This is a genomic window from Spiroplasma endosymbiont of Dactylopius coccus (genome assembly GCF_977110965.1).
The window spans coordinates 749731-980416 of record NZ_OZ373019.1; the positions used below are offsets into that span (position 1 = coordinate 749731).

Annotated in this window: 255 protein-coding genes, 1 tRNA gene, 3 rRNA genes, 33 pseudogenes and 1 riboswitch (2 of these 293 running past the window's edge); of the genes and pseudogenes, 127 read left to right on the plus strand and 165 right to left on the minus strand. The window is 24.1% G+C overall.

The window, feature by feature from the left end; all coding sequences use genetic code 4:
- From ACXUB0_RS04700 to ACXUB0_RS04710, 3 genes and pseudogenes are all read right to left on the minus strand, one after another.
- Positions 1–328 (minus strand): annotated as a pseudogene (locus ACXUB0_RS04700) (transposase) (its annotated part extends 170 nt beyond the left edge of the window); the annotation flags it as partial.
- Positions 329–437: 109 nt separating this feature from the next.
- On the minus strand, positions 438–575 hold the full coding sequence (locus ACXUB0_RS04705; protein ID WP_458257766.1) for a hypothetical protein: 138 nt from the start codon (positions 573–575) through the stop codon (positions 438–440).
- 113 nt (positions 576–688) lie between these two features.
- Positions 689–844, minus strand: coding sequence for a hypothetical protein (locus ACXUB0_RS04710; protein WP_338987049.1), 156 nt, complete (start codon positions 842–844; stop codon positions 689–691).
- Positions 845–1672: 828 nt separating this feature from the next.
- On the opposite strand from ACXUB0_RS04710, the gene rpsB reads away from it, so the two are divergent.
- The 8 genes from rpsB to ACXUB0_RS04750 all read left to right on the plus strand — a co-directional run bounded on the left by rpsB (position 1673) and on the right by ACXUB0_RS04750 (position 9003).
- On the plus strand, positions 1673–2449 hold the full coding sequence (gene rpsB / locus ACXUB0_RS04715) for a 30S ribosomal protein S2 (RefSeq protein WP_338987051.1): 777 nt from the start codon (positions 1673–1675) through the stop codon (positions 2447–2449).
- Between the two features lie 15 nt (positions 2450–2464).
- On the plus strand, positions 2465–3343 hold the full coding sequence (tsf, locus tag ACXUB0_RS04720) for a translation elongation factor Ts (protein WP_252319749.1): 879 nt from the start codon (positions 2465–2467) through the stop codon (positions 3341–3343).
- 20 nt (positions 3344–3363) lie between these two features.
- On the plus strand, positions 3364–3945 hold the full coding sequence (locus ACXUB0_RS04725; RefSeq protein WP_458257923.1) for a hypothetical protein: 582 nt from the start codon (positions 3364–3366) through the stop codon (positions 3943–3945).
- A 63-nt stretch (positions 3946–4008) separates the two neighbouring features.
- Positions 4009–4737 (plus strand): UMP kinase, encoded by a 729-nt coding sequence (pyrH, locus tag ACXUB0_RS04730; RefSeq protein ID WP_458257924.1) that lies wholly within the window; start codon positions 4009–4011, stop codon positions 4735–4737.
- Positions 4738–4760: 23 nt separating this feature from the next.
- Positions 4761–5753, plus strand: coding sequence for a phosphate acetyltransferase (gene pta / locus ACXUB0_RS04735; RefSeq protein WP_458257925.1), 993 nt, complete (start codon positions 4761–4763; stop codon positions 5751–5753).
- Between the two features lie 18 nt (positions 5754–5771).
- Complete coding sequence (locus ACXUB0_RS04740; protein ID WP_458257926.1) at positions 5772–7025, plus strand: acetate kinase; 1254 nt, start codon at positions 5772–5774, stop codon at positions 7023–7025.
- A gap of 201 nt (positions 7026–7226) precedes the next feature.
- Positions 7227–7364 (plus strand): hypothetical protein, encoded by a 138-nt coding sequence (locus ACXUB0_RS04745; RefSeq protein ID WP_458257927.1) that lies wholly within the window; start codon positions 7227–7229, stop codon positions 7362–7364.
- 136 nt (positions 7365–7500) lie between these two features.
- Positions 7501–9003 carry an FAD-dependent oxidoreductase gene (locus ACXUB0_RS04750; protein WP_338987060.1) on the plus strand — a complete coding sequence of 501 codons (1503 nt, stop codon included), beginning with the start codon at positions 7501–7503 and terminating at the stop codon, positions 9001–9003.
- A gap of 344 nt (positions 9004–9347) precedes the next feature.
- Here ACXUB0_RS04750 and ACXUB0_RS04755 read toward each other — a convergent pair whose 3' ends face one another.
- The 3 genes and pseudogenes from ACXUB0_RS04755 to ACXUB0_RS04765 all read right to left on the minus strand — a co-directional run bounded on the left by ACXUB0_RS04755 (position 9348) and on the right by ACXUB0_RS04765 (position 11050).
- Positions 9348–9569: a hypothetical protein gene (locus ACXUB0_RS04755; protein WP_458257928.1), complete on the minus strand. Its 222-nt coding sequence runs from the start codon at positions 9567–9569 to the stop codon at positions 9348–9350.
- Positions 9570–9677: 108 nt separating this feature from the next.
- Positions 9678–10013, minus strand: coding sequence for a UPF0236 family transposase-like protein (locus ACXUB0_RS04760; RefSeq protein ID WP_458257929.1), 336 nt, complete (start codon positions 10011–10013; stop codon positions 9678–9680).
- Positions 9929–11050 (minus strand): annotated as a pseudogene (locus ACXUB0_RS04765) (IS3 family transposase). The gene ACXUB0_RS04760 and the pseudogene ACXUB0_RS04765 overlap by 85 nt, the downstream one beginning before the upstream one ends.
- Positions 11051–11872: 822 nt before the next feature.
- Here ACXUB0_RS04765 and ACXUB0_RS04770 point away from each other — a divergent pair.
- The 3 genes from ACXUB0_RS04770 (at position 11873) to ACXUB0_RS04780 (ending at position 13573) form a co-directional block, all read left to right on the plus strand.
- The gene (locus ACXUB0_RS04770; RefSeq protein ID WP_458257930.1) at positions 11873–12202 is read left to right on the plus strand and encodes an anthrax toxin-like adenylyl cyclase domain-containing protein; all 330 of its coding nucleotides are present in this window, start codon (positions 11873–11875) and stop codon (positions 12200–12202) included.
- Between the two features lie 328 nt (positions 12203–12530).
- On the plus strand, positions 12531–12812 hold the full coding sequence (locus ACXUB0_RS04775; RefSeq protein ID WP_458257931.1) for a hypothetical protein: 282 nt from the start codon (positions 12531–12533) through the stop codon (positions 12810–12812).
- Between the two features lie 215 nt (positions 12813–13027).
- Entirely contained in the window at positions 13028–13573 is a 546-nt protein-coding gene (locus ACXUB0_RS04780; RefSeq protein ID WP_458257932.1) for a hypothetical protein, read from the plus strand.
- Here ACXUB0_RS04780 and ACXUB0_RS04785 read toward each other — a convergent pair.
- Positions 13548–15614, minus strand: coding sequence for a hypothetical protein (locus ACXUB0_RS04785; RefSeq protein ID WP_458257933.1), 2067 nt, complete (start codon positions 15612–15614; stop codon positions 13548–13550). The genes ACXUB0_RS04780 and ACXUB0_RS04785 overlap by 26 nt on opposite strands.
- Before the next feature lie 126 nt (positions 15615–15740).
- Between ACXUB0_RS04785 and ACXUB0_RS04790 the strand changes: the two genes are divergently transcribed.
- From ACXUB0_RS04790 to ACXUB0_RS04815, 6 genes are all read left to right on the plus strand, one after another.
- On the plus strand, positions 15741–16634 hold the full coding sequence (locus ACXUB0_RS04790) for a hypothetical protein (RefSeq protein ID WP_458257934.1): 894 nt from the start codon (positions 15741–15743) through the stop codon (positions 16632–16634).
- Positions 16635–16647: 13 nt separating this feature from the next.
- Complete coding sequence (locus tag ACXUB0_RS04795; protein ID WP_458257935.1) at positions 16648–17802, plus strand: YitT family protein; 1155 nt, start codon at positions 16648–16650, stop codon at positions 17800–17802.
- Positions 17803–17953: 151 nt separating this feature from the next.
- Positions 17954–18991: a DUF3137 domain-containing protein gene (locus ACXUB0_RS04800; protein ID WP_458257936.1), complete on the plus strand. Its 1038-nt coding sequence runs from the start codon at positions 17954–17956 to the stop codon at positions 18989–18991.
- A gap of 54 nt (positions 18992–19045) precedes the next feature.
- Positions 19046–20122, plus strand: coding sequence for a hypothetical protein (locus ACXUB0_RS04805; RefSeq protein ID WP_458257937.1), 1077 nt, complete (start codon positions 19046–19048; stop codon positions 20120–20122).
- Positions 20123–20144: 22 nt separating this feature from the next.
- Entirely contained in the window at positions 20145–21023 is an 879-nt protein-coding gene (locus ACXUB0_RS04810) for a hypothetical protein (RefSeq protein ID WP_458257938.1), read from the plus strand.
- Between the two features lie 267 nt (positions 21024–21290).
- Positions 21291–22727: a hypothetical protein gene (locus ACXUB0_RS04815; RefSeq protein ID WP_458257939.1), complete on the plus strand. Its 1437-nt coding sequence runs from the start codon at positions 21291–21293 to the stop codon at positions 22725–22727.
- A 198-nt stretch (positions 22728–22925) separates the two neighbouring features.
- On the opposite strand, the gene ACXUB0_RS04820 is transcribed toward ACXUB0_RS04815, so the two are convergent.
- The 4 genes from ACXUB0_RS04820 to ACXUB0_RS04835 all read right to left on the minus strand — a co-directional run bounded on the left by ACXUB0_RS04820 (position 22926) and on the right by ACXUB0_RS04835 (position 25797).
- Positions 22926–23210 (minus strand): hypothetical protein, encoded by a 285-nt coding sequence (locus ACXUB0_RS04820; protein ID WP_458257940.1) that lies wholly within the window; start codon positions 23208–23210, stop codon positions 22926–22928.
- A gap of 260 nt (positions 23211–23470) precedes the next feature.
- Positions 23471–24346 (minus strand): hypothetical protein, encoded by an 876-nt coding sequence (locus ACXUB0_RS04825; protein ID WP_458257941.1) that lies wholly within the window; start codon positions 24344–24346, stop codon positions 23471–23473.
- Between the two features lie 674 nt (positions 24347–25020).
- Positions 25021–25248 (minus strand): hypothetical protein, encoded by a 228-nt coding sequence (locus ACXUB0_RS04830; RefSeq protein WP_458257942.1) that lies wholly within the window; start codon positions 25246–25248, stop codon positions 25021–25023.
- Between the two features lie 300 nt (positions 25249–25548).
- On the minus strand, positions 25549–25797 hold the full coding sequence (locus ACXUB0_RS04835; RefSeq protein WP_458257943.1) for a TIR domain-containing protein: 249 nt from the start codon (positions 25795–25797) through the stop codon (positions 25549–25551).
- A gap of 247 nt (positions 25798–26044) precedes the next feature.
- Here ACXUB0_RS04835 and ileS point away from each other — a divergent pair, with 247 nt between their 5' ends.
- Genes ileS through ACXUB0_RS04855 form a run of 4 tightly spaced genes read left to right on the plus strand, consistent with a single transcriptional unit; the run spans position 26045 to position 31715 of the window.
- A complete protein-coding gene (gene ileS, locus ACXUB0_RS04840; protein WP_458257944.1) occupies positions 26045–28807 on the plus strand; it encodes an isoleucine--tRNA ligase in 2763 nt (920 codons plus the stop codon).
- A gap of 31 nt (positions 28808–28838) precedes the next feature.
- Positions 28839–29546, plus strand: a complete 708-nt coding sequence (lspA, locus tag ACXUB0_RS04845) for a signal peptidase II (protein WP_458257945.1) — start codon at positions 28839–28841, stop codon at positions 29544–29546.
- Entirely contained in the window at positions 29491–30357 is an 867-nt protein-coding gene (locus tag ACXUB0_RS04850) for an RluA family pseudouridine synthase (RefSeq protein ID WP_256468411.1), read from the plus strand. The genes lspA and ACXUB0_RS04850 overlap by 56 nt, the downstream gene beginning before the upstream one ends.
- Positions 30357–31715, plus strand: coding sequence for a hypothetical protein (locus ACXUB0_RS04855; RefSeq protein ID WP_458257946.1), 1359 nt, complete (start codon positions 30357–30359; stop codon positions 31713–31715). The genes ACXUB0_RS04850 and ACXUB0_RS04855 overlap by 1 nt, the downstream gene beginning before the upstream one ends.
- A gap of 8 nt (positions 31716–31723) precedes the next feature.
- Here the strand turns inward: ACXUB0_RS04855 and tsaE are convergent, their stop codons facing one another.
- The 3 genes from tsaE to ACXUB0_RS04870 all read right to left on the minus strand — a co-directional run bounded on the left by tsaE (position 31724) and on the right by ACXUB0_RS04870 (position 33741).
- Positions 31724–32215: a tRNA (adenosine(37)-N6)-threonylcarbamoyltransferase complex ATPase subunit type 1 TsaE gene (gene tsaE, locus ACXUB0_RS04860; RefSeq protein WP_458258794.1), complete on the minus strand. Its 492-nt coding sequence runs from the start codon at positions 32213–32215 to the stop codon at positions 31724–31726.
- A gap of 73 nt (positions 32216–32288) precedes the next feature.
- The gene (gene pnuC / locus ACXUB0_RS04865; protein WP_458257947.1) at positions 32289–33182 is read right to left on the minus strand and encodes a nicotinamide riboside transporter PnuC; all 894 of its coding nucleotides are present in this window, start codon (positions 33180–33182) and stop codon (positions 32289–32291) included.
- Between the two features lie 22 nt (positions 33183–33204).
- Complete coding sequence (locus ACXUB0_RS04870) at positions 33205–33741, minus strand: hypothetical protein (RefSeq protein ID WP_458257948.1); 537 nt, start codon at positions 33739–33741, stop codon at positions 33205–33207.
- Positions 33742–33922: 181 nt separating this feature from the next.
- Here ACXUB0_RS04870 and asnS point away from each other — a divergent pair, with 181 nt between their 5' ends.
- From asnS to ACXUB0_RS04885, 3 genes and pseudogenes are all read left to right on the plus strand, one after another.
- On the plus strand, positions 33923–35341 hold the full coding sequence (gene asnS / locus ACXUB0_RS04875) for an asparagine--tRNA ligase (RefSeq protein ID WP_458258795.1): 1419 nt from the start codon (positions 33923–33925) through the stop codon (positions 35339–35341).
- A gap of 520 nt (positions 35342–35861) precedes the next feature.
- A complete protein-coding gene (locus ACXUB0_RS04880) occupies positions 35862–36281 on the plus strand; it encodes a hypothetical protein (RefSeq protein WP_458257688.1) in 420 nt (139 codons plus the stop codon).
- A gap of 108 nt (positions 36282–36389) precedes the next feature.
- Positions 36390–37384, plus strand: a pseudogene (locus ACXUB0_RS04885) (IS256 family transposase); the annotation flags it as partial.
- 10 nt (positions 37385–37394) lie between these two features.
- Here ACXUB0_RS04885 and ACXUB0_RS04890 read toward each other — a convergent pair.
- The 9 genes and pseudogenes from ACXUB0_RS04890 to ACXUB0_RS04930 all read right to left on the minus strand — a co-directional run bounded on the left by ACXUB0_RS04890 (position 37395) and on the right by ACXUB0_RS04930 (position 43009).
- Positions 37395–38632 (minus strand): annotated as a pseudogene (locus tag ACXUB0_RS04890) (IS256 family transposase).
- Positions 38633–38732: 100 nt separating this feature from the next.
- Positions 38733–39855, minus strand: a pseudogene (locus ACXUB0_RS04895) (IS3 family transposase).
- 22 nt (positions 39856–39877) lie between these two features.
- Positions 39878–40720 carry an IS3 family transposase gene (locus ACXUB0_RS04900; RefSeq protein WP_458258796.1) on the minus strand — a complete coding sequence of 281 codons (843 nt, stop codon included), beginning with the start codon at positions 40718–40720 and terminating at the stop codon, positions 39878–39880.
- Entirely contained in the window at positions 40642–40920 is a 279-nt protein-coding gene (locus ACXUB0_RS04905) for a transposase (protein ID WP_353306568.1), read from the minus strand. The genes ACXUB0_RS04900 and ACXUB0_RS04905 overlap by 79 nt, the downstream gene beginning before the upstream one ends.
- A gap of 100 nt (positions 40921–41020) precedes the next feature.
- Complete coding sequence (locus ACXUB0_RS04910) at positions 41021–41266, minus strand: hypothetical protein (RefSeq protein ID WP_286640816.1); 246 nt, start codon at positions 41264–41266, stop codon at positions 41021–41023.
- 3 nt (positions 41267–41269) lie between these two features.
- On the minus strand, positions 41270–41428 hold the full coding sequence (locus ACXUB0_RS04915; RefSeq protein ID WP_174480107.1) for a hypothetical protein: 159 nt from the start codon (positions 41426–41428) through the stop codon (positions 41270–41272).
- A 359-nt stretch (positions 41429–41787) separates the two neighbouring features.
- Entirely contained in the window at positions 41788–42192 is a 405-nt protein-coding gene (locus ACXUB0_RS04920) for a hypothetical protein (RefSeq protein WP_458257949.1), read from the minus strand.
- 2 nt (positions 42193–42194) lie between these two features.
- The gene (locus ACXUB0_RS04925) at positions 42195–42356 is read right to left on the minus strand and encodes a hypothetical protein (protein ID WP_338960339.1); all 162 of its coding nucleotides are present in this window, start codon (positions 42354–42356) and stop codon (positions 42195–42197) included.
- A gap of 134 nt (positions 42357–42490) precedes the next feature.
- Entirely contained in the window at positions 42491–43009 is a 519-nt protein-coding gene (locus ACXUB0_RS04930; RefSeq protein ID WP_458257873.1) for a hypothetical protein, read from the minus strand.
- An 825-nt stretch (positions 43010–43834) separates the two neighbouring features.
- On the opposite strand from ACXUB0_RS04930, the gene ACXUB0_RS04935 reads away from it, so the two are divergent.
- Entirely contained in the window at positions 43835–44527 is a 693-nt protein-coding gene (locus ACXUB0_RS04935; RefSeq protein WP_458258797.1) for a potassium transporter TrkG, read from the plus strand.
- Positions 44528–44548: 21 nt separating this feature from the next.
- Positions 44549–45403 (plus strand): bifunctional 5,10-methylenetetrahydrofolate dehydrogenase/5,10-methenyltetrahydrofolate cyclohydrolase, encoded by an 855-nt coding sequence (locus ACXUB0_RS04940; RefSeq protein WP_458257950.1) that lies wholly within the window; start codon positions 44549–44551, stop codon positions 45401–45403.
- A 146-nt stretch (positions 45404–45549) separates the two neighbouring features.
- Here ACXUB0_RS04940 and ACXUB0_RS04945 read toward each other — a convergent pair whose 3' ends face one another.
- The gene (locus ACXUB0_RS04945; RefSeq protein WP_458257951.1) at positions 45550–46788 is read right to left on the minus strand and encodes an IS256 family transposase; all 1239 of its coding nucleotides are present in this window, start codon (positions 46786–46788) and stop codon (positions 45550–45552) included.
- 972 nt (positions 46789–47760) lie between these two features.
- Between ACXUB0_RS04945 and ACXUB0_RS04950 the strand changes: the two genes are divergently transcribed.
- The 5 genes from ACXUB0_RS04950 (at position 47761) to ACXUB0_RS04970 (ending at position 49757) form a co-directional block, all read left to right on the plus strand.
- On the plus strand, positions 47761–48564 hold the full coding sequence (locus ACXUB0_RS04950; protein WP_458257952.1) for a hypothetical protein: 804 nt from the start codon (positions 47761–47763) through the stop codon (positions 48562–48564).
- A gap of 47 nt (positions 48565–48611) precedes the next feature.
- Positions 48612–48890 (plus strand): transposase, encoded by a 279-nt coding sequence (locus tag ACXUB0_RS04955; protein WP_353306568.1) that lies wholly within the window; start codon positions 48612–48614, stop codon positions 48888–48890.
- 41 nt (positions 48891–48931) lie between these two features.
- Entirely contained in the window at positions 48932–49384 is a 453-nt protein-coding gene (locus tag ACXUB0_RS04960) for an IS3 family transposase (RefSeq protein WP_458257953.1), read from the plus strand.
- A 14-nt stretch (positions 49385–49398) separates the two neighbouring features.
- The gene (locus ACXUB0_RS04965) at positions 49399–49536 is read left to right on the plus strand and encodes a hypothetical protein (RefSeq protein ID WP_458257954.1); all 138 of its coding nucleotides are present in this window, start codon (positions 49399–49401) and stop codon (positions 49534–49536) included.
- A gap of 83 nt (positions 49537–49619) precedes the next feature.
- Positions 49620–49757: a hypothetical protein gene (locus ACXUB0_RS04970; protein ID WP_458257766.1), complete on the plus strand. Its 138-nt coding sequence runs from the start codon at positions 49620–49622 to the stop codon at positions 49755–49757.
- Positions 49758–49898: 141 nt separating this feature from the next.
- Here the strand turns inward: ACXUB0_RS04970 and ACXUB0_RS04975 are convergent.
- The 19 genes and pseudogenes from ACXUB0_RS04975 to ACXUB0_RS05065 form a co-directional block, all read right to left on the minus strand.
- Positions 49899–50084, minus strand: a pseudogene (locus ACXUB0_RS04975) (IS256 family transposase); the annotation flags it as partial.
- A gap of 416 nt (positions 50085–50500) precedes the next feature.
- Positions 50501–51133 (minus strand): hypothetical protein, encoded by a 633-nt coding sequence (locus ACXUB0_RS04980; protein WP_458257955.1) that lies wholly within the window; start codon positions 51131–51133, stop codon positions 50501–50503.
- A 15-nt stretch (positions 51134–51148) separates the two neighbouring features.
- Positions 51149–51670 (minus strand): hypothetical protein, encoded by a 522-nt coding sequence (locus tag ACXUB0_RS04985; protein ID WP_458257956.1) that lies wholly within the window; start codon positions 51668–51670, stop codon positions 51149–51151.
- A 110-nt stretch (positions 51671–51780) separates the two neighbouring features.
- Positions 51781–52332, minus strand: coding sequence for a hypothetical protein (locus tag ACXUB0_RS04990; protein ID WP_458257957.1), 552 nt, complete (start codon positions 52330–52332; stop codon positions 51781–51783).
- A 636-nt stretch (positions 52333–52968) separates the two neighbouring features.
- Positions 52969–53154 (minus strand): hypothetical protein, encoded by a 186-nt coding sequence (locus ACXUB0_RS04995; protein WP_458257958.1) that lies wholly within the window; start codon positions 53152–53154, stop codon positions 52969–52971.
- 1 nt (position 53155) lies between these two features.
- Positions 53156–53344, minus strand: a complete 189-nt coding sequence (locus tag ACXUB0_RS05000) for a hypothetical protein (RefSeq protein ID WP_174481134.1) — start codon at positions 53342–53344, stop codon at positions 53156–53158.
- Positions 53345–53378: 34 nt separating this feature from the next.
- Positions 53379–53537, minus strand: a complete 159-nt coding sequence (locus ACXUB0_RS05005) for a hypothetical protein (protein ID WP_281747961.1) — start codon at positions 53535–53537, stop codon at positions 53379–53381.
- Between the two features lie 16 nt (positions 53538–53553).
- Complete coding sequence (locus tag ACXUB0_RS05010; RefSeq protein WP_458257959.1) at positions 53554–53874, minus strand: hypothetical protein; 321 nt, start codon at positions 53872–53874, stop codon at positions 53554–53556.
- A 1-nt stretch (position 53875) separates the two neighbouring features.
- Complete coding sequence (locus ACXUB0_RS05015) at positions 53876–54379, minus strand: hypothetical protein (RefSeq protein WP_458257960.1); 504 nt, start codon at positions 54377–54379, stop codon at positions 53876–53878.
- Complete coding sequence (locus ACXUB0_RS05020) at positions 54379–54564, minus strand: hypothetical protein (RefSeq protein ID WP_458257529.1); 186 nt, start codon at positions 54562–54564, stop codon at positions 54379–54381. The genes ACXUB0_RS05015 and ACXUB0_RS05020 overlap by 1 nt, the downstream gene beginning before the upstream one ends.
- A gap of 131 nt (positions 54565–54695) precedes the next feature.
- On the minus strand, positions 54696–54932 hold the full coding sequence (locus tag ACXUB0_RS05025; RefSeq protein WP_174480108.1) for a hypothetical protein: 237 nt from the start codon (positions 54930–54932) through the stop codon (positions 54696–54698).
- Entirely contained in the window at positions 54932–55069 is a 138-nt protein-coding gene (locus ACXUB0_RS05030; RefSeq protein ID WP_281747958.1) for a hypothetical protein, read from the minus strand. Before ACXUB0_RS05030 ends, ACXUB0_RS05025 begins: the two co-directional genes overlap by 1 nt.
- Before the next feature lie 293 nt (positions 55070–55362).
- Positions 55363–55647: a hypothetical protein gene (locus ACXUB0_RS05035; RefSeq protein ID WP_458257490.1), complete on the minus strand. Its 285-nt coding sequence runs from the start codon at positions 55645–55647 to the stop codon at positions 55363–55365.
- Positions 55647–55808, minus strand: a complete 162-nt coding sequence (locus ACXUB0_RS05040; RefSeq protein ID WP_342266587.1) for a hypothetical protein — start codon at positions 55806–55808, stop codon at positions 55647–55649. Before ACXUB0_RS05040 ends, ACXUB0_RS05035 begins: the two co-directional genes overlap by 1 nt.
- A 3-nt stretch (positions 55809–55811) precedes the next feature.
- A complete protein-coding gene (locus tag ACXUB0_RS05045) occupies positions 55812–56105 on the minus strand; it encodes a hypothetical protein (protein WP_458257489.1) in 294 nt (97 codons plus the stop codon).
- Positions 56106–56107: 2 nt separating this feature from the next.
- Complete coding sequence (locus ACXUB0_RS05050) at positions 56108–56572, minus strand: hypothetical protein (protein WP_458257961.1); 465 nt, start codon at positions 56570–56572, stop codon at positions 56108–56110.
- A 2-nt stretch (positions 56573–56574) separates the two neighbouring features.
- Positions 56575–56697 carry a hypothetical protein gene (locus ACXUB0_RS05055; protein ID WP_458257962.1) on the minus strand — a complete coding sequence of 41 codons (123 nt, stop codon included), beginning with the start codon at positions 56695–56697 and terminating at the stop codon, positions 56575–56577.
- Positions 56698–56831: 134 nt separating this feature from the next.
- Positions 56832–57254 carry a hypothetical protein gene (locus tag ACXUB0_RS05060; RefSeq protein ID WP_458257963.1) on the minus strand — a complete coding sequence of 141 codons (423 nt, stop codon included), beginning with the start codon at positions 57252–57254 and terminating at the stop codon, positions 56832–56834.
- 320 nt (positions 57255–57574) lie between these two features.
- Entirely contained in the window at positions 57575–57823 is a 249-nt protein-coding gene (locus ACXUB0_RS05065; RefSeq protein ID WP_458257964.1) for a hypothetical protein, read from the minus strand.
- Between the two features lie 952 nt (positions 57824–58775).
- On the opposite strand from ACXUB0_RS05065, the gene holA reads away from it, so the two are divergent.
- Both holA and ACXUB0_RS05075 read left to right on the plus strand, forming a co-directional pair.
- Positions 58776–59687 carry a DNA polymerase III subunit delta gene (gene holA, locus ACXUB0_RS05070; protein ID WP_458257965.1) on the plus strand — a complete coding sequence of 304 codons (912 nt, stop codon included), beginning with the start codon at positions 58776–58778 and terminating at the stop codon, positions 59685–59687.
- A gap of 43 nt (positions 59688–59730) precedes the next feature.
- Positions 59731–61179: a hypothetical protein gene (locus ACXUB0_RS05075; protein ID WP_458257966.1), complete on the plus strand. Its 1449-nt coding sequence runs from the start codon at positions 59731–59733 to the stop codon at positions 61177–61179.
- A gap of 612 nt (positions 61180–61791) precedes the next feature.
- Here the strand turns inward: ACXUB0_RS05075 and ACXUB0_RS05080 are convergent.
- The gene (locus ACXUB0_RS05080; RefSeq protein ID WP_458257568.1) at positions 61792–62196 is read right to left on the minus strand and encodes a hypothetical protein; all 405 of its coding nucleotides are present in this window, start codon (positions 62194–62196) and stop codon (positions 61792–61794) included.
- Between the two features lie 265 nt (positions 62197–62461).
- On the opposite strand from ACXUB0_RS05080, the gene ACXUB0_RS05085 reads away from it, so the two are divergent.
- Positions 62462–62818, plus strand: coding sequence for a hypothetical protein (locus ACXUB0_RS05085; RefSeq protein WP_458257967.1), 357 nt, complete (start codon positions 62462–62464; stop codon positions 62816–62818).
- Positions 62819–62847: 29 nt separating this feature from the next.
- On the opposite strand, the gene ACXUB0_RS05090 is transcribed toward ACXUB0_RS05085, so the two are convergent.
- From ACXUB0_RS05090 to ACXUB0_RS05100, 3 genes are all read right to left on the minus strand, one after another.
- A complete protein-coding gene (locus tag ACXUB0_RS05090) occupies positions 62848–63015 on the minus strand; it encodes a hypothetical protein (RefSeq protein WP_338959267.1) in 168 nt (55 codons plus the stop codon).
- 129 nt (positions 63016–63144) lie between these two features.
- Positions 63145–64053 (minus strand): ATP-binding cassette domain-containing protein, encoded by a 909-nt coding sequence (locus ACXUB0_RS05095; RefSeq protein ID WP_458257968.1) that lies wholly within the window; start codon positions 64051–64053, stop codon positions 63145–63147.
- 13 nt (positions 64054–64066) lie between these two features.
- Positions 64067–65164, minus strand: a complete 1098-nt coding sequence (locus tag ACXUB0_RS05100; RefSeq protein WP_458257969.1) for a hypothetical protein — start codon at positions 65162–65164, stop codon at positions 64067–64069.
- 837 nt (positions 65165–66001) lie between these two features.
- Here ACXUB0_RS05100 and ACXUB0_RS05105 point away from each other — a divergent pair.
- The 3 genes from ACXUB0_RS05105 (at position 66002) to ACXUB0_RS05115 (ending at position 71059) form a co-directional block, all read left to right on the plus strand.
- A complete protein-coding gene (locus ACXUB0_RS05105; protein WP_458257970.1) occupies positions 66002–66307 on the plus strand; it encodes a hypothetical protein in 306 nt (101 codons plus the stop codon).
- A 1445-nt stretch (positions 66308–67752) separates the two neighbouring features.
- A complete protein-coding gene (locus ACXUB0_RS05110) occupies positions 67753–69360 on the plus strand; it encodes a hypothetical protein (RefSeq protein WP_458257971.1) in 1608 nt (535 codons plus the stop codon).
- A gap of 457 nt (positions 69361–69817) precedes the next feature.
- Positions 69818–71059, plus strand: coding sequence for a DEAD/DEAH box helicase (locus tag ACXUB0_RS05115; RefSeq protein ID WP_458257972.1), 1242 nt, complete (start codon positions 69818–69820; stop codon positions 71057–71059).
- A gap of 106 nt (positions 71060–71165) precedes the next feature.
- Here ACXUB0_RS05115 and ACXUB0_RS05120 read toward each other — a convergent pair.
- From ACXUB0_RS05120 to ACXUB0_RS05150, 7 genes and pseudogenes are all read right to left on the minus strand, one after another.
- A pseudogene (locus ACXUB0_RS05120) lies at positions 71166–71507 on the minus strand (transposase); the annotation flags it as partial.
- A gap of 31 nt (positions 71508–71538) precedes the next feature.
- A pseudogene (locus ACXUB0_RS05125) lies at positions 71539–72585 on the minus strand (IS3 family transposase).
- Between the two features lie 76 nt (positions 72586–72661).
- Positions 72662–73369 (minus strand): annotated as a pseudogene (locus ACXUB0_RS05130) (IS256 family transposase); the annotation flags it as partial.
- 79 nt (positions 73370–73448) lie between these two features.
- Positions 73449–73613: a hypothetical protein gene (locus ACXUB0_RS05135; RefSeq protein WP_458257973.1), complete on the minus strand. Its 165-nt coding sequence runs from the start codon at positions 73611–73613 to the stop codon at positions 73449–73451.
- Positions 73614–73774: 161 nt separating this feature from the next.
- Positions 73775–74677 carry a hypothetical protein gene (locus ACXUB0_RS05140; protein WP_458257974.1) on the minus strand — a complete coding sequence of 301 codons (903 nt, stop codon included), beginning with the start codon at positions 74675–74677 and terminating at the stop codon, positions 73775–73777.
- Positions 74678–74968: 291 nt separating this feature from the next.
- Positions 74969–75586 carry a hypothetical protein gene (locus ACXUB0_RS05145; protein ID WP_458257975.1) on the minus strand — a complete coding sequence of 206 codons (618 nt, stop codon included), beginning with the start codon at positions 75584–75586 and terminating at the stop codon, positions 74969–74971.
- A 523-nt stretch (positions 75587–76109) separates the two neighbouring features.
- Entirely contained in the window at positions 76110–76970 is an 861-nt protein-coding gene (locus tag ACXUB0_RS05150) for a ribonuclease HIII (protein ID WP_252319664.1), read from the minus strand.
- A gap of 131 nt (positions 76971–77101) precedes the next feature.
- On the opposite strand from ACXUB0_RS05150, the gene acpS reads away from it, so the two are divergent.
- The 6 genes from acpS to ACXUB0_RS05180 all read left to right on the plus strand — a co-directional run bounded on the left by acpS (position 77102) and on the right by ACXUB0_RS05180 (position 82372).
- Entirely contained in the window at positions 77102–77422 is a 321-nt protein-coding gene (gene acpS, locus ACXUB0_RS05155) for a holo-ACP synthase (RefSeq protein ID WP_174479919.1), read from the plus strand.
- 28 nt (positions 77423–77450) lie between these two features.
- Positions 77451–78758: a thymidine phosphorylase gene (locus ACXUB0_RS05160; RefSeq protein ID WP_458257976.1), complete on the plus strand. Its 1308-nt coding sequence runs from the start codon at positions 77451–77453 to the stop codon at positions 78756–78758.
- 74 nt (positions 78759–78832) lie between these two features.
- Positions 78833–80161, plus strand: coding sequence for a hypothetical protein (locus tag ACXUB0_RS05165; RefSeq protein ID WP_458257977.1), 1329 nt, complete (start codon positions 78833–78835; stop codon positions 80159–80161).
- A 154-nt stretch (positions 80162–80315) separates the two neighbouring features.
- Positions 80316–81068, plus strand: a complete 753-nt coding sequence (locus ACXUB0_RS05170) for a segregation/condensation protein A (RefSeq protein ID WP_252319677.1) — start codon at positions 80316–80318, stop codon at positions 81066–81068.
- Positions 81061–81642, plus strand: coding sequence for an SMC-Scp complex subunit ScpB (gene scpB / locus ACXUB0_RS05175; RefSeq protein WP_458257978.1), 582 nt, complete (start codon positions 81061–81063; stop codon positions 81640–81642). Before ACXUB0_RS05170 ends, scpB begins: the two co-directional genes overlap by 8 nt.
- Positions 81635–82372 (plus strand): pseudouridine synthase, encoded by a 738-nt coding sequence (locus tag ACXUB0_RS05180; protein ID WP_458258798.1) that lies wholly within the window; start codon positions 81635–81637, stop codon positions 82370–82372. The genes scpB and ACXUB0_RS05180 overlap by 8 nt, the downstream gene beginning before the upstream one ends.
- A 21-nt stretch (positions 82373–82393) precedes the next feature.
- On the opposite strand, the gene ACXUB0_RS05185 is transcribed toward ACXUB0_RS05180, so the two are convergent.
- Entirely contained in the window at positions 82394–82738 is a 345-nt protein-coding gene (locus ACXUB0_RS05185; RefSeq protein WP_458257979.1) for a hypothetical protein, read from the minus strand.
- A 711-nt stretch (positions 82739–83449) separates the two neighbouring features.
- A protein-coding gene (locus ACXUB0_RS05190) for an IS3 family transposase (RefSeq protein WP_458257980.1) occupies positions 83450–84570 on the minus strand; the annotation gives its coding sequence in 2 pieces (ribosomal slippage) (positions 83450–84327 and positions 84327–84570; 1122 coding nt in all).
- Positions 84571–85069: 499 nt separating this feature from the next.
- Here ACXUB0_RS05190 and ACXUB0_RS05195 point away from each other — a divergent pair.
- Positions 85070–86089: an Mbov_0401 family ICE element transposase-like protein gene (locus tag ACXUB0_RS05195; RefSeq protein ID WP_458258799.1), complete on the plus strand. Its 1020-nt coding sequence runs from the start codon at positions 85070–85072 to the stop codon at positions 86087–86089.
- 1 nt (position 86090) lies between these two features.
- Here the strand turns inward: ACXUB0_RS05195 and ACXUB0_RS05200 are convergent, their stop codons facing one another.
- The 5 genes from ACXUB0_RS05200 to ACXUB0_RS05220 all read right to left on the minus strand — a co-directional run bounded on the left by ACXUB0_RS05200 (position 86091) and on the right by ACXUB0_RS05220 (position 89284).
- Positions 86091–86552: a hypothetical protein gene (locus ACXUB0_RS05200; RefSeq protein WP_458257981.1), complete on the minus strand. Its 462-nt coding sequence runs from the start codon at positions 86550–86552 to the stop codon at positions 86091–86093.
- A 553-nt stretch (positions 86553–87105) separates the two neighbouring features.
- Positions 87106–87399: a hypothetical protein gene (locus tag ACXUB0_RS05205; RefSeq protein ID WP_458257982.1), complete on the minus strand. Its 294-nt coding sequence runs from the start codon at positions 87397–87399 to the stop codon at positions 87106–87108.
- Positions 87400–87594: 195 nt separating this feature from the next.
- A complete protein-coding gene (locus ACXUB0_RS05210; protein WP_458257983.1) occupies positions 87595–88284 on the minus strand; it encodes a rolling circle replication-associated protein in 690 nt (229 codons plus the stop codon).
- Positions 88285–88293: 9 nt separating this feature from the next.
- Positions 88294–88542 (minus strand): hypothetical protein, encoded by a 249-nt coding sequence (locus ACXUB0_RS05215; protein WP_458257984.1) that lies wholly within the window; start codon positions 88540–88542, stop codon positions 88294–88296.
- Positions 88543–89011: 469 nt separating this feature from the next.
- Complete coding sequence (locus ACXUB0_RS05220; RefSeq protein ID WP_458257985.1) at positions 89012–89284, minus strand: hypothetical protein; 273 nt, start codon at positions 89282–89284, stop codon at positions 89012–89014.
- 206 nt (positions 89285–89490) lie between these two features.
- On the opposite strand from ACXUB0_RS05220, the gene ACXUB0_RS05225 reads away from it, so the two are divergent.
- A complete protein-coding gene (locus ACXUB0_RS05225) occupies positions 89491–89769 on the plus strand; it encodes a transposase (RefSeq protein ID WP_353306568.1) in 279 nt (92 codons plus the stop codon).
- A gap of 169 nt (positions 89770–89938) precedes the next feature.
- On the opposite strand, the gene ACXUB0_RS05230 is transcribed toward ACXUB0_RS05225, so the two are convergent.
- The 13 genes from ACXUB0_RS05230 to ACXUB0_RS05290 form a co-directional block, all read right to left on the minus strand.
- Positions 89939–90787, minus strand: a complete 849-nt coding sequence (locus ACXUB0_RS05230) for a hypothetical protein (protein ID WP_458257986.1) — start codon at positions 90785–90787, stop codon at positions 89939–89941.
- Between the two features lie 11 nt (positions 90788–90798).
- Entirely contained in the window at positions 90799–91857 is a 1059-nt protein-coding gene (locus ACXUB0_RS05235) for a hypothetical protein (protein ID WP_458257987.1), read from the minus strand.
- Positions 91858–91859: 2 nt separating this feature from the next.
- Positions 91860–92051: a hypothetical protein gene (locus ACXUB0_RS05240; RefSeq protein ID WP_458257988.1), complete on the minus strand. Its 192-nt coding sequence runs from the start codon at positions 92049–92051 to the stop codon at positions 91860–91862.
- A 209-nt stretch (positions 92052–92260) separates the two neighbouring features.
- Positions 92261–92584: a hypothetical protein gene (locus ACXUB0_RS05245; RefSeq protein ID WP_458257989.1), complete on the minus strand. Its 324-nt coding sequence runs from the start codon at positions 92582–92584 to the stop codon at positions 92261–92263.
- A 12-nt stretch (positions 92585–92596) separates the two neighbouring features.
- Positions 92597–92857, minus strand: a complete 261-nt coding sequence (locus ACXUB0_RS05250) for a hypothetical protein (RefSeq protein WP_458257990.1) — start codon at positions 92855–92857, stop codon at positions 92597–92599.
- Positions 92858–92892: 35 nt separating this feature from the next.
- Complete coding sequence (locus ACXUB0_RS05255) at positions 92893–93093, minus strand: hypothetical protein (RefSeq protein ID WP_458257623.1); 201 nt, start codon at positions 93091–93093, stop codon at positions 92893–92895.
- A gap of 1 nt (position 93094) precedes the next feature.
- Positions 93095–93283, minus strand: coding sequence for a hypothetical protein (locus ACXUB0_RS05260; protein ID WP_458257624.1), 189 nt, complete (start codon positions 93281–93283; stop codon positions 93095–93097).
- 1 nt (position 93284) lies between these two features.
- Positions 93285–94142, minus strand: a complete 858-nt coding sequence (locus ACXUB0_RS05265; RefSeq protein WP_458257991.1) for a hypothetical protein — start codon at positions 94140–94142, stop codon at positions 93285–93287.
- A 113-nt stretch (positions 94143–94255) separates the two neighbouring features.
- Entirely contained in the window at positions 94256–94399 is a 144-nt protein-coding gene (locus ACXUB0_RS05270; RefSeq protein ID WP_458257992.1) for a hypothetical protein, read from the minus strand.
- A 2-nt stretch (positions 94400–94401) separates the two neighbouring features.
- On the minus strand, positions 94402–94524 hold the full coding sequence (locus ACXUB0_RS05275; protein ID WP_458257993.1) for a hypothetical protein: 123 nt from the start codon (positions 94522–94524) through the stop codon (positions 94402–94404).
- The gene (locus ACXUB0_RS05280) at positions 94514–94717 is read right to left on the minus strand and encodes a hypothetical protein (RefSeq protein WP_458257994.1); all 204 of its coding nucleotides are present in this window, start codon (positions 94715–94717) and stop codon (positions 94514–94516) included. The genes ACXUB0_RS05275 and ACXUB0_RS05280 overlap by 11 nt, the downstream gene beginning before the upstream one ends.
- Before the next feature lie 60 nt (positions 94718–94777).
- Entirely contained in the window at positions 94778–95053 is a 276-nt protein-coding gene (locus ACXUB0_RS05285) for a hypothetical protein (protein WP_281748222.1), read from the minus strand.
- 229 nt (positions 95054–95282) lie between these two features.
- A complete protein-coding gene (locus ACXUB0_RS05290) occupies positions 95283–96242 on the minus strand; it encodes a rolling circle replication-associated protein (protein WP_458257995.1) in 960 nt (319 codons plus the stop codon).
- A 170-nt stretch (positions 96243–96412) separates the two neighbouring features.
- On the opposite strand from ACXUB0_RS05290, the gene ACXUB0_RS05295 reads away from it, so the two are divergent.
- A complete protein-coding gene (locus tag ACXUB0_RS05295) occupies positions 96413–97132 on the plus strand; it encodes an IS3 family transposase (RefSeq protein ID WP_458257996.1) in 720 nt (239 codons plus the stop codon).
- On the opposite strand, the gene ACXUB0_RS05300 is transcribed toward ACXUB0_RS05295, so the two are convergent.
- The 20 genes from ACXUB0_RS05300 to ACXUB0_RS05395 all read right to left on the minus strand — a co-directional run bounded on the left by ACXUB0_RS05300 (position 97088) and on the right by ACXUB0_RS05395 (position 105644).
- Positions 97088–97387 carry a hypothetical protein gene (locus ACXUB0_RS05300; RefSeq protein WP_458257997.1) on the minus strand — a complete coding sequence of 100 codons (300 nt, stop codon included), beginning with the start codon at positions 97385–97387 and terminating at the stop codon, positions 97088–97090. The two genes, ACXUB0_RS05295 and ACXUB0_RS05300, sit on opposite strands and share 45 nt — an antisense overlap.
- Complete coding sequence (locus ACXUB0_RS05305; protein WP_174481476.1) at positions 97387–97638, minus strand: hypothetical protein; 252 nt, start codon at positions 97636–97638, stop codon at positions 97387–97389. The genes ACXUB0_RS05300 and ACXUB0_RS05305 overlap by 1 nt, the downstream gene beginning before the upstream one ends.
- 9 nt (positions 97639–97647) lie before the next feature.
- Complete coding sequence (locus tag ACXUB0_RS05310; RefSeq protein ID WP_458257998.1) at positions 97648–98709, minus strand: hypothetical protein; 1062 nt, start codon at positions 98707–98709, stop codon at positions 97648–97650.
- Between the two features lie 2 nt (positions 98710–98711).
- On the minus strand, positions 98712–98903 hold the full coding sequence (locus ACXUB0_RS05315; RefSeq protein WP_458257999.1) for a hypothetical protein: 192 nt from the start codon (positions 98901–98903) through the stop codon (positions 98712–98714).
- A 208-nt stretch (positions 98904–99111) separates the two neighbouring features.
- On the minus strand, positions 99112–99450 hold the full coding sequence (locus ACXUB0_RS05320; RefSeq protein WP_458258000.1) for a hypothetical protein: 339 nt from the start codon (positions 99448–99450) through the stop codon (positions 99112–99114).
- 70 nt (positions 99451–99520) lie between these two features.
- Positions 99521–99715, minus strand: a complete 195-nt coding sequence (locus ACXUB0_RS05325) for a hypothetical protein (RefSeq protein WP_458258001.1) — start codon at positions 99713–99715, stop codon at positions 99521–99523.
- A 22-nt stretch (positions 99716–99737) separates the two neighbouring features.
- Positions 99738–99944, minus strand: coding sequence for a hypothetical protein (locus tag ACXUB0_RS05330; protein WP_174480363.1), 207 nt, complete (start codon positions 99942–99944; stop codon positions 99738–99740).
- A gap of 1 nt (position 99945) precedes the next feature.
- Positions 99946–100179: a hypothetical protein gene (locus ACXUB0_RS05335; RefSeq protein ID WP_458258002.1), complete on the minus strand. Its 234-nt coding sequence runs from the start codon at positions 100177–100179 to the stop codon at positions 99946–99948.
- Positions 100179–100304, minus strand: coding sequence for a hypothetical protein (locus tag ACXUB0_RS05340; protein ID WP_458257636.1), 126 nt, complete (start codon positions 100302–100304; stop codon positions 100179–100181). Before ACXUB0_RS05340 ends, ACXUB0_RS05335 begins: the two co-directional genes overlap by 1 nt.
- 15 nt (positions 100305–100319) lie before the next feature.
- Positions 100320–100517: a hypothetical protein gene (locus ACXUB0_RS05345; RefSeq protein ID WP_458258003.1), complete on the minus strand. Its 198-nt coding sequence runs from the start codon at positions 100515–100517 to the stop codon at positions 100320–100322.
- A gap of 446 nt (positions 100518–100963) precedes the next feature.
- Positions 100964–101821 carry a hypothetical protein gene (locus ACXUB0_RS05350; protein ID WP_458258004.1) on the minus strand — a complete coding sequence of 286 codons (858 nt, stop codon included), beginning with the start codon at positions 101819–101821 and terminating at the stop codon, positions 100964–100966.
- A 257-nt stretch (positions 101822–102078) separates the two neighbouring features.
- On the minus strand, positions 102079–102222 hold the full coding sequence (locus tag ACXUB0_RS05355; RefSeq protein WP_458258005.1) for a hypothetical protein: 144 nt from the start codon (positions 102220–102222) through the stop codon (positions 102079–102081).
- A gap of 2 nt (positions 102223–102224) precedes the next feature.
- Positions 102225–102347, minus strand: a complete 123-nt coding sequence (locus ACXUB0_RS05360; RefSeq protein WP_458257573.1) for a hypothetical protein — start codon at positions 102345–102347, stop codon at positions 102225–102227.
- Positions 102337–102540, minus strand: a complete 204-nt coding sequence (locus ACXUB0_RS05365; RefSeq protein WP_458258006.1) for a hypothetical protein — start codon at positions 102538–102540, stop codon at positions 102337–102339. Before ACXUB0_RS05365 ends, ACXUB0_RS05360 begins: the two co-directional genes overlap by 11 nt.
- Positions 102541–102598: 58 nt before the next feature.
- Positions 102599–102874, minus strand: coding sequence for a hypothetical protein (locus ACXUB0_RS05370; protein ID WP_281748222.1), 276 nt, complete (start codon positions 102872–102874; stop codon positions 102599–102601).
- A 222-nt stretch (positions 102875–103096) separates the two neighbouring features.
- On the minus strand, positions 103097–103411 hold the full coding sequence (locus ACXUB0_RS05375) for a hypothetical protein (RefSeq protein WP_458258007.1): 315 nt from the start codon (positions 103409–103411) through the stop codon (positions 103097–103099).
- A gap of 4 nt (positions 103412–103415) precedes the next feature.
- Positions 103416–103664, minus strand: coding sequence for a hypothetical protein (locus ACXUB0_RS05380; RefSeq protein ID WP_458258008.1), 249 nt, complete (start codon positions 103662–103664; stop codon positions 103416–103418).
- Between the two features lie 193 nt (positions 103665–103857).
- Positions 103858–104280 (minus strand): rolling circle replication-associated protein, encoded by a 423-nt coding sequence (locus ACXUB0_RS05385; RefSeq protein WP_458258009.1) that lies wholly within the window; start codon positions 104278–104280, stop codon positions 103858–103860.
- Positions 104281–104605: 325 nt separating this feature from the next.
- Positions 104606–105010 carry a hypothetical protein gene (locus ACXUB0_RS05390; RefSeq protein WP_458257568.1) on the minus strand — a complete coding sequence of 135 codons (405 nt, stop codon included), beginning with the start codon at positions 105008–105010 and terminating at the stop codon, positions 104606–104608.
- A 325-nt stretch (positions 105011–105335) separates the two neighbouring features.
- On the minus strand, positions 105336–105644 hold the full coding sequence (locus tag ACXUB0_RS05395) for a hypothetical protein (protein WP_458258010.1): 309 nt from the start codon (positions 105642–105644) through the stop codon (positions 105336–105338).
- Positions 105645–105866: 222 nt separating this feature from the next.
- Here ACXUB0_RS05395 and ACXUB0_RS05400 point away from each other — a divergent pair, with 222 nt between their 5' ends.
- The 3 genes from ACXUB0_RS05400 (at position 105867) to ACXUB0_RS05410 (ending at position 107694) form a co-directional block, all read left to right on the plus strand.
- Positions 105867–106673, plus strand: a complete 807-nt coding sequence (locus ACXUB0_RS05400; RefSeq protein ID WP_458258011.1) for an ABC transporter ATP-binding protein — start codon at positions 105867–105869, stop codon at positions 106671–106673.
- Between the two features lie 166 nt (positions 106674–106839).
- The gene (locus tag ACXUB0_RS05405; protein ID WP_458258012.1) at positions 106840–107400 is read left to right on the plus strand and encodes a hypothetical protein; all 561 of its coding nucleotides are present in this window, start codon (positions 106840–106842) and stop codon (positions 107398–107400) included.
- A 54-nt stretch (positions 107401–107454) separates the two neighbouring features.
- Positions 107455–107694 carry a hypothetical protein gene (locus ACXUB0_RS05410; protein ID WP_338957050.1) on the plus strand — a complete coding sequence of 80 codons (240 nt, stop codon included), beginning with the start codon at positions 107455–107457 and terminating at the stop codon, positions 107692–107694.
- Between the two features lie 984 nt (positions 107695–108678).
- Here ACXUB0_RS05410 and ACXUB0_RS05415 read toward each other — a convergent pair.
- Positions 108679–109533, minus strand: a pseudogene (locus ACXUB0_RS05415) (IS3 family transposase); the annotation flags it as partial.
- Positions 109455–109733: a transposase gene (locus tag ACXUB0_RS05420; RefSeq protein WP_353306568.1), complete on the minus strand. Its 279-nt coding sequence runs from the start codon at positions 109731–109733 to the stop codon at positions 109455–109457. The gene ACXUB0_RS05420 and the pseudogene ACXUB0_RS05415, both read right to left, overlap by 79 nt.
- A 268-nt stretch (positions 109734–110001) precedes the next feature.
- Positions 110002–110089: riboswitch (TPP riboswitch) on the plus strand.
- Between the two features lie 127 nt (positions 110090–110216).
- Between ACXUB0_RS05420 and ACXUB0_RS05425 the strand changes: the two genes are divergently transcribed.
- Both ACXUB0_RS05425 and ACXUB0_RS05430 read left to right on the plus strand, forming a co-directional pair.
- Positions 110217–111197 (plus strand): energy-coupled thiamine transporter ThiT, encoded by a 981-nt coding sequence (locus ACXUB0_RS05425; protein WP_458258013.1) that lies wholly within the window; start codon positions 110217–110219, stop codon positions 111195–111197.
- 72 nt (positions 111198–111269) lie between these two features.
- Positions 111270–111518 carry a hypothetical protein gene (locus tag ACXUB0_RS05430; RefSeq protein WP_338957041.1) on the plus strand — a complete coding sequence of 83 codons (249 nt, stop codon included), beginning with the start codon at positions 111270–111272 and terminating at the stop codon, positions 111516–111518.
- A gap of 25 nt (positions 111519–111543) precedes the next feature.
- On the opposite strand, the gene ACXUB0_RS05435 is transcribed toward ACXUB0_RS05430, so the two are convergent.
- From ACXUB0_RS05435 to ACXUB0_RS05445, 3 genes are read right to left on the minus strand one after another with little or no spacing between them, the layout of a single operon-like run.
- Positions 111544–112092: a hypothetical protein gene (locus ACXUB0_RS05435; RefSeq protein ID WP_458258014.1), complete on the minus strand. Its 549-nt coding sequence runs from the start codon at positions 112090–112092 to the stop codon at positions 111544–111546.
- On the minus strand, positions 112058–112771 hold the full coding sequence (locus tag ACXUB0_RS05440) for an amino acid permease (RefSeq protein ID WP_458258015.1): 714 nt from the start codon (positions 112769–112771) through the stop codon (positions 112058–112060). The genes ACXUB0_RS05435 and ACXUB0_RS05440 overlap by 35 nt, the downstream gene beginning before the upstream one ends.
- A gap of 40 nt (positions 112772–112811) precedes the next feature.
- Positions 112812–112976, minus strand: coding sequence for a hypothetical protein (locus ACXUB0_RS05445; RefSeq protein WP_458258016.1), 165 nt, complete (start codon positions 112974–112976; stop codon positions 112812–112814).
- A 364-nt stretch (positions 112977–113340) separates the two neighbouring features.
- On the opposite strand from ACXUB0_RS05445, the gene leuS reads away from it, so the two are divergent.
- Both leuS and ACXUB0_RS05455 read left to right on the plus strand, forming a co-directional pair.
- Complete coding sequence (gene leuS, locus ACXUB0_RS05450) at positions 113341–115779, plus strand: leucine--tRNA ligase (RefSeq protein ID WP_458258017.1); 2439 nt, start codon at positions 113341–113343, stop codon at positions 115777–115779.
- A gap of 10 nt (positions 115780–115789) precedes the next feature.
- Positions 115790–116503: a sugar phosphate nucleotidyltransferase gene (locus ACXUB0_RS05455; RefSeq protein ID WP_458258018.1), complete on the plus strand. Its 714-nt coding sequence runs from the start codon at positions 115790–115792 to the stop codon at positions 116501–116503.
- Between the two features lies 1 nt (position 116504).
- Here the strand turns inward: ACXUB0_RS05455 and ACXUB0_RS05460 are convergent, their stop codons facing one another.
- From ACXUB0_RS05460 to ACXUB0_RS05470, 3 genes are all read right to left on the minus strand, one after another.
- Entirely contained in the window at positions 116505–116981 is a 477-nt protein-coding gene (locus tag ACXUB0_RS05460) for a hypothetical protein (protein ID WP_458258019.1), read from the minus strand.
- 597 nt (positions 116982–117578) lie between these two features.
- Entirely contained in the window at positions 117579–117899 is a 321-nt protein-coding gene (locus ACXUB0_RS05465; protein WP_458258020.1) for a hypothetical protein, read from the minus strand.
- Positions 117900–118149: 250 nt separating this feature from the next.
- Complete coding sequence (locus tag ACXUB0_RS05470; protein WP_458258021.1) at positions 118150–118932, minus strand: Mbov_0401 family ICE element transposase-like protein; 783 nt, start codon at positions 118930–118932, stop codon at positions 118150–118152.
- A gap of 433 nt (positions 118933–119365) precedes the next feature.
- On the opposite strand from ACXUB0_RS05470, the gene ACXUB0_RS05475 reads away from it, so the two are divergent.
- Together ACXUB0_RS05475 and ACXUB0_RS05480 are read left to right on the plus strand one after the other, a co-directional pair.
- A complete protein-coding gene (locus ACXUB0_RS05475; RefSeq protein WP_458258022.1) occupies positions 119366–120058 on the plus strand; it encodes a lipoprotein in 693 nt (230 codons plus the stop codon).
- A gap of 302 nt (positions 120059–120360) precedes the next feature.
- Complete coding sequence (locus ACXUB0_RS05480) at positions 120361–120591, plus strand: hypothetical protein (protein ID WP_458258023.1); 231 nt, start codon at positions 120361–120363, stop codon at positions 120589–120591.
- Positions 120592–120902: 311 nt separating this feature from the next.
- On the opposite strand, the pseudogene ACXUB0_RS05485 reads toward ACXUB0_RS05480, so the two are convergent.
- Together ACXUB0_RS05485 and ACXUB0_RS05490 are read right to left on the minus strand one after the other, a co-directional pair.
- Positions 120903–122140, minus strand: a pseudogene (locus tag ACXUB0_RS05485) (IS256 family transposase).
- A 47-nt stretch (positions 122141–122187) separates the two neighbouring features.
- A complete protein-coding gene (locus tag ACXUB0_RS05490; protein WP_458258024.1) occupies positions 122188–124050 on the minus strand; it encodes a hypothetical protein in 1863 nt (620 codons plus the stop codon).
- Positions 124051–124838: 788 nt separating this feature from the next.
- Between ACXUB0_RS05490 and ACXUB0_RS05495 the strand changes: the two genes are divergently transcribed.
- From ACXUB0_RS05495 to ACXUB0_RS05515, 5 genes are all read left to right on the plus strand, one after another.
- Positions 124839–125628 (plus strand): IS5 family transposase gene (locus ACXUB0_RS05495; protein ID WP_458258025.1). Its coding sequence is split into 2 segments (ribosomal slippage): positions 124839–125099 and positions 125101–125628, totalling 789 coding nucleotides; the frame shifts between segments, so codons are not numbered across the junction.
- 32 nt (positions 125629–125660) lie between these two features.
- The gene (locus ACXUB0_RS05500) at positions 125661–125825 is read left to right on the plus strand and encodes a hypothetical protein (RefSeq protein WP_458258026.1); all 165 of its coding nucleotides are present in this window, start codon (positions 125661–125663) and stop codon (positions 125823–125825) included.
- Positions 125826–126042: 217 nt separating this feature from the next.
- Positions 126043–126990, plus strand: coding sequence for a hypothetical protein (locus ACXUB0_RS05505; protein WP_458258027.1), 948 nt, complete (start codon positions 126043–126045; stop codon positions 126988–126990).
- 3 nt (positions 126991–126993) lie between these two features.
- The gene (locus ACXUB0_RS05510) at positions 126994–128091 is read left to right on the plus strand and encodes a hypothetical protein (protein ID WP_458258028.1); all 1098 of its coding nucleotides are present in this window, start codon (positions 126994–126996) and stop codon (positions 128089–128091) included.
- A gap of 1061 nt (positions 128092–129152) precedes the next feature.
- On the plus strand, positions 129153–129278 hold the full coding sequence (locus ACXUB0_RS05515; protein ID WP_458258029.1) for a hypothetical protein: 126 nt from the start codon (positions 129153–129155) through the stop codon (positions 129276–129278).
- Positions 129279–129569: 291 nt separating this feature from the next.
- Here the strand turns inward: ACXUB0_RS05515 and ACXUB0_RS05520 are convergent, their stop codons facing one another.
- From ACXUB0_RS05520 to ACXUB0_RS05535, 4 genes are all read right to left on the minus strand, one after another.
- Positions 129570–129749, minus strand: a complete 180-nt coding sequence (locus ACXUB0_RS05520) for a hypothetical protein (RefSeq protein WP_458258030.1) — start codon at positions 129747–129749, stop codon at positions 129570–129572.
- 3 nt (positions 129750–129752) lie between these two features.
- Positions 129753–130046 carry a hypothetical protein gene (locus ACXUB0_RS05525; RefSeq protein WP_458258031.1) on the minus strand — a complete coding sequence of 98 codons (294 nt, stop codon included), beginning with the start codon at positions 130044–130046 and terminating at the stop codon, positions 129753–129755.
- A 2-nt stretch (positions 130047–130048) separates the two neighbouring features.
- Positions 130049–130513: a hypothetical protein gene (locus ACXUB0_RS05530; protein WP_458258032.1), complete on the minus strand. Its 465-nt coding sequence runs from the start codon at positions 130511–130513 to the stop codon at positions 130049–130051.
- Between the two features lie 378 nt (positions 130514–130891).
- Entirely contained in the window at positions 130892–131086 is a 195-nt protein-coding gene (locus ACXUB0_RS05535; RefSeq protein ID WP_458258033.1) for a hypothetical protein, read from the minus strand.
- Between the two features lie 844 nt (positions 131087–131930).
- Between ACXUB0_RS05535 and ACXUB0_RS05540 the strand changes: the two genes are divergently transcribed.
- The 3 genes from ACXUB0_RS05540 (at position 131931) to ACXUB0_RS05550 (ending at position 134068) form a co-directional block, all read left to right on the plus strand.
- The gene (locus ACXUB0_RS05540) at positions 131931–132116 is read left to right on the plus strand and encodes a hypothetical protein (protein WP_458258034.1); all 186 of its coding nucleotides are present in this window, start codon (positions 131931–131933) and stop codon (positions 132114–132116) included.
- Between the two features lie 990 nt (positions 132117–133106).
- Positions 133107–133298 (plus strand): hypothetical protein, encoded by a 192-nt coding sequence (locus ACXUB0_RS05545; RefSeq protein ID WP_458258035.1) that lies wholly within the window; start codon positions 133107–133109, stop codon positions 133296–133298.
- A 2-nt stretch (positions 133299–133300) separates the two neighbouring features.
- Positions 133301–134068 carry a hypothetical protein gene (locus ACXUB0_RS05550; RefSeq protein ID WP_458258036.1) on the plus strand — a complete coding sequence of 256 codons (768 nt, stop codon included), beginning with the start codon at positions 133301–133303 and terminating at the stop codon, positions 134066–134068.
- A gap of 154 nt (positions 134069–134222) precedes the next feature.
- Here the strand turns inward: ACXUB0_RS05550 and ACXUB0_RS05555 are convergent, their stop codons facing one another.
- Entirely contained in the window at positions 134223–134357 is a 135-nt protein-coding gene (locus ACXUB0_RS05555) for a hypothetical protein (protein WP_458258037.1), read from the minus strand.
- Positions 134358–134632: 275 nt separating this feature from the next.
- Between ACXUB0_RS05555 and ACXUB0_RS05560 the strand changes: the two genes are divergently transcribed.
- The 3 genes from ACXUB0_RS05560 (at position 134633) to ilvA (ending at position 137343) form a co-directional block, all read left to right on the plus strand.
- Complete coding sequence (locus ACXUB0_RS05560) at positions 134633–134947, plus strand: hypothetical protein (protein ID WP_458258038.1); 315 nt, start codon at positions 134633–134635, stop codon at positions 134945–134947.
- An 11-nt stretch (positions 134948–134958) separates the two neighbouring features.
- On the plus strand, positions 134959–135819 hold the full coding sequence (locus ACXUB0_RS05565; protein WP_458258039.1) for a hypothetical protein: 861 nt from the start codon (positions 134959–134961) through the stop codon (positions 135817–135819).
- Positions 135820–136092: 273 nt separating this feature from the next.
- A complete protein-coding gene (gene ilvA / locus ACXUB0_RS05570) occupies positions 136093–137343 on the plus strand; it encodes a threonine ammonia-lyase (RefSeq protein ID WP_458258040.1) in 1251 nt (416 codons plus the stop codon).
- Positions 137344–137449: 106 nt separating this feature from the next.
- On the opposite strand, the gene rpsT is transcribed toward ilvA, so the two are convergent.
- Positions 137450–137710 (minus strand): 30S ribosomal protein S20, encoded by a 261-nt coding sequence (gene rpsT / locus ACXUB0_RS05575; RefSeq protein ID WP_458258041.1) that lies wholly within the window; start codon positions 137708–137710, stop codon positions 137450–137452.
- Between the two features lie 516 nt (positions 137711–138226).
- Between rpsT and ACXUB0_RS05580 the strand changes: the two genes are divergently transcribed.
- The 5 genes from ACXUB0_RS05580 to ACXUB0_RS05600 all read left to right on the plus strand — a co-directional run bounded on the left by ACXUB0_RS05580 (position 138227) and on the right by ACXUB0_RS05600 (position 142630).
- Positions 138227–138835 (plus strand): hypothetical protein, encoded by a 609-nt coding sequence (locus ACXUB0_RS05580; protein WP_458258042.1) that lies wholly within the window; start codon positions 138227–138229, stop codon positions 138833–138835.
- Between the two features lie 36 nt (positions 138836–138871).
- Positions 138872–140626 (plus strand): DUF2779 domain-containing protein, encoded by a 1755-nt coding sequence (locus ACXUB0_RS05585; RefSeq protein ID WP_458258043.1) that lies wholly within the window; start codon positions 138872–138874, stop codon positions 140624–140626.
- The gene (fmt, locus tag ACXUB0_RS05590; protein WP_458258044.1) at positions 140613–141560 is read left to right on the plus strand and encodes a methionyl-tRNA formyltransferase; all 948 of its coding nucleotides are present in this window, start codon (positions 140613–140615) and stop codon (positions 141558–141560) included. Before ACXUB0_RS05585 ends, fmt begins: the two co-directional genes overlap by 14 nt.
- A gap of 42 nt (positions 141561–141602) precedes the next feature.
- Complete coding sequence (locus ACXUB0_RS05595) at positions 141603–142184, plus strand: hypothetical protein (protein ID WP_458258045.1); 582 nt, start codon at positions 141603–141605, stop codon at positions 142182–142184.
- A 134-nt stretch (positions 142185–142318) separates the two neighbouring features.
- Positions 142319–142630, plus strand: coding sequence for a hypothetical protein (locus tag ACXUB0_RS05600; protein WP_458258046.1), 312 nt, complete (start codon positions 142319–142321; stop codon positions 142628–142630).
- 26 nt (positions 142631–142656) lie between these two features.
- On the opposite strand, the gene ACXUB0_RS05605 is transcribed toward ACXUB0_RS05600, so the two are convergent.
- Both ACXUB0_RS05605 and ACXUB0_RS05610 read right to left on the minus strand, forming a co-directional pair.
- Positions 142657–143508, minus strand: coding sequence for a hypothetical protein (locus ACXUB0_RS05605; protein WP_458258047.1), 852 nt, complete (start codon positions 143506–143508; stop codon positions 142657–142659).
- Between the two features lie 459 nt (positions 143509–143967).
- A pseudogene (locus tag ACXUB0_RS05610) lies at positions 143968–144375 on the minus strand (ETX/MTX2 family pore-forming toxin); the annotation flags it as partial.
- Between the two features lie 24 nt (positions 144376–144399).
- Here ACXUB0_RS05610 and ACXUB0_RS05615 point away from each other — a divergent pair.
- The 7 genes and pseudogenes from ACXUB0_RS05615 to ACXUB0_RS05645 form a co-directional block, all read left to right on the plus strand.
- Positions 144400–144687: pseudogene (locus ACXUB0_RS05615) on the plus strand (transposase); the annotation flags it as partial.
- A 321-nt stretch (positions 144688–145008) separates the two neighbouring features.
- The gene (locus tag ACXUB0_RS05620) at positions 145009–145356 is read left to right on the plus strand and encodes a hypothetical protein (RefSeq protein ID WP_458257718.1); all 348 of its coding nucleotides are present in this window, start codon (positions 145009–145011) and stop codon (positions 145354–145356) included.
- A gap of 206 nt (positions 145357–145562) precedes the next feature.
- Positions 145563–145766, plus strand: a complete 204-nt coding sequence (locus ACXUB0_RS05625; RefSeq protein WP_458258048.1) for a hypothetical protein — start codon at positions 145563–145565, stop codon at positions 145764–145766.
- Between the two features lie 113 nt (positions 145767–145879).
- Entirely contained in the window at positions 145880–146023 is a 144-nt protein-coding gene (locus tag ACXUB0_RS05630; RefSeq protein ID WP_458258049.1) for a hypothetical protein, read from the plus strand.
- A gap of 246 nt (positions 146024–146269) precedes the next feature.
- Positions 146270–147124 carry a hypothetical protein gene (locus ACXUB0_RS05635; RefSeq protein ID WP_458258050.1) on the plus strand — a complete coding sequence of 285 codons (855 nt, stop codon included), beginning with the start codon at positions 146270–146272 and terminating at the stop codon, positions 147122–147124.
- Between the two features lies 1 nt (position 147125).
- Positions 147126–147251 (plus strand): hypothetical protein, encoded by a 126-nt coding sequence (locus ACXUB0_RS05640; RefSeq protein WP_458258051.1) that lies wholly within the window; start codon positions 147126–147128, stop codon positions 147249–147251.
- Complete coding sequence (locus tag ACXUB0_RS05645; RefSeq protein ID WP_458258052.1) at positions 147251–147484, plus strand: hypothetical protein; 234 nt, start codon at positions 147251–147253, stop codon at positions 147482–147484. Before ACXUB0_RS05640 ends, ACXUB0_RS05645 begins: the two co-directional genes overlap by 1 nt.
- 74 nt (positions 147485–147558) lie before the next feature.
- Here ACXUB0_RS05645 and ACXUB0_RS05650 read toward each other — a convergent pair.
- Together ACXUB0_RS05650 and ACXUB0_RS05655 are read right to left on the minus strand one after the other, a co-directional pair.
- Positions 147559–148798, minus strand: a pseudogene (locus ACXUB0_RS05650) (IS256 family transposase).
- Positions 148799–148895: 97 nt separating this feature from the next.
- On the minus strand, positions 148896–149129 hold the full coding sequence (locus ACXUB0_RS05655) for a hypothetical protein (protein ID WP_458258053.1): 234 nt from the start codon (positions 149127–149129) through the stop codon (positions 148896–148898).
- 218 nt (positions 149130–149347) lie between these two features.
- On the opposite strand from ACXUB0_RS05655, the gene ACXUB0_RS05660 reads away from it, so the two are divergent.
- From ACXUB0_RS05660 to ACXUB0_RS05690, 7 genes are all read left to right on the plus strand, one after another.
- Positions 149348–149620, plus strand: coding sequence for a hypothetical protein (locus ACXUB0_RS05660; protein WP_458258054.1), 273 nt, complete (start codon positions 149348–149350; stop codon positions 149618–149620).
- A gap of 402 nt (positions 149621–150022) precedes the next feature.
- The gene (locus ACXUB0_RS05665; RefSeq protein ID WP_458258055.1) at positions 150023–150250 is read left to right on the plus strand and encodes a hypothetical protein; all 228 of its coding nucleotides are present in this window, start codon (positions 150023–150025) and stop codon (positions 150248–150250) included.
- Between the two features lie 6 nt (positions 150251–150256).
- Positions 150257–151081 (plus strand): hypothetical protein, encoded by an 825-nt coding sequence (locus tag ACXUB0_RS05670; protein WP_458258056.1) that lies wholly within the window; start codon positions 150257–150259, stop codon positions 151079–151081.
- 11 nt (positions 151082–151092) lie between these two features.
- Positions 151093–151650 (plus strand): hypothetical protein, encoded by a 558-nt coding sequence (locus ACXUB0_RS05675; RefSeq protein WP_458258057.1) that lies wholly within the window; start codon positions 151093–151095, stop codon positions 151648–151650.
- A gap of 26 nt (positions 151651–151676) precedes the next feature.
- Complete coding sequence (locus ACXUB0_RS05680) at positions 151677–151871, plus strand: hypothetical protein (protein ID WP_458258058.1); 195 nt, start codon at positions 151677–151679, stop codon at positions 151869–151871.
- A 142-nt stretch (positions 151872–152013) separates the two neighbouring features.
- The gene (locus ACXUB0_RS05685) at positions 152014–152163 is read left to right on the plus strand and encodes a hypothetical protein (RefSeq protein WP_458258059.1); all 150 of its coding nucleotides are present in this window, start codon (positions 152014–152016) and stop codon (positions 152161–152163) included.
- Between the two features lie 156 nt (positions 152164–152319).
- On the plus strand, positions 152320–152487 hold the full coding sequence (locus tag ACXUB0_RS05690; protein ID WP_458258060.1) for a hypothetical protein: 168 nt from the start codon (positions 152320–152322) through the stop codon (positions 152485–152487).
- 406 nt (positions 152488–152893) lie between these two features.
- On the opposite strand, the gene lon is transcribed toward ACXUB0_RS05690, so the two are convergent.
- The 4 genes from lon to ACXUB0_RS05710 all read right to left on the minus strand — a co-directional run bounded on the left by lon (position 152894) and on the right by ACXUB0_RS05710 (position 157738).
- Positions 152894–155278: an endopeptidase La gene (lon, locus tag ACXUB0_RS05695; RefSeq protein ID WP_458258061.1), complete on the minus strand. Its 2385-nt coding sequence runs from the start codon at positions 155276–155278 to the stop codon at positions 152894–152896.
- A gap of 260 nt (positions 155279–155538) precedes the next feature.
- On the minus strand, positions 155539–156849 hold the full coding sequence (gene tig, locus ACXUB0_RS05700) for a trigger factor (protein WP_458258062.1): 1311 nt from the start codon (positions 156847–156849) through the stop codon (positions 155539–155541).
- A gap of 15 nt (positions 156850–156864) precedes the next feature.
- On the minus strand, positions 156865–157626 hold the full coding sequence (locus ACXUB0_RS05705) for a DUF3196 family protein (protein ID WP_458258063.1): 762 nt from the start codon (positions 157624–157626) through the stop codon (positions 156865–156867).
- 36 nt (positions 157627–157662) lie between these two features.
- A tRNA-Arg gene (locus tag ACXUB0_RS05710) sits at positions 157663–157738 on the minus strand.
- Positions 157739–158073: 335 nt separating this feature from the next.
- Between ACXUB0_RS05710 and ACXUB0_RS05715 the strand changes: the two genes are divergently transcribed.
- Complete coding sequence (locus ACXUB0_RS05715; protein WP_458258064.1) at positions 158074–158253, plus strand: hypothetical protein; 180 nt, start codon at positions 158074–158076, stop codon at positions 158251–158253.
- Between the two features lie 2 nt (positions 158254–158255).
- Here ACXUB0_RS05715 and ACXUB0_RS05720 read toward each other — a convergent pair.
- The 4 genes and pseudogenes from ACXUB0_RS05720 to ACXUB0_RS05735 form a co-directional block, all read right to left on the minus strand.
- Positions 158256–159375, minus strand: a pseudogene (locus tag ACXUB0_RS05720) (IS3 family transposase).
- 22 nt (positions 159376–159397) lie between these two features.
- A complete protein-coding gene (locus ACXUB0_RS05725; RefSeq protein ID WP_458258065.1) occupies positions 159398–159742 on the minus strand; it encodes a hypothetical protein in 345 nt (114 codons plus the stop codon).
- Positions 159743–159817: 75 nt separating this feature from the next.
- Positions 159818–160420: pseudogene (locus ACXUB0_RS05730) on the minus strand (ISNCY family transposase); the annotation flags it as partial.
- A gap of 217 nt (positions 160421–160637) precedes the next feature.
- Positions 160638–161243 (minus strand): annotated as a pseudogene (locus ACXUB0_RS05735) (ISNCY family transposase); the annotation flags it as partial.
- Positions 161244–161779: 536 nt separating this feature from the next.
- On the opposite strand from ACXUB0_RS05735, the gene ACXUB0_RS05740 reads away from it, so the two are divergent.
- Positions 161780–162577 (plus strand): Pr6Pr family membrane protein, encoded by a 798-nt coding sequence (locus ACXUB0_RS05740; protein ID WP_458258066.1) that lies wholly within the window; start codon positions 161780–161782, stop codon positions 162575–162577.
- Between the two features lie 63 nt (positions 162578–162640).
- Here the strand turns inward: ACXUB0_RS05740 and ACXUB0_RS05745 are convergent, their stop codons facing one another.
- The 7 genes from ACXUB0_RS05745 to ACXUB0_RS05775 all read right to left on the minus strand — a co-directional run bounded on the left by ACXUB0_RS05745 (position 162641) and on the right by ACXUB0_RS05775 (position 172026).
- Entirely contained in the window at positions 162641–163129 is a 489-nt protein-coding gene (locus ACXUB0_RS05745) for a hypothetical protein (RefSeq protein WP_458258067.1), read from the minus strand.
- A 101-nt stretch (positions 163130–163230) separates the two neighbouring features.
- A 5S ribosomal RNA gene (gene rrf / locus ACXUB0_RS05750) occupies positions 163231–163337 on the minus strand.
- Positions 163338–163419: 82 nt separating this feature from the next.
- Positions 163420–166360 (minus strand): 23S ribosomal RNA (locus tag ACXUB0_RS05755).
- A gap of 192 nt (positions 166361–166552) precedes the next feature.
- Positions 166553–168073, minus strand: a 16S ribosomal RNA gene (locus ACXUB0_RS05760).
- Together the 16S, 23S and 5S rRNA genes form the textbook arrangement of a ribosomal RNA operon.
- 246 nt (positions 168074–168319) lie before the next feature.
- Positions 168320–171340 (minus strand): DEAD/DEAH box helicase family protein, encoded by a 3021-nt coding sequence (locus tag ACXUB0_RS05765; RefSeq protein ID WP_252320813.1) that lies wholly within the window; start codon positions 171338–171340, stop codon positions 168320–168322.
- Between the two features lie 150 nt (positions 171341–171490).
- Positions 171491–171700 (minus strand): 50S ribosomal protein L32, encoded by a 210-nt coding sequence (gene rpmF / locus ACXUB0_RS05770; RefSeq protein ID WP_281747878.1) that lies wholly within the window; start codon positions 171698–171700, stop codon positions 171491–171493.
- Between the two features lie 179 nt (positions 171701–171879).
- Positions 171880–172026, minus strand: coding sequence for a hypothetical protein (locus ACXUB0_RS05775; protein ID WP_338959612.1), 147 nt, complete (start codon positions 172024–172026; stop codon positions 171880–171882).
- Positions 172027–172173: 147 nt separating this feature from the next.
- On the opposite strand from ACXUB0_RS05775, the gene ACXUB0_RS05780 reads away from it, so the two are divergent.
- Positions 172174–173294 (plus strand): IS3 family transposase gene (locus ACXUB0_RS05780; protein ID WP_458258068.1). Its coding sequence is split into 2 segments (ribosomal slippage): positions 172174–172417 and positions 172417–173294, totalling 1122 coding nucleotides; the frame shifts between segments, so codons are not numbered across the junction.
- 22 nt (positions 173295–173316) lie between these two features.
- Here the strand turns inward: ACXUB0_RS05780 and ACXUB0_RS05785 are convergent.
- The 5 genes and pseudogenes from ACXUB0_RS05785 to mgtA form a co-directional block, all read right to left on the minus strand.
- Positions 173317–173652: pseudogene (locus ACXUB0_RS05785) on the minus strand (transposase); the annotation flags it as partial.
- An 85-nt stretch (positions 173653–173737) separates the two neighbouring features.
- Positions 173738–174583, minus strand: a pseudogene (locus ACXUB0_RS05790) (IS256 family transposase); the annotation flags it as partial.
- A gap of 257 nt (positions 174584–174840) precedes the next feature.
- A complete protein-coding gene (locus ACXUB0_RS05795) occupies positions 174841–176070 on the minus strand; it encodes a hypothetical protein (RefSeq protein WP_458258069.1) in 1230 nt (409 codons plus the stop codon).
- Positions 176071–176097: 27 nt separating this feature from the next.
- Positions 176098–176427 carry a hypothetical protein gene (locus ACXUB0_RS05800; RefSeq protein WP_458258070.1) on the minus strand — a complete coding sequence of 110 codons (330 nt, stop codon included), beginning with the start codon at positions 176425–176427 and terminating at the stop codon, positions 176098–176100.
- A 145-nt stretch (positions 176428–176572) separates the two neighbouring features.
- On the minus strand, positions 176573–179296 hold the full coding sequence (mgtA, locus tag ACXUB0_RS05805) for a magnesium-translocating P-type ATPase (protein ID WP_458258071.1): 2724 nt from the start codon (positions 179294–179296) through the stop codon (positions 176573–176575).
- Between the two features lie 391 nt (positions 179297–179687).
- Here mgtA and ACXUB0_RS05810 point away from each other — a divergent pair, with 391 nt between their 5' ends.
- The 5 genes and pseudogenes from ACXUB0_RS05810 (at position 179688) to ACXUB0_RS05830 (ending at position 182840) form a co-directional block, all read left to right on the plus strand.
- Positions 179688–179996 carry a hypothetical protein gene (locus ACXUB0_RS05810; protein ID WP_458258072.1) on the plus strand — a complete coding sequence of 103 codons (309 nt, stop codon included), beginning with the start codon at positions 179688–179690 and terminating at the stop codon, positions 179994–179996.
- A 23-nt stretch (positions 179997–180019) separates the two neighbouring features.
- A complete protein-coding gene (locus tag ACXUB0_RS05815) occupies positions 180020–180196 on the plus strand; it encodes a hypothetical protein (protein WP_458258073.1) in 177 nt (58 codons plus the stop codon).
- Positions 180197–180243: 47 nt separating this feature from the next.
- A pseudogene (locus ACXUB0_RS05820) lies at positions 180244–181362 on the plus strand (IS3 family transposase).
- A gap of 155 nt (positions 181363–181517) precedes the next feature.
- Complete coding sequence (locus ACXUB0_RS05825; protein WP_252320342.1) at positions 181518–182180, plus strand: FMN-dependent NADH-azoreductase; 663 nt, start codon at positions 181518–181520, stop codon at positions 182178–182180.
- A gap of 111 nt (positions 182181–182291) precedes the next feature.
- A complete protein-coding gene (locus ACXUB0_RS05830) occupies positions 182292–182840 on the plus strand; it encodes a BspA family leucine-rich repeat surface protein (protein WP_458258074.1) in 549 nt (182 codons plus the stop codon).
- A 156-nt stretch (positions 182841–182996) separates the two neighbouring features.
- On the opposite strand, the gene ACXUB0_RS05835 is transcribed toward ACXUB0_RS05830, so the two are convergent.
- The 3 genes and pseudogenes from ACXUB0_RS05835 to ACXUB0_RS05845 form a co-directional block, all read right to left on the minus strand.
- On the minus strand, positions 182997–183164 hold the full coding sequence (locus tag ACXUB0_RS05835) for a hypothetical protein (RefSeq protein ID WP_458258075.1): 168 nt from the start codon (positions 183162–183164) through the stop codon (positions 182997–182999).
- A 170-nt stretch (positions 183165–183334) separates the two neighbouring features.
- Positions 183335–184114, minus strand: a pseudogene (locus tag ACXUB0_RS05840) (rod shape-determining protein); the annotation flags it as partial.
- A gap of 28 nt (positions 184115–184142) precedes the next feature.
- Positions 184143–184932 (minus strand): IS5 family transposase gene (locus tag ACXUB0_RS05845; RefSeq protein ID WP_458258076.1). Its coding sequence is split into 2 segments (ribosomal slippage): positions 184143–184670 and positions 184672–184932, totalling 789 coding nucleotides; the frame shifts between segments, so codons are not numbered across the junction.
- Between the two features lie 716 nt (positions 184933–185648).
- On the opposite strand from ACXUB0_RS05845, the gene ACXUB0_RS05850 reads away from it, so the two are divergent.
- Positions 185649–186023, plus strand: a complete 375-nt coding sequence (locus ACXUB0_RS05850; RefSeq protein WP_458258077.1) for a PTS sugar transporter subunit IIA — start codon at positions 185649–185651, stop codon at positions 186021–186023.
- A complete protein-coding gene (locus ACXUB0_RS05855) occupies positions 185911–186414 on the plus strand; it encodes a fructose PTS transporter subunit IIB (RefSeq protein ID WP_458258078.1) in 504 nt (167 codons plus the stop codon). The genes ACXUB0_RS05850 and ACXUB0_RS05855 overlap by 113 nt, the downstream gene beginning before the upstream one ends.
- Here the strand turns inward: ACXUB0_RS05855 and ACXUB0_RS05860 are convergent.
- Positions 186361–186750 (minus strand): hypothetical protein, encoded by a 390-nt coding sequence (locus ACXUB0_RS05860; protein WP_458258079.1) that lies wholly within the window; start codon positions 186748–186750, stop codon positions 186361–186363. The two genes, ACXUB0_RS05855 and ACXUB0_RS05860, sit on opposite strands and share 54 nt — an antisense overlap.
- Positions 186751–186758: 8 nt before the next feature.
- Between ACXUB0_RS05860 and ACXUB0_RS05865 the strand changes: the two genes are divergently transcribed.
- The 13 genes and pseudogenes from ACXUB0_RS05865 to ACXUB0_RS05925 all read left to right on the plus strand — a co-directional run bounded on the left by ACXUB0_RS05865 (position 186759) and on the right by ACXUB0_RS05925 (position 195188).
- Positions 186759–187193: a hypothetical protein gene (locus ACXUB0_RS05865; protein ID WP_458258080.1), complete on the plus strand. Its 435-nt coding sequence runs from the start codon at positions 186759–186761 to the stop codon at positions 187191–187193.
- 20 nt (positions 187194–187213) lie between these two features.
- Positions 187214–187780, plus strand: a complete 567-nt coding sequence (locus ACXUB0_RS05870; protein ID WP_458258081.1) for a hypothetical protein — start codon at positions 187214–187216, stop codon at positions 187778–187780.
- A 9-nt stretch (positions 187781–187789) separates the two neighbouring features.
- On the plus strand, positions 187790–188128 hold the full coding sequence (locus ACXUB0_RS05875) for a hypothetical protein (RefSeq protein ID WP_252320326.1): 339 nt from the start codon (positions 187790–187792) through the stop codon (positions 188126–188128).
- Between the two features lie 243 nt (positions 188129–188371).
- Positions 188372–188710, plus strand: a complete 339-nt coding sequence (locus ACXUB0_RS05880) for a hypothetical protein (RefSeq protein WP_458258082.1) — start codon at positions 188372–188374, stop codon at positions 188708–188710.
- 446 nt (positions 188711–189156) lie between these two features.
- Positions 189157–189498, plus strand: coding sequence for a hypothetical protein (locus ACXUB0_RS05885; protein ID WP_458258083.1), 342 nt, complete (start codon positions 189157–189159; stop codon positions 189496–189498).
- 375 nt (positions 189499–189873) lie between these two features.
- Positions 189874–190449: a hypothetical protein gene (locus ACXUB0_RS05890; protein ID WP_458258084.1), complete on the plus strand. Its 576-nt coding sequence runs from the start codon at positions 189874–189876 to the stop codon at positions 190447–190449.
- Positions 190385–190642 carry a hypothetical protein gene (locus ACXUB0_RS05895; protein ID WP_338956883.1) on the plus strand — a complete coding sequence of 86 codons (258 nt, stop codon included), beginning with the start codon at positions 190385–190387 and terminating at the stop codon, positions 190640–190642. Before ACXUB0_RS05890 ends, ACXUB0_RS05895 begins: the two co-directional genes overlap by 65 nt.
- A 60-nt stretch (positions 190643–190702) precedes the next feature.
- Entirely contained in the window at positions 190703–190981 is a 279-nt protein-coding gene (locus tag ACXUB0_RS05900) for a hypothetical protein (RefSeq protein ID WP_338987376.1), read from the plus strand.
- Between the two features lie 260 nt (positions 190982–191241).
- Positions 191242–191409 carry a hypothetical protein gene (locus tag ACXUB0_RS05905; RefSeq protein ID WP_458258085.1) on the plus strand — a complete coding sequence of 56 codons (168 nt, stop codon included), beginning with the start codon at positions 191242–191244 and terminating at the stop codon, positions 191407–191409.
- 113 nt (positions 191410–191522) lie between these two features.
- A pseudogene (locus tag ACXUB0_RS05910) lies at positions 191523–192293 on the plus strand (IS256 family transposase); the annotation flags it as partial.
- 223 nt (positions 192294–192516) lie between these two features.
- Positions 192517–192984, plus strand: a pseudogene (locus ACXUB0_RS05915) (transposase); the annotation flags it as partial.
- A gap of 172 nt (positions 192985–193156) precedes the next feature.
- Positions 193157–194656, plus strand: coding sequence for an AAA family ATPase (locus ACXUB0_RS05920; RefSeq protein ID WP_458258086.1), 1500 nt, complete (start codon positions 193157–193159; stop codon positions 194654–194656).
- A complete protein-coding gene (locus ACXUB0_RS05925) occupies positions 194628–195188 on the plus strand; it encodes a hypothetical protein (protein ID WP_458258087.1) in 561 nt (186 codons plus the stop codon). The genes ACXUB0_RS05920 and ACXUB0_RS05925 overlap by 29 nt, the downstream gene beginning before the upstream one ends.
- 87 nt (positions 195189–195275) lie before the next feature.
- Here ACXUB0_RS05925 and ACXUB0_RS05930 read toward each other — a convergent pair.
- The 13 genes and pseudogenes from ACXUB0_RS05930 to ACXUB0_RS05990 form a co-directional block, all read right to left on the minus strand.
- Positions 195276–195743, minus strand: a pseudogene (locus ACXUB0_RS05930) (transposase); the annotation flags it as partial.
- Positions 195744–195942: 199 nt separating this feature from the next.
- On the minus strand, positions 195943–196857 hold the full coding sequence (locus ACXUB0_RS05935; RefSeq protein ID WP_458258088.1) for a hypothetical protein: 915 nt from the start codon (positions 196855–196857) through the stop codon (positions 195943–195945).
- Positions 196858–196894: 37 nt separating this feature from the next.
- Complete coding sequence (locus tag ACXUB0_RS05940; RefSeq protein ID WP_458258089.1) at positions 196895–197926, minus strand: hypothetical protein; 1032 nt, start codon at positions 197924–197926, stop codon at positions 196895–196897.
- A 2-nt stretch (positions 197927–197928) separates the two neighbouring features.
- Positions 197929–198120: a hypothetical protein gene (locus tag ACXUB0_RS05945; RefSeq protein ID WP_458257599.1), complete on the minus strand. Its 192-nt coding sequence runs from the start codon at positions 198118–198120 to the stop codon at positions 197929–197931.
- A 215-nt stretch (positions 198121–198335) separates the two neighbouring features.
- Complete coding sequence (locus ACXUB0_RS05950) at positions 198336–198728, minus strand: hypothetical protein (protein WP_458257598.1); 393 nt, start codon at positions 198726–198728, stop codon at positions 198336–198338.
- A gap of 11 nt (positions 198729–198739) precedes the next feature.
- Positions 198740–198994 carry a hypothetical protein gene (locus ACXUB0_RS05955; protein WP_174480864.1) on the minus strand — a complete coding sequence of 85 codons (255 nt, stop codon included), beginning with the start codon at positions 198992–198994 and terminating at the stop codon, positions 198740–198742.
- 22 nt (positions 198995–199016) lie between these two features.
- The gene (locus ACXUB0_RS05960; protein ID WP_174480363.1) at positions 199017–199223 is read right to left on the minus strand and encodes a hypothetical protein; all 207 of its coding nucleotides are present in this window, start codon (positions 199221–199223) and stop codon (positions 199017–199019) included.
- Between the two features lies 1 nt (position 199224).
- Positions 199225–199458, minus strand: a complete 234-nt coding sequence (locus ACXUB0_RS05965) for a hypothetical protein (protein WP_458257597.1) — start codon at positions 199456–199458, stop codon at positions 199225–199227.
- Position 199459: 1 nt separating this feature from the next.
- Entirely contained in the window at positions 199460–200317 is an 858-nt protein-coding gene (locus tag ACXUB0_RS05970; RefSeq protein WP_458258090.1) for a hypothetical protein, read from the minus strand.
- A 328-nt stretch (positions 200318–200645) separates the two neighbouring features.
- Positions 200646–200849, minus strand: a complete 204-nt coding sequence (locus ACXUB0_RS05975) for a hypothetical protein (protein ID WP_458257735.1) — start codon at positions 200847–200849, stop codon at positions 200646–200648.
- A 60-nt stretch (positions 200850–200909) separates the two neighbouring features.
- A complete protein-coding gene (locus tag ACXUB0_RS05980) occupies positions 200910–201185 on the minus strand; it encodes a hypothetical protein (RefSeq protein WP_458257892.1) in 276 nt (91 codons plus the stop codon).
- Between the two features lie 215 nt (positions 201186–201400).
- Positions 201401–202342, minus strand: a complete 942-nt coding sequence (locus tag ACXUB0_RS05985) for a rolling circle replication-associated protein (protein WP_458258091.1) — start codon at positions 202340–202342, stop codon at positions 201401–201403.
- Between the two features lie 244 nt (positions 202343–202586).
- Positions 202587–203969 (minus strand): MFS transporter, encoded by a 1383-nt coding sequence (locus tag ACXUB0_RS05990; RefSeq protein WP_458258092.1) that lies wholly within the window; start codon positions 203967–203969, stop codon positions 202587–202589.
- Positions 203970–204738: 769 nt separating this feature from the next.
- Here ACXUB0_RS05990 and trxA point away from each other — a divergent pair.
- On the plus strand, positions 204739–205080 hold the full coding sequence (gene trxA / locus ACXUB0_RS05995; protein WP_199188855.1) for a thioredoxin: 342 nt from the start codon (positions 204739–204741) through the stop codon (positions 205078–205080).
- A 10-nt stretch (positions 205081–205090) separates the two neighbouring features.
- Positions 205091–205915, plus strand: coding sequence for an HAD family hydrolase (locus ACXUB0_RS06000; RefSeq protein ID WP_458258093.1), 825 nt, complete (start codon positions 205091–205093; stop codon positions 205913–205915).
- A gap of 84 nt (positions 205916–205999) precedes the next feature.
- On the opposite strand, the gene ACXUB0_RS06005 is transcribed toward ACXUB0_RS06000, so the two are convergent.
- Positions 206000–207238: an IS256 family transposase gene (locus ACXUB0_RS06005; protein ID WP_458257543.1), complete on the minus strand. Its 1239-nt coding sequence runs from the start codon at positions 207236–207238 to the stop codon at positions 206000–206002.
- Between the two features lie 184 nt (positions 207239–207422).
- Complete coding sequence (locus ACXUB0_RS06010) at positions 207423–208724, minus strand: hypothetical protein (protein WP_458258094.1); 1302 nt, start codon at positions 208722–208724, stop codon at positions 207423–207425.
- Between the two features lie 268 nt (positions 208725–208992).
- Between ACXUB0_RS06010 and ACXUB0_RS06015 the strand changes: the two genes are divergently transcribed.
- Positions 208993–209364 (plus strand): FAD-dependent oxidoreductase, encoded by a 372-nt coding sequence (locus ACXUB0_RS06015; protein ID WP_458258095.1) that lies wholly within the window; start codon positions 208993–208995, stop codon positions 209362–209364.
- Here the strand turns inward: ACXUB0_RS06015 and ACXUB0_RS06020 are convergent.
- On the minus strand, positions 209342–209485 hold the full coding sequence (locus ACXUB0_RS06020; protein WP_458258096.1) for a hypothetical protein: 144 nt from the start codon (positions 209483–209485) through the stop codon (positions 209342–209344). The genes ACXUB0_RS06015 and ACXUB0_RS06020 overlap by 23 nt on opposite strands.
- Positions 209486–209610: 125 nt before the next feature.
- On the opposite strand from ACXUB0_RS06020, the gene ACXUB0_RS06025 reads away from it, so the two are divergent.
- The 6 genes and pseudogenes from ACXUB0_RS06025 to ACXUB0_RS06050 all read left to right on the plus strand — a co-directional run.
- Positions 209611–210105, plus strand: coding sequence for an FAD-dependent oxidoreductase (locus ACXUB0_RS06025; RefSeq protein WP_458258800.1), 495 nt, complete (start codon positions 209611–209613; stop codon positions 210103–210105).
- A gap of 18 nt (positions 210106–210123) precedes the next feature.
- A pseudogene (locus ACXUB0_RS06030) lies at positions 210124–210896 on the plus strand (MIP/aquaporin family protein).
- Positions 210897–210921: 25 nt separating this feature from the next.
- Positions 210922–211649: pseudogene (locus ACXUB0_RS06035) on the plus strand (FGGY family carbohydrate kinase); the annotation flags it as partial.
- A gap of 178 nt (positions 211650–211827) precedes the next feature.
- A complete protein-coding gene (locus ACXUB0_RS06040) occupies positions 211828–212253 on the plus strand; it encodes an FGGY-family carbohydrate kinase (RefSeq protein ID WP_458258097.1) in 426 nt (141 codons plus the stop codon).
- Between the two features lie 197 nt (positions 212254–212450).
- The gene (locus ACXUB0_RS06045) at positions 212451–212741 is read left to right on the plus strand and encodes an FGGY-family carbohydrate kinase (RefSeq protein WP_458258801.1); all 291 of its coding nucleotides are present in this window, start codon (positions 212451–212453) and stop codon (positions 212739–212741) included.
- A gap of 47 nt (positions 212742–212788) precedes the next feature.
- Positions 212789–213373: pseudogene (locus tag ACXUB0_RS06050) on the plus strand (transposase); the annotation flags it as partial.
- 47 nt (positions 213374–213420) lie between these two features.
- On the opposite strand, the gene ACXUB0_RS06055 reads toward ACXUB0_RS06050, so the two are convergent.
- The gene (locus ACXUB0_RS06055; protein WP_458258098.1) at positions 213421–213864 is read right to left on the minus strand and encodes a hypothetical protein; all 444 of its coding nucleotides are present in this window, start codon (positions 213862–213864) and stop codon (positions 213421–213423) included.
- A 161-nt stretch (positions 213865–214025) separates the two neighbouring features.
- Between ACXUB0_RS06055 and ACXUB0_RS06060 the strand changes: the two genes are divergently transcribed.
- From ACXUB0_RS06060 to ACXUB0_RS06070, 3 genes and pseudogenes are all read left to right on the plus strand, one after another.
- A complete protein-coding gene (locus ACXUB0_RS06060) occupies positions 214026–214304 on the plus strand; it encodes a transposase (RefSeq protein ID WP_458258099.1) in 279 nt (92 codons plus the stop codon).
- A 41-nt stretch (positions 214305–214345) separates the two neighbouring features.
- On the plus strand, positions 214346–214696 hold the full coding sequence (locus ACXUB0_RS06065) for an IS3 family transposase (protein ID WP_458258100.1): 351 nt from the start codon (positions 214346–214348) through the stop codon (positions 214694–214696).
- A gap of 196 nt (positions 214697–214892) precedes the next feature.
- Positions 214893–215371 (plus strand): annotated as a pseudogene (locus ACXUB0_RS06070) (IS3 family transposase); the annotation flags it as partial.
- A gap of 421 nt (positions 215372–215792) precedes the next feature.
- Here the strand turns inward: ACXUB0_RS06070 and ACXUB0_RS06075 are convergent.
- Positions 215793–215885, minus strand: coding sequence for an IS3 family transposase (locus tag ACXUB0_RS06075; RefSeq protein WP_458258802.1), 93 nt, complete (start codon positions 215883–215885; stop codon positions 215793–215795).
- 71 nt (positions 215886–215956) lie between these two features.
- Between ACXUB0_RS06075 and ACXUB0_RS06080 the strand changes: the two genes are divergently transcribed.
- A protein-coding gene (locus ACXUB0_RS06080) for an IS3 family transposase (RefSeq protein ID WP_458258101.1) occupies positions 215957–217077 on the plus strand; the annotation gives its coding sequence in 2 pieces (ribosomal slippage) (positions 215957–216200 and positions 216200–217077; 1122 coding nt in all).
- A 2-nt stretch (positions 217078–217079) separates the two neighbouring features.
- On the opposite strand, the gene ACXUB0_RS06085 is transcribed toward ACXUB0_RS06080, so the two are convergent.
- On the minus strand, positions 217080–217400 hold the full coding sequence (locus tag ACXUB0_RS06085; protein ID WP_458258102.1) for a hypothetical protein: 321 nt from the start codon (positions 217398–217400) through the stop codon (positions 217080–217082).
- 199 nt (positions 217401–217599) lie between these two features.
- The gene (locus ACXUB0_RS06090) at positions 217600–218820 is read right to left on the minus strand and encodes a hypothetical protein (RefSeq protein WP_458258103.1); all 1221 of its coding nucleotides are present in this window, start codon (positions 218818–218820) and stop codon (positions 217600–217602) included.
- 459 nt (positions 218821–219279) lie between these two features.
- On the opposite strand from ACXUB0_RS06090, the gene ACXUB0_RS06095 reads away from it, so the two are divergent.
- Positions 219280–220069, plus strand: a protein-coding gene (locus ACXUB0_RS06095; protein ID WP_458258104.1) for an IS5 family transposase whose coding sequence is annotated in 2 segments (ribosomal slippage) — positions 219280–219540 and positions 219542–220069 — 789 coding nt in all. Because the reading frame shifts where the segments join, the coding sequence is not laid out codon by codon here.
- Positions 220070–220100: 31 nt separating this feature from the next.
- On the opposite strand, the gene ACXUB0_RS06100 is transcribed toward ACXUB0_RS06095, so the two are convergent.
- Genes ACXUB0_RS06100 through ACXUB0_RS06115 form a run of 4 tightly spaced genes read right to left on the minus strand, consistent with a single transcriptional unit; the run spans position 220101 to position 220972 of the window.
- Positions 220101–220286, minus strand: coding sequence for a hypothetical protein (locus ACXUB0_RS06100; protein WP_458258105.1), 186 nt, complete (start codon positions 220284–220286; stop codon positions 220101–220103).
- 1 nt (position 220287) lies between these two features.
- Complete coding sequence (locus tag ACXUB0_RS06105; RefSeq protein WP_174481134.1) at positions 220288–220476, minus strand: hypothetical protein; 189 nt, start codon at positions 220474–220476, stop codon at positions 220288–220290.
- Positions 220477–220517: 41 nt separating this feature from the next.
- A complete protein-coding gene (locus tag ACXUB0_RS06110) occupies positions 220518–220676 on the minus strand; it encodes a hypothetical protein (protein WP_458258106.1) in 159 nt (52 codons plus the stop codon).
- A 14-nt stretch (positions 220677–220690) separates the two neighbouring features.
- A complete protein-coding gene (locus ACXUB0_RS06115) occupies positions 220691–220972 on the minus strand; it encodes a hypothetical protein (RefSeq protein WP_458258107.1) in 282 nt (93 codons plus the stop codon).
- 114 nt (positions 220973–221086) lie between these two features.
- On the opposite strand from ACXUB0_RS06115, the pseudogene ACXUB0_RS06120 reads away from it, so the two are divergent.
- The 5 genes and pseudogenes from ACXUB0_RS06120 (at position 221087) to ACXUB0_RS06140 (ending at position 227838) form a co-directional block, all read left to right on the plus strand.
- Positions 221087–222324: pseudogene (locus ACXUB0_RS06120) on the plus strand (IS256 family transposase).
- 330 nt (positions 222325–222654) lie between these two features.
- Positions 222655–224049, plus strand: a complete 1395-nt coding sequence (locus tag ACXUB0_RS06125; RefSeq protein ID WP_458258108.1) for a hypothetical protein — start codon at positions 222655–222657, stop codon at positions 224047–224049.
- Positions 224050–224348: 299 nt separating this feature from the next.
- Positions 224349–225394 (plus strand): annotated as a pseudogene (locus ACXUB0_RS06130) (IS256 family transposase); the annotation flags it as partial.
- Between the two features lie 80 nt (positions 225395–225474).
- Positions 225475–226520 (plus strand): annotated as a pseudogene (locus tag ACXUB0_RS06135) (IS256 family transposase); the annotation flags it as partial.
- Between the two features lie 80 nt (positions 226521–226600).
- Positions 226601–227838 (plus strand): annotated as a pseudogene (locus ACXUB0_RS06140) (IS256 family transposase).
- Here ACXUB0_RS06140 and ACXUB0_RS06145 read toward each other — a convergent pair.
- From ACXUB0_RS06145 to ACXUB0_RS06155, 3 genes and pseudogenes are all read right to left on the minus strand, one after another.
- A complete protein-coding gene (locus ACXUB0_RS06145) occupies positions 227831–228184 on the minus strand; it encodes a hypothetical protein (protein ID WP_458258109.1) in 354 nt (117 codons plus the stop codon). The pseudogene ACXUB0_RS06140 and the gene ACXUB0_RS06145 sit on opposite strands and share 8 nt — an antisense overlap.
- A 121-nt stretch (positions 228185–228305) precedes the next feature.
- Positions 228306–229543, minus strand: a pseudogene (locus tag ACXUB0_RS06150) (IS256 family transposase).
- A gap of 191 nt (positions 229544–229734) precedes the next feature.
- Positions 229735–230686: the 3' portion of an ISNCY family transposase gene (locus ACXUB0_RS06155; RefSeq protein ID WP_252319521.1), read on the minus strand. It continues 293 nt past the right edge of the window; the window shows 952 of its 1245 coding nt (coding positions 294–1245); the start codon falls outside the window, past its right edge; its stop codon occupies positions 229735–229737.

Below are 230686 nucleotides of genomic sequence, written 5' to 3' on the forward strand. Positions count from 1 at the left end.
GAACTTGTTGATCAAAACCATCAAATCTTCTTTGTCTTTTTGCAATTATTACAGGATTAAAATTACTATTGCGATCTCGTGGTACATCAATCTCAATTTTACCTTGTTGAATTATTAATTTTTTTGAACTTATACCATTACGAGCATTGTCACTATTACTATGTTGATTCTTATCATATCCTAAATAATTTTGCATCTCAGAATTCAACATTTTTTCTACTAATCTTTTTGTTAATTCTTTATACAAACCTCCCTCTTTAAAAACTGTTGTTAAATCTTCAGTATTTTCTAAGAACCTGTTTAGGATCTTTTTTAACTTATTTTTGATTAAATTAATATCATAAATGTTATTTTATAGTTGAAAAATAAATTTTTAATCGATAAGTTGTCAAATGATAAAATCTTTTTAACAAAAAAATGACAAAGAAAATAAAATGTTAATTAACTGTCAGGTTAGAAATAATTATTCCCTTTTTTAGTTTAATTATGTTTAAAAGATTCCAAACAGGTTCTAATAATAAATCTACTGCTTTTGATATTGGATCATTATTATTAATATTTTGCTTTTTAGCCATCTGTAATTCACTCTTTCTAGGTTTATTATAGAATTAATTAAACATAGTTATTTTTGTAAGTTACACAGATTACTAAACATTACCAAATATTTTGATTACAACGATAATATTTTTTATTCATTAGTCATACTTCCTTTACTTATAAAATCATATAAATTTTGTAATTTATTATCTAAATCAATTCAATCTATTACTGGTTGTTTTAAATTATCTAAATAATTACTTCATTGTTCTAATTCTTTTCAAGAATAATTAGTTTTATTTAACATTTTTATATTCTCCTAATTTTACATAGTATGTTCCTTAGAAAAGTAGCACTATAATTATTTCTTTCACTCATCCGCCCCTTGTGAACCATTTTAATTAAGGAATTATAGTTTTTCGGACATCCCGACAGTTAAGAACCTGTTTGGAATCTTTTAAACATAATTAAACTAAAAAAGGGAATAATTATTTCTAACCTGACAGTTAATTAACATTTTATTTTCTTTGTCATTTTTTTGTTAAAAAGATTTTATCATTTGACAACTTATCCATTAAAAATTTATTTTTCAACTATAAAATAACATTTATGATATTAATTTAATCAAAAATAAGTTAAAAAAGATCCTAAACAGGTTCTAAGATATGATGCTTTGAAATTAATCTCACATATAATCATTTCCCGTTTGAACCAATCAGCGTAAATATTTAACTTGTTCAAGGTTAATATCTCTTTTATAGTGATATAGAAGTATTTACCTTTCGTACTCGCTATTTGACTTCTATGACACTTGTATTAAGTTTTATAAATATAGATTTTGATTTATTATTAACTCTCCTACTTGGTCACTGCGTGTAGTAGATATTTAAAGGGTGCTAATAATAAATAAGAACGATATTTCTATCGTTCTTATTATTTATAAATCTATCCATCAACTTTATGCGCCCATGTTTAAAAATAATTTGTTTAAAATATAAAAAATATGCTACAATATACAGGCTTAATTTAATGAAAATAAGCAACACATTTGTGAATTCATTGCCTAGTGCTTTTTAATTAAAAAGTGGCCAATGTTAGAAATAAATGGAAGAAAAACAAATTAGAAGGAGACAATATGTCAGTTGTAACACGTGAACAACTCCTTGAAGCAGGAGTTCAGTTTGGTCACCAAACTAAAAGATGAGATCCAAAGATGCGTAAATATATTTTTGGTCAAAGAAATGGTATTCATATTATTGATTTACAAAAATCAATGCGTAAATTAGATGAAGCTTGTCACTTTGTTAAAGAAACTAGTGAAAATGGTGGTAAAGTTTTATTTGTAGGTACAAAAAAACAAGCCAAAGAAGCTGTGCAAGAACTTGCAATTAGTTGTAATTCACCTTATGTAACAGAACGTTGATTAGGTGGTAATTTAACTAATTTTAAAACTATTAAATCAAGTATTAAAAAGTTAATTGATATTGAAAATAAAGAAAAAAGTGGAGAAATTAAACTTTTAACAAAAAAAGAGCAAATGTTAGTAATTAAAGAAAAAGCACGTTTAGAACGTAACCTTGGTGGTATTAGAAATATGTATAAATTACCAGAAGCTATTTTTGTTACTGATACTATTACTAATAAAATTGCTGTCGAAGAAGCAGTTAAACTTGGTATCAAAATTATTGCGATTTGTGATAGTAATTCAAATCCAGATAATATTGATTATATTATTCCTGGTAATGATGATGCTACAAAATCAATTACTTTAATTACAAAGAAAATTGCTGAAGCTATTAATGAAGGACAAAGTGTAAAACCAGTTATTGATAAAAAAGAAATAGTAGTAGAAGAAACTATTAGTCTTGATGAAAATAAAACTGAAAATGTAATTGAAAAAAATAAAGAATAAAGGAGAATAGTTTATATGTCAGAAGTTAAAGTAGATGTTAAATTATTGAAAAAATTAAGAGATACAACCGATTTACCAATTACTGATTGTAAAGAAGCTTTGATGGAAAAAAATAATATTTTTGAAGCAGCACTTTCCCTATTAAAAATTAAAGGTTTAGCAAAAGCAGAGAAAAAAAGTATTAATAAAGCTACTGAAGGGGTTACTAAAGTTGTTATTAGTGGTAATAATGCAATTATTGGTGAATTAAATTGTCAAACTGAACAAGTTGCTGATTTAGAAGATTTTAATGATTTATTTACTAAAATTTTAGAAACAATTTTAAAACATCAACCTAAAACTATTGAAGAAGCTTTAATGTTAAAAGCTGATGGAAGTAGTGAAAGTTTAAATGATGAGATAAGATTTGCTATCGCTAAATTAGGTGAAAATATTGTTTTAAATCGTTTTCAATATTTAAGTAAAAATAGTGATGAAGTTTTTGGTTCATATGTCCATGGTGGTGGTAAATATAGTGGTTTAGTTATTATCAAAGGTGTTGATAAGGAAAGTGATATTCCAAATAATGTTGCTATGCAATTAGTATCAGCAGATGCTAAATACATTGATATTGATCACATACCTGCAACAGTTCGTGATAAAGAATTATCAATTATTAGTGAAAAAACAAAAGAAGAAGAAAAATTGAAAGCAAAAAAACGTCCTGATAATATTCTTGAAAATATTATAAGAGGTCGTTTTGAAAAAGTATTATCTGAATTAACTATTGTTGATCAACTTTATATTAAAGATAATACAATTAAGGTTAAAGAGTATTTAACTAAAAATCATGCTACAATTATAGCTATGATACGTTATCAATTAGGTGAAAAAATTGATAGTTCTGCCAAATAAACATTTAGGAGGTAAATAAAGTGAATTTTCAAATTATATATTATATTGCATTAGTAATGTTTATATTATTATTAGTTATTCTTGGTTGAGGATGATATAGTTTTAATAAACCAAAAACAACTATTAAATTTTTGAATTTAAAATTATTAGTAGCAACATTAATAGTTGGTGTAATTGGTTTAGTTATCTCGATTGTTCCAATTGGAATGCAAGTTTGAACATTTGAACCAGAATATATTAAATCTGATCCTGCTTTTTTAACTTTATTAATAGTAGAATATATATTTTTAGTTATCATGTTAGGATTAGCATATATTTTTAGTTTTGATTTTGGTATCGCAGTTGATGAACATAATATTTATTTCTTTGGACAAAGCGTTAATACTAGTAAAATTGTTGCATTGGAACAAAAGAAAAATGTTTTAAAAATTGTTTATGAACAGGGTATTAAAAAAAATAAAAAACGTTTAACAATTATTACTCCACAAGCACAACTTTTTGTTAAAGATCATTTAGCACAAAAAGTTATTGCTAACGTTGAATTAGAAACTGTTGCTGAAAGCGCAAATAATGATTCATTATCTAGTGATAACAGTAAATAAATAAGAAGCCACAAAGCAATCTGTGGCTTTTTATAATATTAAATTTAAGGAGGATGATCAAAAATGGAACAATTTAAATATAAACGAATATTATTAAAAATTAGTGGTGAAGCTTTAGGTGATGGTAGTAATGAATTATATAATAATGAAAGTATTGATAATGTTTGTCAACAAATTCAAACCCTAGTTAAGGCAAAAGTAGAAGTTGGTTTAGTAATTGGCGGTGGTAATATTTGACGTAGTGCTAAACAAGGAGAAAAGATTGGTTTAAAAAGAATTAATGCTGATTATATGGGAATGTTAGCGACTATTATGAACGCTTTGGTAATTGAATCAAAGTTAAAAGCGCTTAACGTAAAAGTTATTGTGCAAACATCATTAGAGATTAATCAAGTTGCTGAACCTTTTTATTACAAAAAAGCTATTAGTAGTTTTGAAAAAGGCTATGTTTGTATTTTTGCTGGTGGTACTGGTTCACCATACTTTACAACGGATACTGCAGCAGCACTTCGTGCTACTGAAATTAATGCGGATATATTATTAATGGCAAAAAATGGTGTTGATGGTGTTTATGATAAAGATCCAAACATTAACAAAAATGCTATTCGTTATTCACATTTATCATATCAAGATATTACTAATAAACAATTAAAAGTAATGGATTTAACTGCTTCAACGATGTGCATGGAAGCTAACTTGAAAATTATGGTATTTGATATTAAGGTTGAAAACAATATCATTAAAGCAGTACAAAATAAAGCAATTGCAACTATTATTAGCAATCAAAATTAACAAATTAAAGGAGAGAAGATAATATGAAACTATTAGATTTTATTTTATCTATTTTACAAAAAAGCAAAACACCAATCAGAATTTTATTTCCAGAAGGAGATAATGAAAAAGTACAGGCAGTAGCTTTAAAAATTATTAATGATAATTCACCTGTTAAAAATTTTATTACACCAGTTTTATTATTTAATAATGATAAGGAAATTCCTAGTAATATTAAAAATTCTAATATTAAAACATTATCTATTGAAGAAAATCAAGTAACAAATTTTACTAATCAATTATATGAATTAAGAAAAGCAAAGGGTTTAACTTTAGCAGCAGCTAATAAATTGGTATTAAGTTGTAATTACTATGGAATGATGTTATTAAATAATAAAGAGGTTAATGGTTTTGTTGGTGGTATTACTTTTACTACTGCTGATATTTTACGTCCAGCTTTGCAAATTATTGGACCAAAAGCAGGTACTAAAACTGTTTCAAGTACATTTATTATGAATAAAAATGAAGAAATATTTTTATTTAGTGATGGTTCAATTAATTTAAATCCAACAGCTGAACAATTAGCAGATATTGCAAAATCTACAATTCACTTTGGTGAACTTTTAGAATTTAATCCAATTAAATTAGCAATGTTATCTTATTCTACTAATACTAGTGGTAGTGGTGAAAGTGTTGATAAAGTACGTAATGCTACTAACTTTGTTCAACAATTAAAATTAAAAAACGTGCAAGTAGCAGGACCAATTCAATTTGATGCTGCTTGAGATCAAGAAGTGCGAAATAAAAAATTCCCAGAATTAACAATTAAAAATCATTGTAATGCATTTATTTTCCCAACTTTAGATGCTGCTAATATTGGTTATAAAATTGCCCAAAGATTAGGTGATTATAAAGCTATTGGTCCTATTGTTTTGGGTTTAAATCAGCCAGTTAATGATCTTTCTCGTGGTGCTACTATTGATGACATTTATTACACAGCATTGATCACTGCTATTCAAACATTAATTAAAAATTAATAAGGAGATAAAACAAATATGTCAGAACAAAATAAAATTTTAGTTATTAATGCCGGAAGTAGTTCTATTAAATTTCAACTTTTTAATGCTATTAATAATGATAAACAACCTCATTTTACTATTCTTTGTAAAGGCTTAGTTGAAAGGATAACTATTAAAAATAGTAATTTTATTATTGAAATTGCTAATGGTGATAACTTTATTAAACATGAAGTAACAAAAGATATTGCTGATCATGTTATAGGAGCGCAAACAGTAATTGATGCATTAATTGAGTATAAGGTCATTAATAATTTTGATGATATTAAACGAATTGGTCATCGTATGGTTCACGGTGGTCAAAAATTTAATAACTCAATTGTTATTGATGAGAAAGTCATTGCTGGTATCAAAGCATGTATTCCTTTAGCACCATTACATAATCCACCAGCTTTAAAAGGATTATCATCTTTTCAAAAATTAGCTCCACATGCTAAACATGTGGCAGTATTTGATACTTCATTTCATAGTACTATTCCTGAAGAAAAATATCTTTACTCAGTTCCATATGATTGATATAAAACATATGAGGTAAGAAGATATGGATTTCATGGTACTAGTTATCGTTATATTTTAGATAAATTAACTAATATTTTAAATAAACCAAAAGATAAGATTAATGCTATTATTTGTCATTTAGGTAATGGTGCTAGTATTTGTGCTATTAAAAATGGTAAAAGTTTTAATACTAGCATGGGATTAACACCGTTAGATGGTTTAATTATGGGTTCTAGAAGTGGTATCATTGACCCTTCTATTCATGGTTATATGTGTAATGTTAAAGCAGAAGCAACTATTGAAACCGTTACTAATGATTTAAATAAAAGTTCGGGTTTATTAGGAATTAGTGGACATTCTTCTGATTTACGTGATGTTCTTGCAAGTAGTAATGATAAAAACCATAAGTATCATTTACAATCACAATTAGCAATAAAAATGTTTGTGCAAAGAATTGCTAATTATATTGTTCAATATGGTAATGATTTAGATAGTAATATTGATGCATTAGTATTTACTGCAGGTATTGGTGAAAATTCTGCAATTATTCGTCAATTAGTTATTGAGGAAATTAAAGTGTTTACTTTAAAATTAGTAACTAATAAAAATAATGATAAGTATAATGATTACTTAGAAATTAGTGATAAACAATCAGAAGTTCCTATTTTTAAAATTAGAACAAATGAAGAATTAATGATTTGTCAAGATACATATAATTTATTAAAAAATATTTAAAAAATAAAAAAATATATTAAGTTTTTTTATTTTGATATATAATGTTTAAATTAAGTGAAAATACTTAATAATTATCAAATTTTAATTAAAAATAAATACTTTAAAGATTCAAGGAGAAAAAAGTATGGAATTTAAATACATTAAAGAAAAAAATAATCATAAAATTAGTGAGGAAAATCAATATAAAAATTTTGATAAAATATGATAAATGAAATTAATAAATTAACTAAGAAGTCATCATCAAGTCGTAGTAGGGTTACTTGTCGTGATTGAAAAGAAGAAAGTAATAAAGATAATTATCATGATAGAAATTGACCAATTGCAATTTTAGGTTTTTAAAATGAATGGTATATTGTCTACCGAAAGAAAGAGTTGTAACTATTAAATAAAAAGTGATAAAATAATATATATTTGTATTTGTGATTACACAATAAAAGAAATTGAAAAAAAGTAATAAGTAAGAGAGGATTTTAGCATGGAAAGAAAACAAAAGATAGTTGTTATAGGTGTTAATCATGCCGGAACAACAGCACTAAAGGCAATTATGAGGTCTAATCCAAATAGTGAAGTAGTAGCATATGATCGTAATGATAATATTTCATTTTTAGGATGTGGAATTGCGCTTTGAGTTGGTAAAGAATTTACTGATCCAAAAGGATTATTTTATGCCACAATTGAAAAGTTAAGAGCATTAGGTGTTAAAATTAAAGAAAAACATGAAATGATTAAATATGATAGTAAAGCCAAAATTGTTACTATTAAAAATTTAGATACTAATGAAGTATTTACTGAAAGTTATGATAAGTTAGTATTAGGAATTGGTTCATGACCAATCTTAAATCCAGGTGGTAAAGAAATTCCTGGTTTAATTGCTCATAAAGATGGCGTAGTTGTTAAAGATACTTTAAATGGTGTTAAATTAACAAATGGCATTCATTTATCAAAACTATATCAACATGCTCAAGAAATTATTTCTGATTTGAGTAAACCAGAAGTAAAAAAAGTAGTAGTAATTGGTGCAGGTTATATTGGTATTGAATTAGTAGAAGCTTTTTATAAAGATAAAAAAGAAGTTACTTTAATTGATTTTGAAAATCGTATTATGCCTCGTTATTATGATGAAGAATTTACAAATGATGTTGAAGCAGATATGAAAAAAGTAGGAGTAAAATTACAATTAGGAGAAACTTTACAAGAATTTATTATTAAAGATGATAAAGTGAGTGAAGTAAAAACTAATAAAGGAACATATAAAGCTGATTTAGTAATTATGGCTGTTGGTTTCTTACCAAATACTGCTATCTTGAAAGATGAGAATGGTAAAGTTCAACTTAACTTAGATCCTCGTGGTGCAATTGAAGTTAATGAATATTTTCAAACTTCAGATCCTAATGTTTATGCAATTGGTGATTGTATTAATATTCGTTCAAATGCTTGAAATAAAAATGTTAATATTGCCTTAGCAACTAATGCTGTACGTAGTGGTTTAATTGCTGGATTAAATGTTGCAAAAACAGATCCTAAAACAAGAATCGCCTTTCCTGGTGTTCAAGGAACAAATGCAATTGCTGTTTTTGGTTGAAAACTGTGTGCTACTGGTTTATCAGAAGTTTCTGCAAAAGCAATTTTAGGATCTAATAATGTAGAAGCATATTTTTATCAAGATACAGTGTTTCCACCTTTTATGAGTGAAAATCATGAAGTAAAAATTAAAATTATATGAGAAAAGAGTTCTCGTCGTATTGTTGGAGCTGAAATTGGTTCAACTCATGATCATACAGAAACAATTGCAATGTTTTCATTAGCAATATTGAAAAAGGTTACTATTGATGAAATTTCATTAATTGATATGTATTTCTTACCACACTTTAATAAGCCTTATAACTTTGTTACTGCGGCAGCACTTTTAGCAACAGGAATTTTAACAAAAGAAGATGTTACATATCCAGATCCATATTTAAAAGGTAAGAAAAAATAGATTGCCTTATCAAATTAATTTTGAGAGGAATAAAATATAATGGTTAGTAATGAAAAATATTTAAAACTTAGAGCAAGAATGACTTTACCAGTTAAAGAAAGTAAGGGACGGTAACAAAAACGGAGGATATAATTACTTTTTAAACATTTCTTTCAAATTATAGACAAGAAATAATTGTAATTATATGCAATTGTAAATAAATCTTACTACTAAATTAAATTAATTTCAATTAAAATACAAATATTAAAAAAATGAAAAATAAAATTAATATTTATATACAACAAAAATTCTTATTAAATTTTAATTTAATAAGTTTTTAAAATTTTAATAAAAAATTAATTAAGTTATGTTTTTAAATTTATTTTATTACATTTAAAAATAACCATTTTAATATAAATTGAAATATTATAAGTTCTATTACCAAGCATTTCTTTTAAAATATGTCAAATATTACCTTCTGTAAAACAACCTATATTTCACTTTGCACCTTGATTTTCAATACCTTGTTTATTATTTTTAAAATATTGTTTTTTTAATTTTTTATGGTTTTTTAATATTTCATTCATATATTTTATTAACTCATCATATTGACCATTTTCAATAAAATTTCTACAAATCTTATATTCATCTCAATATTTTCCTTTATTTCCAGCGATTATTCCAACATATAATTTTTAAACTAAATGGAATTTATCTAAAACAAAATTTGCACCTAAATAATCAGCAACTTCTTTAATTCATCCTGCACTATCTCCACAAATAATAATTTTTGCTTGGTCAAAATTTTCAAAAAATCTATTTCCTTGTTCTTTGATAAATTCAGCAGTTTTTTTAACACCAATTGCTGTTTTTGTTGGTCTTATTATTACATCTACTCTTTTATTAACTAATTTATGATTAACTGGAATGGCAACACTTTTTAGGACTATTTTTTGGTAGACACTTGTTCTTGATATTTGATAGGAGTTAAGTAGTTTAAAGTGCTGTGGATTCTTATGTTGTTGTATCAATTGATATAATCAAATAATTCTAATTTTAATTGGATTAATGATGTAAAATTTTTATCATTAATAAATTCTGTTTTGAAAGTTTTAAAAGTTGCTTCAGCAACAGCATTATCATAAGGACAACCTTTTTTGCTTAAAGATCGAGTAATATTGAATGCTAATAAAAGATTATTAATAATTTTATTGTTAAATTCATTACCTCGATCACTATGAAATATTTGGATATCTTTTAAACAGCGATTTGATTGCATAAATGCTTGATATACTAGTAATGCATCTTTTTTAACTCCAACACTATGTCCAATAATTTCGCGGTTAAATAGGTCTATTAATAGGCAAATATAGTTTCATTTACCATTAACTTGAACGTAAGTTAAATCACTAACAATAACTTCATTTTTAACTCTATTATTAAAGTTTCTATTAACAAGATTGGTTATTTGACTATTATTGACTTTATTATGATGATTTTTGAATGATAATTTAGTGTATTTTGATATTAAATTATGCTTATTCATAATTTCTTTAATTTTTCTTCTTGATAAATAAATTTCTTGGTTTTCTAAAATTTTTTTTAATCTTCTAGTACCATAAACTTCTTTATTTTCTTTAAAAGCACTAATAACAGCTTCATCATACATATTATTTTTGATTTTATTTTCTTTTTTCTTTAAGTTAAAATAATATGTTGATTTAGATATTTTCAAAAAAACGACACATTGTGCGAATTTTATATTTAACTTTATTTTTAGCAATAATTTCTACTTTCTGCCTATTATTAGTGCTGCTTGCTTTAAAATATCATTTTCCATTCTTAATTGTTTTAATTCTTTTCTTAATTTAATTAATTAATTTTCTTCAACAGAACGATTATCTTTAGTTTTAAAACTACCTGAATTAATAAATTGCTTAATTCAATTATAAGTAGTTGCTCTTGTAACATTGTACTCTTTAGCAAGACAAGACACTGACTTACCGCTTTGATATAAAACTACTATTTGTTTTTTAAATTCATCTGAATATGAGTTAATATTGGCCATAATTATACTTCCTTTCTTTTCACTAATTTGTTCACTTGTCTACGTAATTAGTGTCCAATAAAGTGTAACCCATCCAACTGTTTTTATGTTTAGCATTTTTATTTTTTATTTTAACAATTTTTCCAAGAAAAAGAAGGAATTTTACAAAATAAAGAAAACTATTTATCAGAACAAATTCAAATTAATTCTATTATTGCTACTAAAAAGCATAAAATCCTAGTTTTAGGTATTTTATTTTTAATTTTATCAATATTTTCAATTATTATTTCTGTTTCACTTTATATATTTGTGACATAAAAAATAATTAAAGTATAAATTTTAATTTATATATAAAAATATTTACTGATATAAAAAAGAGTTTGATTGTTTAAAGTTTTAAGCACTCTTAATAGAGTGCTTTTTTATTTTAATAAGTATATTTAATTAATTATTAAAATGTGTACACTTATTTTGGATATTTTTTTATTTTTTTTAAAAAATATCTAAGAACCTGTTTAGGATCTTTTTTAACTTATTTTTGATTAAATTAATATCATAAATGTTATTTTATAGTTGAAAAATAAATTTTTAATCGATAAGTTGTCAAATGATAAAATCTTTTTAACAAAAAAATGACAAAGAAAATAAAATGTTAATTAACTGTCAGGTTAGAAATAATTATTCCCTTTTTTAGTTTAATTATGTTTAAAAGATTCCAAACAGGTTCTAAGAAGGAAAAATGTACTTGTATTTATTAAAATATGATAATCATATACAAAATGTGAAAAAATAGCATTAGAGTAAGTAAAAAATATATATAAGATAAAGAAGGGAAAATAAAATATGGAAATTTATATTAATAAAAATGTTGAAACATGTGAAAATAATGGAGTTTTAGAGAAACACTTTCAAGGTTTTGTTAAAACTGCTCAAGAAGAAAATGTAGTTATTATTCTAAGACCCGTTAATCCAATTACTAAATATTTGTTACCACAAAAATATCCAACAAAATCATCAAGTATTAAAAATAAAAGTTCTGATTGAGGTATACAATCTGGTTTTATAGTTGCTTTAGATGAGTTAGCATTTTTAAGCAAAATAGGATTAAAAGATAATGAAACACAAACTGAAAAAATAAATCTTCTTTGTAAGAACCTGTTTGGAATCTTTTAAACATAATTAAACTAAAAAAGGGAATAATTATTTCTAACCTGACAGTTAATTAACATTTTATTTTCTTTGTCATTTTTTTGTTAAAAAGATTTTATCATTTGACAACTTATCGATTAAAAATTTATTTTTCAACTATAAAATAACATTTATGATATTAATTTAATCAAAAATAAGTTAAAAAAGATCCTAAACAGGTTCTAAGAAATTTTCAATAAAATTAAATAAAAATAATAAAGATAATAAAATAAATCCTGTTTCTTTAAAATTAAAAAATAATGAAACTATTTTAAAAATTACTAGTGAACATTTTTTCTTTTTATTAGTTAATATGGAAAAGTTTGGAATTATTGATGCTGAATTTTTTTTGGATAAAATTTTTGTTAAATGTTGTCAACCAAAAAATAAAAAAAATGAGATAGTACTCTATTTAGAAAAAGAAAATAATAATATGTATAATGTTTATTATATTTTTGCGCTTGATGATGAAAATAATATTAAAAATTTAAATAATAGAGATTTAAAAGAAATAATAGAAATTGAAAAAAATAATTTAATTTATTTTCCAATTTCTATTTTTTGTCAAGAAATTTCTAAAGAAAAAAACCAATAATTCCTGATTATGATCTTTTTGCAGTTTGTTGAGAAATAGATGATGCAATAAAAAATCATCAACCACGAATACCTACAAATTCATTTGCAGCATTTAAACTAGATAGTTGATCAGTTGGTTATAAAGAAAGATATTTTAATAAAATTTTTAAAAAACCTAATAGTCGCGCAAAAGGCAAAGATTTTGAACAAGATGAAGAAGGCGGAGGAAATGTATTGGATAAAACTAAAGAATTTCTTGATAAATTAAATAAAAATTTAGGATATGAAAGAGGATTAAAGGATGAATTATGTCCGATTCATCATACCTTTGAACTTGTTAATCCTTATTCTAAAGGTTTTAATGAAAATTTTTATACATTTTTTTTACCTAATCAACAATTATTAATTGATTTTACATTTCCTAATGGAATAAAAGTAGATAAACAGACTATTTCTTATTTTGCTGTTTATGAACCTTTTAATGATGGAATTTTTTTATGAGAAAAATTTCTAGAACCTTTTTTGTTTTATATAAAAACAAAAGGATATTATGTTCCAAATAATTGTTTTGTAAAACAAACTGATTTTTTAGGTTTTGCTAATTCATTTAATCCTTGAGTTAGAAAAATAAGAAAAGAACAAAGTGAAAGACGGAAATCTAATGAACTAAGTTTATCAGTTAATGTTGAAGCAGTAAATAGTTTAGAAAATGATAAACCTAATTCCAAAAAAATAAAAGAGCAGTTATTTTGTATTAATTCACGTTTGTCTTTGTGTTAGATTCCTTTTTTTTAAATTGTTGTTTTAAGTATCAATCATAAATAATAGCAATAATAGTTAAAATGAAACCAATACTAAGAAAACCAGAAATAATATAACCTAAAGTATTACCACGGGCTTCATTAATTGTTCAATTAACTGATAAATTTCTTAGATTATTAATTTCTGTTGCATTCATATTTTCTAGCTCCTTAGAAGTATAATTAAGTTTTAAAGCAGCATTTCATAATTTTATACCAGTATCAGTAGTTCAAAATTCAACAATAGGTAAATTATTACCATGATAAAAAGTAAAATATTGTCAGTCGCTAATATTATTTCAATTAACAGTTTGTATTAAATATACATTATTATTGCTTTTGGCATTTAATTTAAAAGTAGTTTTTGGTTTTAATGTTCATAAATTCATTTTATTCATAGTAGTACTATCAATAGTAATAATATTTACAAATTGAATAGTATTATCATAGTTAAAATTAATTGTAAAACCGTCATTAGTATTAGTGCTATTAATATCATATAAATTATTATTTACTATTCCAACATATTTAATATTAGTATTAGTACTATTATCTAGTGTTGGCAAAATATTTTGATTATATATTAATACATGGTAAGTTATTATTTCATCTTTAAATTTAATATTAATTTCAGAATTACTATTAATAATAGTTGTAATACTATTATTAATATTTGGTAATAATGGTTGATTATCATTAATAGTAATATCTTTTAGTTCATCATTAGTTACATTTAAAATTATATTATTATTACTAATTCAATTATTAGTACGATTAACTGTAGTGAGTTTATCTTTATCAATATATGAATTAATAAAATTAGTCAATTGTTCATCTTTAGTTTTAGTAAATTTAATAGTATTAATTCGACTTCAATTGTTATTTTTACTATCACTTAGTAATAATTTACTTGTATTATTATTAATAAAACCAAGATTATCATTTATTCTTTGGAAATTGGCACAATAACCAATTTTAGTAAAAGTACCTAATTCATTTACAAAATAGCCAATTTCTTGTTCATCAATAAAAACACCTAAACCATCATGAAGTAAAATGAAATTATTCATATAATGTTCATTAATTTTTGTAAGTTTAATATCATTACTATCAGTAATGCTTAAATGATAAGGTTGTCCAAAAAATTTGGAGTTATTTTTGAGATTTACATTTAAAATTCCTTGATTGTTACCAGTCTTGCTAAAAAAAACAGTAGTAGTACTAAACAGTGGTTCCTTATTAATAATTAATGTTTTTGTTGTAGCATTACCATTATCATCTATTGTTAAATAAAATAATTGACCATTAACATCACGAATAATGCCACCATTATCATTAATGGCAACAAAAGAATTTAATAGTATTGGATTAGGAACATTAATATTAATTGGCTTGATATTACCATCAACTTTTAGAATATAAGAATTTTGATCACCACCAACAAAAACGCCAAAAGTAGAATTTATAGTAGTAAAACTAGTTTTACCTTTTCCATAATGATAGGGAGTAACTAAGTTAGTTACTTTTCCGTCTGTATTAATTAAGTAAGCACCAATATCGGTACTAACGATATTATTACCAAAGTTAGTAAAAGTATGATTTGGAGTTTCAATGGCAGTAGCATCATCACTAATACCATTTTTAGTCATTAAAAATGAATTATTAATAAAATTACTATCATCACTTTTATGAAAATTATTTAAAGTAGCAATTCCTAAGTTATCATCAAATCTAATAAAATTACTAATTTGTAAGTCTAAATTATTATATGTGCCATCCTTATTTAATAAATAAGATTGTGCTTGTGAATTTGTAAAAATACCAGCAATATAATTAGTTGAATCATTTTCATTTCAATTATAAAAATTTCCACTTTCAAAAGCTAAGGTTAAACTTTGTTCATTTAGGATAGTATTTTCTGATTTTATTTCTTTATGATGATAATTATTTATTTTCACTTGGCTTAAATTAGTAAAAGTGGCTAGTGAAATAGTAACTAGTGTATATAAAATTTTAAACATATTATCAATTCCTTTAATATAAACTAATATTAATTATAAAGATTTTGAAGATAGTGTATAGCAAAATAATAAAAATAAGTTACAATTTATATATGATATTTTATAAATTAAGGAATGATTATAATTATGAAAAAAATTTTAACATTAATGGGTACTATTGCTTTTGGTAGTGGAATAGTAACGCCAGTTTTAGCTTGTTCTGATCAACAACAAGATAGTATTTTAAAAGCAATTACTAATGGTAATGGTAATTATAATGGTTGAGAATCAACTTTATCAAAAGTTGGTATTAAAAAACCAGTGGGTGTTCCTATTGATGGTCAAAGACCTGAAAAAGAACAAGTTATTGAAAATAAACCATTAGAAAACAGTCTTGCACAATCACTTGCCAAATTAATTTTAGATAAAGCAAATATTAAAGAACCAACTTGATTTGATAGTCAATTAGAAGTAGGTACTAAATGTTATTATTTTACCATTGATAATGGTAAAATAGATGAATCAACAAAAGCAAGAACTTGAGATGTTGATGCTTCAACTGGTAGAATTAGTATTAATATTACTTATCAAGTTAGAGTAGTAAATAATGATAAAAGTTTTAAAGTTGAACAATACATAAAAAAAACTTTTAATATAAAATGTTCTTATACACAAAGCGATTACATAGTTTATAGTTGTGTTAGTGATGTTACTAAATTATCAGGACAAATAGTACCAATTAGTGTTGATGAAGAAACTAAACCTGATATTGATAAAACATATGCTGATTTTTCTCAAAAAACTAAAACTTTAGTTCAAGAAGGAATAAGTTTAGCATTAAATAATAATCCTCATGTTAATTCTGTTAATATTAATATCAAAGGAATTGATGGTCAAAAAGTTACAAGTTCTGGTCCTAATAAATTAGAACTTAAAGTTAATTTTGTGATTAGTTTTCAAGATTCATTAATTGACATGTCTTTACCTTCGCCTTATGATGATAGTAATTATGTTCCAACAATACTTCAATTTAATAGTTAAAAAGGAGTTTAATATGTCCAATAATTCAGAAGCAAAAAATAAAGATAAAGAGCCATCGTTAATTGTTGATGCCTTTACTTTTAAAAATATTGGTGTTAAGCAAGAGATCCATTCTTCATGAAAAAACTTTAATTGAAAAATAACTTCCAAAAATTTATTATTAATTTTTCTTGGTGCTTTTTTAACAACTGTTTCCTTTTTTTATTTTATTAATCGTGCTGGTTTATATACTAATGGTTTATCAGCTTTTGCACAATTAATAGCTAAATTTATTGCCTTATCTTATAATGGCAGTATTACTGAACAAGAAACAACCCAAGCATTTTGATTTTATCCAGTATATTTTCTTATTAATGGTCCTATCATTATTTGAGGACTATTCAAGGTTGGATTTCGTTTTACTCTTTATACTATTATTTATTTGTTATTTCAAAATGGAATTAACTTTTTGTTAACAGCAATTGATGCTCTTAAAAATTTTCAAGTTTTAGGTAATGAGCCATTAAAAGGTACTACAGATTATTGGCACTTAGTTTTACCACGTACTTTTATTTTTGCTGCTTTAGGTGGATTAATTTATGGTGCTGGTATTGGTATTTTATTTAAAACTGGTGGATCTAGTGGTGGTATGGATTTTATTAGTACTTATATTTCTATGAAACGTAAATATTCAATTGCTACTATTATTAGAAATACTAATATTATTATTGTTGTTATTGTTTTAATTCTTGATGGAACTTTTTTACAGAAAACTAGTCTTGTTGATAATTTTTTAGTTAGGCCTTATTTTATGTCAACGCTTGTTTATATTTATGTAGCAGCTTTTGTTATGAATAGAGTTTATCCAAAATATATGTTGATGAGTGTCTTTATTATTTCTAATGAATTAGAGCAAATCCGTAATGATATTTATCGAAATAATTATTTACGTGGTGGTAATGTTTGAAATGTGAAAGGTTTGTATTCAGGTAATGAATATAAAATGATGATGACAACAATGTCATTATTAGAATATAATTTTTTTAAAACAAAAATAGTTCGAATCGATCCTAAAGTTTTTATGGTAGCAGTTCCTGCAAAATATATGCATGGTGGTAATGCAGGTAAACCTCCACAAAATGCACCTGTTAATATTACTGAAATTAATGATTTTTTAGAAAAAAACTAATAATATATATGTTATAATGTAATTAGTTTTATAATAGTAGGTTTTTAGACTTCTAAATAGATTATTACATCTATAGTTAGTCTTTTTCTATTTTTTATAAAACAAAATTAGTTATAAATTATATTAAAAATTAAAAAAGAATGGAATAATTATGAAACATAATTTATCGCCAAAGGTTGTAAATGAGATTGTTAATAATATTTATACTGACTATAATAATAGTAGTAATCATTGATGAATTAAATTAATAAATAATCGTTTATGAATTAGTTTATGAATTATTATTATCATTGTTGCTCTAGTTGCTATTGGTGCTAGTATTGGCATTAACAAATCATCATTTATTAAAAAACCATTTATCATTATTAGTATTATTGGATTCATTGTTGGATGTTTTTTATTAGTACAGAGTTTTGTATTAAAAACTAAAATTCATGAAAAATTAATAGAAGAATTACCAATTATTAACTATTATCAATGAGTTATTAAAGATAATAATTCACAAATGAATTTAACAACTATTAGTGATTATTGAACAATTGAACCACAAGGTAATTTACCTTTAGATGAACAACCTAATTATTATAATTATTGCGAACAAGTAATGATAGGAAGTATTAATGGTCAAAATTTTAACTATGGAAGTATCATTAACCAAAAAGTTATGTATGAGACAAGTTCTGGATATAATAGTGCTGCTCAAGTTATTGAAACAGAAAAAATTACTTGTTATTATGCACGTTTTGTTTATTATACAACTATTATTAGGAATAATAATTTTACAATGACATTAACACCACGTAATATATTTTCAAAAAAATTTCGTAGTAAAAAGAAAGTTCAATTAGAATCACATTTATTTGAAGATTTATTTGAAGTAAAATGTGATAATCAAATTAAATTAAGATTAATTTTAGAACCAAAAGTAATGAATTTACTTAATGAATTTGCTTATAGTTTAGGAAATAAGGATTTACCAGTTATTCACATAGAAAATGAACAATTAACATTAAGTTGAAAATATGAATTAGGAAAAAATCCTTATAATGATGGAAAAGGAAAATTGATGGTTTTACCCACTACTACTAATCTTGAAAAGTTTATTAATAAATTATTAGCAATTATTACTAAAGATATTTTAAATTTAACGCAAGCACAAATGTGAGTTAATAACTTACAATTATTTTAATAATAATTTATATAAATTACTTTACAATAATTTAAAAATAAGGTAGATAAAATTATGAATAACTATCAATTATTAAAATCAAGTTGAAAATGATTTAACAATAAATATTTGATGCAGACGATCTTATGAATATTGTTAACAATTTGTTTGATTATTTGTGCAATTTTATGAGAAGTTAAAAGTAGTATTTTTAATAAAATTTTAACATTTGATTTTTTTAATAATGCTAGTATTACTGATGAAACTATTATTACTTTAAAAACTTATTTATATATTGCCATTTTTAGTAGTTGTATTGCAAGTAATACTTTAATATTTATTCAAATCAGATGTTGAATGAAAAAATATATTGAAAATAAATATAAGGTAATTTCAAATTTTGAAAATAATTTCTTTATTTTTAAAGCTTTATTAGTATTAAATGTTGCTAGAAACATTACTTATATTTTTTGTTTTACTAATGTTTTTACCACATTATTTGTTTTAACTTATTGATTTTATTATTTTATTATTTATATTATTTTAGAAAAAATATTAGAAGAAAAAAATCAGATTCTTGGTAATCCTTGATGAAAAGATATAGAAAAACGATCATTATTTATTATTTTAGGTTTTGAAGTTTTATATTTAATTGTAAAAAATTCAATTTTGAATTTTACTAAGGGTACTATTAACATTGATCAAGTTTTAAAGTACTTTATTCCCGCTAGTTCTTTAGCATTAATATTAGCAGTCTTCATTCAAAGTTTAGTTAAAAATGATGTTAAAACTATTTTAAATAATATTAAAAATGTTAAAACCAAAGTTGATGATTTTAAAATATTTTATAATTGAGATTATAAAAATATCATTAGTGATTTTCTATTTGTTAAAGAAGCACCATTAATTATTCGAAATGAATTAAAACAAAAAGTATTAACTAATGAAGAAAAAATTAAAATATTTGAACTTTTACATGAAATTTATCAATTTCTAATATTTGTTGAAAAACAAAATATTAAAGTTAGTGAGTTGAAATATATTTATTATCATTTATTTTATGAAATAACAAACCGCGATGAAATTTCACAAATTAAAAATAGAATTATTAATACAAAAAAGAAAAATTTGAAGATAATACTAAAAAAGTAGTGATTATCTAAGGAAGTTTATTATGAAAAAAATATTAAAAATTATAAGTGTTTTTGCATTTACTAGTATTAATATTAGTGCATGTGATGTTTTTCACAATTCATCAGTTGATTATCAGCAATTATTAGAAGATGCTGCAAATTTAATTGCTAATAATACTTATCCCAATTTTAATAATTTTTTAAAACCCGAAAATAAAACTCATGTTTTTGATTTTAAAAAATTAATTGAAGACAATATTAGTGACTTGTTTAATATTGCTCCAGAAGATTTTAGTAATATTACTTATGAAATTACTAATGGTCAAGATGAAATAAAAAAAATTAGTACTACTAATATTAAAATTCATTTAGCTGTTTATAATAATTCTACGGTAAAAGATTGTAGTTTTGATGCTAATTTTAGTCCATTACAAGATTATATAAATGAAAAATTAGAACCATTAGTTAATGGAACACAATATTTATCAATTAACAAAAAAGACAGTGGTGGATTTTATAATGATTTAGTTACTGCTGGTGCTACTTTTAAAAGGGAAGAAAAAAATCAAAAAGAACAATATTTAAGAAATAATTCAGATAAAGCTAAAAATTTTTGAAAATTATTTCAAGAGTGAATTCCTTCTGAAGAAGTGAAAAACCCTTTACTTGGTAATATTTTAGTTCCATTATTAAATTTTATTCCAAAAAAACCCTTTACTTGGTTAACTTTTGATAATTTTAAACCATATTTGTTAAATGCTGGCGGCTATAATAATGTTATTGCTATTACTGGCAATAAAAAATTTGGTGATAAATATTATGATTATATAAAAATTGGATTAGAGGGTAAAAATTCAAAGGATATTGCTTTTGGTAATAAATATGAAGGTTTAACTTTTATTTTTACTACTAATAGTTAATTAATAAATTTTTAGTTCCTTTTTGAAAAGATAAAAATTAATAATAAAAATTACTTTTATAACTAATTTTGTATTAAAAAAATTAAAAAAAATATAGACAAGTTATAAAACATATGCTATTATTTTTTCATACCTTTTTAGGTTAAATAATATATGCGACTAAAAGAAGTAGTTTCACGTAATAATTATATTACTGGATACTACTTTTTATTTTAAAAAAGTAGCAACTTAAGAAAATTATTATTATATATGAAAGAAGTGTTTAAAATGTCTCCTTTATTTACAGGTAATCAAAATCTTAATATTTGTAGAATGTCTGATGATAGTGCAATAAGTTTATTAGGTTCAAGTGGTGATTTTTCTAGCATATCTAATAGTAGTACAATATCTATTTTTGAAGAAACTGCTATTAGAAAAAACAAATATTTATCAAAAATAACTAAACTTTTAGGTAAAAATATTACTTTTATTGTTGCTCTTTCTGGTAATATCACTTCTCAAATGATAATTAGTACTACTGTTGCTAAAACACCATGAAATTGACAAACTATTAAGGATAGTTTGCTATTTAGTGGTATACTTATTGGTTTTGATACAGCTATTGAACCTTTTATTTTTGGTTCAATCGAAAATATTGAAAATTGAGTTATAGATAAATGAAAAAACAATGAAAATAATATTAATGTAGGAAAAGAAATAATAAAAGTTATTCCTTTCTTATTATTTTTAAGTTATTCTGGTGTAATTTTGGATAGAGCTTCTAATAATATTTTAGATAATTGAATTTCAATGGAAATTCTTGGACAGACAACTATTGAATTTACTAGTTATGTGTTAAATATGACTTTTCATGGTGCAATCATTTCTAGGATAGAAAAAGTAATAAAATTAGGTTGAGAAAAAGTTAAAAGATTATTTAATAACAATATTAATGATATAGAAAATCAACTTCTTAATAGTGAACAAAATATTGATGAAAATAGTAATTTTTTTTATAAAAATATTTTATCATTATTTTTTATAACACCAATATCAATGTCTATAACATGAGGTACTGAGAATTATATATCTAATCAAGAATTTACTTGAAAAAAACTGTCAACAGATGCTCCAAAAGTTATTGGTGGTATAACTCTTTCTCTAGTTTCATCTTTACTTAATTGTATGGTTAATAAAGAAGGAATACCATTTCTTCCAAAACTGAGTACTGTTATAGATACTATTAAAAGATGAACTGGTTATCAACAAAATAATGGTAATATTGAACAATCAGTAACATCATGTCAATCTTCTATTAATGATTCTTGTTTAGTAGATGTTTTTAGTGAATTAGAAAGTATTGAAGAATTTTCTAGTTTTATTGGACAATTATGTAATGAAGAAAAATGAAATTTTAAAAATGATGAAGAAAATGAAATCTTTTTTGATGCTGTTGAAGAGCAGAAAGTAAATAGTAATTTTGGATCTACTACTAAACCAAGAAATAACTATGGAACATTCAATAACTATTGTGGAGGTTTTTTAGAAATCAGAAAAAAGTATTTTAGTAAATTAAAGTACTTTTTTTATTGTATATTTATTTTTTCAATTATAAATTTAAATTGGGATTTAATCAAAATACCATATAATTCAATATTATTTTATACTTTTTTAAATTTACAATTGTTTGTAAGAATAATTAAACTAATTATCGTTATATTTTAAAATGAATAACGTCGTTGTCTTAGAACCTGTTTGGAATCTTTTAAACATAATTAAACTAAAAAAGGGAATAATTATTTCTAACCTGACAGTTAATTAACATTTTATTTTCTTTGTCATTTTTTTGTTAAAAAGATTTTATCATTTGACAACTTATCGATTAAAAATTTATTTTTCAACTATAAAATAACATTTATGATATTAATTTAATCAAAAATAAGTTAAAAAAGATCCTAAACAGGTTCTTACATTTGTAGGAGGTTGCATATTGTCCATAGAATTAGCTTTATCTACATCAAACTGATTTTCAACTGTAATTATATTATTTTCAACATTTATTATTGTTTTATCATTCATTAGTTCATTTATAGTTTTAAGTTTTCTACCATCCAGTTCTTGTTTTAATATATTAAATTGTGTTTCTAACTTAGTTTCTAATTTATCACTTGTTAAATCCTTAGAACCTGTTTGGAATCTTTTAAACATAATTAAACTAAAAAAGAGAATAATTATTTCTAACCTGACAGTTAATTAACATTTTATTTTCTTTGTCATTTTTTTGTTAAAAAGATTTTATCATTTGACAACTTATCGATTAAAAATTTATTTTTCAACTATAAAATAACATTTATGATATTAATTTAATCAAAAATAAGTTAAAAAAGATCCTAAACAGGTTCTTAGATACTGATTTAACTTCTTTTTTTTCTTTTTCTTTTTTATCTTTATTATTTTTAAATATTTTATTATAAATTCATGATTCAACTTTTTTTGATGCAGTTGAAAAAAACTGATGTAATTGCTTTAAAACCTCCACTAATAAAAACTGAAGCAATAGCAATATCAATCTTAATTGTTGCCACTACTACAGCAGCCAAATAAGGAGCTAAAATCACAGGAAGCAAATTTGGAAGAACAGCAATAACAATAGTAATGACTAAAATAATAACCCAAACTTTTCACTCCGTTTTAGATGGCTTTGATTTTAATTCCATTTTTTCTTTTAATAAATCTTTAACTGACATTGTACTAATATTATTTGCATTTTCTTTATCAATTAAACAAGTGCTTTTTTTATATTCTTCAATACTCTGGTACTTTTTAGTTTGTTTTCAAACTTCAACCTCAATTTTTTCATTATTATCAAAATATATTATTTCTTCAAAAATTGATTCATCATTATAAACTACAGTTGTTATATAAAATATCTTATCTTCAATTGGAAAAATTTCTTCATAAATTTTTTGAACATTTTGACTTTTAATATTTCATTCTTTTTTTATTTCTTTTTTTAACTTAGAAATATTAGAAAATATTTCTAGTTTTTGCTCTTCAGTTAAATTTTCTTCATCAATTTTTCTTTGTAGTTCTATTCTTCTATTAATATTTTCTTTTAATGATAACGGCATCCAATCATCACTATAACTATCTAGTTCATTATTTAAATTGCTTATAGTATTTTCTAATTCTTCAATTTTAGAATTATTTTTTTCTATTTTAAGAATATTATTTTTGATTTCTTCAATTTCTAATTCTTTATCTGATATTGTTTCTTTAAGCGCAAAATATTCTCTAAATTCACTATCGGTTGTATTTTGTTTCTTAGTTTTATTTATTTCCATTTTTCTTTCTTTACGTTTTAAATCATCAAGTAATGGATTAAGTTGAATAATTTCTAATTCAAAAAGATTTTCTCTAATAATAGTTAATTTTTTATTTAAATCATCATTTGTTCTTTTGACATCTTCTATAAATTATTTCGTAAATTTGACAACCGCCCTCACGCATTTTATACACCTTCTTAGTAAAATAAAACCCATTTACTTACAAACAAAGCAATGGGTTAAAAACTATATTTAGTTTTACACTTATCTTTTACCAAATTTTAGAAATTTTTACAATATTTTTTATTTTCATATTATATAAATAATTTAAATATTATTAAATTTTGAGGTATATAATAATTATTTAAAATAAAAGAGTTACCAATAATGGTAACTCCTATTCACTGTTAGGTGCCAACCGCAATGAATATTTACTTACCCTTAACTAAGTAAGTATTTTTATTATACTACTAAAATAAAGTTTTTTTAGTTTTATTTACTAAAAAAATTAAAACCTTTTTAATTTTATATATTTTTGATATTTATAATTAACTACTAATATACATCTGTATTCTTATTGGTATTCAATTATTTATTTTTTTCTAATTAAAAATATTATTTAAAACAACATTCTGATTACATAAAATTTTCTTAAATAATTGATAAAAAAGTATATTTTTTAATTTTTAACCTTAATAATAATATTGAAAATCTTTTAAAAGATTTTCACAACTAAAAAGTTTTTCAAAATAATGTTCGTTATTATTAACTTCAGTTTTAACTTTTTCAAAAAATCATCTTTTTGATTTATGTTTTTGTGAAAAATAACAATTTAGTTTATTTTTAGATTTTTTTGGACAATTTTCTACATTTTCTTCAAATAAATTTATTTCTTTGAAAAGTTCAACGTTTTCTTTCAATTTTTCAGTTTTAACTTTTTCAAAAAATAATTTTTTTGATTTATGTTTTTGTGAAAAATAACAATTTAGTTTATTTTTAGATTTTTTTTGGACAATCTTCTATATTTTCTTCAAATAAATTTATTTCTTTGAAAAGATCAAAGTTTTCTTTCAATTTTTCAGTTTTAACTTTATCTTGACATTTATCAAGTAATTTTTTTAACTTTAAAGGATTTGAAACTATATTTGAAAAAATTTCAACGATTGCATAGTTATTTATTACATTTTCATAAATTCTTGGAGTAGAATTTTGTTCATTAATTAAAGTTTTGTAATCATTATCATTAAAATCACAATTTTTTTTGCTTTCTTAATAAAATCATCAGTTAAAAGTATTAATAAACCATTTTTTCCCCTTCGATGGAGGCTACCATATATTGATAATGAAGATGCAATTTCTCAATCAATATGTTTTCTACATTTTGTATGTTTTCCTAAAATAACTACAGTAATATCTGAATCTTTTAAATACTCTTCTCTAATAGTTTTAAATATCTTTTTAGGAGGCAATATTATTCATTAACCTCTTTTTTAAAATTTTAAAAATATTTTTTATAAACTTTAATAAGTTTATACTTTATTATAAAATAATACTCACTAAAAGTAATATTTTTAACTTTTAAGTTTTATAAAATCTTATTATTAAAATAAAGTAAATATTATACAAATTTCAAGTAATTACTAGTATAATGATTTAAGAATAAAAAAGAATAATTAGTACAAATAAAACTTGTTATTTTAAAGGAGAATAATATACATGAATAAAAACTATAAAGATACATTATTAATGCCTCAAACTAACTTTGAAATGCGTGCTAATTTAACTATAAAAGAACCACAACTACAAAAATATTGACAAGACCAAAAAATATATCAACAACTAATTAACAAAAATAAAAAATCTACGAAAACTTTTATTCTTCATGATGGACCTCCATATGCTAATGGTGATCTACATTTAGGACATGCATTAAATAAAATTTTAAAAGATATTATTGTTCGCTATTATAATAGTAGCAATTATTATGCACCCTATATTGCAGGTTGAGATACGCATGGTTTACCTATTGAAACAGCAGTTACTAACTCGGGAATTAATCGTAAAACAATAGCAGTATCAGATTTTAGAAAACAATGTCAAAAATATGCAGAACTGCAAGTTGCTAATCAAATTAATCAATTTAAAACATTAGGATTATTAACAGATTTTGAAGATCATTATGTTACTTATGATAAAAAATATGAATCTGAACAAATTAAAGTTTTTGCTAAAATGGTAGAAAAAAAACTAGTATATCGTAATTTATATCCTGTATATTGATCACCATCAAGCGAAAGTGCCTTAGCTGAAGCTGAAGTTGAATATTTAACAAAAACTAGTGCTGCTATTTATGTTGCCTTTTTACTAAATGATGAAAAAAAAATATTTAACTTACCTACCTCACTAATAATTTGAACAACAACACCATGAACCATTCCTAGCAATCAAATGTTAGCAGTAAATGAAGAATTTACATATAGTATTATTAAAACTAATGAACAACAATATATTATTGCACAACCATTGATTGATTCTTTTACTAAAGCAAACAACATCACCGATTTTATAATTGTTAAAACAATTTCTGGTAAAGATTTAATTGGATTAACAGCATTACATCCATTATATCAAAGAAAAACTCCAATCGTTCATGGTTCTCATGTTACTATAAATGATGGAACTGGAATTGTTCATACTGCTCCAGCGTTTGGTGAAGAAGATTTTGATTTAGGATTAAAACATAATATCAAAATTCTTTGTCCAATTAATGATCAAGGTCAATTTACAGCAGAAATCAATGATGAACAATTAGTCAATAAATTTTATGATGATACTAATAAAATTATTGTTGAGCGCTTAAAAAATAATGGTACATTAATTGGTATGAAATGATTTAAACATCAATATCCACATGATTGACGAACTAAAAAACCCGTTATTTATCGTGCTACTTTACAATGATTTATCGCTATTGAAAAAATCAAACCATTACTTACTAAAAATATTAATAAAGTAAATTTTGTTCCTGAATGAGCAAAAAAAAGAATGTTATTAATGACAAATAATCGCTATGATTGATGCATTTCTCGTCAACGTGCTTGAGGATTACCAATTCCAATTTTTTACACCGAAAAAAAAGAACCAATCATGGATATAAACCTTATTAATCATGTTGCTGATTTATTTGCTAAACATGGTTCAAATATTTGATTCGAAAAAGAAGCAAAAGATTTATTACCACCTAAATATCAACATAAAGATAGTCCAAATGGTATTTTTTATAAAGAACAAGACATCATGGATGTTTGATATGATAGTGGCGTTTCCCACTTGGCAGTTATTAAAAATAATAATTTACCTTGACCAGCAGATTTATATTTGGAGGGTAATGATCAATTTCGTGGTTGATTTAATTCAAGTTTAACAACAGGAACTATTACTAATAATAGTAGTCCCTATAAAAACTTGCTGGCACATGGTTTTGTAACTGACGCTAAAGGCAATAAAATGTCAAAATCAATTGGTAATGTTATTAGTGTTAAATCAATTTGTGATACTAATGGTGCTGATATTTTACGATTATGAGTAGCCAGTGTTGATTTTACTGATGATACAAGAATTGGTACTGAAATTTTAAAACAAGTTAGTGAAAACTATCGTAAAATCAGAAATATTTTTCGTTTCTTACTAGGTAATTTATTTGATTTAGATATCAAAACTATTGAAAATAAAACAGAAGAAGAAATTATTAATAGTTTATCAGAAGTTGAACAATATATTTTAAATAAATTAAACGGATTAGTGACTAAAATTAATGAAAATTATCAAACTTACCAATTTAATACTATCTATCATTTAATTTTAAATTTTGTTACTAATGATTTGTCTGCTTTTTATTGTGATTTTACTAAAGATATTTTATATGTTAATAGCAAAAATGACATTAGAAGAAAACAAGTACAAATGACAATGTTTTTAATAGTAAAAACTTTAATTGGTTTATTAGCCCCTATTTTACCACACACTACTGAAGAAGCATTCCAAAGTTTAACTAAAAAAGATTTAAACACAAGCAGTGATTCTATTCATTTAAAAAAATTTCCACAACCATGAAATTTAAACAAACCAACAAAACTAATGGAAAAATGAGAATATTTTATTAACTTTAAAAATGAAGTTAATAAAGTTATTGAACAAGCTAAAAAAGACAAAATTGTTAAAACAGCCTTAGAAACAATAGTGACTATTATTTTTAAAGATAATCATAATATCTTATCAACAATTGATGAAAAAGAATTAGCACAATTATTAATTGTTAGTGAAGTTAATATTAATTATAATAATAGCAACGTTAATGACTGAACTATTAATCTTAAAACAAAAGAGGGTACTAAATGTCCTCGCTGTTGATTAATTGTTAATGAAACAAAAGAAGATGTTTGTAATCGTTGTTTTGAAGTGTTATCCTTAATAATGTAAATAACTAATATTAGTTTAGAAAGAAGTAATTATGGAATTTTCTTGATTAGCAATTAAAAATCATTTAAAAACACGTGATTGAAAATGATTAACTAAAATAATTTGTTTTTGTGCAATTATTATTCTAATTGTCACTGATCAAATGATAAAATTAGCAGTACAAAATGGAATAAAAGTTGGTGAAGAATATAAATTCATACCCGGATTTATTAATTTAAAATTTATTATTAATTATGGTTCTGCTTTTAGTTTTTTTCAAAATCAAAAAATCTTTCTAATAACTTTTGCTTTTCTAGTAGCAATTGCTAGTAGCACCTGACTATTATTTACTAAATCTATTAACAGAGCACTAGGTCTCAGTTTTGTTATTGCAGGAACAATCGGTAATTTAACCGATAGATTTTTACATAGTGGTGGTGTTATTGACTTTTTATTATGACAACTATTCCCACCATATACTATTTTTAATACTGCGGATATATTTATTACCATTGGTATCACAATTATTATTCTACAAATAATTATTGGAACCATAATTAATACCTATCAAGAAAAGTTTGGAGAACACAATAATGAAGTCAACAACGGAACATTCACAACAATCATCAATGATAGAAAATCAAAAGATGATAAAACTAACATATCATGAAAACAAAAATATCCGCATCGACAAATATTTAGCAATGATATTAACAGAACATCATTATTCACGAAATTTTATCCAAAATTTAATCACTAATGGGCAAGTAATAGTTAATAATAAAACTATTTCATCAGCTAACTTATTATTAAAAAATAATGATGAAATAAATATTATTATTAAAAATGAAAAAGAGAACACTTTAAAAGCAACTGCAATTGATTTTGAAATAATTTATGAGGATAATGAAATTCTTGTTATTAACAAACCTAATAATTTGGTTGTCCACCCAGGAGCAGGTAATTGAGATAATACTTTAGTTAATGGATTATTATTCCAATCTAAAATTGAAAATATTGATGAAAATAATTTACGTCCAGGCATTGTTCATCGTATTGACAAACAAACGACAGGGTTATTATTAGTAGCTAAAAATAAAATTAGTCATCATATTTTAGCAGAACAATTACAAAAACATGAAATTAAACGAATTTATATTGCATTAGTTCATGGTACAATTAAAGGTAGATCAGGAACCATTAAAGCGCCTATTGCTAGAAGCAATAATAATCGTCTAAAAATGATGGTCAATGAACAAAATAGTAAGAAAGCAACTACTCATTTTACAGTTATTGAGCGATTTAAAGACTATACTTTAGTTCAATGTCAATTAGAAACTGGTCGAACACACCAAATTCGTGTTCATTTTGAGTGAATTGAACATCCAATTGTAAATGACCCTTTATACAGCAAGTTTAAATTGGAAAATGCTAATATTGGACAATACTTACATGCTAAAGTCATTACTTTTACTCATCCCACAACTAAAAAAGTTATGACTTTTGAATGTAATTTACCTGATTTTTTTGAAAATAAATTACAATTATTACGAAAGGAAAGTGTTAAATAATGGATGATAATATTCTAGATATTTTAGGTTTACAATTAGTTGATTATTTTATTAGTCATCAAGATTATCGACCATTTAATGTTCCTAAAGAATTAAAGCTACATGTTAAAGGTGAAGTATATCTAACTAATAAAGATAGTAATACTTATCATATCATTAAAATTATTAAAGAAAATAATTTTAATCCTCACCATTTAAAAAATAAAGATGAAGTTTATGAAATTTTACATAAACAATTAGCAGATGAAGGTGTTAAAGATATTCGTTATTTAATGGTTATTTTAAATGATGATAACCAAAACGAAAATCGAATGTCACCAGCGGTTGATGTTATTATTGCTACTAGTGAAAAAATTGTTCAAGAATTATCTAAATTTTATCGTAGTATTACTAAATTTATTAAGGTAGACTTACCCCAACTTGAAACTGAAACCGAAAATAATGAAGAGACTAATGAAGATAATGGTACTGGAACTTTAAGTGATAATTGAAAAAAAGTTAATTTTCAAAACCGTCGTTACTTAAGCGAAACATTAAAAAAATGTACTAATGCTAATTTGGCAGTTACCTGATTTCTTTTTATAATTCCTATTATTACACTTGTTGTTTTTCTAGTAATTATAAATCTTAGTCAAGATGATTGATTAGCATTAGATTATAAACAACAACATTTGCTTTTTGGTGCCAATTATCATAACTTAATATTTGGTGCTTATCAATATTGAAGGTGATTAATTTATCCATTTGCTGGTAATGATATAAATCCTTCAGCTCCTATTAATTTAATATTTTCACTTTGAATGTTTTATCGTATTGGTAGATTTGTTGAAGGATTTTATGGATGATGAAAAGCAATTTTCATTTGAATTGGTGCAATGATTCTAACCGGTATTTTACAAAGTGTTGTTGATAATATTAATATCATGTCAGGATTTTGAGTTTTTCCTGTAATTTCATTAGGAGCAATGTTACCTTTCATTTGAAATTATAAATTATTTAAAACTCCAATTATGAGTCGTTTCTTTACAACTATTTTATTAATGTTAATATTTTGATTTATAACTGATCAACAAGTAGTGACATTATTATATTGAATGATTGCTTTTGTCACAGGATGATTATTTGCTTCTTTAATCGGATATCATAATCGTAAAATAACTGTGTATTATGCTTTTAGTCCAATTGCTATTGGTTCATTAGTATTATTTGTTGGTTTACTTTGGGGTTTAAATAATTATTATCCTGTTGATGATAATAATTATACTTTAGAAGTATTAAAACAATATCAAAAACTTGGTCTAATTAGTCAAAGTACTATTAATAGTATTATGCTTAATTACTTTCACATACAAGTATAAAAAAAATTCTATATTTTTTTTAATGCATCAAATAAATACTTTTCTTCCTCTTTTGTAAGAAGATTAGTATTAATAACTATCTGTCTACTATTAATATCAATAATTTTAAAATCTATAGCAATATATGAATAATTATTAAAATTAATTTTTAATCTTTCTGATCATTCAATTATCATAAAATTATTCATCATTATTTCATAATATTCTTCTAAATGAGGATTAATTAAACGATAAGCATCCATATGAATTAAATTTCATTCATATTTAGTTTGATACTTATTTCAAATAATAAAAGTTGGTGAATTAATAATATTTTTAACTCCAAGTAAATTACCAATTAATTTAGTAATTTGCGTTTTACCACTACCAAGCGGACCATTTAATAATAAAATTAAATTTGGTTTAGCAATTTTAGCAATTATTTTGGCAAGAGTATTAGTGTCATCTAAATTTTTTAATATATATACTTTTTTTTCATAATAACCTTCTTTGATAATTATTTTATACTTTACAAACTATTATACAAAATAATAACTTATTTTCTAAATTATTATTTTTCTTATTTAAAAGTTATTACTGCTCATATGTTTCTTTTTTAACTACTACTTTTTCTTTACTTCTTACAAAAAATCATTGATAAAAACCAAAACCAGAATTACCAAGAGCAACAATTCACATTAATAAAAGATTTACATCCAAACGATTATGAGCAACTCCCGAATACATAGCTATTTGAAAAATATTAACAATTATTCAAAAAATTCATTGTTCACGAAAACGTAATAACATTAGTATTTGCGCAACAATACTTAAAGAATTAGTTAATGAATCTAGAATATGTGGTAAAACTTGTTGAAAAGTATTACCATCAAAATCATATTTCCCTAAAATTACACGTGAAAATTCAGGAATTTCAAAATAAAAAAATACTGATAAAACAATTGCAAAGTAAATAGTAACAATACTTGTTTTTAAATTTAAACGTTTAGAAATTATTTCTTGTTGTGAATCTAAATGAAATTTCCATAAACTATAGCCAATAAATTGAAAAGGCAAAAAGAAAAATAAATTCAACTGCATATCACCAACATAATCTCAAACTAAAGCAATACAACCATAAATACTAACAGCAAAAAAGCGTCAAAAAAAATTAGAAATTTTACCAAATGAAATTAAAATTATACAAATAACATTAGTAAAAGCAGCAATACCATTTAAGAATAATAATACTTGCTGTCAAGGATGATAAGCTTGACGATTTACAATAGTTCAAACCGAAGGATATAAATTAGGATTAATAAAATGATTCAAATCAAAAAATGTATTTCATAACATAAAAATCCCTAAACAAATAATAGCTACTTTAGCAGAAAATGGAATTTTATTAAGATCTTTGGGTATTGATAATAAAAATTCTTTTATATTTTTCTTTCTTTTTATAAATCTAAATTTTATATCTTTAAACATATTTTCTTCCTTTTAAATTTATTTATTTATTTATGTTCACTAATGTATTATTCAATCGTAATTTTCCATAAATTGCCAATGTAAGTGCATCATTAACTTTATCTAGTTCACTCTCATTAATGAAAATATCATTAATACCATTTTCACCAATACTACCATCACCTTTACCAAAATAACTTAACTTTAAATCTAAATTCAAACTAGATAAATCAACAGCATAAAAATGTCATATTTTTATTGAAGTTTTATTAGCATAGTAACTACCAAGTCTATAAATACAATCAAGTTTTAAGCTTCTAATATTAATTCCTGTCTCTTCTAAAATTTCATTCTTAACAGTTTCTAGTGATGATTTACCTAATTTACAACCACCTGTTAGAGTACTAAAAAATGATATCTTTTTATTTTCAAATAAAGGATTCTTTTCTTTCATTAATAAAAATCAATATTGATTGTATTTATATACAAAAGGTAAAACTGCAACTCCTTCATTATTACATCATGGTTCACTAACACCTGTCATAAAGCCATTAGTAATTAACTTTAAAAATTTGCCCATAATAAACCCCCTTTACTATAAGTAATATTATAACATTAACTTAAAATTCAATTTTAAATTTTATACTAACTAAAAATAAAATTTATCCCAAATATTAATGAAAAAAATCATAAATAATTCCCTACTAAGATAATAGTTAATATATAATTTATTTATTATATAAAAATAAATAGGAGGAACAATAATGATTTACACAATTAATAATTTATTTATTAATAGTAACGATAAAACTAAAAAAATACCAACACAAGTAACTGTTAACGGTTGGGTTCGTTCTAATCGAAATAGTAAAAAAGTTGGGTTTTTAGATTTAAACGATGGTTCTTCAATTAATAACTTACAAGTAGTATATGATCCAAATTTAGAAAATACTAACAATTTAACTAATGTTACTACTGGTAGTGCTGTTACTATTACTGGTAATTTAATTTTAACACCAAATGCGAAACAACCATTTGAACTAAAAGTAATTACTGCTACTGTCTACAACATATGCGCTAATGATTATCCAATCCAAAAAAAAGAACATACAAATGAATTTCTTCGTGAACATGCACACTTACGTGTTCGTACTAATACTTTCTTGTCATTATTTAGAATTCGTGATCAAGTATCATGATCTATTCATAATTTTTTTCATAATAATCAATTTATTTACCTACATAGTCCTCTTATTACAGCTAATGATGCTGAAGGTGCTGGTGAAAATTTTATTGTTACTACTATAACTAATGATAAATATGAAAAGGATTTTTTTGGGAAAAAAGCCTCATTAACTGTTAGTGGTCAGTTAAATGCTGAAGCCTACGCTCAATCTTTACAAAAAGTTTATACATTTGGACCAACATTTCGTGCTGAAAAATCTAATACTACACGTCATGCAGCAGAATTTTGAATGGTAGAACCAGAATTTACCTTTAGTAATCTACAAGATAATATTATACTAGCCCAAAAACTAATAAAAACTGTTATTAGAGATGTTCTAAATAATTGTAATTCTGAATTAAAATTTTTAGAACAAAAACAAGAAACTAAAAATGAACAATCACTAATTGAAAAATTAGAAAAAATTGCCGATTTTAAATCTGATTTTAAAGTTATTACTTATACAGAAGTAATTGAATTACTTTTAAATGCACAAAAAAAAGGAAAAAAATTTGAATTTAATGAAATTAAATGAGGAATTGATTTACAATCAGAACATGAAAGATATTTATGTGAAGAAATAACTAAACAGCCAACTTTTGTTATTAACTATCCACAAACCATCAAAGCTTTTTACATGAAACTTAATCCAATTGATAGTAATTATCCACAACAAAAAACAGTGGCAGCTATGGATTTATTAGTGTCAGGGATTGGTGAATTAATTGGTGGTTCTGTTCGTGAAGATAATTATGAACAATTACTAAAAAATAAAACCCAATTCAAAATTGAGGGTAATGATCTACAATGATATTTTGATTTAAGAAAATATGGATATGCACCAAGTGCTGGTTTTGGTTTAGGTCTAGAAAGATTTTTAATGTTTATTACTGGTATTAATAATATTAGAGATGTTATTCCTTTTCCTCGTACACCAAATAACTTATTATTCTAAAATAATAATATTTTAATAATATCTTTTTAAATTAAACTTATAATGTTATTTAAAACTCCTATTACTACATTAAAATCCAACATAATATATAATTAATTTAGTATTAAATAATTATTAATAAGTTAAAAAAAGAAAGGATATTTATATGCCAAAGTCATATGAAATTATAAAAACAATGTAAAAAATAATTAATATAAGTAAAAATTGATTTATCAGCTTTTAAATTAAAAAGTAAACGTTTAAATTTAGAAATAATGATTGATTATAATCAAAAAGATCTAATTAATGTTCAACACTGTCAATATCGAATGAAAATTTCCTAAAAATATTTATCAAAAAATTAAATTATTTTGGAAAGTTACACTGTTAAATAAACACAAATTCCAAATAACCTTTAAAATTTTAATTCCTGTTTTTAATATAGGATTTTTTTGTATAATTTAATTAAACTTAATATAAGTTTTTAACTCATTGCTTTAATTTCAAAGTAAATGAGTTTTTATTTTGAAAGGATGAAAAAATGAATAAAAATTTACAAGAAGAATATGAATGAATTAATAAAGAATTGATAAAAATAATCATTGATAAAAATCAATTTACTCCAGAAATTATTAGTAATAGAGTTAATTTAGCTCAAACTACTATTGTTGATATTAATGAAAATTTAAAAAAACAAAAGATTAGCAAATTTAAAAAAATTAGTTATTTAATATTAAAAATATTTACTTTTGGAAAAATTGATAAAAATAAAATAATTAAAGAAAAAAATGATTTTTTTATAAAAATATCAAAAGAACTTTTTGGAAATATTAAAAAAGTAAAAGAATTATATATAAGAAAATCAAATAGTGAAATAAATATAGATGTTAATAAAATTAATAATGCAACTTTAAATAATTTATTAATAAATCCGAATAAATCAAACTTACCACAAATGTAAAAACGATAGATTGCAATTACAATTGGTAATGTTTAGTAATCTGTGTAACTTACAAAAATAACTATGTTTAATTAATTCTATAATAAACCTAGAAAGAGTGAATTACAGATGGCTAAAAAGCAAAATATTAATAATAATGATCCAATATCAAAAGCAGTAGATTTATTATTAGAAAATACTGAAGATTTAACAACAGTTTTTAAAGAGGGAGGTTTGTATAAAGAATTAACAAAAAGATTAGTAGAAAAAATGTTGAATTCTGAGATGCAAAATTATTTAGGATATGATAAGAATCAACATAGTAATAGTGACAATGCTCGTAATGGTATAAGTTCAAAAAAATTAATAACTCAACAAGGTAAAATTGAGATTGATGTACCACGAGATCGCAATAGTAATTTTAATCCTGTAATAATTGCAAAAAGACAAAGAAGATTTGATGGTTTTGATCAACAAGTTCTTTCTTTATATGCAAAAGGTATGACATTATCAGATATTAGAATGCAATTACAAGAGTTATATCATGGTGCTGATATTAGTGAAAGTGTTATTAGTCAAATTACTGATGATGTTATTGATGATGTAAAAGCATGGCAAAATCGACCATTAGATAGTATTTATCCGATTGTTTATTTTGATTGCATAGTAGTTAAAATACGACAAGATAAACGCATTATTAACAAATCTGTGTATATAGCTTTAGGAGTTGATTTAGAAGGAAAAAAGATGTTTTAGGCTTATGAATTAGTGAAAATGAAGGTTCTAAATTTTGATTAGCCAATTTCACAGAAATGAAAAATCGAGGCTTAAATGATATTCTTATTGCTTGTAGTGATAATTTAACAGGAATGTCAGAAGCAATACAATCAGTTTATCCTAAAACAGAACATCAATTATGCATCGTTCATCAAATTAGAAATAGTTTGAAATATGTCTCATATAAGCATAGAAAATCTCTAGTTGCAGATTTAAAACCAATTTATACTGCATGTAGTGAAGAACAAGCAATGCAGGCTTTAGAAACATTTGAAAATAAGTGAAATAAACAATATCCTCAAATTGCTAAATCTTGGAGGCTTTTTAGAAATCTGTGTATCTTTGTTTTACAAAGTACTAGTTAAGATTAATTCTATCTTCAAATTTTATCATAAAATGAGCAATTGCTGTATTTCAATTTTGAATGGGCATTGTTCATTTTTTTGTTATATTTTCAATTGCTAAATAAAATATTTTCAATTCTTCCATATCATTAGGAAAAACTTTTTTATTTCTGATAACTTTTCGTAATTGACTATTAACAGATTCAATAGCATTTGTGGTATAAATTACTCTTTTAATTTCTGTTGGATAACTAATAAAAACTATCAAATTTTCTCAATTTTTATATCAAGATTTAGCAATTTGAGGATATTGTTTATTTCACTTATTTTCAAATGTTTCTAAAGCCTGCATTGCTTGTTCTTCACTACATGCAGTATAAATTGGTTTTAAATCTGCAACTAGAGATTTTCTATGCTTATATGAGACATATTTCAAACTATTTCTAATTTGATGAACGATGCATAATTGATGTTCTGTTTTAGGATAAACTGATTGTATTGCTTCTGACATTCCTGTTAAATTATCACTACAAGCAATAAGAATATCATTTAAGCCTCGATTTTTCATTTCTGTGAAATTGGCTAATCAAAATTTAGAACCTTCATTTTCACTAATTCATAAGCCTAAAACATCTTTTTTCCTTCTAAATCAACTCCTAAAGCTATATACACAGATTTGTTAATAATGCGTTTATCTTGTCGTATTTTAACTACTATGCAATCAAAATAAACAATCGGATAAATACTATCTAATGGTCGATTTTGCCATGCTTTTACATCATCAATAACATCATCAGTAATTTGACTAATAACACTTTCACTAATATCAGCACCATGATATAACTCTTGTAATTGCAATCTAATATCTGATAATGTCATACCTTTTGCATATAAAGAAAGAACTTGTTGATCAAAACCATCAAATCTTCTTTGTCTTTTTGCAATTATTACAGGATTAAAATTACTATTGCGATCTCGTGGTACATCAATCTCAATTTTACCTTGTTGAGTTATTAATTTTTTTGAACTTATACCATTACGAGCATTGTCACTATTACTATGTTGATTCTTATCATATCCTAAATAATTTTGCATCTCAGAATTCAACATTTTTTCTACTAATCTTTTTGTTAATTCTTTATACAAACCTCCCTCTTTAAAAACTGTTGTTAAATCTTCAGTATTTTCTAATAATAAATCTACTGCTTTTGATATTGGATCATTATTATTAATATTTTGCTTTTTAGCCATCTGTAATTAACTCTTTCTAGGTTTATTATAGAATTAATTAAACATAGTTATTTTTGTAAGTTACACAGATTACTAAATGGAATGGCAACACTTTTTAGGACTATTTTTTGGTAGACACTTGTTCTTGATATTTGATAGGAGTTAAGTAGTTTAAAGTGCTGTGGATTCTTATGTTGTTGTATCAATTGATATAATCAAATAATTCTAATTTTAATTGGATTAATGATGTAAAATTTTTATCATTAATAAATTCAGTTTTGAAAGTTTTAAAAGTTGCTTCAGCAACAGCATTATCATAAGGACAACCTTTTTTGCTTAAAGATCGAGTAATATTGAATGCTAATAAAAGATTATTAATAATTTTATTGTTAAATTCATTACCTCGATCACTATGAAATATTTGGATATCTTTTAAACAGCGATTTGATTGCATAAATGCTTGATATACTAGTAATGCATCTTTTTTAACTCCAACACACTATGTCCAATAATTTCGCGGTTAAATAGGTCTATTAATAGGCAAATATAGTTTCATTTACCATTAACTTGAACGTAAGTTAAATCACTAACAATAACTTCATTTTTAACCCTATTATTAAAGTTTCTATTAACAAGATTGGTTATTTGACTATTATTGACTTTATTATGATGATTTTTGAATGATAATTTAGTGTATTTTGATATTAAATTATGCTTATTCATAATTTCTTTAATTTTTCTGCGTGATAAATAAATTTCTTGGTTTTCTAAAATTTTTTTTAATCTTCTAGTACCATAAACTTCTTTATTTTCTTTAAAAGCACTAATAACAGCTTCATCATACATATTATTTTTGATTTTATTTTCTTTTTTCTTTAAGTTAAAATAATATGTTGATTTAGATATTTTCAAAAAACGACACATTGTGCGAATTTTATATTTAACTTTATTTTTAGCAATAATTTCTACTTTCTGCCTATTATTAGTGCTGCTTGCTTTAAAATATCATTTTCCATTCTTAATTGTTTTAATTCTTTTCTTAATTTAATTAATTCATTTTCTTCAACAGAACGATTATCTTTAGTTTTAAAACTACCTGAATTAGTAAATTGCTTAATTCAATTATAAGTAGCTGCTCTTGTAACATTGTACTCTTTAGCAAGACAAGACACTGACTTACCGCTTTGATATAAAGCTACTATTTGTTTTTTAAATTCATCTGAATATGAGTTAATATTGGCCATAATTATACTTCCTTTCTTTTCACTAATTTGTTCACTTGTCTACGTAATTAGTGTCCAATAAAGTGTAACCCATCCAATTTTTATCATTAATAAATTCAGTTTTGAAAGTTTTAAAAGTTGCTTCAGCAACAGCATTATCATAAGGACAACCTTTTTTGCTTAAAGATCGAGTAATATTGAATGCTAATAAAAGATTATTAATAATTTTATTGTTAAATTCATTACATCGATCACTATGAAATATTTGGATATCTTTTAAACAGCGATTTGATTGCATAAATGCTTGATATACTAGTAATGCATCTTTTTTAACTCCAACACTATGTCCAATAATTTCGCGGTTAAATAGGTCTATTAATAGGCAAATATAGTTTCATTTACCATTAACTTGAACGTAAGTTAAATCACTAACAATAACTTCATTTTTAACCCTATTATTAAAGTTTCTATTAACAAGATTGGTTATTTGACTATTATTGACTTTATTATGATGATTTTTGAATGATAATTTAGTGTATTTTGATATTAAATTATGCTTATTCATAATTTCTTTAATTTTTCTGCGTGATAAATAAATTTCTTGGTTTTCTAAAATTTTTTTTAATCTTCTAGTACCATAAACTTCTTTATTTTCTTTAAAAGCACTAATAACAGCTTCATCATACATATTATTTTTGATTTTATTTTCTTTTTTCTTTAAGTTAAAATAATATGTTGATTTAGATATTTTCAAAAAACGACACATTGTGCGAATTTTATATTTAACTTTATTTTTAGCAATAATTTCTACTTTCTGCCTATTATTAGTGCTGCTTGCTTTAAAATATCATTTTCCATTCTTAATTGTTTTAATTCTTTTCTTAATTTAATTAATTCATTTTCTTCAACAGAACGATTATCTTTAGTTTTAAAACTACCTGAATTAGTAAATTGCTTAATTCAATTATAAGTAGCTGCTCTTGTAACATTGTACTCTTTAGCAAGACAAGACACTGACTTACCGCTTTGATATAAAGCTACTATTTGTTTTTTAAATTCATCTGAATATGAGTTAATATTGGCCATAATTATACTTCCTTTCTTTTCACTAATTTGTTCACTTGTCTACGTAATTAGTGTCCAATAAAGTGTAACCCATCCAGATTGTGTATTTTCGTTTGGCATTTTATTCTCCTTTAATTTCTAATTTTTTAACTGTTACTTTAATTCAACCTTGATAAACATCATTATCACCAACTATTAATGCAACATTACTTTCGGGGTCAGAAACAATTATGTGTTTTGATTTAACATTTGGATATTGTCTTAAAATAATTGCTCTAATATCATTACTTGTATGAATTGCTTTTGGAAATGGTGATAATATTTCAATTTCATCTTTATTTTCAAACAAAGTAGGTAATATTATCATTAATTATTTCTCCTTATTTTTAATTTGATTAGCAATTTCACTTAATATTTTTAATACTTTATATTCATTTTTTAATTCTTTAATAATAAATATTAAAAATATTATTAGTGTTATAGATGTTATTAATATTGGTACTATTAATAAAATTTTTCATAATATCATTTTTTACTCTTTTCATTTTTTAAATCATTTAACATTAATTGAACAAAATGCACGATTTTTAGGAATATTTAAAGTATTAAAGATTTCACCAGTTACTATAATTTCATCGTTTTTGTTTAATAAAATACAGCGTCTATAAAGTTTTGGTTTATTAAAAATTAAAGTAACATAGTTTAATCCATTTCATTGACTTCGAACACTATAATATAATTCTTTATTACCTTTTTCGTAATATTTTGCTTCAATAGTGTTACTCAGTTTTACTGTTAATTTGACATAATTTTCTTTATTTTTTATTTTTATAATTTCCTTAAATAATTGTCAAAAATTAATATTTTTTTATGATTTTTTAAATAATATTAAATATGCTTATATGCATCTTGTTCATGTTTTTTTAATTTTATATTTCCTTTATAATTTGTTATTTTATTTTTATTTTTTGGTTGGTTTTCTAGATAATCTCAATTCATAACATCTTGTACTAATACCATTAATGAACCAATAATTTTAGGAGTTGCTAATGGATTAGTTAATAATTGTTTTGAATTTAAAAAGAAATTTTCTACAATAACTAATATTTTTTTATCAATAAATTTTTCTTTAATTAATTGAAATTTTTCTTTATAAATATTTTTAGTTCATAAAACAGTTAATGTATTGAATGTTTCATTAAAAATAATATTATTAGTTTCATTTGAATATATAACAATTCCATTATTACCAATACCAGCAGGGTCAATTCCAATAATTAAGTCATATTTCATTATTAATCAAATTCTCTGCATTGTATTTTATTAATTAAAATTTTAATAATATCAATTGAACCTTTTAATTTATTTAAATAATATATGTCTTTTTCTTTATTATATTGTTCTATATCACTATCTAAAATTAAATTTAATCAACTAATTAATTTTTCTTTATCCATATTTATACCTCCTACTTAACCTAATATTTAAAATACAGTCATAACAAATTGCTTTACTATTTTTATCTCTTAAAAAATATTTTCTTGTTTTTATATCATTAGTATTAAAGAATAAATAATCAAATTTATGTTGTTTACATGTTCAACAAAAATACTTTTTCATTATGAGTTGAAAGTTCCTTATAAGAAGTAACTATATAATTAATTGGTAAATCATCATATTTATATGGATTATTTATTTTAAAACCTTTTCTGTTTTCTTCTCACGTAATGTTATATTTAAAACAAGGATTAGTAATTTTAGTTTTGTTATCAGTTATTTCACCCATAAATCAACTATTATGCTGTTCATAAAATGTTAATGGTTCAAGTTTTATATCATTAAGATAATATTCTTTTGGAGCAATTGGTTTATTAACAATTATTTTTTGGTCTTTAATATATGGTTCTAATAATTTTATTAATTCATTACCACTTAATTCTCTTTTAATATTTTCTAAATTAAAAACTCAATACGTGTAACTGTTGTCAACAATAAAAGAATTATTTTTAATCATTCATTTTGGCAGCGATAATCTATATTCAACATAATCAATAAGAATAGATTGTGGTTTATCTTTAACAATTTGTTCTTTTTTAAATTCTATTTGCATAATAATCCTTTCCTAAATATGTCCTGTTGCTTCCTAGCATAAAGGACATATAATTTGATTTTTAGATTATTAATAATACTACTATTCGTTTTATTCATTCCATCAATTCTGGGCTCAAAAATAAATTGTGAAATTTTAAAAAGAAATCGAGGCATTCGATTCAATATTTATTTAATTTGTGTTAAACAAATTAATATTTTAATTGAACCGGCACCGCTCAATTTTTTTTACAAGTTTGAAATTTATTTTCTCGCCCAAAAAATTTTTCAAAAAAAATAAAAAATAAAACCAACACTTGCTCACTGGGGAGTGGCAAGGTTGGTTAAATAAAGAATAGAATTAATACAGTAGGTCCCTACAACAGGTCTATATATACTAGTTTCCAATTCGCTCCCACCCCAAGAATTACCATTACTGGTTAGTATATTTTATTAGGCATCACTCCACTTTTTATTTATCCATGCAAGTCCACATGCTAGCTACTATTTTTAACAACTGTGTTGTAGTTCACTTTTTTAGTTCCCTAACACGTGTTGATAATAGTATTAAAGAAAGTTATTAAAAATTTTAAAATTTTACAATTACAAAAAAAGACAAGATTATTTCTTGTCTTTTTCCTTAATAATAACTTTGACAATAATTTTTATTTTTTTTAAATGTATATTTTTTAAAATACGTCGAATATAAATTTAAATTTAAGGTTTAAAGAGAGTAATTTTGTCTAATTTTCATTATTTTTCAAATAATTCATTTTTGGAAATAAGTTACTAATATGATAATAAATTATTTCGTAAATTTGACAACCGCCCAACTAAACTAACATTAATAACATATTTTTTAGTTGCGATATTGGGTGTTAGTAGTGTTATGTTTATTGAATATTTTTCACGTAATGTCATAACTCCATCAAGGCAAGAGCCTATTTTTAAAAATTTATCGACATCTGATGCAATTATGGCTGTTTTTTTTAATACAATGTCAACAAGAAATGCTGGATACTATACAGTTGACTTAAATAAATTTCACCTTGCCTCACAAATGATCCAATCATTAATGATGTGAATTGGTTCTTCACCAGCAAGTACTGCCGGAGGAATTAGAACGACAACTTTAGCAATCATTCTTTTAACAATTTTTAATATTGCCCGTGGCCGTAATGATGTTTTTGTATTCAAGCGTAAAATTCCTAATCAAACTGTTCGTATGTCATTTATAATCGGCACACTTGGTTTTATTTTAGTTTTTGTATCAGTAATGATTATCACAATTGAAAATTTTTTTATAACAGATAATTCTGACATGACCTTTGCACAAGTAATTTTTGATGTTTCAAGTGCTTTTGGAACAACAGGACTTTCATTATTTGATAATTCGAAATTAGGTATTTTTACTCAACTTAGTTTAATTTTTGTCATGTTTGTGGGACAATTAGGAGTATCAACTACTGTTCTTGCTTGAAGTGATCGTAAATCAAAACCAACGATAAGTAGAGTTGAAGAAAACGTATTAATTGGATAAATTAAGAAACGGTGAACACATATGATAAAAATTTTAGATGGTAAAATAATTGCCCAGCAAATTAAAGCAAAAATTAAAGCACAAGTAACAACTATTACTAATCGTAAACCTAAACTAGCAGTAATAATTATTGGTGAAGATTTAGCATCACAAATGTACGTACGAACTAAAATTAAAGCATGTCAAGAATGTGGTATTGATGGACAAGTATTTTCACTAACAACAGTAGTAACACAAAAAGAAATAATTAATAAAATTGAACAATTAAATAGTGATAATAATATTGATGGAATTTTAGTACAATTACCACTACCAAAACATTTAGATACATTAGCAATTATTAATAGCATTACTATTAATAAAGATGTTGATGGTTTAACAAATATTAATGCTGGAAGATTATTACAAGGTGATAAAAAAACAATGTTGCCTTGTACAGTAAAAGGTATTTTAAAATTACTAAATCACTATCAAATTCCCATTTCTAAACAAAATATTACTATCATTAACGATAGTAATATTGTTGGTAAACCATTGGCTTTATCATTAACTAATATGGGAGCAACTGTTAGCATTGTTCATAAATTAACTAAAGACTTAACTCTTTATACTAAAGAAGCTGATATCATTTGTAGTGCTACTGGTGTCTATAATATTATTAATAGTAGTCAAGTTAAACGTGATGTTGTTATTATTGATGTAGCAATTAATTATCAAGGTAAAGAAAAAAAAGTTGTTGGTGATATTAATTTTGAAACAATGAAAAATACCGCTTCAGCAATTACTCCTGTGCCTGGTGGTGTTGGACCAATGACTATTGCCATGTTATTAGAAAATTTAATGATTTGCTATCAATTAAATAATAAATATAATTAAATTGGAGAATCAATTGTTAAAGAAAAATTGGATTAAAAAAAGATTAAATAATATTAAAAAAAATAATTTAGAATTATTAAAATTTAAGTTTTTAAAAGAAACTATGAGGCTTTTTAGAAATCTGTGTATCTTTGTTTTACAAAGTACTAGTTAAGATTAATTCTATCTTCAAATTTTATCATAAAATGAGCAATTGCTGTATTTCAATTTTGAATGGGCATTGTTCATTTTTTTGTTATATTTTCAATTGCTAAATAAAATATTTTCAATTCTTCCATATCATTAGGAAAAACTTTTTTATTTCTGATAACTTTTCGTAATTGACTATTAACAGATTCAATAGCATTTGTGGTATAAATTACTCTTTTAATTTCTGTTGGATAACTAATAAAAACTATCAAATTTTCTCAATTTTTATATCAAGATTTAGCAATTTGAGGATATTGTTTATTTCACTTATTTTCAAATGTTTCTAAAGCCTGCATTGCTTGTTCTTCACTACATGCAGTATAAATTGGTTTTAAATCTGCAACTAGAGATTTTCTATGCTTATATGAGACATATTTCAAACTATTTCTAATTTGATGAACGATGCATATTTGATGTTCTGTTTTAGGATAAACTGATTGTATTGCTTCTGACATTCCTGTTAAATTATCACTACAAGCAATAAGAATATCATTTAAGCCTCGATTTTTCATTTCTGTGAAATTGGCTAATCAAAATTTAGAACTTTCATTTTCACTAATTCATAAGCCTAAAACATCTTTTTTACCTTCTAAATCAACTCCTAAAGCTATATACACAGATTTGTTAATAATGCGTTTATCTTGTCGTATTTTAACTACTATGCAATCAAAATAAACAATCGGATAAATACTATCTAATGGTCGATTTTGCCATGCTTTTACATCATCAATAACATCATCAGTAATTTGACTAATAACACTTTCACTAATATCAGCACCATGATATAACTCTTGTAATTGCATTCTAATATCTGATAATGTCATACCTTTTGCATATAAAGAAAGAACTTGTTGATCAAAACCATCAAATCTTCTTTGTCTTTTTGCAATTATTACAGGATTAAAATTACTATTGCGATCTCGTGGTACATCAATCTCAATTTTACCTTGTTGAGTTATTAATTTTTTTGAACTTATACCATTACGAGCATTGTCACTATTACTATGTTGATTCTTATCATATCCTAAATAATTTTGCATCTCAGAATTCAACATTTTTTCTACTAATCTTTTTGTTAATTCTTTATACAAACCTCCCTCTTTAAAAACTGTTGTTAAATCTTCAGTATTTTCTAATAATAAATCTACTGCTTTTGATATTGGATCATTATTATTAATATTTTGCTTTTTAGCCATCTGTAATTCACTCTTTCTAGGTTTATTATAGAATTAATTAAACATAGTTATTTTTGTAAGTTACACAGATTACTAAACATTACCGAAAATTCATTACTTTGTAGAGATTTATTAGAAAATAATGAATATAAATTATTAAAAACTCAAAATAAAAAATTATTACAAGCAATTAATGAAATATTAGAAAAACAATCACAACCAAGTCCAAGTGGTTCAAATTGAAAAGAAGTAGGAACTAAGCAAGATAAAAAAACTATTAATTATAATTTTGTTAAAAATAAAAGATATCGTATTTATTATAATTATTGTGAAACAGAAACAAATAAAACTTATGGTTGATTAATTAAAGAATTCTTAGAACCTGTTTAGGATCTTTTTTAACTTATTTTTGATTAAATTAATATCATAAATGTTATTTTATAGTTGAAAAATAAATTTTTAATCGATAAGTTGTCAAATGATAAAATCTTTTTAACAAAAAAATGACAAAGAAAATAAAATGTTAATTAACTGTCAGGTTAGAAATAATTATTCCCTTTTTTAGTTTAATTATGTTTAAGAACCTGTTTAGGATCTTTTTTAACTTATTTTTGATTAAATTAATATCATAAATGTTATTTTATAGTTGAAAAATAAATTTTTAATCGATAAGTTGTCAAATGATAAAATCTTTTTAACAAAAAAATGACAAAGAAAATAAAATGTTAATTAACTGTCAGGTTAGAAATAATTATTCCCTTTTTTAGTTTAATTATGTTTAAAAGATTCCAAACAGGTTCTAAAAGATTCCAAACAGGTTCTTATGTGATTGGATTCCAAGTAGAGATGATTTATATTTAGAGTATTTTAGAACTCGTGATGATAATAATACTTGATTATTAGCAAATTTCCAAAAAATATATATGGTTATGGCACCATACCCTTTTAGTTTTGGAAAACTTTTAAAATTAGAAGAATTGCAGGAATAATATTATGAATAAAGAATTTACTTATTTGTATGAAATTAGTTATTGATTATTAAATAAAAGTGATTTTACTCATAGTGAATATAATTTAAGTGGTAGTCGTTATTCAAGTAAAACATATAGTATTGCAGAAGAATTAGCAATATTAATTGCTATTTCAATTAAAGTTAATAAATCAATTGCTATTTATGGATTTAGAAAATTAAATAAAGATATTAATGAATTAACAAAAGAAATATATGAAGCATTTATTTCTTCTGGATTTAATGATTATGTAGACTTTAATTTAAAATATCCAAATAAACAAGCATATTTTAGATTTAAAGGTAATAAATCATTTATACGAGTGATGGGTGTATATAGTAATAGTAATGATAGAATACCTTTAAAAGGTCTTTCTCGTAGTGAAATAAAAGGTTTTGATTTAGCAATTGAATGATGTGAAGAAGCAAATGAATTTAGTCAAGCAGAATTTCAAGCAATTACATTTGCATTAGGTAATGCTAAAAAAACTATTAAAATTAGAAGTTGTAATCCAGATAATATATATCAATATCATATTAATTATATGAATGAACGTGTACCTTATAATTTAGAAATAATGAAAGTAAAAAATGAACAAATAAAATCAGTATTTGATAATAATAAATTTAAATTATTTCATTATTCAAATTGAAAATTAAATAAACATAACTTATCACAAGATATAATTAATAACTTAGAAGAATTAAAAGTATTAGACCCTATTAAAGCACAATCTTGATATTATGGTGTACCTAGTGTGGATGGGTTACACTTTATTGGACACTAATTACGTAGACAAGTGAACAAATTAGTGAAAAGAAAGGAAGTATAATTATGGCCAATATTAACTCATATTCAGATGAATTTAAAAAACAAATAGTAGCTTTATATCAAAGCGGTAAGTCAGTGTCTTGTCTTGCTAAAGAGTACAATGTTACAAGAGCAGCTACTTATAATTGAATTAAGCAATTTACTAATTCAGGTAGTTTTAAAACTAAAGATAATCGTTCTGTTGAAGAAAATGAATTAATTAAATTAAGAAAAGAATTAAAACAATTAAGAATGGAAAATGATATTTTAAAGCAAGCAGCACTAATAATAGGCAGAAAGTAGAAATTATTGCTAAAAATAAAGTTAAATATAAAATTCGCACAATGTGTCGTTTTTTGAAAATATCTAAATCAACATATTATTTTAACTTAAAGAAAAAAGAAAATAAAATCAAAAATAATATGTATGATGAAGCTGTTATTAGTGCTTTTAAAGAAAATAAAGAAGTTTATGGTACTAGAAGATTAAAAAAAATTTTAGAAAACCAAGAAATTTATTTATCACGCAGAAAAATTAAAGAAATTATGAATAAGCATAATTTAATATCAAAATACACTAAATTATCATTCAAAAATCATCATAATAAAGTCAATAATAGTCAAATAACCAATCTTGTTAATAGAAACTTTAATAATAGGGTTAAAAATGAAGTTATTGTTAGTGATTTAACTTACGTTCAAGTTAATGGTAAATGAAACTATATTTGCCTATTAATAGACCTATTTAACCGCGAAATTATTGGACATAGTGTTGGAGTTAAAAAAATGCATTACTAGTATATCAAGCATTTATGCAATCAAATCGCTGTTTAAAAGATATCCAAATATTTCATAGTGATCGAGGTAATGAATTTAACAATAAAATTATTAATAATCTTTTATTAGCATTCAATATTACTCGATCTTTAAGCAAAAAAGGTTGTCCTTAGGTAATGTTTAGTAATCTGTGTAACTTACAAAAATAACTATGTTTAATTAATTCTATAATAAACCTAGAAAGAGTGAATTACAGATGGCTAAAAAGCAAAATATTAATAATAATGATCCAATATCAAAAGCAGTAGATTTATTATTAGAACCTGTTTGGAATCTTTTAAACATAATTAAACTAAAAAAGGGAATAATTATTTCTAACCTGACAGTTAATTAACATTTTATTTTCTTTGTCATTTTTTTGTTAAAAAGATTTTATCATTTGACAACTTATCGATTAAAAATTTATTTTTCAACTATAAAATAACATTTATGATATTAATTTAATCAAAAATAAGTTAAAAAAGATCCTAAACAGGTTCTTATCATATCCTAAATAATTTTGCATCTCAGAATTCAACATTTTTTCTACTAATCTTTTTGTTAATTCTTTATATAAACCTCCCTCTTTAAAAACTGTTGTTAAATCTTCAGTATTTTCTAATAATAAATCTACTGCTTTTGATATTGGATCATTATTATTAATATTTTGCTTTTTAGCCATCTGTAATTCACTCTTTCTAGGTTTATTATTAATTAAACATAGTTATTTTTGTAAGTTACACAGATTACTAAACATTACCAAGTTAAAATTTTACTTTTTTTAAAAAATCAAAATAAAATAAAATAAAACTTATTAAATGTGTTTTAATAAGAATTTTTGTTGTGTATAAATATTAGATTTATTTTTTAATTTTTTAGTAATTTTTAAAAATAAGTATTTTAGTTGTATTATCTTTTAAAAAATAGTAAGAACCTGTTTGGAATCTTTTAAACATAATTAAACTAAAAAAGGGAATAATTATTTCTAACCTGACAGTTAATTAACATTTTATTTTCTTTGTCATTTTTTTGTTAAAAAGATTTTATCATTTGACAACTTATCGATTAAAAATTTATTTTTCAACTATAAAATAACATTTATGATATTAATTTAATCAAAAATAAGTTAAAAAAGATCCTAAACAGGTTCTTATATTGTCTTTCAGCAACATAACCTAAATCTCGTAATACTGTTTCACGATTAGGAGTAAAACTATAATTCATTAAATAACGTTTATTACCAATAATTTTATCTGTTAAAATTTCTTTTCCACTTACTTGACTTATAATTTCTTGTAAGTTTTTTGCTTCTTTAATTCCAACTTGTTCTAATGTTTTAGTTTTTTCTGCTAATTTAATAAATTTAGTAGTACGATAACCACGACTAATTTTATTAAGTCCAGCAAATGCAGGAAGTATATTAAAGAAAGTATTTAATTTTGTTACATTTCCTTTTAAATAATCATAAACTTGATTAATAGTAAAATCAGTTAAAAACTCTACACCAACAGCACTAATACTAGCAACTAAATCACTTGCACCTAATCCAAGGGCTACACTTTCACTTAATCCACCAGTAAAAGGGGCAAGCGCTACTGCTATGACCTGTACACCAATCATTTCTAAAATTTCTCATCAAAAACTTTTATTTTCTTGCTGTTTACTTATTCTAGTATGTTTGGGTTTATTTATGTTCAAAAGTATTGCTGTACTAGTTGTACCGATTGGCATGGCATTTATTTTCCTTTATTTAAGAGTTATTTTAATTGGATTTGTTGTTCCTTTATAATTTAAGTCGTTAACATTTGCAGTAATAGTTATATATAAGTCACCTGCTTTTTGTTTTTGATTACTTACATTAGTTTTGCCTTGTGCATCACTAAAATATTTAATAGTTGGATTTGTTAAATTAGGATTTAATGATTTAAGTTCATTAGTGCTTTTTATTTGTGTATTTAATTCACTATTATTGTTATTAACATTTGTAGTAATATCAGTTGTTAAAATTGTAATTTTAGTTTTTAAATCAGTTTTATCATTATTAATAATTGCACATAACATTCAGCGTGAAGTTGTTTCTTCATGTGTTATATATGGTATTGATTCACCAGTTACTTCTCCACCAACTAAATATCTTCTTCCAACTTTACCATCAGCAATATCTTGAACATATACAACTGTATTTTGCAACATATATCTTTTCATTGCTCTTGGTGTAGCTAAAACAAAAGACATAATTTTAGTTTCATTATTATCAGTAAAAGTCATATAATCATCCATTACAATTTGACATAGTACACCTTTAATATATAAGTCATTTCCATTTAATCTTAATTGTTGAGCAATCTGATTATCAGTAATTAAACCTTTATTATTAGCTAAATAAACAATACTATCATAAAGATTATTAGTAATAAAAAAACGACAATTATTACTATTTTTCTTAATTTAAATAAAGTATTTCAAGCATCTAACATTGATTTTAAATATCCTACTGATGATTTATCAGTAATATCTACTTTAGTTGCATATTTTGCAATTACATTTGTATCATTATTTGCTAAATAATCTGCTAAATCATTAGCAACTTCATATTGCATTGTATTTAATAAATTTTGTCCATTTTCAGCATTTAAATCAACATTAGCAATTATTTCACCTGCAACTGCTTCTTCTTTAATTTCTTTTAAAATTTTAATAGTTTCAGCATAACTAACATCTAATCCTTTGCTTTTATCATTTCATTTTAGTATTTTCATTTCTGGATTTTTTGGTTTTTTAACTATAAATTCAATTTTTGTAGAATTAACCATTTCAATGGGAAAAAAACTTGCTCATGGTGAATTTGATTGTTTATAAAATTCTATAAATTCTGGTGCTTCTACTAATTTTTCGGTATTATCTAAATTTTTATTGAATGGTACTGCCATTTTTTATTTTCCTTTCTGTTATAAATTATTTTTCTTTTTATAATCCAATAAAGTACTTTTTATTGAATTTGGTTGATTTGTTATTATTGTTTGTGGTTTGCCACCTGTATTAATTGTTTCTTTAAATACTGGTTGTTCTTTAATTATTTTTTTAATAGTTTCTTCAATTTTTGAATTTTCTAAATTATTAGTTTTAAATTTTAAATAATCATAAAATTCAGTTTTAACTTGATATTTTTTAAATATATTAATAATTTCTTTTTCTTTAATTTCTTGATTAAGTTTATTTAACTTATTTTCTGCTTCATTAACTTTATTTTCTATTTCTTGTGAAGAAGCATTGTTTTCAGTTAAAGGTTCAGTTGTTTGTTGAACATTATTTTCATTTTCTAAGAACCTGTTTAGGATCTTTTTTAACTTATTTTTGATTAAATTAATATCATAAATGTTATTTTATAGTTGAAAAATAAATTTTTAATCGATAAGTTGTCAAATGATAAAATCTTTTTAACAAAAAAATGACAAAGAAAATAAAATGTTAATTAACTGTCAGGTTAGAAATAATTATTCCCTTTTTTAGTTTAATTATGTTTAAAAGATTCCAAACAGGTTCTAACATTTAACATTCTCCTAATCTTATCCCCATAGTCAATCTTTAACTAATTGTGGCATTTCACTTATTAGTTTTTTATAATCATTAACAGCATTTTCTAATATATCAATATCAGAAAATTTAAAACAATTATCAATATGTAAATCAAAATCTCTATCAATACTAATATCTTGTTTTCTATATTTTTCATTAAATTCAATTTTTGTCATATTATTTTTCTCCTTTATTAATCTTTTCATTTAATTTTGCTAATTTTTTTTGATGTTTGATAATTTTGTTATTTGCTCTAACATGTTTTGGAGTTGTGATAAATCTTTTTAATAAAACAATAATTTCTCTGCAAATTAATGTTCCAACACTTGTTCCAATAATTATTAATTCATGTAAAAATTCTTTCATTCCAATATTTTCCTTTCAAGTATTTATTTTTTAATTATTCATCAAATTGACCACCATTAATTCTTTCAATCATCGATTTTGAATTACTTATAATGCTTACTAATAAGGCAATTTCTTTATTTAATTGTTCCATTCTCTCTTTATATGTCTGAATTTCATTATTATAATATTCAAGTAATTTTTCTTTATTCATAAATTATTCACCTCCTTTATAAACTCATGTGATTATAATCTCAATTTAGTGAAGCATTATCATGATTTAATGGTAATTCGCTCATATTATCACTACCATATTGACTAGTTGTTTCACTATTAATAGTAAATCTATTGTCATTAATTAATCTTGCAGTTTCATCATTAAATGATGTTTCTTGCATTTCTTCATTATGATGTGTAGTTTCCATAGGTAGTAAATTATGTATAATTTCACTTGCACCAGCAATTATGGTAGGTACTGCATAAGCATTACTAAAATCATTATTAATACCCATTGCTACACCACTTGATATTAAACATCCACCAGTAGCCATATTACAAATCTTTCTTATTGTTTCAAATCTTATTAGGTATTAACTCAGTTAATCCACTAATAAGATTTGAAATACCATAAGCATTTAAACTAATATATGTATCTCAATCCATTAATGACTGATGTTCTTGTTTATCTAATAATAATCATGGTGGACCCTCAGTTGTAGTTGTAGTAGTTATTGGAGTTGGTGTTGTGGGAATAATTGGAGTAATATTATTTTCTGTTCATTTACTATAATTTGCTAATCCAATTGTTCCTAAACCTAGTAATATTTTTTTAGAACTATTAATTAATTTAGTTTTAGTATTTGGTCTTTGATTTAAATTTCAAATATCTAAACCTAATTTTTTACCAAATAATAAACTATTAATACTACCTAATAGTGAACTGTTCATTACTTGACCATAATAAGCACTTGTACCAATCATTGCACAAATAGGACTTATACCAGTTCTAATTAATTTAGTTAATGTATAATTTGATTGATTTTCTATATTTGGCATTATTTAATTTCTCCGTTCATATTCAATAATTTTTCTAAAACATAATTAGTTTTATCAAAATTTATAATAAGTCATTTTTTTGTTTCTGAACGATTGTTAGTAACATTAATTAACTTTTCTATCGTATCGATTAACTCTTTTTTATCTGCTTTATCAAAAATGACTTGTAAAATTTCATCTAACATAATTTAATCTCCTTTATTTGTTTTTATCAGTTCTCTTATAACATCTAATAAGGAATCTACTACATAAGAATTTAATTCAAATTCATAATTTCTAATTTTAATTTTTTCTTTTTGCATTTATTTGTTCTCCTTTAATTTTCTAATTTTTTAATTGTTACTTTAATTCAACCTTGATATACATCATTATCACCAACTATTAATGCAACATTACTTTCGGGGTCAGAAACAATTATGTGTTTTGATTTAACATTTGGGTATTGTCTTAAAATAATTGCTCTAATATCATTACTTGTATGAATTGCTTTTGGAAATGGTGATAATATTTCAATTTCATCTTTATTTTCAAACAAAGTAGGCAATATTATCATTAATCAAATTCACCTTTTTCTATTTTTTCAATTAATAAATTTAAAATATTTTTGTCAAAATCAGAGTTTGTATAATTAATTTTTTTAGTTCATTTAATTATATCTTTCATATATTTAAGTAATTTTTCTTTATTCATAATTTAATCTCTCTTTCCTAACTCTTTTATTTTGTTTTTGCTTACATAAGTTATTACATTTATGGGCATAAACTCTACCATAACCACATTTATTATTCTTTTTAATTTTTATTATCATTCTTTTTAAAACAATTTTGACAATTTGGTCAATTATAATTTTCTTTACAATCATTACACATTTTCATTTAGTTATTTCTCCTTATTATTTTTTGGATGTTGAAATTGAACAGCTAAACAATCATTACAACGAAATATTAATTCAATGCTTACATCTTCATGTTTACAATTAGTCATTAGTTAATTTCTCCGTTTTCTATTTTTTTAATTAATAAACCAAAAATTCCTTTAAAATTTATATTTTTAATATGTTCAAGTAATTTTTCTTTATTAATACAATTTTTATGTCTTGATTTATTAATTTCATCAACTTTAATTCTATGTTCTTTACAGTATGCTCTACCATATTCATCAAATTGCTCTTCTGTTATATTTTCACATTGTATTTGTTCAAAATTTTCATCATGTGGTGGTATTAAACTAGTAAATTTAGTAGTTTGACTAAATGTACATCTATTCATTATTTTTTCTCCTTATTTTCAATTTGATTAGCAATTTCATTTAATATTTTCAATACTTTATATTCATTTTTTAATTCTTTAATAATAAATATTAAAAATATTATTAGTGTTATACTTGTTATTAATATCGGTACTATTAATAAAATTTTTCATAATATCATTTTTTACTCTTTTCATTTTTTAAATCATTTAACATTAATTGAACAAAATGCACGATTTTTAGGAATATTTAAAGTATTAAAGATTTCACCAGTTACTATAATTTCATCGTTTTTGTTTAATAAAATACAGCGTCTATAAAGTTTTGGTTTATTAAAAATTAAAGTAACATAGTTTAATCCATTTCATTGACCACGAACACTATAATATAATTCTTTATTACCTTTTTCGTAATATTTTGCTTCAATAGTGTTACTAAGTTTTACTGTTAATTTGACATAATTTGTTTTATCTTTCATTTTTATAATTTCCTTAAATAATTATCAAAAATTAATATTTTTTTATGATTTTTTAAATAATATTGAATATGTTTATAAGCATCTTGTTCATGTTTTGTTAATTTTATATTTCCTTTATAATTTTCTATTTTAGTTTTATTTTTTGGTTCACTTTCTAGATAATCTCAATTTATAACATCTTGTACTAATACCATTAATGCACCAATAATTTTAGGGGTTGCTAATGGATTAGTTAATAATTGTTTTGAACTTAAAAAGAAATTTTCTACAATAACTAATATTTTTTTATTAATAAATTTTTCTTTAATTAATTGAAATTTTTCTTTATAAATATTTTTAGTTCATAAAACAGTTAATGTATTGAATGTTTCATTAAAAATAATATTATTAGTTTCATTTGAATATATAACAATTCCATTATTACCAATACCAGCAGGGTCAATTCCAATAATTAAGTCATATTTCATTATTAATCAAATTCACCATTATTGATTTTTATGATTATTTTAAGTAGATTTGGAGCGCAACATGTATCTATTTTTCCAAGATATATACTATTTCTTAATTCTTTAATTAATTTTTCTTTATCCATATTTATACCTCCTACTTAACCTAATATTTAAAATACAGTCATAACAAATTGCTTTACCGTTTTTGTCTCTTAAAAAGTTTTTTCTTGTTTTTATATCATTAGTATTAAAGAATAAATAATCTAGTTTATTTTGTTTACATGTTCAACAAAAATACTTTTTCATTATGAGTTGAAATTTCTTTATAAGAAGTAACTATATAATTAATTGGTAAATCATCATCTTTATATGGATTATTTATTTTAAAACCTTTTCTGTTTTCTTCTCACGTAATGTTATATTTAAAACAAGGATTAGTAATTTTAGTTTTGTTATCAGTTATTTCACCCATAAATCAACTATTATGCTGTTCATAAAATGTTAATGGTTCAAGTTTTATATCATTAAGATAATATTCTTTTGGACTAGTTGGTTTATTTACAGTTATTTTTTGGTCTTTAATATATGGTTCTAATAATTTTATTAATTCATTACCACTTAATTCTCTTTTAATATTTTCTAAATTAAAAACTCAATATGTGTAACTGTTATCAACAATAAAAGAATTATTTTTAATCATTCATTTTGGAAGCGATAATTTATATTCAACATAATCAATAAGAATAGATTGTGGTTTATCTTTAAGAACCTGTTTAGGATCTTTTTTAACTTATTTTTGATTAAATTAATATCATAAATGTTATTTTATAGTTGAAAAATAAATTTTTAATCGATAAGTTGTCAAATGATAAAATCTTTTTAACAAAAAAATGACAAAGAAAATAAAATGTTAATTAACTGTCAGGTTAGAAATAATTATTCCCTTTTTTAGTTTAATTATGTTTAAAAGATTCCAAACAGGTTCTAACAATTTGTTCTTTTTTAAATTCTATTTGCATATTAATCTGCACATCAATCACAAACATATCCATATGGATTTTTATAATCCAAATGTTCTTCTATATCATAATCATCTTCATATTTTTTAATATCATGTTGTTCTGCTTCTAATTCTGTTTTAAAGTAATAAAGCATATTCATTTTGTCATCTTCATATAATTCATTACATTCAACACATCTTTTTCTTCTTTTTTTAATTTTATTATCAATCTTTCTTAGTGCTTCATAATCAAGAATTTCTATTGCCATAATAATCCTTTCATAATATGTCCTGTTGCTTTCTAGCATAAAGGACATATATTTTAATTTTTATATTATTAATACTATTCGTTTTATTCATTCCAGAAATTCTGGGCTCAAAAATAAATTGTGAAATTTTAAAAAACATTGAGGCATTCGATTCAATATTTATTTAATTTGTGTTTAGCAAATTAATATTTTAATTGAACCGGCACCGCTCAATTTTTTTTACAAGTTTGAAATTTATTTTCTCGCCCAAAAATTTTTTCAAAAAAAATAAAAAATAAAACCAACACTTGCTCACTGGGGAGTGGCAAGGTTGGTTAAATAAAGAATAGAATTAATACAATAGGTCCCTACAACAGGTCTATATATACTAGTTTCCAATTCGCTCCCACCCCAAGAATTACCATTACTGGTTAGTATATTTTATTAGGTATCACTCCACTTTTTATTTATCCATGCAAGTCCACATGCTAGCTACTATTTTTAACAACTGTGTTGTAGTTTACTGTTTTAATTCCCTAACACGTGTTGATAATAGCGTTAAAGACGTTTATTAAAAATTTTAAAATTTTACAATTACAAAAAAAGACAAGATTATTTCTTGTCTTTTTCCTTTGATAATAATTTTTATTTTATCTTATAAAATCTATATTTTTTAAAATACGTCGAATATAAATTTAAATTTAAGGGTAAAAGAGAATTTAATTTGTCTATCATCATTTTTAAATGGTAATTTTGGAAATAAGTTACTAATATGATAATAAATTATTTCGTAACTTTGACAACCGCCCTTGGAATATTATCAAAAACAAAAGTATTTTCCGAATATTGAAACACTGAATAATCTTAAAAAAGTTTATTATTGAGGAAAAAATAAAAGTGTGATTATATATGAAACATTATGATATTATAACATTAACATAAAATATATTAATAATTTTGTGAGGTTGGAAACATGGTTTATATTGTTCATGGTCAAGATGAGTATTTAGTAAGAAAAAATATTGAACAATTAATTAAAAAAAATCATAAAAAAGAAAATTATGATTATAATCTATATGAATTACAAGAGGATACAATTGTTAATATTATTAATGAAATTCAAATTATGAGTATATTTGAAGAAAATAAAGTAATCGTAATTAATGATAGCAGTAATTTATGACAAAAATATATTAAAGAAAAAAAATTTGTTAATGCTTTGCTTAATCATAATCAAAAAACAATGATAATTATTAAAAGTTTAAATGTTGATTTTAAAATTAGTAGAGAATTTCAACAATTTAATATTATCAAAATTAAAAATTATACAAAATCACAATTATTATTATTAATTAATAAAGTTTGCAATAATTTTAAAATTAACATTACTCAAGAAGCAACTAATTTTCTTTTAGAATACTTGCCAAATGATGTCAGTATTATTTTAAATGAATTATCAAAATTAAGATTAATTGGAAAAAAAATAACTTCAGATATTATTATTGAGGTGGTTCCTAAATATTTTGAAACAAATATTTTTAAAACTGTTGAATATATATTAAAAAAAGATTATAACAATTTTTGAACACAATATAACTATTATAATGTTATTAATTATGATAAAATTAAATTGATTAATATTCTTGTATATCAATTAGAATTAATTAGAGATATCAAAATTTTAGTTAAACAAAAAAAAAGTAATGAAGATATTTCCAATATATTAAATATTTCTAAGTTTCAAGTAAAAATATTAGAACAATATTTAAATATTAATTTAAATATTAATAATATTTTGTTAAAATCATATGAATTAGATTACAATATCAAAAAAGGAAAGTTTAATAAAAATATTGCAATTGATTTATTTTTTTTGAATATTTAGTATATAATTATAGATGTTTTAAACTCAAGAGGTGATACATATAATGAAAAGTAATAAAAATACTGATGTTACAGAAAAAAAGTTAGTAGAAGAAAATAGTGACATTACATTGGTTAAACCAAAAGTAAAAAGAGTTACAAAGAAAAAAACCGAAAAAGTGTACTCAGAAGAAGATTTAAATGTTGCATTATACTATGAAATATCAAGTACTATATATAACAGTTTAAATAATTTAATTGTTAGAAAATCTATTTTTGCTAATGAAGAACTTTTAAAAATTTTAGAATTACAAATTTCTAATTTATTTTTTCTTGAAAAAGAACTAAAAGAATTAAACGATAAAAAGTATGCAATAGAATTTTTGCAGTTAATTTCTAATTTGGTAAATCGTAGTTTGAGTATTACTAAAAGTTCTCTTAAAAATCGTATTGAAATTCTTGAAGAGCGTAACTTATTAATAGTTACAATTACTAATATTTGTAAGACTGTGGAAAAAGAAAGTCTTGAACGAATAAGACAGTTTGATAATAATACTTTTAATGAATTAAATGATCAAATTACTGCATTAAATAATTTTAGTGATGATGCTACTGAGGTTAAGCCAAGTGTTACTCCAAATAATCAGAATGTTGATAATAATGTTGATACAAATCCTAATATTGGTGGCATTGGGAATCTAGGTAATAATTTAAATATTAATAATCTTGATAATAATAGTTTAGCAAATTTAGCGAAGTTAGGTGTATTACCGCAACATCCCGCCACAAATCCTAAATTTTACCCGTATATGAATAAACCAAAATATATTCCACTTTTAAAGAAAATATTATCAGCTTTTTTCTTATTAACAACAGTGCTAGCAATAGCTACTTATATACTAACTTATTTTATAGCAGGTACTTTTCAAATTAAAAATAATAGTGCACCTGACTATTATAATTTTGCAAAACAATCAAAAACTATAGTTTTCACTATTGTTACAACAATAGTTCTAAATGGAGGCTTTTTATATTCAATTTTAAAACCACCAAAATTAGGTCGTGATTTATATCGAACATCATATTTTTTAATAGTTATTTTAATTTTTTGAATAATTTATACAATTTCAAATTTAATTTATATGACAACAGATGATTCATTAAAAAGAACATTTACTTCTTTTTTAGATAAACCTGATGATTTTAATCCTAATGCTTTACCTTGATTAAAAGGATTAGCAACTTTTAAAGCTTTTCAAATATTAACATATATTACAGCAGCATCAGCAATTTTACCAATTGCTATTATACTAGTTATTGCTATTCTTAATCCAAAAATTGATCGTAATAAAATTATGAGAGCCAATTCGGAATATCAAAATGCTATTAATAATGCTTTAAGTGGTAAATCCTATGAAATCGATCCATCACTTTTTGATGATAGTTTAGATAATGATAATAAAAAAGATACAAAAGATCATAAATTTTGACGTAATAGTGATTTATTTAAATAATAAAATTAAAAAGGACTAAAAGTCCTTTTTAATTTTATTATTTTTAATTATTAGATTTAATATCTTAGAACCTGTTTAGGATCTTTTTTAACTTATTTTTGATTAAATTAATATCATAAATGTTATTTTATAGTTGAAAAATAAATTTTTAATCGATAAGTTGTCAAATGATAAAATCTTTTTAACAAAAAAATGACAAAGAAAATAAAATGTTAATTAACTGTCAGGTTAGAAATAATTATTCCCTTTTTTAGTTTAATTATGTTTAAAAGATTCCAAACAGGTTCTTATGCTTGTCAACGTAATTTTGAACTTGCAACTATTGTGTAAATACCAATTAATCCAAGCGCAACTCCTAGATATATTCCATAAGTTGTTGTGTCATTATTTAGTAAAAATTTCCTATTAGTTATCGAGTAATAATTTCCCAAAAGTGAAGTTATTTATATAACTTATAATTAATAATAATTCGATTTAAAACAGCCCTTTTTAGGGCTTTTTATTTTTTGAATACTATAAAATATAAATTTTTAAATCGTTTGAATATGAGCAAATTTGGTGCCTTAAAATTCATTTTAAATATATAAAGATATTGCAATTGCAATATCTTTTTTATAATTTTAGTGATTTTATTTTAAAACCCTTATAATTTTTATTTTCAAAGCTATTAATTTCAACTTCATCAAACTTTTTTATTTTTAACTTTTCTAAATTTTTGTTATAAATTTCCATTTTTAAATTTGATATTTTTTTTAATTCTTCTTTTATTGAATTAAATTTAATTTCAAAATAATTTACTTTTTGAGAAATAATTCTATGTTCATTTTCATATTTTCTTATTTCATTTCTTATTTTTAATTCATTTTTATTGTTAATATCTTGATTTGTTAAACAAGATATTTTTTTATTTATTTCTTTTTCTTTTCTTTTTTCATTATCTAGCTTTTTCTCCAAACTTCTAAATTCATTACTTAACTTAGAAATTTGATTTTGACTTTCTTGTAATTGTTTATCCATATATTAAAAATCCTTTCAAAATTAGAAACCTAATTGTTTAAAAATAAAACAATTAGGTTTCTAAAACTATTTTTAATTCATATTTATTATATTCATTAAAAATTGGTTTGTAAATAAAAAAGTTCCTATATGAAAACAAGGAACTAAATTTTAGGGGTTATTTAGAATTTGTGTTTATTTAACAGTGTAACTTTCCAAAATAATTTAATTTTTGATAAATATTTTTGGGAAATTTTCACTCGATATTGACATGTTTATTTATATCATGGTTTTAATTACAGTATTAAAATTAGCATTAGATAAAAAATTAAAACTGAATTGATATGAAAAAATTACTTTTCCATTTATTTTGGTAACTTTAGGTTTAATGTTCGTTTGACATTATTATTCTATTATTTATGATGCAGTTACAGCAACTGATTCAAGTGCAATAGTTGCTATGGTTATTGAGTTAGTATTTATTTTAAGTAATGTGATTTTTGCAATAACTTGATACTTTGCTTATTACTCTAAAAAATATAAACTTCGTTTAAAAACAAATCCTAATTTACAAGTAGAATTGAATAGTGAATTTTCTTTTAATTTAGAACATCAAGCAAAATTAGCAAAATGTAATAGTTAATAAAAAAATAAGTTACTCTATAGAGTAACTTATTTTTTTATTAAATTAGTTTTTTTATATTTGTTGTTTATTTCTTCTCTTAAATTATTAATTATTTTGTGTTCTTGTTCTCAATTTATTTTTATTTGATTTCTTTCTTCAAGTGTTTTCTTAAATTCATGTTGATGTTTATTTATTCATTCATTAACTTTTCGCATTTTTTCTCCTTATTAAAATGTAAAGTTATTTATTTAAAATAATTAAACTTATATTAAGTTTATAAATAATTATACTATGAGAAATTAAAAAGATTAGAAATTTTATAGTTAAATTTTTGTTTTTTTATTTTATAAAAAATTTTTTAAATGTGATAAATCTATTTCTTTTTCATAAAGATTTTGAATACCAATTTTATATTTATTTAAAATTGAACTAAGATTATCAATTTTTTCTTGTGTATCTAAGCGAATTAAGATTTCATTTAAATCTTTAAGATATTTAAATTGATATTGATATTTTGTTAATATAGTGGCTGTTAATGGTAAATTGTTGGTAGTTAAAATAAAAATTTTGCCAACATCAAATTTTGCTATTGGTCCACTATAAAGCATTTTTCCCAAATCAATAATAGTACAATCATCAATAATATCTTTAACCTCGTTAATTATATGAGTTGTTAAGAAAATAGTTTTACCTTCTGCTTTTAATCTTTTTAATACATTTGTAAAATATTTTCGTGACTCTGAATCTAAGTTTGCACCCGGTTCATCAAGAATTACTAGTTCTGGATCATGTGCTAAGGCTTGAATTAGCATAATTCTATTTTTCATTCCTGAAGAGAAAGAATTTAAACCCTTATTACGATGTTCTCATAAATTAAAATTATTTAATAATTTTTGTAAATTAACTTCTAAAGCACTATCGGTAATAGTAGTTGTTTGTCCTAAATATTTTAGAAAATTATAAGCTGTTAAACCTTGTGGAAAGTTTTCTAAATTTAAGGAATAACCTAAGCTTAATTTTGATTTTGCACTTCCTGCTTTGTAATCATTAACCTTAATTGTACCAATGTATCTGTTACTGGGCATTGCACCAATGATAGACTTTAATAAAACGGATTTTCCGCTACCAGATTGACCAACCAAAGCATGAATAGTTCCTTTAAATACAGTAAAATTTATATTACTAATATTAAACTTTTTAAATTTTTTGTTATAGTTTCTGACACTAATCATAATGTCTTCTGTAGTTCCCATAATAAGTTTTCTCCTAACTAACAATTTTTCGATTATACATTAAATAAGAAAGTAAGAATAAAAAGATAGAAAATCCACAATATATTTCAAGAACTGATTTATTATTTTGAAAATAATCAATGTTATCGGTTTTTATTTTTTTATTATTTAATGTTAGTTTAAAATCAGGATAACTAAATAAAGTATTTTTTTGTGTATCAAAATCGATACTAGATGTTGCATAAGGTTCAAATCAAAAATCACCATAGTAGTCCATAAAATAAGTCCAAATTTGATTTCAATGTTCAATAAAATTTATTGCATTGATAAATTGATAACTATTTGCAATACTAATGTAATTTTTATAATTTTTATCATTAGTAACAGAATTATTAGTAATCTGACGATAAATATGAATTTGATTATAAATATATTCTTCGGTTGTTCTAACTAAAAAATAAACAGGATTATAAAAAATTTTATTAAATTCATTACGAAAATCAAATTTATATGCATATGTATCAATAAAAATATTTTTAATTTCCTTGGGTGATAGTGGAACGGGTTGTTCTAATATTGGACCTGTAATTTGTATATAAGTATTATTAATATCAGTATCGTATGTTAATAGTGAAGGTGCTTTACCGCTTTGCAGATCCATAAATGAATCAATATTATATTTTTTATCATAATCATTAATTATATTAATTAAGTCTTCTGTAATTTGATTATTATCAACATTGTTTTTTAATTCATCTAAGTTTTTAAAATAACTATTAAAAGTAATTTTCATAAATATATTTTTATTTTGAAATTCAGGTGGTTTTCAAGAGGTTGTTTTACCACTAAGAGTTTTAACAGTAGGATTTGTTTTAATAAATCCTAATTTTTGATAAAAATCAATACGCTTATTAATAACATTATTTTCTTTAATATCCTTTAATTCTTGATCACTAAGATTAGAATAAAAATCAAAAATAGCTTTTGTTAAATTTGGATATTTAATTAATCCTTTTTCTAAATTTTGTTTAAATAAAATTGCTTCTTTGATTTCACTAACAGTATATTGGATATTATTTTCAAAATTAATTTTAATAATGTCACTATTTATTTTGGTTAATGAGTAAGGCAAACCACCTAATAAAAATAGACTACAGAAAATAACAAAAATTAAAAAAACTGTTTGTGATGGAGTAAAAGCTAACATTGTTACTACACCAACAGTAACTAAAGCAGCAAATAAAGAGCAAAAGCCAAAAAATTTTAGGATTGTTAATACGTAAAAAGTTAAATAAGAAACTTTTATAATAATTCCGCAAATCCCGCCAAAGATTAATAAAGCAATAATATTTATGAAAATAAAAGTTAAACTCATAAAAAATAAAGCAGCGTATTGAGTTAAAATAATAACATTTCTTGTATAAGGTTTAGTAAGTAATAATAGGAAAGAACTATCTTCAAATTGAGTACCAAAAATTTTTATAGCATTTAATAAAATGAAAATAAATAGAAATATACTATAAAAAATCATAATATAGTATTGTAAATCAATAATAAAATCTTCTATTGATAAATTTAAAAAAAACAAAACACTAATGCTCAATACCGAAATTACTATTGAAAATAAAAATAAAAATGCTGTAATAAAACTGTAACTAATTTTAATTATAATTAATCTAAATAACTTAAATCAACTTGTCTTTTTGGTTTTAGTTTTTTCTATAGTTTTCGTTGTGGTTTCTAGTAATCTGTCCATTATTTTTTTCTCCTTTACATATTATCAATTATAATCAATTATTTTTTTTGTTTATAAAATATAATTTAATGAAAATGAAAAATTATTGAAAAAAGATTCTAAACACTAATATTTATGTTAGTATTATATTACCTAAATATTAGTGTTTAACCTATTTACTTTCATTTTAAAGTAAATAGGTTTTATATTTTAAAGTAGAAAGTGAGAAAAAATATGCGAAGTGGAATTAAACAAGAAAAATCAAAAAAACAAATAATTAAAAAATATGCGAAAAATGGTGCTATTGTTGGTGGTGTTGGGTTTGTTGCTGGTATTGGTTGTGTGGTTATCTCACCTAGTCCAGGTGAGGTTATTGCTGGTGCCACTCTTCTTGGTGTTGGTGCTGTAAAAGTAGTCATAGATGAGATAAAACAAAAAGCAGTAAGACAACAAAGAGAACCATTTAACTCTTTTCAAGTAAATGCTATGGATTTACAAAATCCAAATTCAACAAGCAGAAATCAACCACCAACATTATAAAAACTAAACATTACCGATTAATGTTCTAAACAGGTTCTAAGAAGTATGAGTTCTAAGGAATAAAATTAATCAAATTTAAAAGATATGTTGAAAATATTTATTAATTTTATTTAATTATTTTAGGATTTTACTTTTTTAATCACAAAAATACCTATTGTTAGGTGTTTTTTTATTTTTTAATTGAAAGGATGGAAAATTATGAATAATATTTCTAACTATTCCATTGATTACGAATTTAAGGATTCCTATAAGAACCTGTTTGGAATCTTTTAAACATAATTAAACTAAAAAAGGGAATAATTATTTCTAACCTGACAGTTAATTAACATTTTATTTTCTTTGTCATTTTTTTGTTAAAAAGATTTTATCATTTGACAACTTATCGATTAAAAATTTATTTTTCAACTATAAAATAACATTTATGATATTAATTTAATCAAAAATAAGTTAAAAAAGATCCTAAACAGGTTCTAACGGATTACATTCTAATTTTACAGATAGTTCTAATACATATAAATTACTAAAATGAAGTACTTTTTCTAATTCCTGAGATAATTTTACAGAAAAATATAAAACATTTCATTTTAATAAATCTCTTAGAACCTGTTTGGAATCTTTTAAACATAATTAAACTAAAAAAGGGAATAATTATTTCTAACCTGACAGTTAATTAACATTTTATTTTCTTTGTCATTTTTTTGTTAAAAAGATTTTATCATTTGACAACTTATCGATTAAAAATTTATTTTTCAACTATAAAATAACATTTATGATATTAATTTAATCAAAAATAAGTTAAAAAAGATCCTAAACAGGTTCTTAATAATTTTTCTGTTAGATTAGCAAACGACACAAATAGTATTTAAAACTTAGAAACACCCATTAATACAAAAAAATTTGCAAAATATAGGGACAGGAAACAGTAATAGTATGTATAATATAAAAATAAACACAATTGATAGTGCTGGTCGTGGAAATAGTATAAATGTTTCTTTAAATATTTGACGCGATAAGGATTATATTTATTTTAGATGATTTTTATCAAATTATGCAAATTTTGGAATTGATTCATTTTTTCACATCAAAATTTTTTCTATCATTTTAAATTAAAGTATATTGTTTTAGTAATAATGCCTATTTATCCAATATTTTAATTAACTAAAATATTTTAAAACTACTCAATTTGAGTAGTTTATTTTTTCTTTTTAAAAATTTAAATATTACAAAAATTATAATAAATTAATTTATATATAGAATATGAATAGTTTAGTTTCTTATAATATATTATTAATACTTATAATATATTATAAGTAGAAAAATAATCAAATTATTAGTTTACATAAATATTAAAATTAATATATTCACAACATTTTAATTATAAATATTATAGAATATACTAAAACTTTAATAAAAGATATTAAAAGAAATTTTAGGAGGGTACTAGAGTGAAGGGAATATTAAAATTATTAGCAATTTTTGGATTAACAGCACCATTAGCAGTAAATGTAGTGGCATGTGGAAATGGTAATAGTTCTGATACTGATGATGAAGTATCGGAAAATGCTGATGTACAAGAATTATTAAAAAAAGCTAAAGAGCAAATTAGTTTAGGACTTGCAAATTTAATTAGTGAATATAAGAATTTAACTTTTGAAGATGAATTTGGTGAATTTGGAAAAGATATTACTAATAATTTAAATAGTTTATCTAAAGATAGTGACACTCTAGTTGATAGTAAAATAAAAGATATATTTTTAACTAGGCTTCAAAAAGATATTACAAATCTTATTATTGAGGATTATTTATTACAACCATCTGATTTAAAACCATTATTTAATAATATAACTACTAGTGAAATTTTAAAAATTGATTTTAATGAAACAACAATGACAAATAAACAATTCAATTGAACTAAGGAAAATGCTGATTTTGGTATTGAAAATTATGATCCAGCAACGTATAACATAACAATGTGATATAAACTTACTGCAGATTTAAAATTAAAATTATCTTATAAAGATGAAAGTAACAAAAAGACAGAAATTGAAGTATCTAATATTTTTGATTTTAATTACGCTAATACTGGTGCTAATTTAAAAGATTTAATTGAAGCTTCAACTAGTAATGTAACAAAAGTATTAAAAAATTTTATGATAGAAATGGAAAACGCCACTACTGATAGTGAAAGTTTATTACAAAAAGCAAAAAAATTAATTACTGAAAAACTTAATAACAATAAAGTTAATATTACTAAAGTTGATATTAATGCTCAATCAGAAGTGCTTCAAAAAAATGATGTTTATGCTAGTGGTGATCATATGTATGAAGCGCTTACTAAACCTACAATTGATGAAGCAATTGATTCTTTGAAAAATTATTTATCACCAACAGCAACAGCTTTTTCAGATGAGATTACTAAGTGACTTGTTGGAAAACAAGGAGTGCCTGAAGAAAATAAAAAGAAAATTAATGCTTTTGGAAAAATCACTATTAGTGATTGAAGCATTTCAGGATTAAGATTAACACCAATGACTTTAGATTTTATTAATATTAGTCCTAATCAAACGCAAGGTGAATGAGCAGAGCAAACAGCAACAGCATTAGGTAAAATATTTTATACAAAAAGTGCATTTGCTGAAGGGCGTATTGATATAACTACTGATAATAATTTAACAATATATATGAATCCTGGAGATTTTGATGACTTTGTTCAAAATAATAAAAAAATGAGTGATATTAGTGACTATATTAGTTCAAAAATAAATTCTAAAGCTACAACCGAAGATCTTATTAAAGGTAATATTTCAGTTACTTTAAATGGTCTTTGAAAAGGAGCAAAAAATCCTACTTTAAGTGATAAAACTAGTGTGGAAAAATTAGATGATAATACATTTAAAGTTAAAAGAAATGCGGGTGGTATGCATGGTTATAATTATTTAACTATTCGTTATGCAAACACTAGTTTTTTAACTGGAATGATTAAGAATCATAAAAATAATCATATTTTATTTGATAATTGAATTATTAAAAAAGCAGATACTAATGTTTGATAATTTATATTATTTTTCAAATTTTTTTGTTATGATAAAAAATTTCTAATATAATTTAAATTTTTAAATTGATTAAAATTAAAAATTTGTATAGTATTTTAATTATTATTTTTATATTTTCATTTCTAAAAATTTATCTTTACATTTAATTAAAAATAGTGTATTATATTTAAGTTGTTGATTAATTCGCAATTTTCTTTTAAGATATGATTGATAAAAAAATATCAAAAAGTTGTTAATGATGTCAAAGAAATAAATAATATCATGAAATTATTTGACAACTTTTAATTTTAGAAAAATTAGATGAATTAATACTTTAAAATGTAAGTAAGTATATTATATATAAATAATAAATAAAACTAATCCCTTTTTAAAATAATCCTCTTTTAGAGGTTATTTTTCAGGTTATAATTATCATTTTTTCTAAATTTATTCAAAATTTATTTTTAAGGAGAAATATATGAGTTTTACAGAACTAAATTTAAAACAAGAATTAACTGCTGCTATTGCTAAATGAGGTTATACTACCCCAACACCAATTCAAAAGAAGACAATTCCAGTTTCTTTACAAAAAAAAGATATTATTGGAAAAAGTCATACCGGAACCGGAAAAACTGCTGCTTTTGTCTTACCTATATTACATAATTTAGATATAAAATTATATCGTAATCAAGCCATTATTGTTTGTCCAACTAGAGAATTGGCAATCCAAGTTGCTAAACAAGTAAAAAAATATGCTTATTTTTTAAATGGTGTTAATGTTGCTTTATTATGTGGTGGTGTTAATATTAGAAATCAATTATATGATTTAAGAACTAGTAATATAGTTGTTGGAACACCAGGAAGAATTACTGATCATATTAATCGTGGTAGTTTAAGATTAAATTCAATTAAAACATTAGTTTTAGATGAAGCAGATGAAATGTTAAAAATGGGATTTAAAAAAGATATTGATTTCTTATTTGAGAATTCACCACAAAATATTCAAACTGTCCTTTTTTCAGCAACAATGTCAAAACCAGTTTTAAAAATTGCTGATGATTATCAAAATAATCCAGTTAGTATTACTGTTGAAGATGAAAGTCAAAAATTACAACAAGCAAATATTAAACAATATTATTTTGATTGTCGTAATATAACAAAAGAAACTGCATTAGTTACTTTATATCAAAAATTACAACCACAATTAAGTATTGTTTTTTCAAATACAAAAGCTTTTACTAACAAAATTGCACAATTATTAGAACAAAATAATATTAAATGTGCTGTTATTAACGGCGATAAAAGTCAAAGAGAACGTATGGAAGCAATGAGACAATTTAAAAATGGTAAGGTTAGAGTATTAATTGCTACTGATGTTGTTGCTAGAGGAATTGACATTAATGGCATTGATTATGTTTTTAATTATGATATTCCACGTGAATATGAATACTATACTCATCGTATTGGTAGAACAGCTCGTGCTGGAGCACAAGGAACTGCTATTACTTTAGTAAGTAATAGAGTTCAATATAATGAAATTCAAGAAATTCAATATTATCAAAATCATGAAATTACTTTACTAGATGCTACAGGTTGAGATTTACCTAAAAATGTTGTTAAAGTACCAACTAAATTAAATTTTTTATCTCATAATAATAGAAATGATTTTAAACGTAATGTTGATAATAATTCAAAATGAAAAAGAAAACCAAAATATTAAAATTATTCATTTTTATAAAAAAATCACTTAATTATTAAGTGATTTTTTCTTTAAATATTAATTTTGAGGCTTTTTAGAAATCTGTGTATCTTTGTTTTACAAAGTACTAGTTAAGATTAATTCTATCTTCAAATTTTATCATAAAATGAGCAATTGCTGTATTTCAATTTTGAATGGGCATTGTTCATTTTTTTGTTATATTTTCAATTGCTAAATAAAATATTTTCAATTCTTCCATATCATTAGGAAAAACTTTTTTATTTCTGATAACTTTTCGTAATTGACTATTAACAGATTCAATAGCATTTGTGGTATAAATTACTCTTTTAATTTCTGTTGGATAACTAATAAAAACTATTAAATTTTCTCAATTTTTATATCAAGATTTAGCAATTTGAGGATATTGTTTATTTCACTTATTTTCAAATGTTTCTAAAGCCTGCATTGCTTGTTCTTTGGAATGGCAACACTTTTTAGGACTATTTTTTGGTAGACACTTGTTCTTGATATTTGATAGGAGTTAAGTAGTTTAAAGTGCTGTGGATTCTTATGTTGTTGTATCAATTGATATAATCAAATAATTCTAATTTTAATTGGATTAATGATGTAAAATTTTTATCATTAATAAATTCTGTTTTGAAAGTTTTAAAAGTTGCTTCAGCAACAGCATTATCATAAGGACAACCTTTTTTGCTTAAAGATCGAGTAATATTGAATGCTAATAAAAGATTATTAATAATTTTATTGTTAAATTCATTACCTCGATCACTATGAAATATTTGGATATCTTTTAAACAGCGATTTGATTGCATAAATGCTTGATATACTAGTAATGCATCTTTTTTAACTCCAACACTATGTCCAATAATTTCGCGGTTAAATAGGTCTATTAATAGGCAAATATAGTTTCATTTACCATTAACTTGAACGTAAGTTAAATCACTAACAATAACTTCATTTTTAACCCTATTATTAAAGTTTCTATTAACAAGATTGGTTATTTGACTATTATTGACTTTATTATGATGATTTTTGAATGATAATTTAGTGTATTTTGATATTAAATTATGCTTATTCATAATTTCTTTAATTTTTCTGCGTGATAAATAAATTTCTTGGTTTTCTAAAATTTTTTTTAATCTTCTAGTACCATAAACTTCTTTATTTTCTTTAAAAGCACTAATAACAGCTTCATCATACATATTATTTTTGATTTTATTTTCTTTTTTCTTTAAGTTAAAATAATATGTTGATTTAGATATTTTCAAAAAACGACACATTGTGCGAATTTTATATTTAACTTTATTTTTGACAATAATTTTTATTTTCTGCCTATTATTAGTGCTGCTTGCTTTAAAATATCATTTTCCATTCTTAATTGTTTTAATTCTTTTCTTAATTTAATTATAAGTATCTGCTCTTGTAACATTGTACTCTTTAGCAAGACAAGACACTGACTTACCGCTTTGATATAAAGCTACTATTTGTTTTTTAAATTCATCTGAATATGAGTTAATATTGGCCATAATTATACTTCCTTTCTTTTCACTAATTTGTTCACTTGTCTACGTAATTAGTGTCCAATAAAGTGTAATCCATCCAATCATTTAAGCCTCGATTTTTCATTTCTGTGAAATTAGCTAATCAAAATTTAGAACCTTCATTTTCACTAATTCATAAGCCTAAAATATCTTTTTTACCTTCTAAATCAACTCTTAAAGCTATATACACAGATTTGTTAATAATGCGTTTATCTTGTCGTATTTTAACTACTATGCAATCAAAATAAACAATCGGATAAATACTATCTAATGGTCGATTTTGCCATGCTTTTACATCATCAATAACATCATCAGTAATTTGACTAATAACATTTTCACTAATATCAGCACCATGATATAACTCTTGTAATTGCATTCTAATATCTGATAATGTCATACCTTTTGCATATAAAGAAAGAACTTGTTGATCAAAACCATCAAATCTTCTTTGTCTTTTTGCAATTATTACAGGATTAAAATTACTATTGCGATCTCGTGGTACATCAATTTCAATTTTACCTTGTTGAGTTATTAATTTTTTTGAACTTATACCATTACGAGCATTGTCACTATTACTATGTTGATTCTTATCATATCCTAAATAATTTTACATCTCAGAATTCAACATTTTTTCTACTAATCTTTTTGTTAATTCTTTATACAAACCTCCCTCTTTAAAAACTGTTGTTAAATCTTCAGTATTTTCTAATAATAAATCTACTGCTTTTGATATTGGATCATTATTATTAATATTTTGCTTTTTAGCCATCTGTAATTCACTCTTTCTAGGTTTATTATAGAATTAATTAAACATAGTTATTTTTGTAAGTTACACAGATTACTAAACATTACCTTAATTTTATAAAGTTTTTTTTATTTTCATTTTTTTTCTTATTTTCGATTTCTTGTTGTTGTCTTTCTTTTTCAGCTTTTTCGGATTCTTTTTTTAATTTATTAGCTGCAATTTTTTCTTTTATTCTTGCTATTTCTTTTTCTCTTTTTATTTTTTTCATCCATAAAAATCCCTTTCTCACTACTTTTTTGGTATATTTATTCTTATACATCTAAAATACCCAAAATCAGTGTACATTTTTTAGAAAAAAAATAAATATAAAATATTAAAAAAGTCACTCTTTTTAAAAGGGTGACTAAAAATTAAATTTAAATAGTGCTTTTAATTGAATGGCATTGGATGGTATATTCCTGTACTTGTTGATGGTTGGTTATTTATATCATTTGCAAATTCATATGGATTGTCAATAGGAAATTCTTCTATTGATGTTTCGTCATCAGTTTCTTTTTCATTTGATGATTTTTCTGATTCTATTTGTTGTGATAAAACTTCTTCAATACCAGAATCTTCAAATTCTTCTTCCTGATATTTTTTAAACAATTCATCAAAAGTTGTGAATTTCCCATTGTTTTCTAATTTTTCTAAATGTTTTTCAAGAAAAACTGCTTCTTTTTTAGTAAATCCACAACAACTAGTTAATATTTCTGTTATTTTTTTTATAGTTATTGGTTGATTAAATACATCTTTATAAAAATCAGAAATAGCAAAAGCAATCATATCAATTGCTGTTACACCAATTGAAAATCCTAATGTTGTTCATCTAACAAATTTTTCATAAAATAATTTTGTGGCTTTTTGAAATCCATATTCAGTAACTAATGCAGCTTCTGTTTTAACAGCATTAACAGCACAAGTGACTGATAAAAATAAAGGGATTGCCATTAATATTTTTTTATATCGAGTTTGTTTTTCAACTCATTTTGAAAGTTTTTCAGGACAAAGATTAGTTGGAATTCCTAAGTTTGTTAAACCCGATTTAAAAATATTATTAATTGGTCTCATAACAAAATAACGACTTATATTTGCTGCTAAAGCACCTGTAGTAAAAATGTCTTTCGTGATTCAATCATGTAAATTAAAATCTTCTTTAGAAGTATTTTCTGATGAACCAGTTAGAATAATATGACTACCTGCCCATGTTAGTGTTTCTAAAGTTAAATTAACTAAAAGATTACGTCCTCAATTAGTTACTAATGCTATTGGTTTATTATTTTGTTGTTCCATAGTTTTAATTGTTTTATTTGCTAAAGATATTACTTGTTTAATTTCACTATCATTATTAGCATTATTATTTTCATTTTGTGAATTAATAATTAGTTTTTTAATTCGTTCAATTTTTTTTTAAAATTTGGATGATATTCAAATTCTGTTTCTACACAATTTTCAATTTGATTAAATTTCTGTATTAAATCATTAAGTATGGAAATATTTGAAAAATATTTCATTAATTTTTGATGATCTTCTTCAAATAAAAGTGTTTCAAATATTTCTTTATATTTTTCAAAGTCACTGGTATTAAATTGATTGATTTCAATGGGATTTATTTTGTTTTTTTATTAAAAAAACATCTCGTGATCAACTTGAAGCTGCTGAAGTGAAAAATGTGCCAAGTGCAGTATCAAGTAATACCATAACATAATTTTGTCAATTTCAAAATATAGCATCAATATAATCTTGGGATGTATGTTCTTTACCATCAATGGGAAAATTAGAAACTACTCTTTGTAAATTTTTACCAGTAAGTCCAATATAAATTTCTAATAATCCTAAAAATTTATATGCAATATTTCTTATTATTCCTGGTTTTGTTTGATCAATAAAATTTTGTATTATTGTTAAATATTTATATAGTTTTAATAAAACATTTAAATCTCTATTATTAGAATTTTCTTTAAATAATTTTAATTGTTCATTAAGTGAGTTGGTATTTGTTATAAATTTATTAAGATTATTAATAGTTTTTATAGTAATACCTTCTAAGAATTGATCTTCAAGTGATAATTTTCTTTCTTTTTTTTGAAAAGTTTTTAAATCTAAATTATCATCAATATATTCATCAACATCATTGTATTCTTTTTTATATATTTCTATTGTATTTCTATTAAAGTTTATTTTTAATAATTCTAAAATCACTATAATTACTGTTCCATTTTTTTCAACAAATGTTAGTTTTTGTCAGTATTGATTGTTATTAATGGTAATAGTGCTTTCATTAAAAAAAGTTAAACTATCAAAGTTATTTCTAATTTGGGTTTCATATTTTCAATTTCCATTATCATCGAGTTTTTTTGTGTTGTTCCTCCATAACGACTATTACAAGTTATTCAATTATTTTCTTCACTATCTTCTATTTCGATGATTGTACTTGAACTATTAAGACTTTCAGTACTACTTGAATTACTATTATTTATAGAAGATTGTTGCTGGGTAATTCCATAATTAGTATGTTTATTTTTTTCTAATAAAGGTTTTTTTCTTCTTTTGGCATTTTATTTTCTCCTTTAAGTAATAAAAGTCCTATTTTGTTTTTATAAACAAAATAGGACTTAAAAATATATTTAAACATATATCTGATTTGGATTATATCATTTATTTGATAGTTTTTAAATAAAAAATATTTTTTATATATAGTTAATAAAAATTAAGTTTTAATTATTTATTTAAAAAATTCAGTAAATGATTTTTTGCTATGACGTTCAAGAAATTTATTAAATTCAATTGTTTTTTCATTTTTAATTTTTTCTAAAAATATATTAACTTCTTTTCCAGTACCTAATGGAATTGTATTAGTGTCAATACCTTTTATTTTTTTAATTTCTTCTAAAAATAAATAACGACTAATAATAGTACTACAAGCGATAGCTAAATACTTACTTTCTGCATTAGTAACAAATTGAACTTTATCTTTAATAATTTTATTACGATTATCTTTCATATTTTCAATGTATTTGTAATATGTATCTTCATTAATATATTGATCAATAACTATAGTATCATATTGAATTCTATGTTGTAACATACGAACTAATGCTTGATTTTCTCCTCAGGTTTTAATAATATTGGGGCTATAACCCGCATCAATTCATTGATTATATTTACGATTGTTAATGATTACTGACTCAAAAATAATTGTTTTCATAATATCTTGTGCTAATTCAATAAATTTACTTTGTGATAAGTCTTTATAATCGCGAATGTTAAGTAAACGTAATTTTTCTAAATTACCCGAACCAATATAAGAACTAATAATAACAAGTGGACCAAAAAAATTATTAATACCAAATTCAGCATTGCCAATGACTGGTGATTGATTTTCATCAAGTTGATTTCAAATTCTACGATATTCTGCAATAATATCCTCTTTAGTACCTTTAAAAATAACTTTTTCTTGATAAATTTCAATTGTTATATTATGATATTGAAATAATTCATAACTACTATTTTTATTATCAACTTTATAGTTTTGGTAGTGTTCTTTAATTAATGATTTTTGTTTTTGATTTAAGTAAAATGTCATTAATATACCACCATCTTTTCAAAATTTATTTGATTTATTGAAATTAATATCACACTTTCTTTCATATTAATTATATAATAAAAACAAGGATTTTAGGGTTTTAACCTTTTATTTTATATAAGGAGTTAACAATGCGTAGTGTAGGTATAGATATTATTGAAGTAAATCGAATAGAAAATATTGAAGAATTTGCTAAAAGAATTTTAAGTAAGAAAGAAATTATACTTTTTAATCAATATTCTTTACAACGTCAACAGGAATTTTTGGCAGGAAGATGAGCATTAAAAGAAGCAATTTTTAAGGCATTACCACAAGAAAAGTTAACATTTAAAAATATTGATATTAGTTATAATCAATATAATCAACCAATAACTATCATTAAGAATTATCAATTACTTTTATCTTTATCACATAATGAAACTAATGCAATTGCAATTGCAATTGTTATTTAATAAAAAGAAAGTAAGGTGTTTTATTAAAATGTATATGATTGATTTAATCTCTAAAAAGAAATTAGGACAAAGTTTAAATAAAGAAGAACTAAAATTTTTAACAGAAGGTATTGTTAATGAAACAATACCAGACTATCAAATTAGTGCTTGAGCAATGGCTGTTTATTTTCAGGGAATGACTAATGATGAATTAGTAGAATATACAAAAGCCGTTATTAATAGTGGTGAAACCATGGATTTATCACAAATTACTGGTTTTAGTATTGATAAACATTCAACTGGTGGTGTTGGTGATAAAACTAGTTTAGTATTTGGTCCATTAGCTGCTGCTTGTGGATTAAAGGTTGCAAAAATTTCTGGAAGAGGATTGGGTATTACTGGTGGTACTATTGATAAATTGGAAATAATTCCAAATTTTAAATGTGATTTGGCAATATCAGATTTTATTAAAGTTGTTAATAAAGTTGGTATGAGTATTATTAGTCAAACTAGTAATTTAGTGCCTGCTGATAAAAAATTATATGCATTACGTGATGTTTCAGGAACAGTTGATTCATTACCATTAATTGCTGCTAGTGTTATGTCTAAAAAAATAGCGATGGGTGCTGATTTAATTTTACTAGACATTAAATGTGGAAAAGGTGCCTTTGTTCAGGATATAGTAACTGCAAGAAAGTTAGCAAAATTAATGGTACATATTGGTAAAGCTTTTAATAAAAAAAATTATGCTATTATTAGTGATATGAATAAGCCTTTAGGACAAACAATTGGTAATGCACTAGAATTACAAGAAGTTATTTTAAGCTTAAAAAATAAAGGACCAGAAGATTTGAAAATTCTTGTTAGTAATTTAGTAGCTTTAGCCTTATTGGGAGCTAAAAACGTAAAAACCTTAAAAGAGGGTATTGATAAAGCTAATGCTATGTTTACTAGTGAAAAACCACTACAAATTTTTTATGATTTTGTTAAAAGTCAAGGTGGAGATACTAAATATCTTGATAATATTGATAAATTACCACCAGCTAAATATATTATTAAAGTTAAGGCACAATTATCGGGCTATTTAGATGTTACTAATAATTATTCTTTAGGTGAATTATCAGTAATATTAGGAGCAGGAAGAACTACTAAAACTGATATCATTGATCCAGTGGCAGGAATTTATTTAAAACAAATTCATGGTCAAAAAGTTGAAAAAAATAGTGTAATTATGGAGCTCCATACTAATAAAGATCAACATTTTCATCAACAATTTTTAGATTTGGCAATTTCTACATTTCAGATTACTAATAAAAAATACGATATTAAACCAATAATTTTAGAAATAATAATGTAATTTAGTTTAAAATTGTTTATAATGTTACAGTATTTTAAAAATATTAATTAAATGAAATGATAAGGAGCGTTTTTGTGAAATCTTTATTAAAATTACTGGGCACACTTGCTTTAGCAACAACACAAGTTGTAACAGTTGTTGCTTGTGGTAGTGAAAATAATCAAATGACTTCAAGGGATATTCTTAATTTTGCTGCCTCTCTTGTTACTGATAGTAGTAGTGTGCAAATTAAGGCTGATCTTAATTTATCAGATGATACCAATATAGGAGAAATGAAAGGTAAAATTTTTAGCGAATTAGATACTTCTGTGCAAACAGCTATTGGTAACTTTTTCTCTAGTAAACTTAAAGAAAGTACCAATGAACATCCAACAAATTGATATCACCCTGATGCACATGTCAAAATTATGGACTATGTTCCAGAAAAAGATAATGATAATGATGAAAAAGACAAACCTAAGTTTGTTTTATCAACTGGTAGTGAATTAGTCAATGGTCATTTATGAGTAAAAGCAGAAATCTCTTATTTAAATTTACGATCAGTTACTAAAAATATTAAAATTACAATTAATAATGATACAAGTCATACTAGTGATCAAAAAAAAGCTGATGCAATTAGAGACTTTATTAAAGAAGAAATTACTAAAGATAATCTAAATATTAATGTTGAAAATTTACCAATAACCGGAGAAATTAAAGGAGCAGAAAAAAAAGATAAAGAAGAAATTGCTAGAACTCAGTTATCATATATTAAACAAAATTTAAATGTTGCCATTAAAGATAAAGTTCAATATTCTGGTTTAAGTTTAAGTTTTGAATTTTCAGGTGATTTTTCAAATGTTCCTAAATCAACTTTATTTAAAATGACAGATCCAACGGTGACCAATAATGATGATAAATCAATTGTATTTAATGGTAATGTTAGTAATATTACTATTGATTTCTTAGTTGGTAATGATGGTAAATCTACTTTTAATACTGTTGATATTGAAAGTACTACTGCTATTAAGATTAACCAAACTTTTGTTGATGCAACAACACAAATTTCAAAAATATTTTCTGACTGAACAGTTGATACAGTAAAGGAATTGCCAAAAGCTTCAGATAAGTATTCAGATTATGACAAAGATGGAAAAATAAAAGAACAAGTTATAACAAATGGTTATTTTGCTAAAATTAATAAAATTTATAGTATTCTTGCTTCTAAATGAAATGATAGTGTAATAACTATTACTAACCCTGAAAGTGGATTTAATCTTAATCCTAATGAAAAAAATGGTTATTTTAATTTAAACTTTAAATTAGAATATGATCTAAGTAAAGGCTTTACAGATATAAAGACATCTTCAGAATTTGAAATATCTGCCGAAAATATTCATATTACGTTACGTGAAGTTAAATAATAATATTTAAATATATAATAACTTTTAAAACTTATTTTAATCATTAAAAAATTAAAAATAAGTTTTTTTATTTATTAAAGATTAATCAAGTACTATTAAATTAAGTTATAATTAATATTAATAAGTATAAAATGATATTGAGGGAACGAGAATAATGTTACAACCAGTAATTACAATTGAATCTTTTCAAGGACCAATGGATTTGCTTTTGCATTTAATTAAAGAAAAAAATATTGATATTTTAGATTTAAATCTAAATGATGTTACTAACCAATATGTTCATTTTATTAATGAAGAATTAATTAAAAACATTGATTTAGTGAGTGAATATTTACCGATTGCTGCTTATTTATTAGAATTGCAATCAAAACAATTATTACCAAAACAAGAACTAGTAGTAGATAGTGCTTATGAAAATGAAGTTAATCGTCAAAAATTAATTGCTCGTTTATTAGAATATAAAAAATTTAAAGAAATAAGTAATTATTTTAAAGAACAGGCTGTATATAGAACCCAATTATTAACAAAAGCACCTAGTGATTTAAAAACATATTTAGTTGATGAAATTACACCAATTTTGGTAAAAAATAATGTTAATAAACTAACACAAGCAATGTTAAATTTATTTAATAGATTACAAAATGAAAATAAATTACCAGTTAATTTAGCATTAAACTTAATTTCAGCTGAAGATCGCGCTAAAGAAATTAAACAGTTACTGAAAAAAAATCCCAAGCAACACTTTACTTTAGAACAATTATTTTTTACTAAAACATTAACTTTACATTATTTTATTATTACTTTTATTGCAATTTTAGATCTTGCAAATCATCAAATGTTACATATTATACAAACTAATACTTTTACTGAAATTACAGTAATTTATCGAGGTGAGAAAAATGAATAATTGCAATTGAAAAACAAACGAAAGATTAGCAGTTTTACAAGGTTTATTATTTATTGCTGGCAATGAAGGCCTTGATTTATTAACGCTTGCTGAATATTTAGAATTAACAAAAAAACCAAAAACTGTTGAAAATTTAATTGTATCTTTACAAATGAAATTAAATGATGATGATACCAGCGGTTTAAGTTTAATTAAAGTTGGTAATATTTATAAATTAACAACAAAACCTATTCATTATAATCGTTATCAAGTATTAAAACAACAACCTTTAATACGTTTATCACAAGCAGCTTTAGAAACACTTGCTATTATTGCTTATAATCATCCAGTTACTAAACCACAAATTGAAGATATTCGTGGTGTAAATTGTGATTCTATTATTTTTAAACTAAAAAGTTTAAATTTAATTACCGAGATTGGTCGTAGTGAATTACCAGGAAAACCAATTTTATATGATTTAACTGATGAATTTATGGATCATTTTAATATCGAATCTTTAACTCAATTACCAACTTTGCCCCAATTTAATAACCAAAATGATGAACAAGAAATCTACAACTTTACTAATGAATAATGATTTAGAACGCTTGCAAAAAGTTATTGCTAATTCTGGAGTATGTTCACGACGAAAAGCAGAATTACTAATTATTAATGGGCAAGTAACAGTTAATGGGCAAATTATTACAACGTTAGGTTTTAAAGTTACAAGTAGTGATATTATTAAGGTTAATAATCAAATTATTCAACAATCCAATCATATTTATTTAGTATTTTATAAACCACCCAATTGTTTAACAACAGTAAGTGATCCTAAAAATCGACCAACGGTAATGAATTATTTTACTAATATTAATAGTAGAATTTACCCAGTCGGTCGTTTAGATTTTGATACTTCAGGTTTGTTGTTAATGACTAATGATGGTGAATTTACTAATGCTATTATTCATCCTCGTTATAAAATAGATAAGGTATATGAAGTATTGGCAAGTGGTATTTTGTCATCAAATGCTATTAAAAAACTACAAGACGGTATTATTTTATCAACTTCATTTACAACTTCTCCTGCTATTGTTAAAATAATTTATAAAAATATAAAAAAAGAAAATACTTTACTACATCTCACTATTCATGAAGGACAAAATCAACAAGTTAAACGTATGATTAAAGCAGTAGGAAGTAGAGTAATTACTTTAAAGCGTTTACAAGTTGCTAATATTACTTTAAAAGGTTTAACAATGGGTGAATATCGTTATTTGACAGAAGAAGAAGTAACAACATTGATGAAATTGAGTCAAAAGAGTTAAAATAAAAGAATAATTTATTTTTTAAATATAACAACTTTTTATATTTTCTGGGTTTGTCTTTATATCAAAAACCTTATTTATTTCAATAATATTATCAGCAAAATCTTTTGCTGTTTTTATTTCGTCTTGTAATTTTTTATTTGTAATAATATCATTTTTAAAATTTTTCAGTATTTCAATAAGATTATTTAAGTTTTGAAATTTATTTATTTCTTTAGCAATAGCGTATTTTTGTTTTTCACAGATTTTAATACCGATATCTATTCAATCTTGTAATTTTTTTATTTTTCATTTTTGATTTGGAGTTATTAATGATGGATTTTGATAATTGTTAATTGCATGATACATGCTTGTGTTAAAAACCATTATTCTTAATCCATTATTACTTAATTCTTGGTGAAAATATTTATTTAAGTTACCTTTATTATTTAAAAGATAATTAATAGCATTATGTGTTCCGCGATCTCAATTTCTTAGAACCTGTTTAGGATCTTTTTTAACTTATTTTTGATTAAATTAATATCATAAATGTTATTTTATAGTTGAAAAATAAATTTTTAATCGATAAGTTGTCAAATGATAAAATCTTTTTAACAAAAAAATGACAAAGAAAATAAAATGTTAATTAACTGTCAGGTTAGAAATAATTATTCCCTTTTTTAGTTTAATTATGTTTAAAAGATTCCAAACAGGTTCTTATAATTTTTTGAAAAAAAATCAACTTTGTATTATTGGATTTATAGGTCTTTGACTTTGAAGAATAAAATATTTAACACTTCTGAAACGAATACTTTCTGATGTAGCTAGAATTACTCCTATTAATGAGCATTTAATTTGATTTTCATTTAAGTTAGAATTTGTTAACAATAAAAAATCATTATGTATTGTTTGTCAAGAATAATTATTATGTGCCTGGAGTCCATTACTTACTACATAACTTCCTACAAAAGGTAAAGATTGGCAAAAAATATTTTTTATATTAGGATTTATTAATGTGCTATCTTCAAAATAATAATAAGTTGTTTCAAAAGTAAACCCTTGTAGGTATAAACTTTGGAATGGCAACCTTTTTTAGGACTATTTTTTGGTAGACATTTGTTGTTGGTATTTAACTGGAGTTAAGTAGTTTAAAGTGTTGTGAATTCTTATGTTGTTGTATCAATTGATGTAATCAAATAATTCTAATTTTAATTGGATTAATGATGTAAAATTTTTATCATTAATAAATTCAGTTTTGAAAGTTTTAAAAGTTGCTTCAGCAACAGCATTGTCATAAGGACAGCCTTTTTTGCTTAAAGATCTAGTTATGTTGAATGCTAATAAAAGTTTATCAATCATTTTATTGTTAAATTCATTACCGCGATCACTATGAAATATTTGGATATCTTTTAAACAGCGATTTGATTGCATAAATGCTTGATATACTAGTAATGCATCTTTTTTAACCCCAACACTATGTCCAATAATTTCTCGGTTAAATAGGTCTATTAATAGGCAAATATAGTTTCATTTACCATTAACTTGAACGTAAGTTAAATCACTAACAATAACTTCATTTTTAACCCTATTATTAAAGTTTCTATTAACAAGATTGGTTATTTGACTATCATTGACTTTATTATGATGATTTTTGAATGATAATTTAGTGTATTTTGATATTAAATTATGCTTATTCATAATTTCTTTAATTTTTCTGCGTGATAAATAAATTTCTTGGTTTTCTAAAATTTTTTTTAATCTTCTAGTACCATAAACTTCTTTATTTTCTTTAAAAGCACTAATAACAGCTTCATCATACATATTATTTTTGATTTTATTTTCTTTTTTCTTTAAGTTAAAATAATATGTTGATTTAGATATTTTCAAAAAACGACACATTGTGCGAATTTTATATTTAACTTTATTTTTAGCAATAATTTCTACTTTCTGCCTATTATTAGTGCTGCTTGCTTTAAAATATCATTTTCCATTCTTAATTGTTTTAATTCTTTTCTTAATTTAATTAATTCATTTTCTTCAACAGAACGATTATCTTTAGTTTTAAAACTACCTGAATTAGTAAATTGCTTAATTCAATTATAAGTAGCTGCTCTTGTAACATTGTACTCTTTAGCAAGACAAGACACTGACTTACCGCTTTGATATAAAGCTACTATTTGTTTTTTAAATTCATCTGAATATGAGTTAATATTGGCCATAATTATACTTCCTTTCTTTTCACTAATTTGTTCACTTGTCTACGTAATTAGTGTCCAATAAAGTGTAACCCATCCAAAAATAAATTATTAATATAATTTATTATATTTTAACACTTTAAATTTATGTAAATTAAAATTAATAATTGGTGCAGAAACAGATTAGGAGAATTAAATATGAGTTTTAATTATAAATGAAATTTTAGAACCTGTTTGGAATCTTTTAAACATAATTAAACTAAAAAAGGGAATAATTATTTCTAACCTGACAGTTAATTAACATTTTATTTTCTTTGTCATTTTTTTGTTAAAAAGATTTTATCATTTGACAACTTATCGATTAAAAATTTATTTTTCAACTATAAAATAACATTTATGATATTAATTTAATCAAAAATAAGTTAAAAAAGATCCTAAACAGGTTCTTAGATAGCAAAATGCAAAAATTGATAAATTAGTTTTAGACCATATAACAAAGAAATGAGAAAAACTAGATTGAAGAATAAAAAATACAAGAGATAAAAAGAAATATAAAATTGTTGATTTTCAATATCGAACAAGAAAAATATTACATGGAATGGTAACTTATAAAAGAAGAATTTATGAATATTTTGATGAAAAATTACAAAAATGAGTTCGTATTTGTTTAGTCGATGAAATACTAGAACTACCAAAATATAAAAGAATAGGTGAAGATATTGAACAAACTATTATTGAATATTTTGCTGATGGAAAAAAATACAGAGATATTTGAGATATTATAAAAAAAGCAAATATTAGTCTTAGTTCTATTCATAGAGTTTTTAAAAATTTAGAAGTAATTGAAACAAATCCAGTAAAAGTAAAATTAGAAAAAAATCAGCCTATTTTTGTAGCAATTGATGATGGGCACCGAAAATTTTGAAATTTTAAACGTAAAGGTACAAAACATTCTATGCGATTAATAGTAACATATACAGATAATATTAATCACAAAGTCCAAAATAAAAGAGTAAAAGTTATTATAAGACCAACAAAAACAGCAATTGGTGTTAAAAAAACTGCTGAATTTGTTAAAGAACATTGTCAAAAATTTTATGAAAATATTGAACAAGCAAAAATAATTATTTGTGGTGATAGTGCAGGATGAATTAAAGAAGTTGCTGATTATTTAGGTGCACAATTTGTTTTAGATAAATTCCATTTAATTAGAACATTATATCTTGGAATAATGGCTGGAAATAAAGGAAAATATTTAAAAGAATATAATCACTGTAAAAATTTAATTAATAATGGTCAATATGAACAATTAATTGATTATTTATATAAAGAATTAGATAATCATAAAAAATTAAAGAAAAAGTATTTTAAAAATAATAAACAAGGTATTGAAAATCAAGGTGCAAAGTGAAATATAGGTTGTTTTACTGAAACTAATATTTGACATGTTTTAAAAGAAATGCTTGGTAATAGAACATATAATATTAGTATTTACATTAAAATGGTTATTTTCAAATGTAATAAAATAAATTTAGAAACATAATTTAATGAATGTAATAATTACTTATTATTTCACAATTTGCAATAGCATCTCAAAAATTATTATTTTTTATTTTTCTTTTTAAACCAATAATTAAGAATGTTAATGACAAAATTATAGAGACAAAAATCGGAACTACAATTGTAGAAAAAATAACTGCAATTTTTAACCATAATAAAGGATAACTATAATAATTATCAATAATATATTCATTTCCAAAATCTTTAAAAGAAATATTATTATTGGTTAATATGTAATATCAACTATATTTACTTCACAAAGTAAAACCATTATATTCATATATTAAACGTTTTGTATTTTTAAATAAATAATTATTTTTAACAGTTACTACTTCTTTTCCGTGAAATAAACCAAGTAATAATAGTCCATTAATTATAATTAAAACAGTTAAAATAAATAGTGATACAGTTATTAACTGTAATTTTTTCAGTGTTTTAATTTTCATCTTTAAATTCTCCTTAGAACCTGTTTGGAATCTTTTAAACATAATTAAACTAAAAAAGGGAATAATTATTTCTAACCTGACAGTTAATTAACATTTTATTTTCTTTGTCATTTTTTTGTTAAAAAGATTTTATCATTTGACAACTTATCGATTAAAAATTTATTTTTCAACTATAAAATAACATTTATGATATTAATTTAATCAAAAATAAGTTAAAAAAGATCCTAAACAGGTTCTTAAATATTACTTAATAAGTTTAACACTTACTAAACTTAATTATAAGTATTTTAGTTGTATTATCTTTTAAAAAATAGTAAGATGAATGTACAATTTCATAAAAATCCAAATTATTTCTTGTCTAAAATATAATAAGACTACAACGATTTAATTTATTCCGGATTTTTGACAATCTCCCTAATTTTCTTATCTATAATTTTAAAATTGTTATTTAATTCTTGTTGTTTCTTTAAAAATTCATCAACTCTATTCATCATACATCTATCACACATATATTGAGTTAATCATAATCTCTTACTACAATATTTACATCTCATTACTTTTTCTTTTCTACAATAGAATTAATATCAACAATTTTACCTTCTCATGAAATTTCAACATCATAATAAAGACCAATTTCAATTATCATTTTAGACAATTTTATTGATAAATCACTATTAGCAAGAACTCATTTGTCCTTTGATTTTTCACCAGTAGCAACTTTTATACCTTTATTTGTTTCATAAAACGGCGAAAATGTAAGAACAGTATAATTATTATCCTTACCTTTATTGTCTTTAATAATTTTGTCAGTTTGTCAATCTGATAGTTGACATAAAAAATTTTGCATAAATGCTTAACCTCCCGATATTTAAGTTACTAAATGTAACTAAGTTAAGATAACAAAAGTATCTTAATTATAAATATACATAAAATAAAAAAATTGTCAATAAATATGAAAAAATAGATATTAGTAAAAATATCGGGTAATTACTAATATCCACTAACCATTATATATATATATATATATATATACAAGTGTTTTCTATAAAATTAATGTAAAATTCCTTTCTTGCTTTCAATAAATATTTTTTTCAACTTTATTACCAAAAACTTTATCTAAAAAATTCAACAATTTTTCTTTTTTAAATGTCCATGGGTCAAACTGCTTAACCGCATTTCTACAACGTACACTATCAATTGAAATATAATTATTATAATCAGTAAAACTATCATTTTTAATAGTAGTATCAAAACTACCACCAAAAAGCATAGTACGACCAAAAGTATCAATCTTTTTCTTAAAAAACATTGAATTTATTGCCTTAATTGAAGCGTCAATTAAACGTTGATACAACATTACTTTTTGACCTTTAATAACCTTAGGTCAAGTACAATTACGTGAAAAAGCATAAGCACGAACACCTAAATCAAACATATTTTGAGATTTCATATTATTTTGAACTTTAACAACATATTTTGTTAAATACTTAACTACATTTTCATTAGTACCTTTTTGAACAACTTTTACATCATTAATACCAAATGGTCATCATTGTGGCAACATACTTTTATGTATTTTTCTATTAAAAAGTATATGAAAATGAACTGCTCCACGTTTTTGATACTCATAAACATAAAGATATTTTAATTCACCTAAATATTTTGCACGTTTAGGATTATTTCATCACTTTTTCAAACGCTTAAAAAATAAAGAAATATGATATTTTGCCAATTTAACATCTTACATATTATCAGCATAAGTTAAAGTAACAAAACTTAAAACTTTACTATCATAAAAATTATGATAAGCACGATGAATAAGATTAGTTTTAGTACGAATAGTACTATTTTTCAATTTCTTATCATTAATTCCTAAATTTTTAATACCTTGACCATTACGTTTATTACTTAAAATTGCTTCCATAGGTAAAACTACATTTTTAACATAACAACCATAAAATGTTTTTTTAATATAAAAATTTTCTTCCATATATAAAACTCCCAAGATTTATTATTAATTTTACATATTATTATTAATTAATATATTATCACAAAAAAATAAAAATTATTTAAAAATAAAAACTCGGGGGTGAATTGTGTTACTTAATTGAATTGTGTTACTTAATATAGGGGCTTTGCCCCTAGTTGCTTCGCAACTCACCCCAGTGGCGTAAACGCCACGGCCAACCAACCAAGGTTCTGGTTGGCTCCGACCAATAATATAGGTTTACTCTATTTTAACATCTTTCTTATTTTTCTTAGAACCTGTTTAGGATCTTTTTTAACTTATTTTTGATTAAATTAATATCATAAATGTTATTTTATAGTTGAAAAATAAATTTTTAATCGATAAGTTGTCAAATGATAAAATCTTTTTAACAAAAAAATGACAAAGAAAATAAAATGTTAATTAACTGTCAGGTTAGAAATAATTATTCCCTTTTTTAGTTTAATTATGTTTAAAAGATTCCAAACAGGTTCTTAGAATATTTATTTTTATAATAACAAGTACGGCATACAGTATTTTCAGTTTCTTTCTTTTCAGTTTGTAATATATTATCCAACTTATCTAATCCTACTGCTCTAATATCATCAACAGTAAAATCTAATGCTTGTGATTGTTCATAGTCTTTAACAATACTTAATTCACTCTTTAACGAATGAATATAATTTAAAGCACGACTATTATATCTTTGTAAATAAGACCTAGGAAATCATAAACTAAAAGTCATAGTTTCACCACTATAACTAGGTGGTAATCCACCACGTTTAATTATTCGCTTTGTTTGTCTTTTAGATAATACAACTTTATTATAATCATCAACATTAGTATAAATATTTAGTTTAAACTTAACTAAAAATTGGATGGGTTACACTTTATTGGACACTAATTACGTAGACAAGTGAACAAATTAGTGAAAAGAAAGGAAGTATAATTATGGCCAATATTAACTCATATTCAGATGAATTTAAAAAACAAATAGTAGCTTTATATCAAAGCGGTAAGTCAGTGTCTTGTCTTGCTAAAGAGTACAATGTTACAAGAGCAGCTACTTATAATTGAATTAAGCAATTTACTAATTCAGGTAGTTTTAAAACTAAAGATAATCGTTCTGTTGAAGAAAATGAATTAATTAAATTAAGAAAAGAATTAAAACAATTAAGAATGGAAAATGATATTTTAAAGCAAGCAGCACTAATAATAGGCAGAAAGTAGAAATTATTGCTAAAAATAAAGTTAAATATAAAATTCGCACAATGTGTCGTTTTTTGAAAATATCCAAGTAATAGGGGCTTTGCCCCTCGTTGCTTCGCAACTCACCCCAGCGGGGATAAACCCCGCGACCAACCCAACAAAAGGTTCTTTGTTGGTTCTGGTCATTTTTTTAATTTTTATCTCCCTTTTTCTTTAAAATATTATCCAATTTATCTAAACCAGCAGATTTAATATCACTATAAGTCATATCTATACTACTTGCTTCTTTAAGGTATTTCTTAGGTGACAATTCACTTTTAAGTTCATGCACATAATGTAAAGCACGTGAATTATACCTCTTTAATCAATGTCTAGGAAAAAACAAAGTCATAACCATTGCTTCACCGTTATAACTAGGAGGCATAATACCTCTTTTAATCATTTTTTTAGTTTTTCTACGACTAAAAACTACTTTATTATAATCATCAACATTAGTATATAAATTAATATTAAATACAACAAAAAATAATAAAACACGCATTCTTTTAACTTGAACAACATATTCTACTTTTTCTCTTGCTTGTACTGGTATTCTATTAGGATGTTGTTCAATCAAATACATTGTACCATTAAACATATGACCTATTAACTTACAAAATTGTCCTAAACTTTCTTGTTGATTTTTAAACTGCATTCCTAAATCATTAGAATTTATCTTCAATGCTAATTCATCTAAAATTATTAAATCTTGTTCTTCAAAAGCATAATTACTTGCTAACTGATTAAAAGTAAAAACATCATTATAATTAACCAAATAAGAATAACCAGTCTTTAATTTAATAGGAAAAGGACTAACTACTCGTTTCTTATGAGTTTGTGCTAAACAACAAGCAAGAGCAGATTTACCAGTACGTGGTGGTGCTGAAATAATATAACTACCTACACGTTTTAAAATTTTAACATTACGAATAGTTATAAGAATTGGATAAATAATTATAATCAAACCTATAACTAATAACACATAACCATATCAAGGCATTATTTCAACTCCTAACCTATAATTAAACTAATTGCTCTAACAAATAATCATAAAGGTATAATATTTTCTATTCCACTAACAATATCAACATTTAAAGCAGTACTAATAGTATCTGAAAAAATATGCCGTAATAAACTATCTGTTGTAAAAAGAAAACGTCTTAATGGTTCAACGGGTAAAACTTTACCAACAACTCCATAAAGTACTCATCTAAAAGCATTACGTAAATGACCAAAAACATCATATCAACTTGGTCTTTCATATTCAGGATTAAAAGGACTATTTGGTGGCACTGGAGTTATATTTTCACTTGAAAAAATATTAACTTGACCAAAAAAAACATCTGGTGAAAAAATTGGTCTAATTGATTGACCATGAATATCAAAAAATACTGTTAAATGTCTTAAATTTGGAACACGAATAGGCATAGTAACAAAATTATATAAATCTTGCTGATAAATATCATTATCAACTTTACCTTTAAAAACATATTTTGTATCACCAACATTATTTAAAAAACTAAAAGTAAAATGAGCAGTAAAAGTTTTAAAATCATGATAAGAAAAATAAAACATAAAACCTTGAATATAAAAACTTAAAGGTTTATCAATTTCAAAATTTAACTGTGTTTGAAAATTTATAATACTTTTACCAGTATTAAGAAAACCTAAATAATTAACATTATCATTTGAAACATAATTATGATTAAACATAATACGTGAAAAGTCATCTAATTGTTTTCTATTAAAAGTATAAACACCAGTTCCCATCCTTACCACTTGTGGTAAAACACCAACTGTATCACTAAAATAACGACATGTATAAATACCCTCACCATTTCCAATAAATTCACCACTTACTAATTTTAAATCTGGTTGGTCAACATCAAAATAAGCAGAATTTCATGGAATTGTTGCTCAATCATCAAAATTATGATATTTAACATGTTTAACCATTTCTTTTGTAATATCATAATTAACAACATTAGGGTCATTTGAAGCAATTAAACTAGTTGGTGCTTGAACAGAAGTATTTACAACAAAAAATAATTTAGCAAACTTAAATCACATAATTATTTACCAAAAAAAATTTTTAAAACTATCCAAAAACCATAAAACATAATAAATCCAATAAAAAACTGAGTTCCATAAACTACTAAATTTCATAAAATAGTAGTAAATTGGTCAACTGGACTACCTATAAACATAGTTCAATAATCAACTATACATTTATGAATTTGATTATATATCTCTAAAACACTCATAACTAACACCTACCCAAATAATGACCTAAAAATAAATTTAATACTACGATAAATAAAATTAAAAAATACACCTAATACCAACCAAAAAGTCAAATTAAACAAAATATAAACTTCATTAGTAATATTTGGTTGATTTAAAAATATTTGAATATCTCTACTAGAAAATATAAAAATAAAATGCAATATACTAACTACAAAATTAGACATAACTATTTACCTACAAACTTTCCTTTTTTATTTTCAATACCCTTTGCCTTATTTCTTAAACGCTTTCTTTCATGTTGTTTAGCAATTTGCTTTCCAACAAATTTTGAACTACCCTTAATATTTTTATAACTTTGCTTTACAGTCCCCGATGTAGAAACTGGTTGAATATCAATATTTAAAAAAACTGACATAGCAAACTTTATTAAAAGAATGAAAACAACAAAAGTACCTAAATTAAAACCTAAATCTGCCATTGGCAAATTTCAAAATTTCATAAAAATTTCTCCAAATATTTCTAAAACTTTTGAAATAAAAGCAACACCCATAATAAACTACTCCTATATTATTTTTAATAATTTTAAAATTAAAGAAAAAGTAAAAAGTACTAAAACAATTGCTAATAATGGTGCTGGCATTGAAATTATATGTTGTGAATTATCACCAAAAATAAAACTTTTAATAACCAAAGATAAATTATGCAAACCAGAAAAATCAGTAATATAACTTTGCAAAATATTTTGCACAATATTATTTAAAGAAGGTAAAAGTTTACCTAATAAAGGAAAAACAAAAATTATTGCAAAAAATAATTTAATCATAACCATTACCTCCTAAAAATAAGTTTCTTTTTTTTCTATCTAAACCCCCTAATAATATGTCCTATAAATTCTTTAATAAACACTAATACCATCATAAATATTGGAATTAAAACCGGTCAATTTGTCATAATAGAATCACCAGCAAATACTCAATTAAATACATAACTAAAAGATTCTAATAACTTTTGACCAATACCTCCAATCATATCGATTAAAGCACTAAGTCCTTTTGGCATACTAATCACCTCCCTCCTCTAATTCTTTTCTTGCTCTTTCTTTACGTTTTTGTTCTTTACAATATCAACAATCGGGTTCAATTACTTCATGTTTTTTATGTTTAAATTTTCAAACTAACTTTTTAATAGAATCTTTAAAAAATCAAAAAGTACCTAACACAGCAATTATCACAACTATTCATTTAACCATTTTAAACACCACCTAACGTATAAGCATAAGAATAATCCCAATTTAAACTTGCTCTATCTAAATTAATCTCCGACATACTATCATCATTTAAATTAACATCAACCATACTGTCATTTGTACTTTGATAATCATTAACACTAGCATTAATTAATCTTGCTCTTTCATCAGTAAATACTTCTTGTAATTCTGTATTATTATGTGTATTTCTTAACGGTAACAATAAAGTATTTATAATCTCACTTGCACCGGCAATAATCGTAGGAATAGCAAAATAATTATTAAAATTATTATTAATACCCATAGCAACACCACTACTAATTAAACAACCACCAGTACCCGTATTCGCTATTTTACGTATAATTTCAAATCTATTAGGTATTAATTCAGTTAAACCACTAATAACATTTGCTATACCAAAACTATTTAAAGATATATAAGTATCTCAGTCTACAAAAGGTTTATTAACTATTGGACTAGGTGTTGGTATTGGGGTAGGAATTGGTGGTGGTGTAGGACAAGGTGGTCAAAAACATGGTTCATCTCTTAATAAAAAAACTGACTTATCTACATAATTAACAAACTTAGCATAATTAACTAAACCAATTGTTCCTAATCCTAAAAATATCTTTTTATAACTATTAATAACTTTATTTTTAGTAGTTGGTCTTTGATTAATATTTCATATATCAATTGCCAACTTCTTACTAAATAACAAAGAATTAATAGAACCTAAAATTGGGTCTTTCAAATATTGACCATAATAAGTACTAACTCCAACCATAGCACTTAATGGACTTAATCCTGTTCTTAAAATTTTAGTTAAAGTATAATTACTAGTTTGTTCTAACTCATTAGGCATAAATAAAACTCCTTACTTTATTAATAAGGAGCATATTTATACTAATTTGTATAACATGGGAGCAAAGTACACAAAAAAGTATATATATGCTCCCTATTTAGTTTTTTTTAATACTATTTTAAACGTTTAATATTAGTTTTAAATTTCTCTTCATCTTTACGAAGATAATTAAAAGAATGTAAAAGCAAAGTTTGAAATTTAACTAAATCATTAACAATAATTTCTAATTCTTCAATACGTTTTTCTAAATCTTGCATTTTTATTTACCACCTTGATTTTTTTTATTTTCTTTTCTTATTCGTTCCATTTCATTAGCAACTCTATAACACATTTCACAACCAAATACTCGTTCATAAGTTCAATCACTACATTTATGTCTCATAATTTAACTTACTTTCTTGTTGTCTCATTGCCTTATTTAAAGCAATATCTAATATACAATTTGGACAATAATAATTTTTAGTATATAAGTTTTGTAAAACTCTTTTGGGACAAATAACTTGGTCACAAAGTTTACACATATAAATTGCTAAATGAAATGCTTGTTCACATGAACAATTATCATTTTTAACCATAATTTAAACTTAACTCCTAACATATTAATAATTATTTAAAATTACCCTTTTAATAAATAACTATTTTCAATTAGAAAGTTTTTTAATATTACCGCTTAAATCAAGTTCAAGTGAATAAAAATTACCAACTTTTAAATCAACAGTAGATAAACAATTATTAAAATCACTAGCAAATTCCGGATTATATCATTTATCACGTGTTTGACCAGTTGGCACGCTTGTTTGTTTATTTATTTCTACAAACTTCAAAACATCAAACTTTAATGTTTGACCTTTATTATTTTTATCGGGAATAATACGCCCTTTTTCAATATTAACTAATTGAACTTTAAACATAAAAAAACTTAACCTCCGATGAAACGACTAATAAAGTCAGATTAAGATGTGGGTAAACCATCTTATCTATAAATATACAGATATTTATATATATTTCAAGTAAAAACAAAAAAAACATCAAAGTAAAGTAAAATCTTCATCGGTGACTTTAAATTACTTTGACATTAAACATTATATATATATATATATATATATACAAGTAAAAATATAGAAAAAAATAGTTTTTTTTCTAATGTAAAACTTTTTTCTTAAAATCTATTTTTTCAACTTTATTACCAAAAACTTTATCAACCCAAGTCAAAACATCTTTATCTCTTTGAATTAAATAACCTATTTCACTAGTCCGTAAATAATGCTTATGTGATAAAGCACTTAAATATGCATATTTTTCGTAATCTTCATAATCTTTAAAATAATCATTTACAACAGTACTTTCAATAATACCACCAATCATAACAGTATCACCATTACTATCTCTTTGAGTTTTAAAATAAAATACATTTGTAGCACTAAAACTTGCTTTAATGATATCTCCAATTGTCAATTTCTTAATACCACGAACTATAATAGGATTTTTACAATTACGACTAAAAGCATATGCTTTTATACCTACATCCTCTTGATTTAAAGATTTAGCATCATCTAATGATTTTGTAACATATTTACCTAAATATTTAATAACAAACTCATTTGTACCTTTACGAACAACTCTTAAATCAATACCCTTAGCATTTCCAGCATGTGGTCATCAATCACGTATCATATTATATGGTATCTTTCTATTAAAAATTATATGAAAATGAACTGCACCACGTTCTTGATATTCATAAACATACATATATTTTAATTCACCCATATATTTAGCACGCTTAGGGTCATTTCATCATTTTTTTAATTTAAGAAAAAATAAACGAATATCTTTTTTTGATTGTTTAACATCTTGCATATTTTCAGCATAAGTTAAAGTAACAAAACTTAACATATTACTATTATAAAAATTATGTAATGCTTTTTGAATTAAATTAGTTTTAGTGCGAACAGTACTATTTCTCAATTTTTGTTTATTACCAACATAACATTTACCTTTTTTATTTCCAATATTATTTAAAAAAGAAATAGGTAAAACTACATTTTTAACATAACAAGCATAAAAAATCTTTTTAACATAAAAATCTTGTTGAATATCCATATATAAAACTCCGATGAAACACTACTTTAAAGTAGCAAATTTTATATTTTAATAACAAACAAATCTTATCATAAAAAAATATAAAAACAAACATAAAACAAAAACGTTACTTAACTAAATCAACATATTATTTTAACTTAAAGAAAAAAGAAAATAAAATCAAAAATAATATGTATGATGAAGCTGTTATTAGTGCTTTTAAAGAAAATAAAGAAGTTTATGGTACTAGAAGATTAAAAAAAATTTTAGAAAACCAAGAAATTTATTTATCACGCAGAAAAATTAAAGAAATTATGAATAAGCATAATTTAATATCAAAATACACTAAATTATCATTCAAAAATCATCATAATAAAGTCAATAATAGTCAAATAACCAATCTTGTTAATAGAAACTTTAATAATAGGGTTAAAAATGAAGTTATTGTTAGTGATTTAACTTACGTTCAAGTTAATGGTAAATGAAACTATATTTGCCTATTAATAGACCTATTTAACCGAGAAATTATTGGACATAGGTTGGTTAAAAAAGATGCATTACTAGTATATCAAGCATTTATGCAATCAAATCGCTGTTTAAAAGATATCCAAATATTTCATAGTGATCGAGGTAATGAATTTAACAATAAAATTATTAATAATCTTTTATTAGCATTCAATATTACTCGATCTTTAAGCAAAAAAGGTTGTCCTTATGATAATGCTGTTGCTGAAGCAACTTTTAAAACTTTCAAAACTGAATTTATTAATGATAAAAATTTTACATCATTAATCCAATTAAAATTAGAATTATTTGATTATATCAATTGATACAACAACATAAGAATCCACAGCACTTTAAACTACTTAACTCCTATCAAATATCAAGAACAAGTGTCTACCAAAAAATAGTCCTAAAAAGTGTTGCCATTCCAAACAACGATAACTATATTCATTAAGAACTTTAATAGGAATAGGACTTACTACTCTACCTTTGTGTTTTTGTGCTAAACAACATGCAAGAGCAGATTTACCAGTACGTGGTGGTGCTGAAATAATATAACTACCTACACGTTGTAATATCTTTATATTTTTTCTAGTTATTAAAAATGGATAAAGTATTATTAATAATATAACTCCTAAAAGTAAATAACCATATCAAGGCATTATTTAACCACCTTACTTTTATTTTTAAACTTATTTTTAATTCAAAAACAAAACTCTACAAAATATGAACTTAAAATAAAGGGAAAAATAAAATCAAAAAAGAAAATTAAAATTTTTGAACCAAAACTAGCATTTTCAAAAAATAACTTTAATTTGTCTACATCAAAATCAAAAAATAACGCAGTAAGCGATGATATTAAAAAACAAAAAATAACTCCACTACAAATTTCAAATAAATCTTTCTTTTTCATAATAAACTCCTAACCAACTAAAAATCCTACTGCTTTTAAAAATACTCATAAAGTTAAAACTTGTTCTAAACCACTAGTAAAATCAACATTTAAAACAGAACTAATAGTATCATCAAAAATACGTCTCAATAATCCGTCAAGTTTAGCAAAAAATTCTCTTAAAGGTTCAACGGGTAAAACTTTACCAACAACACCATAAAGTACTCATCTAAAAGCATTACGCAATTGACCAAAAACATCATATCAACTAACTCGTTCATACTCAGGATTAAAAGGACTATTTGGTGGAACTGGTGTTACTTTCTCACTTGAAAAAATATTAACTTGACCAAATAAAACATCTGGTGAAATAGTTAAATCTGTAGTTCCGTGAATATCAAAAAATACAGTTAAATGTCTTAAATTTGGAACACGCACCGGCATAGATATAAAATTATATAAATCTTGACTAAAAGTAGTATTATCAATTGCACCTTTAAAAACATATTTAGTATCACCAACATAATCTAAAAAACTAAAAGAAAAATCACCAGTAAATGTAGAAAAACCCTCATAACTAAAATAAAACATAAAACCTTGAATATAAAAACTTAAAGGTTTATCAATTTCAAAATTTAATTCAAAACGTAAACTCAAAGGTTTAGCTCAACGATTTACATTATAAATAAGAATTTGATTTTTTTTGCCATATTGAATAAAATTATGATTAAACATAATACGAGAAATGTCATCTAACTGATATCTCTTAAAAGAATAAACACCAGTTCCAGTATTAAGTGTTGTCTTTTTAACACCTACAACATCACTTCGATATTCAACATCCAAATCATTCTCTACACCACCTATAATTTCACCACTTACTAATTTTAAATCCGGTTGGTCAATGTCAAAATAAGCAGAATTTCATGGAATTGTTGCTCAATCATCAAAATTATTATATTTAACATACTTAACCATATCTTTTGTAATATCATAATTAACAACATTAGGGTCATTTGAAACAATTAAACTAGTGAGTGCTTGAACAGAAGTATTTACAACAAAAAATAATTTAGCAAACTTAAATCACATAATTATTTACCAAATAAACATTTTAAAATTCACCATGAACCATAAAACAAAACAAATCCAATAAAAAATTGAGTTCCATAAACCACTAAATTTCATAAAATAGTAGTAAAATCATCAACTGGATTACCTATAAACATAGTTCAATAATCAACTATACATTGATGTATTTTATTGTAAATTTCTAAAACATTCATACTTAACACCTACCCAAACAATGACCTAAAAACAAATTTAATAGTACGATAAATAAAATTAAAAATACACCTAATACCAATCAAAAAGTCAAATTAAACAAAATATAAACTTCATTAGTAATGTTTGGTTGATTTAAAAATATACCAATATCATTACTAGAAAATATAAAAATAAAATGCAATATACTCAAAACAAAATTAGACATAACTATTCACCATATTTAAGCCTTACATAATTAGCACGTCGTTCCATTCTTTCTTTAACTTCTTTTTGTTCCAATTTTCTTAAATGATGTTTGGCAATACTTGTACCAACAACATTATTTACATTACTAGCAAAACGACCAATGGTTTTAACATTACGTCCTAATGCTAATGTTGGTAACATTAATTCAGGTAAAATAACCCTAAATGCAAATCTAAGCAAAATCAAAAATATCATCAACGTACCCAAATTAAAACCTAAATCACCAAGTGGAAAACTAAAAAACTTCATAAAAATTGAAGCAAATAATTGCATAACAGTTGTAATAAAAGTTATAAACATAATTTCACATCCTAATGTCTTGTAAATCTAAATAATCCTAAAATTAAATAAAATACAAAACTAACATTTATTAAAGCAAGAATAGGCAAAGGTAAAGTATATAAACTATCATAAAAAACGACTTAATAAAAAGTGTCACAGTATGTAATCCAGCAAAAGAACTTAAATACTGCATATAAATAGTTTGTAACAAAGCATTAACAACTGGCAAAATTTTACCTAATAAAGGTAAAACAAAAACCAAACTAAAAAATAACTTTACCATTTGCTTACTTCCTTTCTAATTACTAATGTGTTCCATGAATAATATGTCCCACAAATTGTTTGATAAACACTAATACCATAAATACAATTGAAATTAACACTGGTCAATTTGTAAGTGTTCCACCATCGCCAGTAGTAAATACTCAACCAAAAATATAAGTAAAAGCATTTAATAATTGTTGGCCAACACCACCAATCATATTTAATAATGCTGATAATCCAGCAGGCATATTAATCACCCCCTTTCTCTAATTCTTTTTGTTGTTTTTCCATTTCTAATTTACGTTTCTTCTTTTCAAAATCTTTACGACAAAAAATACAATCAGGCTCACTATCATTCTCCTTTATATGTTTTCTATGTTTATATTTTTCTATACCCTCACGTATTCAATTTCTACAAAACCAAAGAATTAAATAAAACCCACCAATATATAAAGCATATTTTATAATCTCCTTAAAATCCATTATTTATCAACTCCTAACAACTTATTAAAATTCATATTTTCACTTAATCTCTGTTCAAAATTTCTTTTTGCCTTTTTCTTATGCAACTTTTGTCTTGGCATATTTTTTCATTTATCTTTTTTCATAAATTAATTCACTCCTTATAAAATAAATGTTTTTATCATTTTATTTTGTTCGCTAATTTTTGGCATTTCATTATTAATTTCTAATAATTTATTTTGAAATTCTAATGTTTGTTTTAATTCTTTTATTTGATTGTTTAAATTTTCAAATTTTCTTTCTAATTTTTGTTTTTCATATCTTTTTCTTTCTACTTTTAAATAATTTTTCTTAATCAATTTATTTTCTTTTCTTTTAAAAACCCAATTTGTTATTTTATTTTTAATATTATTTCATGGAATACGAACATAACCTATAACAATACTGATTAAAATAGATAATGGTTTAATTGCAACAATCCCTAAAAGTATAATGTTAGAACCTGTTTAGGATCTTTTTTAACTTATTTTTGATTAAATTAATATCATAAATGTTATTTTATAGTTGAAAAATAAATTTTTAATCGATAAGTTGTCAAATGATAAAATCTTTTTAACAAAAAAATGACAAAGAAAATAAAATGTTAATTAACTGTCAGGTTAGAAATAATTATTCCCTTTTTTAGTTTAATTATGTTTAAAAGATTCCAAACAGGTTCTTAGGAAATAATCCTAAAAATATACTAAATGTAATACATCCAGTTAATACCATAAATTTTAAAATTCATCACATATATATTTTCACTTTAAACACCACCTAACGTATAAACATAAGAATAATCCCAATTTAAACTTGCTCTATCTAAATTAATCTCCGACATATTATCATCATTTAAATCAACATCAACCATACCGTCATCTGTACTTTGATAATCATTAACACTAGCATTAATTAATCTTGCTCTTTCATCAGTAAATACTTCTTGTAATTCTGTATTATTATGTGTATTTCTTAACGGTAACAATAAAGTATTTATAATCTCACTTGCACCGGCAATTATCGTAAGTATTGCATAAGCATTATTAAAATCATTATTAATACCCATAGCAACCCCACTACTAATCAAACAACCACCAGTACCCGTATTCGCTATTTTACGTATAGTTTCAAATCTATTAGGTATTAATTCAGTTAAACCACTAATAACATTTGCTATACCAAAACTATTTAAAGATATATAAGTATCTCAGTCTACAAAAGGTTTATTAACTATTGGACTAGGTGTTGGTATTGGGGTAGGAATTGGTGGTGGTGTAGGACAAGGTGGTCAAAAACAAGGTTCATCTCTTAATAAAGAAACTGACTTATCTACATACTGAACAAACTTAGCATAATTAATTAAACCAATTGTTCCTAATCCTAATAAGATTTTTTTAAAACTATTAATTACTTTAGTTTTAGTATTTGGTCTTTGATTAATATTCCATATATCAATTCCTAACTTTTTACTAAATAACAAAGAATTAATAGAACCTAAAATTGGGTCTTTTAAATATTGACCATAATAAGCACTAACTCCTACCATAGCACTTAATGGACTTAATCCAGTTCTTAAAATTTTACTTAAAGTATAATTACTAGTTTGTTCTAACTCATTAGGCATGTTTACTGTCTCCTCTATTTTTCACTTAATCTTTTTAAAATCTCTTGCAAATGCTTATCTTCCTTAGCATCTCTAAACGCTTTATCAATTAACATATAGTCATATTTAAACTGTTTCCTTTTTTCCATAAATAAAACTCCTTACTTTATATACTAATAAGGAGCATATTTATACTAATTTGTATAACATGGGAGCAAAGTACACAAAAAAGTATATATATATATATATATATGCTCCCTATTTAGTTTTTTTTAATACTATTTTAAACGTTTAATATTATTTTTAAATTTCTCTTCATCTTTACTAAGATAATTAAAAGAATGTAAAATTAAAGTTTGAAATTTAACTAAATCATTAACAATAATTTCTAATTCTTCAATACGTTTTTCTAAATCTTGCATTTTTATTTACCACCTTGATTTTTTTTATTTTGTTTTCTTATTCGTTCCATTTCATTAGCAACTCTGTAACACATTTCACAACCATATACTCGTTCATAAGTTCAATCACTACATTTATGTCTCATAATTTAACTTACTTTCTTGTTGTCTCATTGCCTTATTTAAAGCAATATCTAATATACAATTTGGACAATAATATTTTCCAGTATATAAATTTTGTAAAACTCTTTTAGGACAAATAACTTGGTCACAAAGTTTACACATATACCTTGCTAAATGAAATGCTTGTTCACATGAACAATTATTATTTTTAGCCATAATTTAAAATTAACTCCTAACATAAATAATTATTTAAAATTACCCTTTTAATAAATAACTATTTTCAATTAGAAAGTTTTTTAATATTACCGCTTAAATCAAGTTCAAGTGAATAAAAATTACCAACTTTTAAATCAACAGTAGATAAACAATTATTAAAATCACTAGCAAATTCCGGATTATATCATTTATCACGTGTTTGGCCAGTTGGCACGCTTGTTTGCTTATTTATTTCTACAAATTTCAAAACATCAAACTTTAATGTTTGACCTTTATTATTTTTATCGGGAATAATACGCCCTTTTTCAATATTAACTAATTGAACTTTAAACATAAAAAAACTCAACTCCTAGCCGTAATGTATCTAAAAATACATATATTGAGTATAGTAGGGTAAACCTATACTTATTAGTAATATAACACAAAATTATAAAAATACAATAAAAATAAAAAAATTGGCTAATGTACACGGCTAGGTAATACATTAACCTATTAAGCATTATATATATATATATATATATATACAAGTAAAATTATAAAAAAAATATTTTTTTTCCTAATGTAAAAATCTTTTCTTAAAATCTATTTTTTCAACTTTATTACCAAAAACTTTTTCTGTCCAAGTCAAAACATCTTTATCTTTTTGAATTAAATAACCAATTTCACTAATCCGTAAATAATGCTTATGCGATAAAGCACTTAAATATACATATCGTTCGTAATCTTCATACTCTTTAAAATAATCATTTACAATAGTACTTTCAATAATACCACCAATCATAACAGTATCACCATTACTATCTTTTTGAGTTTTAAAATAAAATACATTCGTTGCATTAAAACTTGCTTTAATTATATCTCCAATTGTCAATCTCTTAATACCACGAACTATAAATAGAATTTTTACAATTACGACTAAAAGCATATGCTTTTATACCAACATCTTCTTGATTTAAAGATTTAACATCATCTAATGCTTTTGTAACATATTTACCTAAATATTTAATAACAAACTCATTTGTACCTTTACGAACAACTCTCAAATCAATACCCTTAGCATTTCCAGCATGTGGTCATCAATCAATTATCATACTGTAAGAACCTGTTTGGAATCTTTTAAACATAATTAAACTAAAAAAGGGAATAATTATTTCTAACCTGACAGTTAATTAACATTTTATTTTCTTTGTCATTTTTTTGTTAAAAAGATTTTATCATTTGACAACTTATCGATTAAAAATTTATTTTTCAACTATAAAATAACATTTATGATATTAATTTAATCAAAAATAAGTTAAAAAAGATCCTAAACAGGTTCTAAGGTATTTTACGATTAAACAATATATGAAAATGTACTGCTCCACGAGTTTGATATTCATAAACATAAAAATGTTTTAATTCACCTAGATATTTAGAACGTTTAGGGTCATTTCATCATTTCTTTAATTTAAGAAAAAATAAACGAATATCTTTTTTTGCTTTTCTAATATCTTGCATATTATCTTTATAAGTTAAAGTAAGAAAACTTAACATTTGACTATCACAAAAATTATGTAATGCTTTTTGTATCAAATTAGTTTTAGTACGAGAAGTATTATTTCTTAACTTTTGTTTATTACCAACATAAGATTTACCCCTAATATTTCCAACATTACTTAAAAAAGAAACAGGTAAAATTACATTTTTAACATAAGAAGCATAAAAAACTTTTTTAATATAAAAATATTGCTGAATATCCATATATAAAAAACCTAGCCATTCATTTATTTTATATATTTAATAACAAACAAATCTTAACATAAAAAATTATAAAAGCAAACACAAAACAAAAATTGTCATTATTTAGTAAAAATTTCCTATTAGTTATCGAGTAATAATTTCCCAAAAGTGAAGTTATTTATATAACTTATAATTAATAATAATTCGATTTAAAACAGCCCTAAAAAGGGCTGTTTATTTTTTGAATACTAAACATATAAATTTTTAAATCGTTTGAATATGAGCAAATTTGGTGCCTTAAAATTCATTTTAAATACATAAAGATATTGCAATTGCAATATCTTTTTTATAATTTTAGTGATTTTATTTTAAAACCCTTATAATTTTTATTTTCAAAGCTATTAATTTCAACTTCATCAAACTTTTTTATTTTTAACTTTTCTAAATTTTTGTTATAAATTTCCATTTTTAAATTTGATATTTTTTTTAATTCTTCTTTTATTGAATTAAATTTAATTTCAAAATAATTTACTTTTTGAGAAATAATTCTATGTTCATTTTCATATTTTCTTATTTCATTTCTTATTTTTAATTCATTTTTATTGTTAATATCTTGATTTGTTAAACAAGATATTTTTTTATTTATTTCTTTTTCTTTTCTTTTTTCATTATCTAGCTTTTTCTCCAAACTTCTAAATTCATTACTTAACTTAGAAATTTGATTTTGACTTTCTTGTAATTGTTTATCCATATATTAAAAATCCTTTCAAAATTAGAAACCTAATTGTTTTATTTTTAAACAATTAGGTTTCTAAAACTATTTTTAATTCATATTTATTATATTCATTAAAAATTGGTTTGTAAATAAAAAAGTTCCTATATGAAAACAAGGAACTAAATTTTTAGGGGTTATTTAGAATTTGTGTTTATTTAACAGTGTAACTTTCCAAAATAATTTAATTTTTGATAAATATTTTTGGGAAATTTTCACTCGATATTGACAACACAAAACAAAAATGATACTTAATGTGTTGTTATTAATAATTATTTAAATTTTTATATAAAAATATTTAAAATTAGAAAATTGTGCATGGTGGACAACATTTTTTACCATATTGCATATTAATTAATTCTTCTGAATTTATACTATTTATATCATAATTAGTTATTAGAAAAGTACTATCTTTTAAATATTGATCTTCATTATTTAACTGTTGGATGTTAAAATTAAATTCTAGATTTCCATTTTCAATTTCATCTAAATCTTCTTCATAATCTACTAATAATTTTTGTTTTAAGTTAATAATTTTTTCATTGATTAAAGCAATTTCTTTTAATACCTTTTCTTTATTATTAAGACTAAAATTTTTGTTAAATGGATTCAAACTTTTTTTAATTTTTTTATTTCTTTTTTTTGTGCATTTTTTTTCATAATTTTCTCCTTTTTTAAAAATAAAAACTCATTTACTTTTTATGAAAATAATGAGTAAAAACCTAATGAAGTTTACATTATATTATATAATATTTTAATTTTTATATCTTAAAAAACAAGTAATATTTATGTAGTAATTATGATAAAATTATAAAGTTATAGGAAGGAAGTAATTATGATTAAAGATAAAAAAAATAATGTTGAAATCATTAATGTCAGTAAAAACTATGATAGTAATGAAGTCATTAAAAATGTTAGTCTGAATATTGCTATTGGTGCCAAAATTGGTATTGTTGGCCCCAATGGTACTGGAAAAACAACATTATGTGAAATGATTTCCCAACTTCGTAAACCAACAACGGGTACTATTAATATTAAATCTGATTTAAAAATAGGCATGCAATTACAAGAAACTAAATTTCCTCGTGGTTTAACTGGTTGAGATATGGCCCAATATTATATGAGAGCTTATCGTTTAAATAAGTATGTTGAAGACATTCAAAAGTTATTGTACTATTTGGACGCCGAAGCATTTATTAATAAACCTATTATTACTTTATCGGGTGGTCAACAACAAAAAATAAATATTTTATTAGCATTAATTGTTGAACCGGATTTATTAATTTTAGATGAATTAGCTACGGGATTAGATTTAGAGGTACGTGAGCGAATTTATGAATTACTAGAAAAAGAAGTTTTTATTAAACGTAATCTTTCAGTATTAATTGTTTCACATAATATGCAAGAAATTGAACGTTTTTGTCAACAAATTATCTTCATGTTTGAAGGTTCAATTATTAGTATAAATGATGTTAAAACTGTTGTTAAAGAATATGGAAGTATTGAAGAATATGTTAAAACTAAATTTAAAGAATATAAAATAGGTATGTATGATAGCGAAGCGTTATTAAAAAGATTAGGAGGGGAAAATAATGAAAAATGAGCTAAGTCTTGAAAAAAACACCTTAAAAAACAAAAATAACGATTGATCTCTTCTTAATTTATTTTGAAGTTATTTAAAACGTAATCGTTCAATTATTATTTTTTCAGTTTTTGTTTCACCATTGATTTTTATTGGTGCATCAATTGGTGGAAATAATCAAATATTATCATCACCTGCTGGTAAAAACATTGGACGATTTATTTTGATGATTATTTGATTGACACAAACTGCTTCCTTTTCAATTCAAACCTTTTTAGCTATTTTATTAGATTTAAAACAAAGCGTAGTTTATCGACGCATTGGTTTAACAAGAATTAGCAAAACCAAGTTTATTATTATAACATCAATATTTAATTTAGCTTTAGTTTTAATTTCTGATATTATTATTTTTATTGGTGTTATGATTATTGGTTATGTTGTTCCTTTATCTGGAATGATTAGTTCCATTTTTAATTGACAATTATTAATTATTATTTTATTTACATTATTTTTTTCTATTACTATTACTAGTATTGCTTTGCTAATGTCAGTTATTATTAAAAGTCGTACTGGACAAGCAATTGTTAGTTTATTTACTAGTTTATTAATTGTTGCACCATTAATTATTTTAACTTACTTTTTAGCTAGTCTTATTGGTGAAGGATTAGTTTCAAGTATTGGTGTTGGTGCTGTTGTTGGTATTTTAGTAGGTATATTTATTGCTTTAAATCTTATTAGTTGTGGCATTTATTATTTAACTTGAAAACTATTTAAATGATTTGATTAATTTTTATAAAAGTATGTAATGAATTATAAAATAACAAAGGAGTGAAAATATACAATGCCTAAAAATATAAGAAATTATGTTATTGATGAACAACCAATTAATTATTTTGATAAAGTTAAAGCATGATTAGATAATCAAAATAAATTTGAAAATTTAGAACTATTGTCAGAAGTTGCATCTCAACAAAACTATTTAAAACAAAGTGATAAGTTAAATACTAAAGTAATAAATCAATTAGAAAATAAATATTTGGCAAATGTTTCAAATTTAAATCAAAAATTGAAAATGTTTTAATATAATAACTTACTTATTTTTATTAATTTATAATCTAATTATTTTTTATAAATAATTAGATTTTTTATATATTAACAATATTTTGAAACAATAGGTTTATTAAAAATACTCCTTTAAAAATAAATTTAAAGGAGTAGGAATATTTAAAAAAATAAATTATGAGTATAATCGAAAACCGTTTCCTAAAATTGTTTTAATTTGTCCTCCACTTTCAGATCCTCATGTTTCACCATAATGAGCAATGATGATTTGAAAAAATCATTTTCCATTTTCTTCATAAAAAATTAACCCTAATTTAATAGTTATTAATAAACTGGCAAGTAGGAAATTTTCTTTATTATTACATATGATAATATTAGAACCTGTTTAGGATCTTTTTTAACTTATTTTTGATTAAATTAATATCATAAATGTTATTTTATAGTTGAAAAATAAATTTTTAATCGATAAGTTGTCAAATGATAAAATCTTTTTAACAAAAAAATGACAAAGAAAATAAAATGTTAATTAACTGTCAGGTTAGAAATAATTATTCCCTTTTTTAGTTTAATTATGTTTAAAAGATTCCAAACAGGTTCTTACAAAAATTTGCTGGGTTAATAGGTCCATTTTTTGTTACTTTTGCATTTATTAAATATTTTTGAAAATTTAGATTTTTAACAACTTGATTAATGGAATGGCAAAACTTTTTAGGACTATTTTTTGGTAGACATTTGTTGTTGATATTTGATAGGAGTTAAGTAGTTTAAAGTGTTGTGGATTCTTAGAACCTGTTTAGGATCTTTTTTAACTTATTTTTGATTAAATTAATATCATAAATGTTATTTTATAGTTGAAAAATAAATTTTTAATCGATAAGTTGTCAAATGATAAAATCTTTTTAACAAAAAAATGACAAAGAAAATAAAATGTTAATTAACTGTCAGGTTAGAAATAATTATTCCCTTTTTTAGTTTAATTATGTTTAAAAGATTCCAAACAGGTTCTTATGTTGTTGTATCAATTGATATAATCAAATAATTCTAATTTTAATTGGATTAATGATGTAAAATTTTTATCATTAATAAATTCAGTTTTGAAAGTTTTAAAAGTTGCTTCAGCAACAGCATTATCATAAGGACAACCTTTTTTGCTTAAAGATCGAGTAATATTGAATGCTAATAAAAGATTATTAATAATTTTATTGTTAAATTCATTACCTCGATCACTATGAAATATTTGGATATCTTTTAAACAACGATTTGATTGCATAAATGCTTGATATACTAGTAATGCATCTTTTTTAACTCCAACACTATGTCCAATAATTTCGCGGTTAAATAGGTCTATTAATAGGCAAATATAGTTTCATTTACCATTAACTTGAACGTAAGTTAAATCACTAACAATAACTTCATTTTTAACCCTATTATTAAAGTTTCTATTAACAAGATTGGTTATTTGACTATTATTGACTTTATTATGATGATTTTTGAATGATAATTTAGTGTATTTTGATATTAAATTATGCTTATTCATAATTTCTTTAATTTTTCTGCGTGATAAATAAATTTCTTGGTTTTCTAAAATTTTTTTTAATCTTCTAGTACCATAAACTTCTTTATTTTCTTTAAAAGCACTAATAACAGATTCATCATACATATTATTTTTGATTTTATTTTCTTTTTTCTTTAAGTTAAAATAATATGTTGATTTAGATATTTTCAAAAAACGACACATTGTGCGAATTTTATATTTAACTTTATTTTTAGCAATAATTTCTACTTTCTGCCTATTATTAGTGCTGCTTGCTTTAAAATATCATTTTCCATTCTTAATTGTTTTAATTCTTTTCTTAATTTAATTAATTCATTTTCTTCAACAGAACGATTATCTTTAGTTTTAAAACTACCTGAATTAGTAAATTGCTTAATTCAATTATAAGTAGCTGCTCTTGTAACATTGTACTCTTTAGCAAGACAAGACACTGACTTACCGCTTTGATATAAAGCTACTATTTGTTTTTTAAATTCATCTGAATATGAGTTAATATTGGCCATAATTATACTTCCTTTCTTTTCACTAATTTGTTCACTTGTCTACGTAATTAGTGTCCAATAAAGTGTAACCCATCCACTCCTTTTTATTTTTTCCCAATAACTTCTTATTTTTAAGAAGTGAATATATTTTATTTTTTTCAAATAAATTTCAAATAAAAATAGAGCAAATTTTAATTTAAACTAAAAATCATAAAAAAAATATATTTTATATTTAAAAAAATATTTTGAATGTTATAATAGTAGTAAATATGGATTAATTTGCATATATTATATAAAGCAGGGGTGGCATTGCCTGAGAAATACCCTATAACCTGATCTAGTTAGTACTAGCGGAGGGAGACTTTATTTTTTATATTTTAAAAAATGATAACTCCTTTTTTGTTATGTAAGATAAATTAAAGAAGTTATCATTTTATTATGTTTAAAGAACAACTATTAACAACGATCAATTATAATAAAGTTAAAAGCAAACTGGAGGTAGGAATGTTAATTAAAGCATCAGCCATTTTTAGTTTAATTACTCTTCTAACATTAACAGTTATTATTAGTATTTTACCTGCTAGTAGTATTAATCACTTTTTTAAAGTTACTACTATTACTGGTTGACAATTTTATAGCAGTAAAATTTATTTAATATTAATTCTTTGTTTATTATTAATTTCATCAATTTTATTATCTGTTATTACATGAACAGTTAAAATAGAAGATATTCATAAAAATATTGTTATTGTTACATTACTATCAATTTTTAGTATCAATCCCATTGCATTAATTTTTAATTTAATTAAACATTATCAATGACAAAAAGAAGAAACTTTTTCCATTTTAAAAACAAGATGATGAACTAATTTTAAATTTGCATTTGGTATTAAACGATGATTAGTTATTGATTATACAATTATTGGTTTATTTACTGGTGTAACTATTGCTTGTGCTTTTATTGAACAAAATTTATTACCAAAAATGCCATACGGCGGCGGTATTGCTATTAAATATATACCTTTAATGGTTATTAGTTATATTATTGGCTTTGCAGGTGGATGATTAACGGGTATGATTAGTGCTTTAATGTCATTATTATTTATTAGTGGTGGTTATGTTATTAGTGCTTGAAGTTATTTATTAGATTATTTTTTGCCAATGACAACACCCGCTATTATTTCATTATTACGTTTTAATTTAAAAGCTGATAAATCAATTTTTACTTATATTAATTATTTTTTACATTGTTTTTTAGTTTGTTTAATTATTTATTTTTGACAAACAATAACAGGATATTTTATTTGATCACAAATTACTAATGCTGATGGAAGTAAAAATATTTGATCAGGATTTAATCCTCTTTTTTACTCATTAGTTTACAATTTTATTCATATTTTTTTGTTTACTTATCCAATTATGCAATTAACAATACCTTTTATTTATCGTGGTTTAGTTAGTCACTATGTAGAAAGATATCGTTAGAATAGTAATTCCAATTACTATTTCTTTTTTTAAATAGCGTTATAATATTAATTGATAGAAAGGGTGATTATAATGAAAAATGATGAAATAATCAAAGAAGATATTATTATTATGGATGGTAATATTAAATTAATGAATAAAGCATTAAATGAGAAAAAGGTTGTATTAGCAGCAATTGAATTAGGAAAACATGCTCAACATACAATTGATATTGGTTGATCTGAACATTTTCAAGCATATGCTAAATTAAAAAGTACAACTACTACTGGTACTTGTTTTTGTAAAAAACCAGCAACTCATTTAGTTTATTTTTGACGATAATAAGATAATATAATTTTTAAATAATTTAATTAACTACTAGATGAGAATTAAAAATAAATTCTTTATCTAATTGATTTTGATATTCTGGATTTGTTATTAATCTTTGTTTTAGTTTTGGTTTATAATAAGTAAAATAAATAATAGTAGCAATTATAATAAATACTCAAAACATTAAAAACTTAATTGTAATTGCAATTAATATGATTCCTCTGTTGCTTACTAAATCATGAATCATATTATAATTAAAAATAATGAATTGACTAATTAAAAATAATAAACAGATAATAAACATAATTCATTCGATAACTTTTATTTTTATTTTTTTATAATAACCCATAACACAAGTTGCTGTTATAACAAAAAGATAAACAAAGATTGTTATATTAGTTGTAAATCCCAACATTTGGTTGTAATTAAAACTAATTCCAATTAAATCCGGAATTATTAGCATAATAATACAAATTATAATTGTAATTATAAAATTAATAGTATTACCATACATTGCAATATTTTCTTTATTTAATTTGGCTATTTTTTCACTAATGTATCCTTCTTTCGCTAATGGTTGTAGCATAGCTCCAGAATAGCGCTACTTGTATTACACCATTCAATTTAATTGATAAAGTACAAATAACTAGTAAAATGATACCTGTTGTACCAGCAATCCCAGCAATAACATTATTTGGATTATAATTATTATCACCATTTGCTCATCCGTTATTACCATTAGGTCCTTGTGAACTGATGGCACCAATAATTAAAATTGTAATAATTAAATAAAAAAAAGTTGTCAAAAATAAGACAATAATTGTTCCCCTACCTAAATTTTTATTAGGATTTTTAACATTTTTTCCAATAACAGTAAAGGTCTCAAAACCAAGGAAAAAGTAGAAAAAAATGCTAAAAGCATTATTAAAAATATTAATTGTAAAATGAAGATGTTTAGTACCAACAAATGCTTGTTGATAAACTATAGTTCCATTTTTGATTACCAGAATAATGGCACAAATAATCAAAAAACAAGTTGACAGTCATTTAATGATTCCTGAAATATTAACAAATCAACGAAAACCTCTTAATCCAAAATAGATACAAATTGTAACCAAACAATAAACTATAATTCCTAAACTATCAATAAATAAATTAGATCATCTATCAGGTAATCATGAAAAAAATGATAATTGGTTTAAGTTAATTCTAAACATTGAAATAATACCACCAATAACAGTAGATGGTAAAATGATATATTGCATAAAGCCGATTATTCATCCTCAAAAACGACCAAAAGTTGCCCTAACATAAATATATGCTCCAACCATTATTACCAGCATAAACTTTACTACATTTTAAAAAAGCACATGCACTAATACTAGCCATTATAGCACCTAAAATCATAATTCAGATTAGATGTAATCCAACTCCGCCATTATTTCAATAATATATTCCTATAAAAGACATAGGAAAAGCTATTGTGCAAGTATAATTAAATCCAAAGTCACACCAGTTCTCCTAAGCCTATTTTTTGCTGCTTTGTTTTTTGTTTTAAAGACTTATTTAAAACTTTTTGTGTGTTCATAGAATCCTCCTTTGAATTTATTTAATATTAACGATAATTATATATTATATTTTATTTGAAATACAATAAAAACTATTTCATTTTTGTAGAAAATAAATATTAGTAAATAGTTTAATAACATTGATTGATAATTAACAAAATATTTAAAATATAATTTAATCAATAAGTAAACATTGCAACTTGTTAAATGATTATGATATTATGGTTTTATGATTACTTTACCTAAACATATTAAAGGAGAAAAACATGAGTTATAATCACCAACAAATAGAAAAAAAATGACAGCAGTATTGATTAAAAAATGAAACTTTTAAAACAAATATTGATGATAATAAAAAACCAAAATCATATATTCTTGATATGTTCCCTTATCCTTCAGGATCAGGTTTACATGTTGGCCATCCTAAAGGTTATTGTGCTACTGATGTTATTTCACGAGTTAAAATAATGAATGGTTTTAATGTTTTGCATCCAATTGGTTGAGATGCTTTTGGTTTACCAGCTGAACAATATGCCTTAAATACAGGTAATACTCCAGAGACATTTACTAAACAAAACATTAATAATTTTCGTAAACAATTACAAAGTATTGGTCTAAGTTTTGATTATAATAAAGAAGTTAATACTACAGATCCTCAATATTATAAGTGAACACAATGAATTTTCATTAAACTTTATGAACAAGGGTTAGCTGAAATTAAAGATGTTGAAGTTAATTTTTGTGAACAGTTAGGAACTGTTTTAGCTAATGAAGAAATAATTAACATTAATGGTCATATGGTTTCTGAACGTGGTAATTTCCCAGTTATTAAAAAACCAATGCGTCAGTGGATTTTAAAAATTACTAAGTATGCTGAAAAATTATTAAAAGGATTAGATGATTTAGACTGACCAAATAGTGTTAAGGAATTACAACGTAATTGAATTGGTAAAAGTCTTGGAACACTAGTTGATTTTATAGTTGAAAATAATAAATGTAAGGTTTCTATTTTTACTTCAAGGGTTGATACTATTTTTGGTGTTTCATTTTTAGTACTTGCCCCTGAACATCCATTAATTCATGATTTAACAACTAGTGAATATTCGCAAGCAGTTACTCAATACTGTTTAGCTGCTAAAACTAAAACAGATTTAATGCGTCAAGGAGATGATACTTTAAAATCTGGTGTTTTTACTGGAAGTTATGCTATTCATCCTTTTACTAAAAGTAAATTACCAATTTGAGTTGGTGATTATGTTTTAAATCATTATGGGACAGGAGCAATTATGGGTGTTCCTGCACATGATAGTCGTGATTTTATTTTTGCTAAAAATAAAAAGTTACCAATCAATTTTATTATGAAAACTAATAATAAAAATGAACCATTTTTGGGTACTAGTGAATATATTAACTCTGATTTTATTAATGGTAAGGATTTAGAAACAGCTACTAATTTAATTGTTAAAAAATTACTAACTTTAAAACAAGGAAAAGTACATACTGCATATAAGTTACGAGATTGACTTTTTTCTCGTCAACGTTATTGAGGTGAACCTTTTCCGATAATTTATTGAGAAGATGGTACAATATCAACAGTAGATGAACAACAATTACCAGTATTATTACCAAAAATGACTAATATTAAGCCATCTAATTCGGGGAATGCACCTTTAACTAATGCACCAAATTCCTGATTACATGTAACTAGAAAAGATGGTGTAAAAGGAAAAAGAGAAATTAATACAATGCCACAATGAGCAGGTAGTTGTTGATATTATTTAGCATATATTTTAAAAAATGATGATGGTACTTATTGTGATTTTAATAGTGCTATTGCGCAAAAACGTTTTAACTATTGATTACCGGTTGATTTATATATTGGTGGTCAAGAACATGCTGTTTTACATTTATTGTATGCTCGTTTCTGACATTTAGTGCTATATGATTTAAAGTTAGTTAATGTTAAAGAGCCATTTTTAAAATTGGTAAATCAGGGTATGATTCTTGGTGAAAATAATGAAAAAATGTCTAAATCACGCGGTAATGTTGTTAATCCAGATGATATTATTAATGAATATGGTGCTGATACTTTGCGAATATATGAAATGTTTATGGGGCCATTAACAGCATCTTTACCGTGATTAAATAGTGGTTTGGTTGGTTGTTATAAGTTTTTAATGCGTATTTATCGTCTTGTTAATAAAGATGAGTATAAAATAAAAATTACTACTAAGAATGATAAATCATTAGATACAATTTATCATCAAACTGTAAAAAAAGTAACTAATGATATTAATGATTTAAATTTTAATACTGCTATTGCACAACTTATGATTTTTATCAATGCTTGTTATAAAGCACCAACTATTTATCAACAATATTTAGTTAATTTTTTAAAATTATTAAATCCATTTGCTCCACATATTGCTGAAGAATTATGATTTCAATTTGGTAATAAAGAAAGTATTAATAAAAGTCAGTTTCCAAGTTATGATGAAAAATTTTTGATTACTAGTGAAGTTACTATTGCTATTCAGATTAATGGTAAAACGAAAATAACTTTAGTAGTAAAAGAAAATTTAAATAATCAAGAACTTTTAAAAGTAGTTAATAATGAAGAAAAAGTAAAACATTGATTGCAAGATAAAACAATTATTAAGACAATTTGTATACCAAATAAGATTGTTAATTTTGTTGTTAAGTAAAGGAGGAATAATGAAAGTTGCTATTATTTTTGCAGCAGGAATTGGCAGTAGATTGCAACCTATCTTAAATAATGTTCATAAATCGTTAATTAAATTTAAAGGTTTAACTTTAATTGAACATATAATTAATCATTTAATTGAAATACATGATTTAAAAAAAATTATTGTCATTACTGGTCATTTAAAAGATGAATTTAATTTTCTTACTCATAAATATTCAAAATTAATCTTAATAAATAATCAACATTTCCTTGATTATAATAGTGGTTATGCTTTGACATTAGTATCATCATATTTTAATGGTCAAGATGATATTTTTATTATTTCTGGTGATATGATTAGTACAAAAAATATTTTTTTAAATAATTTTTCAACTAATATGATGGCCGCTATTAAGTGTGATCATGATAATATCAAAGAAGATTGAAGTTATAAATTAAACAAGAATGGTAATATTATTGATATTATTAAAAGTAAAAAAAAGGATAGTTTCTTGGCGGGAGAATGAAGTTATATTACTAAAAAATGAGCAAAAGTTCTTGGTGAAGATTTAATAAATCCACACCAAGAAATTGTATTGCAAACAACAATGGTTGGTAAATATTTAATTAGTAATAGTATTAAACATAATTTTGAATTAAAACCTTATGTTTTATCATTTGATTGTCATTGGGATGTTGATAATATTATTGATTTAGAACGAACTAATAAATATTTTAAATAATTTAAGTAGTTAATTTTTTTCCAGAAGTTGTTGTTGAAACTACTGGAATTTCTTCACGATTACAACTATGTGCAACATTTTGGAATGGATTAGTAGTATTACCATTTAATTTTAGTGCTTCTGCTGTTGTTTCTGCTACTGATTCATTTTCTGGATCTAGTGCATCTACTTCTTTAAAACTAACTTGTCCATTACTATTTGTAGAAACATTATTTTTTTGATTAACATTATCTTTATTTTTAATAATATTAACTGATTGATTTAGTTTAGGTTTTTTAGTTCGATTATTAAATAGTGAAACTAAAAGTTTTTTTAATCATATGTATGGAAGAAAAGAAATATAAGCGACATCTTTTGCAAATTTTACAATTCAATTTCTACCACCACCAGAAGAAGTTGCTTTTTCTTTTTTATTTTTTTCACCTTGTAATTTATCAAAAATTTCTTTACTTGGTTGTTGCTGTTGTTGTGCTGACATAATTTTCACATCCTTTTTTATTTAAAAATAATTAGGTTCCACTTATCTAATAAAAAAGAATAAGTCGAACCTAATGGTCTTTAATAATTTAGTTTATTATGATGTTAGTATAACATATTTTCAATTTTTAAGCACAATAATTAAAAAAATAACATCCTTAATTTTGAGTTAATAAATCATAATTTTATTTAAAAATATTTATTTTATCTTTTAATTTTTATGAAAAATTTTATACTGTATTTTGGATATTTTTAAATATGGGAGATTGTCAAAAATCCGGAATAAATTAAATCTATATAGTCTTATTATATTTTAGACAAGAAATAATTTGGATTTTTATGAAATTGTAACTTTATATTACTATTTTTTAAAAGATAATACAACTAAAATACTTATTTTTAAAAATTACTAAAAAAATAAAAAATAAATGTATTGTTAATATATAACAAAAATGCTTATTAAAATAAACTTTAATAAGTTTTTAAATATGTTATAATATTTTAAAGTCCTTTAAGATAAACCGTATACCGTTATGATTACTAAGCGTATGTAAAGTACGTGGTCTCTTAGGCAAATCCCTATTTAGGGATTTTTATTTTATAATAACTGTACTGTTGTATTTATTTTATTACATTTAAAAATAACCATTTTAATGTAAATACTAATATTATATGTTCTATTACCAAGCATTTCTTTTAAAACGTGTCAAATATTAGTTTCAGTAAAACAACCTATATTTCACTTTGCACCTTGATTTTCAATACCTTGTTTATTATTTTTAAAATACTTTTTCTTTAATTTTTTATGATTATCTAATTGGTTATATAAATAATCAATTAATTGTTGATATTGACCATTATTAATTAAATTTTTACAATGCTTATATTCTTCTAAATATTTTTCTTTATTTCCAGCCATTACTCCAAGATATAATGTTCTAATTAAATGAAATTTATCTAAGAACCTGTTTGGAATCTTTTAAACATAATTAAACTAAAAAAGGGAATAATTATTTCTAACCTGACAGTTAATTAACATTTTATTTTCTTTGTCATTTTTTTGTTAAAAAGATTTTATCATTTGACAACTTATCGATTAAAAATTTATTTTTCAACTATAAAATAACATTTATGATATTAATTTAATCAAAAATAAGTTAAAAAAGATCCTAAACAGGTTCTAAAACAAATTCTACACCTAAATAATTAGCAAGTTCTTTTATTCATCCTGCACTATCACCACAAATAATAATTTTTGCTTGTTCAATATTTTCATAAAATTTTTGACAATGTTCTTTAACAAATTCAGCAGTTTTTTTAACTCCAATTGGTGTTCTTGTTTTTCTTATAATTGCTTTTACTCTTTTGTTTTGTACTTTGTGATTAATATTATCTGTATATGTTACTATTAATCGCATAGAATGTTTTGTACCTTTACGTTTAAAGTTTCAAAATTTTCGATGTCCATCATCAATTGCTACAAAAATAGGTTGATTTTTTTCTAATTTTACTTTTATTGGGTTTGCTTCAAATATTTCTAAATTTTTAAAAACTCTATGAACACTACTAACACTAATACCTGCTTTTTTACAAATAGTACAAATATCACGATATCTTTTTCCATCCGCAAAATTTTCAATAATAGTATCTTCGATATCTTCACCAATTCTTTTATATTTTGGAAGTTCCATTTTTTCATCAACTAAACAAACACGAACTCATTTTTGTAATTCTTCATCAAAATATTCATAAATTCTTCTTTTATAAGTTACTAATCCATACATTGTTTTTCTTGTTCGATATTGATAATCAACAATTTTATATTTCTTTTTATCTCTTGTATTTTTTATTCTTCAATCTCACTTTTCTCATTTCTTTGTTATATGTTCTAAAATTAATTTATCAATTTTAGGATATTGTTCTTTATAAGTTCATAAGTAATTAAAACTCATATTTTTCTCCTAACTATTTTTTAAATTTCTAAATTTATTGTAAATATTTTTAAAATATTAATTTACTGGTTTATTATAAACATATATAAGTGTAACTTTAAATAAAATAAAAAAATATTTAGAACCTGTTTAGGATCTTTTTAACTTATTTTTGATTAAATTAATATCATAAATGTTATTTTATAGTTGAAAAATAAATTTTTAATCGATAAGTTGTCAAATGATAAAATCTTTTTAACAAAAAAATGACAAAGAAAATAAAATGTTAATTAACTGTCAGGTTAGAAATAATTATTCCCTTTTTTAGTTTAATTATGTTTAAAAGATTCCAAACAGGTTCTTAAACATTTTCTATATAAATAGCATAAATATAATTTTTCTATTTAAATTAATTATAATATTTAATGGAAAAAGTTATAAGGAGGTAAAAGATATGAAGAAATTACTAAGTATGATAGGAGCAATGATTTTAATGGGAACAGCAAGTGCAAATGTGGTTGCATGTGGTGGAGGAGAAAATCCAACACCAGAGCCAAGTCCAACTCCAAAACAAAAGATTGATTTAAATACTAAGATTAAAAATTTAAGTGTTGATATTCTTTTTGATGCAAATAAAACAAATCAAGAACTTGATTCAAAAATTTTAAGTGATTTTTATTTATGAGTATTAAAACCAAGATTAGTAAATCCAACTATTAAATATTTTAGTGATGCACAAGGAAAAACTAATGTAAGTAATCAAAAACAAAAAGCAGGTGATTTATATGTAGTTATTACTGCTGATAATGATGATACCAATTATCAAGGTTCGACAAATCTAATTAAAATATCTTTAAAACAATATAAATTAAGTGATATTACCCAATTAATTGGTTTAAATTTGACTGCTAATTCACTTAAAAAATTTAAAGATTTTGATTCGATAATTTTAAATAATGATGTATTTAAAGATAAACCTATTTCATATAGTTTTACAACAGTTACATATTATGAATATGACCCACAATCAAAAATTAATTCTGATAATGCTCAACGAAAAGGAAACTTTTGAGTAGTTATTAAAACAGATTTTTCAGAACCTAATTGATATGGTGAAACACAAAAAATTAAAATTACTATAAATTAAGTTATTTAATAACTTAATTTATGAAATATTTAATTTGATTAAAAAAGATAAAAATAAATTAATTGAAATAAAAGATTATATCCATATAAAAACGTAATTAGGGGTAAAAATAATGCTAGTGTGAAAAAAAGTATCTTCACATTTGCTATATAATAAACAAATTGAATATCATTAATTTATTGGTCTCACAAAATAAACGCCTTTAATTTAGGCGTTATTTTGCATTTAAAAGCATACTTGTAAAAATAATGAAAAATAGTACAATTTATAAGTAAAATCAAGGAAAAAAGGAGTAATTTAAAATGAAAACATGAATAAAAACAAATTTAAATAAAATAACATTAGCATTAGCACTAACTGGTGCTATAAGTGGAGTAACTGGTTTAACAATTGGTTCATTAGCACATCATAAAACTAATGATTTACAATATTATTTAGGACATCAGTATAATGTTTACTGGGGGGTCTGGAACAACTATATGGTCGCACAAAACAAATGATGAACACAAAATAGAGTTATATTTTGGAATTAAACCAGATGAAAGTTATGATATAAGATGAGATGGTGTTTATCCTAATGGATATTTTGATAATTAAATTTCTAAATTAATATAAGAAATATTTTCGTTATATTTATCGAATAAACTAATATTAGTTAGATTTATTTCTTGTTTATCAGTTATTAAAATTAAATCATAATTACCAGCACCAAATATACCACTAATTTCTACCCGATTTAAATTATTAATCGGGTTTTCAATTCGTAATTCAAATTCACTGTTATTATCAATTTGTAAAATTTCGAGGCTTTTTAGAAATCTGTGTATCTTTGTTTTACAAAGTACTAGTTAAGATTAATTCTATCTTCAAATTTTATCATAAAATGAGCAATTGCTGTATTTCAATTTTGAATGGGCATTGTTCATTTTTTTGTTATATTTTCAATTGCTAAATAAAATATTTTCAATTCTTCCATATCATTAGGAAAAACTTTTTTATTTCTGATAACTTTTCGTAATTGACTATTAACAGATTCAATAGCATTTGTGGTATAAATTACTCTTTTAATTTCTGTTGGATAACTAATAAAAACTATCAAATTTTCTCAATTTTTATATCAAGATTTAGCAATTTGAGGATATTGTTTATTTCACTTATTTTCAAATGTTTCTAAAGCCTGCATTGCTTGTTCTTCACTACATGCAGTATAAATTGGTTTTAAATCTGCAACTAGAGATTTTCTATGCTTATATGAGACATATTTCAAACTATTTCTAATTTGATGAACGATGCATAATTGATGTTCTGTTTTAGGATAAACTGATTGTATTGCTTCTGACATTCCTGTTAAATTATCACTACAAGCAATAAGAATATCATTTAAGCCTCGATTTTTCATTTCTGTGAAATTGGCTAATCAAAATTTAGAACCTTCATTTTCACTAATTCATAAGCCTAAAACATCTTTTTTACCTTCTAAATCAACTCCTAAAGCTATATACACAGATTTGTTAATAATGCGTTTATCTTGTCGTATTTTACTACTATGCAATCAAAATAAACAATCGGATAAATACTATCTAATGGTCGATTTTGCCATGCTTTTACATCATCAATAACATCATCAGTAATTTGACTAATAACACTTTCACTAATATCAGCACCATGATATAACTCTTGTAATTGCATTCTAATATCTGATAATGTCATACCTTTTGCATATAAAGAAAGAACTTGTTGATCAAAACCATCAAATCTTCTTTGTCTTTTTGCAATTATTACAGGATTAAAATTACTATTGCGATCTCGTGGTACATCAATCTCAATTTTACCTTGTTGAGTTATTAATTTTTTTGAACTTATACCATTACGAGCATTGTCACTATTACTATGTTGATTCTTATCATATCCTAAATAATTTTGCATCTCAGAATTCAACATTTTTTCTACTAATCTTTTTGTTAATTCTTTATACAAACCTCCCTCTTTAAAAACTGTTGTTAAATCTTCAGTATTTTCTAATAATAAATCTACTGCTTTTGATATTGGATCATTATTATTAATATTTTGCTTTTTAGCCATCTGTAATTCACTCTTTCTAGGTTTATTATAGAATTAATTAAACATAGTTATTTTTGTAAGTTACACAGATTACTAAACATTACCAAAATTTCTTTATAAAATTCTAATTTAGAAAATAATTGAGATTTATTTGAACCATATAAATTTAAAGCATTTTCAATTTTATTATTATTAATGATTGCTTTTGTAAAATATTTTCCATATTCGCCATTTGCTAATGTTCAATCTGCTGGGATTAACGAAGGTATATTATTAGTTTCTAATTCATTTGTTATAGATAATCAGTTAAATTGATTATCATCAAGTTTAAACAATTCATTTTGACTAATATCATTATTTTTTAATTTAATATTATTTAAATCAGTAAAATCAAAATATTTTGATTTTAATATGACTTTTGCATCTTTAAATTTTCAAATATCATCCTTAGTAGGATGTATTGGACTTGATTTTAATTCAAAATAATAAGGTAATAATATTTTATTATCATCATTTAAACCTTTATTAATTGATAATATTGAATAAATATATTCTGATAACATTATAAATATTTGTTTAAATATTTTTACTTGTTTTAAATTAATATAATTAGGATAATCTAATTTTCACTGTTTAAATAAATTGGTAATAACATCTTCTGGTTTTTGTCCTTCAAATTTTGCACGTAATTTTGCAATTTCATTTTTTGGTTTACCATTATCATTATATGTATCACCTTCAAAATTTCTATTATAGTTATATGTATAACTTAACATATCTAATAAAAGTTGCTGTAAACTATCATTAGTTGGTGCATCTTTAATTTCAATTTCAATATCATCAAATTTATCATTTGTAGCAACATAACTATAAAATTGACTTTCACCTACAAAATCTCAAACTTCTTTATCTTTTAATTCTTTTTGACTTTTTAGTGGTCATTTACCACCTAAAACATTACTAAATTCATACCCTAATCAAGCATGTGTAACTCTTGCATTTTTAATGACTTCTTTTCTTGTTACAGAACCACTACTAATTTTAATTAAATCTAAAACTGATTTTTCTTGGCTAATAAATTGTTTTGCTAAATTTCAAGGTAATATTTGTTCACTAAATCATTGTTGTAATATTCTAACTTTTGGTTGAGTTTCAATAGGCATTGATAATAGCGGAAATGCTATCTTATCTTTAACAAATAACTTTGGGTATACTTCCATATTGTCAACTTCACCAAGTACCTTTATATTGCCGAAAATCATGCTTCTAGGGGCTTTAATTTTTAAACCAATTACTTTTGTATCTTTATCTAATGGTTTTTGTAATTTAATAATAATTGGATAACCATCTCTTGTTTTAAAATCTTTAATTTTAATAATAGTAATACTTTTAGTACTTCTAGTTTTTGGATTTTGATAAGGTTGAGAATAATTATTAATGATATATAAATTATCAATATTATTTTCAGTTAATGGTTCATTAATAGATACAGCATATAACTTAAATTGATTTAATAAATTTATTTCTTGAAAAATTAAATTTTTAATATCAGTCATACTATATTCAATAGTATTATCATTAATATTTGTACTTGCTCTTTGATTTAATTGCATAGTAAAATCTGATGTTTCAACAGCAGTAGTTTTTAATACTTTATCAATATCAATAAAACCAATTTTAATAGTATTTGCTGAAAATTTTAAACTATTATTTTCATTATTTTTAAATAAACGTTCAATTTCATAAATATAAATTGTTCTTTTTTTAAATTCATCGTATGCTCTATTAATATCGGGGTCACTAGTAGCGCGCATCATATTAGTAAAGTCATAAGGAATATTATCAATTAAATAATCATTTTCCACTTCTGCTTGATTAAGTTTAGTTTGTTTCTGTGGAAACTTCGTTTGTGGTTTGTTGTTGTTTTCCATTGTTCTCTCCTATTAATTGGTTATTTTCGGGATTAAATAATTGTATTTTAACTGTTAAATTATTAATTTTTTGTTCATCATTAATATTAAATGTTTTACTATTTAATAAGTCTTTATCTAAACGTACTAGTATTTGAATAAATTTAAGAATATCAATATTAAATTGTCATAATTTTTGTTCAATATAATTAATAGTTGAAATATTTACTGCTGTACTTTCGGGAACTGATTGTTGTGCAGATTTCTTTTGACTTGGTATATGAATACCACAACGTTTAAATATTTCATTAACATTTCAATCGTATATATCAGTTAGAACCTGTTTAGGATCTTTTTTAACTTATTTTTGATTAAATTAATATCATAAATGTTATTTTATAGTTGAAAAATAAATTTTTAATCGATAAGTTGTCAAATGATAAAATCTTTTTAACAAAAAAATGACAAAGAAAATAAAATGTTAATTAACTGTCAGGTTAGAAATAATTATTCCCTTTTTTAGTTTAATTATGTTTAAAAGATTCCAAACAGGTTCTTAAATTTTTACCTTTAAAATTACTACTTGTCATATTAATATTTTCATTTTGTTCGTTATTATCTCCACCACTTTTAAATAAGTAATTTTTAGTAACGAGTTCTCTTACTGCTTGCTCTAACGTTGATTGAACATTACCATAAGTTTGATTAAAAATAAATTTAGGTGAATTTAAAATAGTATCTAAGAACCTGTTTGGAATCTTTTATAAAATAACGTAAAATGACTATATATTTTAAGATAAGGGGTATATATGCATAAAAATTATCCAAGTCATGTTACTAAAGAACAATTTAAGAACATAAGATCAATTTTAGAAAATAGCAAAAAGAAAACAAAACCAAGAAATTTAGATTTATATGAAGTATTTTGTGCAGTTTTATATGTATTAAAAAGTGGATGTCAATGAAGAATGTTACCAAAAAATTTTCCAAAATGACAAACTGTATATTATTATTTTCAAATTTGAAGTAAAAATAGTGATAAAGAACCTAGCACTTGACAAGTAATTTTAAAAAAAATTAGTTAGAAAAGTTCGTATCAATAATGGTAGAAAAGAACAAACTAGTTTTTGTATAATTGATTCACAAAGTGTTAAGAACACAGATACTGCTAAAAATAAAGGTTATGATGCTGGTAAAAAAATTTCAGGAATAAAGCGTCATATTGCTGTTGATTCTCAAGGTTTACCACATACAATTTACATAATCACAGCAGAAAAAACAGATCGTAACAGTGCTATAATAATGATTGAAAATGAAAAAGAAAATTTATCTAAAGTTCAAAAAATACTAGTAGATGCTGGTTATACTGGTGAAAAATTTGCTTTTAAAATCAAAACAATCATAAATGCAAATGTTGAAGTTATCAAACGTAATGAATTACATTCTTTTGTATTATTGCCAAAAAGATGAGTTGTAGAACGAAGTTTTGCATGATTAGAAAAATGCAGAAGATTATGAAAAAATTGTGAAAGAAAATTAAATACTAGCTTACAAATGGTTGTTCTTTCCTTTATTTCAATTTTATTAAAAAGATTTTAAACAGGTTCTTAGAATTATTTGGAGAAATTTTTATGAAATTTTGAAATTTGCCAATGGCAGATTTAGGTTTTAATTTAGGTAATTTTGTTATTTTTATTCTTTTAATAAAGTTTGCTATGTCAGAACCTGTTTGGAATCTTTTAAACATAATTAAACTAAAAAAGGGAATAATTATTTCTAACCTGACAGTTAATTAACATTTTATTTTCTTTGTCATTTTTTTGTTAAAAAGATTTTATCATTTGACAACTTATCGATTAAAAATTTATTTTTCAACTATAAAATAACATTTATGATATTAATTTAATCAAAAATAAGTTAAAAAGATTCCAAACAGGTTCTAAAATTAAAGATATTGAAAAAGCAAATAATTTTTTAAAAAAATATAATACTGATTTAAAAAAAGTACTATCTATGAACCAACACGATTGATTAAATTTAGTTCATACAATACATTCAGAAAATAGATATGGAAAAACTTTAATTTTAGATTTACAAAAAATTCGTGCTAATGCTATTAAATTTAATTTTAAAAAAAGTTCAATTCATAAGATTGTTTTAAATGCAAATAAAATTTTTAAATATTTGGATATTAGATTTTATTTAAAAAAAGGTTTAAATAAATTTTGAAAAAATACATCATATTTTGAAAAATTACGAGAAAGTATATATAAATTACAAGAAAAATTTGAAAAATTAGAAAAACAAGCATTTGAAAAAATTAATAAATTAAAAGAAAAAGTAACTGATTTATTTACTAGTGCAGAGAAAAAAGCAATTAAACATGCACAATTAATTCCATTAAATTCCCCAGTATTTATGGGTTGTAAAATTCAACCTTTATCATTAGATAAATGTGCAATTACTATTTATCATCGTAATCCTAAATATAAACCAATTACAGTTGTTGATAGTATTCTTAAAGCAGAAACTTTTGTTACTCAAATACATCCATTCCATTGATATCGTTGATATAGTGGTTGATACATTGGTTATGGAGTTAATCAAAATAAATGATTAAAAGCAATAGCATTTGCTCCACCGGTTGTTCAACAAATAATTAGAGATAGTTTTAAAGTATATAGAGAAATATTTAGAATCGTAAGAACTTATCATAAAGTAGCAAATGTTATTAATAATCCTATTGAAAATATTAATAAATCATTTAAAAATGTTGGTTTAAAATTTTCAGTAAATACTGTATTTGGTACTGGATTATTACATCATTTAGAAAAATTTGCATATAGTCAAGTTGTAAAAAAAGGTAAAAAGAAATTACAAAAAGAAATTATGCATATATCACATAGAAAAACTAAAACAAAAACTAAACATTATAAAAAAGCATTTTTTAAGGAATGATAAAATATGATTAATAAACTTTGAACTGGTGTCAGTCTAGAAAATTATAATAACTGATATCCATTAACTGGAAAAATCACAGAAACACCACAGCAATATATACAAACATGACCAAATGTTAATGATTGATTTAAAACTTTTGCTATTCGTGCTCAAAATGATATTAATGCTTATCTTGGTTTTATTTTATCTAAATTTCCTTTTGATAGTTTTAAAGATGAATTAATTAAAGAAACATTAAGAGATATGGTTTTTGTAACCGCTGAACATTGAGTATTTAATCGTACACCAATTGAATTTAATGTTGATGCTACTATTCAGTTTAATAATGGTAGTCAATTTAGTGCAAATAGTATTCCTACAATCAATGTTTGAGATTTAGCACCAAGTAGAATGAAAATATTGGCAAGACTAACAGAATTAAAACAAATATTATCAAATTATAATGATGATGAAATAGATGTTGAAAAAATTGATTTAAAAGCATTTTATACTAGAAATCAAGTTGATGAATTAATCGAACAACAAAAAGAATTTACATTATCAAAACAAATTAAATTATATGATGATTTAGTTGATGATAATGAAAATGAAATATATAGAGGTTCTGTTAGTAAATTTGTTAATAAAGGTTATGTTGCAACTGATTATGATAAAGAAACTGAAACAATGATTTTAGATTGACCTGATGAAATTGGTACATTACCACCCGAAGCATTACAAAATAATCCACAAATTGGTGATTTTACGCATGCGCCAACTGCTGATTTTTCTGCTAAACAACAAAAAAGAATTACTACAAATGAAAACAATATAACTAAAATAAATAATGAATTAATTAAAACTAATGAAAATATTAATGATATTAAAAATAATTGATTTAATATTGAAACTAGTCCTTTATGAAAAAAAGTTGAAAATAATAATATAGAAATATTTAAATGATATTTTATTAAAATCAGTTATCAATATTCAACAGAAAATAACTTTATGAAATTTTATAAAGTAATTAAAATTTATTTAAATAATGTTTTTAATGAATTTGAATTGCTAAATGTTGATTCCATGACGATAGTGAACAAATCCAAAATAAAAAAATTTTAAATACCGGAACGATTTACTATAACAATAAAAAGAAAGAATTTAGTGGTGGCGGTAATTCTTATCCTGAACGTGGAAAAATTAATTTAATTGGTGATATAGAAGAAATATATCAATATCAAGGAATAGATACACCAACTGAATTTATAGCAGAAGAAAGTACTGAGCATGATTATTATACAAAACAAGAAACTAATGAATTATTAGATAAAAAACAAAATATAGATGACAATAATTTACAAACAATAGAAAAACAAATAGTTCCGGCAATTAATGAAAATAAATTAAATATTGACAAAAAACAAGATAAATTAATTGCTAGTGAAAATATTAAGATTGATGAAAAAACTAATACTATTAGTGCTACTGGTGGTAGTTCAGTTGATGAAAATAGAATATTTAATAATAAAGATGATAAAGATAGTACTACAAGATTAGTTAATGAAGTTATTAAAACTAATGTTGGTGGTAAAACTTTAATTTATAGAAATGAACCAGTTGTAACTGATAATTTAGATATTCCAAATAAAAAATATGTTGATGATAAAATACAAGAAGTAGATAAAAAATTAGAAGATAAAATTGATAAAAACCAATTTGAATATGCTTTTCAATTAAATGCTATTGGTACTGAAATTTCTGGTTTAGAAACTAAAAATAAAACTATTGTTGGTGGTATTAATGAAAATAAAGAAAAGATTGATAAAAAACAAGATAAATTAATTTATGTTCAAGAAAATAAATGGGGTGCGTTTGAATATATTAATTTAGGTAGTATACCTTTTACAGCAGATAATGATATTCCACCTGTTAAATTTGTTAAAAAATTAATTGATGATAAAATAAAAGATTTAAAAATTGGTAAATGAAAAGAAGTAGGAACAGTTAGTAGTGATAAAAAAAATATTACTTATAATTTTATAAGAGATAAAAGATATAAAGTTTATTATAATTGGGGTCAATCTACTAGTCCAAATGTTATTAAAGAATTTATATTTGACGCTTCAAATAATAATTATTTAGAAAGTTTTATTGAAGAAAATAATATAATAAGTATTCTTTGATTGCAAGATAATAAAATTTTTATTAAACAAAAAAGTCGTATTAATTACGGTTTTGTTAGTAAATTAGAAGAATATCAAGAAGAAAATACTTATCAAATTAATAGTAAAACATTAGAACCTGTTTAGGATCTTTTTTAACTTATTTTTGATTAAATTAATATCATAAATGTTATTTTATAGTTGAAAAATAAATTTTTAATCGATAAGTTGTCAAATGATAAAATCTTTTTAACAAAAAAATGACAAAGAAAATAAAATGTTAATTAACTGTCAGGTTAGAAATAATTATTCCCTTTTTTAGTTTAATTATGTTTAAAAGATTCCAAACAGGTTCTTAGACTTCATTTGTTGAGTAATTTTAATCAGCAACTATAACAGTTTTTATTTATAGAATTTTCTTTTACTTTATTGCATATATTACATTTCTTGTCATACATCATGATTCTCCTTATTTTCAATTTGATTAGCAATTTCATTTAATATTTTTAATACTTTATATTCATTTTTTAAATCTTTAATAATAAATATTAAAAATATTATTAGTGTTATGCTTGTTATTAATATTGGTACTATTAATAAAATTTTTCATAATATCATTTTTTACTCTTTTCATTTTTTAAATCATTTAACATTAATTGAACAAAATGCACGATTTTTAGGAATATTTAAAGTATTAAAAATTTGACCAGTTACTATAATTTCATCATTTTTGTTTAATAAAATACATCGTTTATAAAATTTTGGGTTATTAAAAATTAAAGTAACATAGTTTAATCCATTTCATTGACCTCTAACACTATAATATAATTCTTTATTACCTTTTTCGTAATATTTTGCTTCAATAGTATTACTTAGTTTTACTGTTAATTTGACATAATTTGCTTTTTCTTTCATGTTTATAATTTCCTTAAATAATTATCAAAAATTAATATTTTTTTATGATTTTTTAAATAATATTGAATATGTTTATAAGCATCTTGTTCATGTTTTGTTAATTTTATATTTCCTTTATAATTTGTTATTTTATTTTTATTTTTTGGGTGGTTTTCTAGATAATCTCAGTTGAAAACATCTTGTATTAATACCATTAATGCACCAATAATTTTAGGTGTTGCTAATGGATTAGTTAATAATTGTTTTGAACTTAAAAAGAAATTTTCTACAATAACTAATATTTTTTTATCAATAAATTTTTCTTTAATTAATTGAAATTTTTCTTTATACATATTTTTAGTTCATAAAACAGTTAATGTATTAAATGTTTCATTAAAAATAATATTATTAGTTTCATGTGAATATATAACAATTCCATTATTACCAATTCCAGCGGGGTCAATTCCAATAATTAAGTCATATTGCATTAATTAAGTTAACCTCTAATAACTGTTTTAATAATTTCTAAATCACAATTACATCAACAATATTTACATTCTTCAATAAATTCTTTATGACCACAAACTAAATTATCTTTTTTTTTAAATCATTAATCAGTTTAATTAGTCCTATTTTAAATTCAATATCATCACTGTCTGGTATGCAAATCGTTCCTCTTTTAGTTAAATATTCTTTATCCATATTTATACCTCCTACTTAACCTAATATTTAAAATACAGTCATAACAAATTGCTTTATTATTTTTATCTCTTAAAAAATATTTTCTTGTTTTTATATCATCAGTATTAAAGAATAAATAATCAAATTTATGTTGTTTACATGTTCAACAAAAATACTTTTTCATTTTATTTACCTACATTTTCTTGCTTTTTATCAATAACATAATCAATTGTTATATTTTTATAATTATTTAAGTGAGTTTTACATAATCCTAATTTTGTATCTTTTTTAATTGAACAAACATATATTTCTTGTTTACTATTATTATTTTTACAACCATAAATATCACAAAATCATATTCAATCATGTTCATTAATCATTATTGAATTACCTTACTTTCATTATTAATATGTTCTGTTGCTTCTAGCATAAAGAACATAACTACTATTCGTTTTATTCATTCCAGAAATTCTGGGCTCAAAAATAAATTGTGAAATTTTAAAAAACATTGAGGCATTCGATTCAATATTTATTTAATTTGTGTTTAGCAAATTAATATTTTAATTGAACCGGCACCGCTCAATTTTTTTTACAAGTTTGAAATTTATTTTCTCGCCCAAAAAATTTTTCAAAAAAAATAAAAAATAAAACCAACACTTGCTCACTGGGGAGTGGCAAGGTTGGTTAAATAAAGAATAGAATTAATACAATAGGTTCCTACAACAGGTCTATATATACTAGTTTCCAATTCGCTCCCACCCCAAGAATTACCATTACTGGTTAGTATAATTTATTAGGTATCATCCACTTTTTATTTTTCCATGCAAGTCCACATGCTAGCTACTATTTTTAACAACTGTGTTGTAGTTCACTGTTTTAGTTCCCTAACACGTGTTGATAATAGCGTTAAAGACGGTTATTAAAAATTTTAAAATTTTACAATTACAAAAAAAGACAAGATTATTTCTTGTCTTTTTCCTTGTTAATAGTTTTTATTTTATCTTTTAAATGTATATTTTTTTAAAATACGTCGAATATAAATTTAAATTTAAGGGTAAAAGAGAATTTAATTTGTCTATCATCATTTTTAAATGGTAATTTTGGAAATAAGTTACTAATATGATAATTAATTATTTCGTAACTTTGACAACCGCCCAATTATTTTTTGCAATAATTTTTGTTTTTCCTTTATTAGGTAAACTTTTACCTTCTTTAAATAATATTGTGCAAAATATTTTGCAAAGTTATATTACTGATTTTTCTGGTTTACATAATTTGTCTTTGGTTATTAAAAGTTTCATTTTTGGTGATAGTTCACAACAAATAGTTTCAATGCCAGCACCATTGTTAGCAATTATTTTAGTACTTTTTACTTTTTCATTAATTTTAAAATTATTAAAAATAATATAGGAGTAGTTTATTATGGGTGTTGCTTTTATTTCAAAAGTTTTAGAACCTGTTTAGGATCTTTTTTAACTTATTTTTGATTAAATTAATATCATAAATGTTATTTTATAGTTGAAAAATAAATTTTTAATCGATAAGTTGTCAAATGATAAAATCTTTTTAACAAAAAAATGACAAAGAAAATAAAATGTTAATTAACTGTCAGGTTAGAAATAATTATTCCCTTTTTTAGTTTAATTATGTTTAAAAGATTCCAAACAGGTTCTTAGAATTATTTGGAGAAATTTTTATGAAATTTTGAAATTTGCCAATGGCAGATTTAGGTTTTAATTTAGGTACTTTTGTTGTTTTTATTCTTTTAATAAAGTTTGCTATGTCAGTTTTTTAAATATTGATATTCAACCAGTTTCTACATCGGGGACTGTAAAGCAAAGTTATAAAAATATTAAGGGTAGTTCAAAATTTGTTGGAAAGCAAATTGCTAAACAACATGAAAGAAAGCGTTTAAGAAATAAGGCAAAGGGTATTGAAAATAAAAAAGGGAAGTTTGTAGGTAAATAGTTATGTCTAATTTTGTAGTTAGTATATTGCATTTTATTTTTAGAACCTGTTTAGGATCTTTTTTAACTTATTTTTGATTAAATTAATATCATAAATGTTATTTTATAGTTGAAAAATAAATTTTTAATCGATAAGTTGTCAAATGATAAAATCTTTTTAACAAAAAAATGACAAAGAAAATAAAATGTTAATTAACTGTCAGGTTAGAAATAATTATTCCCTTTTTTAGTTTAATTATGTTTAAAAGATTCCAAACAGGTTCTTATATTTTCTAGTAGAGATATTCAAATATTTTTAAATCAACCAAATATTACTAATGAAGTTTATATTTTGTTTAATTTGACTTTTTGGTTGGTATTAGGTGTATTTTTTAATTTTATTTATCGTAGTATTAAATTTATTTTTAGGTCATTATTTGGGTAGGTGTTAGTTATGAGTGTTTTAGAGATATATAATCAAATTCATAAATGTATAGTTGATTATTGAACTATGTTTATAGGTAATCCAGTTGATGATTTTACTACTATTTTATGAAATTTAGTGGTTTATGGAACTCAATTTTTTATTGGATTTGTTTTGTTTTATGGTTCATGGTGAATTTTAAAATGTTTATTTGGTAAATAATTATGTGATTTAAGTTTGCTAAATTATTTTTTGTTGTAAATACTTCTGTTCAAGCACCCACTAGTTTAATTGCTTCAAATGACCCTAATATTGTTAATTATGATATTACAAAAGATATGATTAAACATTTAAAATATAATGATTTAAATGATTGAGCAACAATACCATGAAATTCTGCTTATTTTGATGTTGACCAACCGGATTTAAAATTAGTTAGTGGTTATTTTTATGATTTTTATAATCCAAATTATAAATATTTTTTAAATTACGTTAGTGATGTTACTGGTGTTTCAAAAAAACATGTTGATTTTGATGGTCATTTATTTTTAAATGCTGAGCAGTTGAATGCTTTTTCACGTATTATGTTTAATCATAATTTGATACAGTCTAATCAAAGTAATTTTTTTGAATTTGGTAGTAATGTTGCAAGTCAAAAAAAATTTAGTTTTCAATTAAAATTTGTAATTTCTAAACCTTTGAGTTTTTATATACAAGGTTTTATGTTTTATTTTGATTTTTTAAATTTTCTTTATTTTGGTTCAACATTTAGATTTTCTTTTTTGGATTATGATGGTAATACAGAATATGATTTTAAAGGAGAAATTGATAGTCAGTTTTGTTCAAGAAATATTTATAATTTTATTACTATGCCAGTTCGTGTTCCAAATTTAAAATATTTAACTGTTGATTTTGATGTTCTTTCTACTATTGGAAATCCACAAAAGTCAATGTCACTTAAATTTGGTCAGAACCTGTTTGGAATCTTTTAAACATAATTAAACTAAAAAAGGGAATAATTATTTCTAACCTGACAGTTAATTAACATTTTATTTTCTTTGTCATTTTTTTGTTAAAAAGATTTTATCATTTGACAACTTATCGATTAAAAATTTATTTTTCAACTATAAAATAACATTTATGATATTAATTTAATCAAAAATAAGTTAAAAAAGATCCTAAACAGGTTCTAACAGTTTCACCTTTAAATCTGTCTGATAAATCAAAAATATAAAGTGTATTATCTTTGGTTGGTTGTATTTCATCATTAGTAAATATCAATTTTACATTATTTAAAGCTCAATCTGAACTTACTGAAACATCAGTTTCTAAGAACCTGTTTGGAATCTTTTAAACATAATTAAACTAAAAAAGGGAATAATTATTTCTAACCTGACAGTTAATTAACATTTTATTTTCTTTGTCATTTTTTTGTTAAAAAGATTTTATCATTTGACAACTTATCGATTAAAAATTTATTTTTCAACTATAAAATAACATTTATGATATTAATTTAATCAAAAATAAGTTAAAAAAGATCCTAAACAGGTTCTCAGATGAATATTTTTTCTTCCAAAGATATTAATCCAGTACCCCCAAATAGTCCTTTTAACCCTGATTATGAACGAGTTATTTGATATGATTTTTTTGGTCAATTGCGTAATGCTTTTAGATGATTACTTTATGGTGTTGTTGGTAAGTTTTTACCAGTTGAACCATTAAGACAGTTTCTTTTTACAACAGATAGTTTATTACGGCATATTTTTTCAGATACTATTAGTACTGCTTTAAATGTTGATATTGTTAGTGCAATTGAAAATATTATACCTTTGTGATTATTTGTTAGAGCAATTAGTTTAATTATAGGTTAGGAGTTGAAATAATGCCTTGATATGGTTATGTGTTATTAGTTATAGGTTTGATTATAATTATTTATCCAATTTGTATAACTATTCGTAATGTTAAAATTTTAAAACGTGTAGGTAGTTATATTATTTCAGCACCACCACGTACTGGTAAATCTGCTCTTGCTTGTTGTTTAGCACAAACTCATAAGAAACGAGTAGTTAGTCCTTTTCCTATTAAATTAAAGACTGGTTATTCTTATTTGGTTAATTATAATGATGTTTTTACTTTTAATCAGTTAGCAAGTAATTATGCTTTTGAAGAACAAGATTTAATAATTTTAGATGAATTAGCATTAAAGATAAATTCTAATGATTTAGGAATGCAGTTTAAAAATCAACAAGAAAGTTTAGGACAATTTTGTAAGTTAATAGGTCACATGTTTAATGGTACAATGTATTTGATTGAACAACATCCTAATAGAATACCAGTACAAGCAAGAGAAAAAGTAGAGTATGTTGTTCAAGTCAAAAGAATGCGTGTTTTTTTATTTTTTGTTGTGTTTAATATTAATTTATATACTAATATTGAAGATTATAATAAAGTAGTGTTTTCACATCGTAGAATAAAGAAAATGATTAAAAAAGGCATAATGCCTCCAAGTTATAGTGGTGAAGCAATGGTTATGACTTTATTTTTTCCTAGACATTGGTTAAAGAGGTATAATTTTAGGGCTTTACATTATGTGCATGAACTTAAAAGTGAACTATCACCTAAGAAATACCTTAAACAAGCAAGTAGTATTGATATGACTTATAGTGATATTAAGTCTGCTGGTTTAGATAAATTGGATAATATTTTAAAGAAGAAAGATAAACCTAAAAATAAAGATAAATAAAAATGATTATAGTCCCAGTGAACCTACTGGGACTATAATTTGGGTGAGCCACGTAGTGGCGAGGGACGAAGTCCCTATATACTTGGAAAATAGTAATTATGTAGTATAGCAATTTAACATATGCTTTAAATCAACATTTATGAATTCAAATCCCATTTAATTATAAAATCATATACTATTAATGATTACTTTTGTTGTTTTATAAATAAAAGTTATTATATTGTATAATTAATTATATTTGAGAAATTAGATAGAAACTCAGGAGGAACCATTGTGGAAAATTTAGTAAGTGAAGAAGTAATTGAAGAAACGTATTCAAAAATTAAAGATAAAATTAGTAAGACAAGTTTGATAAAAGCAGATAAACTTTCTTCATTTTCTGGTAATAATATATTTTTAAAGTTAGAAAATTTACAAAAAACAGGTAGTTTTAAAATTAGAGGAGCTTTAAATAAAATTCTTAATTTATCAAAGGAACAGCAAGCAAAGGGTTTAATTGTTGCTAGTGCTGGTAATCATGCACAAGGAGTCGCTTTAGCAGCTTCAAGTTTAAATTTAGTATCCAAGATAGTTATGCCTGTAACAGCACCACTAGCCAAAATTGCCGCTACTAAAGAATTTGGTGGTGCTAAATGTACTGTTAAACTTTGTAGTAATATGTTTGATGATGCAATGTCTGAAGCATTAAGAATTGAAAAAGAAGAAGGGTTAACGTTAGTTCATCCATATGATGATAATTTTGTTATTGCTGGTCAAGGTACAATTCGTTTAGAAATATATGAGCAAATGAATGCAAGGGGTAAAGAAATTGATTATTGTTTAGTTCCAATTGGTGGAGGAGGACTTTTAAGTGGTATTTCAATTTATTTAAAAAGTAAAAATCCAAATATTAAATTTATTGGGATTGAGGCACAAAATGTTGATTCTTATAATCAAGCTTTAAAACAAGGAAAACCATTTAAAATTCAAGGTAAAAGTTCAATTGCTGATGGAATTGCTGTTAAACAAACAGGAGAATTAACATTTAATATTTTAAAGAAAAATGTTGATAAAGTTGTTACTGTTAGCGAAGAAGAAATTGCGCAAGCAATGTTATTTTTATTAGAAAAATGTAAAATTGTAACTGAAGGTAGTGGCGCTGTTAGTGTTGCTGCTATTCTTTCTGGTAAATTAGATAAAATCATTGGTAAAGATAAAAATGTTGTTTGTGTAATTAGTGGTGGTAATGTTGATATTACTACATTAGGAACAATTATTAATAGCGCCTTAATTAGTTCACATCGACGAGTTCCTTTTTCAGTTAACGGTAAAATTAATAATAGTACTATTAGTGAAATTATTAATATTATTACTAAAAATGGTGCCTCTATTTATAAAATTCACAGTACATTTGATCGTAATAAATTAGATATTAGTAATTTTAGTATTTTTATAGTTATGGATACATCAGATGAATTTCAAAAAAATAAAATTTTTGCTGAGATTAGAACATCAAGTTCTAACTTTACATTATTAGCTAAATAGTTTTTAAATTTGGTATTTTATTAAAACAAAAATTTAGTTTAAAAATATCAATTATATTTTAAAAAGAGACACTATTATTAGTGTCTCTTTTTAAAATAAATTATAGTTATTTTGCTTTTGCTAATTTAGTCATAATTTTAGATTTTTGACGAGCAGCTTTATTAATGTGATAAATGCCTTTAACAACAGCTTTATCAATTAAACTACATACTTCATTAACAAGTACTGCAGCATTTTCTGCTTTGTTTTTTATTGATATTTCAGCTTTTTTTAAAACAGTTTTAACTTTAGATTTATAACTTTTATTAATTTCATTTCTTTTTTGGTTTGTTTTAATTCTTTTAATTTGTGATGCAATGTTAGCCATTTTTTCTCCTTTTTTGTTTTGAACATGTTTTATAGATTAATTACAACAAAAATAATTATAACAAAAATCATAAATGTTGTATAATATTTTTTATTTTTTCAGTATAATTAATGTGTTAGCTTTTTGTTAATAGTATATTTTAATTTTTTTACACTTTTAATGTAAATTATTTGTTTAAAAAACTTTAATGATAAATGTAGGTGTGGTAAATAAATGAGTTACTATTTTCGTAACCCTTATCAATTTTCTTACCATAGTATTGGTAGGATTAGAACAAGATTAAAATTGCAAGACTTAAATGATATCTAATTACGTGAATATTGTTTAAAATTGATTAATGAGTCTTATGATATTGAAGAGACAAAAAGTTTTAAATATATTAGAGTAAATAAAACACATCTTTATTTTGTAATTAAAAAAGATGTTAATTTAATTTTAACAATTTCACCGATGAGTCCAACTAAACTATTAGCAGTAATCGAGGAAAATTTATAAATCAAAAAAGAGGAATAAAAAATGGGAAATTTATCTAGTCAATGATGAATGTTAGCGCTTATAGGAGTAGTTTTAATAATTTTTATTTTTACAACCATTTCAGCAAAAAAGAAGAAAAAAGAAGAGAAAAAACAACGTCAAAAAGAAGTAAAAAATATTATTAAATCCTTTATGCGTGATGAATTAAAATTGCAACATAAAACAGTAGAATTTGAACAAGTAGTTTCACGTAGTAGTAAAGAATATCGCTATCGTGATGTTTTTGATGTAATTGTAAAATTATATGATTCTAAGAAAAATGATTTATTTGCAACTAAAGCATTTGAGGTAGAAGGGTTTACTAAACAATTATCAAAGAAAGAATTTGAAACAATTTGAAAAGTAAATTGTGAATTAGATTTAGAAGAAACACTTAAGAAAATTGAAATTTCAAAAAAACGTAGTGGTAAAATTAAAATAAAAAGAAAGACAGCAGAAGAAAAAGCAGCAATTAAAAAAGAAAATGAAGCCGTTAAACTTGCAATTGAAGAAGAACGTTTACAAAATAAAGAAAATAAAAAACGTGCTAAAAATTTAGAAAAACCTAAAATTGCAATTCATGATAAATTTTCTGGATGAAAAGATAAATAAATCTTTATTTTTAAGTAGGCAATTGGGTGATATGTAATGAAAATTTATAAAGATGATTATAAGCATTTCCGTATTTGTCGAAAACTTTCGTGATTTTTAAATGCAAAAAATTATGCTTTAGCTAAGCATTTAATTGAAGAGAAAAAGATAATAAATTTTGTTGAACTAACGCATACTAAAACAAGTAGTAAATTTAAATCTAATTTAATTACTATTTCTGATTTAGACGATGATACATTTGAAAATAATTATAATGAAGAAGATGATTCTGAATTTTATCTTGGTGAAACAATTGCAGACGGTATTGAAACTGGGCACTATGCTCAAGAATATTTTAAAGTAAAATATTCTTGTTTTAATTTTGAGTCTGAACCGGTTAATAATGTTATAGAAATTATTAATAATAAAGAGTATGATGTTTTATTTGAACCAAGATTTGAATATCAGGGCTGTGTTACTAAGTGTGATATTTTAAAGTGAAATAATGATGGTTGGGATTTAATTGAAGTAAAAGCAGTAACTTGAGTTAAAGAAGAACATATGTGAGATTTACTTTATCAGTATGATATTTTAACCAAATGTGGAATTAAAGTAGTTAATACTTATATTATGTATTTAAATAATAATTATGTTAAGAAAGAAAAAATAGATTTAAATGAATTATTTATTGTTAATGGATCAACTTGGCAAAAAAGTCCAAATACTAAAAAAAGTTTTAGTCTTTTTGAATCAATTCAAGATGAAATTTTAAATAATAATTTGAAATTACAATATGAAAATATTAAGAATATTATTAAAATTAGTGATATTGACGAAATAGTTAAATTATTAACTTTACCTTATTGTCATGAAAATAGTAATCAATTTTGTCCTCATATTTTTAAATATTTTTCTATTCATAATACTATTTTTGAATTATATCGTTTAAGAAAAACTAAGAAAGCATTGTGATATTATGAAGAAGATTTCTTAGAAATTAATGATGAAAGATTATTACCATTTTTAACAAAGTCTAATTTACATTTAAGACAATATGATGTAATTAAAAATGGTGAAAAATTAATTGATGGCAATAAATTTGTTGATTTAAAAATTGAATACAAAAAGTACCAATATCCAATTTATATGTATGATTTTGAGACTATGAAATCTGCAATACCTAAGTTTAAAAATAGTAAACCATATCAACAAATTCCTTTTCAATATTCTGTCCATGTATTATTAGCACCAGATTTTGATTTTAAAACTTATAAATCAATTAAACATTATGAATTTTTAGCAGATGGCAATGATGATCCAAGAGAAATGTTAACAAAAAAATTATGTCATGATTTAATTAATATTCATGGTAAGGGTACGTATGTTGCTTATAATCAATCATTTGAGAAATCTGTTCTTAAAAAATTAGCTTATTATTACCCTCAATATAAAAATAAATTATCATTAATTCATGATGGTACTATTGATTTACAAGATTTTTTTAAAGAATTTAAAATTTATAAAGAACAGTTTTATGGTTCTCTTTCAATTAAAAAAACTTTACCAGCATTTGAACCTTCCTTTTCTTATGAAGAATTAGTTATTAAAAAAGGAGATATGGCATCAGAAGTTTTTCGTAGAAGAGTTGAAAATAACATTAGTTTAACTAATTGAATTCATAATTTTCGTGAAAATATGTTAAAATATTGTGCTCAAGATACTTTAGGTATGGTAGTATTATTCTGACATGTAAAAAATATTATTGAAATGTACAAAGCAAAAATTGAGGGCGAAAATTATGAAAAAATTTAAAATTTTATTTATGGGTTCTTCTTTTTTTTCTGAAAATATTTTAAAAACATTGTTATTAACAATGAAAAATGAAATTGAAATAGTTGGTGTTGTTTGTCAGCCAGATCGTAAAATTGGTCGTAAACAAGAAGTTGTTCCTTTAGCAATTAAACAATTGGCACAAGAATATCAAATCCCTGTTTTCCAACCCGAAAATATTATTGACAGTTTAAAAGATTTACAATTATTAAATATTGATGTTATTCTTACTTGTGCTTATGGTCAATTTTTACTAAAAGCAATTTTAAATTTACCAAAATATAAATGTTTAAATATTCATGCTTCATTATTACCATCATTGCGTGGTGGTGCCCCTATTCAACGAGCAATTATTAATGGATTACAAACTACTGGTATTACATTAATGAAAATGGTAAGTAAAATGGATGCAGGAGCAATTTATGTTCAAGAACAAGTTTCAATTGGTATTGATGATACATATACTTCTTTAGTTAATAAGTTGATAACTTTAGCACAAAATATGTTAATAAAATATTTATTAAAAATCATTAATAATGAAATTGAAGAACAAGAACAAGATGAAAATAAAGTAACTTTTGGTTTAAATATTAAAAGAAGTGATGAAAAAATTAATTGAAATCTTTCAGCACAATTAATTTCATGTCATGTTCGTGGATTGTATAATACACCAATTGCTTATACTACATTGAATGATAATATATACAAAATTCATCAAGTAGCAGTAACTAATGAATTATCAAATGCTCTGCCAGGAACAATTGTTGCAATAAATAAATTAGGTATTATTGTTGCCACTAAAACTAATAACATAGTAATTAAAGTTATTCAACCAGCAGGTAAAAAAGAAATTATAGCAGCTTGTTACTATGGTTCTAAAATTAATCCAATTGCAATTGGTTTTATCTTTAAATAATAAAAAAATAACTAATATTTTTTGGTAATCTAGGAGGAAAAGATGTATCGTTTTCGCTCAATTAAATATTTAGCAATGACTGGTATTATTACTGGTTTATTAGTAACAATTGGTTATTGTTCAACTTTTCTTTTTGGTTGAGCAATTACTAGTTTATTTGGTGGAAATTCTACTTTGCAATTATTTGATGCTGTTTTTATTCCATTTTGTGCTTTTTTTGAAGGACCAATGCTGTTATTTGCAGGACCAATTGCGGGTGGCATTTTTGATTTAATTAGTGGTGTTAAAATTGTGGTTATTCCTATTACAATTTTTATTAGAATTTTAATGTTTTTTGTTATTAAGTTATTAATTAATAAATCTTGATGAAGTACTGTTTATACTTTCTTTTTTGCTGCTATTTTACTACTTATTTACCCATTGTCTTATTTAGTAATTTATCAAGATTATGCTATTACAGTTAATGAATTAATTACTGATAGTATTCAAGCTATCTTTGCTTATTTTGTTGCTATTCCATTTTATTATGCTCTTAGTAAAAATAAAATTAGATCAAATTATAGTTTTTGAAATGATCAAGAATTTGATTATTTAAAAAATAAAAAAATAACTGTTTTAGAATAGTTTACTTATTATCCATTATTTATATCTAATATAGACAATATGGTATAATTTTATAAACTTAATATAAGTTTATACCCATTTACTTAAGTTTTAAGGTAAAGGGTTTTTAATTAAAATAAGGAGAAAAAGGTTTTATGAATAAAAAAATTAAAAAAAGTTTTAAAAAAATATCTAAGTTAAAAAAAGTAATTAAAAATCATATAATCGATCCAACACCATCTGAAACAGTTATTGGAACTACTGTTCTTTCTGCTGCTGCTATTAGTGGCATTATGATTGGAGCTGGTGGTGCGCCTGTTATTGTTCCTGCACTTGCTGGTGGTATTATTGCAGTGGGAACGGTTTCTGCTATTACATATATAGTAGAAAAAATAAATGAATCAGAAAATAATAGTGTTATTGAAGGTAGTAAATCTCAAACAAAAAGATTAACATCAGTAATATAGATAAATTAATATAATGAAATATTATTTTAAATAATAGTTAGCGTATATTCACTATTAAATTGAATTTCACCAATTGAAAATTTTACTTTAATAACATCACCCTTTGCAAAATAAGTTCCATCATTTACGGACTTACTTACTTTAACTTTAAAGTGGTCACCTTGTTTCATAAGATCAGCAATTCTTTCTCCTAAAGAATAAATTGGACTTTTTAGATAGTTTGTTAAATCTGTATCAACTAATAATTTTGATTTAGGTTGTCCAATTTTAAATTCTGGAATATCATTAAAATTATTTAATGATACGTTAGATGTGGTTGGTAATTTAGGTAATACAAGACCATCATTTGGTTTGGATAAAATATTTAATAAATAATTGTCAGATAATTGTTTATTATTTTTTAAAAAAAATATAGTTACTGTACCACCTGTAATTATATAATCTGTATGATCTATTTTTTTATTAATTATTGGTGAGTAAGATTTAACTTTCATCTTAATGGATTGTGTATCACTATGTTTAAAAAGTCTATATTTTCCTTGACCACTAACTGCTTTTAATTTTAAAATATCAACTAAAAAGTTAGCAGCATCAGCAGATTTAGCTTTAGTAGTTTCGCTATCATTTTCTAATAAATTGCTGGCAGTAATATTGTTTAGTTGAATAGAGTTTCATTTTGTTAATTTAGTTATATTATTTTGATAGATATCTAATTTGATTGTTGAATTATTATTTGAATCTAAAAAATTAAAATCTTTTTGTACTTGCATATTAATTTTTAGAATATCATCTGATTGACATGCAATGAGTGAGCCTGTACTAACTGTTGTTAAAATAACTGCTGTCATTAATTTAAATAAAGTTTTTATATTTTTCATATTTTTTCTTTCTCCTTTTAAATCTAGAAAAATTTTAGTTATTTTTAATAATTTAGTAATTAATTAAAAATAATGTTCTGATATAAATTATATATTTTTAGCACTTATTAATGATTTTCATAATAATTTTCTTTTGTTAGTGTTGTTTTAATAATTTTAAAGTTGAATAAAAAAATATTTTAAAAAATGTTATTTTTGAATTAAATATTTTTATAAACTTTAAATTGGTTGTTCTGTATTGACTGTAACATCTAATTCATTAGATTTACCATATAAGGTTAATGGAATAGAATAATATAATTCGTTATTGTTAGCATACATTAAACAATTATTAGCAAATTGATTTTTATTTAATTCTGTTAGAAGCTCATAGAAATTATATGTTTGTCAACCTTTATTAACATTATCTTCTCAATAATATAAATTTCCAGAAAAAGTTGAGCTCTTATCTAATTTTAAAGTTAGAATATAGTCAGATTTAGTATTATTTAAAAATATATCATAATCTATATTTACCTTTTTATGAGGTAATACATTTATTTTTTGAGATGGATATTTTAATGTTACTGATTCAGAATTTGTATTTGTGGTACTATGACCAAAGTTAAAATTAAAGGTTGTTTCTTCAAAAGGTATTGATATTTTTTCACTTATACCAACATCATATGTATTAGTAACAGAATAAGTATTTGTTACTTCTTTATCGTATTCTTGTGTACTAAGTTGTTGTTCAAGGTTTGTATTATTTTTAAGTTCTGTTTGTTCAGAAGTTTCAAAGGTCTTAGTTAAATTTATTAATGAAATTTTGGTAATGTTTAGTAATCTGTGTAACTTACAAAAATAACTATGTTTAATTAATTCTATAATAAACCTAGAAAGAGTGAATTACAGATGGCTAAAAAGCAAAATATTAATAATAATGATCCAATATCAAAAGCAGTAGATTTATTATTAGAAAATACTGAAGATTTAACAACAGTTTTTAAAGAGGGAGGTTTGTATAAAGAATTAACAAAAAGATTAGTAGAAAAAATGTTGAATTCTGAGATGCAAAATTATTTAGGATATGATAAGAATCAACATAGTAATAGTGACAATGCTCGTAATGGTATAAGTTCAAAAAAATTAATAACTCAACAAGGTAAAATTGAGATTGATGTACCACGAGATCGCAATAGTAGAGGCTTTTTAGAAATCTGTGTATCTTTGTTTTACAAAGTACTAGTTAAGATTAATTCTATCTTCAAATTTTATCATAAAATGAGCAATTGCTGTTGTCAATATCGAATGAAAATTTCCTAAAAATATTTATCAAAAAATTAAATTATTTTGGAAAGTTACACTGTTAAATAAACACAAATTCCAAATAACCTTTAAAATTTTAATTCCTGTTTTTAATATAGGAATTTTTTTGTATAATTTAATTAAACTTAATATAAGTTTTTAACTCATTGCTTTAATTTCAAAGTAAATGAGTTTTTATTTTGAAAGGATGAAAAAATGAATAAAAATTTACAAGAAGAATATGAATGAATTAATAAAGAATTGATAAAAATAATCATTGATAAAAATCAATTTACTCCAGAAATTATTAGTAATAGAGTTAATTTAGCTCAAACTACTATTGTTGATATTAATGAAAATTTAAAAAAACAAAAGATTAGCAAATTTAAAAAAATTAGTTATTTAATATTAAAAATATTTACTTTTGGAAAAATTGATAAAAATAAAATAATTAAAGAAAAAAATGATTTTTTTATAAAAATATCAAAAGAACTTTTTGGAAATATTAAAAAAGTAAAAGAATTATATATAAGAACCTGTTTGGAATCTTTTAAACATAATTAAACTAAAAAAGGGAATAATTATTTCTAACCTGACAGTTAATTAACATTTTATTTTCTTTGTCATTTTTTTGTTAAAAAGATTTTATCATTTGACAACTTATCGATTAAAAATTTATTTTTCAACTATAAAATAACATTTATGATATTAATTTAATCAAAAATAAGTTAAAAAAGATCCTAAACAGGTTCTTAGGAGTTAATTAAATTATGGCTAAAAGTAATAATTGTTCATGTCGACAACCATTTCATTTAGCAAGGTATATGTGTAAACTTTGTGACCAAGTTATTTGTCCTAAAAGAGTTTTACAAAATTTATATACTGGAAAATATTATTGTCCAAATTGTATATTAGATATTGCTTTAAATAAGGCAATGAGACAACAAGAAAGTAAGTTAAATTATGAGATATAAATGTAGTGATTGAACTTATGAACGAGTATATGGTTGTGAAATGTGTTACAGAGTTGCTAATGAAATGGAACGAATAAGAAAACAAAATAAAAAAATCAAGGTGGTAAATAAAAATGCAAGATTTAGAAAAACGTATTGAAGAATTAGAAATTATTGTTAATGATTTAGTTAAATTTCAAACTTTACTTTTACATTCTTTTAATTATCTTGGTAAAGATGAACAGAAATTTAAAATTAATATTAAACGTTTGAAGTAGTATTAACAAAATTAAATAAGGGGCTTATATATGGATTATATATTTTTCATTAAGCCCCAATGGATTAGATTATAATTCATAAATAAGCTCCTTATTAAATAAGTAAGGAGTTTTATTTATGGAAAAAAGGAAACAGTTTAAATATGACTATATGTTAATTGATAAAGCGTTTAGAGATGCTAAGGAAGATAAGCATTTGCAAGAGATTTTAAAAAGATTAAGTGAAAAATAGAGGAGACAGTAAACATGCCTAATGAGTTAGAACAAACTAGTAATTATACTTTAACTAAAATTTTAAGAACTGGATTAAGTCCATTAAGTGCTATGGTTGGAGTTAGTGCTTATTATGGTCAATATTTGAAAGACCCAATTTTAGGTTCTATTAATTCTTTGTTATTTAGTAAAAAGTTAGGAATTGATATATGGAATATTAATCAAAGACCAAATACTAAAACTAAAGTAATTAATAGTTTTAAAAAAATCTTATTAGGATTAGGAACAATTGGTTTAATTAATTATGCTAAGTTTGTTCATTATGTAGATAAGTCAGTTTTTTTATTAAGAGATGAACCTTGTTTTTGACCACCTTGTCCAACTGAACCACCAATTCCTACCCCAATACCAACACCTAATCCAATAGTTGATAAACCTTTTGTAGATTGGGATACTTATGTATCTTTAAATAGTTTTGGTATAGCGAATGTTATTAGTGGATTAACTGAGTTAATACCTAATAGATTTGAAAATATACGTAAAATAGCGAATATGGGTACTGGTGGATGTTTGATTAGTAGTGGGGTTGCTATGGGTATTAATAATGATTTTAGTAATTATTTTGCTATTCCTACGATTATTGCTGGTGCAAGTGAGATTATAAATACTTTATTGTTACCGTTAGGAAATACACATAATAATACAGAATTACAAGAAGTATTTACTGATGAAAGAGCAAGATTAATTAATGCTAGTGTTAATGACTATCAAAGTACAAATGATGATATGTTTGATGTTGATTTAAATGATAGTATGTCGGAGATTAATTTAGATAGAGCAAGTTTAAATTGGGATTATTCTTATGTTTATACGTTAGGTGGTGTTTAAAATGAAAAAAATAAAATGAAAAAATATGTCAAGACAAAAATTACATAAGAAAAAAGCAAAGCGAAATTTTGAACAAAGATTAAGTGAAAATATGAATTTTAATAAGTTGTTAGGAGTTGATAAATAATGGATTTTAAGGAGATTATAAAATATGCTTTATATATTGGTGGGTTTTGTTTAATTCTTTGGTTTTGTAGAAATTGAATACGTGAGGGTATAGAAAAATATAAACATAGAAAACATATAAAGGAGAATGATAGTGAGCCTGATTGTATTTTTTGTCGTAAAGATTTTGAAAAGAAGAAACGTAAATTAGAAATGGAAAAACAACAAAAAGAATTAGAGAAAGGGGGTGATTAATATGCCTGCTGGATTATCAGCATTATTAAATATGAGGCTTTTTAGAAATCTGTGTATCTTTGTTTTACAAAGTACTAGTTAAGATTAATTCTATCTTCAAATTTTATCATAAAATGAGCAATTGCTGTATTTCAATTTTGAATGGGCATTGTTCATTTTTTTGTTATATTTTCAATTGCTAAATAAAATATTTTCAATTCTTCCATATCATTAGGAAAAACTTTTTTATTTCTGATAACTTTTCGTAATTGACTATTAACAGATTCAATAGCATTTGTGGTATAAATTACTCTTTTAATTTCTGTTGGATAACTAATAAAAACTATCAAATTTTCTCAATTTTTATATCAAGATTTAGCAATTTGAGGATATTGTTTATTTCACTTATTTTCAAATGTTTCTAAAGCCTGCATTGCTTGTTCTTCACTACATGCAGTATAAATTGGTTTTAAATCTGCAACTAGAGATTTTCTATGCTTATATGAGACATATTTCAAACTATTTCTAATTTGATGAACGATGCATAATTGATGTTCTGTTTTAGGATAAACTGATTGTATTGCTTCTGACATTCCTGTTAAATTATCACTACAAGCAATAAGAATATCATTTAAGCCTCGATTTTTCATTTCTGTGAAATTGGCTAATCAAAATTTAGAACCTTCATTTTCACTAATTCATAAGCCTAAAACATCTTTTTTACCTTCTAAATCAACTCCTAAACTATATACACAGATTTGTTAATAATGCGTTTATCTTGTCGTATTTTAACTACTATGCAATCAAAATAAACAATCGGATAAATACTATCTAATGGTCGATTTTGCCATGCTTTTACATCATCAATAACATCATCAGTAATTTGTGACTAATAACACTTTCACTAATATCAGCACCATGATATAACTCTTGTAATTGCATTCTAATATCTGATAATGTCATACCTTTTGCATATAAAAAAAGAACTTGTTGATCAAAACCATCAAATCTTCTTTGTCTTTTTGCAATTATTACAGGATTAAAATTACTATTGCGATCTCGTGGTACATCAATCTCAATTTTACCTTGTTGAGTTATTAATTTTTTTGAACTTATACCATTACGAGCATTGTCACTATTACTATGTTGATTCTTATCATATCCTAAATAATTTTGCATCTCAGAATTCAACATTTTTTCTACTAATCTTTTTGTTAATTCTTTATACAAACCTCCCTCTTTAAAAACTGTTGTTAAATCTTCAGTATTTTCTAATAATAAATCTACTGCTTTTGATATTGGATCATTATTATTAATATTTTGTTTTTTAGCCATCTGTAATTCACTCTTTCTAGGTTTATTATAGAATTAATTAAACATAGTTATTTTTATAAGTTACACAGATTACTAAACATTACCTATTTTTGCAAAGTTATATTACTGATTTTTCTGGTTTGCATAATTTATCTTTGGTTATTAAAAGTTTTATTTTTGGTGATAATTCACAACATATAATTTCAATGCCAGCCCCATTGTTAGCAATTATTTTAGTACTTTTTACTTTTTCTTTAATTTTAAAATTATAAAAAATAATATAGGAGTTTTTTATTATGGGTGTTGCTTTTATTTCAAAAGTTTTAGAACCTGTTTGGAATCTTTTAAACATAATTAAACTAAAAAAGGGAATAATTATTTCTAACCTGACAGTTAATTAACATTTTATTTTCTTTGTCATTTTTTTGTTAAAAAGATTTTATCATTTGACAACTTATCGATTAAAAATTTATTTTTCAACTATAAAATAACATTTATGATATTAATTTAATCAAAAATAAGTTAAAAAAGATCCTAAACAGGTTCTAAGAATTATTTGGAGAAATTTTTATGAAATTTTGAAATTTGCCAATGGCAGATTTAGGTTTTAATTTAGGTACTTTTGTTGTTTTTATTCTTTTAATAAAGTTTGCTATGTCAGTTTTTTTAAATATTGATATTCAACCAGTTTCTACATCGGGGACTGTAAAGCAAAGTTATAAAAATATTAAGGGCAGTTCAAAATTTGTTGGAAAGCAAATTGCTAAACAACATGAAAGAAAACGTTTAAGAAATAAGGCAAAAGGTATTGAAAATAAAAAAGGGAAGTTTGTAGGTAAATAGTTATGTCTAATTTTGTAGTTAGTATATTGCATTTTATTTTTATATTTTCTAGTAAAGATATTCAAATATTTTTAAATCGACCAAATATTACTAATGAAGTTTATATTTTGTTCAATTTGACTTTTTGGTTGGTATTAGGTGTATTTTTTAATTTTATTTATCGTGGTATTAAATTTATTTTTAGGTTATTGTTTGGGTAGGTGTTAGTTATGAGTGTTTTAGAGATATATAATCAAATTCATAAATGTATAGTTGATTATTGAACTATGTTTATAGGTAGTCCAGTTGACCAATTTACTACTATTTTATGAAATTTAGTAGTTTATGGAACTCAGTTTTTTATTGGATTTATTATGTTTTATGGTTTTTGGATAGTTTTAAAATTTTTTTTGGTAAATAATTATGTGATTTAAGTTTGCTAAATTATTTTTTGTTGTAAATACTTTTATTCAAGCACCTACTAGTTTGATTGCTTCAAATGACCCTAATGTTGTTAATTATGATATTACAAAAGAAATGGTTAAACATGTTAAATATCATAATTTTGATGATTGAGCATCAATTCCATGAAATTCTGCTTATTTTGATGTTGACCAACCGGATTTAAAATTAGTAAGTGGTGAATTATAGGTAATAATGAAGGTTTATATACGTGTTATTATTATAGTGATAGTTGGTGTTCCGTCACAAATGATAGATATGGGAACTGGTGTTTATACTTTTAATAGAAAACAATTAGATGAATTTTCACGTATTATGTTTAATCATAATTATGTTGCAAAGAATAATACTAATAATTTAAATTTTGTTAATACTGGTAAAAGTATTATAAATTTTCAAACACAGTTAAATTTTGAAATTGATAAACCTTTAAGTTTTTATATTCAAGGTTTTATGTTTTATTTTGAATATGAATATTTTAAAACTTTTACTGCTGATTTTACTTTTAGTTTTTTAGATTATATTGGTGATACAAAATATGTTTTTAAAGGTAAAGTTGATAATGATATTTATCAACAATATTTATATAATTTTGTTACTATGCCTATTCGTGTTCCAAATTTAAGACATTTAACAGTATTTTTTGATGTTCATGGTGGTGAATCAACTAGGCCAACTTTTTCACCACAATTAAATTTTGGTCAAATTAATATTTTTTCAAGTGAAAATATAACTCCAGTTCCACCAAATAGTCCATTTAACCCTGAGTATGAAAGACCAAGTTGATATGATGTTTTTGCTCATTTGCGTAATGCTTTTAGATGAGTGCTTTATGGTGTTATTGGTAAGGTTTTACCAGTTGAGCCATTAAGACAGTTTCTTTTTACAACAGATAGTTTATTACGGCATATTTTTTCAGATACTATTAGTACTGCTTTAAATGTTGATATTGTTAGCGAAATTGAAAATATTATACCTTTGTGATTATTTGTTAGAGCAATTAGTTTAATTATAGGTTAGGAGTTGAAATAATGCCTTGATATGGTTATGTGTTATTAGTTATAGGTTTGATTATAATTATTTATCCAATTTGTATAACTATTCGTAATGTTAAAATTTTAAAACGTGTAGGTAGTTATATTATTTCAGCACCACCACGTACTGGTAAACCTGCTCTTGCTTGTTCTCATAAAAAACGAGTAGTTAGTCCTTTTCCTATTAAATTAAAAAAAGGTTATTCTTATTTGGTTAATTATAATGATGTTTTTACTTTTAATCAGTTAGCAAGTAATTATGCTTTTGAAGAACAAGATTTAATAATTTTAGATGAATTAGCATTAAAGATAAATTCTAATGATTTAGGAATGCAGTTTAAAAATCAACAAGAAAGTTTAGGACAATTTTGTAAGTTAATAGGTCATATGTTTAATGGTACAATGTATTTGATTGAACAACATCCTAATAGAATACCAGTACAAGCAAGAGAAAAAGTAGAGTATGTTGTTCAAGTCAAAAGAATGCGTGTTTTTTTATTTTTTGTTGTGTTTAATATTAATTTATATACGAATATGAGGATTATAATAAAGTAGTGTTTTCACGTCGTAGAACAAAGAAAATGATTAAAAGAGGTATTATGCCTACAAGTTATAGTGGTGAAGCAATGGCTATGACTTTATTTTTTCCTAGACATTGGTTAAAGAAGTACAATTCTAGGGCTTTACATTATGTACATGAACTTAAAAGTGAATTGTCACCTAAGAACCTGTTTAGGATCTTTTTTAACTTATTTTTGATTAAATTAATATCATAAATGTTATTTTATAGTTGAAAAATAAATTTTTAATCGATAAGTTGTCAAATGATAAAATCTTTTTAACAAAAAAATGACAAAGAAAATAAAATGTTAATTAACTGTCAGGTTAGAAATAATTATTCCCTTTTTTAGTTTAATTATGTTTAAAAGATTCCAAACAGGTTCTAAGAAATACCTTAAAGAGGCAAGTAGCATTGATATGACTTATAGTGATATTAAATCTGCTGGTTTAGATAAATTGGATAATATTTTAAAAAAGAAAGATAAACCTAAAAATAAAGATAAATAAAAATGATTATAGTCCCAGTGAACCTACTGGACTATAATTTGGGTGAGCCACGTAGTGGCGAGGGACGTAGTCCCTATTACTTGATCAAAGTTTTAACCCATTACTTTATTTTAAAAGTAAAGGGTTTTTTATTTTTTAAAAGAGGAGACATTAAAAATGGATATTAATGATTTAGAAAGAGAAGTTAACTTTATAGCAGATAATTATCATATTATTAATCTTTATTTACATTTTCCAATTGAAACTTATAGTAAAGATTACAATGATATTTTTGACTTTTGACAAAATAATAAAAAAATACTCAAAATCATCATCAATTTTTAAATAAAAAAATAAAAACTTTAGAATCTTTAAAAAAATTAGAAAATAATTTTATAAATTCAATAAATAACCTATCAAAAAAATTAAATAATAAAAAAATAAATAAAAAAATAAAAGTACTTACTATTGGATTATTTAATTGAAATAAAAAAATAGAAACAAAAATAACTATTTTAACAAAAATCAAAGAAATTAAACAACAAAATTTAGTAAAAATAAATGAACTAATATTACGAATTAACAAAAAAAATATAATTAATAATGTAAATTCAGAAATTAATTTTTCTGTAACAAATAAAAGTAAATCAAATTTATCACAAATATAAAAAAATTTATATAAAAAAAGTAAATACTTGTTTTTAGTATTTACTTTTTTTAAAGTTATAGTTATTAATAATTTAATTAGATTTTAACCTTCATCAATAATACTTGAAGTTGGTTTAACATTATTAATAGGTGAGTGAATTTTTGCTTTATGTTTATTAAAAATAAAATCATATACTTCAGAATAAAATTCAACTGAAACAATATTTAATTTTTTCTTTACTTCTTCTGGAATATCTTCTAAGTCTTTTATATTAGCTTTTGGAATTAAAATTGTTTTTAGTCCACTACGATGAGCAGAAATTGATTTTTCTTTTAATCCACCAATTGGTAATACATGACCACGAAGTGTAATTTCACCTGTCATACCAATATCTTTTGATACAGGTCTACTTGTCAGAGCAGAAATAATTGCAGTTGTTAAAGTAATACCAGCACTTGGACCATCCTTTGGCACTGCTCCTTCAGGAACATGGATATGAATATCATGTTCTGCAAAGAAAGTATCAGGAATATTGAAAGTAATAGCATTTGCTTTAATATAATCTAAAGCAATAGTAGCAGATTCTTTCATGACCTCACCTAATTTACCAGTTAATACCAAATTACCTTTTCCTTTAAAGTAGTTTACTTCAATTGGTAAGATATCACCACCATATTGAGTATAAGCAAGACCAGTTACCACTCCAATTTGTGATTCATTTTCTTTTTTAGTATAATCGAAAATTTGTTTTCCTAAATAATCTTTAACATTATCAGCAACAATTTCTTCAGTACTAATTTTTTTATTTAAAAGTTTAACAATAAATTTACGAGCAATTTTATTTAATAATCTTTCTAACTGTCGAACACCTGATTCTCTTGTATAATATTTAATTATTTCTTCAATTGAATTTGGTTTAAATTTTAACATTTTATTATTTAAACCAGTAATTTCAATAACACGAGGAATTAAATATTTTTTTGCAATTTCAAGTTTTTCTAATTCTGTATATGAAGAAAGTTCAATAATTTCCATTCGATCTTTTAATGGTTCAGGGATACCTTCCATATAATTAGCTGTTGCTAGAAACATAACTTGTGATAAATCATAATTTTCTTCAATATAATGATCTGAAAAATTAGCATTTTGTTCAGGATCTAATACTTCTAACATAGCACTAGCTGGATCACCACGATAATCAGATGACATTTTATCAATTTCATCTAATAAAAATAATGGATTAATAACTTTAGCACGTTTCATACCTTGGATAATTCTTCCTGGCATCGCACCAATATAAGTTTTACGATGACCACGAATTTCAGATTCATCTTTAACTCCACCAAGTGAAACTTTAACGAAAGTACGCCCCATCGCTTCAGCAATTGATTTAGCTAAAGAAGTCTTACCAACACCAGGAGGGCCAACTAAACAAATAATTTGTCCTGGCATTGCCTTAGCCATTTTTTTAACAGCAAGATATTCAATAATTCTTTCTTTAACTTTTTCTAAACCATAGTGATATTTATCAAGAATTTTTTTTGCATTAATTAAATCAAATTTTTCTTCACTTTTTTGAAATCAAGGTAAAGTCATCATTCAATCAATGTATGTACGAATTATATTTGATTCACTTGAAGCTTGCGGCATATCTTCATAACGACTAATTTCTTCTTTAACACGCGTTTTGATTGCTTCAGGAAACTCTTCTGTTTCTAAGCGTTCTAAATAACGTTTCATTTCATTAGACTTACCATCAATTTCGCCTAATTCTTCTTTAATAGCACGCAATCTTTCTCGTAAATAATATTCACGTTGTTGTTCATCAATACGATCTTTAATTTTAGCTGTTAAATCCTTTTCAATGGCACCAACTTGTTTTTGACCACCAACATCTTTCAATAATAAATCTAAACGTTTATTAATATCAGTTTCTTGTAAAATTTCTTGGCGTTTATTAATAGTTAAAAATGGTAAAAATTGAGCCATTTTATCAATAATTTCACTAGCTTTCATTCCATCGGTGATTTGACTAATTACACCTTGTGGAATTGAACCATGAACATCTAAAATCTGTTGTAAATTATTTACAATTCTTTGAATCAACTCTTCTTCTAATGATTTTGAAACATTAGGACTAACTAAAGTTTCAGCATCTCCTGTATAAAATTTATCATCATAAAACTTAGAAACTTTAACTCTTTGTTGTCCATAAAAAGATACGGTAAGTGTACCATCATTATGACTTTTTTGAATTTGCACTTTACACAAAGTACCATGATTGTAGACTTCACTTAATTGCGGATTATCTACTTTCGGATCCTTTTGCGAAACTAAAATAATTTCTGAATTAAACTTAGCTACCGATTCATTAATTGCCGCTACTGATTTATGTCTGCCAACTTCTAGTTCTATTTCAACTGTTGGGAAAACAAAACTTCCTCTTGTTACTAGTACTGGAATATTAGTAATATTTTTTATCTTCATTGTCTCACCTCAAATAATGTATTAACTGGATTATAATATAAAACATTAGCAATTGCAATAGTTAATTGCTAAAATTTCTAATTTTTGATTTATACTATACTATTACAGCAGCACTTATTAATTCATATTTAATTTATACTAGTAGTATTTTATTACATTTATTTTTTTTTTGATATTTTTTACTTTTTGAAAAAAATAAACGATAAAATAACCTAATTATTAAATTGGTAATTAGGTTATATAATAATTATCAAATTAAATTAAGCACTTGTTGTTTGCTTTTGGTTTTTACCGTTACTTTCTCATAATAAATCAAAGGCTTTATTACGTTTTAGGGTAATAGTAACTAAACTTAAATCTTTAATATTTGCTTTAACTTCTTCAATGCTTATTTTAAATTGGTCGGCAAATGTTGTTAATTGTTTTTGAACTTCTTCTTCGGTAATTTCTATTTTTTCTTGTTTAATAATTTCTTCAATAACTAAAAAATTCTGAAGTTGCATAATTGCATCCTTTTTTATTTCATTAATAATTTCTTCATGAGATAAACCAGTTGCTGCCATATAGTTTTCAATTGTAAAGTTTTGATTAGCTAATTGTTTTTTAAATTCATTTTCTAAACGTTCAGTTTCATTTTTAACAGCAAAACTTGGAATTATTATTTTTGAATCTTTAACAATTTTAGCAATAAGTTCTTCCATAAATTGTTCCTTAATTGTCATTGTTTTTTGTACTTCAATTTGTTTTTTAATATTTTCTAATAATTGTTCAGTAGTAGTAACATCTGGAATGTTAACATCTTTTACTAATTCTTCTAAATCTTCATTAATAACTTTTGTTTTTATTTCGTTTAATTCAATTTCAAATTGTATTAATTGACCTTTTAAATTTGGAACATGATAATCTTTTGGGAAAGTTACTTCAATAGTTTTTTTAGATTTAGGTTCCATACCGATCATTCCTTCTTCAAAACCAGGAATAAATTTACCAGAACCAATTTCTAATTCCATATTTTTAGCTTCACCGTCAGGGAATTTTTTACCGTCTAAAAAACCAGTGAAATTAAAAACTGCAGTATCATCTTTTTCTAATTTTCCTTTTTCTTTTGGATTAAAAATAGCAAAACGATCTTGTAATAGTTTAATTTGAGTATCAATTTCTTCTTGATTAACAGTTGCTACAGGTTTTACTATATCAATACCACGATATTTACCAATAGTAATTTCTGCTGGTAAATCAAATACAAACATTATTTCACACTCTTTAATAGTAGATTTTTCCACATTAACTTCGGGTTGATTAGTAGGCATTAAATTAGGTTTTTGTTTTAAGGCAAAATCATAAGCAATAGTAATAACTGCTTTAGTTGCTGTTTGTAAAGTTTGTTCTTCAGTTACATGTTTTTTAGCCATTTTAGTAGGAACTTTTCCTTTACGAAATCCAGGAATTTCTACTTGTGCAATCAATTTATTTTCAGCTTTTGCCAATTGATCTTTTCAAGTTTTAGTATCAATGGTAACATGTCATTTTCCAAGACCATTTTTTTCATCTTTTATAATATTTAATGTCATTTTTCAAATCTCTCCTTATGTAATTTGTTGTTGAATCATAATACTTAAGTATTTTTTTATTAAAGTAGTAGTAGTTTTAAATTTTTTAGCACTTTCTACCAATTTTACACTAATAAACTGGAAACTACAAGCACGAATATACAAAGCAGCTGCTAATGCTGCTGCTTGATTTTTATTAGGTAATGTTGGAAACAAATTCTCAAAATAACTATCCAATAAAAACAAGCAAATACCATAAATACCTGGATTATCAATATGAACTTCATCTTCAAATATTTTTGTAATTTTTAAATAAACGAGTGATTCCTGTCATTGTGTTATTTTTTTTGGATTAATTTTAAATGTATCATGACCTTTTATTACTTCTATTTCTTCATCAATACCTTGATTATTTAATATAAGTAATAGTTGTGTTTTATTTATATTATTTATATTTTTATTTGTAAGATAAATCTTAATTGTTGGCAAAATTAACCTAGCATTATGACTTTGTAAATAATAAAATGCCACCGGATGAAGATCTTCATCAAATGGATTCATTAATACACGACTTATTCTCTCTAAATTTCACTCATGACTTTCATTTTTACTATTTAATCTAATATGAGTAGTAATATTATGATGTAACTCTTGTAATGTAATTTCATGATGAATAGGAATATAAGGCATCTCTAATTCATGTTTGACCAACTTCATTGCTTGATCTCATTTATTTTCACTAATGAGGTGGTTAATTTTACCAATAATGTCTTGATAATAATTGTCATGATTTATCATTATTTAGTTAAACCTTCTTAGTATTTTAAAATTTAATGGCGCCCACGAGAAGATTCGAACTTCTGACCCCCGCCTTAGAAGGGCGGTGCTCTATCCACTGAGCTACGTGGGCATAACATTTACCATAAGTAATCTTAACTTGTTTGATTAAAAAATGCAATTATTAATTGGTTACTTTTCAATAAAAAAATAATATTAATTAAGTATCATTTTTGTTTTGTGTTGTCAATATCGAATGAAAATTTCCTAAAAATATTTATCAAAAAATTAAATTATTTTGGAAAGTTACACTGTTAAATAAACACAAATTCCAAATAACCTTTAAAATTTTAATTCCTGTTTTTAATATAGGATTTTTTTGTATAATTTAATTAAACTTAATATAAGTTTTTAACTCATTGCTTTAATTTCAAAGTAAATGAGTTTTTATTTTGAAAGGATGAAAAAATGAATAAAAATTTACAAGAAGAATATGAATGAATTAATAAAGAATTGATAAAAATAATCATTGATAAAAATCAATTTACTCCAGAAATTATTAGTAATAGAGTTAATTTAGCTCAAACTACTATTGTTGATATTAATGAAAATTTAAAAAAACAAAAGTGGAATGGCAACACTTTTTAGGACTATTTTTTGGTAGACACTTGTTCTTGATATTTGATAGGAGTTAAGTAGTTTAAAGTGCTGTGGATTCTTATGTTGTTGTATCAATTGATATAATCAAATAATTCTAATTTTAATTGGATTAATGATGTAAAATTTTTATCATTAATAAATTCAGTTTTGAAAGTTTTAAAAGTTGCTTCAGCAACAGCATTATCATAAGGACAACCTTTTTTGCTTAAAGATCGAGTAATATTGAATGCTAATAAAAGATTATTAATAATTTTATTGTTAAATTCATTACCTCGATCACTATGAAATATTTGGATATCTTTTAAACAGCGATTTGATTGCATAAATGCTTGATATACTAGTAATGCATTTTTTTAACTCCAACACTATGTCCAATAATTTCGCGGTTAAATAGGTCTATTAATAGGCAAATATAGTTTCATTTACCATTAACTTGAACGTAAGTTAAATCACTAACAATAACTTCATTTTTAACCCTATTATTAAAGTTTCTATTAACAAGATTGGTTATTTGACTATTATTGACTTTATTATGATGATTTTTGAATGATAATTTAGTGTATTTTGATATTAAATTATGCTTATTCATAATTTCTTTAATTTTTCTTCTTGATAAATAAATTTCTTGGTTTTCTAAAATTTTTTTTAATCTTCTAGTACCATAAACTTCTTTATTTTCTTTAAAAGCACTAATAACAGCTTCATCATACATATTATTTTTGATTTTATTTTCTTTTTTCTTTAAGTTAAAATAATATGTTGATTTAGATATTTTCAAAAAACGACACATTGTGCGAATTTTATATTTAACTTTATTTTTAGCAATAATTTCTACTTTTTGCCTATTATTAGTGCTGCTTGCTTTAAAATATCATTTTCCATTCTTAATTGTTTTAATTCTTTTCTTAATTTAATTAATTCATTTTCTTCAACAGAACGATTATCTTTAGTTTTAAAACTACCTGAATTAGTAAATTGCTTAATTCAATTATAAGTAGCTGCTCTTGTAACATTGTACTCTTTAGCAAGACAAGACACTGACTTACCGCTTTGATATAAAGCTACTATTTGTTTTTTAAATTCATCTGAATATGAGTTAATATTGGCCATAATTATACTTCCTTTCTTTTCACTAATTTGTTCACTTGTCTACGTAATTAGTGTCCAATAAAGTGTAACAACCCATCCAATTTACTTTTGGAAAAATTGATAAAAATAAAATAATTAAAGAAAAAAATGATTTTTTTATAAAAATATCAAAAGAATTTTTTGGAAATATTAAAAAAGTAAAAGAATTATATATAAGAAAATCAAATAGTGAAATAAATATAGATGTTAATAAAATTAATAATGCAACTTTAAATAATTTATTAATAAATCCGAATAAATCAAACTTACCACAAATGTAAAAACGATAGATTGCAATTACAATTTCTTTTATATTTAAAATCAATTTTAGGTCACCAAATTTGCTCATATACAAATGATTTAAAAATTTATATGGTTTAGTATTCACAAAATGTAAATCTTATATAACTTTAATTAGGAATTATTAATATCCATATCTTCAAGGATGATTTTTATTGGGTATATAAACTTTTTTAGTTTTTATTAAATTTTCTTTGATAATTGGTTTTAAAGCTATTTCTTTTAGTTCATACATTTGATTATTGTAACTAAGATATAAGTCATTAATAAATGATTTAAGTACAATTACATCAGTTCTAGGTTGTATATATTGAACTTTGTTATTTTTATAAGGAAAATATTTTTTACTATAATATGTTATAGTTGAACCACTATCTGTTTTTCTTTTAGAAAATCTTGAAAGATAAATATTTATTTCTTCTTGTGTAGGAGCTTTAATCATAGCAGATTTATTATCATCAATAGGAAAAGCAAACTTTTTATTAAAAAAGTTTATGTACGTTTTAAGAAATTGATTAGCTTCTTCTAAAGTTTTAATTTTATTAAGTCTTAGTTCGCTAATTAATCGACTTTGAAGTGTTCCAAATAAGCGTTCAATTCGACCTTTAGCTTGTGGAATTGAAGTTCTAATTATTTCAGCACCCAAATCATTACAGCATTTTTGAAATTGAGTATAAGTGTCATTTTCTGTGTTTATTTTACCCGCATCGATTTTTTTCTTAGAACCTGTTTAGGATCTTTTTTAACTTATTTTTGATTAAATTAATATCATAAATGTTATTTTATAGTTGAAAAATAAATTTTTAATCGATAAGTTGTCAAATGATAAAATCTTTTTAACAAAAAAATGACAAAGAAAATAAAATGTTAATTAACTGTCAGGTTAGAAATAATTATTCCCTTTTTTAGTTTAATTATGTTTAAAAGATTCCAAACAGGTTCTTATATCCAAAAACTGTTCTGTTATCAGTATAAAATGCTTTTGGTATGCCATATTTAGTTAAAATTTGATAAAAGACATTATAATAACCATCTAATGTTTCTTGATGATCAAATCATAGCCCGACAATATTGCTTGTAGCATCATCAATTGCAGCATGTAAAAATGCTTTTGGTTTATCATTACCAAATCAATGATGATTACTTGCATCCATTTGAATTAATTCACCAAAATTTGTTCTACGATTTCTTGTTGGATGTAAGTTATTTTTCTTATTTTTATGTTTTTTTGGTGAAGTGAGTTTTTCTTTAATTAATATAGTATAAAGTGTGCTATATGAAATTTTAATTTTTTCTTCATTAATTAATTTCTCATGGAAATGTTGAAAATTAAAATTATAATATTTGGTTTTATACAAGTTTATAATTTCATTTTTAATTTTAATATTTGTTGCTTTATTAGAAATTTTATTACGTGATTTATGAATAAAACCAATTTTACCTTCTCTATTAAAAATTTGAATTAATTGATTAATTCTTCTAATAGTTAAGTTAAGTTTACTTTTAGCTTGATGCTTAGATAATTTTTTAATAGTAATGTCGTTTATAATCTTAGAACCTGTTTAGGATCTTTTTTAACTTATTTTTGATTAAATTAATATCATAAATGTTATTTTATAGTTGAAAAATAAATTTTTAATCGATAAGTTGTCAAATGATAAAATCTTTTTAACAAAAAAATGACAAAGAAAATAAAATGTTAATTAACTGTCAGGTTAGAAATAATTATTCCCTTTTTTAGTTTAATTATGTTTAAAAGATTCCAAACAGGTTCTTATATTTATATTTTTCTTTCATAGTCATGCTTCTTTCCATATTTATCACCAAGTATATTTAACTTCACTTTTGGGAAATTTTTACTCGATAACTAATAGGAAATTATCACTAAATAATGACAGATTAAATAATTAATAAGTTAATTTTTTTTAACTTATTAAGTGTTTTAAATAATCAGTTAGTAAATATTAATAGTGATAAGGAAAAACTTGATATACTAAATAAGTAGCATATTCAATCATAATAAAAAATTAAATTTTTGATAGGAAATTTAATTAAATTTAATTCTAATATAAATAGGAGAAAAAATATGAATTGAAAAAATAGTAGTGAATACCGATTAAAAAAAAGAAATCTTATTAAATTTATTTGACGTTTATTTGGCCTACTTATTATTTCTTTATTTTTAATTTTTGATTTAATAATTACTATTAATTATCCCAATGCTTTCATTGTTCCTAATGTTGATAAACCAACTGAAAGATTAGCAATTTATTATTTTTATTTTACAACTCAAACTAATTATTTAGTACTCATTTATTTATTTGCTTTTTTATTTGAAAGTAAATTTAAAGGAAACTCAAAACCAAGTTTTTATATTTTATTAAGCATTACTATTTATATTACAATTACAATGTTAGTATTTTGAATAGGTATCATTAGTAATAGCCAAGAAAGAAGTAAATATGGAACTGATATTTATTTATGATTTAAAACAATAATTCTAAATCTAATTATGCCAATTGTTATGATTTTAAATTTTGCTTTATCATGTGGACGTGATTTTTATTCACTAAAAAATCATCATAAACTTTATATGTGATTTATTTTATTTTATCCTTGTTTTTATGTAGTAATGGTAATGGTTCGTGGTGTATTACGTGTTAAACAAGGAGAAAATATTAATACTTGTTATCCTTACTTTTTTTTCAACTACCAAAAATATGGTGTAGGAGTATTAATTACTGCTATTATTTTTCTGTTAATTATTAGTATTGGTTTACAATACCTTTATTTATGAATTAATAATATACAATATAAAAAAAAGCATGATGATGATAAACCAAATTTTCCAATCATTACTTATCCTTATGGTTTTAAATTATAAAAAAATAAAATAAGGCTTTAGAAATTAAAAGCCTTATTTATATAATTTATTAAATATTTTTAATTATTCATTTACCATAGAAACTACTTCTTCTGGTTTATTAGTAACTGGAAGATATTTACCAATAATTAATAATACACCTGAAGCAATATTAAGTCCTAAAAAAATAATATTAATACCACTAATAAAATTAAAATGTGATGAAAACATAGCTATTAAAGAAAAACCTGCTAAAACTAAAGTTACAATTCCAACAGCTAAACCACTATTAGCATTTCCTTTTAAAACGTTATTGCACATGATAATTATTGCAATTGAAAATCCAATAGCAATTAAAAGTCCAAAAATCAATCCAACAATAAATACTGTACTAACTCCTGATGTTAATGAAGTGTGATCATATTTTGTAAAACTGTTAAAAATAACACTACTTGCTGTAGCTAAAATAATTGTAATAATTACACTTCAAATAATACTTATAATATTTGTTATGAATCCAATTTTAGCTCCAATGTATAATTTTTTATCTAATTTCTTTTCAACCTTATCCATTTTTTTTCCTTTTTTCTTAAAATCTTTTTTACATTTTAATATTCTCAATCTTAACATAAAAAAAATTTAAATTTTAAATTAAATATTAACACAATAAAAAAATTTGGCATCGTGCTATTTTCCCATTGCTGGTATTTTCGCCGCTGGAGTGCTTAACTGCTGTGTTCGATATGGGAACAGGTGTGACCACTCCGCCATGGACACCAAATAGTTTAGCAATTGCTCCCTAAAAACTAGAAACAGACATCTTTAAATTTGATTACTTTTGATTTGCAATAGAGAATATATTCTTCAATAAATCCTCGATCTATTAGTATCAGTAAGCTGAACATATCACTATGCTTACACACCTGACCTATCAACCTTGTAGTATTCAAGGGATCTTACTTCTTTCGAATGAGAAATCTCATCTTGGAACTGACTTCGCGCTTAGATGCTTTCAGCGCTTATTCATGCCCTACATAGCTACCCAGCTGTGCCACTGGCGTGACAACTGGTGCACCAGAGGTAGGTCCATTCCGGTCCTCTCGTACTAGGAACAGCTTTCCTCAAATTTCTTGCGCCCACGACAGATAGGGACCAAACTGTCTCACGACGTTCTGAACCCAGCTCGCGTACCGCTTTAATGGGCGAACAGCCCAACCCTTGGAAGCGACTACACCTCCAGGATGCGATGAGCCGACATCGAGGTGCCAAACCTCCCCGTCTATATGAACTATTGGGAGAGATTAGCCTGTTATCCCCGGGGTAACTTTTATCCGTTGAGCGACGGCCTTTCCACACAGCACCGCCGGATCACTAAGCCCAACTTTCGTTCCTGCTCGACTTGTATGTCTCGCAGTCAAGCACCCTTTTACCTTTGCGCTCTACATATGATTTCCATTCATATTGAGGGTACCTTTGGGCGCCTCCGTTACTTTTTAGGAGGCGACCGCCCCAGTCAAACTACCCACCAGACACTGTCCTTAGACCAGATTATGGTCTCAAGTTAGAATTTCAATATAGCAAGGGTGGTATCCCAATGGTGACTCCATACCTACTAGCGTCTGCATATCAACGTCTCCCACCTATGCTGTACAAACTACACCAAAATTCAATATCAAGTTGTAGTAAAGCTCCACGGGGTCTTTCCGTCTAATCGCGGGTAACCTGCATCTTCACAGGTACTAAGATTTCACCGAGTCTATAGCCGAGACAGCGTCCGGATCGTTACGCCTTTCGTGCGGGTCAGAACTTACCTGACAAGGAATTTCGCTACCTTAGGACCGTTATAGTTACGGCCGCCGTTCACTGGGGCTTCAGTTCAAAGCTTCGCTTACGCTAACAAATCTCTTTAACCTTCCAGCACTGGGCAGGCGTCACCCCCTATACATCGTCTTACGACTTAGCAGAGAGCTGTGTTTTTGCTAAACAGTCGCCCGGACCTCTTCACTGCGACTCATATTGCTATGAGCTCCCCTTCTCGCTAACTTACGGGGTTATTTTGCAGAGTTCCTTAGCTATAGTTATCTCGCTTGCCTTAGGATATTCTCCTTGACCACGTGTGTCCGTTCTCGGTACAGGCACCATGGTGATGTCTTTAGAAACTTTTCTTGGAAGTATGGCATCAAATGCTTCGTTACTAAGCGAACCGTTCACTCCCCATCGTACTTCAAGGTTAACGCTGTGCGGATTTGCCTACACAACCCTCTTTGTACTTAGCCCAGCACTACCAATCACTGGGACATTTTAGCCTTCTCCGTCATTCCATCAGTCACCATGGTGGTACAGGAATATCAACCTGTTATCCATCGACTACGCCTTTCGGCCTCGCCTTAGGTCCTGACTAACCCTGGGTGGACGAACCTAGCCCAGGAAACCTTGGTCAATCGGCATGAAGGATTCTCACCTTCAATCGTTACTCACGCCGGCATTCTCACTTCTAAACGCTCCACTAGTCCTTCCGGTCTAACTTCGTCGCAGATTAGAACGCTCCCCTACCGCCCACAATATATGTAAACATATATATATAGACCCATAGCTTCGGTACAATGCTTAGCCCCGGTACATTTTCCGCGCAGAATCATTCGACTAGTGAGCTGTTACGCACTCTTTAAAGGATGGCTGCTTCTAAGCCAACCTCCTAGCTGTCTGAACAATTCCACATCGTTTTCCACTTAGCATTTGATTTGGGGACCTTAGCTGATGATCTGGGCTGTTTCCCTCACGTCCATGGACCTTATCACCCATAGACTGACTGCCAGATATGTAACAATGGCATTCGCAGTTTAATTGCATTCAGTACCCCGAGGTGGGGCCATCATACATTCAGAGCTTTACCTCCATTGCACTAATTCTGACGCTAGTCCTAAAACTATATCGGGGAGAACCAGCTATCTCCAGGTTCGATTGGAATTTCACCGCTAGCCACAAGTCATCCACGGTCTTTTCAACGAACGTTGGTTCGGTCCTCCATTAACTGTTACATTAACTTCAACCTGCTCATGGCTAGATCACCTGGTTTCGGGTCTACGACCACATACTAAACGCCCTATTCAGGCTCGCTTTCACTTCGGCTCCGTCTTTTCAACTTAACCTTGCATGTAATCGTAACTCGCCGGCTCATTCTACAAAAGGCACGCCGTCACCCATTAACGGGCTCCGACTTGTTGTAAGCATATGGTTTCAGAAACTATTTCACTCCCCTCTCGGGGTACTTTTCACCTTTCCCTCACGGTACTGGTTCACTATCGGTAATTGGTTAGTATTTAGCCTTACGCAGTGGTCTGCGCAAATTCCGACAAGGTTCCACGTGCCTCGCCGTACTCAGGATACTGTCAAGAGATTTATACATTTCGCATACTGGGCTTTCACCATCTATGGCGTTGCTTCCCAACAACTTCTGCTATATATAAATTTTGTAACTCTTCATAGGTCGAACCTAATAGACAGTCCTATAACCCCAGTCTGACGACTGGTTTAGGCTGCTCCCTTTTCGCTCGCCGCTACTAAGGGAATCGCATTCGCTTTCTTTTCCTCTAGGTACTAAGATGTTTCAATTCTCTAGGTATCACTCTGCACAACTATGAATTCATTGTACAGTACTATCTTATTAAAGATAGTGGGTTTCCCCATTCGGACATCTCCGGATCAAAGCTTATTTCCAGCTCCCCGAAGCTTATCGCAGGTAATCGCGTCCTTCATCGTCTTCCAATTCCAAGGCATCCACCATACGCTCTTAATAATTTATTTTTAGAATATCCTATTGCAAGATAAAAATTATCTTATTTTTTTTAAAAGATGTCTATTATCCAGTTTTTAAAGAACAATTGCTCAGAGAAAACAATCCCTGAAAACTAAACAGAACAAAAGAAGTAATCCAATAAATCATCCATCTATTTTTTCTTGTTGTCTTGGTTTCTTATTAGAAACTAAACTCCATAGAAAGGAGGTGATCCATCCCCACCTTCCGGTAGGGATACCTTGTTACGACTTAACCCCAATCATCAACCCTGCCTTTGGCAGCTCCCTCCTTACGGTTAGGACACCGACTTCTGGCATTGCCAACTCTCGTGGTTTGACGGGCGGTGTGTACAAGACCCGAGAACGTATTCACCGCGACATTGCTGATTCGCGATTACTAGCGATTCCGACTTCATGAAGTCGAGTTGCAGACTTCAATCCGGACTGAGACTGACTTTTTGAGATTTGCTTGACCTCGCGGTTTAGCGACTCTTTGTATCAGCCATTGTAGCACGTGTGTAGCCCAGGTCATAAGGGGCATGATGATTTGACGTCGTCCCCACCTTCCTCTAGCTTACACTAGCAGTCTCCTTAGAGTCCCCAACTTAATGCTGGCAACTAAGGACAAGGGTTGCGTTCGTTGCTGAACTTAACCAAACATCTCACGACACGAACTGACGACAACCATGCACCACCTGTATCCTTGTTAATCTCTACTATATCTCTATAGCTTCGCAAGGTATGTCAAGACCTGGTAAGGTTTTTCGCGTTGCTTCGAATTAAACCACATGCTCCACCGCTTGTGCGGGTCCCCGTCAATTCCTTTGAGTTTCACTCTTGCGAGCATACTACTCAGGCGGAGTACTTAATGCGTTAGCTACAGCACTGCCTCATGGCAACACTTAGTACTCATCGTTTACGGCGTGGACTACTAGGGTATCTAATCCTATTTGCTCCCCACGCTTTCGTGCCACAACGTCAGTAATAGGCCAGTTAGCCGCCTTCGCCACTGGTGTTCCTTCATATATCTACGCATTCCACCGCTACACATGAAATTCCACTAACCTCTCCTATACTCTAGTAATGTAGTTTCCAAGGCGGTTAGGGGTTGAGCCCCTAAATTTAATCTCAGACTTGCAAAACCGTCTACGCACGCTTTACGCCCAATAAATCCGGATAACGCTTGCCACCTATGTATTACCGCGGCTGCTGGCACATAGTTAGCCGTGGCTTTCTGGTAAGGTATGGTCGATACTAAAATCATTTCCTATTCTAGCACTTCTTCCCTTACAACAGACCTTTACAATCCGAAGACCTTCATCAGTCACGCGGCATTGCTCCATCAGGCTTTCGCCCATTGTGAAAAATTCCCTACTGCTGCCTTCCGTAGAAGTTTGGGCCGTGTCTCAGTCCCAATGTGGCCGTTCATCCTCTCAGATCGGCTACGCATCGTTACCTTGGTAAGCCATTACCTTACCAACTAGTTAATGCGCCGCATCCCCATCAATTAGCGAAGCAAATGCTCCTTTCATTTTTTATCATTGCAAATAAATAACATATGCGGTATTAGCTGTCGTTTCCAACAGTTATTCCCCGCTAAATGGTAGGTTAGATACGTGTTACTCACCCGTTCGCCACTAAAGATTGCTACTTTCGTTCGACTTGCATGTATTAGGCATGCCGCCAGCGTTAATCCTGAGCCAGGATCAAACTCTCAATAAAATTGTTTTTGTTAAAAGATGATGTCTGACTTATTTAATTTTTAATAAAAAATTGACGGATTAATTCTTGTTCTATTTAGTTTTCAAAGATCGTTTTTTCTAGTTTGTAACCCATTTATTTTTGGGACAATAACAATAGTACAACATGCCATAATTATTGTCAACCTAATTATCATAAAAAAGCATTATTTTTTTAAAATTAAAATTTTTAAAATTTTTTTATAAAATTAAAAAAATAAAATATTATTTATTCTATTAAAAATTTAATAGTAATATAATCACTTTTAATTGTTAATTGATATTGACCAATACCAATAAAGTCATACAACTTTAAAGCAAGATTTTTAAATTTTTTATTACAATCATTATTTAAAAATAATATTTTTTCAATATTATTATTTTGTAAATCTTTCACTAATTTTGAATTAATCGTTTTATTTTCTGGTATTGATCAGTAATATTCTTTTGTTAATTTATTATAACTAGTTAATTTACCATAATTTGTTCCATCAATATCTGCAAAAATTACTGATTTATTTTCATTAAATGTCAAATGACCTGCTTGAAAGGCAATAATTTTTAAAGCTCCAAGTTTTTTATTAAAATTAACACGATTAATTGCACATAGTGCCTGATGCACAGTAAATGTTGATTGATAAGATAATAAAGGGTAATCTTGATTAAAATGTTCATTGAGTAATAATGTTTCATAATCTAGTTTATATTTAAGAATAATTTTTAGTTCATTAACAACTAATTTGTTATTTTCAATGAAATTTGTAACTAAACATGGTATTTCATTAAAATTTGGAAAAATACGATTAAATACTTTATTACTTGTAACCTCATATAATAATGATGCTATTAATAAATTGTCATAATGATAATTAATTAATTTAGTATCTAATTCTTGACTTAATCTTAAATAAAAATAATTAACTATTTGATAATCATTTAAAAATAAGAATTGTTTTAAGATATTTTGATTACGATTAGTATCATTATCATGGGTTTGATAATTTTTTATTTTTTTTGCTATTCGTAAATAAAAATCATTTAAAAAATTATAAAATTCTTGAATTGTCAAATCATAATCAATTAATATTTTAAAAATAGCATTATCATTATAAAGTTGATAGTATGATTGAATTACCAAATAAATTTTTTTTCGCGATTGATATCATTGCTTTAAATTAGTTAAAATGACGTTTTGACTTCTTGGTTCTAAAGTAATAGTACATCCATAAGGTAAATTAAAACTATTAGGTAATTGTTTATTAACATTGATAATATGTGAATTTGAAAGATTTTTAATACCAATCGTTATGTCATATTTTTTATCAATATTAGCAATTAAATCATAAACCTCTAAACAATGTTTAGTTTCTGTTTTTCTCAATCCTCTTCCTAACTGTTGCAAATATACTGTTTTTGAATTAGTTGGTCGTAATAAAATAATAGTATCAATTTCAGGAATATCAATTCCTTCATTAAAAATATTTACTACACATAAATAATTAATAATTCTATTTTTAAAATCATTAATTATTTTACTACGATTAGTTTGATTTTTACTTGTTAAAAAGTCTGCTTTTAAGCCCTGATTTTGCAAAAATCTAGCAACAATTTGTGCATGAGTAATATTAATACAAAAAATTAAACAAATCCGATTACTATAAAATCCAATATAGTCATTAATTACATCTAATAATAACTTATTTCTTGCTTCAGTATTTAATTTTTTAAATAATTGTTGATCATTATTTAAATCAATACCAGTTAAATCAGCAGTAATGTCATCAATACAATAATAATCAAATGGTGATAAAAGTTTTTCATTAATTGCATCTCACAATCGTAATTCATGTGCAAACTCATTATCAAAATAATTAATAATGTTTTTATTATCTTCTCGTTCTGGTGTTGCTGTTAAACCAATAATTTGTTTAGGATGAAAATAATTTAAAATTGTCTGAAAAGTTTTGGCAGCCAAATGATGAGCTTCATCAAAAATAATAATATCAAATTGTTGACGTTTAAACTTATTTAGATGTCTATGTACAGTTTGTACTGTTGCAAATAAATATTGTTCTTGAAAATTATTTTGTTTACTATTTAAAATAGTTGCAAATTTTTTATCATTTATTACTTTTCGAAAAGTAATAATTGCTTGTTCAATAATTTCTCTTTGATGTGCTAAAAATAAAATTGAAGGTTTTTGATTATTATTTTCTTTGATTTGATTTAAATAGTCAAAAGCAGATACTACTGTTTTACCAACACCTGTTGCCATGACAATTAAATGTTTTGTTTTTTTAAGTTTTCTTCTTAACTTTAATTTATTAATTAAGGCAATTTGAAAATCATAAAGAAAATAATTAGTTGCTAATCATTGTTCATCTTTTTTATTTACAAGCAATCGATTATATTCAATTCGCGATAGTAATTGTAATCGTTGTTGTTCATTATTTAAATCAACTAAATTATCATTTCATAATTTATAATACTGATTTAAAATATTTTGATATAGTTGCTTATTATCAAATTCATTAATTTTAATATTTCATTCACGACCACTAGCTAAACCTTTTTGCGTTAAATTTGATGAACCAATTATTGCTGAAGAAAAACCTGAATTTCGTTTAAAGATGGCAGCTTTAATATGAATTCTTTCACTACGTTTTTCTAAATTATTTTCAACTTTAACTTTAATATTAGGATACTTTTTTATTATTTTAACTAATGCATATAAATTAACAAATAAAGCCATATCATCAAAAGTAGTAGTAATAAAATTAATAGTAATATTATGATTTAAAGCATAAGTAAATGATGAACGTAACTTATTTATAATTGAATTTGATATAAAAGGATAAATAAAGTATACTTCATCACAAGTTCTGATTTCCTGATTTAAATGATTAATTAATACTTGTTGGTTTTCATTAGTAAATAGAAAATTGTCACTTAATCTAATATTAGAAGTTAAAGGATTATCAATTATACTATCATTTACTTGTAATAAAATGTTATTACTAAATTTATTAGTAGTAAAATTACTTATGATTTGATTTAAAAAATCAATTTTTGCTTCTGGTGATTTAATCCTTTTTAATTGTTCAATTAAAGTATTATTTAATTGTTTAACTAAATAATGATCAATGTCTTTAATTAATTCTTTTTCGTCATTAATATGTGATGTTTGGAAATTATTAGTAATATCATCACTAATCTTTAATAATAAATCATAATAGCCCTTATTTTTCATACTCTACACTTCCTAATAATAAATAGTGTCTATTTTAATAAATTATTAACTATTATAAAATAATTTTGTAAAGTAAAAAACCTCTAATATTTAAAATATTATTTTAAATAAATAAGAGGAAGGTAATCTAAGATAAGATATATTCATATTTTATTTTTTTTCTGTTGATGATGTTTTTTCTGCTTGTAATGGATTAGTAATACTTACACCTTTGTATGTCTTGCATTTCATACAGGCATGATGTGGTTTAGTAATTGCTCCACAATTTAAACAGTTAGTTGTAGTTGTTGCAGATAAACTATCATGGGCACGACGTGTATTTTTACGCATTTTTGACGTTCTTCTTGCTGGTACTGCCATAGTCTGTTGCCTCCTTGCTTTCGTATCTCATAAATTATATATTGATTTATCAGAAAAATCTATTTTTTTTGATAAGTTTTTCAAATTTTTGGAAATAAAATACTAATAAATCAAATATTTTATTTATTGTTATAAAATAAAAAGTATTTTATTTATTTTATAATCCTAAAATAAGTTATTTATAATCGTGTTACATATTTATATTGAAAAGAATTATCTATATTTCAGTCTTTTATATCAATTTCTTTTTGAACTTCAGTTAGTTCATTATGTAAGTAATTAATTTCAGCTTTTACTTGTTCAAACATTCTTTCATAAATTTCCAAAATAACATCTTTATTTATATTTTCTATTTTTAATATTTTATTTTCATATTTGGCTAATTCTCTTTTTCTTTTGGATGGGTTACACTTTATTGGACACTAATTACGTAGACAAGTGAACAAATTAGTGAAAAGAAAGGAAGTATAATTATGGCCAATATTAACTCATATTCAGATGAATTTAAAAAACAAATAGTAGCTTTATATCAAAGCGGTAAGTCAGTGTCTTGTCTTGCTAAAGAGTACAATGTTACAAGAGCAGCTACTTATAATTGAATTAAGCAATTTACTAATTCAGGTAGTTTTAAAACTAAAGATAATCGTTCTGTTGAAGAAAATGAATTAATTAAATTAAGAAAAGAATTAAAACAATTAAGAATGGAAAATGATATTTTAAAGCAAGCAGCACTAATAATAGGCAGAAAGTAGAAATTATTGCTAAAAATAAAGTTAAATATAAAATTCGCACAATGTGTCGTTTTTTGAAAATATCTAAATCAACATATTATTTTAACTTAAAGAAAAAAGAAAATAAAATCAAAAATAATATGTATGATGAAGCTGTTATTAGTGCTTTTAAAGAAAATAAAGAAGTTTATGGTACTAGAAGATTAAAAAAAATTTTAGAAAACCAAGAAATTTATTTATCACGCAGAAAAATTAAAGAAATTATGAATAAGCATAATTTAATATCAAAATACACTAAATTATCATTCAAAAATCATCATAATAAAGTCAATAATAGTCAAATAACCAATCTTGTTAATAGAAACTTTAATAATAGGGTTAAAAATGAAGTTATTGTTAGTGATTTAACTTACGTTCAAGTTAATGATAAATGAAACTATATTTGCCTATTAATAGACCTATTTAACCGCGAAATTATTGGACATAGTGTTGGAGTTAAAAAAGATGCATTACTAGTATATCAAGCATTTATGCAATCAAATCGCTGTTTAAAAGATATCCAAATATTTCATAGTGATCGAGGTAATGAATTTAACAATAAAATTATTAATAATCTTTTATTAGCATTCAATATTACTCGATCTTTAAGCAAAAAAGGTTGTCCTTATGATAATGCTGTTGCTGAAGCAACTTTTAAAACTTTCAAAACAGAATTTATTAATGATAAAAATTTTACATCATTAATCCAATTAAAATTAGAATTATTTGATTATATCAATTGATACAACAACATAAGAATCCACAGCAATTTAAACTACTTAACTCCTATCAAATATCAAGAACAAGTGTCTACCAAAAAATAGTCCTAAAAAGTGTTGCCATTCCACCATCAAATCTTCTTTGTCTTTTTGCAATTATTAAAGGATTAAAATTACTATTGCGATCTCGTGGTACATCAATCTCAATTTTACCTTGTTGAGTTATTAATTTTTTTGAACTTATACCATTACGAGCATTGTCACTATTACTATGTTGATTCTTATCATATCCTAAATAATTTTGCATCTCAAAATTCAACATTTTTTCTACTAATCTTTTTGTTAATTCTTTATACAAACCTCCCTCTTTAAAAACTGTTGTTAAATCTTCAGTATTTTCTAATAATAAATCTACTGCTTTTGATATTGGATCATTATTATTAATATTTTGCTTTTTAGTCATCTGTAATTCACTCTTTCTAGGTTTATTATAGAATTAATTAAACATAGTTATTTTTGTAAGTTACACAGATTACTAAACATTACCATTTTCTATGCTTATATGAGACATATTTCAAACTATTTCTAATTTGATGAACGATGCATAATTGATGTTCTGTTTTAGGATAAACTGATTGTATTGCTTGTGACATTCCTGTTAAATTATCACTACAAGCAATAAGAATATCATTTAAGCCTCGATTTTTCATTTCTGTGAAATTGGCTAATCAAAATTTAGAACCTTCATTTTCACTAATTCATAAGCCTAAAACATCTTTTTTACCTTCTAAATCAACTCCTAAAGCTATATACACAGATTTGTTAATAATGCGTTTATCTTGTCGTATTTTAACTACTATGCAATCAAAATAAACAATCGGATAAATACTATCTAATGGTCGATTTTGCCATGCTTTTACATCATCAATAACATCATCAGTAATTTGACTAATAACACTTTCACTAGTATCAGCACCATGATATAACTCTTGTAATTGCATTCTAATATCTGATAATGTCATACCTTTTGCATATAAAGAAAGAACTTGTTGATCAAAACCATCAAATCTTCTTTGTCTTTTTGCAATTATTACAGGATTAAAATTACTATTGCGATCTCGTGGTACATCAATCTCAATTTTACCTTGTTGAGTTATTAATTTTTTTGAACTTATACCATTACGAGCATTGTCACTATTACTATGTTGATTCTTATCATATCCTAAATAATTTTGCATCTCAGAATTCAACATTTTTTCTACTAATCTTTTTGTTAATTCTTTATACAAACCTCCCTCTTTAAAAACTGTTGTTAAATCTTCAGTATTTTCTAATAATAAATCTACTGCTTTTGATATTGGATCATTATTATTAATATTTTGCTTTTTAGCCATCTGTAATTCACTCTTTCTAGGTTTATTATAGAATTAATTAAACATAGTTATTTTTGTAAGTTACACAGATTACTAAACATTACCTTATATTTGAAAAATAAAAATATTTTTATTTATACAACGTAACAATATTAACAAATTTAATTAACTTTACAATAATTTTTATCTATTTTTATAAATAATACGGAAACTATTTTCTATTATTTTGCAGTTATTTTTATTAAAATATTAATTTTTAAGAAAAGTTTTAGTAGTAGTTATGCAATTGATAACTTTTTTCTTTTTTTGTTATCATTTTTTTCTGTATTTTCTAATTTACGCTTTTCTTTGTTAACTTCTTCTTTTGTTAATCATTCTTTTACTTTATTAAAATCTGTTTTCTTTTCTTCTGATCAATTTGTATCATCTTCATCTAATATTGCATCTAGGTATATCTTAAAAATTGCTTTTTCATTATCAGATAAATTTTGATCAGTTTGATATTTTTTGAAATTATGGATAGCAGTTACTCGTTGTTCTAAAACATCTTTTTGTAATTCATTAAAATTAGGACAATTTGGAAGTTTTTTAATAGATGTTATAATTTTTGAATCAACATATGATAAATCGTCTAACATACTATCTACTTCTTCTTTTATCTCATTATCAAAAAGATAATTTTTATTTTTAAAAGGATTACTATCTATTTTGTTAATATCAGTTAATACATTATTAACCAAATAATTAGTAACTTCTTTTAAATTATATTTAATAGCTAAAGTTCATCAAGTTAATCCTTCTCTAGTTATATAATTATTATAATTACATTCATTTGTTATTAAAAAATCAATAATCATCATTTCAATTTGATTTTGATTTCTTGGTAATTGATGTAATCAATCAAGTATCATATCTTCAAATTTAAAAGGTTTTTTATTATTTTTATTTTTAATATCAAAATTAATTTCTAAATCACCATTTTCATTTTTTAATAGTAGTATTCTTATAATTTTTTTATTATTACTTCTAATTTCTCTATGTAATATAGTGTTATTAAACTTATCAATAGGTGTATTAATATCAAAATATTTGTAATTTTCTATTATTTCTAACATATCAAAATTGTTGTTTAGGATTGCTATTTCATAAGGTATATTACCATTATCATCTATTTGATAAAAATTAGTTTTTTTAGTGATAGCAAAATTAATTCTAAAATCAGTTTTATTACCTTCTTTAGCAATAATATGTAAAAGATTTTGTTTTTTATTATTAACACTATTAATATTAAAATGAGAATTATTTTGAAAATCATTAACTAATTCACGAATTTCTTCATTTGTCGGGTATGTATCAGCTTTATTAATTTCTTGTATTAATAATTTGCAAAATGGAGTTTCATTTTGCAAATTTACTAAATTGGGATTAACTTGTGAATTATTAATTAGTTGCTTTCCTATATTTTTAAACTCTCCTCCAAGTTTTCAGTCTACAATATATTGTTTCATAATTGCTAAATGTAAGGGTGAATTTCCTTAAATATCTTGTTGATTTAAAAAATTTTTATCATTTTTTTTAAAATTTATTAATCAATTAATAAGTTTTATTTTATTAGTTGTAAATTCTATTAATTCACTTGAAGTTTCTCAACCTTCCTCATGTGGATCATAGTTATATTCATCTTCTATTTCTGCTCCTTCATCTAAATCTAATAAAAAATTATTATGAAGGGCATTTCTATTGTTATTATCTAAACTAATAACTTCCTCATCACTAATGTTTGGATTATTCATAAAATCTTCAATAATAGAAAATTGAATTCTTTTCTTTTGAAATTGATCAATAAGGTAATTTAATGTTAGCATACTTTTATTTGTTCCTATCTATAATATAAAATTCCTGTTACTTTTAATAAAGTAACAGGAATACAAAAACTTTCTTTAGTTTTACATTTATTTGTATCATAACTTTAAAAAAACCAATACATTTTTCTTAAAATTAAAATTTAGTTTACAATCAGCGTTTATTAACCTTTATATATATCATTTTTAATAATTGACTAGCAATGAAATAAACAATAACAACACCCGCTAAATAAGCATAAAAAATTAAAGGAATTGGTGTTAAACCAATAGTAGCTCCTAATTGTGTATATGGAATACTAATGCCAATAATAGTAATTATAATTGTTGTTAAAAATAGCTGATGAGATGGCATATTTTGAATAAAAGGTACCTTAGAAGTTCGTAATAATTGTACAATTAATGTTTGTGAAGTAACTCCTAAAATAAATCATCCAGTATGAAATAATGATTGTTGATATATGTCAGCAGCACTATTAGGATCTACATTAGCAAAATTGGCAAAGATATGTAAACCATATCCTAAAAATAAAAAGGTGGTTATATCAAATATTGAACTTAGCGGTCCATTCCAGAATGCAAAAGGTAAAATGCTTTTTGCATTTCATTTTTGTGGTTTTTTAATAAAGTCTTCATCAACCCTATCTCAAGGAATTGCTAATTGAGAAATATCATATAATAAATTTTGTAGTAAAATTTGAATTGCCATCATTGGTAAAAAAGGTAACCAAATTGAAGCAATTAAAATACTTAATGAATTACCAAAATTAGAAGAAATAGTAATTTTAATATATTTTAAAATATTACCAAAAGTATTTCTACCGCTGATCACTCCTTGCTCTAAAACATCTAAATCTTTTTCTAATAAAATAATATCAGATGCTTCTTTGGCAATATCAGTAGCACTATTAACAGATATTCCAACATCAGCGTGATGCAAAGCAACAGCATCATTAATACCATCACCTAAAAAGCCAACAGTGTGACCATTTAACTTTAAAATGTCAATAATTCTTGATTTTTGTAATGGATCCATTTTCGCAAAAATAGTAGTTTTATTTACTAATGCTTGTAAATGTTGATCATCCATATCTTCAATGTCACTACCTAATAAAGGAATTCCTGGCTCTAATCCCACCTTTTTACAAATTGCTTTAGTAACAATTTCATTATCACCAGTCAAAATTTTAACATCAATTCCGTGTTGATTAAGAGTTGTTATTGCTTTAATAGCACTAGGTTTAGGTACATCTAAAAAACCTATATATCCTAATAAAACTAAATTAGATTCATCTTCTATTTTAAAAACTGTTTTGTCACTAGCAAAATCTTGATAGCCAATTGCAATTACTCGTAAACCATCATTATTTAATTCCGTACTTAATTTTAAAACATTTTCTTTAATTTTATCAGTTAAGGTAATTACTTTCCCCCCAATTTCAACTTTAGTACAAATTTTTAATATTTCTTCTACTGCTCCTTTGCAAATTAAAGTATTATTAATTTTATCTTTTGAAACTACTATTGACATTCGTCTTCTTATAAAATCAAAAGGTATTTCATCAATTTTACGATAGGGCATTTCAACTATTTTATTATGATGAGCTTTAATGTGTTGGACAATTGTTTTATCAATATTATTTTTTAATCCAGTTTGTAAAGAACTATTTAAATATGCCATTTCTAAAACTTTGTTTGATTCAACACCTTCTGGATCTAAGTGTTTAACTAACTCAATTCTATCCTCAGTTAAAGTACCGGTTTTATCAGTGCATAAAACATCCATTGCACCAAAACTTTGAATACTAGTTAAATTTTTAACAATTACTTTTTTATGTGATAATCTAATTGCACCTTTTGCTAAGTTAGCGCTAACAATCATTGGCAGCATTTCGGGGGTAATACCAACAGCAACTGATATTGAAAATATTAACGCTGTTAAAATATTATTTTTAGTAATTACATTAACAATAAATATTAATGGTACCATTACACACATAAAACCAATAAGAATGTAGGTAACTTTTTTAATACCTTTACTAAAACTAGTAACAGGACGTTTACTAGTTACTGCACTAGCAATTGATCCAAAATAAGTATTAACACCTGATGCAATAACAATAGCAATAGCACCGCCCGAAACAATACTAGTACCCATAAAACATATGTTTTCTAATTCTAGGATACTACTTTTTTTATTATCATCTTTAGTATTAATAGCATGTTTTTCAACAGGAAATGTTTCACCAGTTAGTGCTGATTGATTAATAAATAGATCGGTTGAAACTAAAATTCGAACATCAGCAGGAATCATATCACCAGAAGATAAGAAAATAATATCACCTGGTACTAAATTTTCAATTAATACTTCTTTTGTAAAATTGGCAACACTATTTAAAGCATTAAAATCAATTTTTTTATTTTTATTACTAAATCGAAAAACACTGGCTGTTGTTTCAATTAATTGTCGTAATTTTTCTGAAGATTTATAGGAACGATAATCTTGAAAGTAAGATATAAAAACACTCAAAATAATCATTACTAAAACAATAATAGCACTGTACAAATCAACATTTTTATCAGTATTAGTATCAATAATACTGTAACTAATAAAATTATAGATAACTATTATCATTAAAACAATAATAAAAGGATTAAAAATATTGTGCATTAATTTTTTGTATCAAACAAATCGTTTATGAGAAAAAACATTTTTACCATATTTTTTAAGTCTGTCTTCTACCTCTTCCTTTTTTAATCCGTACATACTACCATCTAATTGTTGGATAACTTCTTCTTTCGATAGTTGCGAAAATTGTTTAAACATGGTTGTTGTTTTTTGTTCTATATGCTTCTTTTTAAAAAATTGCATTATCAACCAACCTTTCTTCAAACGTATAATTTAATTGTATACTAAAATCAAAAGAACTTTATTTTAGTGAATAAAGTTCTTAAAACTACCAAATATTTAAGAATAATATTCTTCTATTTTCAATAAATAATTTGTATTATTTTTAAATACAAATTATTTATATCAAAAATAGGAGTAAACATCAATGATTTAAAAGGAGTTGAAATATAATTATAAATCTTCTAATCAATTTTCTATATTTATTAATCAAATATGATAGTATTTAGTTAAACTTGATATGAGTTTTTAACCTATTATTTTTATTTAAAAATAGTAGTTTTTTATTTAGAAAAATGAAAGGAAATATAAATTAATTATTTTTTAAATAATTAATTTATAAAAGGTAGTTAAAATGACTGAAAAACAGAAAATAGAAATTAATCAACTAAATTTAGAAATTAAAAAATATCATGAATCAATATGAATTCTTATCGACAAATTTAATGAATTAAATAATCTTTATAAACAGCAAAAAATAAAAATATCAAATACTAAAAAAGAACAAGAAAAATTATATTCTAAATATAAAATAATACGTAATAAATATTTAATTGAAGATAATCCAGAATTAAGTAAAAAATGAGGACAAGAAATGAAAATTAGTGGACAAAAACATACAATGAAATGAAAAAAAGTAATGGATCAAAAAAAAGAGCACTAAAATTAAAAGAAGAATGCCAAATTTTGGAAAAAGAAATTAATGAATTAGAAATAATACTTAACCAAAAATTAGATAAAATACCTACCATTCTTAATAATAATTTTAATCATATAAAAAATAAGGCAAATGATGAAAAAATAGATAATTTACAAAATTGGATGGGTTACACTTTGGATGGGTTACACTTTATTGGACACTAATTACGTAGACAAGTGAACAAATTAGTGAAAAGAAAGGAAGTATAATTATGGCCAATATTAACTCATATTCAGATGAATTTAAAAAACAAATAGTAGCTTTATATCAAAGCGGTAAGTCAGTGTCTTGTCTTGCTAAAGAGTACAATGTTACAAGAGCAGCTACTTATAATTGAATTAAGCAATTTACTAATTCAGGTAGTTTTAAAACTAAAGATAATCGTTCTGTTGAAGAAAATGAATTAATTAAATTAAGAAAAGAATTAAAACAATTAAGAATGGAAAATGATATTTTAAAGCAAGCAGCACTAATAATAGGCAGAAAGTAGAAATTATTGCTAAAAATAAAGTTAAATATAAAATTCGCACAATGTGTCGTTTTTTGAAAATATCTAAATCAACATATTATTTTAACTTAAAGAAAAAAGAAAATAAAATCAAAAATAATATGTATGATGAAGCTGTTATTAGTGCTTTTAAAGAAAATAAAGAAGTTTATGGTACTAGAAGATTAAAAAAAATTTTAGAAAACCAAGAAATTTATTTATCAAGAAGAAAAATTAAAGAAATTATGAATAAGCATAATTTAATATCAAAATACACTAAATTATCATTCAAAAATCATCATAATAAAGTCAATAATAGTCAAATAACCAATCTTGTTAATAGAAACTTTAATAATAGGGTTAAAAATGAAGTTATTGTTAGTGATTTAACTTACGTTCAAGTTAATGGTAAATGAAACTATATTTGCCTATTAATAGACCTTTTAACCGCGAAATTATTGGACATAGTGTTGGAGTTAAAAAAATGCATTACTAGTATATCAAGCATTTATGCAATCAAATCGCTGTTTAAAAGATATCCAAATATTTCATAGTGATCGAGGTAATGAATTTAACAATAAAATTATTAATAATCTTTTATTAGCATTCAATATTACTCGATCTTTAAGCAAAAAAGGTTGTCCTTATGATAATGCTGTTGCTGAAGCAACTTTTAAAACTTTCAAAACTGAATTTATTAATGATAAAAATTTTACATCATTAATCCAATTAAAATTAGAATTATTTGATTATATCAATTGATACAACAACATAAGAATCCACAGCACTTTAAACTACTTAACTCCTATCAAATATCAACAACAAATGTCTACCAAAAAATAGTCCTAAAAAGTGTTGCCATTCCATGATAAAATTATAATAAATATTTCATTTTTTTATAAAACTATATTTTTATTTATTATTTTTTAAAAAATAATAAATAAAAACTGATAAAATCAAATTACAAAGTTATTTTAGATATTTCGGAGGCAAAAATAATGGCAAATAAAATATTAGTAATTCGTTCTTCTATGATTAAAAAAGAACTATCTTATTCTGAAAGTTTAGTATCTCGTTTTGTTAAATATTATCGTGAATTTCATCCAGAAGATTCAATAATTGAATTAGATTTAAATCAAATACCAATGGCAAGTATTACTATTACGCAAAAAAACTTTACTTCATATTTTAATGAAAAAGATTCTGATTATTATATTAATCAACTAAAAAATGTTAATAAAGTTATATATACAACACCAATGACAAATTTTAATGTTACTAGCATGACAAAAAATTATTTAGATCACATCTTAGTTGCTGGTAAAACTTTTGATTATAAATATACCAAACAAGGTGAAGCTAGAGGATTATTACCACATTTAAAAGTTCAAATTTTGGCGACACAAGGAGCACCATATGGCTGATATTTATGAGGTAATCATGCAACTTATTTAAAAGGGACATGAGAATTTGTAGGTGCTAAAGTAGTAGAACCAATTCTTATTTGTGGTACTAAGGTTCAAGAACTTCATCAAAATGATGCTAATTTACTTATTGGTTCTAAAATATTAGCAAAAGGTGGAGGTTTGCCAGCATTAGGGCCAGAAAAAACGATGGATAAATTTGAACAGTATATTAAAGAAGCAGCAAAAAAGTTTTAACTTTAAAAAATATAATTTTTGTGAATTTATCTTCAAAAAGTAGTAAAGTAAAATTGGCTTCTTAAATAAAGTCAAAATAATAAAATAGAAGGATGAAAAGATGAAAAAATATTGACAGCATTAAGTGTTTTAACATTTGCATCAGCTGTAGGAAGTTTAACTGTAACTGTCTTAAACACAAGTTCCCAAAAAAATGATGTTTTAAATAATAAAACTCAACAAGATACAATTTACATTGATGAAAATGGCAAAAAAGTAATAACTAATAAGCATAATCTATCATATATAAAAACTACCAAAATTACTCAAATTGGATTTTATAAAAATGATCAGGGAGAAATTCAAGTTGTTAATATGCCAATAACAATTAAAGAAGTCCCAGAACAATTACCACCAGAAATAACTTCTTTGAATTATATGTTTATTCATACAACATCATTTAATCAAGATTTATCAAAATGAGATGTATCTAATGTAACAAATATGAGTTGAATGTTTCCCGCTGCAAATGCATTTAATCAAAATTTATCATCTTGAGATACTTCAAATGTAACAAATATTAGTTATATGTTTGCTGGTGCAAGAAAATTTAATCAAGATTTGTCAAAATGAGATGTATCTAATGTAACAAATATGAACAATATGTTTAGTAATACATAAGTATTTAATCAAGATTTATCAAAGTGAAATGTATCTAATGTTATGAAATACGAAAGTTTTTCTTTTGATTCAGGACTTCATAACTCAAAAAAATTACCAAAGTTTAAAAAAATTTTTTAATAATTTAAAATACTAATTTAAGATTTTTATAGTTTTTTATCCTAAATCTTCGTCCTTTATTAGAATTTCACGATTAGGATTTTGTTCAATTATTAATTGTTTGTAAATTGTATCACGATATTTTACACAACCATCAATAACATTATCTAAAGAATTTAGAGCAGTACGCACTTCAAAAAGATCTCCTTCATATTTTTGACGCATTGGTTTTGTACCTTTTTCAGTTTTAACTTCAATATAATATTCTTTAGCTAATTCTTCTTCAATAAATTTATCAACTTTTTTAATATAAGCTCCACCACCACAAATTGTGATTCCCTTACCTTTTTTCTTTAAATCACTAATACTTCCGGCAGCCTTGTCACCAGCAGTTCTTATACTCTACGAATGGCTGGAATAATATGTTCTTTGAATTGAGCTTGCATAACATTTTCACGAATTTCTTCTGGTGTAATTTCAATAGTTTTAGAAATTGACATTGTTTCTCCTGGTTGAGAATTTAATCTAGGTAATGAAAAACCCGAAATTGTGTATGGTTTTTCATCTTGATATTTCATAAGTGAGCCAATATTTTTAATAACATCTTCAGCTTCTTTTATTCCAACTTTTAAGGCATGTTTTTTTATAATATATTCTTGAACTTTTTGTATTAAATAGTCACCAGCACAATGTGTTGTATATGAATATAATATTGAATTATTACTAATAATAGCAACATCAGTACTGCCACCACCAATATCAATGCACATAATTGCACTTCCAAAAATATCTTGCCCTGAGCCTAACGCTGCCATTTTTACTTCTTCTTGTACAAATCCACGGAGTGCTCCTAAACGATATACAATATTTTCTAAAGCTTCTTTTTGTACTGAATTAATTTCACTTGGTGTTGCCATCAACACAATCAAATTAGGATTTTTATCTAATTTTTCATGTTTTTTTATAGAATTGTTATTAATTTCTTTTAAATTTTTAATTTCAAGTCTGAAATCTTGAAAAATTTTAGTAAGAATACGTTGTAAAGCATCTGGATCAGCAATATTACCATCACGAACTGGACGTTTAATAATAACGTTTTCATTTGTTTTGTCAGTTAAAGTCTTAGCCTCTTCACCGTAAAGAATTCTATTTTTTTCATAGTCTTCAGCTAAATAGGTTGGAGCATCATATCTAAGAACCTGTTTAAAATCTTTTTAATAAAATTGAAATAAAGGAAAGAACAACCATTTGTAAGCTATTATTTAATTTTCTTTCACAATTTTTTCATAATCTTCTGCATTTTTCTAATCATGCAAAACTTCGTTCTACAACTCATCTTTTTGGCAATAATACAAAAGAATGTAATTCATTACGTTTGATAACTTCAACATTTGCATTTATGATTGTTTTGATTTTAAAAGCAAATTTTTCACCAGTATAACCAGCATCTACTAGTATTTTTTGAACTTTAGATAAATTTTCTTTTTCATTTTCAATCATTATTATAGCACTGTTACGATCTGTTTTTTCTGCTGTGGTTATGTAAATTGTATGCGGTAAACCTTGAGAATCAACAGCAATATGACGCTTTATTCCTGAAATTTTTTTACCAGCATCATAACCTTTATTTTTAGCAGTATCTGTGTTCTTAACACTTTGTGAATCAATTATACAAAAACTAGTTTGTTCTTTTCTACCATTATTGATACGAACTTTTCTAACTAATTTTTTTTAAAATTACTTGTCAAGTGCTAGGTTCTTTATCACTATTTTTACTTCAAATTTGAAAATAATAATATACAGTTTGTCATTTTGGAAAATTTTTTGGTAACATTCTTCATTGACATCCACTTTTTAATACATATAAAACTGCACAAAATACTTCATATAAATCTAAATTTCTTGGTTTTGTTTTCTTTTTGCTATTTTCTAAAATTGATCTTATGTTCTCAAATTGTTCTTTAGTAACATGACTTGGATAATTTTTATGCATATATACCCCTTATCTTAAAATATATAGTCATTTTACGTTATTTTATAAAAGATTCCAAACAGGTTCTAAGACCTATATTAATATGTCTAGCTTTAAAGTTTTCTGTTCCGATATCTAAAGCTAATCATTGATAATCAGTTATTGATTTAAGTTTGTTATTTTTCTGATTTAAATTTTCTTTTCTTGTTTTAGAACCTGTTTAGGATCTTTTTTAACTTATTTTTGATTAAATTAATATCATAAATGTTATTTTATAGTTGAAAAATAAATTTTTAATCGATAAGTTGTCAAATGATAAAATCTTTTTAACAAAAAAATGACAAAGAAAATAAAATGTTAATTAACTGTCAGGTTAGAAATAATTATTCCCTTTTTTAGTTTAATTATGTTTAAAAGATTCCAAACAGGTTCTTAAACATTTCTCTAATTTTCCCTTTCTTTAAATACTTAAATTTTATCTAAATTAATTTTACATTATTTTATAAATAAGTTATTTATATTAATTTATAAGGAAATATGGGATTAATGTTGATAATTTTTATTTATTATATTTTGTTTAAAAAACAGCAAAAACTTTGAAGTATGTAATATTTCTAATTTTATAAATATTAAATTTAATTGAATAAATAGTTAAAAATATATTTTAATTATCTGAAAAAATCTCTGGTTTTTATTAAAAAAAGGAGATAAAATAATCATTGGAAAGGAAGGTAAAATTGAAAATAACTAATGATTTATTAAACAACTCACATATTATTTTTGAATCTAATATTAAAAATCAAATAGAAGCACTAACTAAAATTACTGATTTGGCATTTTCATTAGGTTATATTACTAATCGTGATGAATTACTAAAAGCATTTCTTGCTCGTGAACAAGAATCATCAACAGGTTTTGAAGGTGGAATTGCAATTCCACACGCTAGAATTAAATCAATTAAAAAACCTGCAATTCTAATATTATGTAATAATAATGGCGTTGACTGAAAAGCAAATAGATGGACAATTAACAACTTTTATTATTGCTTTAATAATTCCTGAAACACAAGCAGAAAATTTACATTTAGATATTTTAAGTACACTTGCAATTAAACTTGTAAATGAAGATTTTCGTAAAAAATTAAAAAATGCAAAAAATTCACAAGAAATAATATCGCTTATTAATGATGAAACAGTTAAAAATAGTACTAAAAAAGAAATAAAAACAATGAAAAACAAGGAAACAAAAAAAATTATTGGAGTTTCTTCTTGTACAACTGGAGTAGTTCATACTTACATGTGTAAAGAATTATTAGAAACCGCAGGAAAAGAACTAGGCTATCAAGTACATATTGAATGTCAAGGTCAAAAAGGACCAGAATATGTACTAACAGAACAAGAAATTAAAGAAGCGGATGTCGTTATTTTAGCAACAGATGTTGCAATTGACTTAGAACGTTTTATTGGTAAAAACATATACTTGTGGTACAAAACCAGTAGTTAAAGACGCTAAACAAACTATTAAAGAAAGTTTAACAAAAGCAAAAATATACGGTGAACCTAATGGAAATAGTGGTGATTTCATTTTAAATGCTTCGAAAGGTAAACCAGCAATTTTAAAACATTTATTAAGTGGAGTATCATATATGATACCATTTGTTGTTTTTGCTGGTTTAATTTTTGCTATTGTTGGTGGTATCGCAAAAGGTACTTTTGGTAATGGATTTGAATTTAAAAATTCATGAGAAGAACAACTTGCTTGATTAAAAACAAATCCACCAGGAGTTAATTCTGGATTAATTGGTGGTACAACGCTAATGCATGTATTAATGATTATCAATAACATTGATGATACCAATCATGGGTGCTTATATTGCTTATTCAATCGCAGGACGTCCTGGTATTGCTCCAGCAATGATTATTACATTTTTATTAGTATCACCTGGTACGGGAATGTGATTTGGATGAGGAGTATTTAATCTTACTGCCAGTTCTAAAATTGATGCAAGTCAACCTTTTCAGGGTAATGCTAATGTTTCATGAACATTATTTGGTGCTCTTTATGGAGGACTAATGGCTGGTTATTTAGTTCGATTTGTAAATTCATGAAAAGTACCAAAATGATTATTACCAATTATGCCAATTATTATTATTCCTGTTTTTTGTACAGCAATTATTGCAATTCCAACCGCTTTCTTTTTAGCAGCACCATTTGGATATGTAATGGGTGCATTGGATTATGGTTTAAGTTGAATGGGGTTACATCCAAATATAGGGTTTTAGTTGGATTATTATTAGGAGCAATGATTGGATTTGATATGGGTGGTCCAATTAATAAAACAGCTGTTCTTGTTGCAACATCATTAATGGTACAAGATGGTGGTCGATTAATGGGACCAGTAGCAGCAGCGATTCCGATTGCGCCATTGGGTTGTGCATTGACATCAACAGTATTTAGTCGTAAATTATTTACAAAACAAGAACAATCATTAGGGTGAAATGCCTGATTATTAGGGTTTATGGAAATTTTTGAATCTGCTATTCCATTTGCAGTAAGAGATACATGAAGAACAATAGTTGCTAATGTTATTGGTAGTGCTGTTGCGGGTGCTTTAGCATTTGGTTTTGGTGTACTTGGTCATGTTGGGGCTTGAGGTTCTTTTATTATTGCTTTATTTGGTGGTGTTACTAATATTAATGGTAGTTATATTGGTATTTTATGATATGCAGTAGCTATTATTATTGGTACGGTAGTACAATCTATTATTTATACTTCACTTTTATTGCAAAAGCAAGGATTATATAGATCTTCAATTTTAACGTTATTAAATAAAATTGGAATTAAAACTAAAAATAAAAAAAGAAAATAATATTAATATATGAATAATAAAAAAAATTGATGATTTGAAAATCAATATAGTCGAAGTACAATAACTATTGATGATAAAAAAATAACTATTTATCATAAAGGATTAACAACTTTTAGTTTAAAAAAACAAACTAAAAATATTATTATGATTAATAATATTAATTATTTAGTTCTTAGAAAGCCAACTTTTTGACAGTGTGGGTACCTTTATTTTGTTTTAAAAAATGAAATTGAAAAAACCAATAATCAAGAAATTTTATTATCTAATTTATGTATAGCCTTCAAACGAAAAAATGAATTTAAAGAAGCAGAAGAAATTAAGAGTATTATTGATAATTTAATTATTTAAACTAAAAAAGCATTTTAATGTCAATATCGAATGAAAATTTCCTAAAAATATTTATCAAAAAATTAAATTATTTTGGAAAGTTACACTGTTAAATAAACACAAATTCCAAATAACCTTTAAAATTTTAATTCCTGTTTTTAATATAGGAATTTTTTTGTATAATTTAATTAAACTTAATATAAGTTTTTAACTCATTGCTTTAATTTCAAAGTAAATGAGTTTTTATTTTGAAAGGATGAAAAAATGAATAAAAATTTACAAGAAGAATATGAATGAATTAATAAAGAATTGATAAAAATAATCATTGATAAAAATCAATTTACTCCAGAAATTATTAGTAATAGAGTTAATTTAGCTCAAACTACTATTGTTGATATTAATGAAAATTTAAAAAAACAAAAGATTAGCAAATTTAAAAAAATTAGTTATTTAATATTAAAAATATTTACTTTTGGAAAAATTGATAAAAATAAAATAATTAAAGAAAAAAATGATTTTTTTATAAAAATATCAAAAGAACTTTTTGGAAATATTAAAAAAAGTAAAAGAATTATATATAAGAACCTGTTTGGAATCTTTTAAACATAATTAAACTAAAAAAGGGAATAATTATTTCTAACCTGACAGTTAATTAACATTTTATTTTCTTTGTCATTTTTTTGTTAAAAAGATTTTATCATTTGACAACTTATCGATTAAAAATTTATTTTTCAACTATAAAATAACATTTATGATATTAATTTAATCAAAAATAAGTTAAAAAAGATCCTAAACAGGTTCTAAGAACCTGTTTGGAATCTTTTAAACATAATTAAACTAAAAAAGGGAATAATTATTTCTAACCTGACAGTTAATTAACATTTTATTTTCTTTGTCATTTTTTTGTTAAAAAGATTTTATCATTTGACAACTTATCGATTAAAAATTTATTTTTCAACTATAAAATAACATTTATGATATTAATTTAATCAAAAATAAGTTAAAAAAGATCCTAAACAGGTTCTAAGTTAAGTAATGAATTTAGAAGTTTGGAGAAAAAGCTAGATAATGAAAAAAGAAAAGAAAAAGAAATAAATAAAAAAATATCTTGTTTAACAAATCAAGATATTAACAATAAAAATGAATTAAAAATAAGAAATGAAATAAGAAAATATGAAAATGGACATAGAATTATTTCTCAAAAAGTAAATTATTTTGAAATTAAATTTAATTCAATAAAAGAAGAATTAAAAAAAATATCAAATTTAAAAATGGAAATTTATAACAAAAATTTAGAAAAGTTAAAAATAAAAAAGTTTGATGAAGTTGAAATTAATAGCTTTGAAAATAAAAATTATAAGGGTTTTAAAATAAAATCACTAAAATTATAAAAAAGATATTGCAATTGCAATATCTTTATATATTTAAAATGAATTTTAAGGCACCAAATTTGCTCATATTCAAACGATTTAAAAATTTATATGTTTAGTATTCAAAAAATAAACAGCCCTTTTTAGGGCTGTTTTAAATCGAATTATTATTAATTATAAGTTATATAAATAACTTCACTTTTGGGAAATTATTACTCGATAACTAATAGAAAATTTTTACTAAATAATGACAAAAAAAAGAATTTTAATTGACATATTAAAAAAATTAAATTACAATTCTAATTATAATTTAATAGATGTCCAATCCTAATATAGATATTTCTCCATATTAGGATTTTTATTAAATTAAAATATTTGAAAGGAAGATAAAAAGATATGCCTAAAAATATACAAAATATACAAATGACAGAAAAAGAATATAAAAATTTTAAAAATTATAAAAAACAAAAAGCAATTCAAGAAGAAATGATATTAAAAACAAAAAGTACAGCAAAAAAAGCAGGGAAAATTGCTATTAATCATGCGCCAACAATAGGTGGTACGTTGGGGTTTTTAGCAGGTGGATTTGGTGCAGGACTTACTGATAATAATTATAATACTATTTTTGATATACCTGTTGCAATTTCTTCAGGTGTTGGTGGAGCAATAATTGGATCTGTTGTAAAACAAAATTACAAAGCTAATATTGCTGAAAAAAAAGCAAAACGACAAGAAAAATTACAATACATGCTATTAGAAAATATAAATAATTCATCAGATTCAGAATCCGAAGAAGAATCAGAACAAGAATTTGAACAAAACAAAGAAAATAGTTTGTATACTGATTTTGAAAAAAATAACATTAAAAGAAGAATCAATAAAAAAGAGAGAACTTTTATTACGAAACATGAAATTAGATGCAAAATTTCAAAAGCAAGAACAACAATTAAAAGAATTGAGTATTCAAAATAATTCAGTCGATGATATTCTTACAAAAGAATTAGCAAACACATTATCTACTGTTCCTATGACTTTTGCTACTTTAAATAAGGGTAATCCTATTTCTCAAGATGTAATAAATGCTGCTAATTTAATGTCTATAAGTCCATCTTCAAAACCTGTTGCTGATAAACAAGAAAACCAAAAACCTCTTATTTCTATGTAATATCATATACATTAATGAAACAAATAATAAAATCAGATATAGTTTAAAGGAAGATTACTTATGCATTTTGATCCTATCGAAGACTTGTTTAATGATTTAGGTTCACAGTTTCAGTCTTTTGGAAATGATACTGAAACTTTCTTTAATAATTTTGGTGATAATATAAGTTCAGAATTTGAAGTATTTACAAAAGATTTAAATACTAATTTTCAATCTTTTAGCAATGATGCAAGTAATGTCTTTAATGATCTAGGTAAGGAGTTTCAATCTCTGGGTAATGAAATTACTGAAGGTTTTCAAATTGTTAGTAATGATGTAGAATTTTTTTTAATGATCTAGGTAAGGAGTTTCAATCTCTGAGTAATGAAATTAGTGAAGGTTTTCAAACATTTGTTCATAATTTTGAAACCGCCTTTAAAGATTTTGGTAATAATATAAAAACTTTTTTTAATAATATTGGTAATAATATTGAATCATTTTATAACGGTATTACTTCATTTTTTTTAGGAATTGAAAATTTAATTAAAATTATGCCCTATGCAATTGGTGGAGTAATTGGATCAGTTATAGCATTTAAGATTTATAAAGCAAGAAAGTCAATGTTAAAAAATGAAAGAATAAGAAAAATATATAAAATTTGTAAAAATCAAGAACTAAATAATAATATTAAAAATGTTAATTTTGATAAATTAAAACCAGTAGTAAATAATACAAAACTTACAACAAGTAAATCAAAAAAGTTTACTAAAAAAATTTTAGTAAAATAAAAAATAAAATGCACCATATTGATTTTATAGGTAATGTTTAGTAATCTGTGTAACTTACAAAAATAACTATGTTTAATTAATTCTATAATAAACCTAGAAAGAGTGAATTACAGATGGCTAAAAAGCAAAATATTAATAATAATGATCCAATATCAAAAGCAGTAGATTTATTATTAGAAAATACTGAAGATTTAACAACAGTTTTTAAAGAGGGAGGTTTGTATAAAGAATTAACAAAAAGATTAGTAGAAAAAATGTTGAATTCTGAGATGCAAAATTATTTAGGATATGATAAGAATCAACATAGTAATAGTGACAATGCTCGTAATGGTATAAGTTCAAAAAAATTAATAACTCAACAAGGTAAAATTGAGATTGATGTACCACGAGATCGCAATAGTAATTTTAATCCTGTAATAATTGCAAAAAGACAAAGAAGATTTGATGGTTTTGATCAACAAGTTCTTTCTTTATATGCAAAAGGTATGACATTATCAGATATTAGAATGCAATTACAAGAGTTATATCATGGTGCTGATATTAGTGAAAGTGTTATTAGTCAAATTACTGATGATGTTATTGATGATGTAAAAGCATGGCAAAATCGACCATTAGATAGTATTTATCCGATTGTTTATTTTGATTGCATAGTAGTTAAAATACGACAAGATAAACGCATTATTAACAAATCTGTGTATATAGCTTTAGGAGTTGATTTAGAAGGTAAAAAAGATGTTTTAGGTTTATGAATTAGTGAAAATGAAGGTTCTAAATTTTGATTAGCCAATTTCACAGAAATGAAAAATCGAGGCTTAAATGATATTCTTATTGCTTGTAGTGATAATTTAACAGGAATGTCAGAAGCAATACAATCAGTTTATCCTAAGAACCTGTTTGGAATCTTTTAAACATAATTAAACTAAAAAAGGGAATAATTATTTCTAACCTGACAGTTAATTAACATTTTATTTTCTTTGTCATTTTTTTGTTAAAAAGATTTTATCATTTGACAACTTATCGATTAAAAATTTATTTTTCAACTATAAAATAACATTTATGATATTAATTTAATCAAAAATAAGTTAAAAAAGATCCTAAACAGGTTTTAAAACAGAACATCAATTATGCATCGTTCATCAAATTAGAAATAGTTTGAAATATGTCTCATATAAGCATAGAAAATCTCTAGTTGCAGATTTAAAACCAATTTATACTGCATGTAGTGAAGAACAAGCAATGCAGGCTTTAGAAACATTTGAAAATAAGTGAAATAAACAATATCCTCAAATTGCTAAATCTTGATATAAAAATTGAGAAAATTTGATAGTTTTTATTAGTTATCCAACAGAAATTAAAAGAGTAATTTATACCACAAATGCTATTGAATCTGTTAATAGTCAATTACGAAAAGTTATCAGAAATAAAAAAGTTTTTCCTAATGATATGGAAGAATTGAAAATATTTTATTTAGCAATTGAAAATATAACAAAAAAATGAACAATGCCCATTCAAAATTGAAATACAGCAATTGCTCATTTTATGATAAAATTTGAAGATAGAATTAATCTTAACTAGTACTTTGTAAAACAAAGATACACAGATTTCTAAAAAGCCTCAACAATTACTATATTCATTAAAATTTAATAATTTATATTTATTATTTTTTACTATTATTATTTTTCTACATTTCAATAATGTTAAATGTTATTATATTTATATAGTTTAAAATGATATATAGGTGATATAAATGAAATTAAAAATAAAAAATATTGGTCCTTTTAATGATACTTCTTTAAATATTGGCGATATTACTATTATTGCTGGTGTTAATGATACTGGTAAAAGTTACTTAAGTAGGTTAGTTTTTGCAATGGTGAAAATTGCTACTAGTGATATTAAGTCAGAAATAATTAAGAATTTTTTTAACTTTGCTGAAGATACTTTTACACAAATTGAAAATACTGGTAGTAATTTTCTTGAAACAAATTTTAATAGTAGTGAAAAAGAAAGTGCTTTATTTAAAGAAATTGAATCTATTTATAATAATATTAATTTAAATAATAAAACATTTATGCAAAAATGAATAACAAATTTTAATTATAAAATTGAAAAATTTAATAATTTTTGAATTAATTTATTAACAGACTATCATCAATTGCTAAAAATAAATGATGATTTAATTACCAAAACATTACAAAGAATTGAATTAGATACTAATAAAGATAGTTACAAAATTAAAATTATTAAATATACAATTAATATTATTAATAATGATATTTTACAAACCTTAGAATTATTTAATAATAAAGATACTGATATCATTTCATATTTAATGGCTAATATTCTTCGTGAAAACTTTCATGGTGAAAACTTAAGAAATAAAAAATATAATAATAAAGATAGTTATTTAAAACTTAGTTTAGACAATAACAAAAGTTTAACAATTAATATTAATGAAAAAAATAAATTTTCTTTAGAACATGAGTTTAATTACTTAGAAAATATTATTGAAAACCCAATAATTGATGCTACTTATATTAGTGATACTGACCAAATTTTAAATTTAATGATTGAAGAAAGTCTTAGTAAAAAACAATCATCATATATGTTAGAGAGTGAAAAATTAAAATTATCATTAAATAACATTTTCAAATTTAAAAAGTGTCACTACTTAGATGATTTTAAAAATAAAATTAATATTCAAAAAAATATTGAACAGTATAGTAATTTGAAATTAGTATTAATTAAACAAAAAATTAATCAAGAACTTGAAAACTATTTTGGTAATGAAAATAAAATTAACTTTGAAAATGGTAGTTTAACTAAGAATGGTATTACTATTAAACTTGCTAACTCCTCACGTGGATTAAAAATTATTGAATCATTTAAAGAAATGGTTAAAAGTGACTTTTTTAAAGAAGGTAACTTAGTAATTATTGATGAACCCGAAGCCTATATTCATCCAGAATGACAATATTTATTTACTAAACTATTATTAAATATTGCTAAAATAATTAATTTAAAATTAATTATTTCAACACATAGTCCATATATTCTTGAAACAATAACTTCACTAGCAAGTCGTGACTTTAAAAACTTAAATTTTAAATATAATTTTATTAACAAAGATAAAAATTTTGATTCTTGTATAATTGAAGAGAATAGTTTAGAACACATTAATGAAGCTTTAAGTTATCCATATAGGGAGTTAGACGAATATGAATTTAAATGAGACATTAAAAAATAATTTAATATTTATTTATAAAAAAAATAAAAAAACTTTTCGTTTGTTATCTTATAGTACTGCTTCTAAAACATATTCTTCAGATTCTGAAGAATATGCAATTGATGGTGATAATCTTAAACTTTTATGTTGTAGTCATTCACGTGGTATTAAATCAATTGATGCTATCACTTATAATAAAAGAAATGAATTTTTATTCATTGAATTTAAAATTCAAAAACATTTTCATGAAGACATTATTAATGATTTATCAAGAAAATTTACTGATACCTTTATTTGTTTTCAACATAATATTGATAAAAAACATGAAATTTCTTTTGACAAAATTAAATGTTTTTTTGTATTTAATATTAGAAGAGAAACTGATCGTAATATTAGAAATATCAAAAGAATTAAAAAGAAATTAAATAATAAAGTTGATGAATTAAATAAAGAACATCGCATTTCTTTAAATTTTAAAATCATTTATTCATCAACTTTTGATCATAGTATTGATTATTTTAAAATGGATGACTACTTTAGTGAAGTTAAGTAAAATTTATATTTTAAAATGAAAAATGCACCGTAATTAGATTATAAAATGAGGCTTTTAGAAATCTGTGTATCTTTGTTTTACAAAGTACTAGTTAAGATTAATTCTATCTTCAAATTTTATCATAAAATGAGCAATTGCTGTATTTCAATTTTGAATGGGCATTGTTCATTTTTTTGTTATATTTTCAATTGCTAAATAAAATATTTTCAATTCTTCCATATCATTAGGAAAAACTTTTTTATTTCTGATAACTTTTCTTAATTGACTATTAACAGATTCAATAGCATTTGTGGTATAAATTACTCTTTTAATTTCTGTTGGATAACTAATAAAAACTATCAAATTTTCTCAATTTTTATATCAAGATTTAGCAATTTGAGGATATTGTTTATTTCACTTATTTTCAAATGTTTCTAAAGCCTGCATTGCTTGTTCTTCACTACATGCAGTATAAATTGGTTTTAAATCTGCAACTAGAGATTTTCTATGCTTATATGAGACATATTTCAAACTATTTCTAATTTGATGAACGATGCATAATTGATGTTCTGTTTTAAAACCTGTTTAGGATCTTTTTTAACTTATTTTTGATTAAATTAATATCATAAATGTTATTTTATAGTTGAAAAATAAATTTTTAATCGATAAGTTGTCAAATGATAAAATCTTTTTAACAAAAAAATGACAAAGAAAATAAAATGTTAATTAACTGTCAGGTTAGAAATAATTATTCCCTTTTTTAGTTTAATTATGTTTAAAAGATTCCAAACAGGTTCTTAGAATATTTATTTCTATAATAACAAGTACGGCATACAGTATTTTCAGTTTCTTTCTTTTCAGTTTGTAATATATTATCCAACTTATCTAATCCTACTGCTCTAATATCATCAACAGTAAAATCTAATGCTTGTGATTGTTCATAGTCTTTAACAATACTTAATTCACTCTTTAACGAATGAATATAATTTAAAGCACGACTATTATATCTTTGTAAATAAGACCTAGGAAATCATAAACTAAAAGTCATAGTTTCACCACTATAACTAGGTGGTAATCCACCACGTTTAATTATTCGCTTTGTTTGTCTTTTAGATAATACAACTTTATTATAATCATCAACATTAGTATAAATATTTAGTTTAAACTTAACTAAAAATAACAAAATACGCATTCTTTTAACTTGAACAATATATTCCACTTTTTCACGTGCTTGCTTTGGTATTCTATCGGGGTGTTGCTCAATCATATACATAATTCCATTAAAATTATGACCTATTAACTTACAAAACATTCCTAAACTTTCTTGTGTTTCTTTAAATTCGGGTGATAAATCATTACTATTAATTTTCAAACCTAACTCATCTAAAACAACCATATCACACTCTTTAAAAGCATAATTACTATTTAATTGATTAAATTTAAAAACATCATCATAAGAACAACGATAACTATATTCATTACGAACTTTAATAGGAATAGGACTTACTACTCTACCTTTATGTTTTTGTGCTAAACAACAAGCAAGAGCGGATTTACCAGTACGTGGTGGTGCTGAAATAATATAACTACCTACACGTTGTAATATCTTTATATTTTTTCTAGTTATTAAAAATGGATAAAGTATTATTAATAATATAACTCCTAAAAGTAAATAACCATATCAAGGCATTATTTCAACTCCTAACCAACTAAAAATCCTACTGCTTTTAAAAACACTCATAAAGTAAAACTTGCTCTAAACCACTAGTAAAATCAACATTTAAAACAGAACTAATAGTATCATCAAAAATACGTCTTAATAATCCGTCAAGTTTAGTAAAAAATTCTCTTAAAGGTTCAACTGGTAAAACTTTACCAACAACTCCATAAAGTACTCATCTAAAAGCATTACGTAAATGACCAAAAACATCATATCAACTTGGTCTTTCATATTCAGGATTAAAAGGACTATTTGGTGGCACTGGAGTTATATTTTCACTTGAAAAAATATTAACTTGACCAAAAAAAACATCTGGTGAAAAAGTTGGTCTAATTGATTGACCATGAATATCAAAAAATACTGTTAAATGTCTTAAATTTGGAACACGAATAGGCATAGTAACAAAATTATATAAATCTTGCTGATAAATATCATTATCAACTTTACCTTTAAAAACATATTTTGTATCACCAACATTATCTAAAAAACTAAAAGTAAAATGAGCAGAGAAAGTTTTAAAATCATGATAAGAAAAATAAAACATAAAACCTTGAATATAAAAACTTAAAGGTTTATCAATTTCAAAATTTAACTGTGTTTGAAAATTTATAATACTTTTACCAGTATTAAGAAAACCTAAATAATTAACATTATCATTTGAAACATAATTATGATTAAACATAATACGTGAAAAGTCATCTAATTGTTTTCTATTAAAAGTATAAACACCAGTTCCCATCCTTACCACTTGTGGTAAAACACCAACTGTATCACTAAAATAACGACATGTATAAATACCCTCACCATTTCCAATAAATTCACCACTTACTAATTTTAAATCTGGTTGGTCAATGTCAAAATAAGCAGAATTTCATGGTATTGTTGCTCAATCATCAAAATTATGATATTTAACATGTTTAACCATTTCTTTTGTAATATCATAATTAACAACATTAGGGTCATTTGAAGCAATTAAACTAGTTGGTGCTTGAACAGAAGTATTTACAACAAAAAATAATTTAGCAAACTTAAATCACATAATTATTTACCAAATAAACATTTTAAAATTCACCATGAACCATAAAACAAAATAAATCCAATAAAAAACTGTGTACCATAAACTACTAAATTTCATAAAATAGTAGTAAATTGGTCAACTGGACTACCTATAAACATAGTTCAATAATCAACTATACATTGATGTATTTTATTGTAAATTTCTAAAACACTCATAATTAACACCTACCCAAACAATGACCTAAAAACAAATTTAATACTACGATAAATAAAATTAAAAAATACACCTAATACCAACCAAAAAGTCAAATTAAACAAAATATAAACTTCATCAGTAATATTTGGTTGATTTAAAAATATTTGAATATCTTTACTAGAAAATATAAAAATAAAATGCAATATACTAAAAACAAAATTAGACATAATAACACCTACTTAATATACTTAGGATTATAATAATGTTGTTCATATCCACTAGTACGAGCAACAGCAGTACCTTTTTGTTTATAAGAATAAGTACCACCTTTATAACGTTGAACTGGTTTTACACCAGATTCTCCATTACGATAAGCATTTGCAATATCTTTACCAGCACCACCACCAATAGCAACAGCAGATTTACCAATAAATTTAACACCATAACCTAAACCTAATGTTGGTAACATTAATTCGGGTAAAATAACCCTAAATGCAAATCTAAGCAAAATCAAAAATATCATTAACGTACCTAAATTAAAACCTAAATCACCAAGTGGAAAACTAAAAAACTTCATAAAAATTGAAGCAAATAATTGCATAACAGTTGTAATAAAAGGTATAAACATAATTTCACATCCTAATGTCTTGTAAATCTAAATAATCCTAAAATTAAATAAAATACAAAACTAACATTTATTAAAGCAAGAATAGGCAAAGGTAAAGTGTATAAACTATCATAAAAGAACGACTTAATAAAAAGTGTCACAGTATGTAATCCAGCAAAAGAACTTAAATACTGCATATAAATAGTTTGCACCAAAGTATTAACAACTGGTAAAAGTCTACCCAATAAAGGTAAAACAAAAACCAAACTAAAAAATAACTTTACCATTTGCTTACTTCCTTTCTAATTACTAATGTGTTCCATGGATAATATGACCAACAAACTGCTTAATAAATACAAGAACCATAAATACAATTGAAATTAACACTGGTCAATTTGTAAGTGTTCCACCATCGCCAGTAGTAAATACTCAACCAAAAATATAAGTAAAAGCATTTAATAATTGTTGGCCAACACCACCAATCATATTTAATAATGCTGATAATCCAGCAGGCATATTAATCACCCCCTTTCTCTAATTCTTTTTGTTGTTTTTCCATTTCTAATTTACGTTTCTTCTTTTCAAAATCTTTACGACAAAAAATACAATCTGGGTCATTTTCTTTTTCCTTTACATGTTTTTTATGTTTGAATTTCTGTATACACTCATGTATTCAATTACGACAAAATCAAAGTATAAGGCAAAACCCACCAATATATAAAGCATATTTAACAATCTCCTTAAAATCCATTTTAAACACCACCTAACGTATAAGCATAAGAATAATCCCAATTTAAACTTGCTCTATCTAAATTAATCTCCGACATATTATCATCATTTAAATCAACATCAACCATACTGTCATTTGTACTTTGATAATCATTAACACTAGCATTAATTAATCTTGCTCTTTCATCAGTAAATACTTCTTGTAATTCTGTATTATTATGTGTATTTCTTAACGGTAACAATAAAATATTTATAATCTCACTTGCACCGGCAATAATCGTAGGAATAGCAAAATAATTATTAAAATTATTATTAATACCCATAGCAACACCACTACTAATCAAACAACCACCAGTACCCGTATTCGCTATTTTACGTATAATTTCAAATCTATTAGGTATTAATTCAGTTAAACCACTAATAACATTTGCTATACCAAAACTATTTAAAGATATATAAGTATCTCAGTCTACAAAAGGTTTATTAACTATTGGACTAGGTGTTGGTATTGGGGTAGGAATTGGTGGTGGTGTAGGACAAGGTGGTCAAAAACATGGTTCATCTCTTAATAAAAAAACCGACTTATCTACATAATTAACAAACTTAGCATAATTAACTAAACCAATTGTTCCTAATCCTAAAAATATCTTTTTATAACTATTAATAACTTTATTTTTAGTAGTTGGTCTTTGATTAATATTTCATATATCAATTGCCAACTTCTTACTAAATAACAAAGAATTAATAGAACCTAAAATTGGGTCTTTTAAATATTGACCATAATAAGCACTAACTCCTACCATAGCACTTAATGGACTTAATCCAGTTCTTAAAATTTTAGTTAAAGTATAATTACTAGTTTGTTCTAACTCATTAGGCATGTTTACTGTCTCCTCTATTTTTCACTTAATCTTTTTAAAATCTCTTGCAAATGCTTATCTTCCCTAGCATCTCTAAACGCTTTATCAATTAACATATAGTCATATTTAAACTGTTTCCTTTTTTCCATAAATAAAACTCCTTACTTTATATACTAATAAGGAGCATATTTATACTAATTAGAGTAAGGGGCAAAAATACACTAAAAAGTATATATATGCCCCTTATTTAGTTTTTATTTTTTTCTTTTATTTTCTTATTCGTTCCATTTCATTAGCAACTCTGTAACACATTTCACAACCTACTCTTTCATAAGTTCAATCACTACACTTATGTCTCATAATTTAACTTACTTTCTTGTTGTCTCATTGCTTTATTTAAAGCAATATCTAATATACAATTTGGACAATAATAATTTTTAGTATATAAGTTTTGTAAAACTCTTTTGGGACAAATAACTTGGTCACAAAGTTTACACATATAAATTGCTAAATGAAATGCTTGTTCACATGAACAATTATCATTTTTAGCCATAATTTAAAATTAACTCCTAACATATTAATAATTATTTAAAATTACCCTTTTAATAAATAACTATTTTCAATTAGAAAGTCTTTTAATATTACCGCTTAAATCAAGTTCAAGTGAATAAAAATTACCAACTTTTAAATCAACAGTAGATAAACAATTATTAAAATCACTAGCAAATTCTGGATTATATCATTTATCACGTGTTTGACCAGTTGGTACACTCGTTTGTTTGTTTATTTCTACAAATTTCAAAACATCAAACTTCAATGTTTGACCTTTATTATTTTTATCGGGAATAATACGCCCTTTTTCAATATTAACTAATTGAACTTTAAACATAAAAAAACTCAATTCCTTCCAGTAATGTATTAAAAATACATATATTGAGTATAGTAGGGTAAAACCTATACTTATTAATAATATAACATAAAATTAAAAAAATACAACAAAAATGTCATCTGTATACTGGAAGGTAATACAAATGACTATTAACCATTATATATATATATATATATATATACAAGTAAAATTATAGAAAAAATTAAATTTTTTTTCTAATGTAAAACTTTCTTCTTAAAATCTATTTTTTCAACCTTATCACCAAAAACTTTTTCTACCCAAGTCAAAACATCTTTATCTCTTTGAATTAAATAACCAATCTCACTGGTTCGTAAATAATGCTTATACGATAAAGCACTTAAATATACATAACGTTCATAATCTTCATAATTTTTAAAATAATCATTAACAACAGTACTTTCAATAATGCCACCAATCATAACAGTATTACCTTCACTATCTCTTTGAGATTTAAAATAAAATATATTTGTTGCATTAAAACTTGCTTTAATTATATCTCCAATTGTTAATTTCTTAATACCACGAACTACAATAGGATTTTTACAATTACGACTAAAAGCATAAGCCTTTACACCTACATCACTTTGATTTAAAGACTTAACATCATCTATTGCTTTTGTAACATATTTACCCAAATATTTAATCACAAATTCATTTGTACCTCTTTTAACTACTTTCAAATCATTAAAACCATGAGTTCATCATTCTGCTAACATACTTTTATGTATCTTTCTATTGAAAATTATATGAAAATGAATAGCACCACGAGATTGATACTCATAAACATAAAAATATTTTAATTCTCCTAAATGCGAAAAACGTTTAGGGTCATTTCATCATTTTTGTAATTTAATAAAAAATAAACCAATATCTTTTTTTGCTTTTTTAACATCTTGCATATTATCTTTATAAGTTAAAGTAACAAAACTTAACATTTTACTATTATAAAAATTATGTAATGCTTTTTGAATTAAATTAGTTTTAGTACGAACAGTACTATTTCTTAATTTCTGCTTATTACCAACATAACATTTACCTTTTTTATTTCCAATATTAGTCAAAAATGAAATAGGTAATACTATATTCTTCACATAACAAGCATAAAAAACCTTTTTAATATAAAAATCTTGTTGCATATATAAAACCTTCCAGTATGACTATTATATTTCTATAAAAATCATTTTTATATATTTTAATAACAAACAAATCTTAACATAAAAAAATATAAAAACAAACAATAAAAGAAAAACGTTACTTAATTAAATTTATTATAACACCGTAACTTTGAAAATCAATAAAATTTTATTAATTTTATTATTAAAATATCATTTTAAATAAAAAAATTAGCACCATAATAAGGGTGCTAATCTAATAATATTTTTATAATATTTTATTATCTTGATTTTTTGTTCATAGTAAAGCTAATGAAATAATAGCAGCAGCAATACAACCATAAAAGTAATAAAATACATAATCTCAGTTTTCATTACCAAAACCAGCAATTACTACTTTTGAAAAAAGAGCATCACCAAGAAAATAACCAGATAATCCTGTAAATCCTGAAGCAGTAGCAGCTGCTTTCTTATTTGTTAGTTCAATAGCAGTAGCACCAATCATCGCTTGTGGCATATAAATACCAAAACCAGCAATCATTAAAGCAGTAATAAGCATAGGCATATTACCACGAGGAGCAACTTGCAATAAAACTAGTCCACAAAGTGCAATCAATAATCCAAATATCATTAATGGTGCTTTACGATTATTAAAAAATCACTTAGCAAAATATGCTGCAGAAATACCACCAAATAAACCAGATAATTCAAAACAGGCAGCAAATCATTTACTGTGTTTTAAATCTAAGCCATGAATATCTTTCATTAAAATTAATGTTCATCCTGCCAGTCCTTGTCGTACAACATATACTCAAATATTAGCAAATGCTAATATTCATAAAAATTTATTTTTTAAAATATATTTTACAAAAATTTCTTTTCAATTAAGTTCTACTCTTTCTTCTTTATGTTCTAGAACACCTTTTCATTTTTCAACAGTAGGTAAGCCTTCTGCTTCAGGGCGATCACGCAATCCTAATAAACATAATGGAATCATAGCTAAAGCAAAAATACTAGGAATTCAAAAATATAAACCATAAATTGTTCCACCCGGATCAAGTAATGTTACTAAAGAAATAACAACAACCGGTAATAAAGCAGCACCAATATTTTGTCCTGAGTTTCAAATTCCAATACGTCCCGAACGTTCTTTATCAGTAAATCAATGAGAAAATAGTCTAGCTGTAGCTGGTCAGCCCATGCCTTGGAAAACAGCTAACATCGCAATCAAACTCAACATCATTACAAATGGGCCAACACTAATTTTAGTTCCAGCAAAAGCAACTACACCACCCATAATAATATTTAAAATAGAAGAAACAAATAATCCAAAAATCATGATTACTCTTCCTGAACTACGGTCAGCAACATTTCCAACAATAAATTTAGCACCACCATAAACAACGGCAAAAATTGTTCCCATTAAAGCATACTCCATTTTAGTTATGCTACCATTGCTTTCTAAAGCAGAACCCGCTACTGTATACGCTTGACGAGTAAAGTAGTAAAGAATATATGATAAAATGCTAAAACCAAAAACTTGATTACGTAAAATAATAAATTTTTTATTAACTTGCTTTAAGTCTTCACTAAAAATTTCTTTTTTTGCAGGTGGCTTAAAAACACATGCAAGTCTATTAAAAACAGACATTTTTTTTACTCTCCTTCTAAAAGGATGCATAAATTATAGTAACCCAAATAACCTGCTCTTAAAAACTTAATATAAACATACTTTAACACATAGGTTTTTACAATTTTTGTTTTTGTGGAAAAATAAATAATATTAAAAATTAAAAAATAACTCTCTACCAAACTATTTTTTTGAAATACCATAAATAAATATTAACTCTACACCTTTTAAAATTCATTTACATTTATTTATTAAACAGTTTTATAAAATGTACTAATAATTTATTTATCCCCTTCTCAAATTGTTTAGTCCTAACCTATAAATTGTTTAGTCCTAACCTATATATTTCAGATTATAACAGATATATTCTAAAATTGAAAAGATATTTCTTTAATTTTAAAAAAAATAATTTACAATTTTCTTAGAACCTGTTTGGAATCTTTTAAACATAATTAAACTAAAAAAGGGAATAATTATTTCTAACCTGACAGTTAATTAACATTTTATTTTCTTTGTCATTTTTTTGTTAAAAAGATTTTATCATTTGACAACTTATCGATTAAAAATTTATTTTTCAACTATAAAATAACATTTATGATATTAATTTAATCAAAAATAAGTTAAAAAAGATCCTAAACAGGTTCTTATGAATTTATTCTAAAAAAATTATAAATATTTATATAATAATAACTAAAATTAAAAAAATTATTTTATCGTTTAATGTTTTAAAAATTAAAACTAATGATAGAATTAAACCATAAAATAAATTAAAAGAAAAGGTAGTGAACACATGCATAATGAAAGCAAAATACAACATATTAATTCTATAAAAGAAGTTGAGCAACTTTTACAATCAAAAAAAATAACAGTAATTGATTTTTCAGCAGAATGATGTGGTCCTTGTAAAATGTTAGGGCCAAGATTTGAAAATGTTGCTAATGACGAAAAACACAAAAATATTAATTTTATTAAAGTTGATGTTGACAAAGCTAAAGAACTAGCAAAAGATTATGAAATCCAATCAATTCCAACATTAATTTATTTTAATAAAGAAGGAAAAGAAGTTAAAAAAACTTTTGGTTTAGTTTCTGAAAAAGATATGACTAATATTATCGAAGAAATAGGAAAATAAGGTATTTATAATGGCTATTAAATTAATTGTTCTTGATCTAGATGGAACTTTATTGAAAAGTAGATGAAAAATTCATCCTAAAAATCTAATTGCAATTCAAAAAGCATATCAAAAAAATATTAAAGTTATTATTGCAACAGGAAGAGCACCAAGTTCAACCATTGATATTGCAAAATCATGTTTAATGCATGAAAAAACCGGTCATATTATTTGTTATAATGGTGGTAACATCCTTGATATTACTAATGATAATAGATTAGATATATTGTATGAAAAATCATTAACAAAAGAACAAATACAAACAATAATTAAATTTGCTAATAAAAATAATTTAGCAATGTGAGGATATAGTACCGATAATAAAACAGGCTTAATTAATCGCAGATCACTAAAAGTTAAAATTATGGAAAATTTTAATAACCTACCAACTAAACAAATTGATGAGAATACCGATGAGGGTATGTATAAAATTTTATTATTTTGTAAAAAGAAAAAACAAGTTAATCCAATTTTAGAACAATTAAATACTATAAAAGATTTAGAACTTGCTACTTCTTCTCATAGTGTTATCGAAATTAATCCAATTGGTGTTAATAAAGCTGCTGCTGTACAATTTTTATGCAAAAAATGAAATATTACTCCTGAGCAAGTACTAGCTTGTGGTGATGGTATGAATGATTATAAATTAATAAAATGGGCTAAATATGGTATTGCAATGCAAAATGCTCATCCTAATTTAAAAGAAATAGCATATGATGTTACTAGTAAAAATACTTGTGGTGGTGTTGCAAAAGCTATCGATAAATATGTATTTCCTAAATCAGAGTTTGAATAAATAATAGTTTAATTTTCTAATATAGTTTATTATCAAATATAACGAGGCTTTTTAGAAATCTGTGTATCTTTGTTTTACAAAGTACTAGTTAAGATTAATTCTATCTTCAAATTTTATCATAAAATGAGCAATTGCTGTATTTCAATTTTGAATGGGCATTGTTCATTTTTTTGTTATATTTTCAATTGCTAAATAAAATATTTTAAAAACTGACATATCATTAGGAAAAACTTTTTTATTTCTGATAACTTTTCGTAATTGACTATTAAAAGATTCAATAGCATTTGTGGTATAAATTACTCTTTTAATTTCTGTTGGATAACTAATAAAAACTATCAAATTTTCTCAATTTTTATATCAAGATTTAGCAATTTGAGGATATTGTTTATTTCACTTATTTTCAAATGTTTCTAAAGCCTGCATTGCTTGTTCTTCACTACATGCAGTATAAATTGGTTTTAAATCTGCAACTAGAGATTTTCTATGCTTATATGAGACATATTTCAAACTATTTCTAATTTGATGAATGATGCATAATTGATGTTCTGTTTTAGGATAAACTGATTGTATTGCTTCTGACATTCCTGTTAAATTATCACTACAAGCAATAAGAATATCATTTAAGCCTCGATTTTTCATTTCTGTGAAATTGGCTAATCAAAATTTAGAACCTTCATTTTCACTAATTCATAAGCCTAAAACATCTTTTTTACCTTCTAAATCAACTCCTAAAGCTATATACACAGATTTGTTAATAATGCGTTTATCTTGTCGTATTTTAACTACTATGCAATCAAAATAAACAATCGGATAAATACTATCTAATGGTCGATTTTGCCATGCTTTTACATCATCAATAACATCATCAGTAATTTGACTAATAACACTTTCACTAATATCAGCACCATGATATAACTCTTGTAATTGCATTCTAATATCTGATAATGTCATACCTTTTGCATATAAAGAAAGAACTTGTTGATCAAAACCATCAAATCTTCTTTGTCTTTTTGCAATTATTACAGGATTAAAATTACTATTGCGATCTCGTGGTACATCAATCTCAATTTTACCTTGTTGAGTTATTAATTTTTTTGAACTTATACCATTACGAGCATTGTCACTATTACTATGTTGATTCTTATCATATCCTAAATAATTTTGCATCTCAGAATTCAACATTTTTTCTACTAATCTTTTTGTTAATTCTTTATACAAACCTCCCTCTTTAAAAACTGTTGTTAAATCTTCAGTATTTTCTAATAATAAATCTACTGCTTTTGATATTGGATCATTATTATTAATATTTTGCTTTTTAGCCATCTGTAATTCACTCTTTCTAGGTTTATTATAGAATTAATTAAACATAGTTATTTTTGTAAGTTACACAGATTACTAAACATTACCAATATAACTTTAAAAATGCTGGACAATTACCAGCATTTTTAATTCAATATCCTTTATACTTAAATAAATATTTTTCAAATTTGCATTCTTTTAATATAAACTAACTATTCATTGAATTATTAAAAGTAGCTTTATCTAATACTATAGAAAAAATAAGACTATCATTATAAAAAAATGAATCTTCAACAATTCAAAATTTAATGTAAATACCAGAAGAATCATGTCAAATAAAAACAGATGAATTAATATATGCATGTCACATAAAACCACTTACAGAAAAAATATTATCAATTTTAGCAGAATTATCAATCGCTTCTGTTACATCTTTTGTGCTAATTTTAATATTATGTTTTTGAGTACTTTGACTTGAATCACCAGCAGAAATAAAAGAATTATTATCAAAGCTGATACTAGGAAATAAAGTAGTAAAATCATCCCAAGATTTAGCATAGTCAGTTCAATTTGAAAATATATTTTTTTGCTCACTATTATAAACATTTGTAGAATCTGTTCCATTATAATTAGTAGTATAATTAAAATTTACATTTTGTGTAATATTATCATTTTTAAATTTATTATAATAAATTTCAATTAAATTATTATTATCAAAAATATAGTTTAATGAATAGTTCTTGTCACTAATATTAAATGGAAGATTATAAATAAAATTATTAATATCTTTATTATCAACAATTAAATCAACAATTTTAATAGCTAATTCATTATTAATTTTTCCTTTTAAACTACTTTGACTAATAAAATAATTAGACAACTTCTCAGCAATTGTTCTATCAATTTTATTAGATAATGTTGCTTTAGCAATATAATATAGACCCAATGTTTCACTTAAATTATCACTATGCTCAACTTTATGACCACCTGTTTGTTGTGAAATATCAATGTGTTTTTCAATTCCACCTTGCTGAATTAACTTTCAATCTTGATTATCACCACTAAAGTAAGAAGTACTATATTCACTTTTACTATATGGATTATATGTATCTTTAATAGTAGTTACTTTTTTAGTATTATTCATTTCTTGTTTTGTATTTTCAATATCTGATTTATCTTTATCAGGAACAATTACTTTGGTATTATAAACTAGATTACCTGTTGTATCTACTAAAAAAGTATTTTGAGCATTGGCAAAAGTATAACTTTTTAATGCTGAAGTATCATAACTGTAAAATTTATAATCGGTTATTGATTGGTTAGTAATTCAATCACTAGTACCTAAAATATTTCATTGATTATTAAATAATGAATTTGTAGAATTCTTTATTGATGATTTATTTGTTAAGCTACTGTTATTAACAATATTATCATTAATACTGTTAATAACAGTATTACTTGTTAAAGTTAATGTTGTTAATGTACTTAAAGTAATTAATAATTGTTTCATTCATATACCTACCTTTTAAATAATACAATTTTAATAATTAGATATCTTTTTATATATACTCATTAAAATTATAACGATATTGAATTTATATCGTTATTTATAATATAACACAAATTTTTCTTATTTTTTTTAATAAAATCTCATTTAAAAATGTTTAAAAATTAATCTAATATTTTGAATTAAGTTAATAATAAAAAAATATATTATAATTAGACTATACACAGATAGAACTTTTGTTCTTAATGATGTTTAGAGAGAGGTGAAAGTAATGGAATTTGATTTTGATGTTATTACTATTGGTGTTGGTGTTATTGGTGCTGCTATTAGTGATGAATTATCAAAAAGAAACTTAAAAGTAGTTATTTTAGAAAAAAATTTAAGAATTGCCCAAGAAACATCAGAAGGAAATTCTGGAGTCATTCATGGTGGATTTGATCCAACACCAGGAAAACTAAATGCTAAATTAAATCTAGAGGGCAGAAAATTATATGAAAATGATTGATTTAAAAATTTAGATTTTCCATGAAAAAAAATTGATTCTTTAATACTTGCTTTTAGCAAAGAAGAAAACTCAGAAATACAAAAATTATATGCACGTGGTATTACTAATGGTCTTGCTAAAAAGAATTATCAATATTAACAAGAGAAGAAGTAATTTCATTAGAACCTAATGTTAACCCAAAAGTTACTAGTGCACTACTTTGTTCTGCTTCATATGCTGTTGATCCAGTATTATTAACACAATCTTTAATTAATCGCATGATTAAAAATAGAGGACAACTAAAAGTTGATCATCAAGTAATTAATATTGAAACATTAAATTCAGGTTTTCGAGTTACTTGTTTAAATAATCAAAAAAAAAGTAACTTTTACTTCAAAATATATTATTAATACTGCTGGTCATTATGCTGATGATATTGCAAAGTTAATAAATTGTCAAGATTTCACTTTAAAAACTAGAAGAGGACAGTATTGTATTCTTGAAAAAACCGAAAATCATATTATAAATAATCACATTCTATTTATGATACCTACTATTCATGGTAAAGGAGTAATAGTTGCTCCAATGCTTGATGGTCATATCTTGGTGGGTCCTACTTCTCATGAAAATGTACCGAAAAGTGATACTAGATTAATTACAATTGAAGATATTGAACTTATTAATAAAATTGGTCTAAAAATTATTCCAACTTTAAATATTAATAAAACTTGTAAAGTAATTAGTGGTTCACGAGCAATTTGTGTTGAAACTGATGATTTTTTCATAAAATTTGCTAGTAATAATACTAACTTTATTAATGTTGCTGGTATTAAATCACCAGGTCTAAGTTCAGCACCAGCAATTGCTTTACTAGTAGCAAATATGATAAAAAATATTTAATTTAAGGAGGAAAATATTATGCCAGAAGTCTCACAAGTAATTATTGGTGAACTATTTGGCACATTTATCCTAATTTTACTAGGAAATTGTGTTGTTGCCAACGTTTTATTAAAAAAACAAAGGGAGAAAATAGCGGTTGACTTGTTATTTGTACTGGATGAGGATTTGCTGTTGCTATTGCTGCAATGTTAAGTGGAATTTCAGGAGCACATTTAAATCCAGCTGTTACTATTTGATTATGAGTTGCTAATAAAAAAACAGCTTTTATTGGGGAAAACTTCCTTTATATTCCATTTTATATTTTATTTCAATTTTTAGGTGCAATGTTAGGACAATTAGTTGTTTACTTAGCATATTTTAAACAATATAACATTACTGAAGATAATAATAAAATTTTAGCAACTTTTGCAACAGCTCCAGCCGAACGTAGTTATATTTGAAATACTATAACAGAAATTATTGGAACATTTATGCTAGTTATGATTGTTTGTGCTACTATTGGTATTAAAAATTTAGTTATTAATTCACAAATATTTAATAGTGGTTCTGCGTTTATTACTGGACCTGCGACTGTTGGTATTAGTGTTATGGTTATTGGACTTGCTATTGGTGGACCAACAGGTTTTGCTATTAATCCAGCTCGAGATTTAGGACCACGAATTATTCATGCTATTTTACCAATAGCAAATAAAGGAAGTTCTGATTGAAAATATGCTCCAGTTCCTGTTATTGGACCAATTTTAGGAGCAATTATTGCTGGTGGTTTAATTCAAGTAATTGAAATACTTTAATAAAAGTACAGAAAGGATAAATAATATGTCAGAAGAAAAAAATATTATGGCATTAGATGAAGGTACATCTAGTTGTCGTACTTTAATTATTGATAAAGAAGGAAAAATTACTGGTATCCATCAAATTGATATACCTCAGCATTATCCCCCTCAATCAGGTTGAGTTGAACATGATGCACTTGGAATTTGAAATAATCAATTAACAACAATGCAACAAGCTTTAAATAAAAGTAATATTAAATCTAATCAAATTGAAGCAATTGGTATTACTAATCAACGTGAAACAACAGTAGTATGAAATCGTGATACAGGTTACCAATTTATAACGCTATTGTTTGACAAGATCGCAGAACAGCAGATTACTGTGAAGAATTAGCAAAAAAAGGATGAAAAGAAAAAATTCATAAAAAAACCGGCTTACTAATTGATTCTTATTTTTCTGCTACTAAAATAAAATGAATTTTAGATAATGTTAAAAATGCACGTGAATTAGCAAAAAAAGGAAAACTAGCTTTTGGTACTATTGATAGTTGATTAATTTATAAAATGACAAATGGTATTGAAAATAATGTTGAAAAAACTAAACATGTTATTGACATTACAAATGCTTCACGAACAATGTTATTCAACATTAATACTAAAAAATGAGATGAAGAATTACTAGAATTATTTAATATTCCTAAAAATATGTTACCAGAAGTAGTTCCCAGTTCAGGTAAAATTGGAACTACTTATAAGAACCTGTTTAGGATCTTTTTTAACTTATTTTTGATTAAATTAATATCATAAATGTTATTTTATAGTTGAAAAATAAATTTTTAATCGATAAGTTGTCAAATGATAAAATCTTTTTAACAAAAAAATGACAAAGAAAATAAAATGTTAATTAACTGTCAGGTTAGAAATAATTATTCCCTTTTTTAGTTTAATTATGTTTAAAAGATTCCAAACAGGTTCTAAAGGAATGTTATTCCAAAATGATGAGCAAGAAATTCCTATTACTGCTGCAATTGGTGATCAACAAGCTGCATTATTTGGTCAATTATGTTTAACACCTGGTGAAATCAAAAATACTTATGGTACTGGTTGTTTTATTTTAATGAACATTGGAAATACTCCTCTTTTTTCAAAACAAGGTTTACTAACGACTATTGCTTATCAATTATCAGGCGAAGAACCAGTTTTTGCTTTAGAAGGTTCAGTTTTTATTGCAGGGGCTGCTGTTCAATTTTTACGTGATCAATTACGAATGTTATATCGTTCCGATGAAAGTCTATGATATTCACAAATTGTTGATCCCAAAGAAGAACAACGTATTTATGTAATACCTGCTTTTGTTGGTTTGGGTGCCCCTTAGAACCTGTTTAGGATCTTTTTTAACTTATTTTTGATTAAATTAATATCATAAATGTTATTTTATAGTTGAAAAATAAATTTTTAATCGATAAGTTGTCAAATGATAAAATCTTTTTAACAAAAAAATGACAAAGAAAATAAAATGTTAATTAACTGTCAGGTTAGAAATAATTATTCCCTTTTTTAGTTTAATTATGTTTAAAAGCCCAAACAGGTTCTTATTGAGATTCAACAGCACGTGGCGCTATATTTGGTTTAGAACGTGGTACGAAGCGTGAACATATTGTTAAAGGTACCATTGAATCATTAGCTTACCAGTCACAAGATGTTATTCTGGCAATGCAAGCAGATGTTAAATTAAATAAAGATTTAAAAGATTTAAAAATTAAGATTAAAGTTGATGGTGGAGCAAGTAATAATTCATATATTATGCAATTCCAAAGTGACATTAGGGTAATGTTTAGTAATCTGTGTAACTTACAAAAATAACTATGTTTAATTAATTCTATAATAAACCTAGAAAGAGTGAATTACAGATGGCTAAAAAGCAAAATATTAATAATAATGATCCAATATCAAAAGCAGTAGATTTATTATTAGAAAATACTGAAGATTTAACAACAGTTTTTAAAGAGGGAGGTTTGTATAAAGAATTAACAAAAAGATTAGTAGAAAAAATGTTGAATTCTGAGATGCAAAATTATTTAGAATATGATAAGAATCAACATAGTAATAGTGACAATGCTCGTAATGGTATAAGTTCAAAAAAATTAATAACTCAACAAGGTAAAATTGAGATTGATGTACCACGAGATCGCAATAGTAATTTTAATCCTGTAATAGTTGCAAAAAGACAAAGAAGATTTGATGGTTTTGATCAACAAGTTCTTTCTTTATATGCAAAAGGTATGAGATTATCAGATATTAGAATGCAATTACAAGAGTTATATCATGGTGCTGATATTAGTGAAAGTGTTATTAGTCAAATTACTGATGATGTTATTGATGATGTAAAAGCATGGCAAAATCGACCATTAGATAGTATTTATCCGATTGTTTATTTTGATTGCATAGTAGTTAAAATACGACAAGATAAACGCATTATTAACAAATCTGTGTATCATCAACAGTAAAATCTAATGCTTGTGACTTTTCATAGTCTTTAACACTACTTAATTCGCTCTTTAACGAATGAATATAATTTAAAGCACGGACTATTATATCTTTGTAAATAAGACCTAGTAAATCATAAACTAAAAGTCATATTTTCACCACTATAACTAGGTAGTAATCTACCACGTTTAATTATTTTCTTAGTTTGTCTTTTAGATAAGACAACTTTATTATAGTCATCAACATTAGTATAAATATTTAGTTTAAACTTAACTAAAAATAACAAAATACGCATTCTTTTAACTTGAACAATATATTCTACTTTTTCACGTGCTTGTTTTGGTGTTCTATCGGGGTGTTGTTCAATCATATACATAATTCCATTAAAATTATGACCTATTAATTTGCAAAACATTTCCAAACTTTTTTGTGTTTCTTTAAATTCGGGTGACAAATCATTACTATTAATTTTCAAACCTAACTCATCTAAAACAACCATATCGCACTCTTTAAAAGCATAATTACTATTTAATTGATTAAATTTAAAAACATCATCATAAGAACAACGATAACTATAATCATTGATTGGGTTCCACTTTATTGGACACTAATTACGTAGACAAGTGAACAAATTTTAGTTAAAAGAAAGAAACTATAATTATGGCCAATATTAACTCATATTCAGATGAATTTAAAAAACAAATAGTAGTTTTATATCAAAGCGGTAAGTCAGTGTCTTGTCTTGCTAAAGAGTACAATGTTACAAGAGCAGCTACTTATAAATGAATTAAGCAATTTACTAATTCAGGTAGTTTTAAAACTAAAGATAATCGTTCTGTTGAAGAAAATGAATTAATTAAATTAAGAAAAGAATTAAAACAATTAAGAATGGAAAATGATATTTTAAAGCAAGCAGCACTAATAATAGGCAGAAAGTAGAAATTATTGCTAAAAATAAACCTAAATATAAAATTCGCACAATGTGTCGTTTTTTAAAAATATCTAAATCAACATATTATTTTAATTTAAAGAAAAAAGAAGATAAAATCAAAAATAATATGTATGATGAAGCTGTTATTAGTGCTTTTAAAGAAAATAAAGAAGTTTATGGTACTAGAAGATTAAAAAAAATTTTAGAAAATAAAGGAATTTATTTATCAAGACGAAAAATTAAAGAAATTATGAATAAGCATAATTTAATATCAAAATACACTAAATTATCATTCAAAAATCATCATAATAAAGTCAATGATAGTCAAATAACCAATCTTGTTAATAGAAACTTTAATAATAGTCTTAGAACCTGTTTGGAATCTTTTAAACATAATTAAACTAAAAAAGGGAATAATTATTTCTAACCTGACAGTTAATTAACATTTTATTTTCTTTGTCATTTTTTTGTTAAAAAGATTTTATCATTTGACAACTTATCGATTAAAAATTTATTTTTCAACTATAAAATAACATTTATGATATTAATTTAATCAAAAATAAGTTAAAAAAGATCCTAAACAGGTTCTTAAAAATGAAGTTATTGTTAGTGATTTAACTTACGTTCAAGTTAATGGTAAATGAAACTATATTTGCCTATTAATAGACCTATTTAATCGCGAAATTATCGGACATAGTGTTGGAGAGTTAAAAAAGATGCATTACTAGTATATCAAGCATTTATGCAATCAAATCGCTGTTTAAAAAATATCCAAATATTTCATAGTGATCGAGGTAATGAATTTAACAATAAAATTATTAATAATCTTTTATTAGCATTCAATATTACTCGATCTTTAAGCAAAAAAGGTTGTCCTTATGATAATGCTGTTGCTGAAGCAACTTTTAAAACTTTCAAAACTGAATTTATTAATGATAAAAATTTTACATCATTAATCCAATTAAAATTAGAATTATTTGATTATATCAATTGATACAACAACATAAGAATCCACAGCACTTTAAACTACTTAACTCCTATCAAATATCAAGAACAAGTGTCTACCAAAAAATAGTCCTAAAAAGTGTTGCCATTCCACTATTTGATATCCTAATTTATTTTAAAATGTGTTATAATAAAATTGTATTAAATTAAATTTAAATTAGAAAGGTGATTAAAATATGACTTGATGAATATGAGTGATTATTATTACAATTTGTATAATTATTTCTGCAAGTGTTGGTTTTTTTATTGGCAAAAAGACTAATTAAAAATTTTTAATAGAAGTCAAGTAATAGTGGGTTTGCTCTTGTTATTTCGTAACTCACTCCAACGAGTTTACCTCGTTGTTAGCTACCCTAACAAATAACTTTTTGTTAGGGTAGCGATTTTTAAATTTTATTTCGCTTTTTTTAAAAATATTATTTAACCGATTTCTCATCACATGTACGTGCAGAGGAACAAATGAAAATGGAATGAGTCCAATCGAATATCGATTAGCTCATTCCTTTTAATTTTATTTGAGGTCGATGGTTATTATAAAAGTAAATATATTTAGGTAAATTTTCCTTTATTCATTCAATATGGATGGGTTACACTTTATTGGACACTAATTACGTAGACAAGTGAACAAATTAGTGAAAAGAAAGGAAGTATAATTATGGCCAATATTAACTCATATTCAGATGAATTTAAAAAACAAATAGTAGCTTTATATCAAAGCGGTAAGTCAGTGTCTTGTCTTGCTAAAGAGTACAATGTTACAAGAGCAGCTACTTATAATTGAATTAAGCAATTTACTAATTCAGACAGGTTTAAAACTAAAGATAATCGTTCTGTTGAAGAAAATGAATTAATTAAATTAAGAAAAGAATTAAAACAATTAAGAATGGAAAATGATATTTTAAAGCAAGCAGCACTAATAATAGGCAGAAAGCAGAAATTATTGCTAAAAATAAAGTTAAATATAAAATTCGCACAATGTGTCGTTTTTTGAAAATATCTAAATCAACATATTATTTTAACTTAAAGAAAAAAGAAAATAAAATCAAAAATAATATGTATGATGAAGCTGTTATTAGTGCTTTTAAAGAAAATAAAGAAGTTTATGGTACTAGAAGATTAAAAAAAATTTTAGAAAACCAAGAAATTTATTTATCACGCAGAAAAATTAAAGAAATTATGAATAAGCATAATTTAATATCAAAATACACTAAATTATCATTCAAAAATCATCATAATAAAGTCAATAATAGTCAAATAACCAATCTTGTTAATAGAAACTTTAATAATATGGTTAAAAATGAAGTTATTGTTAGTGATTTAACTTACGTTCAAGTTAATGGTAAATGAAACTATATTTGCATATTAATAGACCTATTTAACCGCGAAATTATTGGACATAGTGTTGGAGTTAAAAAAGATGCATTACTAGTATATCAAGCATTTATGCAATCAAATCGTTGTTTAAAAGATATCCAAATATTTCATAGTGATAGAGGTAATGAATTTAACAATAAAATTATTAATAATCTTTTATTAGCATTCAATATTACTCGATCTTTAAGCAAAAAAGGTTGTCCTTATGATAATGCTGTTGCTGAAGCAACTTTTAAAACTTTCAAAACAGAATTTATTAATGATAAAAATTTTACATCATTAATCCAATTAAAATTAGAATTATTTGATTATATCAATTGATACAACAACATAAGAATCCACAGCACTTTAAACTACTTAACTCCTATCAAATATCAAGAACAAGTGTCTACCAAAAAATAGTCCTAAAAAGTGTTGCCATTCCAATTTAATTTTGTTACATTTCCTTTTAAATAATCATAAACTTGATTAATAGTAAAATCAGTTAAAAACTCTACACCAACAGCACTAATACTAGCAATTAAATCACTTGCACCTAATCCAAGGGCTACACTTTCACTTAATCCACCAGTAAAAGGGGCAAGTGCTACTGCTATGACCTGTACACCAATCATTTCTAAAATTTCTCATCAAAAACTTTTATTTTCTTGCTGTTTACTTATTCTAGTATGTTTGGGTTTATTTATGTTCAAAAGTATTGCTGTACTAGTTGTACCGATTGGCATGGCATTTATTTTCCTTTATTTAAGAACCTGTTTGGAATCTTTTAAACATAATTAAACTAAAAAAGGGAATAATTATTTCTAACCTGACAGTTAATTAACATTTTATTTTCTTTGTCATTTTTTTGTTAAAAAGATTTTATCATTTGACAACTTATCGATTAAAAATTTATTTTTCAACTATAAAATAACATTTATGATATTAATTTAATCAAAAATAAGTTAAAAAAGATCCTAAACAGGTTCTAAGAGTTATTTTAATTGGATTTGTTGTTCCTTTATAATTTAAGTCATTAACATTTGCAGTAATAGTTATATATAAGTCACCTGCTTTTTGTTTTTGATTACTTACATTAGTTTTGCCTTGTGCATCACTAAAATATTTAATAGTTGGATTTGTTAAATTAGGATTTAATGATTTAAGTTCATTAGTGCTTTTTATTTGTGTATTTAATTCACTATTATTGTTATTAACATTTGCAGTAATATCAGTTGTTAAACTTGTAATTTTAGTTTTTAAATCAGTTTTATCATTATTAATAATTGCACATAACATTCAGCGTGAAGTTGTTTCTTCATCTGTTATATATGGTATTGATTCACCAGTTACTTCTCCACCAACTAAATATCTTCTTCCAACTTTACCATCAGCAATATCTTGAACATATACAACTGTATTTTGCAACATATATCTTTTCATTGCTCTTGGTGTAGCTAAAACAAAAGACATAATTTTAGTTTCATTATTATCAGTAAAAGTCATATAATCATCCATTACAATTTGACATAGTACACCTTTAATATATAAGTCATTTCCATTTAATCTTAATTGTTGAGCAATCTGATTATCAGTAATTAAACCTTTATTATTAGCTAAATAAACAATACTATCATAAAGATTATTAGTAATAAAAAAACGACAATTATTACTATTTCTTAATTGAAATAAAGTATTTCAAGCATCTAACATTGATTTTAAATATCCTACTGATGATTTATCAGTAATATCTACTTTAGTTGCATATTTTGCAATTACATTTGTATCATTATTTGCTAAATAATCTGCTAAATCATTAGCAACTTCATATTGCATTGTATTTAATAAATTTTGTCCATTTTCAGCATTTAAATCAACATTAGCAATTATTTCACCTGCAACTGCTTCTTCTTTAATTTCTTTTAAAATTTTAATAGTTTCAGCATAACTAACATCTAATCCTTTGCTTTTATCATTTCATTTTAGTATTTTCATTTCTGGATTTTTTGGTTTTTTAACTATAAATTCAATTTTTGTAGAATTAACCATTTCAATGGGAAAAAAACTTGCTCATGGTGAATTTGATTGTTTATAAAATTCTATAAATTCTGGTGCTTCTACTAATTTTTCGGTATTATCTAAATTTTTATTGAATGGTACTGCCATTTTTTATTTTCCTTTCTGTTATAAATTATTTTTCTTTTTATAATCCAATAAAGTACTTTTTATTGAATTTGGTTGATTTGTTATTATTGTTTGTGGTTTGCCACCTGTATTAATTGTTTCTTTAAATACTGGTTGTTCTTTAATTATTTTTTTAATAGTTTCTTCAATTTTTGAATTTTCTAAATTATTAGTTTTAAATTTTAAATAATCATAAAATTCAGTTTTAACTTGATATTTTTTAAATATATTAATAATTTCTTTTTCTTTAATTTCTTGATTAAGTTTATTTAACTTATTTTCTGCTTCATTAACTTTATTTTCTATTTCTTGTGAAGAAGCATTGTTTTCAGTTAAAGGTTCAGTTGTTTGTTGAACATTATTTTCATTTTCTAAGAACCTGTTTGGAATCTTTTATAAAATAACGTAAAATGACTATATATTTTAAGATAAGGGGTATATATGCATAAAAATTATCCAAGTCATGTTACTAAAGAACAATTTGAGAACATAAGATCAATTTTAGAAAATAGCAAAAAGAAAACAAAACCAAGAAATTTAGATTTATATGAAGTATTTTGTGCAGTTTTATATGTATTAAAAAGTGGATGTCAATGAAGAATGTTACCAAAAAATTTTCCAAAATGACAAACTGTATATTATTATTTTCAAATTTGAAGTAAAAATAGTGATAAAGAACCTAGCACTTGACAAGTAATTTTAAAAAAAATTAGTTAGAAAAGTTCGTATCAATAATGGTAGAAAAGAACAAACTAGTTTTTGTATAATTGATTCACAAAGTGTTAAGAACACAGATACTGCTAAAAATAAAGGTTATGATGCTGGTAAAAAAATTTCAGGAATAAAGCGTCATATTGCTGTTGATTCTCAAGGTTTACCACATACAATTTACATAACCACAGCAGAAAAAACAGATCGTAACAGTGCTATAATAATGATTGAAAATGAAAAAGAAAATTTATCTAAAGTTCAAAAAATACTAGTAGATGCTGGTTATACTGGTGAAAAATTTGCTTTTAAAATCAAAACAATCATAAATGCAAATGTTGAAGTTATCAAACGTAATGAATTACATTCTTTTGTATTATTGCCAAAAAGATGAGTTGTAGAACGAAGTTTTGCATGATTAGAAAAATGCAGAAGATTATGAAAAAATTGTGAAAGAAAATTAAATACTAGCTTACAAATGGTTGTTCTTTCCTTTATTTCAATTTTATTAAAAAGATTTTAAACAGGTTCTAACATTTAACATTCTCCTAATCTTATTCCCATAGTCAATCTTTAACTAATTGTGGCATTTCACTTATTAGTTTTTTATAATCATTAACAGCATTTTCTAATATATCAATATCAGAAAATTTAAAACAATTTCCTATATCTAAATCAAAATCTCTATCAATACTAATATCTTGTTTTTTATATTTTTCATTAAATTCAATTTTTGTCATATTATTTTTCTCCTTTATTAATCTTTTCATTTAATTTTGCTAATTTTTTTTGATGTTTGATAATTTTGTTATTTGCTCTAACATGTTTTGGAGTTGTGATAAATCTTTTTAATAAAACAATAATTTCTCTGCAAATTAATGTTCCAACACTTGTTCCAATAATTATTAATTCATGTAAAAATTCTTTCATTCCAATATTTTCCTTTCAACTATTTATTTTTTTATTTTTGATTATTCATCAAATTCACCTTTAATAATTCTTTCAATCATACATTTTGCATCCATTAAAAGATTTGCAATTAAACGTTCATTCAGTCGTATGTCTTCTAAATCTTTTTCATGTTGTTTTAATTTATCATCATAATATTTAATTAATTTTTCTTTATTCATACTTTTCACCTCCTTTATAAACTCATGTGATTGTAATCTCAATTTAATGAAGCATTATCAGTATTTAATGGTACTTCGCTTAGATTATCACTACCATATTGACTAGTTGTTTCACTATTAATAGTAAATCTATTGTCATTAATTAATCTTGTAGTTTCATCATTAAATGATGTTTCTTGCATTTCTTCATTATGATGTGTAGTTTCCATAGGTAGTAAATTATGTATAATTTCACTTGCACCAGCAATTATGGTAGGTACTGCATAAGCATTATTAAAATCATTATTTATACCCATAGCAACACCACTTGAAATTAAACAACCACCGGTAATGTTTAGTAATCTGTGTAACTTACAAAAATAACTATGTTTAATTAATTCTATAATAAACCTAGAAAGAGTGAATTACAGATGGCTAAAAAGCAAAATATTAATAATAATGTTCCAATATCAAAAGCAGTAGATTTATTATTAGAAAATACTGAAGATTTAACAACAGTTTTTAAAGAGGGAGGTTTGTATAAAGAATTAACAAAAAGATTAGTAAAAAAATGTTGAATTCTGAGATGCAAAATTATTTAGGATATGATAAGAATCAACATAGTAATAGTGACAATGCTCGTAATGGTATAAGTTCAAAAAAATTAATAACTCAACAAGGTAAAATTGAGATTGATGTACCACGAGATCGCAATAGTAATTTTAATCCTGTAATAATTGCAAAAAGACAAAGAAAATTTGATGGTTTTGATCAACAAGTTCTTTCTTTATATGCAAAAGGTATGACATTATCAGATATTAGAATGCAATTACAAGAGTTATATCATGGTGCTGATATTAGTGAAAGTGTTATTAGTCAAATTACTGATGATGTTATTGATGATGTAAAAGCATGGCAAAATCGACCATTAGATAGTATTTATCCGATTGTTTATTTTGATTGCATAGTAGTTAAAATACGACAAGATAAACGCATTATTAACAAATCTGTGTATATAGCTTTAGGAGTTGATTTAGAAGGTAAAAAAGATGTTTTAGGCTTATGAATTAGTGAAAATGAAGGTTCTAAATTTTGATTAGCCAATTTCACAGAAATGAAAAATCGAGGCTTAAATGATATTCTTATTGCTTGTAGTGATAATTTAACAGGAATGTCAGAAGCAATACAATCAGTTTATCCTAAAACAGAACATCAATTATGCATCGTTCATCAAATTAGAAATAGTTTGAAATATGTCTCATATAAGCATAGAAAATCTCTAGTTGCAGATTTAAAACCAATTTATACTGCATGTAGTGAAGAACAAGCAATGCAGGCTTTAGAAACATTTGAAAATAAGTGAAATAAACAATATCCTCAAATTGCTAAATCTTGATATAAAAATTGAGAAAATTTGATAGTTTTTATTAGTTATCCAACAGAAATTAAAAGAGTAATTTATACCACAAATGCTATTGAATCTGTTAATAGTCAATTACGAAAAGTTATCAGAAATAAAAAAGTTTTTCCTAATGATATGGAAGAATTGAAAATATTTTATTTAGCAATTGAAAATATAACAAAAAAATGAACAATGCCCATTCAAAATTGAAATACAGCAATTGCTCATTTTATGATAAAATTTGAAGATAGAATTAATCTTAACTAGTACTTTGTAAAACAAAGATACACAGATTTCTAAAAAGCCTCAATTTTTTATCATTATTTTATATTTATTTTGATTATATTTCTTTATGATATCATCTTTAATAGTTTTACTTTTTTATTTTTTTCCATATTTTTTGCTTTTTAGTTTATATTCAATTATATTTTTAATAAAAAATAAATTAAATAAACTTTATTTAAAATACTAGATAAAAATATATTGTGAAATACGTTTTATTTCTTTATAATAAATATAAAAATTAATATAAGTTTTTTAATCCATTTACTTTCATTTTAAAGTAAATGGTTTTTTTATTTTGAAAGGGATGAAAAAATGATTAATACAGAAAAATTACCTTTATTAGAAACAAGTGCACATATTAATTATAACGGAATTAATAATTCACATATATCAATAAATCATAATGATTCATCTAGTACTGAAAGTATTATAACTTTAAATGATGTTCAAATAACAAATGCAAGAGAAAATAATAATTTAAACAATTTATTATTTGATGGTGATTCAGTACATACTATTGTTAATTTTAGCAATGATTGAAGGGATACTGATGATCGTTATGGTGGAAAAACACAAAAAAGATTAGATATTAATGGTAATTGAGAATATAATACGAAATTTATAACAGGTGATGTTTTAAATGAAAAAATAACAAATATTAATAATCAATTATATTTAATGAAAGAAATTATATTAAATGATGGTGCAGTTATTTTAGAATTATCAAATTTAAATGAAAATAAAAAAATTGAAACAAAATATAAAATATACAATAATGAAGAAGAAAGAGAATACAATAATAATTTAAATGACTTGGATTTAACTACTTTTTTACCAATAAATAAAGAAAAACCTAATTTTTTAAAAAAATTTTTAAGTTCAAAATATATGTTTTTACCTAATACAATTTTTTTAAATTTTGCTTTCGGATCAGTATTATTATTTGAAGCTAAAAATTATTTTCATAAAGAAAAGTTACCTGAAAATCTTTATCATAATTTTTGAGATGTATTAATGAGTGGTATTAGTGGTGTTATAGTAATGAATTTATCTTATTTAAATTACAAACTTATTTCTTTAAAAAATAAATGAAAATACTTATCTTTTTCTTTAGTAATTGGTGGTATTAGTATTTGAGATCAATTTTTATATTTACATGTTAGTGAAGAAAATTTCAACTTCATCTCTTTTATAGAAAGAATAAGTATCTTTTTTACTAGTATTTTAATTGAAGAATTAATTTTTGATAAAATTGCTCAACCTTGCATTGAAAAATTATGACAAAATTTAAAAAATCAAAACTTTTCAAAAATTATTAAATATGGTAGTACTGTTAGTATGCTTCTTTTTGTATCAATTTTTAAAAATATATTAACTGGTCTTTATGGCGAAGAAAAAGAAATAAATTTAGAAAATATTAAAAAAGCACTTCCACTAACACTATTGACAGTAATTCTTGAAAATACTCTTACTTCTTTTTCTTTTTCTTATTTTGATTGATTTTGAACAAAAATTTCAATTGCAAAAGAAATAGCAACCAATAGTTTAAAAGGAATAGAAAGATTTGCTAATCAACAAGCACAAAATTATAGTTTTAAAAAATTAATAAAACAATTTAATTTTCAACCATTTAATTCAAACTTAATAAATGAAAGCGAACCGATAGATCATCCAGATTCAAATCAACCATCTATCCAAATTATGTAAAAGTAAAGTCATTAACTCCTCTTTTGATGAAATATAAAAAAAACACATTTTAGTTAAAAATATTAACTGAAAAAAATACATTATATAATAATAAAAAAGTGAATTAATAATTCACTTTTTTATTATTACAATTATTTAATATATTAAAACGAAGAAGTAAATCCCCTATCATCGTTATATCCAATTTCATTGAAACAGCGATTAGGATCCATTTCGGTAATGTTTAGTAATCTGTGTAACTTACAAAAATAACTATGTTTAATTAGTTCTATAATAAACCTAGAAAGAGTGAATTACAGATGGCTAAAAAGCAAAATATTAATAATAATGATCCAATATCAAAAGCAGTAGATTTATTATTAGAAAATACTGAAGATTTAACAACAGTTTTTAAAGAGGGAGGTTTGTATAAAGAATTAACAAAAAGATTAGTAAAAAAATGTTGAATTCTGAGATGCAAAATTATTTAGGATATGATAAGAATCAACATAGTAATAGTGACAATGCTCGTAATGGTATAAGTTCAAAAAAATTAATAACTCAACAAGGTAAAATTGAGATTGATGTACCACGAGATCGCAATAGTAATTTTAATCCTGTAATAGTTGCAAAAAGACAAAGAAGATTTGATGGCTTTGATCAACAAGTTATTTCTTTATATGCAAAAGGTATGACATTATCAGATATTAGATTGCAATTACAAGAGTTATATCATGGTGCTGATATTAGTGAAAGTGTTATTAGTCAAATTACTGATGATGTTATTGATGATGTAAAAGCATGGCAAAATCGACCATTAGATAGTATTTATCCGATTGTTTATTTTGATTGCATAGTAGTTAAAATACGACAAGATAAACGCATTATTAACAAATCTGTGTATATAGCTTTAGGAGTTGATTTAGAAGGTAAAAAAGATGTTTTAGGCTTATGAATTAGTGAAAATGAAGGTTCTAAATTTTGATTAGCCCATTTCACAGAAATGAAAAATCGAGGCTTAAATGATATTCTTATTGCTTGTAGTGATAATTTAACAGGAATGTCAAAAGCAATACAATCAGTTTATCCTAAAACAGAACATCAATTATGCATCGTTCATCAAATTAGAAATAGTTTGAAATATGTCTCATATAAGCATAGAAAATCTCTAGTTGCAGATTTAAAACCAATTTATACTGCATGTAGTGAAGAACAAGCAATGCAGGCTTTAGAAACATTTGAAAATAAGTGAAATAAACAATATCCTCAAATTGCTAAATCTTGATATAAAAATTGAGAAAATTTGATAGTTTTTATTAGTTATTCAACAGAAATTAAAAGAGTAATTTATACCACAAATGCGGTAATGTTTAGTAATCTGTGTAACTTACAAAAATAACTATGTTTAATTAATTCTATAATAAACCTAGAAAGAGTGAATTACAGATGGCTAAAAAGCAAAATATTAATAATAATGATCCAATATCAAAAGCAGTAGATTTATTATTAGAAAATACTGAAGATTTAACAACAGTTTTTAAAGAGGGAGGTTTGTATAAAGAATTAACAAAAAGATTAGTAAAAAAATGTTGAATTCTGAGATGCAAAATTATTTAGGATATGATAAGAATCAACATAGTAATAGTGACAATGCTCGTAATGGTATAAGTTCAAAAAAATTAATAACTCAACAAGGTAAAATTGAGATTGATGTACCACGAGATCGCAATAGTAATTTTAATCCTGTAATAGTTGCAAAAAGACAAAGAAGATTTGATGGTTTTGATCAACAAGTTCTTTCTTTATATGCAAAAGGTATGACATTATCAGATATTAGATTGCAATTACAAGAGTTATATCATGGTGCTGATATTAGTGAAAGTGTTATTAGTCAAATTACTGATGATGTTATTGATGATGTAAAAGCATGACAAAATCGACCATTAGATAGTATTTATCCGATTGTTTATTTTGATTGCATAGTAGTTAAAATACGACAAGATAAACGCATTATTAACAAATCTGTGTATATAGCTTTAGGAGTTGATTTAGAAGGTAAAAAAGATGTTTTAAGCTTATGAATTAGTGAAAATGAAGGTTCTAAATTTTGATTAGCCCATTTCACAGAAATGAAAAATCGAGGCTTAAATGATATTCTTATTGCTTGTAGTGATAATTTAACAGGAATGTCAAAAGCAATACAATCAGTTTATCCTAAAACAGAACATCAATTATGCATCGTTCATCAAATTAGAAATAGTTTGAAATATGTCTCATATAAGCATAGAAAATCTCTAGTTGCAGATTTAAAACCAATTTATACTGCATGTAGTGAAGAACAAGCAATGCAGGCTTTAGAAACATTTGAAAATAAGTGAAATAAACAATATCCTCAAATTGCTAAATCTTGATATAAAAATTGAGAAAATTTGATAGTTTTTATTAGTTATTCAACAGAAATTAAAAGAGTAATTTATACCACAAATGCGGTAATGTTTAGTAATCTGTGTAACTTACAAAAATAACTATGTTTAATTAATTCTATAATAAACCTAGAAAGAGTGAATTACAGATGGCTAAAAAGCAAAATATTAATAATAATGATCCAATATCAAAAGCAGTAGATTTATTATTAGAAAATACTGAAGATTTAACAACAGTTTTTAAAGAGGGAGGTTTGTATAAAGAATTAACAAAAAGATTAGTAAAAAAATGTTGAATTCTGAGATGCAAAATTATTTAGGATATGATAAGAATCAACATAGTAATAGTGACAATGCTCGTAATGGTATAAGTTCAAAAAAATTAATAACTCAACAAGGTAAAATTGAGATTGATGTACCACGAGATCGCAATAGTAATTTTAATCCTGTAATAATTGCAAAAAGACAAAGAAGATTTGATGGTTTTGATCAACAAGTTCTTTCTTTATATGCAAAAGGTATGACATTATCAGATATTAGATTGCAATTACAAGAGTTATATCATGGTGCTGATATTAGTGAAAGTGTTATTAGTCAAATTACTGATGATGTTATTGATGATGTAAAAGCATGACAAAATCGACCATTAAATAGTATTTATCCGATTGTTTATTTTGATTGCATAGTAGTTAAAATACGACAAGATAAACGCATTATTAACAAATCTGTGTATATAGCTTTAGGAGTTGATTTAGAAGGTAAAAAAGATGTTTTAGGCTTATGAATTAGTGAAAATGAAGGTTCTAAATTTTGATTAGCCAATTTCACAGAAATGAAAAATCGAGGCTTAAATGATATTCTTATTGCTTGTAGTGATAATTTAACAGGAATGTCAGAAGCAATACAATCAGTTTATCCTAAAACAGAACATCAATTATGCATCGTTCATCAAATTAGAAATAGTTTGAAATATGTCTCATATAAGCATAGAAAATCTCTAGTTGCAGATTTAAAACCAATTTATACTGCATGTAGTGAAGAACAAGCAATGCAGGCTTTAGAAACATTTGAAAATAAGTGAAATAAACAATATCCTCAAATTGCTAAATCTTGATATAAAAATTGAGAAAATTTGATAGTTTTTATTAGTTATCCAACAGAAATTAAAAGAGTAATTTATACCACAAATGCTATTGAATCTGTTAATAGTCAATTACGAAAAGTTATCAGAAATAAAAAAGTTTTTCCTAATGATATGGAAGAATTGAAAATATTTTATTTAGCAATTGAAAATATAACAAAAAAATGAACAATGCCCATTCAAAATTGAAATACAGCAATTGCTCATTTTATGATAAAATTTGAAGATAGAATTAATCTTAACTAGTACTTTGTAAAACAAAGATACACAGATTTCTAAAAAGCCTCTCCATTTCATTTCAAGATACAGCATGTCTAGATGTTGAAGATTGAGATTGCATAGTTGCTTGATTTCTTAATCCAGAAATCTTTTGTTTAATTTCATATAATTTTGCCTTTTTTTGTTGTTTAATTTCATTACTTCTACTATTATTAAAACGACCACAACTAATAATAACTCAAAATTTATTAGAAAAATTTCGCCCTCCTTTATTTGTTTCTAATTTTTGGATTTCTTTTTCTAATTTTTCTAATTGAGCTTGATATTGATTTAACGTTACTTCATATTTATATTTTTGAAATTGTTTATTCAATCAAATAAAAGGAGATTTTAATAATATTTTTATTTGTGTTTTTATACTTTGTGAATTATAAATTTGTCTTACTGCTAATCGAGGCTTTTTAGAAATCTGTGTATCTTTGTTTTACAAAGTACTAGTTAAGATTAATTCTATCTTCAAATTTTATCATAAAATGAGCAATTGCTGTATTTCAATTTTGAATGGGCATTGTTCATTTTTTTGTTATATTTTCAATTGCTAAATAAAATATTTTCAATTCTTCCATATCATTAGGAAAAACTTTTTTATTTCTGATAACTTTTCGTAATTGACTATTAACAGATTCAATAGCATTTGTGGTATAAATTACTCTTTTAATTTCTGTTGGATAACTAATAAAAACTATCAAATTTTCTCAATTTTTATATCAAGATTTAGCAATTTGAGGATATTGTTTATTTCACTTATTTTCAAATGTTTCTAAAGCCTGCATTGCTTGTTCTTCACTACATGCAGTATAAATTGGTTTTAAATCTGCAACTAGAGATTTTCTATGCTTATATGAGACATATTTCAAACTATTTCTAATTTGATGAACGATGCATAATTGATGTTCTGTTTTAGGATAAACTGATTGTATTGCTTCTGACATTCCTGTTAAATTATCACTACAAGCAATAAGAATATCATTTAAGCCTCGATTTTTCATTTCTGTGAAATTGGCTAATCAAAATTTAGAACCTTCATTTTCACTAATTCATAAGCCTAAAACATCTTTTTTACCTTCTAAATCAACTCCTAAAGCTATATACACAGATTTGTTAATAATGCGTTTATCTTGTCGTATTTTAACTACTATGCAATCAAAATAAACAATCGGATAAATACTATCTAATGGTCGATTTTGCCATGCTTTTACATCATCAATAACATCATCAGTAATTTGACTAATAACACTTTCACTAATATCAGCACCATGATATAACTCTTGTAATTGCATTCTAATATCTGATAATGTCATACCTTTTGCATATAAAGAAAGAACTTGTTGATCAAAACCATCAAATCTTCTTTGTCTTTTTGCAATTATTACAGGATTAAAATTACTATTGCGATCTCGTGGTACATCAATCTCAATTTTACCTTGTTGAGTTATTAATTTTTTTGAACTTATACCATTACGAGCATTGTCACTATTACTATGTTGATTCTTATCATATCCTAAATAATTTTGCATCTCAGAATTCAACATTTTTTTACTAATCTTTTTGTTAATTCTTTATACAAACCTCCCTCTTTAAAAACTGTTGTTAAATCTTCAGTATTTTCTAATAATAAATCTACTGCTTTTGATATTGGATCATTATTATTAATATTTTGCTTTTTAGCCATCTGTAATTCACTCTTTCTAGGTTTATTATAGAATTAATTAAACATAGTTATTTTTGTAAGTTACACAGATTACTAAACATTACCTTAAAATCAATTTTAGGTCACCAAATTTGCTCATATACAAATGATTTAAAAATTTATATTTTAGTATTCACAAAATGTAAATCTTATATAACTTTAATTAGGAATTATTAATATCCATATCTTCAAGGATGATTTTTATTGGGTATATAAACTTTTTTAGTTTTTATTAAATTTTCTTTGATAATTGGTTTTAAAGCTATTTCTTTTAGTTCATACATTTGATTATTGTAACTAAGATATAAGTCATTAATAAATGATTTAAGTACAATTACATCAGTTCTAGGTTGTATATATTGAACTTTGTTATTTTTATAAGGAAAATATTTTTTACTATAATATGTTATAGTTGAACCACTATCTGTTTTTCTTTTAGAAAATCTTGAAAGATAAATATTTATTTCTTCTTGTGTAGGAGCTTTAATCATAGCAGATTTATTATCATCAATAGGAAAAGCAAACTGTTTATTAAAAAAGTTTATGTACGTTTTAAGAAATTGATTAGCTTCTTCTAAAGTTTTAATTTTATTAAGTCTTAGTTCGCTAATTAATCGACTTTGAAGTGTTCCAAATAAGCGTTCAATTCGACCTTTAGCTTGTGGAATTGAAGTTCTAATTATTTCAACACCCAAATCATTACAGCATTTTTGAAATTGAGTATAAGTGTCATTTTCTGTGTTTATTTTACCCGCATCGATTTTTTTCTTATATCCAAAAACTGTTCTGTTATCAGTATAAAATGCTTTTGGTATGCCATATTTAGTTAAAATTTGATAAAAGACATTATAATAACCATCTAATGTTTCTTGATGATCAAATCATAGCCCGACAATATTGCTTGTAGCATCATCAATTGCAGCATGTAAAAATGCTTTTGGTTTATCATTACCAAATCAATGATGATTACTTGCATCCATTTGAATTAATTCACCAAAATTTGTTCTACGATTTCTTGTTGGATGTAAGTTATTTTTCTTATTTTTATGTTTTTTTGGTGAAGTGAGTTTTTCTTTAATTAATATAGTATAAAGTGTGCTATATGAAATTTTAATTTTTTCTTCA